Below are 230,686 nucleotides of genomic sequence, written 5' to 3' on the forward strand. Positions count from 1 at the left end.
CCGCCACCGCCACCGCCGCCGCCACCACCGCCGCCGCCGCCACCGCCGGCGCCGCCACCGCCGCCGCCGCCACCGCCACCGCCGGCGCCGCCACCGCCACCGCCTCCGGCCTCCTGGCACCTCGGCTTCGACGTCGGGGCTGCATCAACCGTCGGATTCCTCACGCCGTCTTCCGTCGGCGTGAGCGGCGAGGTCACTCTCCGTCTCGGCGTGGCCTCCTTCGGCGTCGGCGTGCTCGGCCTCCCCTGGAGCTCCGTCGACTTCCCGCCGGGCGAGGTCCACCTCTGGCTCGTCGTCGCCACCGCTCGCGCGTGCGGCGCCGTCCTCGGCCGGCCCCGCGGCGTCAGCCTCTCCTTGTGCGCCCAGCCCTTCCTCGGGGCCGTTCACGGCGAGGGCCGCGGCTTGGAGGAGAATCGCGAGGGCACGCGGCCCTGGATCGCCCTCGGCGGCACGGGGCTCCTCGAAGGCCCCCTCGTCGGCCGCCTCGGTTGGTCCGTCCGCCTCGGCTTCGCCGTCCCGCTCCTCTCGCAGGCCTTCACCGTCGACCAGCCTACCGGCGACGCGCCGCCCCTCGCCACGACCCGGACCGTCACCGCCTTCCAGCCCGCATCCATCGGCGGCCTCCTCGGCGCCGGACTCCGCTTTCCGATTCCGTGATGGCGATGCAGCCCTCCCTCCACCCACCAGGGGCCATGACCGCGGACCACCGCACCCCATGAACTTCCGGCAGCTCTACGACGAGCACTTCCCGTTCGTCTGGCGCTCCCTCCGACGCCTCGGGATCCGGGAGGCCGATCTGCCCGACGCCCTGCAGGACGTCTTCCTCGTGGTCCACCGGCGGCTTCCCACGTTCGAGGGACGATCGAAGGTGAGCACCTGGATCTTCGGCATCTGCTTCCGGGTCGCCGGCGACCGGCGCAAGGCCGCCCGGGTCGCCGCGCGCCGAGACGGCGGCGACGAGCTCTTGCTCGACGCGCCCGACGAGCGCGCCGACGTCGCCGCGGAGGCCGAGCGCCGGCAAGGGCTCGCGCAACTCGAAGCGCTGCTCGATGAGCTCCCGCTCGATCAACGCGCAGTGTTCACGCTCTTCGAGCTCGAAGGCATGACGGGCGAGGACATCGCCCAGACCCTGGAGCTGCCCCTGGGCACCGTGTACTCGCGCCTCCGGCTCGCCCGCGAGGCCTTCCGGCGCGGCGCGGCGCGCTCACAGGCGCGCGACCGATTCCACGTGCCGGCGCCCCCGTCCCCGAAGGTCCCGGCGGGGCCCCTCACGAGTCCGGCAGGAGGGAAGCGATGAGCGACCCCAGGCGATGGGTGGAGGAAGATGCAGACGCCGCGCCCCACGAGCGCGCGCTCCTTCGAGCGGGTCTCGACATGGATCCGCCCGCCGGCGCGGAAGACGCGATCTGGGCTGCCCTGAGCGCCAAGATCGGTCCGGACGGCGGTGGAGGGGACGGCGGAGGGGGAGGGGACGGCGGAGGGGGAGGGGACGGCGGAGGGGGAGGGGACGGCGGAGGCTCCGGCGGTGGCTCCTCGGGCGGCGCGGGGACACCTGCGGGGGCGCCTGCCCAGGTGGCGACGGCGAGCTCGTCGACGGTCGGCGGCGCTTCGGGGGTGTTCGGCGTCACGAAAGGGCTGGTCGTCGGGCTTCTGAGCACGGCGATCGTCGCAGGCGCCGTCGCCGCGCTCGTCCCGGCGAAGGAGGCCCCACCGGACGCGCCGAAGGTGGAGCCGACCGCGGCCGCGGAGATCGTGGCGCCCCCCGTGACGGCGGCGCCGGACGTCCCGCCGCCCGAAGCCACGCCGGCGCTCCCGCCGCCCGTGGCGGACGGGGCCCCGAAGAGCGCGCCGCCCCCCAGGCTTTCCCCCTCGGCGAGCGCGTCCCCGACAGAGCCCGCTGCCCCGCCGCCGAGCGTGAATCCGGAGGTGGCCCGCGCCAAGCGCGAAAGCCGACTGCGCGAGGAAAAAACGGCGCTCGGCGACGCGCGCGCCGCGCTGCGAGGCGGCGACACGGCTTCCGCCCTGCAGAAGCTCGAGGCCATGGGTGGTCGTTTTCCGAACGGCACCCTGGAGCAGGAGCGTGAAGCCCTCGCCATCGAGGCCCTCGCCCGCGCCGGCCAGAGCGCCGCCGCCTCGGAGCGCGCCGCCGCATTCCTCCGTGCCTACCCGACGAGCCCTCACGCCATGAAGATCCGAGGTTTCGTCCGATAAAAAAACGGGCATCTTTTTTTGAAATGGCGCCCGGCGCCTCGCTCCACCCACCTCACACGAACCAGGGCGCCGGCCGACCTCCGGCGGCGCCGCCTGCAATGGTAAGGAGAAGCGTCATGCGCAAGCGGTCTGCGATCGCAATGGTTTCGTGTATTCTGGGCCTCGGCGCGACGGGGATCGCGTGTCAGGGCGCCGTCAACGTGGGCGGCAGCAATGGCAACGGCGGGCCGCTCCCGAAGGCGGACAAAGTCGACATCCTGCTCGTCGTGGACAATTCGAGGTCCATGGCCGACAAACACGAAGTCCTCGCGCGCGCGACGCAGGATCTCGTGCAATCGCTGGCGAATCCGCCCTGCGTCGATTCGAACGGCGCCGTCGCATCGAATCCGGCGAGCGCGCTCGACCCCTGTCCCCCCGGCCAGATGCGGCGGCACGTGCCCATGACCGACATCCATGTCGGCGTGATCAGCTCGAGCCTCGGCGGCCACGGCTCCGACTCTTGCCCGGACGTCGACTCGAACGACTTGGCCTGCTCGCCGGGCTCCAACCTGACGAACAACGACAAGGGTCACCTGCTCTCGCGCACCGATGTGTGCGGCGGGGGGCAGGCCCCGACGTACGACGGCAAGGGGTTCCTCGCCTGGGATCCCAAGGGCGCGTTTTCTCCTCCGGGGACGAGTGATCCGAGCGAGCTCGCGACGAACCTCGCGGACATGATCCGCGGCGTCGGCCAGAAGGGCTGCGGATACGAGTCGCAGCTCGAGAGCTGGTATCGCTTCCTGGTCGATCCCGAGCCTCACGCATCGATCAGCGTCGTGAACGGCGAGGCCACACCCCAGGGCCTCGACACCGATCTGCTCGCCCAGCGCGCGAGCTTCCTCCGGCCCGACTCGATGCTCGTGATCCTGACGCTGACCGACGAGAACGACTGCTCGATCAAGGAGTCGGGGCAATCCTTCATAGCGGCCCAGCTCCGCACGCCCGGCGGCGCCCCCTTGAAGTTGCCGCGGCCGAGAGCCGAATGCGCGGCGGACCCGAACGATCCGTGCTGCAAATCGTGCGCGATGCCTCAGGGCGATTGCCCCGCCGATCCTACCTGCCTCGATTCCACGGGGCAGGTCGCCTTGCTGAACGCGGGGGAGGACGACCCCAATCTGCGTTGCTTCGACCAGAAGCGCCGCTTCGGGATCGATTTCCTCTACCCGGTGGATCGATACATCGGCGCGTTGACTCAGGCCACGGTCCCGAATCGCGCGGGTGAGCTCGTCCCGAATCCGATCTTTTCGGACCTGGATCCGAGCGATACGAACGCGAACGTGCGCGATCCGGGGCTCGTCTTCGTGGCAGGCATCGTCGGCGTCCCCTGGCAGGACATCGCCCGCGACCCGTCGAACCTCTCGGCCGGTTACAAGAGCCCGACGGAGCTCGCGGAGAGCGGGACCTGGGACGCCATCCTGGGTGATCCGGCGACGGGCACGGCGCCGACGAACCCGTACATGATCGAGTCGATCGAGAAGCGCTCGGGCGTCACGGCCGGGAACCCGATCAACGGGGGCGATCGCACCATCGGGGACAACGACCTGCAATACGCCTGCACGTTCCCCCTGCTCACGCCGCGGGATTGCTCCGACCCGAGCCATGAGTCCTGCGATTGCTCCGAGCCGAACAACGATAACCCCCTCTGCGCGCCCGACCCGAACAACGGCGGGGCGCGTACGCTGCAGGTCGCGGCCAAGGCGTATCCCAGCCCCCGCACGATGAGCCTGATCGAGGGCGTGGGGAACCAGGGCGTGCTCACCTCGATCTGCCCGAGTAACCTCACGGATCCGAGCGCGGACGATTACGCGTATCGGCCGGTGATCCGGGCGCTCGTCGAGCGACTCGCGAGCCGACTCTGAGCCGCCGCGCTCGCGCCGGGCGAACGAGCTCGAAACACGTGCGTTACCGGTCGAGTTGATGGGTGCGGCCAGACAAGCCCACCGTGACCATGCGCCACCGATTGACGTCCCCCGGTGCCGCGCAAGAGTGCGCGCATGCGATACCTCGCGCTCACATGCGACTACGACGGCACGCTCGCCAAGCACGGCGCGGTCACCGACGAGACCCTCGCAGCGCTCGAGCGCCTCCGCGCGACCGGCCGGAAGGTGGTGCTCGTGACCGGACGCGTGCTCCGCGACTTGTTGGCCATCCTCCCTCGCCCCGAGCTCTTTGATCGCATCGTGGCCGAGAACGGCGCCGTCCTTTATCGTCCCGTCGGACGCGAAGAACGCGTCCTCGCGGAAGCGCCGCCGCCGTGGTTCGTCGATAAGCTTCGCGAAAAGGGCGTCGATTCTCTCTCTGTGGGTCGCGCCATCGTCGCGACCCACGCCTCGCAGGATCATGTGGTGCTCGACGTGATTCGACAGAGCGGCCTCGAGTTACGGATGGTGTATAACCAGGACGCACTGATGGTGCTCCCTGCCGAGGTCGGCAAAGGCAGCGGTCTCCGGGCCGCCTTGCAAGAGCTCGGAATGTCGCCGCACGAGGTCGTAGGCATCGGCAATGCCGAGAACGATCACGCCTTCCTCGCGCTCTGCGAGTGCTCCGCGACGACGGCCGACGCCGTTCCATCGCTCAGGGAGCGCGCGGACCTCGTGACGAAAGGCGAAAACGGGCGGGGGGTCGTCGAGCTGATCGACGGGCTCATCGACGACGACCTGCGCCACGTCGAGCCCCGCCTGACGCGCCGGCACGCGCTCCTCGGCACGACGGACGACGGTCAGCCGCTGCTCATCCCTCCGTACGGACGCAACGTCCTCGTGGTGGGCCCGTCCGGCAGCGGCAAGACGACATTCGCAATGGCGCTGCTCGAACGGCTGGCGGAGCAATCGTACCAGTTCATCGCGATCGATCCCGAGGGGGACTATTCTCGATTCGAAGACGCCATCGAGCTCGGGGACATTCGTCGTCCACCGAGCATCGACGAAATTTTGCGCGTGCTCGACAACCCCGACACAGACGTGTCGGTCAATCTCCTTGCAATCGCGCTCGGCGACAGGCCTGCGTTCCTCGAGCAGCTCTTCCCGCGGCTGCAATCGATGCGTGCCCGGACGGGTCGACCCCACTGGATCCTGATTGACGAGGCGCACCATGTCTGGCCGTCCGCCTGGGGGCCCGTATCCCTGACATTTCCGCAGGAGGTGGGCGAGCTCGTCCTCGTCACGCTCCATGCCGACGAGATTGCCGTACCGATACTCGAACGTATCGACGTCGTGATCTCGGTCGGCCCGATCCCGGAACCGGAGCTTGTTGCTTTCAGCGTGGCGATCGGAGTTCAACCCCCTCAGGTGACCGCGCCTCCGCGCCCTGGGGATGTGCTCGTATGGAACCGCGGCGCGGGTCACGCGCCGCGCTGGGTGACGCCGGCGCCAGGGCGGGGGGAGCACCTGAGGCACCTTCGGAAGTACGCCGAGGGCAACCTTCGCGAAAAGAGCTTTTATTTCCGGGGCCCGGACGATCGGCTGAACCTTCGTGCCCGTAACCTGGCCGTATTCGTCGAGATTGCAGAAGGGGTCGACGACGAGACGTGGCTCTACCACCTCGCGCAGGGCGATTACACGCGTTGGTTTGCCGAAGCGGTCAAGGACCCTGCCTTGTCAGCGACGGCAGCGGAGATCGCCGCGCGCACGGATCTCACGCCCCGGCAGAGCCGCGCGTTGATCTCCGAAGCCATCACGACCCGCTACACGCTGCCTGCCAGGCCGTAGTCGTGCAAATCTTCCATGTTTCGTGGCGCGGAACCATCGACCCTCAACGAAAAGCGGCCAGGATTGCCGCCATCACGTCGGCCCATTTCGGCGAGGATGGCTCGATCACGGCGAAATGATCAGCGTCGGCGATCGAAACGAGCTTGATATCCGGCTCGCCCGCGGCCTTCGCGACCCTGAGGAAATGGTCGCTCATCGACGAAGGGACGATCAAGTCGGCCGTACCGTGGATCAAGACCTGCCGCACGCCGATCGGCAAGAGGCTCGCGGGCGAGACCTCGGCATAACGAACCGGCACCTCCATGGGCGAGCCTCCGACGAGCTTCGCGGCGAGGCCATTGCACACGCCGAGCGAGATGGACTCCTTCAAATCGAGGATCCCCGCGAGCGAGACGGCGGCGCGGATCGGCAACGGATCCTGTCCATGGAGCGCGCTCTGCGGCGACAACTTCGATCGCGCCGCGACCCAGACGCCGAGATGCCCGCCCGCCGAATGCCCCACGGTGACGACTTTTTCGAGGTCGAGCTCGTACTTTGGCGCGAGCGCGCGGACCGCATCCACCGCCATTCCGACGTCGAGCATCGTGTTCGGGTATCCGCCGCCCGTGTCTCCGATCCGGCGGTACTCGATGTTCCACGTCGCGACGCCGGCGGCGCGCAAGGACTCGCTCATGGAGTCCATCAAATCGAGGCCATATTCGTTGACCCAGCAGCCCCCGTGGATCACCACGGCAACCGGGAAAGGCCCCGCCCGGCTCGGGACGCGCAGATCGCCGAATTGCAAGGGATCCGAGCCATACGAGATCCGCTCTTTCGGGCGTGGGCCTGCGTCGACCTCCGGCGTCGTCGTGGGCGACGGGCGCGGCCCGGCATTTCCTTCGGGCGCGGCGCAGGCGAAGAGCAGCGCGGCGCAGATCCCCAAAAGCCCAAGGCGAAGCTCGGCCCTCATGCCTCGCTCGTATCCCGAGCGCAGAGAGCCATGCCCCGGCGCCAGCAAAGCGCGAGCGCGAGCAGAGAGAAAAATCTTGAGAGGTTGCGCCATGGCTACTTCTCTTTCTCGGTTTTGTTCTTCTCGCGCGTCACCATGTCGAGGAGCTGCGTGGCGACGTTCCTCTCCACCGGAAACGGGTTGACGCCGAAGCTCTCGGCCACGGCATCCTGGTCGAACAAGAAGCGGCGCAACACCTCGGTCGGATACTCCTCGAGCGGCAGCGCGAACGCGCCGTAGGGTTTGCCAGTCGCCGCGAGCGTGTGGTGTGACCGCGTGCCGATGCCACGGAACTCGTGGCAACTGAGGCACCCTTGCTCGCCGATCATCACCTCACGCAGCCCTCGGGGGAGCGAGCGCATCGGCGCGAGCGGATCGGTCTCCACCCAATGAAAGCTCGTCGCGTCGAGTCCGAACGTGTAAGTCGTCTTGCTCAGGATGTTCGGCAGCGGCGTTCGGAAGTGAAGGAACGCGCCGAGCGGCCGGATCATCACCGGCATCGGCTCCTCACCCTTGATCCACGAGTAGGCGCGCTTCGAGCGGTAGAAGGTGGCCACGCGGTAAAGGTTGTCCTCGTCGTCGAGCCCGACCACGATGACCGGCTGCACCTTCTCCAACACGTCGCGCCGAAAATACTCCTGCTCGCCGCGAAGGTTCGAGACCACCAGCCAGTTCCCCTTGCCGACCTCGGACTCTGGCCGACCGGCCAGATAGCTGAGCAAATCGATGGCCTGGTACGTCTTGCCGACATAGGGGTAGAGCTCGATCGGCATTGGGCCGAACAAGGACGTCATCGTCCGGCGCACGTTGTCGTCGACCGGGTAGGTGACGATGGCTTTGGGATCCTTGCGGAGGTCCGACAGATCGAGCGGTGGATGGGCGCCCCAGCGGTGGAGCACGCCGAACGGGTTGTCGAGGGGGAGCTCGTCGGGGCCGGAGGCGACGAATCGAAACACCAGATCGCCGACGTCGTTTCCCTCGTCGCCCCAGTGCAAGATGCTGTGGGTGTCGCGCCCGGGGACCACGAAATCGTCGACGTCACGCGCGCCAGCCTTCCACAGAGCCCGCGCGAAGGACCGCGCGAGGGGCGCCCAGTTGCTCTCATCGTCGTCCCCGCCGGAAAGCATCAGGAACGGCGGCGAGTCCGAGCGCGCATAAGCGATGGGCGAGGACTCGTTGCGATCTTCGACCGAGCCGGCAAAAAACGCCGCGTCCGGGTGCCCCTCGAGCGCCGCTTCGCTCAGGTCGTAGGTGCCGCGGAACAAGATGACACCGTCGACGCGCTTGGGATCCATGCCGGCCCCCTCGAGGAGCCGTCTGTCGAGCGCGAGCATCGACGCCATCCACGCGCCGAGGCCGCGACCGACGAGCACCAAGCGCGTCGGCGCGCGGGCGTCGGTCGCGTGTTTCACGATCCTGGCGACATCTGCGGCGCACCCGCGCAGCGTCTGGCCTTCGTGGACGTCGAACGAGACTGCTGCGACGGTTATGCCGTTTCGCTGTAGCGAGTCGCCGACGTTCGCGGCGAAAGCCTGGCGCTCGTCGGGCTGGGAAGGCTCATTCCCCTGGAGGAAAACGACCAGCGGCCCGCGCTCGTTCGACGTTCCGGGCGCGTACAGGTCGACCGTGATGCTCGGCCCATGAGGCCCCTGCTGCTGCAGCCAGGCATAGGTCACCGTGGCCACGGAAGCTTTGCCTCCAGCTCCTCCGCGCGGCCAGATGAGGTGCGTGCCGACGACGAGCAAGGCCATACCAAGCGTCAGGCCCAGCCATCGAAATTCCCGTTTGCCCATCATCCACCCGGCTTTCGTCGACACCCGACACGGCAAGCAAGCCGGTCTTCGGTCGCCCTGGGCGACGCACGATGTGCGCCACGGAAACCGACGCGATCGGTTTCACCTCGCTTATCGATGACGGCGGTCCTATGAAGGGCTCGACGATGATGGCCTGGGCGTCGTGCCGTCGTTCAGCAGGCCGCAGCTCTTTCGCACGGTGAAGGATCGGCCAGAGTATCCAGGAAGGCCGTTTGGAAGCCTCGCGGAGGCAAGAGCGTGGGTCGAGGGGGTTGTCCGTTGGTACAACCTAGGGACAACGACCTCGACGCTTCCTGTCCACAAAAAGCCGTTCGCCGGCGCGAGGCCAGCGAACGGGTAATCATGCGCGTACGGCCAAGGTCAATGGATTACCAACGCCACCAGCGATTGCCGCCGTGCCACCAGCGATTGCCGCCGTACCACCAGCGATTGCCGTACCACCAGCGATTGCCATCCCACCAGCGATTGCCGTACCACCAGCGATTGCCATCCCACCAGCGATTGCCGTACCACCAGCGATTGCCGTCCCACCACCACCGCGGCTGCGCCTCGAGCGCGTCGAGGCTCTCGTCCGTGTTCCCCTCGATCGCGTCGTCGTCGTTCGCCATCGCGAGGTTGTCTTCGTCGTCCGCCCGCGCGTCCGAGGCGACGAGCGAGGTGCCCGCCGCCGCGGCGGTGGAAAGCGCGATGATGCCTGCGATTTTCACGGATTTATTCATGATCCCCTCCCTTCGTCGCGGCAATGGGCGCACCGCCAACGGAGCGCTCCGCGCCGCGCGAAGCTTAAACGGGATCTTGAGCCGAGCCGGCCTCCGTCGAGCCGTCCTGAGCAGATTCGAGCAGGTGAAAGACAACGTGGGCGGCAACCTGTTGAAGAGGTTTCACGTCACGTCGCAGTAGAACGGTAGGGTCCGACCTGGACCCATCCCCTTCCGATCGTAGGGCGACATCGACAAACGGGGCGTGGTTCAGCGCTTGCCAGCGTTACGCCGCTCCCAGCGCCACATGAGTTCGCGCCGGAAGAGCATCCGGTCTGCGAGCACGTCGCGCTCGCAGCGGACCTTGTCGAGCCCGATGGTGCCGGCGTCGAAGACGGCCGCGCCGCTCCACGACGCGGGGAGCTTGGGGCCCCGGGCCGTGCAGAGCTGGCTCGCGTGGTGGTCGCGGGCGTAGAGGCGCAGCTCGCACCGCGGCGAGGGCACCTCGATTTTCTCCACCGTGACGTCCGTGAAGGTTTGTTCTCCCACGTATCCCGAGTCGATCCGCTCCGCCACCGGTGCGGTGCCCGGTGGCGTTTCCACCGGGCAGAGCGCGGCCAGGTGGTACCCCATGTCGGAGCCGCCGGGGCTGCAGTCCCGGCGCTCGATGCGGTACCGCACCGTGAGCACTCCCTCCTTCGGCGCTGGCCAGGCGATGGGGGCATCACCCGCGGGGAGGATCTTCAGCTCCGGTCCGACGACGGCGGGCGGATCCGGCTTGTCGAGCAGCTCGGCGATCTGCCGGAGGGTACCGTCCCATGGGTCGGGGGCGCGGTTCTCGTATTCCTTTCGGAGGGCGAGCGCCTCGCGCTTCCACGTCTCGACTGGCTCGGCCGTCTCCGTGGCGGGACCGGAGGGCGCGCAGGCGACGAGCAGGAGCAGCGGGGAATGGTGGAGCGCGGTTTTCATGGGCGGGCGTAGAGACGGGTGAGCGGGTGGATAATTCTACAGAGGCGGGCACGCACGATTGGCCTTATCTACCCGCAACGGCGCTCGACCCGGTACGCGTGGGAGGGTCCCGTGAGGACGGCGCCGATGCTACGGTCCACCCCGGATTCAGCTCGGATCATTCCTCGTCCCCGGCCAGCAGATCCGCGGGGTCATGGTCGTACTTGATCAGATCGCCCGGCTCGCATTCGAGCACCGCGCAGAGCTTGGACAGGGTCGAAAACCGGACTCCGCGGACCTTGCCCGAGCGGAACAAGGACAGGTGCGTCTGGCTCACCCCTATCAGCGCGGCGAGCTGCTTCGCCTTCATGCCCTTTCTGGCGAGCACGTCGTCCAGCGTGATTCGGATCGGCATCAGAAGATCTCGTCGAGTTCGCTTTGCAGAGCGAAGGCATGCGAAAGGACATTGGCGAGGAGCGTCAGCGCAAGACCGACCGCGCCGAGGACGAGTCCACCCACGTCGTAGGCGATCACATAGCCGGGCCCGAAACCGAGCGCGCGCGTCAAGCTCGGGACGATGAAGACGCTCATCAGCGCGCCGGCCGCCAGCATGATCCCGACGCGACGCAGGGCCCGGGTGATCGTTGGGGTGAAGAGCTCGCCTCGCGAGAATGCGGCAGCGCCTGCCGGGCCCCCCACAGCGCCAGCAGATAAAACACCTCGGGACACGCTGCCACGTCCTGCATGGCCAGACGGCGCGCCGATTCTCCGCCGCCGTCCCGGAACAGGGCGATCGTGGCGGCGGAGAACCGTTCGAGCACCAGCAACGCCGACAGCAGCGCCAGACGGCAAGGCCCTACGGATCCTCGCGGACCAGGGAATCTCCGCCCGAGCCGATGAAGGAAAGGTCGCCATGCCCCAGGCCTCCGATGAAGAAATCGCCGCGGTGAACCGGTCCCTCGTGGGCCACGGGCTCGACGTGTACGAGCTCCAGGTGGCCAGGACCGATCTCGAGACCATCTTCATGGATCTGATCGAGGGGCGCTCGTGAGCCGGGTCTTCTTCCACAGTCTTCATAGCGAGTGGCTCAAGCAGCGGAGGAGCCTCGCCTCGTGGATGGTGATCGTGGGGGCGTTCTTCACGCCGGCCATCATCATCGTGGCCCGACTGATTCATCGCGAAGGACTGCCGAGCCTCTACGCCTCGGACGGCTTCTGGCAGCTGTTGTGGAGGAATTCGTGGGAATCGGCGGCGATCTTCTTCCTGCCCATCGGGGGGACCCTGGCGACGACGCTGATCACGCAGATCGAATACAAGAACAACGCCTGGAAGCTTTTGCATACGTTGCCATTGAGCGTGGCGACGATCTACTTCTCCAAGCTCGCGATCATCCTCTTGATGCTCGTCCAGTTCTTCCTGCTGTTCAATGTTGGGATCTACCTGTCGGCAGTGATCCCGCATCTGCTCGTGCCGGGCGTCCCGTATCCAATGGGCCCCATACCCCATGCCCGATTCATCGGGGAGAATCTGCTGTTCTTCCTGGACTGCCTTCCGATCGTGGCGCTGCAGTACGCGATCAGCTTGCGGTTCAGGAACTTTCTGATCCCGGTCGGAATTGGGTTCATGCTCTGGGTAGGCACGTTGGCCGCGCTCTCCTGGCAGTGGAGCTTCCTGATTCCGTACTCCTATACGATGATCGAGTACCTGAAGGAGGGGGCCCGTGGCAAAGTCGCCGCGCCTGCGGTCGACATCCATGCCATGGCGATCGGGTACTTCCTCCTGTTCACGACCGCCGGTTATTATTGGCTGTTCGCGACCCGGAAGGAGAAGGGCTGAGCGCTCCGCCTCCCCCTTGCTCGTCAGCGGGTCATTGCACGGAGGTGCACCGAGATTCAGCCCTCGATTGCCTGCGCCGCATCGAGACAGAGGTCCTCTCGGTACATTGCGCCGATGATCTGCACGCCCTGGGGCAGGCCGCCGAAGATCCCCACCGGGACCGCGACGGCAGGCACCCCGACGAAGCTGCTGGCGTGCAGAGGCGCATGGCCGTCGTCACACGCGCGTGTCCTTCCCGGGACCGGCGTCGGCGGCTCGTCGAGCGGGGCCCCCTGGATCGGTCTTGGGCTCTTGCTCGTGCTGCAGCGGAGGCGGAAAAGCCTAGCGTTTCGCCAGCGCTCCGCTACCGTCGCGGCGATGCGTTTCCTTCCTCGTGTCCTGCGTAGCTGCCTCCTCGCTGTCAGTCTCGGGTGCCTACCGGGTTGCATTGACCTCCTTCGCGGTGGCGCTGAGCTCATTCGAGAGGCGAATGCCCCGGAGGAGGAGCCGGCGAAACCCGAGGCTGCCGCTGCCGCGAAAGAGCCGAAAAAGCCCAAAGAGTCGAGCTTTCCTGTCGTCGCGGCGCCGTATCAGCGCCGGATCCTCTTCGCGAACAAGCCGCTGAAGGCGGACGCCAGCAACGCCTCGATCGCGATCGACACGTGGACGCTTGGAGACCCGCTGTTCATCCATGCCTATGGGGGGGCCTACGGGGCGGAGGCCCCGAAATTCGTCGTGTTGTACGCAGAGGTCAACGGCGAGCCCGCCGCCTGTGCCGACAATGAGATCATCCAGGGTGCGGATTTCGGGGCGCTCGGCCGTGTCGAGCTTCACGGCGACTCGATCACGCCGGTTCAAGGCGGGGTTGGTCCGCAGGCGTTTGATACGCACATGGGCATGCCGGCGAGCGTCTATGCGGGGGTCTGGGCGAACAACCTGAAGAGCGATCGACCCTGGGCGCGGACCTGGGAGGAGTTTCACAAGCGCATCATCCCCATGATGCACGTGGGCGACAACACGCTGAAGCTCACGCTCGCGGACGAGAAACGCACCGAGATCTTTGCCGAGGGGACGGTGACCATCAAGGTTCCGAGCGAGGCTGCGTTCAAGGCCGAGCTTTCGGCGAACGTCGAGACATCGGAGAGCGGAGACCCCGCGACCTTGCGCGAGATCAACAAGCTCGTGCGGGCTCATTCCTGGTTTCGTGACCTTCAGATCGTGCGGGTCTCCTACGCCCTCGACAAGTGGAGAAAAGAGTACGAGGGCCGCGAGGTCGTCAGGGCCACCATGAACGTCGACGTGATTTTTCGCAAAACCGGGGACAAGTTCCCCGCGCGATGTCGCGTGAGAGGCGTCGTCGCCGCGCGCAATGCAGAGGGCAGCCCGGAGACGAAATTCGGCAAGATTTTCCTCGACAGTTACACCTTGGAGACGCGGTGGACCCCGTGTCCATGAGCCGACCGGCCCGAAGCCCCGACGAGATCACTCCGCGGCGTCTGTCAGATACCGGTGGATGCTCAGGTTTCGGTCCGCGCGCCACCAAGCACCTCGAGGAAAACGGCTGCGAGCGAGGAGGATGGTATCATGAACTACCAAACTCACGAGCTGCTCGGTGGGTCGCCCTGTTCGCGTGCGCCCGTGCTAGGGTGGCCCTACCGTGATCCAGATTTTCGGCACGACGAAATGCAAAGCGACGCGTGCGGCGCAGCGGTTCTTTGCAGAGCGCGGCATCAAGGTGCAGAGCGTCGACCTGCGCGAAAAGGGACTCTCCAAGGGAGAGCTCGCCAGCGTCGCGCGTGCCGTGGGCGGCATGCGCGCGCTCTACGATGCGGAGAGTCCACGCGTGAAGGAGCGCGGGCTCCAGTACAGCGCCCCGACCGAGGCACGCCTCGCCGAGCTGCTCCTGGAGGATCCGCTGCTGCTCCGCACGCCCATCGTGCGCTCCGGGGCGCGCTCGGCGGTGGGCGCGGACGAGTCCGCATGGAAGGTGCTCGCGGACGCCGAAAAGGCGCGGTGATCTGTCGCCGCAAGCTTTGTCTTCGTTATGCATGAGGCGGATGGTAGGGCTTCCCGCTGCCAAGGTGCTCGCCAGCGTTCGGTCGTGATCGTGCGGAAGTTGCGAATCATTGGAATTTCGCAACAGAAGCATCGATCTTCGGGACAACCTGCCCAGTTTTCGGGCTCGGACACGCGAGCATATCGATCTCGTATCTCCGCGGCGAAATCTCCCACGAGGCCGACGCGGCGGCAGCCGGAACGAAGACGTTCCCTCGACGCGCCCGTGCACGATTATTGCAAGTTCAAGGAATCCTGACCGCTCCTGGCGCCTGGTTGCGCCATGCTGAGCCATCTCCGGAGATGAAGACCATGTCTTTTCCCCGCAAACGGAAGCCCCGCCGAAAGCCTTTTGTCGTCACCATCGCCCAGGCCGCGACCGCCGTCGTGTTGTTGCCCGGGTGTATCACCACCGTCACGTCGAACCCGCCTCCCACCGAGACCGAGAACCCTCCCACCGAGACCGAGAACCCGCCTCCCACCGAGACCGAGAACCCGCCTCCTGTCGAGACATCCGAGTGCCCCGCGACGCCGCCCGACACGAACACGCCGTGTACCGAGCCGCTCTCGTGCGAGTACGACATCGGATGCGTGGAGTTATATTATTGCGAAGAGGGGACATGGCACATGACGAGCGGGTGCAATCCGCCCCCCGTCGACCCATGCCCGCCCGAAGCGCCGGCGTCGGGAGCGCTTTGCAGCTACGTGACCACGTGCAGCTACATTGTCGATTACGGCTGCGGTCCGGAGGAGCAGACGGCCTCGTGTGATGGCGCGGTCTGGACCACCGAGGGCATATCGACCTGCAATCCCCCGCCCCCCGACTATTGTGTTTCCTACAAGAACGAGACGGAGTGCGGCGCGGACGCAGGCTGCCGCTGGCTCGTCCCGGGCTGCGGGATGCCGGCCCTCCCGGAGGCGGGCTGCTTCGCCGTGACGGATTGCACCGGCGACTTCGATTGCCCCATCTCCGGCGGCACGTGCCAGGAGGTGAGCATCAATCCCTGCCACAACCAGCCCTGCAACGCCTGCGGCATGACCGTCTCGGTGTGCGTGACGCCGGCCGCCCCCTGAACCTGCGCTCGGTCTCTACGAACCGTTCTGTGCAATCGGCGGCGCCGCAGAATCAAACGGTATGCTGACTTCTTTGCATACCTATGGGTCAACGGATCGGGTTATCGTACCAGACGGTCTGCGGGTTCGATGGCAGGTGCACCGCGCAGGATGGCAAGTGCATTGCGACGGCCGAGAGCTGCAAGGCGGAAATGCTTTGCGGTGGATTCGGGCGATGCACGTTCGCCAATGGCGAGTGTGTCGCGACGGCGGAGTCTTGCCGGGCGGCAGAGCAGTGTGAGCACGCGGGGCTCTGCGTGCTGGGCAAGAAGGGCCGGTGCGAGGCCGACGAGGCGAGCTGCAAGGCCTCGGCGATGTGCAAGGACGAGGGCGCTTGCCGGGCGGTCGACGGCGAGTGTCAGAAGTGAGGTTATGGTGAGCCGCTCCCTGTCGCGGGGGCGGCCGAGTGTGGGTCGCAGGTGCCGCGGATCGGGGGCCCCGCCACGGAGACGCGTGTTCCAAAGGCCACCCATCCGGGCCTCTTGTCGGCTGGGGGGAAGGCGGTGTGCCGCATGGCGTCGACGAGACACGAGCGAATCGTGCCATCGAGAGCGTCGTCGCTGTCGATGCATGCGTCCTTCACGCTCCCGTCGGGCTGGATCAGAGCATGGACGTCGAGCGTCCCGCCGACCCCTGTGGGAAGCTTGGTCCGGCACGTGGACGCTGCGCGCTGGGACACCGTGAGCAGAGTTCCGGACCTCTCGTAGCTGTAATCCCCTCGGGGCTGGATCGCCGTGCTCTCGTACACGCCCGGTCGGCAGCGCTCGGGCACTTCGGTCGGCACGGGCCAGTGAGGGCTCGTCAACGCGGTCGGGCCCGGCGCTGCCGTCGGAAGCGGCGTCGCGAGGACGACGCTGCCTTTGGCCTCGCGGAGCGTGTCGAGCGCCTCCTGTACGCGCGTGAGCGGCGCCGCGCCTTCGGCCGCGACGATCCACACGGCCACCTGCTCGAGAGCGGCGGTCATGAGCCGGGGCGGGAACTTCTCGAGATGCTGAAACCCCACGGTACCGTTCGCGCCGATGTAGACCGTACGGTCCGTGACGACCAGGACCAGCGTGTTCGCGCGGAAGACGAGACGTGGGACGGGCGTGAGCGCAACGAGATCGAGGTAGTTCCCGCCATCCGTGACGAGAGGACGCACGAGTCGGGTGCCCCACGCGATGTCGCCAGCGACGTAGACGTTGCGGTCGAGCAATGCATCGAGATCGTCGGGAGGGTCGGGGAGGTCGCCTTCGTCGACGTCGAGCGCTTCGAGCACGAGCGCGCTGGTCTCGTCCTCTCGTACGAGGCAGTCGCCGGCCCGCTTGGCCGGCGCAACGTCGCGGGCTCGCGCGACGAAATCGCGAAAAGTGGCTTCTCGTGGGACGGTGATCGGAGCGGTCCAGGTTGGTCTGGTCACCTTCTGCGCTGGTGCAGGCGGCGGAGGGGCGGCGGCGTCGAGCGTGCGCGGCGGGGCGGGCGCCGGCGCGCCTCGACTGCATGCGAGCGAGCTGCCGACGAGGAGCAACCATGCGCAATGCGCGAGGACCGACATTCGTGCTCCGACTCTGGACGGGCGGGGCGGCACCTGCATCGGCGCCTCGCGTAGCCCTTCAGCTCCTCCGCTGCAAGCTTGCGGCCCTCGTGTCTTGCGGAGCGCACCCCTACCAGAACCCCGAAGCCATCCGATCGATCCGTGCGCGGGCTTGACCTTGACCTTGGGTCAGGGTTCATGCTCATCGACGGCGCCTATCCGTACGACTCGCTGGGCAACCACGGGCGACTGCGCGCGGATGAGCGTCGATCAGCATGCCGATATCAACATCGAGATCCATACGAGAGCGCCGCCATTCACCAGCAGCGGGGCGGCTCCGCCGATGAGCAAAGGCGTCACGATCAGCCAGGCGGCGGCGTTCGCCGGTGTCACGGTGAAGGCCGTGCGGCACTACCACAAGCACGGACTCGTCGAGGAACCTCGGCGTGACAGCTCCGGCTACCGACGCTACGGACCGGCCGAGCTACTCCGGCTGGTCCAGGTCCGGACGCTGGCCGCCGCCGGCGTGCCGCTGGCCGAGATCGGGCCGATGCTCGGCGCCGACGCCGACCAGTTCGCCGCCGCCATCGCCGCCGCCCAGCGGCGCCTCACCAAACGGATCGAGGACCTGATCGCCCGACGCGACATGCTGCACCGGCTCGCCGACGGCGACGGGGTCCTGCTGCCCGACCGGGCACGTGCGTTCCTCGACCGGCTGCCCGACTTCGGGCTGAGCGCCGAGACCATTGCGGACATCCGGGACGGCCTGGTGCTGACCAGGGCGCTGGTCCCGGAAGGCTTCGACGATTACCTCACCGAGGTCGAGCGCGCACTCGGCGACACCAAGTTCGTCGAGTTGTCCAAGCGCGCTTTGGAGGCCGCGGCCTGGGCGCCGAACGACCCGCGCATCGAGGAACTCGCGAATGCCACGGTCGATCACTTCCTCGAAAACCCCGGGCTGCTGGCGATCCTGACCAGCCTCCAAGGCCGCAGCGAGGACGCCGACGCTCGGTACGGGATGATCAGCCGCTACGGGGAGGACCGGGCACTGGCCTGGGCGAGGCTGACGAAGCTGATCGAGCAGAAACTCCGCTCCGCGGGCGTGCGCATTCCGAAGTAATGGCGGCGGCCGATCGGCCGCCACCGCCTTCGAGGTCGAGCACCGTCGGTTTTACCGGGTTGTTTCCGTCCAGGTGACCGGCAATTCGTGGACGCCGTAGATCTGCATGTTGGTCTTGAGTTTCACTTCGCCGGCGGGGACGGCGAGCTCGAGGGTCGGGATGCGACGTAGCAGTGCCTCGAAACCGGCACGCATCTCGATGCGGGCCAGTTGGTTGCCGAGGCAATGGTGGAAGCCGTGGCCGAAGGACAGGTGACCGCGGGGCTTGCGGTGGATGTCCAGGGTGTCGGGGTTGTCGAAGCGCTGGGGGTCGCGGTTGGCGGCCAGCAAGGAGACGACGACGGTCGATCCCTTGCGAATTGTTTCGCCGCCGAACTCGATGTCCTCCGTGGCGTAACGATAGAGGATGTCGACCACGGACAGGTAGCGCATGAGTTCCTCGACGGCATCGGGGAGCAGATCCGGGTTTTCGCGCAGCTCGGCCAGTTGCTCGGGGTGCTCCAGGAGCGCGAAGGTGCCGAGGGCCAGCATGTTTGCGGTGGTCTCGTGGCCCGCGAGCAGCAGCAGGAAGGCGATGCCGGTCAGCTCCGCGACGGTGAGGTCGTCATGGCGGGCCAGGTCGGACAGGATGTCTTCACCGGGGGCGGCGCGTTTGCGCGTGACCAGTTCGGAAAGGTACGTGGTCATTGCGCCGTACGCGGCCATTTTCTCGTCGAGCCGAATGTCCTTCTCCAAGAACTTGGCGGAGTTGACCTGGAAGTTCCCCCGGTCCACGTAGGGGACACCGAGCATTTCGCAGATCACCAGCGAGGGCACCGGCAGCGCGAATTCCTTGACCAGGTCGACCGGCGGGGCAAGGCGCGAAAGGTCGTCCAGTTGCCGCTCGGCAATGTCGATGATCTGCTCTTCGAGCATTTTCATGCGTTTGACGGTGAAGGCGCCGGTGAGCTTGCTCCGCAGCCGGGTGTGGTCCGGCGGGTCCATGGCGATGAACAAGCCCGGCACCTGCGGGGACGGTTCGGTCATGGCGGGCATGCCGGGGGCCTCGTATGGCACGTGAAGAATGCCGATGTCCTGGCGGGAGCTGAACCGGGTGTCGGCCATGAGCTTTCGGACCGCGTCATAACCGGTGACGAGCCAGCCCTCGTGACCGTCGGGGAAGACCATGGGACTGACAGGGCGAGCCTCGCGCAGCCGGGTGATCCGGCGGGGCGGGTCGAAGGGGCCTGCATCGCGCTCCATGGGGAGGCCGTGCGGAATGGGAACCGTCGACGTGGTGTCGTTCATGAGGCCAGTGTGCACCTTGACCTTGGGTCAAGGTCAAACCGCGATTTCCTGCTCGGTTCGTGCTCTTGGAGCACCCATCCATTCCCGACTGCGCTCGGCGTCCTACTTCTGGCGCAGCCTGACACAGGGCTTACAGCCGTGGCAGGGCAAAGCAAGACCCAACGCGCCTTTGGCGAACGGTACAAGCCTTGCCAGCGCTGTGCGCGGAGTGGCACCGTTCGGTGGTGGAGGTCGTCGATGATGCAGCGAAGTATTCAAGCCGTAGGGGTGGCTCTGTTGGCGATCGCCAGCGTGGCATGCGAAGTGAGCGTCGTTGGGGGCGGCTCTGGGACCGGAGGGAGCGTCGGTTCGGGCAACTCTGGCGCCGGGGGTTCCGCTGGTGGCGGGGGGATGGGCGGCACAGGGGGGAGTGGTGGGACCGGCGGCGGGATCATCGAGGAATGCGATGACACCGGTCACTGCGTGGAGATCCTGGCCGCTGGACTCAATGGCCCACATGCGATTGCCGTGGATTCCGCCAACGTATACTGGACGTCGCTCGTCGATGGCACGGTGATGAAATGCGCCGTCGCCGGGTGTGGAGGCGCTCCGACGGTGCTGGCCAGCGGACAGACGAGTCCGGAGGTCATCGCGCTGGACGATATCAGCGTGTACTGGGGAAACCATGGGACCTTCGGCACGGACGGCTCGGTGATGAAGTGCGGGCTCGAGGGGTGCGCAGGTGCACCGGAGTCCCTCCTGACGGATGTGTTCGTGAACGCGATCGCGGTACAGGATGCGCAACTTTATTTGACCGAAATCACGCCGCAGCCTGGCGGGGCCGGCCTGCTCCTGCGCTGTCCCACGAGCGGCTGCGCCAACACGCCCATCGAGCTCGCCCAGGTGCAGGGCGTGCCCTTTGGACTTGCCGTCAGCGGAACGAAGCTCGCCTGGGGCGCGAGCGCCACGGAGGCCGAAGTCCCTAGCTCCGTGATGACCTGCGATTCCACCGCCTGTACGCCGGCGGCTCTCGCCTCGGCATTGGCAATCGGCGTGCGTCAAATCGCCATGGACGCGGTGAATGTCTATTGGACCAACGCGGACTTTTCCGTCATGAAATGTCCCCTCACCGAATGTGGCAGCCTGATGCCCATCACGATGGCCTCTTTTGGCGACGGGCTCGACATCCCGTACGCGATCACCACCGACGGTGTGAACGTATACTGGACAGTGATCGCCATGGGCGGCACGCCGGCCGTGATGAAGTGTCCTGTGGGCGGCTGCGAGAATGGGCCTATCACGCTCGCAGCGGGTCCCAAGATCCAAAATCCCACCGGCATTGCCGTGGACGCGACGCACGTTTACTGGACGGACTCCAGCGCTGGTACGGTGATGAGAACCCTGAAGTGACCGCCCGTCGTGCGTGCTCGTGCTGGGCTCCCCACGCCTGCTTGATCCCGGTCCATCGACCCGCCGCGAAACTTCCCGCTGGCGCCGCTGTCGGAGGCACCGGTATATGACTCCTATCTCGACGATGCTGCCCATCTGGTCCACTTGGCGGGTGCAGGCGTGGCTTCCCGCCGCGCTTGCCCCGATTTTGGGGTTGCTCGCCGCGTGCTCCGGGGCGCCTCCCGCTCCGGCGCGTTGCCCCACGGTCGTGTCGGTGCCTTCTGCGCCCACCTCGGACGCTCCCTCGGCGAGCCCCGCCCCGAGCGCCGACGACGACGCGGACGTGCAGATGCAGGCGCCGAAGGACGCGGCTTCGCTCGGCTGGTGCACGAAAGACGAGCAGCAGGCCGCGCTGGACGAGACGAAGGAGATCGCCAAGCTCGTGAGCAAGCTCCCGAAAGACGCGTCCGCCGCCGACGCGGTCACCGGGCGTATCGCGGGACTGTTCAACTCCCCCTGTTACATGGATGGCACGCTGGCGCGCTCGCCGGACATGGCGGAGCTCGAGGCCGCGCGCGCCTGGGCTGTCGCAAAGTGGTGGGATTCGGGCGGGCAGGACTTTTTCAAGGACGCTCTGCAGCACGCCAATGCCGTCCACTTCGCGCCGTCGATTCCTCGGATGATTGCGCCGGAGCTCCTCCCGACATCCGACCCCATGCGCGCGATCCTGTGCCCTTCCTTCAGCGCCGTGTGTGATCCGGTCGCGGAGGGGACGGCGCTGGACGTCGGGCGCGAGCTCGTGCGGGTGGGCCTGCTCCAGGAGCGCGCGCACAGAGAGGACTCCGCGGACGACGGGCTCGGCAGCCCGGAGGCGTGCGCTCGGTCGATCAGAAAGGAGCCGCCTGCCGAGAGGCTTGCCCGTTACACGGCGTGCGTGGATAAGCTCGTTTCGCAGCTCCCCGCGCTGCCGGAGGCGCGGTATCGCTCGCCGCAAGGTTGGCTCGTCCTGCGGGGGAGACGTGGACATTATTCCTTCTGCGACGAGGCCCGCGCCTATGACCTGGAGACAGGCACCGCCTACATCGCTTCCCGGTGCGGCGGGCTCGTCCTCGACGCCGGCGGAGCCGTGAACCAGGGCGCGACGCGGGGCACCGGTGCCATGAAGACGCAAGTGGGGACGCTCTCGGTGGACGCGCTCCGGCGCCTCGCGCTCGCGTTATGGCTGAAGGACAAGCTGGACAAGGACGCGCGGCCCTATGCAGCATTCCCGCTCCCGGCCGGCGTGCCGATGCCCGACCCAGACCGTTCTTTCGGATTCGGATTCGGCAGTGGATGGGGGCACAGCGGCCAGACTTCGATCCAGTTCGAGATCAACGACGGAAAAAGCACCGTCGTCTCCGGGACCTTCGTGTGGCCGGACGCCTTCAGCGTCGGCGATCAGTTGGCCGACGATCTCGTGGTGAGCGCCGAGACGACGTTCCGCGAGGGCTGCCCGAGAGTGGCATTGCCGGCCGGGCTCTCGCCCGCGAGGACGCTCGGCGGCGTGAGTGGGATCGATGCCTCGCCCGACACCCTGCGCAAGAACGCGGACGATCTCTCGGCCGCATTCGCCGAGCTCCGCAAGACCAAGGTATGTAAGAAGTAATCAACGACGGAGGATCGCGCCGATGGCCGGGGGCCACGGCGTCCTCCTCCTGGCAGCGGTCGGCCCAATCTCGTCCATGTCAAAGTCCCATCCGTTGGTCCCTGACTACTGGACCGGGCACAGTGTCTCGGATTGAGAGTCGATGCGGATCACCCCGCCGATGTGCTGTTTGAAATCCTGTATACAATTGGCGGCGCATTCCTCGCAGTTCGCGCCGGCTGAGGCGCAGTTGCCAGTATAGGGTCCAATGATCGGTATGATGTACAAAATCGTTGCATGAATTTCCGCAATCCGACAGTTCACCTGCGGCTGGCTCCGCAGCGCCATCGAATGAGAAGCATTTTCCTCTTGCACGCCACCAGCGGACGCGTGCGCGTCGGAGCACGCGGTTGCCATGGCGCCGAGCGCTGCAGCGAGGGAAACGAACCAACGGATGGTATTCATGGATGGCTCCTTTGGGTCAACCATGCGCTTTCATGGGGCACCCGGATGACATACATTGCAATCATCATACCTGCGCTCGGCGGCGCTACGCGATGTCAGCGCTCGCAGGTATCGCGCTACGCCGCGGAGCGGGACGCGGCGAAGGACGCCGTCGTGGCGGCGATTGGCGAGCGCGCTGCTGAGAATGCGTTTTCCTGGAAGCGCTGATTCGCGGGGTCGCCGACGGTGCTCTTGACGGGTCCCGGGTCGAGAACAATCACCATCGTGGTTGAGGTTGCCAGCTCGGACGCGTATCGAACGCCGATCGATGGATTCACCGGCTTCCCGACGAGCCGCGGCGGCTACCGGCAAGAGAAACCGACCTTCGTGACGTCGCGAAGGAGGGGGAGAACCATGGCCAGCGAAAAGGCGAACACCGCGGAGCCCAAGAAAAACGAAACGCTCGTGCGGCGGTACATCGAGGCCGTATGCAGGGGCGACCACGCTACCATCGGCGAGCTGCTCTCGGAGGACATCGCGCACGACTTCAGCCGCGATGGAATACACCTCGACCTTGGGCGGGAGAATGCCGTCGCGTGGGCGAAGCGCGCCGGACGCGTGGACGTCGAGGTGCTGGATCTCTTCGCGAGCGACGACAAGGTGGTGGGGCGTTACCGCTTCCGCATACCGGGAGACGTGGTGCTCGGAGGAAAAAAAGGGGTCTCCGCCCAGATGACCGGGATCATGATCGCGCGCATCGAGGACAACAAGATCGTCGAGGTATGGCACGAGCAAGACACGCTCGGCCTGCTCCTCGCGCTCGGCCTCGCGATCGTTCCCATGGCTTGACGTGCAACGGCACGCGCTTGTGCGGTCCGGCCGGGACGTGGCGGCTGGCCGGGCCGCAGTCTGGAACGACGCCACATGGAGGGGGAATCATGGATACGAGAGAGAAATCACTGTCGCACGAAGATCCTCGGAAGATCATCGGCCAGGTCTCGGCCAAGGCCATGGTCGACGAGGCGTTCAAGAATCGCCTGATGATGGAGCCGGAGCCCGTCCTCACCGAGCACGGGCTCGATATCCCGGCGGGTATGAAGATCGAGATCATGAAGTCGTTCGAGGATGTCCCGGCCGAGCGCAGCCCGAACACGCTGTACCTCGTCATCCCGGAGGTGGAGGCGATGTCGCACGAGGAGCTCTCCACGGCGATGCTCGCCGCGGCGAGCTGCCAGACCACGGCCAGCACGGCGTGCACGACCCCGTCTTGTGTCTCCAGCGCTTCTTCGGCTTCGTCGAATAGCTGCAGTTAGAATATCGTGTTCACGGCGTGCGACGACGCACGCCGGACAATGCCCGCGACCTGTGCGCCGCGGGGCCATCACCCGGGGCGGCTCGGCGCCGTGGGCACGACATTGCGCTGCAGCGTGCGCGCGCTCGACGCGCTCGCGCGAGAGCCGCGCCATGCCGAAATCGCGGAGGACAGGGCCAGAAGATCGAAATCGGTGTCGTCATGCTGAAAATGCCCAAGCTGAAGAGCCACCTCCATGCCGAGATCCTCGGGGATCGCGTCCTGTTCATCGGCGAGGGTCGGTATTTCGTGGTATCGGGGCAGGTCTACGCGCGAGTCGTACCCATGCTCGACGGCCGGCGCTCGACGGACGAGATCATCGAGCTCTTGCTGGGCGAAATTCCGCCCGCCGAGATCTACCACGCGCTCCTGGTCCTCGCGCAAAACGGCCATGTCGAGGAGGCGTGCCAGGCCCTTCCGGAGGGCGCCGCGGCATTCTGGAATGCGCTGGGCCTCGACACGCTGACCGCGGCCGAACACCTCGTCGCGAAGGCCGTGTGCGTGATGGCGATCGGAGAGGTCCCGGAGGCCGACCTGCGCGCCCGGCTGGGTGTGCTCGGCGTCCGCGAGGCGCGCGAGGAGGAGGCCCACCTCGCCGTGGCGCTGGTCGACGATTACCTGCAAAACGGCCTGGAGGAGATCAACCGGCGCGCCCTCGCGACCGAGAAGCCGTGGCTCATCGCCAAACCGAATGGCATTTTCTCCTGGGTCGGACCGATCTTCCGGCCCGGCCACACCGGCTGCTGGGCCTGCCTCGCGCAGCGACTCCGGGCCAACCGTGACGTCGAGGAGTTCGCCAGGCGGGCCCGGGAACGGGCAGCGCCCTATCCGACCCGCGGAGCCCTGCCCTCGACCCTCGACGTGGGGCTCGGCCTCGTCGCGACCGAGATCGCGAAATGGCTCGTCCTCGGCGGGAGCACGGCGCTCGATGGCCAGCTCGTGACGTTCGACGCCATCTCGCTGCAGACGCAGCGCCACGTCCTCGTCCGCCGCCCCCAGTGCCCGGCATGCGGCGCTCCCGAGCGTCGCGCGGCCGAGGCCTCCGAAGGCCTGCGGCTCCGCAGCGTTCCCAAGACCTTCGTCGCCGACGGCGGCCACCGCGCCGTATCGCCCGAAGAGACGCTGCGGAAATACGAGCACCACATCAGCCCGATCACCGGCATCGCGAAATCGCTCGTGCGCATCACGGATCAGGACGGCTCGCCGCTGCACGTCTACATCGCCGGCAACAACCTCGCTGCATACCACGACTCGTTCCAGCGGCTACGCCGCAACTTGCGGAGCGCCTGCTGCGGCAAGGGGACCACCGACGCGCAAGCACGCGCGAGCGGCCTTTGCGAAGCCATCGAGCGTTACTCCGGCGTCTTTCGCGGTGAAGAAATCATGCGCCGGGCCACGGCCCGCGCCCTCGGCGAGCAGGCCATCGATCCCACGAGCTGCACGCTCTACAGCGAGGCGCAGTATCGCGATCGCGCGCTGTGGAACGCGCGCGACCGGCGCCTCGACACGATTCCGCTGCCATTCGACCCTGGCGCGGAGATCGACTGGACGCCGTTGTGGTCGCTCACGCGGCGGGAGACACGTTACCTGCCGACGAGCCATTGCTATTACAGCTACCCGTCCCCGCCCGAGCGGTTCTTCTGCTTCGCGGACTCCAATGGATGCGCCGCCGGCAATACCGTCGAGGAGGCCATCCTGCAAGGGTTCATGGAGCTCTGCGAGAGGGACAGCGTGGCCGTGTGGTGGTACAACCGCGTGCGCCGCCCGGCGGTCGATCTCGACAGCTTCGACGAGCCCTTCATCCAGCGGATGAAGGACCATTATCGCGGCCTCGGGCGTGAGCTCTGGGTCCTCGATCTGACGGGTGATCTCGGGGTCCCGGCGTTCGTGGCCATCTCGCGGCGCCTCGGCCGCGCCGTCGAGGACATCGTCTTCGCGCCGGCCGCTCATTTCGACGCGAGGCTCGGCGTCCTGCGGGCGCTCACCGAGCTGAATCAGATGATCCCCGGCGTCTCGCGCGGAAAGCCCGATGGCACCGGCTACGCCTACGATGATCCGGAGGCCATCCACTGGTGGCGCACCGCGCGTATCGCCGATCACCCGTATCTATCGCCGGACGAGGCCGCCACGCCCCTGCGGCAACGCGATTACCCGTCGTTCCACACGGACGACATTCGCGACGACGTCCTGCGCTGCCAATCGATCGTCGAGCGTATCGGCCTCGAGATGCTCGTCCTCGACCAGACGCGGCCGGACATCGGGCTGCCCGTCGTCAAGGTCGTCGTGCCTGGCCTGCGCCATTTCTGGGCCCGCTTCGCGCCCGGCCGCCTCTACGACGTCCCCGTGCGAATGGGGTGGCTCCCCCGACCGCTCGCCGAGAGCGAGCTCAACCCGGTGGCGATCTTCATCTAGGGAGGCCCGGCGATGCGCGACGACGATCTGCACGAAGCGCGGCCCTCCGCCGCGAGATACGCTTCCCCCGGGCGATCGCTCTGCGTCCGGCTGAGGGACGGCGCGACCCTCTCGGAGCGGCCGGACGGCGATCTCGCCGTGAGCTCCCCCTTCGGCACGCTCGCGTGGAAGCGCATGCCCCCCGGCCTGCGCGCTGCATTCGACGCCCTCGCCGGGGCGTTCGTCACGGTCGACGCGCTGGCCGATCGGGTCCTCGGGATCGACGGCGAAGGCGCGCTGCCGCGGCTCTACCATCACCTCGAACAGCTTCGGCTCTGCGGGCTGCTCCAGCACGCCGCGGCGCAGGAAGGCGTGATCCTCGCCGAGATCATGGGCCTCGACCCGCGTCATCGATTCACGATCCGCGCGCTCTCCCCCGCGCAGCCGTATCTGCTGTCGCGCTTCGCCCATTGCCGTCGCGAGGGCGGCCGGCTGGTCCTGGAGTCCCCGGTCGGGCACGCGCGGGTCGTCCTCCGGGATCCCCGTGCGGCGATGCTCGTCGCCCTGCTGGCCGAGCCGCACACGCCGCCCCACCTCGCCGAGCGCCTGCCAGAGACCCCGGAGGAGGTCGTCGCCGATTGCCTCCAGCTCCTGCTCAACGCGGACGCGCTCACGACCCCCGGCGAGGGCGGGTTCACGGCCGAGGACGAGGATCCGGCGCTCGCGCAATGGGGCTTCCACGACCTGCTCTTCCACGCCCGCAGCCGTTTCGGGCGGCATTCCACCCCCTTCGGCGCCACGTTCCGCCACGTCGACCGGATCGCGCCCTTGCCGGCGGTCAAGCCGCCGCCCGGCGACGCGACGATCGTGCTCGAACGGCCCGACCTCGAGCGAATCCAGGCCGAAGATCCCCCGCTCGCGCGCGTGATGGAAGCGCGGCGATCGATATACACGTACGGCGAGCACCCCATCACGCTGGCGCAGCTCGGCGAGTTTCTCTATCGGGTCGCGCGCGTCCGCTCCTCCGGCGAATTCCGGGTGATGGGCGAGGGCGGCCATACGCGCGCGCGCATGGAGGTGACGAGCCGCCCGTATCCGTCCGGCGGCAAATGCTACGAGATCGAGCTCTACCCGATCGTGCGCCGGTGCGAGGGCCTGCCGGGCGGCATGTACCATTACGACCCGCTGCACCACCGGCTCAGCCGCGTGCGCGAGCGCGACGGGTACGTCGAGGCGCTCTTGCGGTATGCCTCCGTGGCGGCGCCGAACGGTGATCCGCAGGTGCTCATCGCCCTCGCGGCACGGTTTCAGCGCGTATCCTGGAAATACGACGCGATCGCCTACGCGACCACGCTGAAGCACGTGGGCGTGCTTTATCAGACCATGTACCTGGTGGCGACGGCCATGGGCCTCTCGCCATGCGCCCTCGGCAGCGGAGACGCCGACCTCTTCGCCGCGGCCTCGGGGACCCGTTATTTCGCGGAGACCTCCGTCGGCGAATTCATGCTCGGCAGCGGGCCGGAGGGCGGCGTCTAGCCGCCATCGAAATGGAGTGTGCGAGATGTCCATGACCCTCTTTCACCGTGCCCTCGAGGCGAACGCCGTCTACAAGCGTTTCAACGAGCGGTGGGTCGCCGATCCGAGCTTCCGCGAGGCGCTCTCGCGGGACGCGAAAGGAGCGCTCGAACGCTACGGAATCGCGTGCAACCCGGAGGACGTCCGCACGCCGAGCGAGGGCGGCTATTCGGCGGCCACGCGCGCGATGTGGCAGATCGTCCAGACGAAATCGCGCTGGGTGAAGGCTTTCTACCGGGGGGAGGGGGCGCCCGTCGATCCGCGCATCCGCGCCTTCCGCGAGCGACAGATCGCGCGCCAGTGGCTCGATCTCGGGCCGTTCCACACGCGCTCCAACATTCACGCCTCGCTGAGCATCGAGCTGACGAAGGGCTGCTCCGTGGGCTGCTGGTTCTGCGCGCTGAGCCCCGGCCGCCTGAGCGCCGTCTTCCGGCACGACGAGCCGAACCAGGCGCTCTTCCGGGGCGTGCTCCGCGCGTTGCAGGATAACCTGGGACCCGCCGCGAAGACGGGCTTTCTCTACTGGGCCACCGATCCACTCGACAACCCGGATTACGAGCGGTTTTGCCTCGATTTCCACGAAACGATCGGCGTCTTCCCGCCCACGACGACGGCCCTCCCCCTGCGGGATCCGGCGCGGACGCGGGCGCTACTGGCGATGTCCGAGGCGCGCGGATGCTGGCTCAACCGATTCTCGATCCTCAGCCTCAAGCAGCTCGACGCCGTGCACGCGGAGTTCTCCGCAGAGGAGCTCTCGCGGGTCGAGTGCTTGCCGCTCAATCGCGACTCGGCCTTCGCGTTCAGCAACGCCGGCCGGTTCCGGGAGCGGGCGAAGAAGGAGCCGGGGCTCATGGACAAGCAACGCAAGACCCTGCGCTGGGCGCCGTGGTACACGGGCGACCCGTCCTATGCAGGCGTAAATGCGTATCCGCTCGCGAGCATCGGCTGCGTGACCGGCTTCTTGCTCAACATGTGCGACCGCAGCGTGCAGCTCATCAGCCCCTGCACCGCGGACGACCGCCGGCCCCTCGGCTACATCGTCCACGACGAGGCCACGTTCGCGGACGAAACCACGCTCGCGGCCGAGCTCCGCCGCATGATCGACGAGGCCATGTCCCCGGTCGTCCGCCCGGACGACCGCCCCCGCTTCCACGACTGGCTGCATTACGAGGAGCTGCCGGACGGCTTCCGGTTGGTGGGACGATTCAAAGGCCACGCGACCTTCGAGGGCGCGGGGCGCGCCTCCGCGTGGCGGGCGCTCGGGGATCTCGTGCGGGGCGCGGGGAAGACGGCCGCGGAGATCACGCACATCGTGGCGGGGATCGACGGCGTCGGCCCGGACGCCGCGCAGGAGATGCTCGACGACCTCCTGCGCGCGGGCGTGCTCGACGAGGTGGACGGCTGACATGGAACCCACCACGACGGAGCGGCGGCGCGCGGCGCTGCTACGGATCATCGCGCGGGCGGCGCCCCCGCACGAGCGCGCCCACGGCGGGTTTTTCGTGCCCGCTCCCGGCCAGGATCGGGCGCGGCGCGAGAAAGTCTCGTACGCCTTTCGTCAGGCCATCGGCGCTGGCGGACCGGGCGGCTTCGAGGCGTACCTGCGCGCCCTCGGATCGAATGCCGCCGCTTTCGAGGAGGGGCTCGCCGAGGTGACCGTCCGAGATCCACGGGTACTCCCCGCGTGGGCCCATTCGCTCGAGGCAATGCTGGGGCTCGGCCCGACCGAGCCCGGGGGCGAGGCGCCGTGGGCCGCGGCCCTGCCGCATTCGGCGCCCTACCCGGAGATCATCGTGCCGCTGTTGCGGGAGCCGGCATTACGCCTGGACGAGCACATCGCGGCGGTAAAGCTCGACGTCGCGGCGCCGGCGCGGCAAGGAATGCTGTCCGTGCTCGCCTACAGGTTGTGGCGGCTCCTCGAGCCGGTCCTCGATTACGAGCAGCGCGTCGCCGCAGCAAACGCGGGCTTGATGGGCATGGGCGAGGCGGCAGCGCCCTCGTCGGGCGTGGACCTCGACACATGGCTCGACAAGCTGGAGCGCTTCCCGGTCCTGGCCTACCTGATCGGGCTCTCGTACGCGCACTGGCGTGGCTCCATGGCCGAGATCTGCGAGCGCCTCGCCGCGGATCGTGCGTTGCTCGTCGAGCGCCTGTTCGACGGCGCCGAGCCGGGGCGTCTGCAGAGCTTCCGGGGCGACGCCGGGGACGTGCACGGGCACGGGCGGGCCGTCGCGCTCCTCGGCTTCGAGGGCGGGCGCGCGGTCGTCTACAAGCCCAAGGACCTGCGCTGCGCGGCCGCATTCATGGATCTCGTCGCCTTCCTCGACGGCGCCGGCCTTTCGCCGGAGCTGCACGTGCGCCGCATCCTCGTCCGGGGGAGTTATACCTGGGAGGAGCTCGTCGAGCACCGGCCGTGCGAGAGCGCCGAGGAGGTCGAGCGCTTCTACACCCGCATGGGCATGCTGATCCGCCTCCTGCAACTGCTTGAGGGGCGCGACTTCTGGCTGGACAACTTGATCGCGCACGGCGAGCACCCGGCCTTCATCGATCTGGAAATGCTGCTCCAGCCGCGGGTGGCGCCGGGGCACCTCTTGCCTTCCGAGCGGGAGGCCCGGCGGCAGCTCTCCGAATCCGCGGTCGAGACCTGCGCCATCGTCATGCCGACGCCCATCGACGTCGGCGTGGGAACCGAGGATCTCGGCGCGCTGGCCGCGCCCCGCCCCTTCCTCAGCCCCTTCAAGCGTTCTCCCTCGGCGGCCCCACGGCCTGGCCCGCCGAGCGAACACGATTACGTCACCTGGACACACCCGGAGCACGCACCGGTCCTCGACGGGCAGCCGGCCGTCGCGGCGCGATACCTGGACCGGATCCTGGAGGGATACCGGAGGATGCAGGCATGCCTGCGCGAGAACCGGGCGGCGCTGCTCGACCCTCACGGGCCCTTGCGGGGCTTGCGCGGCGCCCCGGTGCGGTTCATCCACCGCGACACCTGGAGCTACCACAAGCTCATTCGCCGGAGCCTCGCGCCGCGGCTGCTCGCCGATCCCCTCCAGCGGGAGATGTTTCTGCAGCAACTCTTCCAGCCCGCCCTCGCGGCCAAGGCCGATGGCCGCGGCGCGGAGCATCCCGTGATCGCCCACGGCGAGATCACCGCGCTGCGGGAGCTGGATGTTCCGCTCTTCACCGCCCGCCCGAGCAGCGACGTGGTCTGCACGCCCGCGGGAGACTGCATCACCGGTTATTTCGACGGCCACGCCTGGGATCGCCTCGTCGAGCGGCTACGCGCCCTCGATGCATTTCCCCTCGAGCAGCAGCTCGACATCGTCCGCTCCTGCTTCTCGACGGGTCACGGGGCGGCCGCCGCGCTGTCGATAGGCCCGACGCCCGCGAGGGCAGAGGCGGCGCGTGGTCCCGAGGAAGCAGCCGGCTGGGTCGAGGAGGCGCTGCACATCGCCGGCGCCGTGCTGGAGGACGCCATCACCGCATCCACCCCCGACAGGGCCTGGTTGGGGCTGGTCTACCATCCCTACATCGGTCACCTCTCACTCGGAGTCCTCGAGGCCGATCAGCTCACGGGGACCGGCGGGCTGGCCATCCTGTTCGCCGACCTCTACGCCCTCACAGGCCAGGAGCGCTGGCGAACCGCCGCGCAGGGGGCCCTGTCCGCCACGCGCAAGGCCGCAGAAGGGACCCGCGCCGCCTTCCTCGACCTCGAGCGCTCCGCACACGCCCGTACGATCCCGCCGTATTGCGGGGGCTTCATGGGCACGGGCGCGCATCTCTTCTGCCTCCGCTATTGCGCCAAAGCGCTCGGCGATCCGGATCTCGACCGCGCCGCCGACGCTTGCATGGCAGCGCTCCGGATCGAAGCACTCCTGCCGCGCGCATGCGCCGACGTCGCCTGCGGCATGACAGGGCTCCTGCTCTCGATGCTGGCAGCAGAGCAACCCAGCCCCGCGCAGGGCCTCGCACCCGCACTCGCATCACGCCTCCTCGCCATGTGCAGCGCGAGCGGGGAGCTGCCGCCGCCGCCCTATCCACCGCGGGACTCCTACATGACCCGCCTGCCCGACCCCACATCCGGGCTCTGCATGGGCCTCGCCAGGCTCCACGAGCGCAACTACGAGGGGACGGACGCGCAACTCCTCGGCGCGCTGGACGGGCTGTACGCAGCCTGGCGGCGGCAAGATCGCGCGCCCAGCTCGCCCGGGCGGCTGCTCGCCGGGCTGGAGCTCGCGAGGTCGGGCCTGGGCCTCGACCAGGCACTCGCAGAGGTCGACGAAGCGCTCGCCCAGGAGCCGCCAGCGGCAGACACGATCGCGCTGCTCGACGCACTCGAGCTAGCCTCGACGGCCCACGAGATCACGAGCGCAGCCTATTACCGAGCGCGAGCCTTCGCACTGGCCGAGCAACTCCGCGCGCTACGGACCTCGACCGGCGCCTTCTTCCCCGCATCGCTAGCCGCCGACCGGCACCACCTGTCCATCCTCTGGGGCCTGCCCGCCATCGCACGCGCCTTCCTCCGGCTACAATTCCCCAGCCAGGTGCCCTCGCTGCGGCTGCTCAGGCTGCCGCGCTGACCTGGTTTCGTCCGGGAGGCGCTTCGCTGGGGCTTCGCCCCAGGCCCGACCAGGGGTTGTCCACCCCTGGACCCGGGGCCTGCGCAAGCGCTGGACCCGGGGTCGATGAACTGCGCGATGCGCAGTTCATCGAACAGGCCGGTTGACGCGTGGGCGGGGCGGCGAGGCGCGCGCAGGGTAGCAGCCCTACGGGATCGTGCCGGTGAGCTGCACGCCAGCACCGTCGTTCGACACGCTGGGCTGGATGATGACGTTCGGGGGAGGCTCCGGGGGGCGGCTGGCAATGCCAATGATGAGGCCTGTCAGCGAGAGCCCCGTGAGGATCCCCCCAGCGGCGGCAACGCCCGTCCAAGCGGCCGAGCTCTGCCCCCCGGATCCATCGTTACGAAGGACGAGGCCCGTCACGACGGCTCCGACGCCAAGCCCCATCCCGATACCGCTCCCGATCATGAGGTTCCGAGGCCACGTAGGCTCCTCATTCTTTCCCCCGGTGGCGAGGTTCGCGTTGACGCTGAAGTTCACAGGGCGGCTAAATCCAATGAAGTGAGTCTCATACTTCGGCTGCATCGCGATCGAGAGCGGCTTCCGTTCACGGGCCCCGACCTCCACGGTCGTCTGATTCATCCAATACCCGAGCTTCGCCGCCTTGATGTGGTGCTTCCCCGGCTCGACATAAATTTCGGAAAAATAGGGCCACTCCCGGATGTCCTCTCCATCGATCGTCACGCGCACGTCGGGCACGTTGATCCGGATGACGAGCTGCCCGAGGTCCTTCTTGCAATGAGCAAGGACCTCACGAAGCAGCTCGACCGGGCGCACCATGGGATAATGAGGGGTCCAGGACTGGAGAGCGACCTGGAGGTTCCTCGCGCAGGCGAGCAGGTTCCCCGCCCGCGCCTCCGCGAGCCCCAGCTCCGCGTAGGTGTTGGTGTACGGCTCGATTTCCCAGGCGTCCCTGTACTTATCGAGCGCCTCCGAGGTCTTCCCCTCCTTTTCGAGCGCCTGGGCCTCCCGGATAAGCTTCAACGTCTCCGGGAACCACGTCGACAGGGCCCGGCCCGACGTGAGCGTCGCATAGGGGATCTTGGGGGGATCGGTCGAAGAGGCGTCCGACGTGGGTTCCGCCAGAGCCGCCGACGAGGATACCGAAACCACGAGGAGAACCGTGCTTGCGAGGAGTAGGTACTTCATGAGAGGGAGCCTACCCGCTGAAGCATTGGCCGGTCAAGACGAACCCCTCTCCCCGGACGAACCTTGGATGTTCGTGGGCAAACCTTGGGTTCGTCCAGGACCAACGGTCCTTCAGGTGCCGGGCTTGGGCGGGTCCTTGGAGGCAACCCTGTCCACGAAGGACGACCTTGCGTTGCGCACTCCTCCCGAGCTTCTCATGGGTTTGTCGCCGCTCCCGGTTCAGCGCGTGATGGGCAGACGCCGGGGTTTCGGCGTATCCGGCGCCACGGGGCCGGTCGCGATCGCGCCGGACGACAGACGCCGGAGCTCCTGGAAGTTGTTCTTGCGGATCGAGTTGCGCCCGGTTGCCGTGGCGTGAATCCATCGGGCCCATCGCTCCTCCTCGCTGCTTGCGGCCCAGTCGAGCGGACGTGTCATCCGCTCGTCCGACCAGGCCTGATCACCGACGGCGAGCAGGGCGCCCGGTGTGGGCGCTGGCTCGGGCAGCCGCGTAGGGACGAGGCGCCGCTGCGCTTCGGCGAAATAGGCCGGCCAGTCGTGGTCCGTGACGAAGACCTTCCCGCGTTGCCTGTCGTAGCTGGGCAGGACGATCAGGTTTTTCTGGTATGCGACGAGGCTCTCCAGGCTCGCGGCGGCAGCCGGGTAGCGATGGACCAGGTGCTCCCGCAGGGCCTCGAAGAATGCGTCGATCGCGAAGCAGATCTGGACGAAGAGCCAGCGGCTCGGATCGATGTGGTACGAAAAATCCGGGAGCTGGGGGATGGCCATGAAATCGATGGCGTCCTCCTCGTCGAGGTAGCGCTGATGATGGGCCAGCACCGCCTGGTACCAGCCCCTCGAGGGCTCCGCGCCGGCGAAGAAGTTCTCGATCAGGTCCTCGTAAAACTGGGCGTAGGGCAGGTCGTGCGTGAAGCGCATGTACACGGCGATGGATTGGGTCACCGCGCAGTTGTGCAGCGCCTTGATGCAAGCGGAATAGGCGCTCATCTTCACCCAGTCGACGCGCGAGAACGTGCTGGTCTCGACGATCAGCCGGCTCTTGGCTTCCAGGACGGGGTCGATGGGGCCCAGCATGCGCAGGCCGTGGTTCAAGAGGACGTAGCGATCGAGCGTTTGGATCTTCCACCGCTCGCGGTACTGCGCCTCGGCGGCCGGCGCGTTGGGGAGCAGGTTGTACGGGAATACCCAGTAATGGGCGTGGATACCCCATTCCATCAGGTCGGTGAAACACGACTTCCAGGTCTCGTACGTATCCCCGGGGATCCCCATGATGAGCTGGACGTAGATGGGGATGTCGTCCTCCATCAGCTCACGGACGACCTTGATTTGCTTGGTGGTGGAGATATTGGCGCGCTCGGTCGCGGCAAGGACGTCCTCATTCGTGTGCTGGATGGAGAGCACATGCGCCGACGACAGACCGGAGCCGATGAGCTTCTTGGCGATGGCGACCGTCCGGTCGGGGTTGTTTTTCGCCGTGTTGTACGAAAAATACGTCGGGTAGCCGTACTTCTCGTTGGCCGCGACGACGCGGTCGAGGAGCGTCAGATCCCTCGGCAGGATGCCGAAGTTCGCGTCGGCCAGCATGATGAAGCCGACCTTCGTGCGCCCGAACCACTCGATCTCGGCCTCCAATCGCGCCATGTCGAAGAGACGCAGCTTCGACATGGTGGCCGAGCCCCAGTCGCAGAAGCTGCATCTGTACGGGCAGCCGCGGTTCGTCTCCCAGACGGCGATGACATTGCTGGAGAGCGCGCGACGCAGCTCCTCGTAATAAGCGCTCTGCGCGATGTACGGGCTGTGCTCGAAGACCGAAGGCACCTCCGCGGGCCCGGTGCAGATGTGGGCGCTCCCGTCCGGCCCGGGCAGGTACAAGCCCGGGACATCGAGGAAAAGGGCGCCGTCCTGCGGGAGCCCGCGGCCGTCGCCGCGCGCGAGGACACGCTCGAGGATCCTGTTCCACGTGATCTCGCCGTCCTTGACGGCGATCATGTCGATGTACGGGTATTTGGCGAAAAATGCCGGATCCTTGTAGTCCGGCTCCGGCCCACCAGCGATGATCAGACAATCCGGATGGCGCGCTCGGACCTGCTGCGCGATCTGGAGCTGCAAGCGCCAGTTCCAGGTATAGCAGCTCAGCCCCAGCACGTGGATCGGGGTATCCCCGTACGCCGAAAGGAGGGAGGCCGCGTCCCCCATCCGGTGGATCGGGGGCAGCCAAGTCACGTCCTCTCCGCCGGGCCCGAGCCGTTCCCAGTACGTTTTCAGGATACCCCACATGACGGGCAGATAAGGAATGCCCATTTCCATCAGTTGGGGTTCGCTGATCAGAACGTTCTTGCGACATGCTGCCGACATTCGTGGTCCTCCGCGTCGAGACGCGTCGCATACGCCGGAGCCCACGCGCGGCGTCTGGCGTGTCGCCGGGTCGAAGTGGCCGCACCGGCGCGCGCCCTTCGTATTGCATCTGGTCATCGCCCCCGTCCGCGTCCAGACGTCACTCGGTCGGGCGTCCTCGTTGCAACAGGGCGAGATCGCGGTAAAGCCCCTCCTTTTGCAAGAGCTCCGCGGGCGTCCCGATCTGGACGATGGCGCCGCCGGACATGACGACCACACGATGCGCGGCCTGGACCATCGATAGCCGGTGAGCGATGATCAGCGTCGTGCGCCCCTTCATGAGCCGCTCGAGGGCTTCGCGCACGAGCGTCTCGCTCCCCGCGTCGAGGGCGCTCGTCGCCTCGTCGAGGATCAAGATCGGCGGCGCCTGGAGGATGGCGCGGGCAATGGCGATGCGCTGCCGCTGCCCGCCGGAGAGCTGCACGCCGCGCTCGCCGACGAGCGTCCTGTACCCCTGCGGCAACTCGCAGATGAATGCGTGCGCGTTGGCCGTCCGCGCCGCGGCCTCGACCTCGGCGTCGGGAGAGTCTCCGCGCCCATAGCGGATGTTATCGGCGACGCTGCCCGAGAACAGCGGCGTGTCCTGCGAGACGAGGCCGATCTGGCGGCGCAGCCACCGGGGCGAGAGGTCGCAAAGGTCCACGCCGTCGAGGACGATGGTCCCGCGGTCGGGGTCATAGAGGCGCAACAAGAGCGCGGCGATCGTCGATTTGCCCGCGCCCGAGGGGCCCACCAGCGCGACCACCTCGCCCGCGTGAAGGGTGAGGCAAAGTCCGCGCAGCAGCGGAGCACGCTTTCGCGTCGGGTAGCAGAAATCGACCTGCCGGAACTCGATCTTCCCCATGACCGAGGGCAGCGCGAGGCCGCCGGCGTGCTGAATCGTGGGCGTACGCTCGAGCAGGTCGACGACGCGCTCCAGGGCGCCCCCGGTCCGTGCCAGCTCCGCCCACACGTCGCTCAGGGAGCTGCACGAGAAGGCGACCATGAGCGCATACACGAGGAAGGAGAGCATTTCCCCCGCGCTCAGCGCGCCTCGCGCCATGAGGTGCCCACCATACCAGAGCACGAGGGCCACCACGCCACACACGACAAACGATGCCGCGCCCAGGAATGTCCCGACGATGCGGCTGCGTCGCTCCCCGAAATGGTGCCCCTGGAGGATGGACGTGGCATACCTCTCTGCTTCGCCCTGCTCCGCGGCGAACGCGTGGACCGTCCTGATTCCAGCGAGCGCCTCGGCGGCGATCTGTCCGGCGCGCGCCATCGCATCGTGAAAATCCCGGGAGATGCGCCGGACCTGGCGCCCGTACAGGACGGCACCGAGCGTCGCCGGCGGGAAGATCGAGAGCATGAGGAGGGCGAGCCGCGGCGATGCCTGGAAAAGACAGCAGGCGCCCCCGATCATGGATACGAGCGCGCGCAGCAACGTGGGGACGTTGGTGGTGACGACGTTTTGCAGCGCGGCCGTATCCAGGGTGAGGCGGCTCGTGAGCTCGCCGGTCGCATGCTGATCGAAGAAGGCGGTATCCTGTGCCAGAAGGCGCTCGAAAAGCCGCGCGCGCAGCCGGGCGACGACGCGCTCGCCGGAGACATTGAAGAGCGTGAAGCGCAGCGCGAGCGCCGTGGCTTGCACGAAGGCGGCGGCGGTGAGCGCTGCCACGGCGCTGCTCATGGGCGCGGTGTTCCCGCCATGGGCGGATGCGCCGTCGACGATTGCGCGGAGCATCTGGGGAAAAAGAAGAGCCGCTGCGCTCTCGACAGCGAGAAAGAGCATGGCCCAGAGGATTCTCCCGCGCTCGGGCCGGACGAGCGCGGAGATGTGCCGAAAGGCCCTCGCTTCGAAAGGGCGGGGCTCCGTTATCGTCGATTTCGCCGTGTTCGCCATGGCTGACGCCCATTGACCAGCGTGCCGCGGACCTCGACCGCAGTATGGCAGCGCATGCAGCGAGGCGCCCGACCGGGTGCGTCGGATTCACGGTATCTCTCGGCGAAACAGGCTCAATCCTGGCTCGCCGGTTCGGAGAGGCCAGGGGAACGTTCAGCGTATCCTTCCAGTCCATCGGGCTCGGCATACCGGCTGATCCCGGGTCATCGTGTTTCGTAGCCGTTGCCACGGTGTCGGGGATCTGGTAGCCGCTGCTGGATGATACGGAATTCGCGCAACCGTGTCATCCGGGACATCGACCGCGAGCGGGGGCGCTTTCACGTGCCGGCGGGCGTCAGCACCACGAGGCGGGACGAGGCCACGTGCAAACATTGATTCGAGGACGCCGGGGCCGCCTGGTGATCGCTCCCGGGGGAGAAGCCGCAGCTCAGTAATCGATGCAGGTGCCGCCGGTGCAGCGCCGGATCAGTTGCCAGGTGCCGGACTGGCACTCGTAGGTGCTGACTTCCGTCGTATGGCTCAGCTTCTTGGTGACGATGTGCGTAGCGCCCTCGTTGGCCGCGGTGCAGGGCGGCATCGTCTCGGCTTGTTCCACCATGTCGGGGGCATCGACGTCGAGGTCCACGTCTTCTTCGGCGATACAAGCAGCAAGGCCCAGCACGGCGAGCGCGAACAGTCGTTTCATGTGTGCTCCTTCATCCCTGTCCGGGACTGGTTGAATGAAATGCGAGAGCTCTCGCTCTGTCTACGCTGCTCGATGTATCAGAGCTCGACCGGCTGAGTAATCGTATATTTGGCCAACTGTTTTCTCAAAATTGCGAGACGCCAGCGGCCTGGCGGGCGATCAAGCCGGCCGGAACCGCACGGGCAGCCGCGCCACGCCGTTGGATTGGAGCCCCTTGAGCGGCTCCAGCGGCTCCTCGTTCGAAAGCTCGAGCCCTGGCAGACGCTCGAGGATCGCCTGCAACGCCACCCGCGCTTCGAGCCGCGCCAGGGGCGCGCCAATGCAGAAGTGGATACCGCTGCTGAAGGCGATGTGCGGGTTCGGGCTCCGGCCGATGTCGAAGCGGTCCGGGTCCTTGAAATGGGCCTCGTCACGGTGGGCCGAGCCGAGGAAGGCGACGACCTGCTGCTTCTCGCGAATCCTCTGGCCGCCGAGCTCCACGTCCTTCGCGGCGACTCGGAACCAGGTGTTGATGGGCGGCCGGAACCGGAGCACCTCCTCGATCGCCGGGCCGTGGAGGTTCGGGTCGGCGCGCAGCCGGGCGAGCTCGTCCGGGTGCTCCAGCAGCGTGAGCACTGTGTTGGTGATGAGGCGCGAGGTGGTCGAATTGCCCGCGACGAGGAAGAGCTTCATGAAGCCGAGCACCTCCTTGTCGCTGAGGCGCTCGCCGTCGACCTCGGCCGCGAGCAGGCGCGAGGTGAGGTCCTCCCGAGGCCCGGCGCGTCGCTCCGTGATGACCTGGGAGAAGTAGGCGTCCATTTCTTCCTGGGGGCGGGGACTCGCGGGTTTTCCGCTCACGATGGAGTCGAAGGTCTCGATAACCTCCAGGGTCAGCCGACGGAAGTAGGCGTGCTCCGCGCGGGGAATGCCGAGGATGTCGGCAATCACGAGGAGCGGCAGCACGCCGGCGAACTCTTCGACGAGCTCGCACGCGCCGCGCTGGGCGATGCCGTCGAGCAGCGCGTGGGTGGTGCGGGTGATCTCCGGCTCCAGCTCGGCGCTGGCTCGCGGGGTGAAGGCTCGCGAGACGAGGTTACGCAGGCGCTGGTGTCGCGGTGGATCCGAGGCATTCAGGTTGCCCCGGTGAATGAGGTCCAGGGCAGAACCAGGGGCCAGGCGGCCGTAGTCGGAGGAGAAGCTCTCCCAGTCCGAGAGCACGGCCTTCACGTCGTCGTAGCGGAAGATGCACCAGCTCTGATAGCGCTCATCGTAGTGGATGGGGCGCGTCCGGCGCATGGTTTGATAAAAGGCTCGGGTCTCGGGCGCGTCGGTGTCAGCCATGGTGCGAGCTTGTCACGTTGCGGGAGCGTGCGGGGAAGTATCGGCCGCGTAATCCCTGCTGTCGAACGAACGATGTCGCGGCGACGCCTGGCCGGCCCGAGGATCGGGTTTGCCAATCCCTCGCATGCGATCGGTCACCACGCGTACCGGTACCCGAGATCGAACTCGAGATAATCCATCGGGTAGCGCTTGCTCTCGAACAGGCTGAGGCGGCTGTAATGCCACGAGGCCTCGACGAAAAAGATCTGCTTCAGGATGCGGAAGTCCGTACCCGCCGACAGGCGCGTATCGTGCGCGGTGCCCGTGCCTTTGTGGCCCGATTGGAGATTGACGTGCAGGAGCAGGCCGTACTCGACGAACGGCATGACCACCGCATCCGGGTCACTCGCGCCGTACAGGTAGTGCTTCATGAGCAGGCCGTAGCCAATCTGGTGGAGCTGCTCCGCGCCTGGGTAGAACCGGTAGGAGAGGTTGATGCCGATGGCGAACGACGGCTTCAGGTAGAATTCGTACGCCCCAAAGAGCCCGGGCCCGAACGGCGAGGTCTTCTCGAACGGCTCGAGGTATTCCGCCTGGAAGCTCAGCCCGATGCGGATCGAGCGTGTCGGGAATGGCGTGGGCGTGGCCACGGGAGCGGGCACCGGGGGAGGCGGAGGCGCGGCGGGCGCGGCGGGCGCGGCGGGCGCGGCGGGCGCGGTGGGCTCACCAGGCCCTTGCTCCTGGGCTCGAGCGACGGTGGGGAGAAGAAGCAGGAGGGGGAGGAGGAAGGCGGTCGATCGCATTGGTGACGCGTGCACCCTGCCATCTTTATTCACCCAAGAGAATCCCCAACCGTGGGGCCGATGCTTCTGCGTCGATCCGGGCGTGCTTGCGTTCGAGCGGCGGGCATGGTACGGCTCGTCCTGTCGAAAAACGGCAGACCGGTCCGGTGAGCCCCGGTCACTCCCAGGTCGGGAGCCCTTGTCCCTCCAGCACGGAGTGAGACCCACGGCACGATGACGCACGTGTGCGTCCGACGTGGAGGCTCTCATGAAACTCAATCACCTCGACCTGCAGGTTCCCGACGTTCGCGCCGCTGTCGAGTTCTTCGAGCGCTACTTCGACCTCGAGCTTTGCAGCAACCGCAATTCCCCCGCGATCGCGATTCTCTCGGACCGCCACGGGTTCACGCTGGTCCTTCAGCGAACGAAGGACGCGCAAGTGTCGTACCCGGAGGAGTTCCACATCGGCTTCCACATCGACGACGAAGACGAGGTGCGCCGGCATCACGCGCGCCTCGTCGCGGATGGGATCGGCCCCATCACGGACGTGATCCAGAATAACCGCGGGGTCATGTTCTATTGCAGGGGACCGGGATCCGTGGCGATCGAGGTTGGCTGCATGCGGCGCGGGCGGGTCGATCCTGCCGATCTGGGTCCGTCACGGGATGGTGTTCGCTCGTCACCGTGACGGGCTCGCAGCGCCGCGCGCTCGACCCGCGTGCGGAGATCACAATTGCCGTGCCAGGCGAAGGTGCGGTAACAGGTGGTCATGGCATCCGGGCTTCGCAGCGTGACCATGCTCGTCGGCGCCGGCGTGGTGCTCGTGCTGGCGGCGGCGTGCGCGGGGCCGCTGTCGCGACGGGAACAGGCGTTGCGCTCGTTCCGGCAAACCGTGGCCGAGGATCTCGGCGGGGCGGTGACGTCGGCGGCGCTCGATTGCGGTGAGGTCGCGGGCTCGTACGACGAGTTCGTCCAGCACGACAGCGAGCCCCGGCGATGCCTCGCCGGGGCGTTCCGCGCCTGCCGACCGGCGCGCGTGGATGGCTCGTACCACGGCGTCGATAGCGGGCCGTTTTACTGGTCAGCGGTCGTCTCCACGGGTGCCGACAAGGCTGGGTGCGAGGTTCGTCGTTACCAAGACGCGCGCCTCGATACCCATGGCGATCGGTCGATCACGCGGTACCGTTGCGGCGACCCCGCTCCCGCGGCCGGCGGGAGCGAAATGGGGCGCTCGTGTGAGCTCGTCTGGAGGGAGCGACACGTGCTCTGCAGGGCGTATGCAGCCGAGACGACGGCGTCAGGTGCCCGTCAGGGTTTGCCGTCGATCAGGGAGTGCGTGGAGCTACCGGTCGACGTTCGATGGTCGAGCCCGTGATCTTCCCACGCTTCGTGGACGAACAATACGACGGGGCCCCCGCGGTATCTGCGGGGGCATGAGGAAAGCGTCGTATCGGGCGTGAGGGGGAGGAGAGAACTATCGAAGAGCGCTGTCCGCGGCTGTCCGACGGGAACGCCTGCGGGAAACGATTCCCAATGCCAGTGCGATCAGCGCGCTCGGCGCGAGGGACGTGGCGCGGGGCGCGCCGGCCACCTTGCATCCGCAACCTTCATCGCCCGTGGAATCGCGCCCGCCGGTGCCGGAAGACGCGCCGCCACCGCCGTCGCCTCCGAAGCCACCCACGCCGGGCTCTGTGCCGCCCACGCCGCCCGAGCCGCCCACGCCGCCCCCGGAGCCGCCCGTACCGGAGCTGCTCGCGCCGCCGCCGGTGCCGGAGCCACTCCCCGAGCCGCTCTGGACCGGGAGCTCACACCATTTCATCGGGACATTGCATACGTACCCCGGGGCGCACGCCGCGTCGTCCGTGCAGCTCGTGGCGCACTTGTCCCCGACGCACGCATATCCTTCCACGCAGCTCGTCTGCGTCCCCTCGACGCACACGCCGCTCCCGTCGCATTGCGAAGGGTTCGCCTGCGTGGTGCCCGTGCAGGAGCCGGCCGCGCACGCCGTCCCCGCCGCATACAACGAGCAAGCGCCGTCCCCGTTGCATTGACCGTCGAGCCCGCAGGTCGAAGGCGCCTGCGCCGCGCATTCGTCGTCGGGATCCGTGCCCGTCTTGATGGGCTGGCACTGCCCGTCGGCCCCCTGACCCTTCTTGGCGGCCGAGCAGGCCTCGCAGGATCCCGCGCAGGCCGCGTCGCAGCAGACGCCGTCGACACAGAAGCCCGAGCTGCATTGGAAGCCGGCCGAGCAGGGGATTCCGGGCATCCCCGGGGGCTTGCAGGCCCCGGCCAGGCAAATGTTGCCGGTCAGGCACTCGTTGTCGTTCGTGCACGGATTCTTGCACGATCCCGCCGAGCAGACGTAGGGCGCGCAATCCTTCCCCGCCGGATCGGTCACGCACTGCCCCATGCCATCGCAGATCTGCCCCTTGACGACGGTCCCCTGGCAAAGCGAGGCCCCGCAGGAGGTGCCCTGGGGGTGCAGTTGGCAGGCGCCCGCGCCGTTGCATTGACCGTTCTGCCCGCAGCTCCCTGCTGCTTCGAGCGCGCATTCGTTCTCGGGGTCCGTCCCGCTCGCGATCGGCCCGCACACGCCGTCCACGCCGACGCCCTTCTTCGCGGCGGTGCACGCCTCGCAGAGCCCGGTGCAGGCCGTGTTGCAACAGACCCCGTCGACGCAGGCGCCCGATTGGCACCAGGCATCACTCGAGCACGCGGCGCCGTTCGCCGCGAGCTTGCCGCAGACCCCGGCGACGCATACGTTCCCGGCCGTGCAATCGGCATCCGCGGCGCACGTCGTGTTGCACGCGCCCGCCACACAGGCGTACGGCGCGCAGCTCGTGGGCGCCCCCGCGGCGGTGCACGTGCCCGTCCCGTTACACGCATTCGATTGCGCGGCGTCCCCCACGCAGATCGCTCCGCACGGCGTGCCCTGGGCGTGTTTCGTACACGCGCCCGCGCCATTGCAGCTCCCCGTCGTGCCGCAGGTGCTCGCGCCTTGCTCCGCGCACTCGCTGTCCGGATCCGCGCCCATGGCCACGGGACCACACGCGCCGTCGACCCCCGCGCCCTTCTTCGCAGCCGTGCACGCCACGCAGGTACCATTGCATGCCGTGTCGCAGCAGACCCCGTCGACGCACGCGCCGCTCTCACACGTGGCGCCGGTCTGGCAGGACACACCATTCACGCCGAGCGTCGGGTCCGTGACGAGGCGGGCCCAGGCCCGCTCGGCGCCGTAAGGCTGCGCGGTGTCGAAGCGCTGGTAGACGAGCAACGCCTCCTTGGAGGGGCCGGCGGCGATCGCGGGGGCGAGCTCGTTTTGCGCCGGATGGTTCGCGAGGACGATGCCCGTCGTGTCCGTCACGACCCCGCCGGGCGTGAGGCGCGCGCCGTAAATGTCTTGACGGCCGCTCACCGCGCGGTCGTCTTGCCAAACGACCCAGTACTGGGTGCCATCCCAGACCGCTCGCGCCGCGCGCTGGGTGTTCACCGCCGTGGAGATGCCGATCCCCATGGGATCGAGCACGGCGCCTGTGCTACCCACCCGCGCACCACGAACGTCGGCGCTATTGTCCCACGTGACGAGCCATTCGGCGCCATTCGACGTGACGGAGGCGGTGTTTTCGCTCGCGGAGGTGGCTGCGACGTTGATGGCGAAGTTGCCCGTGTCGAGCACGGCGCCGGCCGGCGTCAGGCGCGCCGCGGCGATGTCGTACCCCATCGCCCCGGGCCTCGACCATGCGACGAGGTAGTTCGTCCCATTGTAGGCCACCGCGGCCGACGAGCCGCCGCCCGTCGAAACTTGAATCCCCGAGGCATCGAGCACCGTCGCGGCCGGGGAGACCCGGCTCGCCCAGATCTCGGCGTTCGCGGCGTCTTGCCAGGTCACGAGCCAGTTCGTTCCATCGGACGAAACCGCGGGGGTGCTCTGACTGCCGGTGGCGACCTTGATCGGCACCCCTGACGGATCCAGCACGCTCCCGGCGCCGCTGACGCGCGCGGCGTAAATGTCGTCATTGCCGGCGCGGACATCGGTCCAGGCGACGAGCCAATCGCCACCGAGCGAGGCGATCGAGGGATAATATTCGCTGCCCGTGGCCTGCGAAATCGCGATCCCGCTCGGATCGAGCACCGCGCCGGTCGTCGACAAGCGGGCGCCATAGATGTCCGTCGTCGTGCCCGGGCGCCGGTCCTCCCAGACGGCGAGGTAATTCGTCCCGTTGTAGGCCACGACGGGGCGCACCTCCGCGTTCGCCGCGCGTGAGAGGAGCTGGCTCGTCGCGTCGACCTTGGTGAGTGCGTTCGAGACGCGCAACCCGAAGACGTCCGACGTGCTGTACGAATTCGACAGCCGCGTATCCGTGAAGGCGAGGAAGAAGTTCGTCCCGTCGTGTGCGGCTGCCGCCATCGAGCTCGAGCCGGGCTCGGCGACGAGGGCCGTCTTCGGGATCGTGACGTTGCCGAGCGAATCGACGAAGAGCCCGTAGATTTCGCTGCTCGTCGTCCCGAACACGCCATACCCATTGCCCGCGAAGGCCACCGAGAGGCCGGTGGCCGAGTCCGCGAGGTATTTGCCGGAGCTCGTGTCGAGCACCGCACCCGCATTCGTGATGCGCTGGCCGCGGATGTTGCTGTCCCGCCACACGGCAAACCAGTTCGTACCATCGGAAGCGACGTCGAGGTCGCTCGTACTGCAATAAGAGCAAATCGTGATGTTCGACGCGTCGAGCACCGTGCCCGAGGGCGAGACGCGGCGGCCGTAGACGTAGCTGGTGCTCGCGTCGAGGGTGTCGAACACCACCAGGTAGTTCGCCCCGTTGAACGCGATGCTGATGTCGTCGAGGTTGACATTGCTGGACGCGAACGTGAATTCCGGGGTCATCGTCCCATCGGGCGCGATCAAACGACCATAGAGGCCGTAGCTGCGCCTGTAGGCGACGAGATGGTGCGTGCTGCCGAACGCGACGGCCGCCGGCCCCTCCCCGCCCGCCACGTCCGCCGTGGCAACCGCGATCCCGCCGGGATCGAGCACGGCGCCGCTGCTGCTCACGCGGGCGGCGTAGATGTCCCCCTGGGGGTCTTGCCGCTGGTCGGTCCACGTGACCATCCAGTTCGTTCCATCGAAGGCGATGTCGGGCTTCTGCTGGATGCCGGCGGCATTGGAGATCACGATCCCGGAGGTATCGAGGATCGTCCCCGCGCTGGAGACGCGAACACCATAAAGGTCATCCGTGCCCGTGCGTGCGTCGCGCCAGACGACGAGGTAATTTCCACCCCCGAAGGCGATGGCCGACTCGGTTTGGGTCCCGGCAGCTCCGACCTGGATGACCCCGTCGATCCCGAGCTCGGGTCCGATCACCGGATCGAGCACGGCCGGAAAAACGCTCTCGTCGAGCGCACGCTCCGGGACACGCAAGACGATGTGGCCCGCCTCGAAGTCGACGGGCACCGCGGTCTTCCGCCCGCGGGCGTCGATCCACGTCGCGACCCCATAACGCACGCCGAGCCCCGTCTGCGGGTCGACGAAATGAAGCCCCGTCTCGGTCTCCTTCGTGAAGACCTCTCCTGACACCGCGATCCGGACCTCGAGATCCCCGCGACCTTCGGGCTTCGTCGCAAAGGAAAAACTCTGCTCGACGCCCTGCTCGGTATTCTCGAGGTGCTCGACGACGTCGCCGTGCGTGATGGCGACACGCGAGCTCGGATCGAGCTCGATGCGCGGCTCGCCTGCGTCGAGAACGGACACGCCGGCGCGCTCGATCGACGTCAGGGCCGCGACGAACGCGGCGCCTTTGACTCCATCACGCGCGGGCCCGTCCGCCGCGGGTTGATACGGCGCGACCTCGAACGAGCGCGCATCTGCTCGCACCGCATACGTGGTGTGCCCTCCATGCAACGAATCGCCTTCGGGGCGAAACGCGAAGTGGACACGCCGCATGACATCGCCGAGCCCGAACTGCCCCCGAGCGGACTCCGGCGCCGGCGCGTGGCTCGGGGGCGTCGAAGCAGCCTGGGCGCCGTCGTCGGGCCGCTGTTCGTTCGTACACCCGAGCGAGGCGCTCATCAGCGCCAGGCACAAGGCGACCCGCTCCGGGCGCGGCCGCGATCGAATCATGAACCCAAGGGAGCACGGCGCTCGCCTGACCGTAGACATGCCAGTCTCCTCGCAGGATGTGGGCTCGCCTCGGGCGGGAGAGCCGAGGCTGCGCTCATTTCGGCGCGATCAGGAGACATGTAAGCCCAGTTGTCAACTGAAATTACGCGCCGCGCCACACCCGCTGCTCGGGCAAACCCTGCTCGTGCGCCGCTCGACTTCCTCGGCGCGGATACGGAGCGCTCAAGGGCAATAAATATCCATCCCGTCGCAGTAGAGCGCGGTGAAGCTCCCGGCGACGCTCCAGCCGGGTGCATCGATGGTGACGGTCCCTTCGGTTCGAGGGTATTCCATGCCCTCACCGATCGGTCCGTCCGGCATCGGATCGGCGCGGGTGAGCTCCAGCCATCCCTTCGCGGAGGCGTACTGGCCGTTCACCTCGACCGTGACGTCGGCCTCCGCTCCGCCCAGGTATCCCGTCATTGGATCCACCTCGGTCCGATAGAACCTGAGCGACGGCGCGGGCGGCATGGAAACGGGATCGAACGAGTGCACCGCGCTCAGCGCGACGTGGAGCCCGCCGCACTCCCCGTTCAAGAAACCCATCCAGGCATAGGGGAGGTCGATCGATCCGAGCGGCGTCATGCCGGAGACCGCCGCCGTCACGGCCCCGTCCATCGGGCAAAGTGGCTCCGGACCTCCGTCGGTCGTGCTCGCGTCGTCGAACGAAGCATCCTCCACTCCGGCATCGACGAGCGGCGCGCCGCCGTCCCCGCCCGAGCCCGCAGCGCCCCCGTCGGGCTCGGCCTCGACGACGGCGCGCCCCGCGCAGCCCACGAAAACGATCATTGCCGCGACGGTGACGAACACGATGGGGCTTTTCAATGTAGCCTCTTTCACGAGCTGCGTTTGGCCGAATCTAGCACGAAAGACGCGCCGGACGGGTACGCGTCGAGGAGCACGATGCCCACGCGGCGGGGACGGGTGGGGAAGGGGAGCACAAGCAAAAGCGGAGGCGCATTGACGCCCCTCCGGCCGTGTCCGATCCTCCGGCCCGCACACGCATGGGAAAACTGCTCCTCATCGAGGACGACGCTGCGCTCGCCTCCGTGCTCTCCCTCGCGTTCGAGGACGCGGGGCACGAGGCGATCGTCGCCAAGGACGGGCTCGACGGGCTCGCGCGCGTCACGCGGGATCGCCCGGATCTCGTGATCAGCGACGTCAACATGCCGCGCCTCGACGGCTTCAGCTTGTGCCGGCGCCTGCGCGAGGCGGGCAACCTCGTGCCGCTGATCCTGCTCACCTCGCGTGACTCCGAGATCGACGAAGCGCTCGGGCTCGAGCTCGGCGCCGATGACTACGTGGCCAAGCCGTTCAGCACCCGCGTGCTCCTCCTGCGGGTGCACGCGCTCCTGCGCCGAAAGCAGACGCCAGGCAGCGCCGCGACGGCCCGGGGCGTGGTGGCTGCGGGGCCACTGCGCCTCGATCCAGAGCGGATCGAGGCGCGCTACCACGACACGCCGATCACCGTGACGCTCACCGAGTTCCGTCTCCTCGAGGCGCTCGTCGCTCGCCCGGGCGTGGTCTTCTCGCGCGAGCGGCTGCTCGAGCTCGCGCGCGGCGACGAGAGCGTGGTCGACGCGCGCCTCGTCGACACCTACGTCCGGCGCCTGCGCCGCAAGTTCGAGGCCGTGGAGCCGGCCTTCGACGGCATCGAGACCGTGGTCGGCGCGGGATATCGGTACAAGGACCGTGGCGCGTAGGAGGCACTCGCTCCGGCGTCGCACGTTCGCCGTGGTCCTCGCGGTGATCCTCGCGCCCGTGGGGATCGTCTTCGGCGCCCGGTACGACGACGCAGGCGAAGAGGATCGCATGCGCGCGCGCGTCCTTCGTGCAGCCGAGGCGGCTCGATCGATCGTCGCGACGAACCCCGACGCCTCCTCCTCGCTCGTGGCGTCGATCGAAGAGGCCGCGGCGGACGAGCGGGTGCGGCTCCGCGTGGTCGACGGCGCGGGGGTCGTCGTCGCGGATCACGATCACGAGCCGTCCACCTCGCTGCGCGACCGGATCGGCGATCTTTTCTTCGGCCCCGAGGGCGCGCCCACGCTCCGCGCGTACGAGGAGCTCGCGCCGCGTCTCGCCGAGCGTCCCGAGGTCCAGCGCGCGCTCGCCGAGGGGCACGCGGAGGGCTGCGAGCGCGCCCTCGGGGGCAAGCTCCTCGTTTGCCATGCGGCCCTGCGCGTCTCTTCGCCGACCGCCGCGCGCGTGGTGCTCGCGCAGAAGAGCTCGCCGCGGGTCATCCGCGCGATTTCCGACGTGCGGTATCCGCTCCTCAAGTTGAGCTTCTTCGTGCTCGTCGGCGGCCTCGCGCTCGCGGCGTGGCTCGGCCGCCGCATCGCCCGGCCCATCGAGGAGCTCCGCGCCGAGGTCCTCGATCGGATCGAGCGTCCCCTCTCCGGCACGCCGATCCCCGTGCGCACCGAGGACGAGATCGGCGATCTCGCGGGCGCCTTCAACACCCTGCTCGCCGCGATCGCCGAGCGCAGCCAGAAGAACCACGCCTTCATGGCCGACCTCGTCCACGAGCTGAAGAGCCCGGTCGCCGCAGTACGCGCCGCCGCCGAGGCCCTGCCCGGCGAGGGCCCGCCGAACCCGGCGCGGATCGAGCGCCTGCGCCAGGTCCTCTTCGATTCGAGCAAGCGGCTCGACGCGCTCGTGAGCCAGTTCCTCGAGCTCGCGCGCGCCGAGGCCGGCTTGCCCAGCGAGGAGCGGATGGCGCTCGACGCCGCGGAGCTCGTGCGCGGCATCATCGCGACCCTCCAGAAGGACGAGCGCCGCGCGGGCATCAGCTTCGAGCTCGACGTTGCGCCTGCGCAGGTCGAGGTCGTCCCGGCACGTATCGAGGCGGCGGTGCGCAACCTGCTCGACAACGCCGCCGATTTCGCCGGCGAGGGGGGCGCCGCGCGTGCGTGCGTGCGGGTACGGGTGTCCACGGACGCGGGGCAATGCGTGATCGAGGTCGAGGACACCGGTCCCGGCATTCCGCCGGAGAACCTGCCGCGTGTCTTCGACCGATTCTTCACGGACCGGCCCGCGGGAACGGGCCAGGGCACGGGCCTCGGCCTCGCCCTCGCCAAGGCCATCGTCGAGGCCCACGGCGGCACCCTCGTGGCCGCATCGAAGCCGGGGAGAGGCGCGCTCTTCCTCCTGCGCCTCCCTCTCGTTTCACACGGCGTCCACATCCATTCCGACGACGTTTCACCCGAGCGCTAGCGCGCCGTCCATACGGCGGGCGCAACCTCCTCGCGTCGAAGGGAGGTTCTCTTGCGGATCGTATGGCTCGCCGCCGCGGACGCCCGCGGCCATTTGATGCGCGCTCACCTCGTGCGGGGCCTGCTCGCCCGGCGCGGCATTCGCGTGGACGTGATGACCACCTCGGAGGAGGGGCGCACCTTCCTCCAGGCCCTTGGCACGCCCTCCGAGCTCTTGTCCGCCCATTACAGTTTGGCCTACGACGCCCACCAGAACATGGCCCGGGCCCGGACCGAGGCGTGTATTCTGCGATATCTGTTCACCCCGAGCCGCGGCGCCGCGGATCTCGGGCGCCTCTCCGAATTCGCGCGGGGCGCGGCGTACGTGGTGAACGATTTCCATCCGCTCTTGCTCCTCGGCGGCTCGCGCCCGGCCGGCGAGGGCCACGCGCTCCCGTGCCCCGTGGTCCACGTGTATGGCGAGAACATCTGGCGCGCCATCGAGGGCCATTTCGAGGGCCGCGGCCCGGCGATCGCCCACAAGGGGTTCGGCGCGCTCGTGCGGGCCTTGCGGGATCGGGCCCACGCGCGGATCGAGCATACCCTCGCCGCGCCCCTCGCCGGGGATGGGGATCCTGCGCGGCGGAGCTACCGCCTCCTGCCCATCGTCGCGGCGCCGCAGAGGTCCGCGGCCGACGTGCGGGCCTCGCTCGGCCTCGCCCCGGGTGCGCGCCTCGCGGCCGTGTACCTCAATCCCCATTTCGCGGATCCGGCCGTGGCCTCGGCCATCGAAGAATCCCTCGCCGCGGAGGGGTACGTGATGCACGCGGTAGGCGAGGGATATACCGCGCGCCCTGCGTGGAGGCCTTACGATCCCGATTTCGGCAGCGTCGCGGCCGCGGCGGATCTCCTCGTCTCGGCGCCGGGCATGGGCGCGGTGGGGATGGCGCGGATCTTCGGGGTCCCGCTCCTCGCGCTCCTCACGGACCAGCCGGAGCAACGGCAAAATACGAGTGTCTTCGCGTCGTGCCCCGCGGGCGCGTTTGCCGGCGTCGAGCTCGACGCCCCGGGCCGTCTCGAGGCCCGCTTGCGAGGCTCGCTCCGCGCCCTCGGCCCCTCGGCGGGCGCGGCCCTCGCGCGCCCCTCCGCGTCCGCCCTCGTCGGCAGGATCCACGAGAGCTGGGCCCGCATTCTTTTCGATATCGCCGCATCCGCCCCTGCGCGGCGGATGCTCTCCGTCTCCACCCAACACCAGAGCGAGGTTCATTCATGAAGACCACGGATCGCCCCACCGCCGCCCTCGTCCTCGAGACCAACAACCTGCGAGGCACTACCGAAAAAGAGCGTATCGTGCAGAGCCTCGAGCGCCTGCTTCGTCACCTCGGCGCGCAGACGTTCCCGCTTCGCGAGCTCGACGAGATCGTGATCACCCACGACGGCCTCTCTCCGGTGGAGCAAGCGCGCCTCGGGGAGGTGACGGGGCGAGAGGTGCGTTTCCTCGAAATCGGCCCGGAGGTCGGGTATTACGACGCCAAGAACCGCGGCTTCGACGCCACGACCGCCGACGTCGTGATCTTCGGCGACGCCGATTGCTGGCCCGACCCCGCCTGGCTCGAGCATCTGCTCGCGCCTTTCGCCGCGGATCCGGGCGCCGAGGTCGTGGCCGGCCGGACCACGTACCGGGACGACCTCCTCGGCATCGCCGCGACCGCGATCGATTTCATGTACTTCCCGAGCCCCCTCGGCGAGGGCACGACGCGGAATTTTTATGCGAACAACGTCGCCTTCCGGCGCGACGTCTTCGCGGCGCGACGATACCAGCCCGCGGAGGGCATTTACCGAGGCCATTGCCAGGCGCTCGGCTTGCGGCTCGGCGCGGACGGGGTGCGTATTCGCTTCGAGCCGGCCGCGCACACGACGCACCGGTTCCCCGACAGCGCCGCCGAGCTTTTGCGCCTGCGCCTCTTGCGTGGCGCCGATACCGTGGAGATCACCCCGCATCTCGGCCGCGCGTTCTTGCCTGCGGAATGGCAATGGTTGAGCCGGCTCGGGCCGCTCTCGCCGCTCGGGGTGCTCTCGGCGCGCCTGGGTTTTTCCACGCGGGCCGTGGGCGAGCAGGGGCTCTCCGAGATCGACGGGGCGCGGAAGGCCGCAGCCCTTCTGCTCGTGGGGGGCATCTCGGCTGCGGACGCCGTGGGCTCGATCCTGCGCTCGACGTTCGGCGCGCGTTTCGGCGTGCATGACGGCGGGTTCCGGGGGAAGGCGCTGTCGTACCACGGGGACGGGGATCGGCTGGCGACGGCGGCTGCGTGATGTCGGAGGCGCCGGCCCGAGTCGGATTTCGTCACCCCGTGGAAGCTGAGCTCGGGTGACGGAACGGAAAGCTGCGAATCGACGCGACCTGGTACGATGCGCCCGGGTGATATACTGATCCCGCCCGCATCTCCCTTCGTTCAGGAGCGATCGACCATGACGCAGCCCCAGAACCGCAGAACCTTCCTCGCCGGCCTCACCGCCGCCACCGCGATCCTCGCCTTCAGCCCCTCTGCCCGCGCGTGGTTGCCCGAGCCCGACGCCGCCTCCGACGCCGTCCCCCTCCCATGCCTCGACGGACAGCTCCTTTTTGCTCCGGGCGATCTCGCCTCTGCGGCGGAGGATTTTGGCCACATTCTCCACCACACGCCCATTGCCGTCCTCCTCCCCGGCTCGATCGCCGACATCCGCGCGCTCCTCCGCTTCGCCCACGCCCATCGGATCCCGGTAGGCGGGATGAGCATGATCGGCAATACCCATAGCGTCTACGGCCAATCCCAGGTCGAGGCTGGCATCGTGATCAACATGGCCTCCCTCGCCACCATTCACGAGATCGACGAAGACAGCGCCCTCGTCGATGCCGGCGTCCGCTGGGTCGACCTGCTCGCCGCCACGACACCCCTCGGCAAAAGCCCTCCGGCCCTCACCGATCACATCGACCTGAGCATCGGCGGCACCCTCTCCGTGGGCGGCATCGGCGGCCAAGCCTTCCGCCACGGCATGCTCGTGGACAACGTCCTCGAGCTCGAGATCATCACGGGTCAGGGACGACTCGTGGCCTGCTCTCCGACCCGCCATTCCGATCTTTTCCACGCTGCCCTCGGGGGGATTGGCCAGTTCGGCATCATCGTCCGCGCCCGCGTCCGCCTCATCGACGTCCCCGGCATGGCCCGCCGCTATACCGCCTTGTACCCCGCCCTCGTCGACTTGATGGCCGACCAGGAAAAACTCATGGACGACGGCCGCTTCGACTACCTCGAAGGGTTTGCTCTCCCCGCCGAAGGTGGCGGGTGGATGTATCAGATCGAGGCCGTCAAATACTACGCCCCGGGACAGCCCCCGGACGACGCCGCGCTCACGGGCGACCTCACCTTCGCACCATCCACCCTCACGGTGGAAGACCTCACCCACTTCGATTTCACGAACCGCATTGCGCCCCTCGTCGCGCTCCTGAAGTCCGTCGGCGCCTGGGAGCTTCCGCACCCCTGGATCGACATGTTCGTCCCCGGCTCCGAGGCGGCCTCCTTCATTCAATCCGTCCTCGACCAGACGACCCCCGACGACATGGGTGGCGGGCCCATCCTCATCTACCCGTTCCAGCGCGCCGCCGTCACCGCTCCCTTCGTCGCCCTTCCCGACGAGCCCACGGTTTATCTCTTTTCTCTCCTCCGCTTCGCGCCGCCTCCCGTCGTCTCCAATCTCCTCGCCAAGAACCGCAGCATCTACGAGACCCTCCGCGATCTCGGCGGCAAACGTTATGCAGCGAGCGGCATCCCCTTCACGTCCTCTGATTGGCAAGATCATTTCGGCGACATGTGGCCGATCTTCGTCCACTTGAAGCACCGCTTCGACCCCCGCCGCATCCTCACGCCCGGCCCTGCCATTTTCGGCTGAGCATCTGGAAGCAGCTTGAAGATGCGGCGGCGCGGAGCACCGCCGCTCCGACGGCCGCTCAGCGTCCCCGAGCCGCCTCGAAAGCGCGTACGGCGTCGAATCCGCGCGCCGCGAAACGAGGGGTATAATCGCGCTCCAGCGTTCGCTCCATGATTTGGCCATATCGAGCCGGAGGCATGAGCCCCCAGGCGCGATCCTCCGCGGCCATCGCGTCGTTTGCCCTTGCGCTCGGCGGCGCGTAGCTCCGCCTGAGGCGCCCGAACATCGCCGGGAGCTCGGCGTCGACGAGGCGCCGTACATCGTCGGCAAAGGGCAATTCGAGGAAGTGGTCGAGCAGGCTCCAGCCGAAGTCCCGGTGCCGGACCTCGTCGCGTAACACGCGGTCGAGCGTGCGTCGCGCCTGCGGGACGGTGCACCCTTCGCGTAGCACCTTGAACAGCGGCACCGCCACCGTTTCGCCCAGGCAAAACACCTCGACCCCCGCGCGCGCCGCGGCCAGGTGAAGGGGCTCCGACGGATGGTGTCGAAGCCCGAGCGTCTCCTGCGCGAGGGTGGGCATTTCCTTTCCGCCGGCCGCTCGGTACGTCGCGTGGCTCATGCGCGCGTGGGCGAGCTCGTCCTTGACGATACGCAGACCGTCGTGAATGAGGTCGGGCGAGACGCCGAGCTGAATGAGCCAGAGCGTCAGGTGCTGGGTGATCGCAGCCGAGCGGTATTCGGCATGGACACGGCGAAGCCATTCGCCGCGGACCGCTTCGCTCGCGGCGGCGCGTGGAGCGCGTTTCGGGGCAGGGGAGGGCATGGCAGGTTCAGGGGCCCGTCAGGCACACCTTGACGGTCATGCCGCAAGCGTCGCAGGGCTGGTTGTGACAGGGATCGATGACCACCTCCCCGCAAGCCGCACCGCCCCAACAACTGACGTTGTCGGTACAGTCCGCCTGGGCAAAGCAGCCTGCCTGCGGAAGGGCAGGGACCCCGCAGCCCGGAACGAGCCAGCGACAGGTCGCGTCCGCATTGCACGCCTCCTCCGTCGTGAGGAAAAAACAAGGGTCCGGGGGAGGCTCGGGCGGATTGCAGGGAGGTACCCCATCGATGCTCCAGGACATGCCATCACACGTGGCCGTTTCGGTTTGCGGACCGCAGCCGTAATCGAACGTGTAGCTGCACGTGAGCATGCTGCTGCAAGGCTCTCCCGAAAGCGGCCTTTCGTCGGGGCATACTTCCGGCGGCGGGGGATTGCATGAAATCCCCGCGTCGATGCTCCAGGCGTTGTCCTTGCACGTGGCCGTCGCGGGTTGAGGACCGCAGCCGACATCGAACTCGTAGTTGCACGTGAGCTCGCCGTTGCAAGGCTCACCCTGCGTCGGCATCATGTTCGGGCAGCCGGGCTCCTCGACGTACGGCGGGTTTTGCGTGACGGTGCTGAAACAACCGGGCAACAACGCCACCGTCGCCGCCTGGGCAACGGTGACGACGAAAGGCTTTCGTCGGGGCTTTGGTTTTCGGGGAAGAGGCATGGTCACAAGCTCCGGTGATGGCTCAGGATGGCGCAACGAGGTGCAAGAATGCGCTGGACGGGGCGAGGTATGCAAGAGCCGTGCGTGCATCGACGCCGGTTGCTGCGTGCTAGCGCAATGGCACCTCGCGCATCCGCTCGGCGAGCTTGTCGTAGACGGGTCTACGAGGGTCGTCCGCGCGGAAAACCAGGCGGAAGTAGTCGCCGACCGGGTTGACCGCGGGGAAGATGCGCCGCAGCCTCCTCGCCGCGAGGTCTTCCTCGATCAAGTAGCGCGGCAGCACGGCGACGCCCGCCCCCGCGAGGGCGCGCTGGCGGATGGCCTCGATGCCGCCGAGGCGGACGATACGCTGGAACTGGAGCCGGTCGCCGCCGCCCGGGGCGTCCCGCCAGTAGCGAAACAGCGGCAGCTCGCGGCTGGCATCGAGTAGCGTGTGGTGTTGCGCGTCCTCGTCGCGCTCGAGCGGTGACGCGCGCAGGAGCTTCGGCGCGCCGACGAAAACGTAGGCCTCGGCGTGGATGCGGATGGCGTCGAGCTTGGGATCGGTGAAGCGCGAAGACGTGACGGCGCAGTCGATCTCCATGGTGCGCACGCGCAGCAGCAGATCGGGCCCGGATCCGAAGTAGAGGTGCAGGTCGAGCGAGGGGAAGGCCCGGCGGAGATCGTCGAGCTGGGGGACGATCCAGCTCATTCCGAGCTCCTGCCGGGTGCCCAGGGTGATGTCCATGGGCGGCGGTCCCGTCTCGCCTCGCGCCGCGCGCACGCAGTCGCGCGCAGCGGCCAGGCAATGCTCGGCCACGGGGAGCAGGCGTAGGCCCGCCTCGGTGAGCGCCACGAAGCGCGTGGTGCGCTGGAAGAGCGGGGCGCCGAGCTCGTCTTCGAGTTTGCGGATGCGCTGGCCGAGCGCGGCGGGGGTGAGCGCGACGGATCGGGCCGCCGCGCGAAAGTTGAGGAGGCGCGCCGCCGCGACGAAGCAGCGGAGGCTATCGATCGAGGGGTACACGTTCCGGAAGGAATATCATGCGGCGCGGCGGGATCGGCGCGCCTCCCACGCAGCGCGGGCGGGAAGGCCGTGCTGCTCCAGGCGCGGCACGATCACCTCGTGCACGGTGGCGTAGAACAACCCCCGCGCCGCGGCGCCGTCGCAGAGCCCGTACGACGCGGCGCCCGGGGGGAACGTGGTGCGCGCGGGGATGCGGCTGAGCTCGTGCTGCTCCAGCGAGGCGAACGCGACGCGCAGGTACGTGGCGAGCCGGGCGCGCGCCGCGGCGTCGAGGGCAGGAACCACGCTGCCGAGGAAGCGCCAGCCGAAGCGGGCGTGGCCGACCTCGTCGGCGAGGATCCGCGTCAAGAGCTCGCGGAGCTCGCCCTCGGGCATCTCCAGCCGCTCGGCGTCGATCTGCGCGACGGCCACGGTCTCACTCAGGCAGCACACGCTGAGCACGTTGCGCAATACGCCTTCCAGGGGCGCGACGTCGCGATGCTCGGGCAGCGGCCGCGGCGTATCCACCTCGGCCCGCGCCTCGCCGCCGAGCGCCTCCACCACCGCGCCGCAAAGCGCGCCGTGGGTGCGCTCTTCCTCGGCCATGGTGCGGCATTCCGCGACCAGATCCGCGGCGACGCCCGCCGCTTCGAGCTGGCGCGCCAGCCCATCGAAGACGGGCGCGGAGCCGTGCTCGTTGATCATCCGCCCGAGCCAGGTGCGGCGCGCCGCCTCGCGCAGGGCAGGCTCGATGTCGCCGATCGAGGGGCGCAGTTGCCGCGCTTCCGCGGTCAGGTCGAGCAGCATGGAGGTCATCACGCCACCTCCTCCATCTCCAGCGACGGCGGGACCGGGGGCCCCCACGCGACGCAACCCGCCTCGACCGCCCAGCCGTTTTCGTCGCAGCAGGCGGCATAGGCCTGCCAATCGTGCATGACATCGGCGCAGGGGCCCGCGGCGGCGCCGCCCGCACCACCGGCGCCCGTCGCGACGCTCGTGGAGCCGTCGCCGCCGGCCGAGGCGGTCGAGGCGACGGTGCTGGAATCCGAGCCTCCACCCGAGGAGGCCGTCGTATTCGGCTCGTCACCGTCGGAATCGGGTCCAACGACCACGTTGCTCGCGCATGCGGCGAGGCCGAGGGTCAGGGAGACGGCGGCAGCCGCGCGCAGCGCGCGGCGATGGATCTCGAATCGCGTCATGAAGCACCTCCTGCAAGGGACGAGCAGGAGGATGAACCATGAGCAGTGAAGAGAGAATCGATATGATCCGAACAGCGTCGTAAAGGATCCGTTTACAAGAACCGTGCGCGGGCCGCGAGCTCGGCGAAAACGCGTCTCGCGCGTGACCGCCTCGTCATACGCTCGTCATATACTCGTCATATGCCCAGCGCCCTTGCCACGACGACGTTCATGAGCAATAAAGGGTCGCCCGCCACTTGCCACCCACCGGAGATATCATGGTGAACAAATCGCGCTTCCTTGCAATCGGTCTTCTCGCCGCCCTCGCCGTGCCCGCCTGCGCCGCGCAGGATTCTACGCTGCCGGAGGAGACGGAATCGGCCGCCTCCGCCGCCACGGCGATCCGGATCTATGCCTCGGAGGGGGACCTCGACTTCTCCTTCGAGACGCTCGGCACGTTCGAGGAGCGCGACGGCGTCCGCGCCCTCGTCTTTCGCGGCACCGCGAACCGCTACCTGAAGAATGTGTTCAGCTTCGTGCCCGATGACGCCTTCGGGCAGGCGAACATCATCAGCGAGCGCCGGCTCGAGGTCGTGATCCACGAGGGCCACGAGCTGAATACCTTGCTCTCGGGCCTGCCGCTCTTCGTCTCCATCAACACCTTCACGGGCACGCCCAACCAGTACACCGCCCGCGTCGAGATCGGGGCGCGTTTTTACGATTTCCTCGGGTCGAACGACATCTGGATCGACGAGGCCGTGGAGCCCTTCTACGCGATCAACGGCATCGATAACATCGTCTATCGCGGCGGCGTCGACGTGCTCGGAAACCCGCTCACCGTCACGGCGCCCGACGGCGCGCCGTCGGTCTTCCCCGTCGATGCGGATAGTTACCGGCTCGACTGGTCGTATGCGAGCCTGCATGACGCCATCGATCCGCACACGCAATCCCTGTCCTTCAGCGCGACGCGCCCCGACGGCACGCTCGCGAAGAAGACGGCGCGCCTCGTCGCGCGCGTGACGGGCCTCGCCCTCACCTCCGGCGACCCCTACAACGTATGGCCGACACCTCCGTGTGAGCCGGCCGTTTATAGCTGCTATCACAGCCAGCCCGCGGGCACGACCGACTTCGCGGCGTGTGGCACCTACCGCCAGGTGCAGCGCTGCGTCTATGCGGACGCGTGTGACGTGATGCAGGAGCCGCTGTCGCTCTCCCCGATCGACGCCTCTTCGCTCGAGCCGGCGCGTGCGGCGTGGAACCAGGGATCGAGCGGCTACAACTGGCGCAACATCCAGCCCATCGCCGCCTACGATACGCCGGAGTGCCCGGAGGCGCCGGTCACCATTGCGAGCCTGATCGACGAGATCGCCTCCACCGATCAGAACCAGCCGGCGCCCGAATACGGCACGTTCACCGATCGCGCCGGCCTCTCCGCGACCACGTTCTTCGGATCGACCGGCGGCAGCGCCCTGCTCGCCGCGATCGACGCCTTCGCGGGCGGCGGCAACATCGAGGCGTGGTATTACAGCGAGCAGGTGTCGTGCCACAACTGCACCGATTTCATCACGCGCGTCGTGCTCTTCTACCCGAATAGCGGCGTGGTCCTCGTCCTCGACGGCAATTACGGCTACGATTCCTGAGCCCCCGGGCACGCTCGCCGAGCGCCTCCCGGAGCGTCTCACCATCCGGGGCGAGCGCGCGGGCGAGCGCTGCGACCAGGGTTCAGCGACCGGATGCCTTGTCCGTCGCCAGCAGGAGCAGCTGTTTGATCCTCTCCTCGTCGAGGACCGTGAACACCGAGGCTTTCCCTTCGTGGTGCACGTAGACTCCCACGCGCGTCGCGAGGGCGAGCGTGAGCACCTTCATCGCGGGCATTCCCTCGGGTTTGGCGCCTTCGCCGTCGACGGCGCGGAGCGATGCCTCGTCCGTATAAAAGACGAGGTTTCCCTCGTGCTTCGGCATCGTCCCCCGGGCATTGTTGAAATAGAGGACCGATCGCAAGAGCTCTCGATCGAAGTTCTCGTGCGCCTTTTCGCCGTCCATCCCGTACGCCTCCGGCGTCCATATCGCGATCAGCGCGGGGCCGAGCTTCTCGTTGTTCGGGATCCCCGTCGCGAGGGACGGATCGAGCGTCGCCGAAAGGCGAACGGTGGGCGCCGAAGCCTCCGCGGTCGCCGCGCCTGCCGCCGGCTTGGGGCTCCCCACGGCGTTTCGCACGTGCTCTTCGGTCGCGAATCGCTGGAACTTGTTTTCCATGCGTGACGCGGCGAGCCGCTCGGCGGCGATCACGGCCGCGGCCTGTTCCCGAGAAGCCTTTGCGCGCAGATAAAACCCACCAATCGCCAAGGCCATGAAGCCCAGGGACACGGCCCCCGTCACGCTTGTCGGGACGGGCGGCGTTTCATCATTTCTCGTGGCCAGGAACAGCCCGCCAGCCCCGACCATCCCGGCGAGCCCGCCAATCCCCATGCCGAGGCCTACGTTTTTCATGGTCTGCGCGCCCTTCACCTCCGTTTCGTACATCTCGAGGGCGCGGGCGTGGTCCCTTTGGACGCGGTCACGCTCGTCCTGGTAGGCCCTCTCGAACGCGGCATACCGCGCGATGTGCAGGGCGCTGAGGGCGTCGACCTCCGTATCTCCTTGATAGACGTGCCATTCGTGCACCGGAACCTCGGTCGGCTGCGCCTCGTAGACCACCTCCTTGCCCACGTAGCGGCCGCTCGCGGTATAAACCTGGCGCTCGCCGACGGGGATCTTCTTCATGACCGTGCGCGTGGAATCCTTGGTCTCGATCCGCAGAGTCTCCCCGGTGGACCGGTGCGGGAGCTGGTATTCGAAATCGGAAGGCACCTGCGGCGGAGGCGGCGCCGCGCAACCACCGATGACGCTGCCGAGCACCAACCACCCGACCAATGTTTTCATGGGTTCACTCCCTCCAGCTTGCATTCGATACACCTCGTCTGCCGCGGGAATCGCAAGGTCCGTGCCAGTCTCGGTGTTTTCTGGAGTGTGAGTATTCTCACGAGCGGCGCGAAAAACGCTGCCATCGCGCACCATCGAGGGCGTTTCCCTCCCGAGGTGTCATGGGGCGGTTGTCATGCGCGCGTGACACTGTCACACGCGCGTGACAGTCCGGCTCTCATCCCACGTCCTCGCCGCCCGGGCGCACGCCTTGCCATGATCCTCGTATCGGCGCGAACGTGGGCACGGGGGGGACAGGGAGCATGCGGTACGGTTTCCACATCTTCGCGTTTGTCGCGGGCGCGCTGGGGAGCGCCGCCTGCGGGCAGGAGTTTCGGGACACCGGAATGGAGCTCGACCGCAATGAGCCCCCGCCACCCGCGGGCCGGGGCGAGATCGTCTGGGCCCGCGCCTTCGGCGACCCGACGAAATACACGGACGGCGACGCCGTCGCCGTAGGCCCCGCGGGCGAGATCGCACTCGCCGGCGATGCGGCGGGCTCTCTCGATCTCGGCCTCGGGCCCATCGTATCGCCCAGGGGTGAAGGGCGACTTTTCGTCGCCGGCCTCGATCCGCAGGGGCAGACCCGGTTCGGCGTGCGTTTCGATGACGCGGTGGTCGAGGGCCCCAAAGGCATTTCCGTGGGCACCGATGGGCGCATTTTCGTCAGCGGCAGGTTGTTCGACACGACCGATTTCGGCGCGGGTCCCGTCGGCTCACGCGGCGACGCGTTCGTCCTCGCGCTCAGGCCCGACGGAAAGGCGGCGTGGGCCCGCACGTTCCCGGCCACGCAGGGGGCTTGGGTGACGAGCCTCGCCGTCGGTCCCCGGGGCAGTGTCGTCATGGCCGGCGTCTTCCGGGGCACCATGGTGCTCGGCGAGAGGGCGTTTTCCGGCGCAGGCAACGTATTTCTCGCCAGCCTCGATTCGGAGGGAAATATCCTCTGGAGCAAGGCTTTTCCTGGCATGAACCCGCAAGATGCGCGCGCCGTCGCCGTGGACGGGGAGGGGCGCGTGGTGATCGTAGGCTCCTTTTACGATACCATCGATCTCGGCGCCGGCCGGCTCGAGAGCGCCGGCGACACGGACGTGTTCGTCGCGAAATTCACCGAAGGGGGCACGCTCCTCCATGGTTTTCGTTTCGGCGGACCGCAGCACGATACGGCCCCGGACCTGGCGCTCGACGGCGAAGGAAACGCGTTCGTGGCCGGCCTCTTTCATGGCGAGCTCGGCCTCCGCGACGCACCCCTCTCCGCGGCTCAGGAAACCCTGTATCTCGCGAAGATCGATCGCGAGGGGCGCACCCTGTTCGCGCGTGGTTTCCAGGGTACGACGTATCGCCCCTCGATCGCGGTCGACACGAGCGGGCAGGTGCGGCTCGGGGGCGGCTTCTGGGGCAGGCTGCACCTCGGGGACGTGCCCCTCGAAGCATCGGGTGCCGATGTTTTTCTCGCCAAGCTCGCGCCGGACGGCACGGTCCTGTGGCGCCATCGGTATGGCGACGACGAATTTCAGGCCATCAGCAGCCTCGCCGTGGACCCACGAGGCAATACCCTCGTGACCGGAAGTTTCCGGGGCACGCTCGATTTCGGAGGCGGGCCCCTCGTCGGCCAGGAGCCGTCCGACGCGTTCCTCGCCAAGATTTCTCCCTGACGGAGGATGCCATGCAACGCTTCGCACCCGCCATGATGTTCGGAATGGTCTCCGTCGCCGTGGGGAGCTGCTCGGAAGGCGAGCCCGGGACGGTAATGGCCCCCGTGACCTCGGTCGTTTGTCCGGAGGATGGTCCGGTTTCGGGCGCGGAGATTTTTACGCGCAATTTCGTCGTGGATACCGCCCTGCACGACATCGGGCTCGGCGTGGGGGTGGACGCGACGGGCAACACGTTCGTGGCCGGCGGTTTTCGCAATACGGTCGATCTGGGCCGTGGGCCCCTCGTCTCGGCAGGCGGATACGATCTGTTCGTCGCCAAGCTCGATCCCGGAGGCGAGACCCTCTGGAGCGCGCGCTTCGGCGGGCCGGAGGACGACCGATTCGCCGCCCTCGCGGTCGACGAGGCGGGCGACGTCTGGCTCGTGGGCAGCGACGAGGGGAGCGGGATCGTCGTCATCGGGCTGGATCCCACGGGAAACCAGCGCCTCTCCCGCACCTATGGCGGCGGCGATTACGAGAGCGTGAATGGGGCGGCGGTCGATCGGGAAGGCGCCCTCCTCCTCGTGGGAAGTTACGCGGGCGAAGAGTTCGACCTGGGTCTCGGTCGGCTGGGCGTGTACGAAGGCGAGTTTCTCGCGAAGATCGACCGCGCGGGCAATACCGTTTTTGCGCGTCCGATCCGGGGCTCGAGCGACAACAACATCGCGGACGTCGCCGCCGCGCCGGACGGAGACATCGTCATCGGGGGCGAGATGCGGTCCGTGCTGAGGCTCGACGGGATCGAAGGCGCGGGCGCCGGGGCCACGGACGCCTTCGCGGCGAGGTTCGATGCGCGCGGGCAGACGCGCTGGATCCGTCGGTTCGGTGGGCGTGAATTCGACGAGGGGCACGAGGTGGCTGTCGATGCCCTGGGGAACACCTGGCTCACGGGAGAATTCGAGGAGATTGTCGATCTCGGCGCCGGCCCCATCGTCCCCCGAGATTGTTGCGAGAGCTTCGTGGTCACGCTCGATCCAGCCGGCCGTCCCTTGCGCCACCGCCTCGACGTGCCTTTTCAGATCGAGGCCGACGGCGCCGGAAACGTGGTCCTCGCAGGGGCATTCACAGGTACCCTCGAGGGCTTCGGCGACGCGCTGACGAGCGCGGGCGGCTCGGATGCCTATGTCGTCAAGCTCGGCCGGACAGGGGAGGTGCGCTGGTCCAGGCGTGTCGGCGGCGCGAAATCGGAGAACGCGCGTGATCTCGCGGTAAACTGCCGGGGCAGGAGCGCGATCGTGGGCTCGCGCGAGGATCCCGCCGCCCCCGCGCCTTCGCTCAGCTTCGAGGGGCCGATCGAGGTATTCGTCACCGCGCTTGCGCCCTGATCGTCCCCCTCGGAACGGAAAGGATCCGACCATGCATACCGCCCTGTTCGCGCTCGCGTTGGCCCTCGTTCCCACCTATACGATTTCCCCCCGGCCCCTGTCGGTTGCTGGGATGCAGCTCGGAGACATCGATGGAGACGGCGAGCTCGACGTTGTGCTCGCCCACGGTGGGAACCCGCTGATGTATGGGGTCAGCGTGCTCTTGAACCGCGGCTCGAGCTCCTTGTCGCAGCCGCGGTCGTACCGGCTCTCCGACAACGGCGGCACGGGCCTGCGGATCGCCGATTTCAACGAGGACCAGCACCTCGACCTCGTCGTGATGACCCTCGGCGCGGATGGAATGCGATCGCTCGATGTGCTGCTCGGTCATGGGGAAGATGGCTTCGGGGCGCCGCAGCTCGTCGCACCCAACGAAAAGGTGAACGGGATCGAAGTAGGGGATTTCAATGCGGATGGGCATCGGGACATCGTCGTGGGGAGCAGCTCCGTCGAGGGGGACGCTCCGCTCGTGATCCTGTTCGGTCGCGGGGATGGCACATTTACGTCCGTCGAGTACCGGGGCAAATATTCCCTCAGGAATCTCGCCGCCGGGGACATGAACGGAGACGGCGTAGTCGATATCGTGGCCGAAATGTACGAGGACCCGGACGAGGGCGCCACGGAATGGAGCGTGGCCGTTTTTCTCAACGACGGCACCGGGAAGCTCGCCGCGCCGCTGAGACATCGGGTCCCCTGGAGATACTGGAAGGACCTCGCACTGCTCGACGCCAATCGCGATGGGCACCTGGACGTGGCCCTGATCGAGCCCTACGAAAATGGGGTCATCGTGCTGCGCGGCGCAGGAGACGGAAAATTTGGCGAATTCACCCGTCATGCGACCGGTCGTGGCGCGGTCTCGCTGGCCGTCGGGGATGTCGATCGGGATGGTTTTTCCGATCTGGTCACGGCGAACGAAGAGGACAAAACGATCACCGTCCTTCTCCTGGGTGCCTCCGGAAGCCCGCCCAAGCGCTGGGAGCTGCCGCTCGGGGATCGGCCCGTCGCCGTGGCGCTCGGGAACATGGATCGGGACGCCGGCCTCGAAATCGTGAGCGCGGGCGAAACGGGGCGGATCACGGTCGTCGGGTTCCGCGAACCCTGATGAAAGCGCAGTTGTATCTCGTGGGAGCGGGGTGTACCGTACCCCGCGAAGGCTCATGAAACCCCATCACGTCCTGTCGATCTCCGCCGCGAGCATCCTCGGTGTCGCGTGCGCGAGCGCTTCGGGGCCCGTGACGCCGCACGCGTCCGTGGCGCGTCAGGTGCCCATTGCGCGCGAGACCGCAGACGCCTCCCTCGTGGGGCCCGAGGTCGCTCTCCACGAGAGCCCGTTCAAGATTCGGCAACCTCCCAAGACCCGCATGGGCCACGAGTGGAAGGCAGGGGTCGGGATGGATTGGATCACGTTCGAGAGCGGGCCGCACCAGGGCGAGTCGATTTACATCTCGCTCTCGCGCGTGGGCGACGTGCGGGCGAGCGTCGAAAAGGCAGCAAGGCTCGATCGGCGTTTCCAGAAGAACGTGCTCGAGTTCTGGTTCGAGGACGGCGCGGGCATCGTCGACAAGCAGTATTCGTTCAAGGACGAGGTGGACTGTCACACGACCCCGGACTGCCATCGAGACGTTTTCATCGCGCAGCAGATTGGCACATCGGTGGTACACTGTTGGGTGACCGATTTCGAAGCCAATGACGACTGGGCGCTGAGGACCGCGCTCGAGGTGTGCAAGACCCTCGTCCCCCAATCCATGCCAGGTTCGGGGGACTCGAAGTAAGGCCGAGACCGTCGCGTTCAGCGCTGCGCCGGCAATCGCACGTCGATCACCGTGCCCGTGCGCAAGATACCCACCGCGTCGTGATACTGGAACGACGCCCGCTCACCCTCGCAGTTCCCGCGCGCGTCGCAGCGCGGAACCACCACATAATCGAGATCGATCGACACGAGCCTCCACGCAGCCACGCTCGCGAGCTCCCCCGACGACGACACGCGGTCGGCGTCCTTGTCGCTCCAGACGACGAGCTCCGCGAAGGCCGGGTCTTCCGCGTTGATTCGTCCATCACCGTTCGCATCCAGCTCGCGTAACGAGACAACCCCATTCGTCCCCGTGCCTCCGGCCGCGAGCGGCGTCATCGAGCCGAAGAGCTCCCGCCCGTCCTCGATGGCCCCGCTGCGGTCGCGATCGAGGGCAAGCCAAGGCGTCCTCGCCGTGGGCCAATCCGTCACCTGGCTCGCGGCGCCATTCACGTCGAACGCGCGCGTCGCATCGGAGGCGAATTCGACCGCAGCCCCATCGAAGGAGAGCACGAGCGGCGTGTTGCAGTCTTCGATGTGGTACCACTTCGTCTCGCACCCTTCGACGATGCATACATTACACAATTCTTGCTCGCCGGGCGTGCAGCCGACGCCCGTGTACGCCTCGCAAACCTCGCCGCCGCCTTCGCCGCCTTCGCCGCCTTCTCCGCCGCCGCCTTCGCCGCCACCGCCTTCACCTTCGCCGCCGCCGGTCGATATTTCCGTGACGCACCCTGCGGCGCCGAGGGCGAGAGCGAGCGCGGGGATCAGACCAAAAACGAAGCGGGAAAGCTGAGCCATGGGGACCTCCTCCCCGGCTCAATGGCAATACGCGTGCCGTCGCGAATTTGGTGTAAAATGGCTGATCTGTGCGAACGGGTGGCACATTCTGGCATCGCGGGCGGCACAACTCAGCTCGTGCTGTCGCTGCATTTTGCGGGCATTGTTGTAATTCCTTGACGGACAGGGGCACGCCCGTATCCTCGGCGCATGCAAAGGCTCGGTTTCGTCGTTTCTCGCGTGTCGCGCCCCGCCTGGCTCGTGGCAGCTCTCTGCATCGGCGCATGCACCATCGATCAGGTGCAAGAGGGCGACGAGTACGTGAGCTCCTCCGAGCTTTCCGTTCCCATCTCGAACCCCGGCTTCGAAAGCGACAAGACCGACTGGGGGGATCCGAATATGTTCGAAATATCCACGAGTGACAAACACTCGGGGACGAAGTCTGCCAAGATCGCCTCGTCGAGTGGACGTTTCGAGCAGACGGTCACGGTCGCGGCGAATACCGCGTACAGCCTCACCGCGTGGGTGCTCGGGAAAGGCACCGTCGGCGTGAAGAGCGGCTCGACGGTCCTCGGCAGCACGAGCATCAACAGCGGCTCCACGTGGACGCAGACCACGGTCGCGTTCAACTCCGGCAGCGCCACGTCCGTCACCCTCTACGGCGCGTACAACGGCGGAACGGGACGATTCGATGATTTCGCGCTGAACACGAGCAGCAGCGGCACGACCAGCAGCAGCGCGAGCAGCAGCAGCAGCACGACCAGCAGCAGCAGCACGACCAGCAGCAGCAGCAGCAGCTCCGGCGGCGGCGGCACGGGCGGCGCGCCCGCGCAGTACCCATCGGACGTCCTGGATCTGACGAACTGGAAGCTCACCTTGCCCGTCGATACGGCGCATGCAGGCAGCCCCGACGAGATCAAGCAGCCGGAGCTTTCGGGGTACGTCAGCAGCCCCTATTTCCTCCTGAATGCCTTGGGCGATGCCGTGGTGTTCCGCGCCCATGCCGGCGGATTCACGACCAGCGGCTCGGGGTATCCCAGGTCGGAGCTGCGGGAGATGAAGAACCTCGGCGCCGACAATGCGAGCTGGTCGTCCTCGTCCGGCACGCATACGATGTACATCGATCAGAAGATCACGCACCTGCCCACCGTGAAGCCGCACATCGTCGTCGGGCAGATCCACGACGCCTCGGACGACGTCATCGTCTACAGGCTGGAGGGCCAGAAGCTGTTCATCGATCTCAACGGCACCGACGGGCCCACCCTCACGTCCTCGTATGTGCTCGGGACCCGCTTCAACGTGAAGTTCGAGGTCTCGCAGAACCAGGTGAAATGTTATTACAACGGCGTTCTGAAGTACACGTACCCCAAGACCTTCTCCGGGGCGTACTTCAAGGCGGGCGCCTACGTGCAGTCTTCCTGCCAGGGCGAAAAGCAGGTCCCCGGTGAATCCTGCGACGCGTATGGCGAGGTCGAGATCTACGACGTGCAGATCGTCCATCAGTGATCGTGCCTGGCCAGAGGAGCACGGAAGATGAGTCACGACAAGACGGACGAAGTCGTCGCGTATATCCGCCGCAATGGTGGGCACGCCAAGGGTTGGTTTCACGAGTACCGGGATCCGAAGCCGCTCGACGCCTCGGCGCTCGCGTCGCTCACGCTGCCCGACGGCCGTCCGCTGCCGCCGAGCCTCTCGACCTGGCTCGCCTTCGACGCGACGTGGTTCGATCTTTTGATCGGCTCGCCGCCGCGGCTCGATACGAGGCCCTTGCGCGACATCCTCATGGGCTGGGCGAAAGCGGCCTCGAGCGCGTTGCCCGAGGGCTACGAAGACCCCTATCCCATGACCGACGAGCAGGCGGTCCAGGCCTGGATCGAGCTTCTGCCGGATCCGGCAATGGCGGACGCGCTGGCCATCGAGCTCCCCGCGGCGGACCAGGACCACATCCTGCTCTTCCACCGCGCCGATCGCAGCGGCGAGTATCCGATTCTCGGCTGCCACAAGCGTTTCGAGTTCTGGTTCAAATACGAAAGCTTCGGGGCCTTCCTGGCCCACTACTTCGGCCTCGCCGAGCCTGACTGACGGGACGACTCACTTCTGTGGGCGCGGCAGCGGCAGCAATGCCAGCAGGTCGTCGACGCCGGCGAGGATCCTCTGGGCGCTGAGTTCCCCGGCGACCCTCTCTCCGACGCCGTCGGGGTCGCTGTCGACGCCGAGAATGATTGGCCCCGCTCCCGGGTCATTCCCCTGGCGAGACGCTCGGTTCGACCAGAGAATCGCCGAGGTCGTGGAGGACCAGGTCGCCCTTCGATGTCCCTACCGCGAGGAGGCGGTCGTCCGGTGACAGGCTCAAGCAAGAAAGGGTCGCTTCTGGCACCTCGAATGGCAGCAGCCCGAGCGCTCGCCCGCTGCGAAGCGAATGAAACATCACGCCACCCTTGCCGACACTCGCGATCCAGCGCTGGCTCCGGGCCATCGTCAGCAGCGGTTTGTCGCCATAGGGATGTCCCAGGATCTCCGTGCACCATTCATGCACGTCAGAATCGAGGTGCCACTTGTAGATGCGCGGCCGGACCGGATCGTCATCACGGTTGAGCATTGCTTTCACGGCCACGGCGCATCGCTCGGGAGAGAGCACGAAGCCTTCCCCGAGGGCCATGTCTCGGTCGACCCGAAACCGTGCGATCTCCGCGCCCGTCCGCGTGTCGAAGCCCACGAGATCCCATTCGAAAAAGCACCACAGCTCTTCCCCGCCCCGGGCGAACGACAAGCTGCAATCGGGCTCGAACGTGTGAATGTCGCGGAGGAGCGGCTTCGGGGCCTCGCCGGGGAGCCACGACCAGACGACGGTATTGTCTTTGCCGTAGCCCGCCCAGTACACCCCACCGCCCGGAGACACGCAAAGCGCCCGGGGACGGAGCATCTGGCGGGCGCGCGCGAGCTCCTTGCCGCTTTCGAGCTCGTACACACGAACGACGTCGTCGTCGAACGTGGCAGCCAGCCTGTCCCCGGTCGGGAACAGGCAAGCTTTGTTGACGCCGTTCGTGATCTCGAGCCTCGATACGGTCCGCGCGGAACCGACGTCCCACACGCGAACGGTGCGTTCCCCGGAAGCCGCCGAGACGAGCCGGGACGAGTCCGCGGTGAAGTCCGCGGCGAGGATGCTCGTGGAATGGCCGGTGAGCTTCGTGCCCGGCCTGTGAAGGTACTTCTTCATCGAAATCGCGTGGGATTGGGTACGCGCCGGCCCCGCGCGTCAAGCGGAAACTGCGGAGCTGGCCCTGTCCCTCGCATCGCCGCTTCAGGTGCTCGTTCCCTCTTTCAGCGCGGCTTTCGCAGACGGCGCGCGGGCGCCGACCATCCAGCAGGCAGCGGTATAGCGGACGAGAGCTCCGTGCACGTAGGGCTCAAAAGCGGCGCGGACCGTTTTGATGACCTCTGTGCGAGTCCGGTCGTCCGCCTGTTGAAGGATCATGCCGACCGGACCGAGCCGCGTCAGGTAACGGATGAGCTCTTTCTCGGGCAGGGCGCAGGCGACGTCGATCGGCTGAATATCGATCTCGGCCCAGCCGCTCTCCTCCAGGATGTTGTGAACCCGGCGCCGGTCCGCAAAGGCAAACTGCCCCGGCGCGTCCGGTCGGCGGGCGGGGAGGTTTGGCAGGAGAGGGGCCGCGGCCCGCTCGGCCGTCGTCATGAACGGGTTTTCCGCAGCACTCCGCCATGCGATGAACCGGAGCTCGGCGTCGTCCTTTGCGGCACGGCGCAGGTTCGTGAAGGCCCGGACGGGGTCGTCGAAGAACATGACGCCGAAGCGCGAAATGATCATGTCGAAGCTCGCGGGCTCGAACGCATGGATCTGCGCGTTTTCGCGGATGAAGCTCGCCGGCACGTTTTCCCGTTCGGCGCGCGCTCGGGCGGCGGCGATCATCGGATCGGAAATGTCGATGCCGACGCAGCGGCCGTTCGCTCCGAGCACCCGCGCGACGGCGAGCGTCGTGCCGCCCGTGCCACAGCCGACGTCGAGCACCTGGCCTGCGGACCTCGCAGAAACCGCTTCGACGAGCAGGTCTGCGAACGGTTCGAACATCTGGTCGAGCAGCTCCTGCGCCTCGACCCAGGCACGTCCGGCGAGGCCGTTCCAAAGCGTCGCCTGCTCGTTGTCGGTATGGTTCGTTACGCTCATGGTCGTCTCCTTTGGCTTGCCATCAAGAAGCGGAAGCTGCACGGTGCCACTTCAAGTCGACTTGAGGTCAAGAGGGTGAGAGACCTGGACATAGCGGAGGTGGCGCGGCGGTCCGGCGTGCCTGCCTCGACGCTGCGGTTCTACGAGGAAAAGGGGCTGATCGCCTCCATCGGCAGGCGGGGTCTGCGCCGTCTGTTCGATCCCGCCGTGCTGGAACGGCTGGCGCTGATCGCGCTGGGGCGCCAAGCGGGCTTTTCGCTCGATCAGATCGCGCTCATGTTCGCGCCGGACGGGCGGCCGCGCATCGACCGGCAGATGCTCACGGCCAAGGCGGAGGAGCTCGACAGGACGATCCGAAAACTGAGCGCCATGCGTGACGGCCTCCGGCACGCCGCCGCGTGCACCGCGCCGAGCCACATGGAATGCCCCACCTTCCGCCGCCTCCTGCGGGCCGCCGCGTCTGGAGCCATGGGAGCGCGGCGGAGGAGGGCTCCGCAGCCGCCGCGGAGCTAGCCAGAGGCCGACGCGTCAGAAGGAGTGCACCACCTTGCCCTCGCGCTTCACCCGCACGAGGTGTTTTCCTTCGAAGGCGTACGATCGGCTGGTCACGACCTCCGACGGCGTCTGCTTCACGGACTTGTCCTTGTCTTCACGCGCGAGATCACCGTAAAACGAGATCTCGTCGCCCTTGGCGAGCTGCATCGAGGCAGGGAGGTCGACAAACGTGACCTCCGCGATGCGGATGTTCGTCTTCGAACCTACCTTGCAGTTGCGGCCGTAGATGGGATTGTTGTTGATGTCGTACGACTCGATGACGCCCGTCGAGCGGCAATCGTAGTTGAACGGTTCGGTGTTGCGCTGCTCGCCGACGATCACGACTTTGTCGCCGTCGCGCCGGACGGCGGTGATGGTGTAGGGCGCGGTGTAGAAGAGCTTGGGCGCCTTGGGCTCGCGATCGAGCGTCCCCATTTCGAGCCTGGGGATCTTCCATCCCTGGATCGAGAGCGCCGCCGTCGATTGTGGTTGCAGGCTCTTCAGCTTCTTGTCGACCTCGGCGTGGCGCTCGGCGGCGACCGGCCAGCGCGCCGGCGCGTCGCGGCCGGGCTCCCAGCCGCCGACATCGGGCAGCTTCGGCGTGTGGTGCGTGCCGGTGACCTGGGCGTATGCGCAGAAGGCGTCACGCTCGAACGTCTTGTCCTCGGACCACGGCCGGCCGAAGCGCGAAAACTTCTCGACCTGATCCCCCACGGGCTTCACGTAATCGGCGAGCGCGTACTCGTGCCCGGTGTCGCGGTGCACCTGGAAGAGGGCGGCGACGATTTCGTAGGGCAGGCCCACCCAGGCCATGGGATGCGAGTCGTGGAGCTTCAGGCCTTTTTGCTCGGCCTCCTTCGCCACGTCGGACAGGAGCGCGCTCAGGCCCGCGGCCTGCTCGTAGTAGTTGCCCTGCTTGCGCAGCGCCTCGAACCGCGGGCGGTGTTTTCCCTCGATGGCGGCCCAGCCTTTGCGATAGTCCTCGTAGTCGGCGAAGCATTGCTTTTGCCAGGTGCGGTTGACGGCGGCCTGGGCGAACGCGTTCATGAGCTCGATGGTCGAGAGGTCGTTCGACCAGCCGGGGATCCACTCCGGATCGACGTTCCCGCGCTTGAACAGCCCCGTATGATCGACGCCGGCCTTCTGGAAGAACGCGAGGCCGCTCGGGCGTGTCTGCGTGCAGCAGGTGTAGTCGATGGTCGCGTAGAGCTCGAGGAGCTCCTTGTCGGTCGACTTCGCGCCGGAGGCCTGGCCGGAGCCGGAGGCCTGGCCGGAGCTCGCCGACGACTCGCCGGACGAGAGGGAGGGCAGGCCGTCCACCTTGATGAAGCCGCAGCCGGCGAGGAAGGTGGTGGCGAGCAGCGATGCGAGGAGCGTTCGTGTCATGGTCGGTGGTCTTCCGGGTGTGAATGGGCGGGCGCAGCCGCACGCGTCAGCAAGCGCTCGTCCCAGAGGACGGGGAGCCCCGCGCGCGTTTGCGTTTTTTGTTTGTCTGTGATCGCGCCCACGCTGTTTGGCCTGCGCCACGCTCTCCACGCGGGAGAGAAGGCTCCTTCAAAACATCCTTTTCCCACGGCCGCTCCCTCGACCCTCCTTCGAGCCTCCTCGGCCGGTGCACGCGTCGCCACTAGGCTCCGCACCATGAATTTCCGTGGAAGCGTGCCCGACGTCGGGATCGATGCGATTGCCTTGAGTGTGCCCCGCGGCTACGTCGAGCTGTCCGAGCTCGCCGAAGCTCGTGGGATCCCGCCGTCGAAATATTTGAATGGGCTCGGGATGCGCCGGATGGCGATCGCCGCGCCGGACGAAGATCCCGTGACGCTCGCCGTGAACGCGGCGCGCCGCCTCTTCGAGCGGTCCGGCGCGAGCCCCGCGGAGGTTGGCCTCTGCATCGTCGGCACCGAGACGGCGGTCGATCACTCGAAACCGGTGGCCGCGTTCGTCCATGGCATGCTCGGTTTGCCGAGCGCGTGCCGCATCTTCGAGGCCAAACACGCCTGCTTCGGCGGCACGGCGGGGCTTCTCTCCGCCGTCGATTGGATTGCCTCCGGCTCGGCGCGCGGCCGCGCGGCGCTCGTCGTCTGCACCGACATTGCACGATATCCCCTCCGTTCGGCAGGCGAGCCGACGCAGGGAGCGGGCGCCGTCGCTCTGCTCATTCGGGAAAACCCGCGGCTGCTCTCGCTCGACGTGGGCCAGACCGGCACGTTCGCGCGCGACGTGCACGATTTCTGGCGCCCTCTCCACCACAAGGAGGCCCTCGTCGATGGGCATTACTCGGTGCAATGTTATCTCGACGCCCTGGAAGGCGCGTACGACGCGTGGCGCCGCCTCGACGGCGCGACGGACGAGCCGCTCGTGCGGACCTGTTATCACGTGCCTTATGGCAAGATGGCCCGCAAGGCCCACCGCCATCACCGGATGATGGATGGCCTGACCGAGGAAGCCGCCGACGCGTCTTTCGTGGTGGAAGTGGAGCCGTCGCTCGATCTGCCGTCCCGGATCGGCAATGTCTACACGGGCTCGCTTTACCTCGCGCTCGCGTCCCTGTTGAACACGCAAGCGCGGGAGATCGCGGGCCAACGCATCGGTCTCTTCAGTTATGGATCGGGCTGCTGCGCGGAGTTTTTCGCCGGCAGGACGAACCCGGAGGCCGCCGAGCTCGTGGCTCGACTGGACATCGACGGGCCCCTGCGCGACGGCCAGCGAATGACGGTCGCCGAATACGAGCGGCTCCGCGCAGAGGACGCCGCCGCCGACGGCCGACCGGCGACCGAGCGCGCGCCCCGCGGGACGGCAAATGAAGGAGGACGGGCCGTGTATCTCGGGGTCGATTCGAACGAGCGGCGGGTATACGCCTACGCGTGACCGCCGGCGCGGAATGGGCTTGCGTTCCAGCGGCGCGCCTGCGGAGCGGTCGCCCCCGGCTCCTCGCGGATGCTCGATACGTTCGTCGAGTCCCCTCTCATGCGGGGCCCGTACGCCGCCCGCGAAGGGCGTGACAAAATGCCCGGTTGTACGGTAGTAGGGGAGCATGTCGACCCCTCTGCCTTCGCTCGTCGTCGTCGACCACGAGCACAACGGCGCTCGTGCCGCGTCGGACAACTCCCTGCGCGATCCGGTTTGCGCATTCTGCGCGCGAGGAATTGGCCTCGTTCGGGTCGTCGAGGGCCCGTTCTTCGCCGAACACCTGCCCATGCTCGATCCCAAGTGCGGTTCCGCGAGCGGGCTCACGAAGTACGACGTCGCCACGGTCGACAAGCAGAGCGGCAGCCTCGCGGCGTTTCTCCAAAACGCCCAGCCCGGTACGCTCTGGGACGCGTACACGGTACAGGCGAGCCGGAAACCGAAGCAGGTTCGGCAGGAGCCCGAGCCCTTCGGCCCCCTCCACCACGCCGCGGCCGAAACCGAGGTGTTCGCGAAGGTGCTCGAGGCGAAGGAGCGGTGGCTCGACGCCGTCGCCGCGCTCCTTCGAGGGGAGGACGAGCGGCTCGCGGTCGCCGCGGTGAAGCACCTGTCGCTCCGTCGACCGTATCCGCCGGCGTGGACGTTCAACCCCGCGGTGGCCGTACCGGAGGAGGCCATTGCGGCGTATCAGGCCTTCCGCACGGGCAAGGCCGAACGTTACCAGGGCGCCGACGCGGCGGGAGAAGCGGCGAGGTTCTCGCTCCTGCTCGAGGCGTGGGCCGACCGGCGCGCAAGTGTCGCCGATGAAGCCGTGGCGCAGCTCTGGGATGCGATCACGGGGAATATGGGCCTGAACGAGAGTCTTCGTGGCCTGCCGAGCGAGATGTTGACGCAAGGGATCGAGCTCATCGATCGTGAAGTCGCGTCGCTCGAGGCGGGCACCGCCGCAACGGCGAAGCTCGATTGGCGCAAGTCCCTTCTGCCTCGACACCAACGGATGGCCGACGCCTTCCGCGCGCTCCTGGCTGCCAAAAAGCCCGCGGCCAAGAAGGTGCCAGCGAAGAAAGCGGCCGCGGCGAAGGCGCCGGCGAAGAAGGCACCGGCAAAGAAGGCAGCCGCGAAAAAATCGACGACGAAATCCGCGACGCGCTGATGAGCTGTGAAAGCAGCATGAGCACGACAATCACGATGCTTTGGGGTGCATGACAGAAAGGGTCGTGGCGAGATGAGCGATGAGAAAGCCCGGGGCAGGTCGGGCGTGAAACAGTATTTCAAGTTCGGCGAGAGGCCATTTCTCAAGGGCGCGGGGACCAGGTCGCCCGAGGCGTGGTTCTTGGGCACCAAGGCCGAGAACGCGGACGAGCTCGAGAAGCTCCTCGTGGAGGCCATCCGCGACCATTCTTTCTGGAGGCGGAACTTCCACCCCCAGGATCCCACGCACATCACCGAGCAGGCGAAGCGGCACCCGGCCTACCTTCACGCGATGGATTCGCTGAAGGACAACCTGCGGTCGCTGATGTCGTTCCTCAAGAAGTCGGTGCCCTTCTTCAGCGGCCGGTATCAGGGGCACATGAACTGGGACACGTCGCTGCCCAGCATCCTGGGGTATTTCGCGGCGATGCTCTACAACCCCAACAACGTCGCATTCGAGGGATCGACGTCGACGACCATCCTGGAGATGATCGTGGGCGACGATCTGTGCCGGATGCTCGGCTACACCGTCCCGGAGGACGGCGACGCCACGAAGGGGCTCGTGAGGCCCTGGGGGCACATCACGAGCGGCGGGACCGTGGCCAACATCGAGGCCATCTGGTCGGCGAGGAATCTGAAGTTTTACCCGCTCTCGCTCCGTGATGCATTACGAGCCGAGCCCTCCCTCGCCGCGGCGCGTGACATCGAGGTGAGCACGTGTGACGGCAGGCGCGCGCGCCTCGTCACGCTCGACGCGTGGTCGCTCTTGAACCTGAAGGTGGACGACATCCTCGCGCTCCCCGAGCGCCTCACGGAGGAGTACGGCATTTCGAGCGACACCATCACGAAGGCCATGTCGGGCCACTCGCTCCAGCACCTGGGAATGCAGGAGCTTTTCCGGCGCTGCGGGGCGGACATTCCTGCTTCGCCGGTGATCCTCGTCCCCGCCACCAAGCATTACTCGTTTCCCAAGGCCGCGGCCGTGGTGGGGCTCGGCTCGGCGAACGTGCTCGACGTCCCCGTCGATTGCGACGCGCGCATGAGCCTGTCCGCGCTGGAGAAGATGCTGCGGGCGTGCCTCGCAGAGCGGCGGCCCGTGGTCACGGTGGTGGCCGTCATCGGCAGCACGGAGGAGAGCGCCGTGGATCCGCTGAAGGGGGTCCTCGAGCTGCGTTACAAGCTCCAGAAGGAGGGCCTGTCGTTCACGGTCCACGCGGACGCGGCGTGGGGAGGTTATTTCGCCTCGATCCTGCGGCCCGACGAGGGGCCACGCGTGCGGGACGAGCGCACGGGTCCGGTGCCCGAAATCGGGATGAGCGGGTACGTGACCTCGCAGTTCTCGGCGCTCGGCCGGGCGGATTCGATCACCGTGGATCCGCACAAATCGGGCTACATTCCTTATCCGGCGGGGGCGCTCTGTTACCGGAATTCGGCTATGCGCGACATGGTGACGTTCAAGGCGCCCTACATCCTCCACGGGGACGCCGAGCCCACGGTGGGGATCTATGGGCTCGAGGGCTCCAAGCCGGGAGCGGCGGTGGCGGCGGTGTACCTGAGCCACAAGGTCATTCGACCCACCCGGAGCGGATATGGGCAGATCCATCGGAGGACGCTGTTCAATTGCAAGCGGTTTTACGCGCGGCTGCTCAGCATGGCGGCTCCGGAGGATCGGTTCGTCGTGGTCCCGGTCCCGCGATTGCCCGCGGAGATCTCGGGCGCCGACGTGGAGACCGAGCGGCGGTTCATTCGCGAGCGTATCGATCGGCGCAGCGTCGACGATCTCCTGTCCGACCCGGAGGCGATGGCGCTCCTGCCCGAGATCGGGCCCGATCAGAACATCCTGACCTACGCCGTGAACTTCAGGCATCCGGACGGTTCGTTGAACACGAACCTCGATCTGGCCAATCGATTGAACAAGGCGATCTACGATCTCCTGAGCATCGATCCCGGAGACGACATCTATGGCTATCGAATGATCGTCAGCACGACGGACTTCAGCGAGGAGCACTACGGGAGCGTCTTCATCGAAGATTACAAGCGACGCCTCGGGGTCGCGTCGTCCCCCGGCACCACGATCACGGTGCTCCGGTCCACGACGATGGAGCCGTGGATCCTGGAGACGCCCGAGGGGTCGATGCTCGACGTGCTGGAGAACGAGCTCCGGGACGCGATCTTCAAATCGATGATGCGCGACTCGATGTTCCAGATTTTCGAGGAGATCGACGCCAACCGGGATGGCGTGCTCGACGTGGGCGAGGTGATGGCCAAATTCCGGGAGAAGGGCTATCGGGACACCGAAATCGACGAGTTCTTGCGCCTGTGCGACATCGACAGGAGCGGAACCGTATCCATCGACGAGTTCCTGGGCGCCTTCTCGCAGTTCGTGGCCAAGGGAGCGCTCACCGCCGCCCGGTGATGGCCCGCCGGCGGCTGCGCGTCATGAACAGGCCAAGTCCGAGGAGGAAGAGCGCCGCGCGGCTGTGATCGCCGGACCGAGCGCCCGGCACACTGCAATCGCAGCCACCCTCCTCGGACGAAGAACCGCCGCTGGTCGCGGCGCTGCCGCCGCTGCCACCCGCGCCTCCCATACCGCCTGCACCGCCTGCACCGGCGCTGCCTCCCGCACCACCGCTGCCACCCGCGCCTCCCATACCGCCTGCACCACCGCTGCCACCCGCGCCGCCTGCACCGCCGCTGCCACCGGCTCCGCCGCTTCCGCCGCTGCCACCGGCTCCGCCGCTTCCGCCGCTGCCACCGGCTCCGCCGCTTCCGCTCATGCACACGCCGGCGGAGCAAGTCCCGCCGCTGCATACCGCGCCATCCGCAGCGCTGGCATCGGCAGGGCAATCGTTCGCGGCGCCGTCACAAGTCTCCACCACGTCGCACTCTCCCGAGGAGGCGCGGCATTCGGTGCCCATCGCGACCTTCGCGTCGGCGGGGCAATCGTTCGCGGCGCCGTCGCAGCTCTCGGAGACGTCGCATACGCCGGACGCCGCGCGGCATTCGGTGCCCATCACGACCTTCGCGTCCATCGGGCATTCCTTCGTGGCGCCGTCGCAGCTCTCGGCCACGTCGCACACACCCGCGCTCGCGCGGCACGACGTGCCCGCCGCGAGGGGCGCGCAGGTTCCGTCGACCGCCGCGCCCGCCGCCTTGCTACACGCCTGGCAATCGTTCGCGGCGGCGCCGCCGCAGGCCTCGTTGCAGCAGACGCCGTCGACGCAGAATCCGGTCTTGCAATCGGCAGCCGTCGCGCAAGAACCACCCTGGACCGACCGGACGTCGAACATGTATGCGGCGCCGGAGTTGGCCCCTTTGTCGTCGTCCTGAAATGCCCCGGCGATCGCCGTGCCCCCCGAAAGCCCGACCGAAGTCCCGAGGCGGTCGTCCGCCGCCCCGTCGCTCGCCACGAGCTTCGCCTGCTCGGTCCAGGTCGAGCCGTTTCGTACGAAGAGGTACGCCGCCCCGGAGCCCGCGGCCTGCGCGTCCCCGAGCGACGCGCCGAGCAGCGCCTTGTCCCCCTCCAAGGCGACGGACCAGCCGACCTGATCACTGATGTTCCCGTCGCTCGCGACGAGCTTCGCCTGCTGGGACCACGTCGCGCCGCTCCGCACGAACACGTACGCCGAGCCGGCATAACTCGCCAGCGCATCGTCCGCGAACGCGCCGATGAGCGCCGTATCCGACGAAACCGCCACTGCATGGCCGAACCTGTCGCTGACGGTGCCATCCGACGCCGTGAGCTTCGCTTGCTGGGACCATATCGTGCCGCTTCGCATGAACACGTAGGCCGCGCCGGCCTGGTTGGCCTTCCCGTTGTCATTTTCGGCCCCGATGAGCGCGTAGTCCCCGGACACGGCGACCGAAAAGCCGAACGCGGCCTGGTCATGGCCGTCGGCCGCCGCGAGCTTCGCTTGCTGCGTCCAGATGCCATCGTGCACGAAGACGTAGGCCGAGCCCGAATACGGGCCCATCGGGTCGTCGTTGTCCGCGCCGAGCACCGCGGTGGTGCCGTCGATGGCGACCGATTTCCCGAAGAGATCGGCGCCCGTCGCGCCATTCGCCACGAGCTTCGCCTGCTGGGTCCACGTCGCGCCGCTCCGCACGAACACGTACGCCGAGCCGCCGAGCTGATTGCTGTACGGCGCCCCGATGAGCGCCCGATCCCCTTCGATCGCGACCGCATATCCGAACCGGTCTCCGCCGATCCCGTCGTCCGGGACGAGCTTTGCTTGCTGCATCCAGCCGCCGCCCGCCCGCACGTAGACGTACACGCCGCCCGAGGCAGACCCCTTGTCGCTGTCCCAGGGCGCTCCCACGAGCGCGGTGTCCCCCGAGATCGCGACCGCGAGGCCAAAAAAGTCGCCCGTCGCGCCGTCGCCGGCCACGAGCTTCGCCTGCTGCGTGATCAGCGGATCGATGACGATCGGATAGACGGCCGCCGTGTCGTCGACGTGAATGGCGAGGCGCCCGTCCTCGATCGAGAGCCATGCCGATAGCTCCCTGCCCGTCGCATCGTTCGCATACAGATCCGAATACGCGAGCGCCCGACCGCCCGTATCGTCCAGGAGCTCGAGCGCGTCCGCGCGCCCATCGCCGTCCTCGTCGACGAGCGAAGCCCCCAGATCACCGCCAAGCTCGATCGTGATGACCTTCGTCCCCGCGCAGGAGGGCGCCCGCGCGAGCGTGAAGCCCTGTTCGAGGCCGAGAGGCCCATTCAGGTACCACTCGTCGAGCCCCTCTCGGTTGTAATGGACGCGGTTCCCCTCCGCCTCGGGCTGCGCCTCGTCGAGCGCATGCACGGCGGATTCACATCCGAGCCCCGCCGCGCGCATCGAGAGCGTGAAGCCGCCGCCCCGCGAGGTCACCGATACGCCGCTCGGATCGAGCACCGCCGAGAAGCCTTGCGCCTCGTTGTCCGCGCGCACGACGCCGGGGGACGGCGACGCCGCGGCATAACGCGGCGAAGCCCCGCGCTGCGTGGACGTGATGTACGCCGCGCGGAGCTCCTTCGATATCGCGCTGGAACTGCCACGCGCGGGTGGCTCGAGAAAGCTCGACGTTTTGCCGTCGGGGGCCGGCTCGCCGCCGCAGGCTGCCGTGGCAGCGCCGACGCCCAGGGCGAGGATGGAGCAGCGCCACCGAGAAGAATGCCTTCGCTCGTCTTTCATTGCATTTGCTCTTCGTTTGTGTATGGGCCGCGCACCCCACGTCCGAGAGCCGCCGCCGCCGCGCGAAGGGTAGCTGACGACACCGGGCTTGCAATGCGGCCCGTCGCATTGCATTCGTCCCGTGGCAGCAAATTCGATGTTATGGTGCCGGGGGCCCGGGCGCGCGCTCGTCCGGCGCATCGCGGGAGGACCGGCTCCGTGGCCGCAGCGTAGCGACGTCCACGGCCGTTCGCGCTACGCTCGGATTCGCATGTCTCCGCGGCCCGGCAAGACGCGAGAATCTCGGTACGCAGGCGCCAGCCGATTCGTCGGACGGGAGGGCGCCCTGGAGAAGATCGCCGAGGCGTTCGCGCAGAGGCGCCTCGTCGAGCTCATCGGGCCGCCGGGCGTCGGCAAGACCCGGCTCGCCACGGAGTTCGCGAGGCGATCGCCGCGCCTCTCCGCGCTCCGGTTCTGCGACCTCACGGAAGCAGCTTCGCTCAGCGCTTTCCTCTTCCAGGTCGCGCGCTCCCTCGGCGTGCCCGTGCCGCTCGACATCTCCCCCGACGAGCTCGCGCGGCGCGTGCGAGAGCGGGTCTTCGCGGAGGACGCCCTGCTCCTCGTGCTCGACAACTTCGAGCAGCTCCCCGCTTCGGCCGACGCGGCGCTCGCGGCGTGGTTCGAGCGCCCGGGGGCGCGCGTGCTCGTCACGTCGAGGCGGCGCCTCGCCGGCGCGCCTGCCACGACGATCAGCCTCGCGCCGCTCTCGACCGAGCGGCGTTCGGGCGAGCCGTGGTCCGAAGCGGCGGAGCTGCTCGTGGCGCGGGGCTCGGCCTTCGCGGGCAGCGCGTTCGACCCGGACGAGGACCACGCGACGATCGAGGAGCTCGCCCGCGAGCTCGATGGCCTGCCCCTCGCGCTCGAGCTCGCGGCGTCACGCTTCCGCATGCTCGCGCCGAAGCAGGTGCTCGCGCGCCTCTCTCCGCGCTTCCGCATGTTGCGGCGGCCCGACGGGACGAGCGCCCGGGCGAACCTCCGCGAGAGCATCGAGATGTCCTTCGTGATGCTCGCCCCGCCGGAGCAGGAGGCGTTCCTCGCGAGCTCCGTGTTCCGCGGCGGCTTTTCCCTCGACGCCGCCGACGCCGTGCTCGGCGAGGAGGGCGGCCCGTGGCCGCTCGACCTGCTCGAATCGCTGCTCGACCAGTCGATGCTGACGGTCGACCAGGATCCCCACGAGCGCCGCTACGATCTCTTGATCTGCATCCGCGAGTTCGCCGAAAGCGAGCTCGCGCGTGGGGGAGGGGGCGCCGCGCGCGCGGCCGGGCGGCATGCTCGTTACTACGTCGGCCTCGGCGAGCGGCTCGTCGGCGCTGCCGATGCCGGCTCGCGCCGCGCCCTCGAACGCGAGCGGGAGAACCTCACCGCGATCGTCCGTCGGCGCGCCCTTCTGGGGGCCGACCTCGCGCTCCGCGCGGCCCTCGTGCTCGCCGCGCCCGCGTCCGGAGTGCCGTACATCACCGTCGAGGAGCTGCTCGGCGGCGCGCTCGGCGAGGACGACGCCGCGGGCGCATCGCCGACGCTCGTGGGGCGCGCGCTCCTTTTGCGCGGCACGGTCCGCCGCTTCCTCGGCCGGCTGCCGGAGTCGACGGCCGATCTCGATCGGGCGCGCGCCATCGGCGAAGCGACCGGCGACCGCGCGTTGCTCGCCGAAGCGTTCGCGGGGCTCGGCAACACGCTGGCGGGCCTCGGGGACTGGGGGCGCGCGCGTGCCTTTTTCGAGCGCGCGCTCGAAGCGTGCGTCGAGCCCAAGCTCCGCCCGCGTTTGCTCGCGATGCTGGCGAACAGCTTCGGCGGGACCGACGAGTACGACCGCGCCATCCCGCTGTTTCGCCAGAGCATCGCGGAGACCGATCGCGCCGGGGACGAAAGCGCCTCGGCCACGGCGCGCCTCGCGCTCGGGGTCATCTTGCTCGCCGCGGGCGACTTCGACGAAGCGCCGCGCCTGCTCGGCGAAGCGCTCGACGCCCTCACGCGTATCGGCTCGCCGCACTGGGAGGGGATCGCGCTCTCGTACCTCGCGCGCTGCAAGCAAGAGACGGGGGATCTCCCGGGTGCGCTCACGCTGTACTCCGACGCCTTGGCCCGCCTCGACGCGGCCGGCGTGCTGCGCGCCCAGGCCGTCGCCTTCTACCAGTTCGCCACCGCGCTCATCGAGGCGGGTGAGCTCTCCGCCGCCGCCAAGCACCTGCGCGCCGCGCTCCCCCTCGCGCGCGAGAACTGCGGCGAATACGAGGGCGTGGTGCTCGCCGCCCAGGGTGTGGTCGCCGCGCGGCGCGGCGCGGCCGGCGACGCGGAGATGCTCTACCGGCGCGCGGAAGCGTCGCTCAGCGCCTACCCCAAGCCGATGTTCCTGGCGGCGGTGCGCGTGCTGCTCGGCGAGGAGCCGCCTCCCGCGTTCGCGGCTTGCTCGGAGGTGCGCCTCGCGCTTCGCCTGCGGAGCCCGGTCCCGGCGCCGAGCGCCACGCCGCCGCTGCTCATCGCGCGCGACGGGAGCTGGTTCCGCGCGCCCGGCAGCGACGCATCCATCCCGCTCGAACGACGCAAGGCCCTCCGCGGCGTCCTCCGCGCCCTCGCGCGCCAGCGAGAAGAGCGCCCCGGCGAAGCTGCCTCGATGGTGGCGCTCGTCGAGGCGGGTTGGCCGGGCGAACGAATCCTCGCCTCCGCCGGCGCCGAGCGCGTCTACGCCGCCGTGGCGACGCTGCGTCGCCTGGGCTTGCAGGGCGTGATCCAGCAGAAGGCGGGCGGGTACCTGCTTTCGCCGGAGATCCCTGTCGTCTTGAGCTGATTTCCTGCTGAAACCGCGCCTTTCAACAAACTTTCAACGCGAGACCTCGGGCGCCTCCGCCATCTTCTTCGCGCAGGCTTAACGACGAGGTCATGACCATGATTCGCAAGCTTATTTTCGCCACGATCGGCTGTGGGATGGCGCTGCTCGCGGGGTGCTCGGACGATGTTCCGAGCCCGCCGGACAACAGCACAGGCGGGCAGGGCGGCACGGGCGGGCAGGGCGGCACGGGCGGGCAGGGCGGCTGCCCCACGCTCGACCTCTCGCTCACGCAGATCTACCGCTTCACGGACGCCAACTTCTCCGTAGTGGCCGACGCCTCGCCCGGGGTCTCCGATGCCTACCGCACGCAGGCCGTCCTCGAGATCTACAACGAGTGGACGACCCCGGGCTTGCCTCCGCTCGTCACGGGCACCTTCGACCTCGCGTCGGCGCCGAACGACCACTACGGGAGCTGCCAGCACTGCGTCACGGTGATCACGCCGGACTCCAGCGAAATCCCGAGACGCACGTTTTTCCAGACGGGCGGCTCGATCGAGCTCACGAAGCTCGATCCGGACGATCCGAGCATCGCCGCCGGCAAGATCACGGACGTCACGCTCTCCGAGGTCACGCAGAAGGAAGACGGCACGTGGGAAGCCGTGCCGGAGGGGGGCTGCTTCGTGATCCCCTCGTGGTCGTTCGACACCACGCCCGTCAACGGCATCCCGTGCGAGAAGGCCGAGGACTGCGGCAACACCCAGCGTCAGGTCTGCTCGCCCAAGACGAACACCTGCGCGCCCTACGAGTGCCTCTTCACGTACGACGTCGTGTGTCCCGAGGGCGAGATGTGCCTCGCGCAGGTGCCCAGCGAGAACTCGATCGGGGCTTGTTACAAGGCGTGCACGCCGTTCACCTCGGGCGCCTGCCCCGCGGATTCCGAGTGCATCGCGACCGACCCCGTCCAGAACTACGGCGTCTGCCGGCCGACGGGCAAAGGCGCGCCCGGCGAGGCGTGCAGCGAGCCCGACATCTCGACGGGCTGCGAGGCGGGCAGCCTGTGCGCGGGCGTGCCCGCCACGTGCGAGAAGACCTGCGCGTGGCTCACGCCGGACCCCGGATGCCCCGAGGGACGCGTGTGCGGCATGTCGAACGTGTGCCTCTCGCCCGAGAGCGGCGACCCGGCGCCCATCGACGGCGCCTGCCAGCCGAGCTGGGTGCCGTATCGGAGCTGCGCCGCCGACGGCGAGGCGTTCCGCGGCCTCTGCATGAGCCTCTACCCCGAGGAGCCGATCGAGCATTGCGAGCGCATTTGCCGCACGGCCGACGACGACTGCCCCGCGGGCGAATACTGCGCGGGCATCTTCTCCAACACGAACGTCGGCATCTGCTGGACGATCCCGGTCTGCGGCGACGGCGTGCTCGACCCGCTGAACGAGATCTGCGACGACGGCAACACCATGTCGGGTGACGGATGCTCGGGCGACTGCGACGCGGCCGAGTTCGACGTGCTCTGCAAGTTCGCCGAGCCGCTCACGCTCGACGTCGACATCGAGAGCACGACGGCCGGCGCGCCCACCGGCTACGGCGGGAGCTGCGAGCTTTACATCGTCGTGCCCTCGAAGACGTTCACCTTCGACGTGCCGGGGCCGGGCCGGCTCTCGCTCGATCTCACGTCACAAGCGGACCTCGATCTGCTCCTGCTCGGCGATTGCGCCGATCCGAGCGGCAGCGAGCTCGCTTGCAAGAGCACGGCCGCGGCCACCGAGGAGCTCGATTTCGACTTCGCAACGAAGCCGAACGGCCCCGTGATGCTCGTCGTTCGTGGCAATACGATGAAAGACGAGGGGCCGTTCACGCTGCGCGCGAGCTTCAAGCCGGCGGTCTGCGGCGATGGCGTCGCCGTCGGGCCCGAGGCCTGCGACGATGGCAATACGGTGGATGGCGACGGCTTCTGCTCGGCCGATTGCCTGAGCCCCGACTGGCCCACGGTCTGCGGAAACCTCCCGATGCTCTCCACGTCGTCGCCCAACGTCGGCGACACGACGAGCGCGCCGAATCTGAACAACACCGACGGGTATTGCACGTTCGCCACCGGCGGTGACGTGACGTACCGCTATGTCGCGCCGAAGGACGGGACGCTCACGCTGCATCTCGACGAGACGAACGCGAATTATGCCATCTACGTGCTCGACGGCTGCGGGGCGGCGACGGAGGGGAAGCTCCTCTCGTGCTCGAACTGGGGCTGGCCCCCGGAGAGCGTCGAGGACATCGCATTGCCTCTCACCGCGGGGAAAGAGGTGACCGTCGTCGTGGATACGGTTCCGCCGAGCAAGGGCGGGGCGTTCAGCCTCGAGGCGTCGTTCCAGTGATGTGTTGAGAGCTGCGCGGGATCCGGGGGCCGCTTCCGCTTCCGCGTCCGCTGCCGCGTCCGCTACCGCTACCGCGTCCGCTTCCGCCGCCGCTTCAGCCGCCGCTTCCGCCTCCGCTGCCGCTGCCGCTGCCGCTGCCGCTTCTGCTTCCGAGACGCGCATTCAACGGTGCTCTCGTCCGGGGGCCTTGAGCATGCCCGCGTGCTCGGGTGGCGCAAGGCCAAGCCGTCCTCGCCGTCCTCGCGCTTCGCGCTCCGGGCGGCTCCGGGCGGTGCGAGGCAAGGCCTCGCAGCCTTGCGCCACCCTCCGCGCGCGGGCCCGGGACGAGGGTCCCCGGTCGGGGAAGGAGGAAGCAATGGCTCTCAGGATCTACGGCGTCACGATCGAATTGCTGCGGCGGCTGCGGCCGGTCATCGAGAAGATCGGCGGGAAGGATGCGAACCTCGCGGATCAGCTACGGCGCGCCGCCACCAGCGTGCCACTCAATCTGCATGAAGGTGCATATTCGCAGGGGCGAAACGAGCGCGCACGGTGGCATACGGCCATGGGCTCGGCGGCGGAGGTGCGCGCGTGCTTGGATGTGGCGGAAGCACTGGGGTACGTCGAAACGGTGGATGACGGGCTCCGCGATTCCCTCGACCAAATCATCGCCACCTTGCATCGCCTCACACGGCGATGAGGCGCACGGCGGGCCGTCCCTCGGTGGACGATCCGCCGCTCTCGGAAGCGGAGGCGGCAAGCGGGGGCGGAAGCGGAAGCGGAGGCGGAAGCGGCAACCGAAATCTGCTTGTGCACCGCTCGGGAGGCTAGCGCGAGCACCTTTTGACGTGCTCGCCATCGTCGTGGTATCGTGCAGCACGAATATGCGAGCGAGGACGGTCAACCATTTCCACGTCATCATGTCGACTGTGGCGGGGGCCACGCAATTGAATTGCGTAAAGCGTGACTTGCCCCCTTGACGACGTTGTGGGAACGTACTCCTCGCCATTGGATTTCGAGGTAACGCGCGTGGAGCTGAAGCCGGACCACACGTTCGTGTGGACGCAGTCGGGCTGCACCGGTAGCACGGTGCTGCGAGGTCGGTGAGAGCAACGAAGCAATGGGCTCCTCGCACTGTCGCGTGGCCCTGCTCCGGCAGAGCCAGATTCTGGCGCGAGCGCAGATGGATACGAGTCATTGAGTGACGTTTGCAGGATCGATCCGGGGGCCTGCGAGACGATTCGACTCGACCGGATTCACCTGCGAGCCCTCGGCGATTCTCTGGAGCTAAAGTCGTCGCCCGACTCCAGCTATGCCCAGAAACTGCCACGCGTACGGTAGCCCGACGTGGGTCCTCTGATACGGATGCCAGCCATCTGCGGAAGCGGAGGCGGGAGCGGGAGCGGCAAGCGGCAAGCGAAATCTGATTGGCAACACCTCGGCCATCTCGAGACGAGCGAGGTCGGCCCCGTGCTCGAGCGAGCCGTGCGACGAATCGCCTGCGCTCCTTCGAGTCCGCGCGCCACGCGTTTTTGATGCTGTATGCTCCCCGCTCCTTCCGTCCCGCGCCGGCCGACCATGCTTGACCGAACCGCTCGCCAGGGGCTCGAACGCCCTCCCCTCATCCACACGCGTGACCTGGAGATCGCCCGCGAGCTCCTCGCAAAGGTCTACGGCGACCTCACCGCCGACGTCCGCGGCCACGGTCCCCCCTTCGAGTGGCGTGCCACCCCCGTCGACCTGGGGCCCGTCACCCTCTTCTCGGGCGCCATCACCTCCGCCGTGTGCCTGCGCGGCGTGACCTCGGGCTACACCGTCAGCCTGGCGGCCGGCGGCCCGTTATGGGCGGCCTCGTCGGGGGACGCGGCGGAGATCGTCCCCGGCCTGCGCGCCGCCGTGCTCTCGCCGGGGGCCCGGTCCGAGTGGAGCACGGCGGGCTCGTCCCACCACTTCACCCTCCGCATCGACGCTCGTTACCTCGAGGCGCAGCTCGAGGCGCTCACCGGCGTGGCCGTCCGCGGGCCCCTTGCATTTTCGTTGTCAATGCCCACCCGCGACGGCCCCGGGACCTTCCTGGATCGGCTTTGCCGCTTCCTGTCCACCGAGACCGAGCAGGCCGGGCGAGCCCTGGGCCACCCGCTGGTGATGGCCAGCCTCGGCGAGGCGGCGGCGCGCGCGCTGCTCCTCGGGCAACCCCACGATCACGCCCACCTCCTGGAGAAGGTGGCGCCGCCGTCGAGCCGGACCGTGGTGCGGCTCGTCGAGGAGTACCTCGACGCCCACGCGAAGGACCCGATCGTCACGACCGATCTGACGACACTCGCCGGCGCGAGTATGGCATCGATCGACGCGGCCTTCGTGACGCATCGGGGCACCACCCCGAGGGACTTCCTCCGCAGGAAGCGCCTCCTCCTGGCGCGGGAGCGCCTGCTCCGGGCCGAGCCGGGCGAGACGGCGGCGAGCGTGGCCCACGCTTCGGGTTTCCTGCGCGTGGAGAGCTTCGGCGCCGCGTATGCTGCGGAGTTCGGCGAGACCTACGCCGAGACGAGGCGGCGCGGGCTCGTCGCGACCGAGGCGCCGCCGGGCCCGCGGTCCCGCGCGACGAGCCCGCCCCCGCGCGAGGAGGCGGCGGTGACCGTCTTCCTGGTGCACCGGGATCCCTCCTGGCGCGGGGCCGCGGTCGGGCTGCTCGAGGAGGCGGGGCACGCAGTGCAGGCGTTCGCGTCGTCGCTCGCCTTCCTTTCGGCGACGCGCGCGGCGGGGGCGGGTTGTGTGGTGATCGACGTCCACCTCCCCGATCTGAACGGCCTGGAGGTGAGGGCCGTCCTGCGCGAGAGCGCGAGCGCGCTGCCGGTCGTGTTCACCAGCGAAGTCGCCGACGTGACCTTGGCCGTGGAGGCGATGAAGGCGGGCGCGGTGGACTTCCTGGTGGAGCCCATTGACGAGGAGGCCCTGCTCGCCGCCGTGGCTCGCGCCCTCGCCCTGGACGCGGAGGCGCGGGCGGCGCGGGCCGAGGTGGAGGCGCGCGCCGCCCTCCTCGCGGCGCTCTCGCCGCGCCAGCGCGAGGTGTGCGAGCGGGTGGCGCGGGGGATGCTGAACAAGCAGATCGCGGCGGAGCTCGGGATCTCCGAGTCGACCGTGCGGCTGCACCGGGCGGAGGGGATGGAGAAGCTGGGGGTGAGGTCGGCCGCCGAGCTCGGGCAGGTGATGGCGAGCTTGCCGAGCGGGGGTCGGTGAGGCTGCGTCGGGCGGTGGATCTTCGAGGCGCGCCGCCGGAGCGCTGGCGGTGCGCCTCGAAGGGCGGCGCTAGGGGCAGGGCACCCCGCCGGCCGTGGAGACCACCGAGAGGCTCTGCACGCAGGCCTCCAGTTGATCTTGGGTGTCGAGATTGATGAAGGCGTTGCCCACGTTGTTCGGGCCCACGACTCCGCACATGGCCGGGCCGCCCGGGGTGCCAGGACTCTCCTCGATCGCGGACTGGACGAAGATTCCTCGCGAGCTGCCGGTGTCTTTCAAGTAGAGGTAGACGGAGCTTATCTGGCCCGAATAGTTGATGCACTGGGTGCCGCTGACGTTGAAGTCCAGCCATCCGGGCAGCGCATCACACGGGCATACCGGCCCCGACGGCTGGCAAGTGCCGTCCTCGCAGGTGGAGCCCGCCCCGCACGAGCCGCAGTCGAGCGTGCCGCCGCAGCCGTCGGAGAGGGTGCCGCAGGTCGCGCCCTGCGCGGCGCAGGTGGTGGGGACGCAGGTGGGCGTGTCGCAGTCCTTCCCCGTCCAGCCGGGGTCACACGCGCACGTGTAGCTGTTCACGCCGTCGGTGCAGGAGCCATGGAGGCAGGGATTGTTCTCGCACTCGTCGATGTTGATCTGGCAGTTCGTCCCCGTGAAGCCCGCCGGGCATGCGCAGGTGTAGCCGGTGCTGTTTGCCGCGCACGAGCCGCCGTTCTGGCAAGGGTCCGCGTCGCAGGGGTCGGTGCAGGTTCCGTTCTGGCTGACGAGCCCGTCGCAGCACGGCAGGGTGGCGTCGCTCGGCGCGCCCGCGGGCAGACAGCCGCCGCCCTGACAGGTCGGGTCGTAGAGCGGCGAGGTCGGGTCGGTGCTGGTGACGTAATCACCGGCGTGCGCGGCGAACGCGTCGGCGCACGCCTGCACGCTGGTCCTGATGATGGTGTAGGGGTGCTTGGCGGAGCCCGTGTGGTGGCAGATCTGGATCTTGCCATTGACGTCGAAGTAGTCGCACTGGGCGTCCGTCAGGGCGGAGTCGGCCGAGCCGAGGTGCTCGGCGTCCGATTCGTCGGGCGTGGAGCTGGAGCATGCGCCGCCGAGGAGTCCGAGGCTGCTCAGGCCGAGGACCGCGACAACCGTGCCGAGCGAACGAAGGGAAGCAAAACGCGTCATGAGTTTTCTCCTTAAGTGGCAGGACGCGCGGTGAGGTCCGCTGGTCGCCCGCCGGGGGAGGCACCCTGCGTCAGCGCGACCCGGCTCGCGACCTGGATCTTGATCCAGCTTCCGGAAGGGAAGGCTCTCGTGATAGCGTGAAGAGGCTCCGGTGCCGCGCGCCGCTTTCCGCGGAGGTCGAGGACTGCGGTCTCGGCCCCTCACCGTCGCGCCGACGGGGCTGAATCGAGCCGTAATGGTCGATCGCCGTCGTTCCTGCGCAGCGACGGGTCTCCATCCACCGGCCGGAGATGCAAAGGGTAATCCATTACCCCTGCGCGTGCATCGCCCGGGAGCGGGAGCGGAAGCGGAGGCGGAGGCGGAAGCGGAAGCGGAATCCGAAGCGGAGGCGGTAGCGGAAGCGGAGGCGGTAGCGGCGGCGGCAGCAGACCTCCGGGATGATTCCCTCAGCCCAGGATCACGGCTCCCATTACAACGCCCGGCGCCTCATTCTCGGTCGATCGTGAGCTTTCCCGCGACGAACCATTTTCCGCATTTGACGGTTGAATCACGCCCCGTTTCATGAGACGAAACCAAACGACGCCAGCCGGTGTTCGCACCACCGACCGGCGTCTGACCCACAACCCCGCACCAACCGGAGCCATGAGCTAATGGTCACGATACCGCTCCATCTTCCGCCGGCAAACTTTACGGCGTCGCACGCGTTGCTCGGCCGTCTTTACCTCGAACACCGCGAGTTCCTTCTCCGCCTCCTTCTCACGCAGGCCATCCCCTCCCGTGACGTGGAGGATGTCGTCCAGGAGGTCTTCCTCACGGCCTGGCGACGGCTCGAATGTTTGGTCACGCCGGAGCAGGCTCGTCCGTGGCTCGTGGTGATCGGGCTGAACCGTGCGAGCAATTATCGAAAGCTCGCGCGTCACGAGCGAGAGGTCTTCGTGGGGCTCGCGGAGGACTGTCCCGAGCAGGAACACGCGTCGTCGCCCGATACGCTCTTGCAGGCGATGTATGGACTGTTCCGGCTGAAGCGGTTCCTCTGGAAGGTCGGCCCGCGCATCCGGGCGGTGGTCATGCCGTACCTGGAGGGCCGGTCGATTCGGGAGATCGCCGAAGCGCTCGGCATCAAGACGAAGACCGCCTACGCACGCCTTTTCCTCGCCCGACGGCACCTGCAAACGCTCGCGCTCGCCTGAACTCCGCTTCCGCTTCCGCTCCCGCCCCCGCCTCCAGAGCATGTTTTTCGCGTGCATGACGGTGGCGATCGCCCCGTTTGGCTGTGCGACCAATATCGAATATCCCTCGCTGAAAGATGGCTCGACGAGCGTGGGCCCCGATGTGCCGAATGCGACGATCGCGCGCCTGCGAGGATGCGTCGAAGAGTACGGCTCCGAGCTGCATGGAGCAGGCTTCGTGTTTCACTACCAGGCCTCGACGACGGGTTCATCGCGGTGACCGACGAGACCGCGCCGACCGTGGAGCGCTTCGACGCGAAGGTCTCGCTGACGGCGTCGCCGCGCTCCTCCAGCGCTGATGGGTCCTAGCTTTCCTTCGACCTCGGGGCGCGCTGGTGCGGGAAAGCAGCGCAGAGGAGCTCGACAAAGGCAGACACCTTCGGACTGAGCAACCTCCGCGATGTGTAGAGCACCCAGATCTCGGTCCGCCGCTCGGGGACGCTACCCCAGCATATGAGCCTGCCCGAGCGCAGGTCCTCATCGACGAGCGAGCCCGGCAGCAGCGCGGCGCCCGCCCCGTTGCGAGCTGCCTGCCACGCCATCGACACCGATGATGTCCTGAGGACAGGCACGGGAGTGAAGGCCTCGATTCCGTTCTTCCCTTCGACGAGCCACACCGGCATTCCTGCCGTCGTCGGCAGGATGATCGCTGGCACGCCGGTACTCGCCTCGTCGCCGGCTCGCCTTCGGGGCCTCTCGAGGGATGGCGGCGCGACGAGGAGGGTTTCCTCTCGCATGACGATCCTCCCGACGAGGCTCTCGTCGAGATGCGGATTGACGCGCACCACGAGATCGACGCCCTCGATCAGAGGATCGATCAGCCGGTTCTCGCTCAGGACCTCGAGAGCGATCTCGGGATAACGAGCCACGAAGCGCGCAGCGATCCGGCCCATGTAGAGGTCTGCGAACAGCGTCGGCACGCTCACTCTCAGGGGTCCGCGCGGACGGGAGAGCCCGCCGGCGAGGGCTTGGCCCACGTCCTCGATCTCGGCCAGCAAGCCGCCGGTTTGCCGGTGGAGCATCGCGCCCTCCTCCGTGAGCCGGAACGTCTTGGGACCGCGCTCGACGAGCCGGACCCCCAGCGCGTCCTCCAGTTCCCTCAGGCGGCGTGACAAGGTCGTCTTCGGCTGCCCCGTGGCACGGCTCGCGCGGCCGATGCCGCCATGGCCGACGATCTCATGGAAGGCGACGAGAGCGAGGAGGTCCATGGGTGTGCCGTCAGTGGAACGCCGAGCGCCAAAGCAACCACTATCACTCGACGGCAGAAACATTCAACGTGCGACTCGGGACGCGGAGTGCGTCCTGAGACGTCACGGAGGAACGCATGGCAATTCTAGCGATCGGCGGTACAGGACAGATCGGCTCCCACGTGGTCGAGGAGCTGGCGAGGCGGGGTGCGGAGGTCCGCGCGTTCGGAAGTGAGCCGTCTCCACGTGGGGCGCCCGCCGGCGTCGAGGAGGTGATTGGCGACATCTTCGATATTGAGCTCATGCGCCGTCTGCTCCGCGAGGCCAGCACGGTATTCGTCCTGAACCCGGCCGTCGCGGACGAGCTCGCCAGGGTGCTCCTCACGCTCAGCCTGATCGACGAGGCGAGGATCCAGCGCGTCGTCTACCTCTCGATGATGGGGGTCGACCGCTTTACCGACGCGTCGAGGGCGGCCGCAAAGCTCGCGGCCGAGCAGACGATCCGAAAGCTCGGCCTCCCCACCACCATCCTGAGGCCGAACGCGGTCTTCCAGAACGACGTCCCGTTGAAGGATGCGATTACCAGACACCATCGTTACACGACCCCGCTCGGCAGCGTTGGCGTCACGGTGGTGGACCTGGTCGATGTCGCCGAGGTCGCGGCCCTCGAGCTCCTGCGACGCGAGCGGTCGGCCGCGCCACTCCCGACCGAGGTGATCGAGGTCGTCGGCCCGGAGGCGCACACGGGGCAGAGCATCGTTCGGTTGTGGTCCGACGTGCTCGGCGAGAACGTCACCTACGAGGGGGACGATCTCGATGCCGTGGAGCAACGGATGCGCGGCGTGATGCCGGCTGCGGGGGCGTATGATCTGAAGCTCGTGTTCCGTGGCATCCTTCGCGAAGGAGTGCTCGGCGCCCCTGGCGCCGCCGAGCGACTCGTCGCGATGCTCGGCCGCCCATTGCGGACATATCGCTCGTTCGCCCGCACGATGGCCGGCGCGTCCTCGTAGCCGTGGGAGTCCGCTCGTCCAGCGTGCACGACCGCTTCGACCGTCGCGCTCGGTGAGCTTCGTTCGAGGAGGTGGCGCGGAGGAGGGCGGCGAGCATGTCGGCCTGCTCCTGGGTGGCGAAGTCTTTCGTGTCGCGCGCCGTGAGCTGCATGCTCTTCGCGTGGAGCTCGGCGATGCGCCGCAGGCTCCCGGCGTGGGCAACGTCGTCCTTCGAGAAGGCAATGTCGAGCGAGCCCTGGATGGACGACGCCAAACAGATTCCTGTTGCCGCTTCCGCGTGCGCTTCCGCTTCCGCCTCCGCGTCCGCCTCCGCTTCCGCTCCACGCCGGCCTATCAGCCACCGGGGAATCCTCCCGTCGCGTGATTCGCCCGGCGAGGACAATGCCCACCGCGTTCCCCCCGTCCTCCCAGCTCGCCTGGGACCCAGCCAGGAACGTCTCCCCCATCCTCCCACCGTGCCTAGGACGCAGCCGGGAACGTTCCCCCCGTTCCTGTAGCGTCGCTGGGAGGCACTACGGAACGTTTCCCCCATCCTCCCAGCGCGCCTATGACGCAGCCAGGAACGTTCCTTTCGCTCTTGTAGCTTCGTTATGACGCAGCCGGGAACGTTCCACCCTCGCTTCCAGCTTCGCGATGACGCACCGCGGAACGTTCTCCCCTCGCTTCTAGCGTCGCGATGACGCAACCAGGAACGTTTCCCCCTCGCTTGCGTCGGATCCGTGCGTTTCCTTCCTTCGGAAGGAAACCCCTGCTACGTTCGCCGGCTGACTTGGGGGGGAACACGAGGACCCATGGGCGTCAGCTTGAACCAGATCCCGCGCGCACAAAAGCGCGACATCGCCAAGAAGATCAAGGAAAACCTCGGGACACGCGCTGCCAACGGCCCCGCGGAGCCTGCGCTGGACATCTACATCAGCGAATGCACGGACGTCGCCGACGCGCTCGACGCGCACGTCACGGGGAACGTGCTCGCCCACGCAGAGCGCGCCGCTCGGCTCGCGCAGCTCGAAGCCGCCGACGACGAGGTCGATACCTGGTATCGCCATATCGAGCTCTACATCGGCGTCGAGTCGCGGCGCCGCGTGAGCGCGAACGCCCTCGCAGCGGCCGCCGTGTACGCGGCCGCATTCCCCGATGGCCTCGCGCACGTCGACGATCCGATCGCGGACGAGAATCGGGTTTGCCGCGAGGCCCTGCTCGTGCTCCGCGCGCCCGAGCACGCGGCCACGCTGGCGGCGATCGAGCTGCCGCCCACCTGGCTCGGGCGGTGGGAGGCGGCCATCAACAAGAGTGATGCCCTGCTCGCGGAGGTCGAAAAGGCGCGCACCGAGAAGCGCGTGCACGTCGACGCAGGCCGCGACGCCGAGACGGAATGGGTGGAGCTCATGGTGCGGCTGCGGCGCTACGTGGCGAGCCGGGCGAAGCGATCCGATGCGGCGCGGATTCAGGATGGGAAAAAGCTGCTCGCCCCGCTGCTCGATGCCATGGCGAAGCTGCGCGCAGAGTCGGCGGCCCGCGCGACGCGGAAGGGGAATGGGAAGCTGGAGACGCCGGTGGCGGGGGACGCGACCGGCGGGTGAACGGCCCTTCGGCCCCGCTCACGTTCGCGCGCGCGGCAACGTGACCATGGGGGGCGCCTCGCGGTTTTTCTTCTCTGGACCTCGTGCGTGCTCCACGACGCTGCGGCCGATGAGCGTCCTCGGACGTATGCTTGCCGTGCGCACTTCGGCTTCCGTCGCCCTGTTCGGCCTCCTCCTCTCGGCCTGCTCCTCCACGCACCAGACCTCGGCGCAGTCCGGGCTCGACGTGCACACCTTCACGCACGATTCCATCAACACGCACTTGCTCGTCGCCAACGGCGCGATGGTCATGGTGGACCCGGGCTACGAGAAGAACGCCCCGGTGCTGGAGCAGGACCTGCGTGACGCGGGCTTCGATCCGGCCATGGCGAAGACCATCGTGCTCACGCACGGGCACGCCGATCACGCCGGCGCCGCGCGCCACTTCCAGGCGCGTTTCCAGGCGCGCGTCGTCGCGGGCAAAGGGGACGAGGGTATGCTCGGGACCGGGAAAAACGAGCCGCTTTGCCCGACGGGCTTCCTTGGGCGCTTTCGCCACACGGAGGACGAGGGGGCGACCTATACGCCCTTTCACGCCGACATCGCCGTGACCGAGCCTGTGGACCTCGCGTCGCTCTCGGGCGTTCCGGGCCGTATCGTCCCGCTGCCAGGGCACACCAAAGGCTCGCTCGTGGTGCTGGCCGGCGACGCTGCCTTCGTGGGCGACCTGTTCCGCGGCTCGCTCGTGGGCTCGGGCGCGGCCACGCACCTCTACATGTGTGATCTCGAGAGCAACCAACGGGACGTCGCCCGGCTGCTGAACGAGCTCGCCCCCGACGCCAAGCGCTACTTCGTCGGGCATTTTGGCCCCGTCGCGCGGGAAGACGTCGCCGATCACTTCGGCGTGTCGCTACGCCCATGACGATGCGCCCGCGCCGCCCTCAGCTCACCACCGCTCCCGCGGGGCCGGCCTCGATCGGCAACGAGAATGAAAATGTGGTGGTCTCCCCGGGGACGCTGCGGGCTTCGATCCGCCCTCCATGCGCCTCCACGAGACCCCGCACGATGTAGAGCCCCAGCCCGAGCCCCTTGATCGCGCTGCCTTTCGCGCCCCCTCGCTGAAATCGCTCGAACAGGGTCCGCATGTCCTCGGCGGTGATGCCCGGCCCCTGATTTCGCACCTTCACCACCACCTCGTCGCCGCGCCGCTCCGAGAGGATCTCGATCGGCGTCCCGGGCTCGCCGTATTTGATCGCATTGGAGAGCAGGTTCTCCGCGACCTGCTCGATCCGTTGGGGGTCCACGAAGAGCGTCGGGAGCTCGCCGTGGATCGAGAGCATCACGCGCTCACGGCTGCCGCTCGCCTCGATGACCCGCGCGAGCAGCGCCGGGACATCGGTCGGCGCGCGCAAGAGCTCCAGCCTGTGCGCCTCCATCCGCGACAAATCGAGCAGGTCGCCGATCATGCGACTGAGCCGCGCTGCGCTCCCGACGATACGCTCGCCGCGGGTGCGCGCCGCGGCGTCGGCGCCGGAGCGCGCGAGGCCCCCGGCGAGCATCAGGATGGTCGTGACCGGCTGGCGCAGGTCGTGCGCCACCACGCTCGTCCATTCCTGGCGCAATCGTTCGAGCTCCTTGAGCGGCGTGATGTCCTCGTAGGTCACCACGGCCCCGAGGAGCTGGCCTCCCTCGCTGCGAATGGGTGACGCATTGGTCAATACCGGCACGTCCAGTTCGTGGGGCGCCCGGATGAGCAGCTCCCGCCCGGTGACCACCTCGCCGCGCAAGGCTCGATCGAGCGAGAGATCACCCTCGGCGAGCGGCGAGCCGTCCGGCTGGTGGAGCCGCTGCTGCAAGAGATGGCGCACGTCCGTCGGCATGGACGCGCCCATGAGCTCCTCGGCCTTCTGGTTCATGAGATACGCCGGCTCCGCGCCGACCTTGCAGAGGACGATTCCGATGGGCGAGTGATCGATCACGGTCCGGAGCCAGCGCTGCTCCATGGAAAGGGCTTGGACGAGCCGCTCGCGCTCCGCTTCGAGCCGGCGTCGCTCGGTCACGTCCTCGTTGACCACGACGGCGCCGAGGATCCGCCCCTCGTCGTCGCGCACCGGCGCCGCCGAGTGCAAGATGATCTTGCGCGTGCCGTCGAGCGTCTCGATCTCGATGAGCTCGTTCAGCGAGGTCTCGCCCTTCCGGACGGCGCGCGCGGCGCCCCACTCCTCGGGCGTGATGGGTTTTCCCGTGTCGACCCACCATCCCTTGAAAATGTCGTACTGCTCGATGCCGACGTACCGGGCGCCGGCCCATACACGTTGTCCGGCGGGGTTGCCGAGGAGGATGGTCCCGTGCTCGTCGATGACCCATACCCCGACCGGGAGGGTCTCGAGCACCTGCCGCAGGAGCCGCTCGCTCTTCTGGAGCGCCATCTCCGCGCGGCGCTGCTCGGTCACGTCGTCGTTGATGGCGAACGCCCCGAGGATGCGCCCCTCCGGATCACGCACCGGCGCCGCCGAGTTCACCAGGATCCTGCGCGTGCCGTCGAAGGCCTGGATCTCGATGAGCTCGTTCAGCGAGGTTTCGCCGTTACGCACCGCACGGGCGATTGCCCATTCTTCGGCCGCGATTTCCTTCCCCGTGTCGACCCACCACGCCTTGTATTCACCGAACTGCTCCGGCCCGATGAATCGGACCCCGCCCCAGATGCGCAGTCCGGCGGGGTTGACCAGGACGAGCTTGCCGTGCTCGTCGGCGACCCATACCCCGACCGGCAAGGTCTCGAGGACCTGCCGGAAGAGGGCCTCGCTCTTCTGGAGCGCCATTTCCGCGCGGCGCTGGTCGGTCACGTCCCGGACCGTGCCGCACATGCGGAGCGGGCGACCCGCCTCGTCGCGGATCACGTCGCACTCCTCGTGCACGATCCGCGGTTGGCCGTCGGCGGCGATGATGCGGTGATCGATGGCATACCGGCTGGTCCCGCGGAGGGCGCATCGGACCGCCTCGTCCACGTTCGCGCGATCGTCCGGGTGCACGAGGGCGAGAAAAGCCTCGTAGGTCATCGGGCCGGCCGCGGGGGTCAGGCCGAAGAGGCGATAACATTCGTCCGACCAGAAGAGCTCGTTCGTCTCGAGCTCCCATTCCCAGCTCCCGATCTGGGCGATCCGCTGCGCGCGTGCGAGGCGCTCCTGGCTCCGGCGCAGCGCGTCCTCGGCTCGCTTGCGCGTGCTGACGTCACGGATGATGGCCACGTGCCTGCCCGGCACGAAATGGGCCTGCGCCGTGAACTCAGCGGCGAACGTGCTGCCGTCGACGCGCCGGAATGGCCCCTCGGCCCTCTTTCGCCCGGACGCGAGGAACGCGCCCCACGTCTCCCGGAGCTTGGCCCCGATCTCGGGCGGCCGGAGATCGAAGACGGTCCGCTGCAAGAGCTCGTCTCGCGTGGCGCAGAAGAGCTCGCAGGCGCGCGGGTTGACGTCGACCAGGTGACCTTCGTCGTCCGCGACGAGGAAGCCGTCGAACGCATTCTGGAACAGGCCGCGATATTTTTGGTTTTTCCGCTCGACCTCGGCGCTCGCCGGACGCGCGGAGGCGAGCGAAACCGCGAGGAAGGCGGCGAGCGCGGACAGCATCGGCAGCGTGCGATCCCGGCCGTGTTCGGCCTGCCGCAGGAAACAAACCAGCACCCCGAGCTCGCGCGCCTCGGCCACGAGGGGCACCGCCAGGGCTCTCGGGCCGCAGCCGAGTTCGGCGGCCGCGGTGACGTCGAAGGGGCGGTCCAGGGCTTCGCCGTCGATCGCCATGGCGCTCCGCGTACGAGCCACCTGGGCTGCCAGGGCGGCGGATTCGAGCGGGAGCGAGCCGACGCGGGCGAGCAGCGCCTCGGGCGCGCCGTGATGCGCGGACACGACGAGGGTAAACCCGTCCTCGCTCGGGACGTAGAAAAGCGTCACATCCGCGCCGAGCGCCGAGGCCACGAGCTCGGTGGCGAGCTGGTGCGCGTCCTTTGGCTCGAGCCCAGGTCCGAGGAGGCGAGCCGCGAGGGCGCCATACGGAGCTTGGTGGAAAGAGATGCCTTTGTCGGCCCCCGCCATGGTTCCTGCCGGATCCCCACGCGGAAGAGTGCGTGGGCAACCTTCGCAGTACAACACGATCGAGGCTCTGTGTCACGCCTACAATGTTTGTCGAACGTCAGAATCCGCCGGGCGCTCTCGGCGGCCGATGAGGTCTCCTGCTCGTACCGCCCCACGGACGCGGACGATCTCGGCGCGAGCGACGCTGGGGAGGGAAAACGATGATAGGGCGAATTCTGGGGGCATGATCATGCCCCGGCCGGCGTGCGCGCGCGCGGCAACGTGACCGTGAACGTCGCGCCTTCCCCGGGCGCGCTCTCCACGGCGATCGTACCGCCGAGCGCCTCGACGATCCGGCGCGCGATCCACAAGCCGAGGCCGAAGCCGCCGAAATGGCGCACCGACACGGCCCGCTCGAATCGGTCGAAGATCCGCTTCTGATCCTCGGCCGGAATGCCGATGCCTCGATCGGTGACCGAAACACGCGCGGAGGCGCCCTCGTCGCGGACGCGCACGTCGATCGGCGCCCTCGCGCCGTATTTGATGGCATTCGACAGGAGGTTCATGAGGACCTGCTCGACCCGCGAGCGATCCCAGCGCCCCACGACGGCCGCGTCGCTGTCGAGCCTGAGCTCGCAGCCGGCGCGCGCGGCCGTGTCCTGCATTCGCTGAACGACGTCTTCGGCCACGGCGGACAGATCGACGTCCTCGTCGAGACGCAGCTCCAACCGGCCCTGGGTGATGCGCGAGACGTCGAGCAGCTCGTCGACGAGCGTGTTGAGCCGCCTCGTCTGGCGCAACGCCACGTCGAGGGCGGGCGCGATCTTCGCGGCGAGGTCCGGGTCCGTCTGGAGGCTCCGGCAGAGCGCCTGGAGCTTGAGCGAGAGCGCGGTGAGGGGTGTCTTCAGCTCGTGCGAAGCAATGGCGAGGAACTCGTCGCGGGCGCGGATCGACTCCTCGGCCTCGCGATAAAGCGCTGCGCGTTCCTCCTCGATCTGTTTGCGCCGCGTGATGTCCCGATAAATGGCGAGGAGCGCGCATTTTCCGCCTCGGGGCACGCGGGCCAGCATGATCTCCACTTCGACCGTGGTGCCATCCGCGCGCGCGACCCAGCCATCGACCGGGCCCAGGTTGCCGTGCTCCAGCGCGCGCAGGACCCCTCGATGCGCGATGCCCTCGCGCTCCGAGAGGACGAAATCGAAGACAGGTTTGCCGAGGAGCTCCGCGGCGCGGGTCACGCCGAACAGGCGCGCCGCCGCCGCATTCGCGTACTCGATGCGAAGCACCCCGTCCGCGTCGAACCTTTCGAGGAGGGTCGCGTCCGGAGAGACCTCGACGAGGATGCGATAACGCTCCTCGGACTCGCTGAGGGCCGCCGTCCTTTCGGCGACGCGGAGATCGAGCTCGTCGCGGGAATGGGCGAGGGCCATCTCGGCCCGGGTGCGCTCGGCGATCACGGCCGCGAGCACGAGCGTCGTCAGCGCCATGTCGCCGACATAGGCTTGCACGAGGAGGAGCGAGACGTTGCGGGTCCCGTGAAGGAAAGGGGTCGTGCCCTGCGCCGCCCCCCAGGTCACCAATGCCGAGACGTTGAAGACGGCCAGGGCGGCGCCGAGCGGGCCGAGACGCACGCCGGCCCAGACGAGGAAGGGCGTGATGAAATGCCCGAGCGGATAATTCGGGCCGTGCGCCGGGAGCATTCCCGATATCAGGAGCACCTGGAAGCCGAAGAGGGCGAGCTGGTGGAGCGCGAGCTCGCCGCCGCGGCCGTGCACGCGCCACCATCGAGGCTGGCTGCACGCGAGCAGGAGCGGCGTGATCACCAGAATGCCCACGGCGTCGCCGAGCCACCACGTGACCCAGGTCTCGGCGTAATGGGCGGGCGTGATCAGGGAGCCGGCGAGCAAGCTCGTCGTGCCGATCGTGGCGCTCGTGGTGGAGCTGCCGAGCCCGCTCAGCGCCGTGAAACGGGCGACGTCGAGGACCCGGGCGAGCGGCGCCTCGGCGTCGCGGTCCCACGGCGGAAACACGCGCGCTGCGACGAGCGCTTCGATCGTGGCGCCCACGCCGATCATGGCCCCGACGAGCGTCGTCACGGCGGCCCCAGCGAGGCTCGTCGTGTCGAAGAAGGCGTAGGTGTTCACGAGGAACGAGCCCAGCCAGACGCCCGGCCAGAGCCGACGCCCCCCGAGGAGAATGCCCGCGAGCGCGATGCCCGAAGCGGGAAAACAAGCCGTCACGTTCCCCGGGGGAATGGCGAGGAGCTGACCGACCGCGGCGCCGGCCGCGTAAACGACGGCCAGCAAGAGGACCGCGATGGGTCGTGACTGGCTCCCCGCCCGTGGCCGTTGCATCGATCCCCCCGGACACACACGCGCCGGGCCCCGCACCAACCACGCACGAAATGTGCCCTCGGCGCGCGCTTGGCCGATGCCGCGGAAGGGGACGAGTGGCCCGCGACCCTGGAAGGCCCTATATACCCCCCTACGTCGGAGGACGAGCCCGTCGCATGAGTCTGGCCGTGAAGCGAGAGCCCGAGGCATCGGCATCCAGTCCGGACCGCGCGAGGCCATTCGGGCTCGGCTCCTCGAAGCCTGCACAGGGAGGCGAACGGCCGGGAGGGCGCGTGGCGCTCGCCGTCGGGGAGTCCGTGGCCGCGCTCGCGGCGGGGGCATGCACGGCCGGGTACGTGATCGATACGCTCTTCTCGCAGATCGAGCTTCACCTCGATGCGCGAATCGCCTTGTTGTACCGCCCCGGGGAGGGGCGCTCGCTTCGGCTCATGGAGCACCGTGGTGGTCCGAGCGACGTCCTTTCCAGGCTCTCGGTGCTCGATCCTGCGCATGGCGTGGCCCTCGCGTTCGAAGCGGTCGCCACGCGGAGCCCTCGCTGCGTCGAGGCCACGGCGCCGGAGGCCGACACGTTCGTCGATGCGCGGACGATCGTCTCGTATTGCGATGTGGCTTCCGTGATCTCGGCGCCCCTCTTCGCCGCAGGGCAGCTCCTCGGCGTGATCACGTGCGGCATCGGGCGCGCGCTCGTGGACAACGACGAAGTGCAAGCCATTCTCGCGGCGCTCGCTTCCGTCTTTGCGTGGGCCCTCGACGGGGCCCGCTCGCAGGAGCGATTGCTCGAGCACATCGACGATCTCGGGCGCGCTCAGGAGGTGCTCCGCAACGCGGAAGAGCGCTTGAACCGGACGATCGACGACGCGCCCATCGGCATGGCCTTGGTGGGCCTCGACGGCCGCTTTTTGCGCGTCAATCGCGTGCTCTGCGACATCGTCGGCTACGGGCGCGAGGAGCTCGAGCGCCTGCGTTTCCAGGACATCACGCACCCCGAGGATCTCGAGCTCGATCTCGAACAAGTCGGGCGGCTGCTGCGGGGCGAGGTCGAGCGGTATCAGCTCTCCAAGCGATACATTCGCAAGACGGGCGAGATCGTCGACGTCATGCTGAGCGCCTCGATGGTCCGCGACGCCCGCGGCATCCCGCTCCATTACATCTCGCAGATCGAAGACATCACCGAGAAGCGGCGGATCGAGGATCGGCTCCGGCAGAGCGAGCGCAAATACCACGCGATTTTCCACAACGCCCGCGAGGCGATCATCCTGCTCGACGAGGCCATGCGGTTCGTCGACGCGAACCCGGCCGCGTGCGCGCTTTTCCACGAGACACGCGAGGCGCTCGTGGGGCGGCGGATGACGTCTCTCGTCACGCCCACCACGGCGGCGATGCTCGAAGCGCCCTGGAAGCGCCTCGCCGTGCAGGGCGAGCTCGACCTCGAGATCACGCTGCACTTGCACGATGGCAGCACGACCCCAGTCGAGATGGGCGCGCGGGCGCATTTCGTCCCGGGGATCCACCTGGTCACGCTGCGCGACGTCGCGCGCCGCAAGCGCACCGAGGCAGCGCTGCGCCTCAGCGAGGCGCGATTCCGGTTCCTCGCCGAGAACGCGTCGGACGTCGTATATCAGGTCTCCTTCAAGCCGATCCGCCGATTCGAGTACGTGAGCCCCTCCGTATTCGCGCTGACCGGTTATCCCGTCGAGCAATGGTACGCCGATCCCGATCTCGGCGCGAAGATCGCGCACGAGGAAGATCGAGAGATCTACAGGCGGTTCCGGGAAGATCTGAACGCGGAGTCGCTGCTCACGAGGTTTTACCGGAAAAATGGCGACCTCGCGTGGGTGGAGATCAAGGGCACGACGATCCGGGACGAGCTCGGCGTTCCGGTCGGGCTCATCGCGGTGGCGCGGGACATCACCGAGCGAAAACGAGCCGAGCAGGAGCGCGAGCGGCTCCTCGAGCAGATGGAAGCGGATCGGAGCCGGTTGAGCAGCGTGATCGAGCACTCGCCCGTGGGGATCGTGCTGGCCGTCGGGCCAACGGGAGAGCGCACCGTGGCAAACCGCAGGGCCGCGGAGATCCTGGGCCGACCGCCCCATCCGGACGAGGTGTCGTCCTCGTATCTCGCGCCGCTCTGCGAACCGTCGGGAAGACCCCTCGCCCCGGAGGAGCACGCCATGGCGCGCGCACTGCACGGCGAGGAGACACGCGGCCGCGAGCTCGTCGTGTGCCGCCCGTACGAGCAGGGGCTGCCAGTGCTGGAGAGCGCGGGCCCCATTCGCGACGCACACGGCCACGTGCTCGGCGCCATTGCGACGTACGAGGACATCACGCGTCTCAAGCGGCTGGAGCAGATGCGCGACGAGTGGAGTTCCATCGTGGCGCACGAACTACGCCAGCCCCTCACCGCCATCGCCAGCCACGCCGCGCTCCTCGCCCGCACCGACGAGCCCACCCAAAAAAGGCGCGCAGAGAACATCTCCCAGAGCGCCGCGCGTCTCAACCGGCTGATCGGCGATCTGCTCGACACCACCCGCATCGACGCAAAACAACTCGAACTCGCCCTCGAGCCAACGGATCTGCCTTCCCTCGTGCGTGGCGCCATCGATCGCGCATCCCTCGGAAGCCGTGGCGTCGTCGAGGTCATGGGGGACGTCCCACGCGTCCTCGCAGATCCCACGCGAATCGAGCAGGTGCTCGGGAACCTGCTCTCGAACGCGGTAAAATACGGCGCGCCCGGGACACCAATCCGCGTCGGTGTCGAGAGCACGGCGGAGGGAATCCGAGTGTCGGTGCACAACCAGGGGCCGCGTATCCCCGCAGAGGACATCCCGCGCCTGTTTCAACGATTTCGGCGGCTACACAAGGGTCCCGTCCTCGGGGTGGGCCTCGGTCTCTATGTTTGTCGGGGCATCGTCGAAGCACACGGCGGCCGAATCTGGGTCGAGAGCAACGATGAGGGGACGACATTCCGGTTCACAGTGCCGAGCACGGAGAGCAGCGCCATGAGTTGAGCATTGGTCTCATCTGGAAGGCGATTCGCTGGGGCGTTGCCCCAGGCCCCAGCAGGGGCTGTCCGCCCCTGCACCCGGACCAGCGCAAGCGCTGGACTCGGGGTCGATGAACTGCGCGATGCGCAGTTCATCGAACGAGCCGGTTCAAGACCGGCGACGACCCTGCCAGCCAAGACCACTTCACCTGGCAACGCCGTCTTTGGTCTTGCCACCGGCCTGTGGGAAGAACTGCGCATCGCGCAGTTCTTCCCCAAAAGGTCCAGCGCTTGCGCTGGTTCGGGTCGAGGGGCGAATAGCCCCCGCGGGGCCCGGGGCAGCGCCCCGGCGCGGCGGCTTGCGCCAAGCGGAGCGTCCGAATTCGGCGCGAGCCCCCTCGACGGGAACCAAGAGACGTGCGATCTTGTCCGCGCGTTTGCAAGGGTGCAGCGAAGGGCGCTGCAGGATCGAGGATGGTCGGGCCGCCATCCCAGCCGGTGAATTTGCCGGCGAGGGATGTGCATGTCGATCAAGAGCTCATCGGGGCGGGGTCCCCTGCCTTCGTCGCCTCCCGAGGCTTGGGAGCCGCTCCTGCGCTTTACGCGGCTCGCGGGCCGTCCGCTCGAGCGATTCCTTCGGATCGAGGCTGCGAGTGGGATCTTGCTGCTCGTCGCGGCGGCGATCGCGCTCGTCTGGGCGAACTCGCGGTGGGCCGAGAGTTACTTCCACCTTTGGCATACCCCGCTCGGGATCCGCGTCGGCGGTTTCACGTTCGAGCGGACGCTCGAGTGGGTCGTCAACGACGGGTTGATTGTGATCTTCTTCTTCGTCGTGGGGATGGAGATACGCCGCGAGATGCACCACGGCGAGCTCTCCGAGTGGCGGCGCGCGGCGCTCCCTGCTGCGGCGGCGCTGGGCGGCATGCTTGCGCCGGCGGGGCTCTACCTCGCCTTCGCCGGGGCCCCTGCGACCCGATCTGGCTGGGGCGTCCCGATGGCGACGGACATCGCTTTCGCCGTCGGAATCCTCACGCTGCTCGGCAAACGCGTCCCGGCGGCGCTGCGCGTGCTCCTGCTTGCGCTCGCCGTCATCGACGACCTCGGGGCCATCGTCGTCATTGCGCTGTTTTATTCGTCTGGAATCTCGATCTCGGGGCTGCTCGTCGCCGTGGCGGGGTTTGGCGGGGTGCTCTTGATGCAGCGGCTCGGCGTGCGGGCGAAGCTTGCTTATGTCGTGCCGGCGGTCGTCGCGTGGGCCGGCATCTATGCGGCGGGCATTCATCCGACGATTGCGGGCGTGCTCGTTGGGCTCGTGACGCCGGTGCGCGCGTGGCTCGGACCCGATGGGTTCATCGCCGGCGTTCGCGAAGAGCTCGAGCACCTCGGAAAAACCGCGCCGGAGGCGCTCTCGTCCCACGCGCTCGCGGAGACCTTGCGGCACGTGGATGCCGCGCGCCGGGAAGCCATGTCGCCCGCCGAGAGCCTGATCGAGACCCTGCACCCGTGGGTGGCGTTCGGCATCATGCCCATCTTTGCGCTCGCGAATGCGGGGGTGCGCGTGACGGGTGGCTCGCTCGAGCCCACGTCATGGCGGGTGCTCGCCGCCGTCGCCGTGGGGCTCGTCGTGGGCAAACCGCTCGGCGTGCTCCTCGCCAGCACGGCGGCGCTTCGCTTGCGGCTCGGGACGCTCCCGCTAGGCATGCGGCTGCGGCACCTCGTCGTGCTTGGCGCCGTCGCGGGCGTGGGGTTCACGATGGCGCTCTTCATCGCGCAGCTTGCGTTTGCGGATGCGTCGCTGCTCGCTGCGGCGAAGCTCGGCGTGCTCTCGGCGAGCGGCGTCGCGGCGATCGTCGGCCTCGTCCTCGGCCGGCTGCTGCTCGCGCCGGTGCCGGCGGCGGGCTCTGCACAAACGGCCGACGAGGCGGAGAGCTCGACGGAGGCGTGACGCTTCGGTCGATGACATCGTCGCCGCGGGAGGCTCGCGCCTGCTTCCGCAGAGGCGGACGCGAGCCTGAACGATGAGGATGCTCGCTCAGGGGGCGAGCCAGGTCACGAAGAAGTGGCTCCCTCCGAGGGGGAGGATCTCGTTGTGCACCTTCGGCGCCTCGCCGAAATCGATGGCGGCGTTTTCCCCCGTGAGGATGGCGCGTCCGGTCTGGTCCATACGAACCGCGACGGCCCGGTCCACGGACTCCGTACCGAAGCGCTGGCTCGCGAGCCAGCCGCCGGAGGGATCGAACTTCGCGAGGAAGATATCGTCCCCTTTGGCATTCACGAGCGGACCGCCGCCGAGGTCGACGCTCCCGCCGTACGTTCCCGCGACGATGACGTTATCGGCGCTGTCCACGTCGACCGACGCGCCCATCACGAGCGTGTTCTCCGGCACGCTGATGAGGCCTCGGCTCCAGAGGTGATTGCCTGAAGGATCGTATTTCGAGAGGACCGTATCGGTATTGCCGTTGCCGACGATCGGCCCTGCCCCCGTATCCACGTACGCCGAGAAGATGGACGAGAGGATGATGTTGTTGCCGCTGTCCACGGCGACGTCGGAAGCCTCCCCCCAGCCGAAGCCTCCGAAGCTTCGGCTCCAGACGTGTTTGCCCGAACCGTCGAATTTCGCGACGAAGGTATCGAAATCGGACTCCGACGTGAGCTCCGGTCCGCCGAAATCGGTCGTCCCCTGGAGGCGGCCCGCGAGGACGATATGGTCAGCGCTGTCGACGGAGAGCGCCGCGCTCAGCGCGTTCCCGAAGCTCTTGGCCCAGACGACGCTGCCGTTCGGGCTCAATTTCAAGAGCACGGCGCCCACCGGGGCCTCGACGTGGAGGGGCGTGCCGATCTCGTCGAAGGTCAGGTCGCTTTTCCCATCGAAGTTGTTGCTCATGTGACCCGCCACGAAGATCTCGCCTTCGCTGTTCGTGGCCACGTCGAAGCCCACCTGATCGGACGGGGTAGGGAAGACGCGCGTCCAGAGAACGTTCCCATCCGGATCGAGCTTCGCCACGAGGATGTCGTGGTCGACCGGATCCGTCGGGGTCCCGGGGGGCTGGCCGTCGCAGAGGACGCCGCCGAAGACATGACCGGTGACGATGACATTGCCAATCGGGTCGAATGCGACTCCGAGCCCTTCGCCATTCCTCGCATGGAGCTGCCTGGTCCAGAGCGGCTTGCTCTCTGCGTCGAGCTTCGCGACGAAGATGTCCAGTCCCGTGTCGTACGCGCGGACGGGCGAAGTGTCGCCGAGGTGGAGGACGCCCGAAAAGCTTCCCGTGACGGCCACGTTGTTCGCGTGATCCACGTCGAGGGCCGAGCTCTGCTGCGAGGGCACGAACCCCGGGCTCTGAACGCCTTCGTTGCACCAATTGCCGCTGCCGCCGCCGCTGCCGCCGCTGCCGCCGCTGCCACCGCTCCCGCTGGGGTCCGGCGATTGCGAGGAAGCAGCGGCCACGTCCCCGTCCGTGCTGCAAGATGCCGTCCCGAGCACGCAGGGCAGGAGCGTGAGCGCGCTGGCCAGGCCGAAAAATGAATGTTTCATAAGAATCCTCCAAGAAACGAGGGAAGGCTAGTCGTGGCCTTCTCTTCTTGTAAATGCGTCCTGGAGTTGTAAACGTGCTTGCAGCACGCTCAGCAAATCGCCATGCAGAGGGCGGCGAGGCCGGCTCGATCAAGGGCAAGATCGAGCTCGAGACGGTCCTCCGGGGCCTCGTGGCTGCGAATTCATGAGGGCGCGTGCGCCGCGGGGACCCACGACCCGTGGAATCCGAAGGGGACGCGCTGGGGCAATCGGACGCGCGCCAAGGGGGCCGCGCCGAAGTTCTTGGCGTCCAGGACGACGAGATCGCTGCCGTCGCGCGCGCCGTCGTAGACGATGCTGAGCAGAAAGCCCGCGTCTTCGGAGGGATCGGCGCTCCTCGGGGCGAATACACACTCGCCGGGCACGTTCTGCGGGCCGAGGTCTTGCGCGACCGACGTGCCCGTCGCCGCATCGTAGCGCCGAAGGCGCGCGCTCGTCGGAGTGCCGCCCACGAAATCGCAAAGCTCGACGACGTACGTGTATCGATGCGGCTGCCCCGTGCGGCGGTCGTCGGTGCGAGGAAAATCGACCACGCGCTCGTCGATCGCCCCTTCGCGGGTGCGGCCGGAAGCAAGATCGATCTCCCAGTGGTAGAGAAACGGCGGGCTGACTTCGAAGCGCGCGCAGCGGGCGCCCGTGAGGACGATCGTCCCGTCGTCGCGCTCGAATGCATTGGCCGTGTGGCTCAGGTACCCCGGCTCGAAGTCGAACCAGCGCACCGCCCCGCCAGCGCGTGGCACCACGCCGATGCGCGTCCGGTGGGTGTCGCTCCACGTGAAGGGCATCCCGTCGCCCCAATCGCGCGTCATCCGGGCGGGCGAATCGAAGAAGAGCGCGTGGTGCCGCGTGATGGCGAAATCGTGCATAAGGGACGCACCGTCGAGCTCGATTTCCCGCTTCGTGATCACCCGGCCCGCTGCGTCGGCGATGTAATATGTCAGGTAGGGCCGTATCGGCTGGTAGCCGAAGAAATGGAGCTCGCCCGTCAGCGGACACCGCTTCGGGTGCGCCGTCATCGGCGTGTCCACGGCCCCGTCGAAATCGAACACGCCGACCGTCGAGAGCTCCCGATCGAGCTGCATCGGCAGCGCCGCCTCGACCATCGAGAGAATGCGGCCCGCGTGCTCGATGACGTGGGTGTTCGACGTGCCCCCGCCGCGCAGCCGCCTCGCCCGCGCCGCGCTCGCGTCCTCGCCGTCCGCGGGCCCGAGGTTCGTCCCGTGAAACCTTGCGGTCCGTACGTAGCGATTCCGGTACCAGCGAGCCTTTCCGCCTTCGAGGTGGACGCCGTGCACCATCCCATCGCCGAACCACCAATGGCGGGACGGGCTGTCCTTCGGATTGGGTCCGTTGCGCAAATAGGTCCCGGTGAGCTCGCGCGGCAGCTCGCCCAGCACAGGCAGGTCGTGCGCGGTCACCTCGTCTGCGACCGGGGCGAAGGGACCACGCAGCCAGAACGGCTCGGCTTCCAGCGTCGACATGCACTTCTCTCCTGGCAGTTGGTTGAGCGCTCAAGTACCATCCGCGTGCGACCTCCGCAAGGGGTTTGTTTGAGTTCTCAACAAAAGAAAGCAGCATGTCGGCGTACCATATGACGTTCCTGTTCGACCTGAACCGGGCGCACGCGACCACGATCCGCCGGTTCGACGCTTCGCTCGGCCAGGTGCACGGCATCGGCCTCAACGACCTGCACCTGCTCCAGGTGCTCGATCAGGCGCCCGATCGAAGGCTCAGGCGAATCGATCTGGCCCAGCAGCTCGGCGTGACGGCCTCGGGCGTGACCTGGATGCTCCGCCCGCTGACGAAGCGCGGCCTCATCACGAGTCAGGGGAGCGAGGACGACGGGCGCGTCACGTTCGCGGTGCTCACCGAAGCCGGGCGCACGCTCGTGGCCGACGCGGTGCCCACGGCGCGGCGAATTGCGGCCGAGCTCCTCGGCCCGGAATTCGGGAAAGAGGAGCTCGCGAGGGCAGCGGCGGTGCTCGCACGGCTTTCGTGAGACGGACGCCGAGAGCAGCGCACGAATCCATCCCACGAAAACTCCCACGAACGGACGGTGATGCGGTACCCTGGGGTATGCGCCGCGCACCGCTTTTTGCTTCCACCCTCGCCCTCGTTCTCGCCTCCGGTACCGCTTTTGCGGTCGTCACCGAGCCCAATGGCCTCGTCGTGCCGCTCGATTCGGCCAACGCCGAGGTTCAGCTCTACACCTTTTTCCAGAACCAGAACGATCCCGTCGACTGGAAGGCCGACGCGCACACCACGCCGAACGCGTTCTCGCCGCTGTGCGGGTTCACCGCGACCTTCGTGCTGAACGAGGCCGGCTCGCACTTCGGCCTCGCCTGGTACAACGAGACCGGACAGAAGCCGCAGCCGGCGGATCTGCACACCCTCGTGCCCCCGAACTCGCCGGTCGGCACCACGTTCAGCGGCACGTCGATCAAGAACGATCCGGCCTATGCCGGCGGTCTCGTCGGCTTCGCGCTCGTGGGCGGCGAGACGCACTATACGAACCCGGCGTACAACAACCTCTGCTCGAGCTGCAACCCATCGGCGCCGTGGATCACGGCGGTGATTTATGCCTCGAAGACGACGGCGAACGCCTATTACATCGCCTTCGAGGACGGCGCGACCACGGCCTCGGGCTGGAACAACGACGGCGATTTCAACGACGACGTCTTCTTCCTGACCGGCATCACGTGCTCCGGCGGCGGCCAGCCCTGCGACACGGGCAAGCCCGGTGTCTGCGCGTCGGGCTTGACGCAATGCACGTCGAACGGCGTCGTCTGCCAGGAGCTCACGCAGCCGAAAGGCGAGAATTGCAACGGGATCGACGACGATTGCAACGGGACGGTGGACGAGGGGGACATCTGTCCGAGCGGCTTCGTTTGCGACAAGGGCACGTGCGTGCAGAGCTGCAAGGGCGGCGAGTTCGACTGTCTGCCCGACCAGGCGTGTAACAGCAACGGGTATTGCGTGGATGCCGCGTGCAAGGACGTGACCTGCGAGGTCGGCAAGGTCTGCATCGGCGGCACCTGCAAGGGCCCGTGCGACGACGTGGCTTGTCCGTTCCCGCAGGTCTGCCGCGTGGGCGCGTGCGTCGACCCGTGCGCCGGCGTCACGTGCGAGAGCGGCCAGGTATGCGACGGCGGCGTGTGCGTCACGCGCTGCGATTGCCTGCCTTGTGCGGGCGGCAAGGCGTGCGAGACGTCGAGCGGCCTGTGCGTCGAGCCGGCCTGCATCGGCGTTTCGTGCGAGGCGGGGACGCACTGCGCCGGCGGGACGTGCGTGGACAATTGCATGGGCGCCGCGTGCCCGACGGGCCAGGCGTGCATGGCGGGGCAATGCGTGGAGGCGCCGAGCAGCTCGGACGCGAGCAGCTCGTCGGGAATCTTCGGGTCCGGCGGCGAGGGTGGTGGGGGAGGGAGCGGCGGAATGGGCGGCGCCGCAGGGAATGGCGGAATGGGCGGGAACGGCGGTTCCGGTGGCTCCGGCAATGCTGGCAGCGAGGGATCGTGCGGGTGCCGGGTCGTGGGCAATGCGGAGGCGACGGGGGCCGCGTGGGCGGCGCTCGGGATGATGGGGCTCGCGGCGATGCGGCGGCGCCGCCGCGCGCCTCAACCGGCCAAATGAAAACGCAGGAAGCCGAGCATCCGGCGGATCTGCTCCCGCGACGTGTCGTTATCGTCGACGATGTCGAACGCATGCGGCGCGGACGGGGCGTTGGTCAGGGTGATCGGCAGGTTGCGCGAAAGCGCCGCCGCGACGAAACGATCGAGCGAGGTGTTGAGGCCAGGGTCGTCGCGGCCGGCGCGCGCGAGGAAGAGCGGCACGTCGGCGCGGAGATCGTCGATCGATTTGCCGGCAATCGGCGTGGCGAAATAGTACTGCTTGGCGGCGTCGGCCACGTGCGTCGCGCCGTCGAGATCGAGCGTATGGCCGTACGCGAGCACGGCACACGCGACCCGGGCCTCGGCGTCGCGCAAGAGCAACGATAACGCGTTGGGGACGTTGCCCGAGGACGCCCACACCCCGATCCTTTCGGGATCGATTCCGAGCGTCGCGCCGTGCGCGCGAAGATGCCGCATCACGAGGGCCACATCCTCGGGCTGCCGGTTCGCGTAGGTGACCGCGACCATCCCCGACGCCGCCACGAGCCGCGCCCACGACACGTACGACGCCATGTCCTTGAACTTGCATCCGAGCATCATCTCGAATCCGGGATCCGGGTATCCCGAGACGAACACGACGGCAGGCCGCAGCCCGTCGCCGCCCGGCGGTGTATACACATCGAGGGTCGGACCACCGGCGTCGAGGTCGGTCCGGACCGTCACTTCGTGCATGCCGGGAAGCTCGAGGACCACCGGCTTCAGGGTCATCGGATTGCGCGGGGCACGTGTGGGTTCGCTCATGGTCGAGGGTTCCTTTCGGGGGGCGAGCCTATCAGGAACCGCAATGCCGTGCCAGACGTCCTACGCCCCACCGAGGCCCTTTCCTACAACCGCATGAATCGTCCGCGTTCCCGCGGAAAACGTTCCCGACACACGAGCGCCCCGCGGGATGACGAATTCCCGCCCGGCGCCGAGCTCCATGTCCATGCCATTGATGCGCAGCACGTAGCTGCCTTCCAGCACCGCGACGTACTCGTCGACGTCGCGCCACTGCTCCTCCGTATTCGCATCGGTCTTCGCGTGGCAGATGAGGAGCTGCGTCCCATCCGCGCCGGTGAACGCGTACGCCTCGACGCCCGGAATGCGCAGAGCGTCCGCCGCGACCCGGTTTGCCTCACTCGTCATGAAGGCCGGGAAGCTGCCCAGGCCGAACCGTGCCGCATACTCTGCATTGAGCGCGGAGAAACGCTCCTTGTCGAACCCGGAGGCAGGGTTGCCGTCGACCGCCGCCTCCAGGTTGTCGAGGCAGAAATGCCAGCCCGTGGCGTCACGAGCGACGTTCGCGCGGTCCGCCGGGATCGTCGTGAAGATCAAGAGGCAACCCGTGCCCTCGGGCTTTAGCTCCCACCGCAGGACGTCTCCTTCCCACGTGTATTCGAGGACGCGCGGCGGGTCGAAGACCGAGATCTTTCCCTTGCCGGGCTCGCCTTCCGCGAAGAAAAAGCGCAATTCGGCGCCGACCTCGCGCGCGCCCTCGATGCGGGCGGGGAACCAGTGGGCGAGCTCCTGGCTCTCCGTGAGTGCGCGCCAAACCTTTTCGGGGCGGTGGGCGAGGCGCCGCTCGAACCGGAGCTCGACGTGATTGCCTTTCGTGATCAGGGTCCCGTTTTTCATTGTTTTCTCCTCGGGGGCGGGCTCCGGCGGCTACTCTCGGGGGGTTCGTCCGCCATGGTATCCAGGTGGCGCTCGAGCGCGTCGAGCCGACGCGACCAGAGCGCGCGATATGGCGCGAGCCACGCGTCGAGCTCCACGAGAGGCTCGGGGCGCAGGCCGTACAGCCGACGCTGAGCGTCCTGCTCGACATCCACGAGACGCGCCTCCTTGAGTACGCGCAGGTGCTTGGACACGGTGGGCTGCGTCAGACCGAGCCGGTCCGAGAGCTCCCCGACAGGACGGCGCCCCTCGCGAAGGAGATCCAGGATGCGGCGGCGATTCGGCTCCGCCACGACTTCGAACGCGCTCAGCATGGGCGCGTATATGCTCATGGAGGCATATGCCTGTCAAGGCATATGAAGGGCGACCCGGTCAGCTCATGGGTGTGCGTGCGTGTGTGGCGATGTGGACGGAATGTGAATGGGGACGAGGGCTTCGAACCACGAAAGCGTGCCAGATCAGGTCAGGCTTCGCCCTCGACGGCGAGCGCGAGCTCCTGGCCGTAGGCGAGCTCCAGCGTGTGCCCATCCGGATCGCGGAGGAACGCCCAGTACCCGACGGGCGGACCGCTGTCCTCGGGCTCGCGGACGAGACACCCCTCCGCACGCGCCATCTCGCAAAGCCTGTCGACTTCGTCGCGGGAAGCGACGCCGACCCCGAGGTGCGCGAAGGGCAAGAGCGGCGTGACCGCGGATGACGTCTCGATGAGCACGATTGCGAAGGGGCGCGTGCGATCGCTGATCCACGCCACACCGGGGCGGCGGTGCACCACGCGCATATGAGCGAATCGCTCGTAGAAGGCGATGCTCGCGTCGAGGGAACGAACGGGCAGGGCGACGTGCGTGAGACCGAGATCCGACATGTTCGTGGTTCCTCCGGAGCGGAGGATACATCGAGCATGCGGCAATCCCGTCAAGCGGACGTGCGCCGTCGCCGTCGCAAGATTGCTCCGAGCCCGAAGAACAACACGAGCCCGAAGGAACCCGCGCCGTTCGCCCCGCCCGTCGCCATCACGCAGCCGCTTTCGCTTCCCGGATCACTCCCGCCATTACCCGCGCCATGGCCGCCGGCGCCGCCCGTATCGCCTCCGCCTGCGCCGCCCGCGCCGCCCACGCCTGCGCCGCCTGCGCCCATGCCCGGCACCACCTCGAAGAGACCTTCGAGCTGCGCGTCCGGCGGGCCGCCCTGGCCCGGATCACCGAACCAGGTGACGCCCTCTTGCACGAGACCAAAATGCTCGTCGTACACGCCCGTCTCCAGGGGCGCGTGCAAGGTGAAGGTGAACTTGTACGTCCCGCCCGGCGGCACCGTGCCCTCGACGCGCGCATAACGATTCGGCCCCGGCCATTCCGGGCCGGCGAAGGGGCTCGTCCGGTCGCGCGGCTCCGTGGTCGCGAGCAGCGTATTGCCGTCCCACGCCTTCGTGCCGATGTTCAAGAGCTCGATGTACGCGTCGAGTGTCCCGCCGGCTTCCACCTGCACGGGGCCCTCGCTCGCATACGGGAACGACTGGCTCACGAACTTCGCGGCATATTCGGGGCCGCTGTTCGCGAAGGCCTGAAGATCGGCCAGGCTGCCATTGAACTGGTTCCGGTCCACGTTGCCCGCGACGCCCGGCACCGAGCCGCTGTCGGTGTACTGGAAGAGGATCCATTTGTCCCAGTAGTTGTCGGGCAGGTTCGGGCAATCGAAGCTGTAGTTCGGGATCCAGAGCGGGTAATCGCCGAAATCGTAGCTCGCGACGTTGTCCTGCCAGAAATATTTGCCCGTGTAGATGATCGGCTTCGTGCCGGTGGCGGCCTCGACGTGCGCGAGCCATTGCTTCATCTTGCTCACGACCGTGGACTTGCTCTGCCCGGACATGTCCTCGACGTCGAGGACCGGCGGCAGATCCCCCGGGCCGAGCGCGCCCATCGCGTCGATCATGAGATCGGCCTGGGCGATGGCGTCCTGGTGCGGCAGGAAAAACTGATACGCCCCGCGCACGAGCCCCGCGGACTTGATGCCGCTCCAGTTCGTGTCGAACCAGGTATCCTTGCTTGTCCCGTAGCTGACGCGGGCGATGGCGAACTCGATGCCCGCACCTCTCACCTGGTCCCAGTTCACTTCCTCTTGCCATACCGAGACGTCGATTCCCTCGACCGTGTCGCCGTCGGCGCAGACGCTGAAGGCCTGTTCGGTTCGACCGAGCGGACCCTCCGACGAATCGAATTCACCCGCGCCGCATGCGGGCAGCACGAGCGCGGCGAGGGACAGGAGAGAAGCGCGGAACGGGTGGAGCCGGGACAAGGTATGCATGGGTGATCTCATCGGCGCGGGGCCATCCGCAATGCCCGTGCCAGCGTGCACGGCCATCCCGCGCGGGGCCTTTCCGCGGTGAATCGAGACCCTTACTCGCGCGAGGGTGAAGCTTCAAGGATCCAGTTGGATCGCAGGCGCACCAGGGATGCCGTTTCGGGAAGAAACCACGTGTCGGATCGTTGACACGGGCTCGGACGCACGATGTTCTGAGGCGATGGACGAGACGACCGAGATCGAAACGGTGGGGGATGTCACGATCACCATCCGGCGACCCAAGAGCAGGCTCGCGGAGCTCGCGGGCCGGGTTCGCGAGGTGCTCGGAAAAGACCTCCCCGATGACGTAGCGGCATTTTATGAGAGGAGCGACGGCCTCGCGTTTCGCGCCACCCGGGACGGCGTGCTCCTCGGCGAGGAAGCCTCGATCTGCGGGCTCGAAGCGGCGTTCGCGGATTTTCGTCCGCACCGGCAATATCGAAGCCGGCGAGCCTACGAGAACGACGTGGAGGCGGGGGATCTGTACGACCAGCCGTTCTGCGAGGAGCTCTGGAGCGACGGATTCGAGGTGGAGTCGAAGCGCGACCTCGAACGCCTCAACACGCTGAAGCGCTCGAAGCTCCTCGTCTCCGTCCCCGGCGAGTCCGTATGGCTCACGATCGACTACTTCGATCCGAAGGGCGCCCCCTATCGGATCGGTATCGCCGAGGACGGTTGTGACCTGTTCCCTCTCGACCTCTCGTTCCCGGACTTCGTGGCCCACTTTTGCCGGTTCGGGGCGGCGCGCTGGTACCTCGCGTTCGCCGGAAAGAAGGCCGAGAAGGCGAAGAACATCGATTTTGCGGCCGAGATCGAGCGGAGCCTCGAAGACCTCGCTTCCGCCTTCCCGGCAGAGGTCGCGGCGCTCCTCCAGCGGGTGGATCCGCGGCGGAAACCAAAGAAGTCCGGTTGACTCTTGCCTGTGTGTCGAGAACCATGTCGGATATGGAATCCTTCATCGCCTTCATCCCGCTGTCGAACTGGCTGCGCGGCTTCGACCGGTACGGGATGCTGTATTCGAAGGCGTCGATCGGCGAGTCGAGGTTTCCGGACGCGTTCTACATGCTGAAGGAAGACGAGCGCTGGGCGCCGGGGCTCGACAAGGCGCGGCGCCTCGTGGCGAAGCTCGGGCGGCCGAAAGATCGCGTGGTGGCGCTGCGCGCGCGGCTCCCGGTCGGCCCTCTGGGGATGCGCCCGAACGACGTGACCGGCACGGGCATCGGCTGGCGCTGGCCCGCGAGCGAGATTCCCTTGAGCGGCGTGGCGTGGGTGGACGAAGAGGATACGCTCGTCCCCACGAGGCACGAGGAAATCACCGCGGAGGCCTTTCGCCTCGACGACGACGGGCTCGTCGAATGGGCGAAGTGCCGGCCGCGGAGCGTATCGGTCCTGCCGGTCGCGAAGGCTTGTCAGGCGCGTTGTGCATTCTGCTTCTCGAAGGCGAGCGTATCCGATCTCGCCCGCCAGCGGAGCGGCACGCTCGACCAATACCTCGCCTGGGCGAAGCTCGCGAAGGAGCGCGGCGCCGAGCGCGCCGTCATCACCGGCGGAGGCGAGCCGACGCTCCTCGAACCCGAGAAGCTCCGCGCGCTCGTGTGTGGCCTCGCGGAGTCGTTCGCAAAAATCTTGCTCATCACGAACGGCGCGCGCCTCGACCTCGCGCAGCTCGAAGGCCTCCGGGCCGCAGGGCTCACCACGCTGGCGGTGAGCCGGCACGGCGTGACGCGCGCGGACGATGCGCGGATCATGGGGATCGAGGTCGACTCCGGGGCGTTCGGGCGCGCGCCGGGCCTGCGCACGCGGGCCATTTGTGTGCTCCAGCGAGGCGGGGTCGACGACGCGGCGAAGGTGCGCGCGTACCTCGAACGGAGCGCCGCCGAGGGGTTCCAGGAGGTTTGTTTCAAAGAGCTTTACGTATCGAGCCTCTCGGAGAACCCGTGGGCCCCGAGCATGGCAAACCAGTTTTGCGAGACGAACCAGGTGCCGCTCTCGCTCGTGCTCCGCACGCTCGCCGAGCTAGGCTTCGAGAGGCGCGAGGCGTTGCCCTGGGGGAGCCCGGTGTTCGAGGGCGAAATCGGCGGCCGCGTGCTCCGCGTGGCCGCGTACACGGAGCCCTCGGTCGGCTGGGAGCGGACGCATGGCATCGTGCGCTCGTGGAACGTGATGGCCGACGGAACCTGCCTCGCCTCGCTGGAAGATCCGAGCTCGACGTTATGAACCACGAAACCTTTCTGGCGCGTCGCGCAGAGCTCCGAGCCACGCGCCCCGGGCTCCTCGATCTCGCGGAGCTCAACGTCTATCGAAGCCTCGGGCGCGCCTTTCCCGCCATCTTGCCATCGACCCATCCGGAAGCCCCTTATCGTTGCCACCTCGCGGAGCGATTCCTCGCGCACCTCGATCTCCCGCAGACGCTGAAGCCGCGTACGCAGGTCAGCCACGGCGTTCGTCGTTCGCTCCGCGCGCTGTTCGGGCTCTTTGCTGAGCGGAAAACGCGTGTCGGCGTACCGGCCGATGTGTACCCCGTTTATTTGCAAATCGCGGCAGAGGCGGGAGCGACGGTCGTGCCATGGGAGGCGCGTGTCGGTCTTCCCGACCTCGACGCGCTGGACGCGCTCCTCCTCTGCGAGCCGTTGAAACCCTGGGGTTCGTCGCTGACGCCATTCGAAGTGGAAGAGCTTCGGCGCTGGGCACGCGCGGACGAGCGGCGTATGCTGATCCTCGATTCGGTCTACGCGACGCCGCCGACCGAGGCCTCACGTCGATTGCTCGAAGACGAGAGCGCTCTTCTGCTCACGTCGCTGTCGAAGGGCTGGCTCGTCCCCGATCACGCGGGGATCTGCATCGTGCCCGAGCGTTTTCGGAAGGAGACGCGCGACGCGTTCGCAGGGCTACAGAAAGACGAGCAGCGGCTTCGCATCGGATACGCGGCGCTCACCGAGCATGCCGCGCGTCCTCGCGAGGTCTCCGCGGCTTTGCGCGAGCGCGCGCGCCGGCTGGACGAGCTGACGAGCGCGAGGCCCGAGCTCGGCGCGTCCCCGTGTTTCGGTTACTTCGCGACATCGTCGAGGTCGTTCGACACGCTGCTCGAAATGGGAATCCTCGGCGTCCCTGCCACGGTCTTCGGCGGACCCGAGGGCCTCAGCGTGCTCTCGAGCCTCGAAGCCTGAGGCGCTCGCCGGGGATGACGTCCGCAGGGTCGGTGCTCCATGACGATCCCAGACCCCGTGGGCTCGTACCGACCATTGCCGGCGCTCGCCGCACTCGCGCTCGTCCTCTCGTCCGGCGCTCGGGCTTCGGCCGTCACGCCGCAGCTCGTCTCGGCGCGGGCGGGCACGGCCAGGGTCGATCGCAACAAACCGGGCGGACCGACGCCCATGGTGCAGCGCGGGCTCATTTTGCCCTCGGGGCTGCTCGATCCCTACGTGAGCCCCTTCGTCGAGCACCCCATCGATAAAGACTACCACCGCCTCGGGACGAGCTTCGGCACCACCTGGGGCATCGTCCCCGAGGTGCACGTCGATGTCCAGATCGGCCCCTATTACATCGGTCCGGAGCCGCCCCCGGGCACGAACCGCGTCACCATCACGGGCCGTTACCTCAAGACACGGCCCGTCGACCTCGGCGCCTCGTTCATGACGGTGTTCGACCCGAACCCCTCGCACCCGTTCGTCAGCTACGTTCAGCCAGGGCTGCCCGCCATCTTCCGCCCGAACAAGCACCTCCGTGTCGATACCGGCATCTATGTACCCTGGTATCCCACCACGGACGCACATCTCGGCATTCGCGTCCCGCTGAACGTTTACGTTCAGCTCGCGGACCGCTTCCATGTCGGCGCGGCGAGCGTCCTCGTCGTCTCGGACCTCCGCGATCCCCATACGAACACGTCCGTTCCGTTCGGTTTCACCGGCGGCTACAGCGCGGGGCCCGAGCTCGATTTCCTGGCGCTCACGCCCTACGTGACCTGGACGCGCTTCTATTCGCCCGCGACCGGCGCCCTGGACACGCGCTCGTTCGTCGCCGGACTCATCGTCGACTTCATCATCGACCTTCGGTGAGCTCGCGTGTCACGGCAGGCGTGACGTGGCTCGGGTTCCCTCCTATCCTCGGGACCGGAGGTTTGCCATGCATTTTCTTCACCGCTCCTTGCAATTCGTAGTCCCCGCGGTGCTCGTCCTCTCCGCCTGCGCTGTCACGGAAAGCGGCACACGTCCGTCCGGCAGCGGCGGCGAGGCGGGCGAATCGAGCGGCGGGCAAGGCGGCAGCGCCGGGGCCGGCGGGATGGGCAGCGGGAACGCCGGCGCGGGCGGCGAGGGCGGAGATCTTTTCGGCGACGGCGGACTCATGGGCGCCGGCGGCGGATCCGGCGGCGACGATTGCGCGGACGAGGCGAAGCTCGTCTACATCATCGGCCAGGACAACGAGCTCTACAGCTTCGACCCGCCCACGCTCGACGTGAAGCTCATCGGCGTGATCGACTGCCCCACCGGCGGCATCGGCACGCCGTTCTCGATGGCCGTCGACCGCAAAGGCACGGCGTGGATCCTCTTCAGCGACGGCCGCATCTACCACGTCGACGTGAAGACCGCGGCCTGCGCGGCGACGTCCTACCTGGCTGGACAGCAGGGTTTCACCACGTTCGGAATGGGGTTCGTCGCGAATGCGCCGGGCAGCGCGGAGGAGACGCTCTACGTCGCCGACTACGACGGCAAGGGCCTCGCGCGGATCGACACGCAATCGCTGGCGCTCTCGTTCGTCGGCCCCTGGGACAAACTCACGGGCGCGGCCGAGCTCACGGGCACGGGCGACGCGCGGATCTTCGGCTTCTTCAACTACAGCCCGATCATCATCGCGGAGATCGATAAAAATTCGGGCAAGATCCTGAGCCAGGCCCCGCAGCCCTCGGTGTCGATCGGGAGCGGCTGGGCGTTCGCGTTCTGGGGCGGCGATTTCTGGCTGTTCACGAGCCCCACGGGCGACTCGCAGATCCAGCAGTATCGCCCCTCCACGGGGACGACGACCGTGGTGAAGACGGGGCTCGGCACGAACATCGTCGGCGCGGGTGTCTCCACGTGCGCGCCGGTCAAGCCGCCGAAATGAGCGCTACTGGAAGTTGATCGCGATCCAGCCGCCGGCGGCGCTGAATCCGCAAGCGACCTTCGAGAAGTACTTCGCGCTCATGTTCACGTAATGCCCGCACACGTCGCCCGTCGATTGCCCGTAAAAATCGCAATTCGGGCACTCCGGGTTGTACCCTTCATTGCAAGCGTCGCAGCCGGAGCAGCCGGCCTGATCCCGCTCGGCCCACATCCCATCGAGGCAGCCCGCGACGTTTTCGGCCCCGTGGCCGAGGCACTCGTTCTGGCCGCTGCCATTGCAGCTCGGATAGAGGCCCATGCCCCACGCGCCGTGCGCCTTGTCGTTCTGTTGATCCCACGTCGCCTGCTGATCCACGCAGGATTCCGCTTCCTTCCAGCGCGCGTAGGGCGGGAGCCCCTTCGTGGCGCGGTGCGCGTTGATCGTGTCGACACACGCTTGCCGGAACGCCTCGTACGGATCCGACCCGCCGCCGCTGCTCGTCGTCGTGCCGCCGCCGGCGCCGCCCTGACCGCCGCTGCCGCTCGACGCGCTGCTGCTCGGCGTCCCTCCTTGCCCGCCCGCGCCGCCGCTCCCGCCTTCGCCCGCCCCGCCATCACCGCCGCCCCCTTGCGACCCCGCGTTCGAACACGCCGCGGCGCCGAGGGCAAAAAGACCTAGAAGAACCCGATAGGCCATCTTCATCGACATGGGGAAGCTCCTTGCTTACGCGTCGAGTGTAGAGGACGTATACGGGCGCCTGGTATGGAAAACGACCAGGACGGGCTCGGGCCCGTTCAGGACGATGGCGCAGGGGCGCGGCGTGGCTTCGCGGCGCGGCGTTTCATGACGAACCGGAGCGCCTCCGCCAGATTCCCGAGCGTCATGACGCTCCCGAGATCGACGCCGAGACCCACGAGCGCCGTGGCCACGCCGGGATTGACGCCCGTGACGAGGGCCGACGTGCCGAGCAGCCCGAGCGCGCGCAGCACCTTGAAGAGGTGATCGGCCGTCGTCGCGTCGACCGCGTCGATGCCCGTCATGTCGAGGATCACGTAATGCGCCTGCTCGCTCACGACCGCGTCGAGCAAGGTGGCGAGGATACGCTCGGCGCGCGCCGCGTCGATCGTCCCCACGAGCGGCAGCGCGAGCACGCCGTCCCATACCCGCACGATCGGCGTGGAGAGCGTGCGGATCGCGCCTTCTTGCTGCGCGATGAGATCGAGCTGCTGGCGGAGCGTGCGTTCGGCTTCGATACGCTCGGTGACGTCCATCGCGACGCCGAGCACGCCCTCGACGGGGCCGCCTTCCTCGCGCCGGATCGGAATGTATCGGCATTCCCAGGAGGCGCCGCCCGCCTGGGCGAGGGTGACCTGCTGGGAGCCGCCGAGGGCGGCGCGGATCGCGGCGAGGATTTCGGGGACGTCGCGGTAGAGATCGAAGGCGCTCATGCCGACGACCTCGCCGGGCGCGAAGCCGAGCGCGCGGAGCCCCGCGCCGTCGGAGAGCGTGAAGATCCCTTTTTCGTCGGTGGACCAGAGCACGAGCGGGGTATTGTCGAGCATGCGCCGTATGAAGGTGCGCTCGGCGGCGAGCATGGCGCGCGTGTCGGTCACCTCGGTCGTGTCACGAACGAAAGCGGCCCGGCCGAGGACATTCCCATTTTCGTCGCGCAGCGCGCGAATTTGCCATTCGCAATGGAAATGCTCGCCGTCCTTTCGGCCGCAACGGGTCGAGAAGGGCGGCGGGCTTTGCGTGTCGAGCTCGGCGAGGAGCGCGCCGGGGTCGACCTCCGCGTCGGGCCCGAGGAGATCACGTATGGCTTTTCCGATGATTTCGGCCTCGCCGTAGCCGAAGAGACGCTCGGCGCCCGGGTTCCAGGCGACGATCGTGCCGCTCGCGTCGAGGCCCACGATGCCCATCGGCGACTCCTGCGCGAGCGCGCGGAGCATCTTTGGATCCTCGAAATAGGCCGACGCGGTACGTTCCTCGGTAACCATCCAATCCCGTGTACCAAAAGTGCCGCCGCTCGGAAAGCGCCCCTCATCCTGCGGGAGTACGCTCGGTCACGAGATTGTCGAATTATCGACGGTGCGTCATTGCGGTGACGGTAGGCAACGTTTCAGGCGGCACGCGTAGAGCTTTGGCGCAGCGAGCCCGCTCGCGTCACGAAACCAACGGCTGGGTCGAACGGCGACGGAATCGTGCCGCATGGCCACGCCCCTGCTCGACGAGCGCCTCGCCGGCCGGGCGGAGGACCTGCGCCGCCGCCTGCCGCCGCAGCGTAGTGACCTCTTCGGCGGGCAGGAAGCCGTGCTCCCGGGGCGGCTCTTCGCCCGTGACCGTCGGCTCCTTGCAGGCGATCTGGAGCGCCTTTTCCAGGGTCGTTGCGACCTCGGCCGCGAGCGCCGCGCCGCCCGTGCCGATCGCCCAACGCACGAAGGCCCATCCGAGCTCGGCGTGGCGCATCTCGTCCTCAGCAATCTCCAGCAATGCGAGGCGAACCGCGCGTGGACCGGCCTCCTGCGCCGCCGCGGCCGCTTCGATGGCCGCGAGCGTCTCGCCCACGCAGCCCTCGACCACCGTGGCGAGGGTGGCCGCCGTGAGCGAGCCGAGATCCTCGAAAGCACCGTCCACCGCGAGCGGCCCGAATCCGAGCGGCTCGCCTCCATACGCGGATGCGAGCGACATGGCGAGGCGCGCGTGCCGCACCTCGTCGAGCGCCGCGAGGTGGGCCGCCTCGACGAGCGCCGGCGGCGCGCCGAGCGCCATGAGCGCCATCGAGAATCGGGCAAACGAGGCCACGGACGCGTGCTCGTTGCGGCCTCGCTCGGCCCAGCGCCGCGCGAGGAGCGCGCGGACCTCGGCCGGGAGATCGGCCGTATCGAGCTCGTGGAGCGCGGCATTGAAATCGCGCAGGCCCTGCGAGCGCTCGGCGGGCGCGTCGAGCGGGCTCGACCAGGCGCTCGGCCCTTCGCGCACGTCGGCGAGCCGGGGTTTTCCTTGCACGAGCAGGGGCCGGCCGTCGCAGCCGATCGAGCCGACGAGATAACAGCAGCTCTCGGCGCTGCCCTCGTTTTCATTGGCATACGGTCCGCGGAGCGGCTCGCATTCGCATTCGCCGGAGCCAGGGGGCCGGCCCTTGAGGACGACCTCGGCCGCGCCGGGACATACGCCGTTCACCGGCGCGGTGCAAAGCGTGATGTCGCAGCATTGGCCGTGATAGCCGAAATCGTCCTCGTACACGGGCCCATAACAGGCGGGCGCCGGGGCGGGCTCGAGGCTCTGGGCAGGGGCCGCCGGGCCGGGAGCGCCCGGAGCGGATTCGACGTCGGCCCCGCACCCCGAAGCCAGGAGGAGGCTTGCGCCCCATTGAGAAGCGACGAGAAGGCGATGAAGGAAGACGCGCATGCCGGTCCAATTGGCAATTCGCGTGCCGATGGCCACGCCCGTGTTTTTCGCGTCGATGCGCTTCCGGCGCTGTGCCGGGTTGTGCCGAGCGCGCCTGGGCGTGCTACCCACTCGGCGTGACCAAGGCCGCTCGTCCCCCCCTCCCGCTACCGAGCTCCACGCCCCTCGCGCCTCCCGATGGCTTCGAGGCGCGCCTCGCGGAGATCGGCGTTCGCCTCGACGCGCCCGTGCTCGCGACGCTCGGCGACTACCTCGCGCGGCTGCTCGCGATGAACGAGCAGATGAACCTCACCGCCATCAAGGATCCGAGCGACGCGTGGGAAAAACACGCGCTCGACGCGCTCACGCTCGTGCCCTTGCTCGGGGACGCCTCCGCGGGAGCGCGGCTCGTCGACGTCGGCTCGGGCGGCGGTTTGCCCGGCATTCCGATCGCGATCGCGCGGCCCGATCTCCAGGTCACGCTCGTCGAGGCGACGCAGAAAAAAGCGGCGTTCCTCTCGGCCGTCGTGGCCGCGCTGGGCCTTTTGAACGTGACCGTGCGCGCCGAGCGGGCCGAGCAGCTCGCGGCCGGGGAGCTCCGCGGGGGGTTCGACGTGGTGACCGCGCGCGCCGTGGCGCGATTGAACCTGCTCGTGCCGCTGACCGCGCCGTTCGCGAAGCCGGGCGGGCTCGTGCTCCTCGTGAAGGGGCAACGCGCCGAGGAGGAGCTCGCGGAGGCCAAGCGCGTGCTCGTCGAGCAGGCGACGACCCACGAGAAGACGGTCGCAACGCCGACGGGGCGGATCGTCGTGCTCCGGCGAGGCGCGGGAGAGGCGCGGCGCAAGGCGAAGCGGTGAGGGGAGGCGAACGCGGGTTCGAGCCGCCGAAATGGGCTCAGAGCTCGAACGTCGATTGCACGATCGGATTGCCGTAGCTGTCGACGTCCTTTGGCCAGCCTCCCGTGCGGACCACGAGGTTCGGCGCGGCCTCGAACACGCCCTGCCCGTGCGTGTGCCCGCAGAGCACGGTGATGCGCGTGCCGGGGTGCTTCGTCGCGTATTCGAGGAGGACCACGCCCGTCGAGACACACGTGAACCACGGGAGCCACGGAGGCGACGATTGCGCGCCTTCGTACCAGCAGGCCTGGGGGAAGGGCGGGACGTGCGTCAGGACGAACAGCTCCTCGGTCTCGGGCGCGCGGGCGAGCTTTTCCCGCAGCGCGCGGGCCTCGCCTTCGCCGAGCTTTCGGAGGAGCTCGATCCGCCCCGGGGGATCCATGCGCACGTCGAAAAAGTCCGTGATCATGTGCCAGTCGGAGAGCTGGATCGGCGAGTCGAGATCACCACAGCGCGCATCGCCCCAGCCGTCGACGCCGAGCAAGACGACGTGGTCTTCGAGCCGCACCGGATCGACCCCGGGCAGCCAGGTCGCGAGCTTCGGAATACGCGTGACCTGCTCGCGCACCTGGCGAATGCTCGATCCGTAATAATCGTGGTTGCCGAGCACGAAATACACCTTCGCGCCGGTCTTCGTCGCGACGTCGTCGACGAAATGCACGACCGAGTCCGCCTCGGCGATGTCGCCCGTCAGGAGGACGATGTCCGGCTCTTCCGCCCGGACGGCCTCGTAAAACCGCTGGAGCGCTCGGGGGAGCGGGAAGTTCAAGTGGATGTCGGTGCACCACGTCGCGCGCATGACCCGCGGAAGCGTACCACGCCCGCGGCGCCCTCGTCGCTCACGCCGATTTGACGGACACGGTCGAGAGTTGCTCCTCGATCTGTCCGATCAGCCACCCGATGAAATCCTCTTTGCGCATGACGCGCGAGACGTGGAGCCCCGACCAGACGGGGGAGCGGACGGCGGACGTGTCACAGCTCTGCACGATGACGGGCATGTCGCGGATGCGGGGATCTCTCCGGATCGCGCGGACGAGCTCCACCCCGTTCATCACCGGCATGTGGATGTCCGTGATGACCAGCGCGACCGCATGCGTCGTGATGACGGAGAGCGCGTCGCGGCCATTCTCGGCCTCGAGCACCTCGAACTTCGGCTCCAGCACCGATCGATATACTTGGCGCAGAAACGAATCGTCCTCGACGAGCAGGATGGCCCCGCTCGTGGCCCCGCCGAGGACACGCTCCACCACCGCCCGGAGCTCGCCCGCCGTGACCGGTTTCTCCAGGTACCCCGCGACGCCGTGCAGGATGGCCTCGGCTTCACGCTTCACCACCGTGACGAAGACCGTGGGGATGCCGTGGCTCCGGAGGACGCGGTGGACGGCGAACCCATCCATCTCCGGCATCAGGACGTCGACGAGGGCGAGGTCCGGTTGCCACGTCGAGACGACCCGGACCGCGTCGCGACCGCTCGGGCTCGTGCGCACGTCATGCCCGACGTCGGCGAGCGCGGTGGCCATCCAGACCCTGGTTTCGTCGTCGTCGTCCACGATCAGGAGCTTCGCCATGGCCCGTCCTTCCCTCGCGCCTCTGTCCTTCACGCCGCCAGGGCACCTGTCGAGGTGGGGGCCTTGCGGAGGCGGAACCAGAACCGGGCGCCTCCCTCAGCAAGCGTGGTGTATCCGATCGAGCCGCCCCAGCGCTCGACGGTGATGCGGCAGAAGTAGAGCCCGAGCCCCGTGCCCGCCTCGGGCCCGATCCCCCGGCCGAAGCGCTGAAACAGGCGCGGCGCGAGCGCAGGCGGCACGCCGGGCCCCTCGTCCTCGATGCTCACCTCGACGCTCGTGTCCTCCTCGCGCAAATGCACGCGCACCGAGCCACCAACCGGGCTGTGGCGGACCGCGTTGCCGAGCAGGTTCGCGAGGACCCGCAAGAGCCGCGGTTCGTCCGCGACGACGAGGCTCGCGAGCCGCGGCACGTCCCGCTCGATACGCACGTTGCGGCCACGCGCCGTGAGCTCGTGCTCGGCGATGACGCGGAGGAGCCCGGCGCGCAGATCGGAGACCGCGGTCTCCTCGCGCGTGGCGTCGAGGTCTTCGTGCTCGGACGCGAACACGGCGAGGATCTCGCGGATCATCGCGCGCTGCCGGAGCGCCGCTTCGAGCGCGAGATCGATCATGGCGCCGTCCTCGCTGGGCGGATGGCGTTCGTCGAGGGACGAGAGCACGCCGAGGATCGTCTGGAGCGGGCTCGCGAGGTCGTGGACGATGCAGTGCACGAGGATGTCTTTCTGCTCGATCTCGCGGGCGAGCGCGTCGTAGGTGATGCGCAGCTCGCGGGCGCGCTGAAGGACCAGGCGACGCTCGTGGAAGAGCTCGTCGCAGCGGGTGATCACGAGCAGGCGGCTCGGGCCGACGAGCAGCGCGGTCGCTGCGAGGGGCAGCTCCTCGCCGCCTTCAGCCGTCTCGCACCAGAGGTCGGAGTCGAGCCGCGTCGGGCCTCCGTCCTTCGCTCGCCAGACGGCCTCCGCCTCGGGCAGGAAGACCGAGAGGAACGGGAACATGCTCTCCACGCGGATGGGCGTGCTCGCGCGGAGGACGCCGCGCGACATGCGCGCATACCAGTCGGGCGCGCTGCCGCGCTGCAAGAACGTGCCGTCCGGCTGGCGTTCGAGGACGACCTTCCCGAGGGAAGCGAGGATCGAGGTTTCCATCGAGGTCTCCATGGCGAGCCTGCCTTTCAGCGCTGGAGCAGCGCCTGGCCGAGCGCGCGGAAGGCCTCTTCGACGCCCGCGCCGGTCTTCGCGCTGGTCTCGAAGACGGTCCAGCGCGCGGCGAGCTCCCGCTCGTGAGCGTCGTCGAGCTCCCAGGAGGCGCGCAGATCGGCCTTGTTCAGCACGAGGACACGAGGCACGTCGCCCACGATCTCCGTGGCGGCGTGGTGCAGGGCCATCGCGGTCTCCACCGTGGCGCGGCGCGTCCCGTCGGCGACGAGCAGGTAGCCCGCGGCGCCGCGCAGGTACGAGAGGCGGACGCGCTGGAACTCGTCCTCGCCGCTGAGATCCCAGATCACGAGGACCATCACGTGGTCGCCGTACGTGAGGTGCTTCGTCTCGATCTTCGTGCCGATCGTGGTCTGGTACTGATCGGAAAAGATGCTGCGGACGAAGCGCATGACGAGGCTCGTCTTGCCGACGCCCGTGGCGCCGAGCAGGCACACCTTCCGCTTCTCGAGCGTGCTCATGATCCCTCGCTCGCAGGCGTCAGGCGCACGGTGAAGGTGACCTTGCGCGCGGCCGGATCCGCTTGGCCGACGCCCCGCACGGAGAGCTGCTCCGTCGCGACGCCGCGCTCGCCGAGCTCGGCCGCCACCCTCGCGGCGCGTTCCTCGCTGATGCGCTGGTTGTTCTCGGGTGTGCCCGTCGCATCGGCGTGCCCCACGATCTCGATCCGAACGGAGAGGCCACCCCGCGGGGCGGCGTCGAGGAGCGCCTGCACGGCGCGCGCCGCGGCGTCGAGGCGGACGCGCTCGGCGGCGAGCGGCCTCTCCGCGCCGGGCGGGAACGCGATCTGGAGGCCCTCCAGCGTGGTCGCTGCGGTGTGCGCGGACGTGATCGCCTCGGCCTCGAACAGGCGCGTGTCGTCGAGCGCCGTGATGCCCGGCAGGCTCGTGGCGAGCAGACGCGCACGGTCGATCCACGCGCGTTCGGCGACGCCCGCGGCCACGAGCGTCCCGCTCGCGAGGCGCAACGTGACTTCGGGCGGAGGCCGCAGCACCTGGAAGGCGCGTCGCTCCGTGAGCGGAGGATCGAGCGAGTAGACCGGCTTGAAGCGCAGCTCCACGTCCGAGGCGCGGAAGCCATGGCGCGCGAGCAATGCGGCAGGATCCTGCGCGAGTGGATCCCCGAGCCCTTCGACGAAGCGGCGTCCTCCATCACGCCCCGTCCTCGTGACCGTCAGGCCGGGCTCCTCGCGGAGCGCCTCCACGTACGCGTCGAACCGCGCATGCCGGTCGTGCACGATCTTCCACCCGATCCCGACGCCGACCAGGGCGAGGACCGCGATCGCGGCGAGCGCGAGCATGCCGCGGCGGCGGCTCTCCGGCTTCTGGATGCGCTCCTCGCGCATGCACCCGACGAGCGCGTCGCGCGTCGGCTCGAACGTGGCCACCTCGCCTTTGAACTGCTCCAAGGGGGCCGCGTATGTGCGGTGGATCTGCTCCAGCGTCTCGGCGAGTGACGCCTCCACGTCCTTCGTGGCGACGCCGCGCACGATGGCGACCAGCATGGCGCGTGGCCCGTGCTCGACGATGCCCGTGAGCCCGCCGACGCAGAAGCGCGACAGGCCCGTTTCTTTTTCCTCGCGAAACACGTCCCGCGCGAAATCGTCGATGGCCGCGAGCATCGCCGACACCTGATCGGGATCCTCCGCCGCCACGTTCTCCGCCGCGACGTGCTGCAAAACGAGCCCGCTCTCGCGATGCACCAGAAACACGTGCTCCACCCGGTAGGCGAGGTTGTGGAGCATCACGATCTCGACGAAGGGCCGGCCCGTGCGTGCTGCCTCGATGCGCCAGCGCAGGCTCTCCACGGTCATCGTCTGCTGCACCATCTGGTCGAGCCGCTGGAGGAACGCTTCGAGCGCGGCGCGGGCGGCTTTTCGGACGGCGGGGCCGATCGAGGGGAAGATGGCGTCGGCGAAGAGCTCCGGGTTTTTCCGGACGGTCTCGTGGATGCTCGACAGCAGGAGCGGCTGCATCGCGGACGAGAGCTCTTCGCCGCGCTTTTGGCTCACGACGGCGGCCTGGGGCAGCACCTCGCCGATGGTCTCGGCGAGGGCCTCGGGGGTCTCGAGCTTGTGTTCGAGGGACGAAAGCCGTTCCTGCTCGGGCTTTACGAGGAACGGGCGCAGATCGTCGAGGGTGTAGTTGGGTTCTCGCCGCCGCGCCCGCGCTCGCAGGCGGGCGCTCATGACTGCTCGGCGCGAGGCTCCGGGGTGCGTGCGGCCTCGACGATCCCGCTCGTGGGGCCGACGGCCTCCGAGGACTCGCCGGTGAACAGGGCGAGCTCACGCTGGAGCGTGGACATGAGCTCGTCCCTGAGGGAGCGTGACTGCTCGACGAACCCCTTGGCCTCGTCGAGGATCTGCTGCCGGAAATCACGCTGGGCGCGGACCAGCCCGTCTTCGAGCTTCTTGATGCGCTGGTCGAGCTCGGCGACGGCGTCCCGCGCCTCTCTTGCGACGTTGTTCAGCGCTGCCATCTGGGCCGTGCGATCGGATTCCCGCTGCGTGCTCTGCGCGTCCGTCTCGCGCTTCACGTGGGCTTCGAGCACGTCGATCATGCGCCTCGTATCGGCGCGTAGCTCCTCGCCTTGCGACGCGACCAGGCCCTCGATGCGCGCGAGTTTTCGCTCGAAATCGCGAACGACGGCGCCGAAGAGGATCTCGCGCACCTGATCGAGGCTGTTCGCCGGCGACGGCGCGGCGTGTGTGGTCCCCCTGCTTTCGAGCTCGGCTCGTGCACTCGGGCTCATGGCTCCCCTCGTCGTGGACGGCCTCTCGCGTGGACTCGTACGCGAGCGTTCCGGGCCGCCGTGTCGTCCAGATGCGCTGGAATCCATAGGAAATGACTCCCTCGGCCGCAGCGGATCCATAAAGCGGTGGACGCGCATCGCCACCCCGCGGCGCCGCGCGTACCCCTGCCGTCGGTCGATCGGTTCGGCCGGCGACCGCCCTCGATCGAGCCCGTGGTTGTCCGCGGCTCAGAACTGCTGCTCGATCTCGATCAGCCGCTCCTCGAAGTCCATCTTCTTGCGAGGAGCTGCGGGGCTCGGCGAGGGCGGCGATTGCATCTGCTTTCGCCGCACGTCGAACACGAGCGACGGCGGGTATTCGACCTGGTACGACACGCGGAACTCGCGCTCCTCGCGTGGCCCGAGCGTCACCTTGAAGCGGACGATCCCCTTCGCGTCCGGCTTCTCGTTCGGGGAGATCTTGACGTTGCTCACGCGGATCTCGGTGTTCTCCGAGACGGGGATCCGCTCGGCGAGGACCACGGTGACGGGGCGATCCGAGAGGTTTTTCGCCTTGCTCACGAACGCGAGCTGCATGCGATTTCGCGCGTTGCGCTGGAGCGAGCTCTGATGTTTGTCGAGCTCGCGCGTGAGCTTGACCTGGTCGGCCACGCTGAAGAAAACGGAAAAATCCTCGTCCTTGGCGACGAACTCGATGTCGGTCATGCCGAGGAACGCGCCGTCCTGATATCGCGCGACGCTGCCGGGCAGGAGCGGCTGGCTCGTCTTGTTCGCCATCTCCAGGGTGATGGCGGCATTGAGGGATTCCTCCGGGGCGGCGATGATGTGGCGCTGGGCCTTGATGCGGCTCGAGCCGATGCGCAGCCGGATCGAGCGACCGTCCGATCGGACGATCGCCGGATCCTTCGCCGTGAAATGCGCCGTCGTGCCGCGTGTCTGCAGGCCCTGGAAGATCTCCACCGTCTTGCTCTGCACACGTTCGAGCAGCGCCAGGTTCGACGAATAGGACTGCTCGAACTGCTCCACCTCGGAGATGCGCTGCGACGTCGCCTGGTTCATCCGGTTCCAGTGCCGGTTCTGCTCCTCGAATTTCTTCTGCGCGGCGCTGAACGAGGTCACCTGCCGCGTCACGCTCCGCGTGACCTCCTGCGTCTTGCCGAGCGCCAGCATTTCGAGCTCGGGGATGCGTTCGCTGTCGGAGGACGATTGCGTGGAGAAGGAGAGCTCCGCGTGGCTCCAGTCCTCGCCCGTCGTCTGGGTGACCACGGCGAACGACGTGAGCTCCACCCCGTCGGGATCGGCGGAGCTCGCGCGCACCTCGTGCATCGGCTCCCACGTGGCGCCGGGCGTGGCGTACGTCAGCGTCAACGTCGCATTGCCGGCGGCCGATCCTTGCACCGTCACGAGCACGGTCGTCTCTTCCAGCTTGGTCAGGCGGCGCAGCTCTTCGAGGTTTTTGGCGCTCGCCTCCACGTCGGGGGCGAGCTGCTCGCGCGCGGCCTGCACCTCGCGCCGCGACGCGCTCGTCTTGCGCAGCGCCCCGGAGACGAAATCGATCACCTGTCCGTACGTATCGACCTTGATGTCGCGGGTAACGGCGTCTCCTTCGAGCTTCTGCACGGAAAACACCTTGATGGATTCGACGTGCTCTTGCTGCGCGTCCAGGATCGCGAGCTCGTCGTCGAGCGCTTGCAGCTTCCGGAGCAGCGCCTTGTGTTTCTCCTCGACCTTGCGAAACCCTTCGTCGGTCGATCGCGCCAGAAAGCGCCGCTCGACGGCCACGTCCACGATCTTCCCGGCGCTCGTCGAGGCTCGCACGGAGCCTTCGTCGACCCAACCGGGCAGTTTCTTGAAACGAAAGATCGTGGGCTCGGCCGTGAGCGCCACGGTCGCCTCGCGGCTCACGAGCGCCCGATCGGAGTACACGGTCACCCTCGTGATACGCGACGCCACGCCTCGGTCGGCGGGGTCCTCGGCCGTATCGGCGACGGTCGCCGCCAGGGCGAACACGGGCGGCGTGCTCGGCGGCGGATTTTCCGCGCGTGGCGTCACCGGCGGGGGCGTGCTCGTGCACCCGAGGGCCGCGGAGAACAGGAGGGAGAGGGCGATCCACTTCGAAGGGAGGGGCGGCGTCATGGAAGGCCCTATTGTACGAGCGAGACGCCCCGGGGATCTATCGGTCCGATCAGATGTGTGACGTTGCGCGCCGCGCGGGGTACGATGCCGCCATGCTTTTACCGACGCTGCGTTACCAGCTCGACGTGTCGTGGTCGCTTTTGGCCCTTCATCTCGACGGCTTGACCGACGAAATGTGCCTGTGGGAGCCGGCGCCGGGGGCGTGGACGGTTCGGCCGAGCAGCGGGCGCTGGGTCGCCGATCTCGTCTTGCCCGAGCCGGACCCTCCGCCCACGACCACGATCGGCTGGGTGACCTGGCACATCGGCTGGTGGTGGACGGGGGCCCATGCGCATACGTTCGGCGCGCGCCGCGGCGAGGCGCTCGACATGATCGAGCACGCGAAGACCGTGGACTGGCCGGGCAGCGCCGCAGGCGCCGCCGCGTGGCTGACGCGCTTGCGTGATCAATGGACGCAGGCGCTCGAGGGCGTCACCGAGGCTGACCTCGATCAACACGTCGCGTGGTTCGACAAACCCCTCGGCCACGTGATTGCCTGGGCAAACATCGAGCTCATGAAGAACGCCGCCGAGATCGGCCAGCTACGGCTCCTGTACAAGGCGCGCCACGGCCGCGCCTAGTTGGCAAACCAATCGCTCGGCCGCTGCCGCTGGGTCACGACGATACGCGCTTTCGTCCACTGGCCCGCGGTGGGCGCGATGGTCCCCGAGCATTCGATGGGTCGGCTCGACGAACGCTCGTACTCGTCCATGAGATAAAGCCAGGCGGAAAACCCGTTTCCGCCCGTCCGCTCGACGTTGTGCGCTCCATAGCCCGTGAGGCCGACGTCGACCGTCTGCGCCCGGCTCCCGCGGGAGCAGGCGACGCTGCCGGTCACCTTGAAATTCGAGCCGCTCGTCGTCCCCTCGTCGACCACGAGCCAGACGTTGTTGAACGCGTACCCGGTGCCGTCCCATGTGAACTGGATCTTGAAAGGTTTGTCCGGATCGACGACAACACTCGCGACCTCGGTATCGGGGACGTGCAGCCCGCGGCCCTCCTCCTGATAAAGGAGATACCCGCCGATGCTCAACACGAAGAGGACCAGGGTGAAGCAGCCGGCGCCGAGGAAGAGGCCGACCCGGTTGATCTTGCCGGACGTGGCAGGCCGGACGCCGGGCAACGGCGGACCTTGCGGGCCGGGCCAGGGTGCGGCTTGTGGACCGGGGGGCGCAGCGCTGCATTCCGCGGCGGCTGCAGCGAGGAAGGCCTCGGGGCTGATGGCGGGGAGGTCGGCGCCCCGAATGCGCATGATCCCTCCGCCCGGCGGCTGCCGCCACTCGGCCCAGTAGGCCCGCTGCACGCCGCCCTCGCCCTCGATTCCCCGCTCCGCCACGAAGTAACGAGGCGGCTGGCCGCCCGCGCGCACGAGGGCGACGTAATGGCATTCGGTGGGCGCCTGCGGAGGCGGCAGGGTGATGAGGAGCGCCTCGACGCCGGGCGCGGGGTACATCGGCGTGATCACGAGCGACGAGCCGTCGGCGTGATTCTCGGGCCCGAGGCCCTCGCCCGCGGCGGCCCACGCTTGCTGAAGCATCGTGTTGCCCTGCGCCGCCGCGGCCGCCCACCACGCGGACGGGTCACGCAGCACGGCGCTCATCAAGACCTGATGCGCGAAACGGTAGTGTTGTTGTCTCACCGCGGACCTCCGCCGACCCGCACGTCGGCGACTCCGCGTCTCACGGGCGGGTCGTCGCGTCAATGGTTCGAGCAAGCAAACGGTCGGCTCGCGCCGAGCGCCACGAGGCTCGCGGCCAGCGCCGCGGCCTCCGACGGGAATGTGCTTTCTTCGCGTGGCCTGAAGACCTTTTTCCGGACATCGGGCATCCTCCTCTTCGTAAGGAGGGACGCCGCGGGACCGGACAATCCCCCTCGGAAATGCCGTGAGCTTGCTTCGCAGGCGAGCAAGCGGCCGAACCCGCCGCGATCACGAGAGGATCATGACGACAGAAGAAAAGGTGACGCTGAGCGAGGAGAAAGAGACCCTCCTCTTGACGGTGTATGGCAAGGCGGAGGAGAGCCGCATGCCCGATTCCCTCCTGCGTGATCGCTTCGCCGCCGACGCCATCCGCCGGGTGAATTACGATTTCTCGAAGCTGAAGGTCCGTCGGGACGACGCGATCTCCCTGGCGATACGTGCGAACCTCCTGGATGGCTGGACCCGCGAATTCGTCGCCCGAAACCCCGACGCCACCGTGCTGCATCTTGGCTGCGGCCTCGATAGCCGCGTGTTCCGGGTCGATCCGCCCGCGGGCGTCCGCTGGTTCGACGTCGACTACCCGGAGGTCATCACGCTGCGCCGTCGCCTCTACCCGGAGCGCCCCGGGTATACGCTCCTCGGCACGTCGCTCACGGATCCGCAATGGCTCGACGCGGTGCCGTCGGATCGACCGGCGATGATCGTTGCCGAGGGGGTCCTCCCTTATCTACGCGAGGACGACGTGCCCCGCCTCCTCGGTCGCCTCACGGCGCATCTGCCGGCGGGGGAAATGGCGTTCGATTGTTACAGCCGCCTCGGCGTGCGGCTCCTCCGGCGTCACCAATCGATCAAAGCCACCGGCGCGTCCGTGCACTGGGGCCTCGACGATCTCCACGAGCTCGAAGCACAGGTCCCGAAGCTCGTCTTCGTGGAGGAGGTCACGAGCCACGATCCCGCGCAGCTCGCCAGGATGTCGAGGGCGGCGCGCCTTTTGACCCGCGTCTTCATGGCAATTCCGGCGCTCAAGAAGGTCGGACGGATGGTGCGATATCGGTTTGGATCGACGACCCCTTAGCTTTTACACGCCGCAGGCGGAGCCGTCGACGGCGCGGCGCGCCCCCGGGACACCCACGAGCACGTCGACGAGGGCCGCGACCATCGGGTGATGCGGCGGATTGGCTTCGAGCCAGAAGAACTCGCCGGCTGGGTTCACCTCGAGCAGCACGTAATCGCCTTCCGGCGTCACGATGAAATCGGCCGCGCCGTATTGCATGCCCACCGCGTCCTGATAACGGCCGAGCGCGTCCTCGACGTGCTTCGGCAGGTCGTGGTGCTGCCACTGGCCGATCATTTCGAGCCCCTTGTTCCGCCAGTCCACGTCGGCTCCCTCGAATTGAGGCGAGTCGATCCGGGCGGCGAAGATCTTCGTGCCGAACACCGTCGCGCGCACCTCGAACGCCTTTTCGATCCGCTCCTGGAAGTACATCGGGCAGAGGCGGAGCTGTTCGAGCCGGTTTACCGTCTCCGGACCGACCTCGGTCGTCATCATCACCTGGAGCGTGCCATCGTCCTTCACGAAAGACTCGGGGCTCAGCATCTTGACGATGGCCCCCTTCGGGCAGCTCGAAAGGAACACGCGCGCCTTCGCCGGATCGTTTGTCCCGAGCGTACGGGGCGTTCGAATGCCCGCCTCCCGGAAAATGCGCTGGTGCAGGGGCTTGTGATCGCTCGCGCGGACGCGCCCATAGGCGTCCACCTTGAATGCGGGGCAGGCGGCGAGCACGCCCTGGAGAAACCGCTCGGACTCCGCGAGGGCCATCCGCTTGTGGCCCGGGTGCATCTTCTCCGGAAAACCCTCTGCCTTGTGATAACGGCGCCCCCAGATCGCGTCGCCTTTGCCGATCGTGTGGCCGTTGAAGACGAACGACTCGCCGTCCGGCTCCTGGCCAAAGGTGATCGTCGCCTTCACCGGAAAATCGTTCAGGTGGAAGACGACCGGCTCGGCGCCGCGGCCGCGAATTTCTTCGGCGACGCGCTCGATGAAGGGAGGGGCGTCGTTCTTGTGCGTGAGAATGAGGACTTTCATGGTTCGTCGTCTTCCCGGAGCAGGGTTTCTGCGAGCGACGCGGCAATCGGGAGCCCGAGCTCGGCTTCGAGCATCCCCCACTCGCCCGTGGGGTTCACTTCGAGAAACACCGTCTCGCCGCTCGGCGTCACGATCAAATCGAGGCAACCTTGCCGCAGCCCGAGGCGCCTCATGAGCTCGGCGAGTTTTCCCTTGGTCGCCGCGTCGAGCACGTGCGGCGCCCAGGATCCCACCTTGGAAAAGCGCCAATCGGCGCCGGAATCTCTCCCGTCGAGGGCGCCGGTCCACGCGGCCCCGCCCGCCCAGGCGACGCGCAGCTCCAGGGCCTTCGGGATCTCCTCCTGGAAGATCATCGGCCCTCTTCGTAATGCGTCGAGCTGCGCGAGGTCCTTGGTACGCAAACGACGCGTCGGAAACGCGCGACCCCCTTGCATTCCGTATTCGAGCGGCGCGTGCAGCTTGCACACGACACGCCCATCATGGGCCTCGAAGAGCGCGCGCACCGCCTCTGGATCCGAGGTAAAACGCGTGTCCGGCACGCGGAGCCCGCATTCCCGCGCGAGCTTGAGCTGGAGCAGCTTGTTCTCCGCGGCGCGGGCCCGAGCGGGCGTATCGATCCATCGACCTTCGAGGAGCGCGAGCGCCCCGAAAAACAGGGCGCCCGCTTCCCGGTTCACGACTTCCTTGTCCGCCGCCGCCATTCCCTTCGCCTCGATCCGCGGCCACGCGCGCCAGAGCCATATGGCATCCGGCTGCATGCGCTCGCCGTGGACCCAGATCGTGCCGGGATCCGCCGCGGCGAGCGAGGCGCCGAACGTCCCGTCGTCGAACAGGCGATCGGTATCGAGTCGATAGGGGAGCGCGCCGCGGCGGCGGATCTCCTCCGCGACGCGCTCGGTGACGAACGGCTCGTTTGCGTGCGAGAGCAGGAGGACCCTTCGTGTGGCCATGATAATCCTCGTGGTCCTCTCCCTCGCGACGTGATCAGAGCGTGTAGTCGCAGGTCGGCTTGTAGCTGAGGCAATCGTCCGCGTCGGACGGGTATTTCTTGGTGCACTCGCTGTCGAGGCAGTGGTACGTCGGGGCCGTGCCGCCGCCGCTCGTGTTCAGCTCCGTCGACTGCGTCTGGATGTCGTCGACGAGGAGGTGGGCAAAGAGCGGGGTCATGTTTTCTTCGTCGTTCGGCAGGGACATGGGTGTTCTCCTTCGATGTGGTTCCGTCGAATTTCTCGACATCCAGCCTTACGCGCCTGCCCGTTCGAATTGGACAGGTCGTCGAATCTTTTTTCAGCGGTAGCCGGCCGCCTGCAGGCGGAAGAGAGCTGCATAACGACCCTCCGCGCCGAGGAGCGCGTCGTGGCCGCCCCGCTCGGCGACGCACCCGCCCGCCATCACGAGGATCTCGTCGGCGAGCCGGACCGTGGAGAATCGATGCGAGACGAGGATCGCCATGCGCCCCTCCGTCTCCGACCGGACCCGCGCGAAGAGCGCCGCCTCCGCCGCGGGATCGATGGCCGCGGTGGGCTCGTCGAAGAGGAGCAGGTCGGCCTTTTCGCGGAGGAACGCCCGCGCGAGGGCGAGCTTTTGCCATTCGCCGCCGGACAACTCGACGCCGCCGGGGAACCATTTGCCGAGCCGCTGATCGAGGCCCCGCGCGAGTTTTTCGACGACCGGCGCCGCCTCGCTGCGGGCGAGCGCGCGCGTGATCGCCTCGTCCGGGACCGCGTCTTCCGCGGCGCGCGGGGCCACGTTTTCCCGCACCGGGAGCTGATAACGCACGAAGTCCTGGAACACCACGGCGAGGCGCGCGCGGAGGGCCTCTCGATCCCAGGCCGAAAGATCCCGCCCGTCGAGGAGAATGCGCCCCTCGGTGGGCTCGTATAGCCCCGCGACGAGCTTCAAGATCGTCGACTTGCCGGAGCCATTCTCTCCGACGAGCGCGAGCTTTTTCCCCGGGGCGAGGTAAAAATCGACGCCCGCGAGCGCTGGCCGCTTCGCTCCCGGATAGGTGAACCCGACGTTCTCGAAGCGGAGCCCTTGCTCTTCCCGCGTGTCGTGGGCCGGAAGGATCGGCTTCTTCGCGGGGACCTCCCGATCGAGAAACCCATAGAGGTTTCCGAGGTACTGCTGATCCATGTAGAGCCCTCGCAAGCTGCCGAGCGCCTGCTTCAGGGCGCCGTCGCCCTGCTTGAACGTGACGAGCGCGAGGCCGAGATCCCCGACGGTGAGCGCTCCTGCGAGGGCCCGGAAGGCGACGAAAACGTAGATCGCATAAAACAGAGTGAGGGCCACGAGGTCCGCCCCGAGCCCCACGAGGAGCCGCCTCCGCGCGAGCGCCTGATCCTCCTCGAACACGAGCGAAAACACCCGCCGCGCGCGTTCGAGGAACGTGTGTCCCGTTCCGAACAGGCGCACCTCCTTTGCATGGTCGTCGCGGGTGAGGATTTGCTCCAGATACGCCTGTTCGCGCGCCTCGGTGGCGCGCCGGTTCTGGAGGCGGAAGATCGCGGTCGCGAAGCCGGTCTCCGTGAAGAAGCTCGGCAGCGCGGCGACGAGGATCGCGAGCGCGCAGAACGGCGAGAATCGAAAGAGGAGCGCCGCGGATCCCGCGAGCACCACGAACGCCTGCACCATCGCGAAAAAACCGGTGAGCACCGCCGCCGGCCGGCCGACCGCCTCCCGCCGCGCCCGCGTGAGCGCGTCGTAAAAGCCGGCGTCCTCGAAGCAGGCGTAAGGGACCTCGATCGCCTTTTCGAGAATCGCCCGCTGAAGAAGGAAGCCGAGCGTGAGGCGCATGCGCGTGGTGGCAAGCTGGTTCAGCCCGCCGGCGACGTACGTGAGGAAGAGGAGCGCCGCCTCCGCGAAGATACCGACGAGGACCACCTGCCTTTCGCTGCGGGCGACGCCGTCGAGGACGCGGCGTGCATAAAAGGCCATGCCGGTCGGCGCGGCGCCGGCGAGCAGGGCGGCGAAGACCATGGCCGCGAGGGCAAAAGGGCTCGCGCGCCACGCGAGCGTGACCGTGCGGAAGAGCGACGATCGGAGAGGAGAGGCGGGCGGCGCGGGCACGGGGGAGGACCTCGAAATCGAGAACACGAGCCCTTACGCCCGAGGTCGCGCGGATTGGACACGAGATTTCGACACGGGGAGGGCGCGAGGATCCGAGGCGTGGTCACGACATGGCCACGATGCCCCGAGCGGATCGTGGTAACCTCGGCGACATGCCTATTCAATCACCTCGTTTCTCTTGGATGGCGGGCGTCGCGCTCGCCGCTGCGGTGGGCTGCGGCGGGACGGTCAAGGACGTGGATGCCACATCGGCGGGCTCGGGCGGGGCCGGCGGAGGCGGGACCGGCGGGGCCGGCGGAGGCGGGGCAGGGGGAGGTGGCGGCGGGACGTGCGATGCGCTCGTTCCCCTTGGAGAGCCTTTCGTCGTCGATTGGCCGTCAAACGAATCCGGGCTTTCCCCGAAGCTCGTGCGATCGGCGCTCGACGCGAAGACCGTCGTGCTCGCGTTCATGGGTGTGCCGGTCGAGGGGCCCGCGGGCATCTTGAACGAGATTCACGTGCGCCTCCTTCTGGATCCGTGGAGCACGTGGCCGCCGGTCGACGGATCGAATGCAGTGCTCGCCGACGCGCAAGGGACCTTCGCGATATCCGAGGGCGCAGGTATCGAGGCCGCGGTCCTCCGCGGCACGAGCGCCGGTCCCGTGCGGTATGATCTCATGACCACGATGGGTATAGGTTTCGGGGGCACCTCGCTCCCGCCCGACGCGACGCAGGCAGCTCTTTTGCGCATGCATCCCGGGGGGCACGTCGTCGGATACGGGCGCCCCCACACCGGGGATACGATCGAGCTCCTAGTCGGGCTCGCCCATGACGACAAGCCGAAGCCCACCCTGGAGGGATTCACGCCCATCGGCTGCACGAAGACCTCCGTGCTGATGGATGCCGTCCATACGGAGAAAGGAACACTCGTCGGCTTTGCGAGCAATGACGACCCGGCGAGTGCCAAGGGCTGCACGGGCTCGCTCGGGGCCGCGACACGAGGCGTCGTCGCCCGCGTCACCGATGGGAATCCCGTCGGCACCGAGCTCGCCGCGACGACGCCCGACAATCCAGCATGGATCATGGGGCTCGCCATGGCAGGCCGCAGCGACGGCGCGTGGCTGACCGTGGGGCGCTCGGGGTGGATCGAGGCGACGGCCACGATCCAGGCGCACTTGCTCGACGCGGCAGGGACCTCCGTGGCGGCGCCATTCACCTTGGCAGGATCGAGTGACCTCAATCCGGACTCCGTCGGCGCGAGCAGCATGGCCGACGATCTCGTCGCCGCGTGGTCCTACGGTGCGCTGTCCGCCGACCGTATCGAGGTGAAGCGCGTCAACGCCGCGGGCGCGGTCGTGGCCACGGCGATGATCGAAGCAACCCCCGGGCCCCCCCAGCCGATTGCTGTCCTTGGATCCCCCACGGGTGACGCCGTGCTCCTCGCGTATTCGGCGATCTCACCGGTGGACCAGACTGCACGAATCCATCTCCAGCGGCTCGGTTGCATCCCCGCGCCCTGAGAGCCGATCCGAGCGGGCGCTTTTTTTGGTTCCACGTCCTCGCTCGCTGTTGTAGAGATGCCCAAAAAGGCGCGGGTCTCCTCCCGCGTCGCGAGGGGATACCCGCAATGAACTCGTTCACTTTCACGCAAGCCGACGGCTCGTCGAGGGCCGTCCTCGGATATCGGTATGCGCCGCCCAAGGCCGCGGCGAAACGTTACGTCGCCGGTCGAGGCAATCTCTCGCGGCTGCCCCCCAAGGTCGACCTCCGGCCGTTCATGTCGCCGGTCGAGGATCAAAAGAACACGAACAGCTGCGCCGCCAACGCCACGGCGGGCGCCTACGAGTACCTCGTCAAGCGCCACCTGGGCGAAGACGCCTACGACGTGAGCCGCCTCTTCATCTACTACAACGGCCGCGCCGTCGACGATCCCGAAAATATCGAGGACCAGGGCAGCGTCCTGCACTCCGTCATCACGAGCCTCAAGGAGTACGGCGCGTGCTCGGAGGAGACGTGGGCCTTCGAGCCCGAGGCCGTCAACGAGCAGCCCTCGGACGAGGCGTACCAGGAAGCCGCGCAGTTCCGCATCGAGGACACCGAGCTCGTCCCGACGAACCTCGAGGCCTGGAAGACGGCGCTCGCGGAGGGCCACCCGATCATCTTCGGCGTCAAGCTCTTCTCCTCGTTCGACAAGCACAAGAAGGCGGGCCTCGTGCCTGTCCCGACCCCGCGGGAGACCGGGCGCGAGAGCCACGGCGGGCACGCGATGCTCTGCGTAGGTTATTCGGATCCGGACCAGGTCTTCATCGTTCGCAACTCCTGGGGGCCGGAGTGGGGCGACAAGGGGTATTGCTACATTCCTTATCGCTACATCATCAACGAGGAATACAACTTCGGCGACTCGTGGATCATCAAGCGTATCGACGTCCTTCCGCCCGACGAGGAGACCTGGTCGGACGATGAGGAGTCCGTGCTGGAGGACGTATCGAGTGTCCTTGCCCAGCTCGACGAGGACGAATATGCGAGCCTGCTCGAGCGGATGGGCGACGTCCCGCTCGAAGTGCGGCTCTCGCTCCTCTTCTTGCGCGCCGCGGGCGCGGACGGGGAGATCGCGGACGACGAGCTCACGGCCACGGCAACACACGTCACGCCCGTGCTGGAGCAGCTCGGCTCGCGGCAAAGCGCGGACAAGGTGCTGCGCAATGCGCTGCGCCGCCTCGACGACGAGCAGCTCGTGGAGGAGACCATCGAGATCCTCGGCGAGGTCTTCTCGCAGGAGGTGCTCGCCTCGATCGCGTCGCAGCTCCAGGAGATCGTCGGCTCCGACGACGACGTCTCCGAAGAGGAGCAGGCCTTCGTCGACGCCGTCATCGAGCGCTGGCAGATCGAGCCCGCGGAAGACGAGGGCGACGAGGAGGAAGGCGACGACGAGGACGAGGGCTACGAGGAAGAGGAAGACGAGTAGCCTCCCCGAGATCACGCTCGGCGAAAAGTGAACGCCTCGTTCACTTTTCGCCGCCCCACCCTTGACGTCCCTCTAAAGTGAACGTACTGTTCACTTTAGAGAGCGGACGACGTGGCACGACAGCTCAACGAACAGGTGCGCGAACGGGTGTTTCGCGCGGCGGAAGAGGTGTTTGCCGAGTCCGGGTACCAGGGCGCGACGATGGCGGCCATCGCCACCCGCGCCGGGGTCTCGACCGGCAACATCTATCGGTATTTCGAGCACAAAGACGCGCTGTTTTACGCGGCGCTGCCGGACGAGTTCGCGGCGCAGTTCCTCCGGCTCACCCGCAGGCGCGTGCAGGCGCTCGTGCGCGCGCCCGCGCCCACCGAGCTCGACGCGGGTGCGGAGGAGCGCGGCGAAGAGCTCCTCCGTTTCTGGATCGAGCATCGCTTGAAGGTGATCACGCTGCTCGATCGGGCCCAGGGCTCACGGCACGAGGGATTCGCCGGGGCTTTCGTGCGGGAGCTCATGCGCCCCTCGCTCGCCAAGCTGCGCAAAGACGCGCCGCAAAGGCGCGTGAGCCCCATCGCGCGTTTCGTCCTGCAAACGATCTTCCGCAACACGGTCCGCACGATCGTATCGATCCTCGAATCCCATGCGGACGAGGCGCAGATCCGCAAGGCGTTTCAAGGGTTCTGGAGTTACCAGCTCGCCGGTTTGTCCGGCTTTACCAAATGGGTGCAGTCATGAGCCAAGATCTCTGGGAGCTCGACGCGGTCGGGCAGGCGGCCCTCGTGAAGTCCGGCGAGGTGAGCGCGCTCGATCTCGTGGACGCGGCCATCGCGCGCATCGAACGACTCGAACCCGCGATCCACGCGCTCGCCAGCGTGGACTTCGACGCGGCCCGGGAAAAGGCTCGATCACGGCCTTCGGGTCCGCTCGGCGGCGTGCCGTTCCTCCTCAAGGATCTGCTCGCGTATCCCGGGCACAAGCTCACGATGGGCTCGCGCCTCTTCCGCAATCACGTGGCGCCGGCGGGGTCACCCTATACCGAGAGCCTCGACGCCGCGGGGCTCATTACGCTCGGAAAAACCACGACGAGCGAGTTCGGCCTCCTCGGCAGCACAGAGACGCTTCTCGCCGGGATCACCCGCAATCCGTGGGATCTCTCGAAATCGGCCCTGGGCTCGTCCGGCGGCGCCGCGGCCGCGGTCGCGAGCGGGATGGTGCCGATGGCGCACGCGAGTGACGGCGGCGGATCGATCCGGATCCCCGCGTCCGCCTGCGGCCTCTTCGGCTTCAAGCCGGGGCGCAGGCGCTGCGTGTCGACGGCGCAGCCCGATCCGTTCGACTTCCTCATCGACCATTGCGTGAGCCGGACCGTGCGCGACAGCGCGCTCCTCTTGTCGCTCACGGAGGATCCGAGCGCCCATCCGCGGGTCGGATACGTGGATCGTCCGCTCGATCGAAAGCTGCGTATCGGCGTGTATTCGACGACGCTCGTCGGGCGGGCGGCCGACCCCGAGGTGATGCATTCGCTCGAGCGGACGATGCGGCTCTGCGCAGGCCTCGGTCACGAGGTGGTGGAGGCGCCGCCGCCGCCCATCGACGGCGCGCCGCTCTCCGACGCATTCTTCACGCTGGCCGGCGCCGGAATGCACGACCTCGCCTGCACCATGGAGAGCATGCTTGGTCGAGCCATCGGCGAGGACGACCTCGAACCCTTCACCCTCGCGCTGATCCACCATTACCGCCGTTTGCCCGAGGGCGCCCGGGCGCGCGCCGCGGCCGCGTTCGCCCACGCCTCCGCGCAAATGCTCTCCTACATGGAACCGTACGACGTTCTCCTGTGCCCGACCCTCCCCGTCGCGCCATACGATCTCGGCACACTCGCGCCGGGGCTCGATCGCGAGCTCCTCATTCGCCGCACGGAGGTGCTCGCGGGGTTCACGCCCATCTACAGCATGGCGGGTGTCCCGGCCATGTCCGTGCCGCTTGGCTCCTCGGAATCGGGCTTGCCGCTCGGCAGCCATTTCGCCGCGCCGCTCGGACAGGAGGCGACCCTGCTCGGCCTCGCCTATCAGCTCGAAGCGGCCGCCCCGTGGCGGCATCGCTGGCCGGCCGTGACGATCACGGCGCGGGAGCGCGCCTCCGCGGCCGTGCTAGGGTAGCGCCCATGTCGCCTGCCGAGTTCGAACCGCCGATCACCCCATCCTCCGACATCGCCGAGACGGTGCGGAGACAGGGGTTCGCCGTCGCGAGCTCGTCGTGGGCCAAAGGCGTCACCGGCGCGTCGCCCCCGGATTGGGCCGCGATCGCCGCGGAATGGGACGACATGCCGCTCGACCCGTACCTCAAGGACGGCGGGCACTACCGGCGTCGCCGGCACGCCTCGTTCGTCGTCGACGAGGCGTCGTGCCGGCCCGTCCCGCACCGCGCGCACTTTCAGCCGCTGCAATACAATGCGCTCCACGGCGGCATGGAGCGCTGGTTCGAGCCGATGCGGCAAACCTTGATCGGGCAGCCGTTCTGGTCCGGCTTGCTCACGTCCCTCGCGCGGCTCTCCTCCGCGATCAAGCCCATGTCGCCCTGGTATGTCGAAGCGCACCAGTTCCGGATCGACACGAGCGAGGGAATCGGGCGTCCCACGCCCGAGGGCGCGCATCGCGACGGCGTCGACTTCGTCGCGTTGTTCCTCATCGGGCGCCACGGGATTCGTGGCGGCGAGACCCGTGTCTTCGATGCGCGCGGTCCGCAGGGGATCCGCTTCACGCTCACCGAGCCGTGGTCCTTCCTCTTGCTCGACGACGAACGCGTGATCCACGAGTCCACGCCGATCCAGCCGCTCCTCGGCGGAGAATCGGGGACGCTGCCTCACGGGCATCGCGACACGTTGGTCCTCACGTACCGCAGGAATGGGTTTCAGGACCGTTGAACCCGCGCGCGCCTCTTGACAGGGGCGGCCCTGTTCGATTCTCTTGCGTGCATGGGCGCGGGTCACGCGAGCGGAGATCTGCCGGCGGCGTATGCGCTGCACCTGGTCGATCTCGCCGCGCGGTGGGGCGTCGCGCCGGACGAGCTTCTCTCCGGGCTCGGGCTCACGCGTGATTCCCTGACGAACCCGGCGGCTCGGATATCCCTGGAGACCACGGGCACGCTCGTCAAGCGGGCGGCGGCGCTCACCGGAGAGCCGGGTCTCGCGGTGTTCATGGGCCTGCAGATGCGCCTCTCGTCGCACGGGTATCTCGGTTTCGCCGCCATGACGGCCGGGACGATCCGCCAGGCGCTCGATCTCGCCATTCGTTTCGTCCCCACCCGCACGACGGCGCTCGCCTTCCACCTGCACGTCGAGGGCGAAACGGCGTCGCTCGTCTTCGAGGAGCGCGCGCCGCTCGGCGAGGCGCGGGAGTTCATTCTCATCGCGCTGATGATGGGCATTGCCCGGATCGGCCGGGACATCACGAAGCAGGAGCTCGCGGGGGACGCGTATTTCGCGTTCGACGAGCCCCCTTATTTCCCGCGGTTTTCACATCTCGCGCCGGGGCGGATTCATTTCGGTCAGCCCTCGAACCGCATCGTCTTTGCCTCGTCGGTCCTCGATTTGCCCCTCGACATGGCCGATCCGGTGGCGATGCAGCTCGCGCGCGAGCAATGCGAGCGGGAAATGCAGGCCCTCGGGCGGGACGATCGGACGGCGGCGAAGGTCCGCGAGCTTTTGCCCCTGCCGGAGGGATATCGCTCGCTCGAGGAGATCGCACAGCACCTCGGCGTCTCGCCGCGCACGCTGAAGCGTCGCCTCGCGGACGCGAACACCTCCTATTCCGAGATCCTCGACGAGCTGCGGCAGGAGCGCGCCATGCTGCTGCTCCGGGACGAGAGCCTCTCGCGCGAGCAAATCGCCGAGCGGCTCGGCTACTCCGACGCGGCGAACTTCGCGCGCGCCTTCCGGCGCTGGACGGGACGAACCCCCGGCATGCTCCGCAAACCGTGACCTTTACGACGAGGCCGCGGTTCGATACGAGGCCTTCCAGCGATCGAGTTCCTCCCTGTTATCCATGTCCCAGGGATGGAAGCCGGGCCGGTAGTAATCGAGGTAATGCAGGAACAGCTTGAACATGCCGCCCGGACGGAAGAAGAGGAAATCGACGAGCGATATCCATTCCCGGGGCGAGAAGAGGATCCCGTTTTCGTGCATGAGCCGCGCCTGGTGCTCGATCACCTTGGCCCAGAAGATCAGGGTCGTCGGGATCATCAGGGCACAGCGCTCGAACGTGTTACCGCCCGACGCGAGGTAGACGTCGAAGGCCACGGCTTTGTGCTCGTTCTCCTCGGCGGCATGCCAGCGCCAGAGCGCGGCCATCTCCGGGTGCGCGCCTTCGAGGAGGCGTGGATCGCCGAGGATGAAATGCCCCATCAGCGCGGTGAAATGCTCCAGGTTGCACGTCACCGCGAGCCGCCAGCGCGGCGGCAAGAGCTTCGTCGCGCGGCGCAGGATCCGCTCGACCCGCTTTTCCATCGCCTCGATCGGATACCCTTCTTTGCGCAGCATCTCGTTGTACCGGTCGTGCTCGCGGCCGTGAATGCCCTCCTGGGCGACGAAGGCTTTGATCTCCGCGAGGAGCCGGGGATCTTTCACCCTGTCGCGATGGGCCTTCACGGCCGCGATGAAGAATCGCTCGCCGGCCGGGAAAAAGATGGAGAGGTTGTCGAAGAAGAGCGTGACGGCCCGCCGCTCGCCGTGCCAGAAACGCGGGATCCGCTCGTCGGTCTCGAACCGGAGATTCCGAACCTCGATCGTCGGGGAAACGGACATGGCTCACCTCGTGCCGGAACATGCGGATCGTGACACGACGCGCCAAGAATCGGCAGGTTCGCGCGTGCCAGATCCGTGTCATCTGGGGCCACGGCGGCAGGTCGGCGGTGCCGTCTTGCGAGGTGGACCGCTCCGCGGGCGTTTCGTGTTACGGTCGCGCGCATGGAGGTCTTGTCATGAAATTGCTTGCGCTTGCCATTTCTTTCGCTGCTGGCCTCGCCCTCGCTCCGCGCGCCGCGCATGCCGGCTGCCCCCAGGCGGGGGACGGATGCGACGCCGTCATCAAGATCGAAGCGAGCCTCGAAGGCGCCCCCGCCTGCGTGCGCGTCGAGAACGTCGAGCCGGAGAACGGATGCGTTTGTCATGGCTCCCTCGACGTCGTCAACAATTGCGCCTTCGAGATCATCGCCAAGGACTTCAAGTTCGCGAGCGACAAAACGGGCATCCCCGCCGGGGAAACGGGGCTCCTCAACGTCGAGGATGCCTCTCCGGGCGTCCACCGCGACGAGCTCAACCTGGATGGCGACGGGCAGGCCTTCAAGCTGGTCCTCGATTATACCGTCGAGCACCGCGTGCTCGAGACCGGCTGCAGCGTGTCCGGCGCCGATCGGCCGGGCCTCGCCGGCGTGGGTCTGGGTCTCGCCGCGCTTCTCTTCGCGCGCCGTCGCCGGGCGCGTTGAGGCTCGCGGGGAAAGGACGGATACGATGCGAATCGAAGTGCGCATTTTCACGATCACGCTGCTCCTCGTCGCGGCGCAGGCCCTCGCGGGCTGCTCCGGCGGCGGGGACGGCGGAACGGGAGCGGGCGGCGCCGGAGGTACGGGCGGCGCCGGTGGAACGGGCGGTGCGGGCGGCGCTGGTGGAATGGGCGGCGCCGGCGGAATGGGCGGCGTCGGTGGAATGGGCGGCGCGGGCGGCGGCGATCCCGGGCCCAGCGTCGATACCATGAACCCGCAGCTCTACAAGGTATCGTTCAAAGCGGACCAGGCGGATCCGGCGGCCACGCAGGCCCTCGGCACGCAGGTCGCGTTCCTCGATACACGCGTCACGCCGCGGGGACGACTCGTCGTGTATCTGCACGGCGCGGGCGCGCCTTCGACGTGTGGATCGAATGCCCACGGCGAGTTGCTCGCGGGCCTCGGCTTCCACGTGCTCGGCCCCTGCTACCTCAGCGATTACGGCGTGGGGAACTGCGGCGACGATATCGAGGGGTGCCGCCTCGAAGCGTTCGACGGCACGGATCACCACGCGTTCGTGAACATCGCCCCGCCGGACAGCATCGAGACGCGGATCGTCAAGGGGCTCGCCTATCTCGCCGAGCAAAACCCCCAGGGCGACTGGACGTACTTCGTCGACGGCGACAAACCCCGCTGGGACAAAATCGTCATCTCGGGGATCTCGCACGGCGCGAGCACGTCCGCGGTCATCGGAAAACATCGGCTCGTCCACCGCGTCGTGAGCCTCTCCGGGCCCCTCGACAGCAACCAGGCCTGGCTGAAGGCGCCTTCGCTCACGCCCCTCGATCGGTTTTACGCTCTCTCCCACACGGCCGATTCGCAGCACCCGGGGCACCTGCAATCCTTCGAGGATCTCGGCCTCCCCGGCATGCCGACCTCCGTCGACGGCGCCATGCCGCCCTATGGAGACAGCCATCGCCTCATTTCGTCCGCCGAAACGAGCGACGGCCACGTCTCGACGCAGGCCGGCGGCCCCTCGCCGAAGGATGCGGACGGGAACTACGTGTTCCTGCCCGTCTGGACTTATCTTTATACGGGAGCCCCCTGACCGGGCGTCCTCCCTCGCGGAAACGATCCCCCTCGCGGCGCCTGGGAGCGGGCTTTATACGCTCCCACGATGGGAAAAATCGACACGATCGCGATGGTGGCGGCCTTCGTCACCACCATCGCGCCCCACGCGTCGAGGGCCGCGATTTTCCACGTCGCGCCCGAAGGCGACGATGCGGCCTCCGGAGCCGCGGCGCGGCCATGGCGCACACTTCAGCGCGCCGCGGACGTGGCGCAACCTGGAGACACAGTGCGCGTCCGCCAGGGTGATTACGACGGATTCAATCTGGAGAAAAAGGCCGGGACCCCCGAGCGTCCCATCGTCTTCCGTGCCGACCCCGGGGCGCGGGTGATCCGCCCAGGACCGCGACCGAGGAACGTCCCGCTCAACACCGCCGTGCGAGGTTTCTCCTGGCCGAAATGGCCCCACGGGATCTATGTCTGGGGATCGTCCCACGTGACCATCGAAGGATTCGAGATCGTCGGAATGCCGCCCGCGGAGCTCGATCCAAGTGGAAAACCGCTCCATCGCGGCGGAGCCGGCATTCACGTGCAGGTCTCGGACCACGTCACGCTTCGGAAGAACCGCGCCGACGACAACGGGCGCTGGGGCATCTTCTCGGCGTTCGCCGACGACCTCGTCGTCGAGGACAACGAGTGCTCCCGATCCCGCGCCGAGCACGGCATCTATGCTTCGAACAGCGCGGATCGGCCGATCCTGCGGCGCAACCGCGTCTGGGGCAATTGTGGATCCGGCATCCAGCTCAATGCCGACAACAATTTCGACAGCCCGGCATATCGCGCGCGCGCCGGCGTCGTCGACGGGATCATCACGGGCGCCGTCATCGAGGGCAATGTGATCGTCGACAATGGATCGGGTGGGGGCGCCGCGATCAACTTGGACGGGGTGCAGGACTCGCTGATTCGCGGCAACGTCCTCGTCGACAACCATGCCTCGGGCGTGGCGCTCTTCCAGATCGACGGCGCCGAGGGCTCGCGCTGCAACCGCGTCCTCGACAACACGATCCTGATGGCAGAGGACGCGCGTTACGCGATCCAGATCGCGAGCTGCCCGGAGACGTTGTCCTCGACCTGCCCCAGCGCGAACCGTCCGCCGATCCCGGAATGGGTACGGCCGCCGAGCCGCGCGACCGGCAGCACGGGAAACGTGATCCTGCGCAACACGCTCCTCCATGCGAACCCCGAGCGGGGCAGCATTCGTATCGATCCCCTGAGCCTCGACGAGGCCCGCGGGTTCCGGAGCGACTTCAACGTGGTGAGCGACCGCTTCGCCATCAGCACCACCGAGGGCTTCGAGGGCGATCGGGTCTTGTCGTTTCTCGAATGGCGAAAGATCACCGGCCAGGATTTTCGCTCGCTCCACATCGACGCGCCTCGCCGGCCCGCGTTTTCAGCGCAAGGCATCGGCGCAGCGCCTGGAGGAAGTATCGATCGCCAAAGGAGAGCGATTGCTGCGGCCCTCCATAGGACGTCGATCCTCGCGCCAGGATGCCTCGGTGGGGAGAATCCACCGCGAGATAAGCGAGCGTGCCATCGGGGGCGCGGAAAGTGATCAGGGAATGTAGGATGTTCTCGGCGGCGCCGAGATATCGCTCCCGCAGGTCGGGATCGTCGACGAGTGTGCCGAGCTCGAGCAGGCCCGAAGCCGCAATGGCGGCAGCGGACGAATCCCGCGCCGTGAACGCATGCGTGCCCGGCCGCCGGTCGCCGAGGACGCCGTCGCCGTTCGCGTCGTTCCAGGGGCCCGCGGGTTCGCCGAGCGCCGCGTCGAAATCGCTGGGCGGTACGAAGTCGCCGGGGACGTGGTTGTACGGATCACGCGTGTCGTTCGGCAGGTGATCGATGAAATAGTCGGCAGCACGTTTTGCCGTTTCGAGGAACCGATCGTCCCTCGTGAAGCGGTAGACCGTGGTGAATCCATGAAGGGCCCAGGCCTGGCCGCGTGACCACGTGGATTCCGCGGCGAACCCTTGCGCGCTGATTTTCTTGTAGATCCGACCCGCCCCCGGTCCCGCGCCCTCTTTGTGCTGGACGATGTGATAGGTGCTGCCGTCGGGGCGCACGTTCTCGGCCATCACCGTCTTCGCGTGGGTCACCGCGTGCTCGTAAAGGACACGCAAAGGCCCCGACCTGGGACGACCCGCGAGGTCCCAGGCGAGCAAAGGGAGCTCCACGTTCATCATGCTGTCGACGTACACGGGATACGGCGTGAGGTAATCGTTCGAGAGCGTAAAAGCTCGGTAGGCTCCGACCGGCGTGGAGCCCGCATCGAAGAGCTGATCCAGCGAGAACGCGCTCCGCTCGATCGCTGTCCGTGCGCGTCCCCGAAAAAAACCGCCCGGATCGTCGCTCTCGTCCAGCACGGAGAGCGCCTCGCCGAACGTCGAGAGAAAACGGAAACCCAGATCGTGGTCGATCGGGGTGTTCTCCAGCGTCGCCATCTGATTCGTCCACGCGAGCGCGGCGTCGCGCATGCGCGGATCACGCCCGTGGCGATAGAGCTCCCACACCACACCCGGGAAAAAACCGCTGCGCCAGTCCGCGACGGGCTTCTCGACCCAGCTCCCGAGGTCGGGCGGCGAGGGCTCGGTCACGACCGGGTAATGCGAGGCGAAATGGCCCGGATCCGCGCGCGAAAGCTCGTCGATCGTGGCGCGCGTCCGCGCCTCCGCGAAGACGAACACCTCGTCGATCCGTGGGCGCAGGGACGTGGGGGCCTCGCTCGACGGCTCCTCGGACGCGCACGTCGGGAGCGTGAGGCCGAGCGCGGCGAGCATGGAGAACGTCCGACGAAGCCGGCCTTCGGGCTCGTGCATGCCCCATGTCTCGTGCGCCGGAGGGTCGACGTAAAGCCGAAGAGGACCTGACGAATCAGCGTGAAATCGAGACGCTCTGCCCGGAGCCGAAGGAATCCGTCCCCGCGCGCCCCGCCGCGTGCGCGTGCGCGAGCCGATGCTCGCGCGGGCCTCTGCCGTGGGCCCGCGTAAAAGCGCGCGTGAAGGCCGCTTCGCTATCGTAGCCCACGCGCGCCGCGATCACCTTGATGGGCAGCGTCGTGCCCGCGAGCAGCGCGGCCGCGCGGTCGAGGCGCAGGCGGCGCACGTAGCTGCCGAGCGGCTCGCCGAGCAGGGCGGTGGAGCGCGCCGCGAACGCCGAGCGCGAGAGCCCGACCCGCCGCGCGAGCTCCCCGAGCTCCCAGCTCTCCTCGGGCGCGGCCCGCACCTCGGCGAGCGCGGCCGCGATGGGCTCGTCTTGCAATGCCTCCCGGCCAGGCAGCGGCGAGGCCAGCGTGCGGAGCGCGCAAGCAAAAAGCGTGTGCCCGAAGGCCTCCACGATCCCGTCGCGCAGCGGAGGCGAGAGATCGGGCGCCTCGGCGAGCAAATGCAAGGTCTCGCCGAGCCACCGCGACAACCCCGGATTCGAGCCCTGGAGGTGCACGAGCGAGGGCAGGAGCGAGAGCCACGGCGCGCCCGCGGCATCGAAGCGCAGATCGACGACGACGAGGCGCGTCTCGGGGGGCGCCTCGGTGCGCATCGTGGTCGGGCCCGTGGGCCGGAGGGCCTTGCAATACACGTCGGAGAAGCCGACGAGCGACGTCGTGGGTTTGTCGCGGATCGAATGCGCGTCGCCGCGGGGCAAGAAGACGATCTCGCCCTCCCGGAGCGCGAGCCGCTGCTCTTTCTGGGCGACCCAGCCGCCCCCGCGCAGGGCCGCGTAGACGCGCGCCTTGCCTTGCGAGGGGAGCTGTTTTCCCCAGCGGTCGCCGAGATCGGCCTGCTGCACCTCGGTTCCTTGCAGGCGGAGCGTCCGTGCCAGCTCGTCGAAGGCTGCCGACATGCCCGCGAGTCTAGCCTGGGTCGCCGGAAACGTCACGTCTGGACGCGCGGGCGCGTGATCCGGACGCGCGGCAAAGCCCCCCGCGCTTACCTTTCGGGCATCCCTCGAACGCAGGAGGTATCCCATGACGAGCACCGGACATCGTGACGCTGCACAGGCCCTCGACGAGCACCTCGCGCTCATTTCCAAGGACATCCAGCGCTGGCTCGAGCTCTTCGCCGACGACGCCGTGGTCGAGTTCCCTTACGCTCCGGCCGGCTTCCCGGCGCGCCTCGAAGGCAAGGCCGCGATCGACGCGTATTTCCGCCCGACGCCGCAGACGTTCGCCGGCCTCACCTTCAGCAACGTGCGCCGGTATGTCACGACGGACCCCGACGTGGTCCTGGCCGAGGTGCACGGCACCGCGTTCATCCCCACCACCGGCAAGCGGTACGAGCAGGACTACCTCATGGTGCTGCGGACGAAGGAGGGGAAGATCGTTCATTACCGCGAATACTGGAACGTCGGGCTCGCGCTCGAAGCGTTTGGCGGGACGGACGCCGTGCGCGATGCAGTGGGTGCGTCATGAGCGGCCATGTCTTGATCACGGGCGGGACCGGCAATACCGGTCGTCGGATTGCGGCGCGCCTCGGCGAGCTCGGTGTCTCCGCGCGCGTGGCGAGCCGCGCGGCCGGAGGCGGCGGCGATCACGTGGTGTTCGACTGGGCCGACCCCTCGACGCACGGCCCCGCGCTTTCGGGCGTGGATCGGGTGTATCTGATCGCGCCGGGGATGGTGGAAGACCCGTCGACGCTCATGCTGCCGTTTCTCGAACGTGCGCTCGCGCGTGGGGTCGGGCGGTTCGTCCTTTTGAGCTCGTCCGCCATTCCCGAGGGCGCTCCGGGGCTCGGCACCGTGGATCGATTCCTGCGCGAGCGTGCGCCGGGCTTTGCGATCTTGAAGCCCTCGTGGTTCATGCAGAACTTCGTCGATCCCAAGCACCCGCACGGCTCGAGCCTGATCGGCGAGGGAAAGGTGGTGACCTCGACGGGCGCGGGGCGGGTCGGATTCGTGGACCCGGACGATATCGCGGAGGTCGCCGTGCGTGCGCTCGTGGACGAGACGTCGCACGATACGGCCCACGTGATCACCGGGCCGGAGGCGCTCGCGTATTCGGAGGTGGCGGCGATTCTGGAGCGTGTCACCGGCAGGCCGATGCGGCACGTGCACGTGGACGACGACGAGGCCCGGCGGCGGCTCGTGGCCGCAGGCATGCCGGAGGCGTACGCCGCGCTGCTGGTCGGGCTCGACGTGGCCATTCGGGGCGGCGCGGAGGATCGCGTCACGGATACGGTCCTCCGCGTCACCGGGCGCGCGCCGCGCTCGTTCGAGGCATTTGCGCGGGCGCATGCGCAGGTCTTTCGGAGCGGCGATCGGATTGGGTAGGCTGGGCCGCGGTATCTGGGCTTGCTCCGCCCTTCAGTTCACATTCTTTCGCCGACGCGCGCCGGCCCGACGTCCCGCCGCGCCGAGCAGCACGACGACCGCGCCGGCCAGCGGAGCGAGCGGCGTCGCGCCCTGGCCTGCCGCCTGGCAGGTGCAAGCGCCGCCCACCGCGACGATACGAGGGTCGTCTTCCCCGCCGGCGCCCGTCGTGGCGGCCATGCCACCGGCGCCAGCCATTCCGCCGCTGCCGGTTGCACCACCACTGCCGGCTGCACCGCCGGATCCGCCCATTCCACCGGAACCACCTGCGCCGCCGTTGCCGCCGGAACCGCCCATTCCGCCAGCGCCACCGGAACCGCCCGCACCACCGGAACCGCCCATTCCGCCGGAGCCGCCAGCGCCACCGCTGCCGCCCGCGCCACCGCTGCCGCCAGCGCCACCGCCGCCGCCAGCGCCGCCGCTACCGCCCGCGCCACCCGAGCCGCCCATTCCACCGGAGCCACCCATTCCACCGCTGCCCGTGCTCCCCACCCCGATCCCCTCGTTCAAGCAGATCCCGCTCACGCACTGACCACCATTACATTGTGCATCCGTCGTGCACGACGTGAAATCGACGACCCGCGCCTGCACCCGCGCCGCGCCGAACGGCGCCTCCAGATGGAACGTCGAATACGTGACCAGCACCTCGCCGCCGTTCGTCGACGCGAGGGACGGCGTGCCCTTCGGCATGTCGTCCGTGGTGATGGCCAAAGCCGTGATGACCGAGAGATTGCCATCCAGCACGACGGCCGCCTCATCCGTCAGCGTGGGGCCGCAAGCCCGGTAGGCGACGACGAACCGCCCGCCGTCGAGCACCGCGCCGCGCTCTTCCAGCGCGAGATAGGCGCAGCCGGGGTGGCTCGCGAGCTCGATCGGCGTCGCGTCCACGACCGCGCCGGCCGGGCTCACGTGCGTTCCGAAGAGCTTCTGCGCGGCCTTGTCGATCCAGAATACGACGTGGTTCGTCCCGTCGAACACCGTCGAAACGCCGCCGAAGCTGCCGGGACCTGCGAGCGTGAGCGGCGACGGATCCACCGGCGCGCCCGTCGCATCGACGCGCGCCATGCGTACAGCCGCCGTGTTCTCCGGCTCCCACACGACGAGGTGGTTCGTCCCGTCAAACGATGCGCTGATCGCCGCGGACGTCGGCTCCAGCGAGACGACACCGCCGGCGGCGAGCTGTCCCGCCGTGTCGAGCGTCTGCGAAGCGAGCACGAAGTCCCCGATGCCATCATCGTACGCGGAGGCCACGACGAGCGTCCTGCCCGCGCCGACGGAGAGCGCCACGCGCCCGCTCTGCTCGGAGAAATTCGGCAGCTCGATCGAGGGCGGATCGATCACCACGCCCTGCGTATCCATCCGGTTCAAGTAGCTCGAGCAGGTGTAGTAGTCGTACCCGTCGATGCAGCTCGAAAAGCCGAGGATCGTGCTCGTCCCATCGAATGCGACGCTCGTGTGCGCCACGTCGGCGACCCCGTCTTCCACGAAGATCCCGTTCGGATCGAGGGAGACGCCCGCCGGCGTGACGCGCGCGGTATAGAGGTTCGTGCCCTGCTGCAGCAGGAAATCTCGCGCGTCCGACCAGGCGACGACGAAGTTCTGCCCGTCGAAGGCCGCCGACGGCGACCGCTGGTCGTTCATGCCGCCCGAGACCAGGATCGGTGAGGCGTCGAGCGCCGCGCCGGTCGGGGCGAACCGCCGCGCCTGGATCGAATAACCGCCGGGGAAGAAGCCATTGAAGTACGCGTTTTGCCATACGACGAGCGCCTGCGACCCGTTCGTGGCGCTCTGGCCGACCGCGCCGAGGTTCGTGTACGTCACGCCGCCCGGATCGAGCACCGCGCCCTGCGGAGACACGCGCGCGCGGCGCAGCGGATACGCGACGAAGTCGGTCGTGTAATCGCACCACGTCACGACGGCGTTCGTCCCGTCCATCGTCACGTCGATCTCGGTCGCATCGTAGACCGGCGCGCTGATGACGATCCCCGCGGGATCCAGCACCGTTCCTTGCTGCGCGTCGAATCGCGTGCCCATGATCGTCGTCGCGTACGTGTCGTCGTCGTATTGCCCGTACGCGATGAAATACTCCTGGCCCGTCCACACCGGCACCGGATCCCACGTGGAGAGCAGCGGCCCGGGCGTCATGATTTCGATGCCCGCCGCGTCGACGAGCGCGCCCTGGGCATCGACGCGGTGCGCATACCCGACCCCGCTCGATTCACGCAGGAGCAGCGCCCCGGCGCCGTTCGACGCGACGTCCATCCGGTAACTCGGCCCCACGGCGATCCCGCCCGGATCGAGGACCTGCCCCGCCGGCGAGACGCGACCATATCGGCCCGTGCTGTCGTCGACCCACGCCACGAGGTAATTCGCTCCGTCGTGAGCGACCCGCGTCTTCTGTCGGATCTTCGTCGACGTCGAGAGCGTGACCGGCGCGCCCACGGGTATTCCGTTTCCGTCGAGACGCTGGCCGTAAATGCCCGTGTTGTAGATCATGTTCGCGAGGCCCGTTTGGTACGTCAAGAAAAACCCGTTCCCGTCGCTCGCGAGCGCGGGCTTGGTCGCGCTCGGGCCCTCCACGACGGGAAACCCCGTCGCGTCGAGCACGGTGCCGTCGGCGGCGATACGCGCCGCGTAAATGCGTCTATCCTGGTTCGGATCGAGATATCGCTCTTCCTCCCACGCGACGAGGTAATGGCTCCCGTTCCAGGCGACCGCCGGCCGGAACCGACGCCGCCCCGCCGGCAGGCCCGCGATCGGCGTATCGATCCCGAACTCCGGCGTGAGCCACGGATCCAGCACCGCCGGATACGCCGACGACGCGAGCACGCGCTCCGGCACGCGCATCACGATCCGCCCGGCCTCGCCGCGCACCTCGACCCGCGTCTTTTTCCCCGTAGCGTCGATCCACGTCGCCCGGCCGAACCGCACGCCGAGCCCCGTGGCCGCGTCCATGAAATGGTAGCCGCCCGGCGTCTCGCCGACGAACGGCTCGCCCCCGACGTCGAGCGCCACCGAAAGATCCCCCGCGCCTTCGGGTGCGCGCGCGAACGAATACGAGAGCTCGACGCCGCCGTCCCGATTTTCGAGGTGCTCTTCCACGTCCCCGCGCGAAACGACGAGGCGCCCATCCCCGTCCACGCGCCCCGCGCCCGCCCCGCGCCCGAGCTCCGCCCCGCCCCGCGTGATCCGCGCCGTCTTCAGTCGTAGCGGCGCGCCTGCCCGCGGCGATACGTTCGGCGACGCCGCCGGCGCGACCGGCACGATCTCGAACCCGTCCACCGTCGCCGCGATCTGGTGCGCGGACCCGGAGCCGACGAAGCGGCCGTTTTCGGCCCGGAACCTCGCGCGGGACGCGCGCAGGCTCGCGTCGAGATCAAACGACGGCGAGACCTTCACGCCCGACGTCTCGCGCCCGAGCGGACGGCTCTCGGCGGGCGTGGGGCTCGCGCCGCGCGAGCACGCGGCGAGCAGGGAAGCGGAGAGCAGGAGATGCACACGATCGGCAAGGAAGCGGAGGCGAGGGAAATTTCGGGGCATCATCTCACGTCGATTACCATGAAGCGGGCGGGCCCGGAAAGAGCGTTCGCCCGCGCTTGCTCCCCGGCCTGACCGGGTGGTATGAGCGGCAGAACATCCAGCATCAGGAAGTTTTCGTGTCGGAGAGCAGCGGCGCGCACGGTTCGTCGGAGATCGAGGCGCTCGTACGGGGCGCGCTCGGCGGGAGCCGTGCGGCGCAGCGCGTGCTCATCGAGGACGTGCTCGCGCCGGTCGTCCAGTCCCGCGTCGCCCGTGTCCTCGTCCGGCGCCGGAGCTCGAAGGGAGACCTGCGCACCGAGATGATGGATCTCTGCCAGCAGGTCTTCGTGCACGTCTTCAGCGGGAACCTGCTCGCGCGCTGGGAACCGGAGACAGGCCCGCTCGGCGCGTTCGTCGGCGCCATCGCGGAGAACCACGTCCGCTCGATCCTGCGCAGCCGCGTCCGGAGCCCCTTCACCGAAATCGCGACCGAGCAGGAGGCGCTCGAGCTCGCGCTTCCCCGCGGCGAGTCGTGCCACGAGACGGTCCTCGTCTCGCGGGAGGCGCTCCGAAGGCTCGAAGCCGAGCTCGACGACGAGGAGCGGGAGGGGTTTTTCGCGTTCTTCGTGGACGAACGATCCATCGAGGAGATGTGCGTGGTCACGGGCAAGAGCCGGGAGGCGGTCTACAAGCAACGCCAGCGGCTGCGGGAGCGCGTGCGGCGTATCCTCGACGACGAGGCCGAGAGCTCGCGCCCACGCCCGCGCGCGGCGCCGAGGACCCGGGAGGAGGGGCTGTGAACGAAGAGCAGGATCCGCGGATCGAGGGCCTCGCCCGGCGCGTGCGCGCACGCGAAGAGGAAGAGCTCGCCGAGCTGCTCCGCCCGCTCGACGCGGCCGAGCGGAGCGCGCTCGCCGACGGCGTGTTCGCCGCGCTCGACACGAAGCAAGCCCCGGAAGAAGCCCGTCCGGCGCCCGTCGTTCCGATCGAGAGGCCCAAAAAGGCGGGGGCGCGCCGCCGGTTCGGGTTCGTCGGGGCGCTCCTCGCCGCGGCGCTCGGGGCGCTCGCGCTTTTCGTCCTCGTGCGCCGGGACGAGCCGGCCCCGATTGCCGCGTATACCCTCTCCGTCGAGGGCGGCAACCAATCCGAGCGGGGGGACGAACCTCCGAAAGACGCGGTGATCCGGCTGGATCCGGCGTCGCGGCTCTCGCTCGCGTTGAGGCCCGAGGCGCCCGTGTCGGGGGCGATCGCGGTGCGAGGTTTTCTCGTGCGGGAGGGCGCCGCGAAGCCGTGGGAGCCGCCGATGGTCGTCGGGGCCGGCGGCGTCGTGCGGATCGAGGGGACGGCGGCGGCGCTGTTCGGCGACGTGCCGGAAGGCGCGTGGGACGTCGTTCTCCTGGTGGGCCGACCCGAGGCGCTGCCGGAGGAATCGGCGCTCGCGCGGGCCGCGGTGTCCGGGGAAAAGCTCGCCCGTTGGTCGGCGCATCGATTGCGGATCACGCTCTCGCGGCCGCGCGGCGCGCTCGGCGGGGGCGGGGAGAACGACGGGGCGCCGAGGAACGAAATTTCACGGTGCGCCGCCGCCCCGGCGGAGGTTTTACCGGACGCACTCGTGCAGGCGGACGCGGCGCGCAAGCGTGGCGAGCTCGATCGGGCGTCGTCGCTCGTGGAGGGCGTCCTCGCGCGAGGTGCGCCGGAGGCGAAGCGGGCGGCGATCCGGCAAAAAGCGCGGATCGTCATGGCCACGCGCGGGCGATTCGACGAAGCGGCCGCGCTGTTCCGGGAGGCCCTCACGCAAGATCGCGCGGCGGGGCGCCTCGCGGACGAGCTCGACGATACGTTCGCGCTTTCGTACGGGCTCTTGCTGGACAAACGCGCGTTCGGCGAGGCGCGTGCCTTGCTCGATGGGCTCGGGCCGGTCCTTGCGGCTTGCCCCGAGGCGGAACCGAAGGCGGCTTATTACAAGGGTTTGCTCGGCATCGAAACGGGGGATCTGCGCGCGGCGCTGGCCTCATTTTCGGCCGCGGCGGCGGGCGCGAAGCGGCTCGGGCTCGACGCGTATCGAAGCGCGGTGCTGGAGCAGGAGGCCGAGGTGCTCGCGGTGCTCGGCCGGCACGAGGAGGCGGCGGCGCGGCTCGGGCAGGCGCGGGCGCTCGCGGGCCCGTCGGCGGACGCGTGCCGGCGCGCGCAGCTCGCGAGCAATGCCGGGTGGATCGCGCTCCGGGCCTCGGCGCGCACGGGGCGAGGGCTCGACGAAGCCAAACGGGTGCTGGAAGAGGCGCTCGTGATCACGCGCGAGGGCTGCCCCGCGGGGCTCGGGAACGTGCTCGTGAATCTCGCGCTCGTCGAGCATGAAATGGGGCGCGGCAAAGAGGCGCGGGCGCGTCTTTCGGAAGCGAAACGCGCGGGCGGCTGGGCCGAGCTCGGCGGGTGGCAACGAATGATCGAGGCGCGGCTCCTCCTGTCCGAGGGAAAACCCAAGGACGCGCTCGCGGCGCACGAGGCATTACGAGCCGAGGGGGAGCGGCTGCTCTTGCCCGAGCTCGCCTTCGAGGGCGCGCTGGGCCGCGCGGAGGCGCTCGCGGCGCTGGGAAAACGCGGCGAGGCGCGGGCGGCGTTCGGGGAGGCCGAGAAGGCGCTCACGGCGTGGGGGCGGGGCGTGCCGCTCGGCGAGGGGCGGGGGTCGTTTCTCTCGGCGAGGCAGCGGGGCGCGCGGCTCTGGGTGGATTTTTTGTTGCGCGAGGCGGAGCGGGGCGATGCGCGGGCCGCGCGGGAGGCGATGGAAGCCGCGCGGCGATCACTCGCGGGGTTCGTCCAAGCATTCCATTGGGTGAACCGCGTGGGCGCGCTTCCCGCGGAGGCGCGCGGGCGCTGGGACGAGGCGGTTTCCGCGTACCGGCATGAGCGCGCGGTGCTCGAGGAGAAGGCCGCGGCGCGTGGGCCGGGGGCGGGGGGGCTCGAAGCGGAGCGGGCGGCGCTGCGGGCCGCGCTGGATCGGGCGCTCGCGGCGCTCGGCGCGGGCGAGGCGCAAGAGGAGGCGCCGCCGCTGTTGGTGCCGGCCGCGGAAGAGGCGCTTTTCGTGGTGCATCCGGTGCACGAGGGCCTCGCGGGGTTCGTCCTGACGGACGGCGGGCGGAAGGTCGAGGCGCGGCGGCTCGGATCGCCGGAGCCATCGAGCACGCCGGCCGCGCGCGCGGAGGCGTGGCTTTGGCCATTTCGAGCGGCGCTCTCGAACGTTCGTCGGGTGCGGCTGGTTTTACCGGGCGAGCTTTTGCCGACGGATTGGCACGCGCTCCCGTTTGATGGAGCGCCGCTGATCGAGCGCGCGGAGGTCGTGTATTCGATGGACCTCGCGCCGCGGCCCGCGACGCCGCCGGACGGCGGGACGGCCGTGGTGATCGCCGATCCGACGGAGGATCTGCCCGGCGCGCGCGGGAGCGCGGGGGCGGTCGTCGCCGCGCTGGAGGCCCGCGGCCTGCGTGTCGTCTTGCTCCTCGGCCAGGCCGCGACGCACGAGGCCGTGCGTGACGCGCTGGAGCTGCCTTCCGTGCGCATCTTGCATTACGCGGGGCATGCCACGTTCGAGGGGCCGGACGGGCTCGAAGCCTCGCTCCGACTCGCCCGTCGGGGGCGTTTTTCGGTGGCCGACGTGATGGCCCTCGCGCGTGTCCCCGAGATCGTGGTGCTCGCGGGTTGTGACACGGCGCGCGCCTCCGAGGTCGACGCGGCGGGCGGGGGGCTCGGCCTCGCGCAGGCCTTCCTCTTGAAGGGCGCCCGCGCGGCCGTCGCGACGCCCCGTCCGATGGGCGATGCGCTCGCCGAGCAGGCGACGCGCCTCCTTTATGTCGAGCCCATCGAGCGCGACCCGGCCCGTGCCCTCCGCGCCGTGACCCTCGCCCTCCGGAAGGGCTCGCCTGAGGGCGACTGGGCTGCCCTGCGCCTGCTCGGGGAGTGAGCGAAGGCGCCGGCGAAATTTTTTTCCCGACCTCTGTCCAATCTCCAGACGGGGCGGCGTAAAGCCCGCCGAACACGCCACGAGGGAGACCACGAGGGGCGCGCCGGGAGATCTGGCGCTGCCCTCGGGGGCGCTCGGGCATTTGCTTTTACGAGGTCGGACATGGCTCGCGTGTCGAAGAGGACGATTCTGTCCACGCTCATCGGTGTATCCATCCTATTGCCCTGCACGACGGCCTTCGCGGACGTCATCCTCGAGCCCAACGTCATCAAGGGACAGGCGCGTTTTTCGAACTCGAACCCCAGCGTCGTCGCGCTCCTGCAGCAGCTCGGGATGAGCTCGGCCCGGGTGACGGCCGTGAGCACCTCGCCGACGGGGTATACGAGCAACACGAACGCGCTCCTCGGGACGACGATCGCGCGCGACTTCGAGCTCTCCGCCGAGTCGGGCGCCGGCGGCCCGAGCGGCGTGACGTACCAGCTCGGCGCGACCGGTTACCTGTATGCGGCCGCCGGGTACACCGCGTCGGGCCAGTACTGGTTCCAGCCCGAGCCGGGCGTCGTGCTCCAGCCCCTCGCGCAGCAGCCCGGCGGGACCACGGCGGACATCGTGGACTGCATCGGCCTCGTGCATGTCCGCTGGGGGCTCGACCCGCAGTGCCAAAACCCGTTCACCATCGGCTCGGGCTCGATCCTGACGAGCTTCAGCTCGAGCAACTTCATGAACACCTCCGAGCATTACATCTTGCAGCTCGGAGACTCGAGCGAGAGCAAGCCGCTCTCCATCACCACGGGCAACGATCCGACGCAGAACACCATCACGTTCTCGGTGCAGCTCGACCTGCATCCGAAGTGCGACGACATCCAGGAGATCTGCATCGACATGTCGAAGTACCTCGACGGCGGCGGCGCGCTCGGCTCGCTCGAGGGCCCGTTCGATGTGCTCGGCGAGGTCGAGCAGGACCAGACGTTCATCAACGCCTTCAATGGCCCCTCCGGCAACCAGCGTTACGGGTATTTCTCGCCGCCCGAGATGCCCGTCGCCTCCCCGGCGACGTGGTGGACCCTGCCCAACATGGTCCCCGGCGATTACGAGGGATACGCCCAGGGCCTCGTCCGCACGGGACGCCTTGCCACGCACCTCACCACGCCGCGCATGGGACCGGGCAGGCCCGCAGGTCCCATGACGGTACAGAGCGGGGTGAGCTCCGACCTCCAGCAGAACGTCGGCGGGCAGCTCCGATATCCGTTCGTCATGAAGCCCGCCCGGTTTGCGGGGAAGATCCTCCTCGCCGATCCGTTCGTCGCGGCGAACGTCGGCGCTTACAGCTCGCTCTCGGCCCTGCGGTTTTCCGCCGATCCTCCCTATTCGAGCCAGTATCCCTGGGGCACCACCCTGCGGGCGCTGGATGTAGATACCTACACGGGCCAGAGCACCACCTCGTTCGAGGGCTCGTTCGACCCGGCGAGCGGCGCGCTCGCGTCCTTGTACGATCAGCTCGTGGTCAATACGTACGACATCCACACGCGGTGGATCCAGTCGGGCCTGATGCTCGACTTCTACGACCCGTCCACGCAGCGCGAGGGCTTCCTCATGATGCAGCGGGATAGCACCGATCACCTCCTCGCGCCGGGCGACGTATTGCCCATCGACCACGCCTATTGCTTCAACGAGGTGGAGCTGCCGTACTCCATCGCGACCGGGCTCCTCTTCGATCCGTACGCGATGGTGACGGGCTCCTTCAATGGCACGGACTGGCAAGGCAATGCCACCACGTACACGGTCCAGGGCACGTTCCAGGGGTGGCCGAAGACCGAAGCGAACGCCGCCGCGAACGGCATGGTGCGGCTCGCGCTCCCCCAGGGCGCGTATACCATTCAGCCGGGATCGAACGTCAAATCGGCCTCGGGCGCGATCAGCACCGCGACGTTCGCAGCGACGCAGCTCGAGCTCGGCTGCGGCCAGCGCGTCACGGTCTCGCCGGGCCTCAGCGTCTCGGCCCAGCTCCCGCTTTGCGCGGCTTCGGCCACGCCCGACATCGTGGGCGCCGTGGCGAGCAGCGGCGTCCCCGTCGATCGCATCTGGTACACGGTCAACGGCGGGCCCGAGATCGACATCTGCTCCGCGAACTGCGGCGCCGATACACAGTTCAGCGCGCCCGTGAGCCTCGTGGCCTGCGGCAATACGATTCAGGTGTTCGCGAGCGCGGGCGGACAAACCGCCTCGGTCACGACGCAGACGACCTGGGAGGATCCGAACGACGGTGTCGATTGCGAGGGATCCTGCGAGCCGCCGCCGCCTTCGGGCGAGACGTGCGCCACCGTGAACGTGGAGCCGCTCGCCTGCGAGGGCGGCGAAGGGGGATATTCGCTCACGTTCGAGATCAGGAACGAGCTCGACGAGCCCATCACGTACGTGCTCCTGCCGGATCCGCATGTGTCTCCGAAGGTGATCACGTTGCCGGAGCCGCTCCAGCCCGGGGCGTCGACGATGGTCACGACGACGGTCTCCGGCGTCAATCCCGGCTCCGGGCTCTGCATCGACGTGGGACTGTCGAACCCCTCGCAAAACGCCTGCTGCTCGACGGAGGTCTGCTTCGACGTGCCGGCCTGCTGCTTCTCCGTCGTGGGGGAAAAGATTGCATGCATCCCGGGCGCGCCGGGCGGCATGTTCAATTATTCCTTCAAGTTCGAGAATCGTACGCTCGACACGATCGAGCACGTCTTCCTCTTCCCGCCGAGCGGCGTCACCGTATCGCCGCAATACGTCGACGTCCCGGCCACGCCGCCGGGCGGGATCGCGTACGTGGGCGGCCTCTCCTTCTCGGGCGCGACGCCCGGCGAGGAGCTCTGCGTGACCGTGGGGATTCACGATGAAGAGATGAACGAGTGCTGCGCGGAGGAGGTTTGCTTCAAGGTGCCCGAGCCTTGTGGCAAGGAGGTCCCCGGCGATTCGTTCCCCCAGAAGAAGGAGCTGGCCGCCGCCGAGGGCTGCTCCGTCAGCGCGGCGGGTGGTGAGCGAGGCTCCGTCTTTGGCCTCCTCCTCGGCCTCGTGGCCCTCGGCGGGCTCGCGCGTCGCCGCCGCGCGTAGGGCGACGCCGATTCTCTGTCCAATCTCCCCGGTGAGCGGAGTAGAGTCCTACGCTCGCCCGGGCGCCGATTTTCCGGCGCTGCGGCCGCTCACCGTGGAGGTCTCGTGTCTCGCTTCGTGTCGTCCCGCATCGGCCTTTCCTTGGTCGTCCTCGGCGCCGTGCTCGCGCCCGGCGTCGCCTGCATTCCCGAGCCCGAGCCTTGTCCTCCCGCCGAGGACGATCCCGGCTGCACCGGCCACCGCTGGATCGCCATCGTCAATCCCAGCGCCGATTGCCCCGCCGATTCCCTCGGCATCTGGACGGAGGACAAACTCTTCAAGGGGGGCGTGGGCGGCCCTCCGCCCGCGCTCGCGCGGTATTGCGTCTACGAGTGGACCGGCGCGCGCGTGAACCCCAGCGTGAAGCAATGCTTGCCGTATGGATCGAATGGGCCGGGGGACGACGAGATCAGTCGCCTCAAGACGGTCCTCGGCGCGGGCGAGCTCGCGGAGGATTGCATCGACACGGCGCCGCTCGGCTACGAGCAGGACGTTGCGGAATGGGCGCGCAAATCGCTCAACCGACGGGCCGGCGGCGTCGATGCGCTCCCGACGTCTGCCATGGAGCCCACGCTGCCGCGTCCGGCGCGGCTCGTCGCCGTGGACACGTCCCCCGATGCATTCTCTGGAGGGATTGCCCTCGGCCAGAGCCGGCACGGCGATACCGTGGCGCACGTCGCCCGTGATCTCGCATGTCCGGGCGGCGAGGCGGCGCCGTGCGCGGCCCACGTGACGACGGCGCTCGGTTTACCCCGTACGGACCTCGCCAATCCCTTGAATACCTCCCCGACGCAAGGAGGGTTTTTCGGCACGGAAGGGGATCTCGCCCAGGCCATCGAGCGGAGCGTGCTCGACTGGCGAGACAAGGTCACCGCAGGGCAGGGGGAGGCGCGGCTCGTCCTCAATTTGAGCGTGGGCTGGGAGGACGACCCCGAGCGGAACAACTGCGCGCCCGAGAAGCTCGCCGAGGACCCCGAGTCGCTCGCGCCGCCTGCACGCGCCGTGCTCGATGCGATGCGGTATGCCGCGTGCCACGGCGCGCTCCTCTTCGCCGCCGCTGGCAATGACACTGGCGGCCCCAAGCCGTCGAGTGGCCTCGTTTGTCCGGCGCGCTGGGAGGTGATCGCGACGCCCGACGCCGCGACGTGTGATGCCTTCGTGGGGGCGTTCGTCGCGACGTACGCCGAGCGATTCCCGAGTTTTCCGCGGAGACCCGCGGCGGCGGACCAGGCCCCGTACGATCGGGTCGTGTATGCCGTGGGCGGCGTCGATCAAGGCGACGAGCCCCTCGTCCCGCGGCGCCCGCTCGCGCGCCCGCGCATCGCCGCCCTGGGGCTGCTCGCGTCCGCCTGGGATCTCTCGGCGAACGCCGTGGTGACGCCCAATGCGAACGGGCATCCGCCCACGCCGCCGCCCCTTTTGACGGGCACGTCCGTGTCGACGGCGGTCGCCAGCGCGGTCGCGGCTGGCATGTGGGCCTACAATCCCACGCGCACGGCGCCCGAGATCCTCGACGCGATCTATCAATCGGGCGTCGTGCTCCAGCAAAACGGCACGAGCATCCGCGCAGATCCGGATACGTGCGTCGGGACGAACTTCTGCAACGTGCATCGCCTCTCCTTGTGCCGCACGCTCGGCGTGCCGTGCGACGATGCCGCGCCCGTCGGGGCGCAAAACGATCCGCTGCCGAATGCGACGATACCAAAGCCGCTCCTGGATACGCTGGCGACCGAGTTCACGACGGCGACCGTCGCATCGGCGACCTTCCCGGACACGGCACCCATTCCGAGCTCCCAGTACACGACCGTCGCGGCCTCGCCGTGGACGTTCCCGCAGCCGAACTGGCCTGCGTGCCCGGCCTGCGTGCTCGCGGTCCGGAGCGCGAACGACGTGGTTCTTTATGCGCGGCCCGGCGTCACGATGACCGACCTCGCGCTCGTGCTCGTCGACCGCCAGGGCGGCATTCGTTCGGCGCGCGTGGCGGCCACGGCGCAGAGCCAGGACGCCCTCCAGATCGAGATCACGCCGCAGACCGGGTTTTCCATGGCCGGCACGCGCAGCGTATGGCTTTCGGGGAAGGCGAGGACGCAGACCGGGAGCCCCGTCTCCGTCGTCCAGCAAATCGCGGTGACGGGGCTCTGAGCGGGATCAAGGACGAAAACGGACGGCCTCGCCCCGCCGGGTGGGGCCGTAGCTCGCCGCGGCGACGAGCGTGTCCCGATCATACAGGAGAATGGCCCCGCCGCGATTGCCGAGCGCCATGCCACCGTCGACGTCGCGGCGCAGCTCGACCTCGAGTTCCTCGCCCGCGCCGAGCGTCCCTCCGAGCGGCGCTGTCCGCGCCATGCGATCCCGCAAGACCCAGCCCGAAAGATCGATGGCCTCCGAGGACACGTTGCGGAGGCGAATCCATTCCTTCCCGCTGGTCGGGTTGGGCATCGCCTCCTCGATGACGACCGGCCCCTCGTTGCGCAGAGCCCCTCGCACGGGCCGGATCACGACCGGCCCTTCTTCCTGCGCATCAGCCCCGCCATCCCCGACGAAGACCGGATAAAGCGATCGAATGTGTTCGCCGCGGGAGCCGTCTTCCCGCACATTGCGGTAAAGGACGAGATCGTAGGTCTCGTCATGGATCCGGATGCGCCGCCGATCGTCCTTGAAGAGGCCCGCCACGCTCTCGTGGAAGGCGACGGTGCCGGCGGCGATCTCGAACGCGGGGCTCGTGCCGACGAAAAATCCGCCGACCTTCTTGAACAGCTCGGCGCGCACCGTCCCCGATAGGTCGGTATAATACAAGAGCATCTGGAGCGTCACCGAGCTCGGCGCCGAGCCATGGTCGATGTGGCGCACGCCGCACTGGTATCCCAGGTAGTTCACGCGCCGGTGGGACTCGTCCAGGTGAAACTTGATCCACGAATGGTACCCGGAGATCTCGCCCAGCGCCTCGGCGCCGCGGCGTGGATCGTACCGGCCTTCCCCCACGAAGACGTGCTCGAATCCCGAGGCGTCCGTGAGGACACGGCGGTCGTAATGGTTCGTGTAGGTCTGAAACCACAGGTCCCGCAGGTGTTCCTGGAGAGACGCCTCGGAGAGCGTGTGCCCGAGCTCCTCGCGAATGTACACGAGCGCTCGCTGCATCACGGGCGTCTGGGCGACGATTCGAAGGAAATCGTGGATCTCCCGCTCTTCTTCCGACGTCTCGCTCTCCGGGGTGTACGGATCGAGAATGTAATTATCGAGGAGAGCGAGGAGCGCCGCATACGTCGGCCTGCGGAGGACGGCTGGATCGACGTAGGCGAAAAGCGGGCGCGTCGCGAGGTCGACATGACGCTTGCCGGAAGCGCAGCCCTGGAGATCGAGCTTGATGTCGGCGTCGTCCGGGACCCACGTGTCCTCGGCCGTGCGGGCCGCGACGCTGCATCCTTCGTGCGCCTGATCGAGGTCCCACAGCTCCTCGTAGATCATCGGTCCCCCTCGGCAATATGTATGGCCGAGGAGGCCCGGCGGCCATCCCGAGCGAGCGCCCGTCCCTCCCTGGAAATCCCGAGAGATCCTGGCGAGAGGCCGTCCGCTCAGGTGGAATGCAGCACGAGGGGCAACGAGCCGGGGCCACGCACCAGAAGCGTGCGGTGCCAGGCCATCGGCTCGGGGCCGGGGGAAATGCGGCGCGCGTGATCGAAGAGCGCCTCCAGGGCGAGGCGACCTTCCATGCGCGCGAGCTGCGCGCCGAGGCAGAAATGCACGCCGTGGCCAAACGGCAGGTTCTTCGGGCCGGGCCGCGCCAGGTTGAATCGATCGGGGTCGGGGAACTGGGATTCGTCGCGGTTCGCCGAGCCCGTCATGACGAGGAGCGCCGCGCCTTTGGGCAATTTCACGCCGCCGATCTCCACCTCCGCGGTCGTCGTGCGCGGGACCGCGTGGAGCGGCGGCTCGTACCGGAGCACCTCGTCGATGAACGCGGGGATCAGCGAGCGATCCGCGCGGAGCGTCTCCCAGAGCTCCGGCCGTTCGAGGAGGACCACGAGTGACGCGCCGAGCATGTTCACCGCGGTCTCGATGCCACCCACGAGGAGCAGGGTCATGAATGCAATCAACTCGTCCTCCGTGAGGGCCTCGCCGTCGACCTTGGCCGCGAGCAGGTCACTCACGAGATCCTCGGCCGGCGCGCGGCGGCGCTCCTCCAAAAGCTCGCCGAAATACCGCCGGAGATCCGCCACGGCGCCGCGCGCGAGCTCTTTGCGATCGTGTTCGTCCGGACGCACCGTGGTCACGCCGCCGGTGATGAGGTCCGCCCATCGCTTGAGGCGCGCGTGCAGCGAGAGCGGGAGCCCCATGAGGTCGCCGATGACGAACGCCGGGATTCGCAAGGCGTAGGGCGGCACGACATCGACGGGCTCTCCGAGCGGCAGCTCGGCGACGGCCTGCTCGGCGAACGCCCGCACGTGCGGCTCCATCCGCGCCATGGAGAACGTGCCGAAGGCCCGCGAGACGAGCGCTCGCAGCCGGCCGTGTTGCGGCGGATCCATGGTGATCATCGAATCGGCGAACGGGTTTCCCCCGAGCCACGGCGGGTTCAGCGCCAGGCCAAAGCCACGTGAGGAAAAAAGCTCGGGATTCTTGAGCACGAAAATGACGTCCTCGTGCCGCGTGACCGCCCACATGCCGCCCGGATCCACTTGACACACGGGGGCGTTGCGGCGCATGTCCGCATACGTCGGATAAGGGTCGTTCCTGAACTCCGGGGAGAGCACGTTGTAACGAGCGGTCATGAAGAGCTCCGAAGAAGGGGGGCCGATGATAGCGCGCCCGGACGTCCCCGGGGCGGCGAAAATGTCCGTCGCGATATGGACGTGCGTCCACGTGGTTCGGAAGGCGAGCGCGTGCCTACGCGTTGGCGCGGCGATGACCGAGCCCCGCTGGACCGGAGTGCCCAGGAAAATGCGCGTCGTGCTGGCCGCGGCATTTGCCGTGGTCGCGTCCGCCTGCTCTCGCCCATCGACACGAACCGACGACGTCGCGTCCGCAGAGGCGCCTGCGCCGCCTCCCCAAGTACCTCCGAGCGCCATCGCTCCGCCGCCGAGCGCCTCCGCTGCTGCGGCCGCGCCGCCGTGCGCGGGCGTTCGGGCGCGCCCCGGCGTGGAGGCGCACGAGGGCAATATTCATTTCTGCGCGCAGGATGGATCGGCGCGCAAGCTGACCGATTCGGGGAAGGACACTTCGCCGATGCTTTCCCCGGACGGTAAGCGCATCGTGTTCGTGCGGGCCGAGGGGATTGGGCCGGTCGAAGGCGACGATGCTCGGGTCACCGACAACCGCATTCTGCTCCACGACCTGGCATCGGGACAAACCCGCGAGATCGCCAAGAACGGCACGTGCCTGAGCTTGTGGTCCCCGGTCTTCGCGTTCGACGATCTCGTCCTGCTCGACACGCGGGGGTACGAGATCCCGCGGTATACCCACACGAGCGTCTGCGGCGTCGACCTCAGGACGAACCCGCCCGTGGTGAAGGCCATCGCGACCGGGACCGATTGCGTGATGGCCATTCGCTCGGGGCCCTATCGAGGCCACCTCTACGCCGAGGGCTGGCGCAGCCCCGGCCCCTCGGCGTATTTCGCGATCGTCGATCGCTCCGGCCGCACCGTCCGCGAGCTCGAAGCCTCGGCCTTCACCGAAGATCCACCCGAGGGCCCGGTCGCTCAGACCGGGGCTTTTTGTCGTCCCCCGAGGCGGCTCGATTTCCGCAAGAAGTGAGCCCGCCATGATAGAGTGCGGACCATGTTCCGCGACCCTCACCTCGTTCTCGGCGGCGCGCTTTCCGCGTTTTGTTTGAGCTGCAACGTCATCTCGCCACCGCCGCTCTTGCCGAACCTGGCGAAGATTGCGCCAAGCGAGCCGGGGGATACGCGGATCATGCTCGTCGTGGGGCTCGGCGCGGGGATCTGGGTCGACGGCGGGGTCGGGGCCGAGCTCAGGGTCGAATCCCAGGTGAACGAGTGGGCGACCGTCGGCGGCGGGCTCTCGGGCGCGCTCAATCTGGACCATCACGAGCCCGAGCCAGGATCGATGTTCCGCGAGCGGCACAGCCACCCGCGCTGGCTTTATGGCCTGCGGACGTGGGGGCGGTTCAATCCCGGCGAGCTCGATTGGTTCGCGCTGAAGGCGGGCGCGGGGATCGCGGGCACGAACAAGGGGACGGTCGCGCTGACGCTCGATGGCGCCCCGCTGTTCGGTCATTCGTTCGAGGTCGGCGGGGAAGCCGGGAGCGCGCCGTGGCACGTGAGCCCGTATGGCGGGCCCGTCGTGGCCCTGTCGGTCCCTTTGCGGCAGGGAGAAAACATCATGGACCAGAAGATCAACCTGGGGCTCGGGCCCGATATGCACACGACGAGCCATATGGAGCCCATCCCATTCACCACGACGTTTTACGTGGGGGCGCAAGGAGGGCTCGCCGTGGACGCGCCCGGCGCCCCGGCCTGGACCGGGGCGCTCGAACTCCTCAGTTTGCTCGGGATCTCCGACACCCATGCCGCGGTGCTCATGGGCATTGCCACGGGGCAGGGCGTGCGCGTGCGCCGGTGAGCGGGCGAGCCTTCATCGCTTCGGCCGGCCCGCCACGGTGCGCGCGAGCGCGAGCACGCGGAGCGCGACGATCTGCGATTCGCTCTGATCCTGCTGGGGCAAGGCCTCGACGATGAGGCGGGCCGAGAACCTCGAAAAGAGCGGCAGCTTTTTCGAGAGATCGATGGGCAGGTAGATCGGGATCCCCTTGTCCGCCATCGGGCCATGGAGGAGCGCGCGGATCCATTCGGCGCCCGAGAGCTCGCGTTTCTGGTACTTGCGTTGCTCGAGCAGGACGCGGCGCGAATGCACGTCGAGGTAATCGGGCGGGAGCATGCGGTTCGCCTTGGCCCACGCCTCGCGCACGCGGAGCGAAAAGTTCGCCGCCACGTCGGCGGAGCTGCCGAGCGGCGTGCCGAGCGCCTCGTTCGCGAGATCGAGCGTCTCTTTGAGCTTCTTGTCGCCCACCGCGAGCGGCGCGGCCGCGCTCGCGAGGACCTTGAGGACTTCAATTTCGTCGAAAGGCAATTCGAGGTCGCCCGCGACGACGAGGAGCGGAGGTTCGAGCACGCCGTCGTCGTTCACCGCCGAGAAGAGCGCGCTCTCCACGTCGAGCGTGGGGATGGCGCGCGTGAGGACCTTCGAGACGCGAGACTTGTCCTCCTTCGCTTTTTCTTCCGGAGTTTTTTCTTTTTTGCGCTCGGGTTTTTTGCGAGGTTTCGGCGGCGAAGCTTCCGGATCCTCGTCGTTCCACGGGTCCTCGGAGGCCTCGCTTTCAGGCTCTTCGGGCGCTGCGGGCGTCGCCGGCTCGAAGAGGGGCTTCCAGGTTTCGTTTTCGGGGAGCCGCGTGGGAAGCTCGGGGGCGAACCACAGGAGATCGACGAGAAAATTCGCGGGCGCAGGTGCTGCGGCGGGCGCCGTGGCCGGGGGTTTGTCGCGACGCTCCTTTTCGCGATCGTCCTCCGTGGGGACCGCCGCGGCGGCATGAGAGGCCTCCGCCGCGCCGAGGAAGGCTGCCGTGGCGAGGACACGTGGATCACTCTTGGCGGGGCGCGAACGATCCTTTTCGATGGGCGTCGACGGCGCAGCGGGCGGCGGGGGCTCGGGCGCGGGGCGAGCTTTTTGCGCGGCGAGCACCGCGGCTTGCCCCACCGTGGTTCCGGCCGGTCGCGCGCCGGGCGGCTGTATCGGGAGCGCGGGCGCGGGCGGCGCCGAATGCGGGACGACGACGCCCGGGAGCGATGGGACCTGCGGGCGCAAAGGCGGGGGCGCGAGGTGCGTCTGCGGCGGCGCCGGAATGGGCGGAGGCGGCGCTGCCATGGGCGGCGGCGCTGCAAGGAGAGGCGCTGCCATGGGCGGCGGCGGGGCCGCAGGTTCGGCCGGGCGCCGGAGTTGCGTCATGGGCGGCGGCGGCGCGACGGGCATGGCCGGCGGGGGCGCGGCCATGGCGGGCGCGGGCATGGATGCGGGGGCCGGCGCGGGCGGGTTCTTTTTCCCCGCGAGCCACGCGGGCATTGCATCACGCGGGATGGTCCCGACAAACACGGCGGTGTCGTTGGCATCCTCCTCGGGCGGCGGCCGTGGGCGCGGCGGCGTCTGCGAGGGCGGCGGCTGCGGCGCGGCCGCGCCCGGCGCGAACGGCAAGGCGGGCGAGGCCGAAAAGGGCAGGGGATTGACGCCGAGGCCCTGGAGACTATCACCCGTCGTTTGCGTGAGATCGAGATCGTCGTCGTCCTCGTCGATCGCGGGCTTCGGCCCGGGCGCGGCGCGCGTCGGCTCGGGGAACCGCACGGGCTCGCCTGGATATTCGACGCCGATGGAGATGCGGCCCGGCTGATCGCGTCCGTCGAGCGGAATCTGCGCGCGGAACGTGAGGCTCGCAATCGCTCGGCTCGTGTCGATCCACAAGGTATCGGGGACGAGATCGGGCTCCCAGGGCGGCAGGCCCTCGATTTCCACGCGCATGTGTGGCTTGATTCCCGGCAGCCGCGTGGAGAATCGTTCGATCTCGGGATGCATGTTCTCGAGCAGAATCGGCTCGTCCGGGCGCAGCTCGGAGACGAGCTGATCCGACGGCGCGCTCTGGAAATACGAGCCGTCGAACTCCATTCCGAGCGGCGTCTCGGTCCACGTGCCATTCGCGAACGCCCCCACGAGCGCGCCGAGCTTGGCGCTCCGCACGAGCCATCGCGAGGCAATGGGCCCGAATCCGACGGTGGGAATTGGGCGCGAGCCGTCCGCATCCGTCAGTCCGGGGGGCTGCAGGTTCGGCAAGGTGCGCCGCCCGTACGCGTCGACGACGGACGGGTCGATCCCGACGGGGTTCCACGAATCATCGCCGCCGGCGGCCCGCTCGTAGCGGAGGGGCATCTGCGTCCATTTTTGCGCCTCCGCGACGGCGCCGTCCCGCGCGACCGTGCGCGCGCCGAGGACCTCGATCGATTTGTCGACGTCGGCGACGACGAGCCGCGCGAAGAGCGATCGCAAAGGCTCGCGACGCGGCGCGAACGCGCTGCCGACGAGCAGGACCTCCGGCCGGGGTTTGTAGGGCGCGAGGTCGCTCGGGGCATACACGCATTTGCCCGGATCGTCGTCCCAGTGGTTGTCGCGCTCGTTGACGCCCTCGGGCTCGGTCGCCACGATCGACGTGCCGGGCTTCAGCGCGTACGTCACCTTGCAGACGACCGTGAGCGACCATTGTCCCGGCTGTTCCTGCCAGGTGACGGAGCCCGTGACGAAAGGCGGGATGGTGATGATCTCCATGAAAAACCGATTCCTGCCCGCCGATCAATCCCACTTCAGGCGCTTCGAGAAATACCGCGCCCGTGCCCACACGTCGCGCGAATAATCATCGCCGGCCGAGCCATCGTCGAGCCTGGCCCAGCTCGCCGCGTCTTTCGGCTGGGTCCGGACGTTGCCCGGGCCGAAGTTGTATCCGGCGATGGAGCCGGCGAGGAGCTGCTCCCGCGTCCAGCTCGGGTGCGCGGCTTTCACGGATTTGTACGTGTCGCTCCAGATCCGCATCGCCTGCTCGGCGTGATCCATGCTGAAAGGACCACCTTTCGGCTTGTGGAACTCCTTGTCGACCTGGAACATCCCATACCCGTCCGGATCGTATTTGCCATACCCGTCCGCGCGGAGGTGCCTGCCGAAGCCGGATTCGCGGCTCGCGAGGCCGAGCAAAAGCGCCGGGGGAATGCCGTATTTCGCGCCGAGCTTCTTCGCGAGCGGCACGAGCTTCTGCGCCCGCGCCCGGTCCATCGGCGCCTCCACGCTCGCCCGAGGCATCTTGCCGGGCTTCATTTTCAGCAGGACCTTGTTTTGGCGTTCGGCTCGGTTCGGGCGGTCCTCGGCCTCCTCCGGCTTCTTCTTCGGCGTCTTTTTCCCGCCGGCAAACAGGGCCATGCTGCCGGTCTTGACGACGCTGCCGCAGTCGAGGCAATCCCCGACGCGGACGACGGCCTTGCCATTGACGTAAATCTCGTCGGAGCCCTCTTCCGCCACGCTGTCGTGGTGCGGGTGATCGGGGCCGTCGTGCGGCTCCCAGAGGTCACCGACGCGCACGACGGCGTGTCCGTCGAGGAAGACGTCCGGGCTGCCCTCGAGGGCCTTGCGCGGCGGGCAACCGTCGTGGCCGCTGCATTCGTCGACGCCCTTGCGAGCTACCAGTGCCATCGGCCCCTCCCCGTCACCACTTCAGGTTCTTCGAATACCACTGTGCTTCCGCCCAGACGTCGCGCGAATAATCGTCGTGCGCGGTGCCATTGTCGAGCTGCGCCCACGCCGCCGTGGACGAGGGCCGCGTCTGCGCGTTGCCCGGGCCCGAGTTGTAGGCGACGAGGCCCGCGGCGAGGTACTCCTCCTCGCTCCAGCCGGGGTGCTTGTCCTTGATCTGGCGAATGTACCCCTTGTAGATGTCCATCGCCTGATCGATGTGGTGCCAGTCCGAAGGGCCGCCCTTCGGCGTGTGATACCGCTTGTCGACCTGGAACAGCCCGAAGCCCATCCCGTCGAATTTGCTGTAGCCGTTCGCGTCGAGGAAATCACCGAACGCGGATTCGCGGTTCATCCAGGCGAGCGCGAGAGCCGGCGGGATGTCGTACCGCTCGCCGATCTTCTTCGCGAGCTCCTTGTAATGCTCGGCCTTCGCTTTGCGGGCCGCGGCGATCTGGTGGTACTTGCCCGCGGGGCCGGGGTTCATCTTGCCGAGCAGCTCGTTCTGCTTCGCGGCCTTCGACTTGCCGTGGTGTTCCTTGTCGTGGTCGTGCTTGGCGGGCTCTTTTTCGTGCTTGGGAGGCTCGTGTTTTGCCTGCTCGTGCTTTGCCTCGTGGTGCTCTTGCTTCGCGGGTTTCTTCTGCCCATGTCCGCCGAGCTTTTTCGGCTTGCGCGCCGCGGGCACCTCCACGGGCGGGTTCAGCTGGATCTTCGGGCCGCCCTTGACGACGAGCTCTTTGCCGGCCTGGATGATGACGTTCCCCTTCGCCGAGAGAATGAGATCACCCTCGACCGTGACGTGCCGGTTGCCCTTCGTCTCTTCGAGCTCGTCTTCCTGGACGACCTTGTGCAGGTCCTTCGTGGCTTCGAGGTAAAAGAGCTCCCCGTCCGCCTTGTCGTCGAACGTGATCTCGTTGCCGCCGTTCTTCGAGCTCGATTTGAGCGTCGTGCGGGTCTTGTTCTCCGGGATCGAATAAGGCACCGGCGAGATCGTGCCGAACAGGCGGCCCACGACGACCGGCAGGTCCGGATCACCTTCGAGGAACGCGACGAGGACTTCCTGGCCCACGCGCGGCATGGTGACCATGCCAAACCCGGGCCCGGCCCAGGCCTGGGAGACGCGCACCCAGCACGAGCCCTTCTCGTCGCCGTTCGCCTCGCGATCCCAGGGGAATTGCAGGCGCACGCGGCCATGTTCGTCGCAATGGATGTCCTCGCCCGGAGGCCCGACGACGACCGCGCTCTGGACGCCGTGGATGCGCGGCTTCTTCGCCTTCGAGAGCGGCTTGAACGCGCCCTCCTCGCCGCTCCGATGCGCGTCGCCGTGGCTCATCGCGGTGAGCAGGGGCCGGTACGGCTTCTCCGCCGAGACGGCCTCGCCGCCGGCGTGCCAATCGTCGTCGACCTCGCCCGAGATGAACGACGAGAGGACGAGGAGCTTCTTGCCATTCTGGAGATCCCGGTGCGGATGTCCCTTCATCGAAAAGAGGGTGCCGGGCGCGACGTCGGTCGCCGACGTGGAGAAGCTGATGCGGCTGGCCGCGCCGCGCATGGCCTCGACGTGCTTCTGCGCCTTTCGCTTGGCCTCTTTTTCGTTGTACCGGTAATTGCCTTCCGCGTCGCCGACCGGCGTGCTGCCGTCGCCGTCGCCCGCGACGTGGCTCGATCCGGGGAGGAAAAAATATTCTTCGAGCAGGCTGTCCGGGCCGTCGTCGTCCGCGCTGTGCGCGCCGGCGAGCGGGAATGTCGGGCGGCGGAAATCGAAATCGCGCACCACCGCGCGCCCCGGGCGCACGTCGTGACCGATGCTCACGTCCGTGATGTGCTCCGACTTCTCCGCCAGGCTCGCGGAGCGCACGAACGGCAGCGCCTTTTCGCGCGGCTCCGAGGTGGTCGGCGCGTCGGTGAGGATCATTTTCGTCTCCTTCGCGCCCTCCGGCGTGGTGAAGAAAAACGAGATGCCCGCGTCGACGAGGAGGCGCCGCACGAAATCGTGGTCCGTCTCGCCGTATTGCACCTTGAATTCGCGCTTCGGGTAATCCTGCTCGTCGATCCGGAACTCGAAGGGCAAACGCCACTCCTCGAGGATCTTCTTGACGATCTGCGGCACCGACGCGTGCTTGTAGACCCGGTGGTTGCGGCGGTGGGAGAGCAGCCAGAACGCGGGGACGATGCGGAGGGCGTACGTCGAGAGCCCGTCGGATTCGACCTCCGTCTGCGCGATCCTCGCGCACACGCCCGTCCAGATGCGCGGGCCGCCGTGGCCCGCGAGCCCGAACGACGCCGGGCGGCCGCTGATCTTCGCGAGGTCGACGTCGTCGTCGCCGAGCGCGATCACGTCGATCTGAAACGACGCGTTCAGCGCCTCGTGCACCGCGAAGCTGCGGACGTCGAGGTGTTCCCCGGATTCGAGGGAGATTTTCACGTTGCTCATGGCTTCATCGTTCTCCGCAAAGGTGGTTCCGAGGAGCGCTCACTTGAACGTCAATCGATAAAGTTTGTCGACGAGGTTCGTCGGATTCTTGAGGGCGGGGTGCCTCCGGTAAGGGCCGCTCATCTGCGTCAGCGCCTGGCCGCGCGCCCGCTCGCCGTAGAGCTCGAAATGGATCATCGACATGCCGAGGGAGTCGAGCAGGCCGACGTACGCGATGTGCTCGCCGCACTTGACCTTTTGCCCCGCCCGCACGGGGACGCGCTTGCTGCTCGAAATCTCGCCATACCGGACGACGCCGACGCCGGGGTGATAGACCTCGAGCGCGTTCGTCCCGTCGTAGAAGAAATAGGGCGGGCGGATGATGACGCCGTCGGCGATCGCGCGGATCTTCGAGCCAAACGGGGCATACAGATCCACGCCACCGTGCTTGCGGCCGCCGGAGCGTGGGGAGCCGAAGTATCGGGGACCGTCCTTCCAGCTCGCCGTGGGTTTTTTCCAGAGCGGGAAGACGAGCTTGCGTTCGGCCTTCGAATCCTTGTCGTCGTCCTTGTCGGCCGCGGGCTTTTTCGGCGGCGGTTTCTTCGGCGGTGGCTTCTTCGGCGGCGGTTTGGGCTGGCTCGGCTGCGGCGAGGCGCCTCCGGTGCCACTCGACGCGCCGGGGAGCTTGATCTGCTGCCCGACGGAGATCTGATTCGGATTCGTGATCTGCGGGTTCGCCTTGAGGATCGCGCTGACCGAGGTGTCGTATTTCTCGGCGATCGCGCCGAGCGTATCGCCCGACTTCACGGTGTACGAGCCCGGGGCTTTCGCCGACAGCGCCATCATCTTCTGCGCCTGCGCGGGCGGCGGCTCCTGCACGATCGCCCGCGCGGCGAACGCGACGGGCGCGGGCGGCGGCGCGCCGGCAACGGGACCCGGCGGCGGGATGAAGATCGGAGGCGGCGGCCCGAGGTCGAAAGGCGTGTCGTCGTTCGACATGAGATCTCCGGGGCTAGCAAGGCCGTTGCCAACGGCGCGCCCTCGACAAATACGCGAAAGGACTTGAGCTGGAAATGGGGAGGAGGAAGCAGGGGTGGATCTATCCCGATCCATCCCTGGGGTTTGCGTTCCCCAGGACGGTTCGGCGGGCGCGAACGTTCATCAGGCGGGCGTCATCGAGCTGACAGGTGGGCGGCGCTTAGCCGGCCGGCGACGCCTGGATTCGCCCGGCGCCTCTACCCCGCGCACTCCGCGCAGAGCTTGCCGAGCGTGCGAATTGCGTGATCGAAGAGCTCTGACCACGGGTGCCCGCATGACAAGCGGATGTACCCCGAAAAACGCTGCTTCGCCGAGAAGAGCGGACCCGGCGCGATGGAGATGCCCCGAGCGAGCGCACGTTCGAAGAGCAGGTGCGCGCTCGTGCCCGGCGGCAGCTCGACCCACAAGAGGAACCCGCCCGCCGGACGCGAAATGCGCGTCCCGGGCGGGAAATATTCGGCCACGGCCTCGCTCACCCGCTCGACCTGCGCCGCGAGCTTGCGCCGGAGCGCGCGCAGGTGATGGTCGTAGCCGCCATTGTCGAGGAAATCCGCCACGGCCATTTGCGGCAGGGTCGCCGTGGCCACGCTCTGGGCGAACTTGAGCTGCTCGACCTCCTCGCGGAAGACGCCGGGCGCGGCCCAGCCGACGCGATACCCCGGCGCCAGCGTCTTCGAGAACGAGGAGCAGAGCATCACGAGCCCGCGTTTGTCGAAGGCCTTGGCCGGCCGCGGGCGCTCGTCGCCGAAATGCAGGTCGCCGTAGATGTCGTCCTCGATGAGCGGGATCTCGCGGCGCCCGAGCATCTCCACGAGCTCTTCCTTCGCCTCGTCCGGCATCAGGGCGCCGAGGGGGTTGTTGAAGTTCGGGATGGCCATGACGGCGCGAATGCGGTGGCGCCCCATCGCCTCCGCGAGCGCGGCGAGGTCCATGCCCGTGCGCGGGTGCGAGGGGATCTCGATGACCCGCATGTTGAGGCTCGCGAGGAGCCGCAAGAGCCCGTAATACGCGGGGGATTCGACGGCCACCGTGTCGCCCGGCCGCGTCGCGGCGCGCAGGCAGAGGTGGAGCGCCTCGGCCGCGCCAACCGTGGTCACGATGTCGTCGGCGGAGAGCGCGCAGCCCCATTCGATGGATCGACGCGCAATCTGTCGGCGCAGCGCGAGGAGGCCCGGCGGCAGGTCGTACGAGACGCCCGCGCCGCCCGCGCTCCGGGCGATGAGGCTCGCGGATCGGTTGATGCGCTCGGTCGGCAGGAGGTCGGGATCGAGGAAGCCCGCGCCGAGCGGCACGATGCTGGGATCACGCCCGGCGCCGTAGAGCTTCGCGACCATGCTTTCGATGCTCGGGCGGCTCGTGGTCGTGCACGCGCGCGCCGCGCGTGGCTCGGGCGGGAGCGGGGCGCGGCGGGCCCGCACGTAATGCCCCGATTGCGGCCGCGCCTCGATGGTGCCGCGATTCTCGAGCTCGAGGTACGCCTGCAGCACCGTCGCGATGCTGACGCCCTGCTGGCGCGCGAGCCGCCGGACCGAGGGGATCCGATCGCCGGGGCGGAGCGTGCCCCGCTCGATCAGCTCCTCGATGTGCGCGGCGACGCGCTCGTAAAGAAGCCCCTGCTCCGCGGCGACACTTTCTTGCTGCACGGGGATGAAGGATACCGCGCCGAGGCCTCCCGCGCACCGGTACAGTTGCCGCAGGCGGCGACCAGTACAGTGCGGCTTCCGGCCAACTGTACCGGTCGCACATGCCGAGCAACTGCATCTGTGCTGGGTGCCTGTCCGAGGTCAAGCTCCGGGCATGACGACGACCGTGCCAAGGTTCGGCGCGGGCGTGGCGCCGCGCGCGCCGCGCCTTTTCGAGCTCGATCTCGCCAAGGGCGCGCTGTGGGCGCAAAGGCTCCGCGGGCCGTTCGCCCTCGCGTGTACGAGCGGTTCGGTCTGGCTGACCCGCGAGGGTGATCCGGACGACGTGGTGCTCTCGGCGGGCGGCTGCTACCGTGGCGCCGATCAGGGGCTCGTCGTGGTCGAGGCCCTGTCGCGGGCGCACATCACGGTGTCGAGAGAAGGTTTTGCAGGAAAACTCCGGCGGCTCCTCGCTGCGCTGAGGCAGCAGTGGCTCGTGCTGGTCTCGCTGTTCTCTCTGTACGTCATCTGGGGCTCGACGTACCTCGGGATGCACATCGCGCTGGAGACGCTACCGCCGTTTTTCATGGGCGGGACGCGGTTCGTGCTCGCGGGCGGCATTCTGTACGGGGCGCTCCGGCTGCGCGGCGAGGCCGCGCCGACGCGGAAGCAATGGGCCGGGGCCGCGCTCGTGGGCTCGCTCCTGCTCGCGTGTGGCAATGGGTTTCTCGCGATCGGCCAGCAGCGAGGGTGGGTGAGCTCGGGCGTGGCCGCAGTCGTGGTGACGACGATGCCGCTCTGGATGGCCGTGCTCGGGAGCGCCGCGGCGTTCGTGCAGCGCCGCGCAGGCCGCGAAGGGACGTCGGCCGCGCCTTCGGCCGGAGAATGGGCGGGGCTTCTGGTCGGGTTCACGGGCGCCGCGCTCCTGCACCTCGGCGGCTCGATGGGCGGCTCGGGCGGCGGGATTCTGCTGATGATGTTGTCGCCGTTCGCGTGGGCGCTCGGCTCGCTGTTCAGCCGGTCGATGGATCTGCCGAAGGGGCTCATGGCCTCGGCCGCGCAGATGATCGCGGGCGGGCTCATCATGCTCTTGCTCGCGCCGATCCTCGGCGAGCCGCTGCCGGTCGCGCCGTCGGCCCGCTCGCTCGCGGCGCTCGCGTATCTGACGGTGTTCGGCTCGATCGTGGGGTTTTCCGCGTACGGCTACCTGATCCGGAACACGCGGCCGGCCATTGCGACGAGTTATGCGTACGTGAACCCGCTCGTCGCCATTGCGGTCGGGATCTGGCTCGGCGGCGAGGAGGCCTCGGCGACGACGTGGCTCGCGGCGCTCATCGTGATCGCGGGCGTCGTGATCGTGTCGATGTCGCGGGCGCGGCCTTCGCGCTCCTGATCGCTTCGGCCTCAAACCTTCGGGGCGCAGCCGCCGTGCGCCCCGCTGTCGCACGTGCAATCGATGCAGCCGTGCTCGGCGCAGGTCCCACACGAGACGGCGACCTGCTTCCGTAACGCCTCTCGCGCGCGGAAGACCCGCACGGCCGCGTTCGAGGGCGAGATCCCCTGCTCCTCGGCGAAATCCTTCACCGCGACGCCCTCCACCTCGATGCGCTCGAGCGCGGCGCGGTATTCGGGCTTGAGCGTCTTCGCGAGGCGCGTGACGCATTGGCAGATCGCGCCGCGGACCTCCTGGGTCGGCTCGGCGTGATCCTCGACCTCGGAGGCGAAGGCGTCGAGCGCGCGCCGCGCGGAGCCCTGGCGACGGCGATGATCGATGACGGCGTTGCGCAGGAGGCGGTAGAACCAGGCGATCGCGGATTCGTCCTTCTGGAGCGTGTCGAGGCGCTGGAGGCCACGCGCGAAGGCCTCTTGCAGGATGTCCTCGGCGAGGGCGCGGTCGCCGAGGCGGCGCTCGAGGAACGCCAGAAACGCCCGGTGGTTCTCGACGAGGACACGCGCGACGTCGCCCTCCACGGGCAAGGTGGGGGTCGTCTCCGAGGTCGGGCCAGGATCTGCCATGGGCTCGTTTGTCGCCCCGAGGGGCGCTCCTGTCAACACGGCGCGCGTGCTCATCGTTTGACTCCATAGGAACGAAGACGCAAAGAGCTGAGGAGGACGGACACGCTCGACAGGCTCATCGCCGCGCTCGCCAGGACGGGCGAGAGGAGCCAGCCGGTCAGCGGGAAGAGCGCGCCCGCGGCGATCGGGATGCCGATCACGTTGTAGACGAAGGCCCAGAAGAGGTTCTGGCGGATGGTGCGCAACGTGGCGCGCGCGAGGCCGAGCGCGGTGGGGAGCGAGGCGATTCCGCCGCGGAGGAGCGCGATGTCGGCCGCAGCGACCGCGATGTCGGTGCCGCTCGCGACCGCGATGCCCACGTGGGCGCCGGCGAGCGCCGGAGCGTCGTTGATGCCGTCGCCGACCATCGCGACGATGCGGCCCTTCGCGCGTTCTTCGAAGACGATGCGCGCCTTGTCCTCGGGGCGCACGTTCGCGTGGATCTCGTCGATCCCGAGGGAGCGCGCCACGGCGCGCGCGGTGGCCTCGCGATCACCCGTCGCCATGGCGACACGCACGCCGAGCGCGTGCAGGGCGGCGACGGCTTCTTTCGCCTCCGACGTCGGCAGATCGGCGACCGCGACGAGGCCAGCGAGCGTTCCCTCGACGGCGACGAACGAAGGCGTGTTCCCGCCCTGCGCGAGCGCATCCGCGGCTTCTTCGAGCGCCGCGGCATCGATGCCGTGCTCGGCGAGGTACCGCGCCGTGCCGATTCGAACCTCGCGCCCCGCGACACGCGCGATCACGCCGGCCCCCGCGTCTGCGCGGAATTCCTCGGGCGAAACGAGGCGCAATCCACGCGCGCGTGCTCCCTCGACGAGCGCTTTCGCCACCGGATGCTCGCTCCCGAGCTCCGCGGATCCCACGAGGTGAAGGATGTCTTCCTCGCGGAAGCTCGGCATGGTCTTCACCGCCGAGAGCGTGGGGCGGCCGGCCGTGACCGTGCCCGTTTTGTCGACGATCACCGTGTCGACGCGGCTCGCTGCTTCGAGCGCGGTGCCGCCCTTCACGAGCACGCCGAGCTCGGCGCCGCGGCCCGTGCCCACGGCGACGGCGGCCGGCGTGGCGAGGCCGAGCGCGCAAGGGCAAGCGATGACGAGCACCGCGACGAACCGCTCGACCGCGGCGGCGAGGCCCGTCGCGGAGGGGTCGACGAAGAGCCACGCGGCAAACGCGAGGGTCGCGATTCCGAGCACCACCGGGACGAACACCCCGCTCACCGTGTCCGCGAGGCGCGCAATGGGCGCCTTCGAGCCCTGGGCTTGCTCGACGGCGGCGGCGATCTGCGCGAGCGTGGTCTCCGCGCCGGTCTTCGTGATGCGCACGGTGAGCTGTCCGCTCTGGTTCAGCGTGCCGCCGAAGACGGGCGCGCCCGCGGTTTTGTCGACGGGGAGGCTCTCGCCGGTGAGCATCGATTCGTCGACCGCGGATGCGCCCGCGAGCACTTCGCCGTCGCTCGGGAGCCGTTCGCCGGGACGAACCCGTACGATGTCGCCCGGCGCGAGGTGCGAGAGAGGGATCTCGTCTTCGATGTCGCCGCGGAGCCGCCGCGCCGTCTTCGGCTGGAGCGCGACGAGCCCACGCACAGCGTCGGTGAGGCGCTTTCGCGCGCGGGTTTCGAGGAGCTTGCCGAGCAGGACGAAGCTCACGATGGCGCCGACGGCCTCGAAATAGACGTGCGGGCGCAGGCCATGCGCCGCGTGCGGGAAGAGGCCGGGCGCGAGGACGGCGATCGCGGAATAGATCCACGCGGCGCCGGTCCCGAGGCTGACGAGGGTGTTCATGTCGGCGGCGCGATGCCGGAGCGCGATCCACGCGAGGCGGAAGAACCGGCGGCCGGGGCCGAGGATCACGGCCGTCGCGAGGGCGAGCTGCACGAGGCGGCCGATCGTGCCGTCCGCGCCGGGGATCCAGCCGTGCGACATGCCGAGGACGAGCAGCGGGACGGAGAGGCCGAGCGCGATGGCGAAGTCGCGCCGGAGCACGCGGCGCTCGTGGTCGAGGCTCGCGTCGGCTGCGTGGGTTCGTTCGGCCGGCGCGGCGGAGGTCTCCGGGGCGGCCGCTTGCCGTGGGACGCTGTAGCCTGCGCGTTCGATGGCCGTGACGAGCGATTCGGTCTTTCCGGTCGCGGGATCGTACGTGACTGTCGCGGTGCGCGTGACGAGGTTGACCTTGGCCTCGTGGACGCCTTCGGTCGCGAGCAAGGCGCGCTCGATGCGCCGCACGCAGGCGGCGCAGGTCATGCCTTCGACGGGCAGGTCGATGCGGCGAGCCGCCGGGGCGGCGGTGTTCTCGGGGAGGAGAGCGGGAGCGGATGCGGTCGACATGGAAACCTCGCTTCGACCGCGCAGACGCATCACCGCCCTGCGCATTACACCGCCCGGCAGGGTGTAATGAACCGCGGGGGCTGCGTCTTCAGGGGTGCGAGCGGCGAACGGGCCGCTCCCCGAAAAAGGAAGGACGCCATGAAAGAAACGTTGCTCCACGTCGACGGGATGAGCTGCCCGTCCTGCATTCGTCACATCGACGGCGCGCTGCGCGGGATCGCCGGCGTCGAGAAGGTCGACGTGAAGCTCCGCGAGGGGACGGTCCTCGTGAAGCACGATCCGTCGAGCGCGCCGACGAACGTCCTCGTCGAGGCGCTGCGCGACGCCGGTTACGAGTCGCGCCCCCGCGCCGCCTGAAATGGGGGCGGATGCGCCGGAGCCCTCGGAGATTCCCGCGAGCTCCGGCGCCTCGGGTTTCACCCGCAAGAACCTTCCCCGCAGCTCATCTGCGCGCCGTGCTTCTGCGAGGCCGTCGGGGTCGTCGCAGGCGCCGGCGCGGGTTTTTCGAAGGGCTCGGACGGCGTCGCCGTGACGGGCGATGGGGCAGGGGGCGCGGCGGCCTGCGTTTCAGCGGGTGCTGCGGTCGTGGCGCGTGGCGTAGCGGCGGGCTTGGCTGCGGTCTTGGCTGGGGCCGCGGAGGGAGGGATCGCCGCGCTCGAAGGCGCTGGGACGGGGGCTCCTGGCGTCGCGGCCACGGGCATTTCGTTCGCCTTGGGAGGGGTCGCGGCGGGCGTTTCGGCCACGGGCTTCACGTCCGGGCCGTCCGTCGGCGCCGGGGACGTGGTGCAACCGGCGATCAGGGCGCCCGCCCCGAGGGCGGCCAGCGTCTCGTAGATACTCTTCGCATTCATGAACAAGCTCCTTCGTGGTTCTCTGCGAGGGGTGCGACCTGCCGACGCAGGGGGGCGCCGCCCATTACAGTCGCCCGCGGAGCTTTCGTGAGCGGACGGTCGCGCCCCGGCCGAGGTGCTTTGAAACCAGGGCCGGACGGTGTAGACATGGACCATGGCGCGACGGGAGAGCCTGTTCGTCCGGCTGGCGGTTTGTCTGGGCCTGCTCCTCCCCGGAGGCTGCGGGGGCGCGCCCACGGCGAAGGCGAGCGCCGTGACGGGGGACGCGCCGGCGGTGCATTATTCGTTCGTCGTCGATTCCGAGCTCCGCACGCTTTCGGCCACCGTATGCCCCCGGGACCTGCAGCTCGCGCGGCTGCGCATGACGGTGCCCGAGCTCGCCACGCGCGTGCGCCGGCCGCGCATCTTGCGGGCCACGGGCGACGTGCCGCTGGAATTCGAGGAGGACGCCGTGGCCATTGCCTCGATGACGGACGGCGCTTGTATCGGCTACGACGTCGATCTCGGTCCACCGACGGAGGGTTTTTGGATCACGCACGGCGATGCCCACGTGCTCGCCGCGCCCGACGTCTGGCTGCTCGCGCCCGAGCCCCGGCCCGCGGGAACGCTCTTCACCGCGAGCTTCACGCTCCCGCCGGGCATTCGCGCCGCACTCCCGTGGCCCGAGGATCCACGAGGATATCGCGTCCCGACGTCGGCCTTCACGATGCGGAGCGCGGGGGCGTTCGGCCAATTCGAGCGAGAGATGCTGCGCGTGGGCGGGGCCGAGCTCGATGTGGTGGCGCTCGGCGGCGGGTTCGGCGAGCGCACGCCGCTCGTGACGCAATGGATGCAAAAGAGCGCGTCCGCGCTGGCCCAGCTCCACGACGGTGTTCCCGTGCCGCGATTGATGGCGCTGCTCCTCCCGTATCCGGGGTCGGAGGTCGGATTCGGCATGGCGCTGCGCGGGGGCGGCCCGACCGTGATGATCCTGGTGGGTTCGTCCGTCACCAAAGAGGCCCTCGATGAGGACTGGGTCGGCGTGCACGAGCTTTTCCATCTGTCGGCGCCGCGTTTTCTTCCAGGCGACGCGTGGCTGTCCGAAGGGCTCGCGACGTATTACACGGACATCCTGCGGGCGCGGGCGGGGCTCATGGATGAACGCAGCGCCTGGGATGATCTCGTGGACGGCTTTCGGCGCGGGAGCCGGCGCGGGACGGGGCGTACGCTCCGGCAAGAGAGCATCGACATGCACGCGACGCACGCCTATCAGCGCGTGTACTGGGCCGGCGCGGCGCTTTCGCTGCTCGCCGACGTCGAGCTCCGCAAGCGGGGCGTGGAGGGGGGTCTCGACGGGCCGATCCGCGAGCTCGGGCGTTGCTGCGCGAAATCCGAGGAGGCTTGGTCCGCCGAGGAGTTCGCGGCGTTCGTCGACGAGAAGACGGGGCAGGCCGTCGTGCGGCCGCTGTTCGAGCGATACCTCGATCGAGCGGAGTTTCCCGATACCGCGGAGGTTCTCGCGGCGCTCGGCGTGAAGGGGGCCGGGCAGGAGATGACGCTCGCTGCGGATGCCCCGCAAGCCGGCGTGCGGAGCGCGATGATGGCGCCCCGCGCCGGGAGCACGAGGCCCTGAGCTCGTCCGGGCTCAGGCGGCTTCGGGCTTCGGCGCGGCCTCTTCGGGCGCGCGACGCTCGATTTTCCGGCGGAAGACGAGCATGCAGACCGGCGCCGCGATCGTCATGAGCCCGATGACGAGCCACATTTGCCGCGAATCCCGCGGGCCGGTCGGCGGGCAATACACGGAGAGCAGATAGCCGCTGAGGAAACCCACGAAGGGTTTGGCGAGGAACAGGGGGATCTCCGAGAGCCCCATGTAACTCGCCTCGCGCCCGGGCGGCGCGATCGTCGCCGTGTATTCGTAGAGCCGGGGCGACCAGAGCGCCTCGCCGATCGAGAGCAGGACGATGAACACGACGCTCGCGGTGACGGTCGTCGAGACGGCCAGCGCGAGCACCGAAAACGCCGTGATCGTCGCGCCGATCGAGATCACCGGATAAGGCGGGTACTTGCGCGTGAGCGCCGTCGCCACCGGCGTGAGGACGATGATCATCGCAGGGTTGATCGACCAGTAATAAGCGAACGGAAAATCCTGGCCGAACTCGCGGATCGTGTACTTCGGCCAGGTCAGATGCGCGTGCTGGAGCACGAGGCGGACGAACGTGAGAAGCGCGATGAACCCCAGGAAGATCCAGAACGCCGGCTCGCGCAGCACCTCGCGGGCGATGGAGAGCGGGTTTTTCGTGGGTTTATCAGAGGCCGCGGCCGGCTTCGCCTCGCGCATGGAGAGCGCGAGGACGACGTTGAGGCAGGAAGCGACGAACCCGACGAGGAAGACCATCTGGCTCGAGGAGAACGTGATCCCGGCGATCGTCGCGCCGCCCTTGAACCACTTCCGGAACTCGGTGATGAGCGGCCCCTGGGCGAGCGAGCCGACGTTCATGAGCACGTAATAAAACGAGAAGGCGAACGAAACCGTGGCAGGGGTCGTGTAGCTGCGCACGGCCGCGTTCATCGTGGGCTTCATGCAGGCAATGCCCCAGACGGACGCGGCGAGCGCCGCGTAAATGGTCATCTTGTCGCCCGCGAACGCGAGCATGCCCCGGCCGACGGCCGTGGAGAGGGCCGCGATCACGAGCGCGCGCCGGACCCCGAGCCCGTCGGCGATGAAGCCCGAGAAGAAGACGACGAGGCTGATGACCGTGAGCCAGGTGCCCGCGACGGAACCGGCGGCGGTATCGGAGAAGCCGTGGTCGTCCGACAAGAAAATCACGAGGAGCGACCAGATGGCGAAATACGCGACGGACTCGAGGAGCTTCATCGCGTACACGGTCCAGAGCTCGCGCGGGGAGGCGACGAGCTCGCGCAGATCGGCGGAGAGGGAGCGATCGGCGCGCGCTTCGGGAGGGGCTGCCATGGGCGAACGATACACACGCGGCCGGCGGGATCCACGGGGATCGGCGCCCCGGGGCGTCGCGGGGAGCGCCAGACCTCGAACGTCGTGTCGATCACGGACACGTACACGTTCAGCTCGTTCTACCTCGAATGCCAGGTGCCGGCCATCAGCGGCGGCAATGCATCGCGGATCCCCGCCCCACCGGGCCGCGTTGCGGAAAACCCGCTTGCTCCCGCGACGCCGGCCGCTTTACACTCGGTTCATGCGAATGAACCAGGTCACCGTGCCGGCCACGGACATCGCGGCCTCGATTGCCTTTTATCAGGCGCTCGGCCTGCGCCTCATCGTGCGCGCCGACCACTACGCGCGCTTCGAATGCCCCGACGCGGCCGGCGGCGAGCCGGCCACGTTCTCGCTGCACCTGCAGGATGCGCCTCCCGCGAAGGACGGCGTGGTCGTTTATTTCGAGGAAGACGACCTCGACGCGACCGTCGAGCGCTTGTCGAAGGCGGGCCTCACGTTCGACGTGCTTCCCACGGACCAGCGCTGGCTCTGGCGCGAGGCGTACCTCACGGATCCGGCGGGCAATCGTGTTTGTCTCTACCGCGCCGGGGAGGCACGGCGCTTTCCGCCGTGGCGATTGAAGGATTCTTGACCGGCTCCCCGGCGCAGATGTCACACGAATCGCGGCGCGCTCACCCGCTTTCTTTTTCGATCGTGGCGAGCATCGTCCGGGCGAACTCGATCGCGCCATCGTTGCCCGTGGTGAGCCCCCACTTCGCCCCGAGCGCGGGGAACGCCGCCCAGCGCTCGGCGGCGTGGGCGGCGAGGCCGCTCCACGTCGTGCCACCGGCCGCCTCGAAACGCGCGAGGCAAGCGTCGAGCGCTGCCTTGCCGAAGGCGCCGACGAACAGCGCGAAATCGATCGAGGGATCCCCGAGGTGGGCCTCGGTCCAATCGAGGATCCCCGTCAAGCGGCCCTCCTCGTCGAGGAGCATGTGACCCGGATGGAGATCGCCGTGTACCAGGGCGAGGTGACGCGGCCAGATCGCGTCGTTCGCGATCCAGCGTTGCCAGCGCGCCCAGACCACATCCGACGGCGCGAGCACGCCACGCGTTTCGTCCATGGCGCGGGCGATCTCGGTGCGGCTTTCCTCGATTGTTTTCGTCGGGACACCCGCTTCCGCAATCGCCCGGGCGCTCACCCTTTGTAACGCCGCGAGAGCGTCGGCGAACGAATGGATGAACGTCTCCGAGGGCGCCGCCGGATCGACACGATTCCAGACGACGCCGGCTGCCGGATCCACGGTGACGGCGGGGACGCCGCCGAGGCGCGGGTAAGCGATCACCTGGTCGGTGAACACGCGCCAATGCGGCACGGCGACCGGCAGGTGTGCGCGTACGAGAGCGAGCACGCGCGCTTCGACGCGCGCAGACTCCACCACGGCCATGCGGCGCGGCGTCCGCACGACCCACGGCACGCCTTCCTCGTCGTGGGCGTGCACCACGAGGAAATCGAGCCCACTTCGATCGAAATCGGCCATTTCGGTCGTGACCCGGAGCCCCGCGCGGCGCGCGGCCGCGAGGAGAGCGGGGGCAGAATCGAGCGGCTCGAAAGACGAAGAAGCCGCGGGCGAGAGATCACTACGTTCGGTCATGAAAAACTCCTCTTCGTGCGCCCGAAGGCGCATACGGAAGGGGAAGACGCGCAGCGCGTCGCCTCACGACCGACAGCTCGGATGTGGTCCATTCATCCTCGCAGCCTGTGGACTCATCTGCTGCGCGCCCCGAATCATCGGTCGACATCGCTCGAAATCCTTCAGGATTCCTCGCTCCGTCGCCCTAGCTTCGGGGCGCTCGCGATGATCATTCCACAGGCGGCTGGGCTGCCAGGCTGCCGGCGTGAGCCACCGCGCCCGGTCTTCCCCGGGGGGAAGCGGGCACGAAAAAGCACCCACGCGCTCGCTGCATCGACCCGGCCGTGCCGGGGATGCAAGGAGGACGAGGATGCGAGCTCAGCGCAGCCGGATGAATGCCATGGCGCGACTCTGCCATACGATGCGCGACAAGGCAACCCCTCGTGGCACGGAGAATGTGCTCGACGGAGAGCCCGTTCCGAGAGTGACGGACTCCCGACAACCACCAAAAGTCTGTGTTCCGTGATTCAATTCTGGGCTACACTGCAGCTCGCCGACGGACGAGCGGGACGGGCGTGCGCGGAGCGCATCCCGTCCCGTCCTCGATGATTCGGGGGTATCCCGGGGGACATTCATGTCGATGCTCATCGCCTCGTGCATCTTGCTCGCGTGCGCCCTGGCCGGGCTCGTGTTCATGGCGGCGCGATATCGGCGCTCGACGAACGCTGAAATCGACGCTCGCAAGCGCGTCGATTCCCTGGAGAACGAAAACAAGGCGCTCGTGGCGAAGCTCCACGTCGCGGTGGAAGAAGACAAGAAAAAGGTCGGCTGGCTCGATCATCAGGAGCAGGAAATCCTCTGGCTCCGGGCAGAGCTGGAAAAGCGGCCCAAGATCACGCGCAAGACGTACAAGATCCTCACGCTCGGCGTGAAGGCCACGGGCAAGACCTCGCTCACCCTCAAATGGGCAAACCCGCTCATCGACCTCGGCGTCCTCGCCGGCACCAAGATCGATCGTTACGAGCGGACCGTGAGCCACGTGCTCCAGAAGGACGTGGTCATGGAGCACGTCTTCGAGGTCGGCGATTGGGGCGGCGAGCACATCGTCGACGCGCAGCAGGAGCTCATCGGAGACGAGATTCATGGGCTTCTCATCGTCGTCGATCTCGGCGGCAAGGACGCGAAGAAGGTCGAGCCCGGGCGTATCCAGGAGCAGCTCCAGGAGTTCCAGCCGCAAGCGCTGAAGTATTTCTTCGGCCCGAAGACCGTGGCGTCGTGCAAGACCGTGGTGCTCTTCATCAACAAGAGCGATCTGCTCTCGGGCACGCCGCTCGAGGTAGAGGAGCAAGCGAAGAAGCTTTATGCCCCGCTCATCGAGAACCTCATGAAGTACTCGATGCAGCTCGACATCCGCGTCTTCGTCGGCTCCGCGAACTTCGGCCACTCGACGCACCTCTTGTTCTCGCATTTCGTGGAGCGGATCCTCCCGAAGCACGCCTACGATTCGCAGCTCTTGCAGCGCATGGTGAAGGACTTCTCGGAGACGCCGAAGGCGGAGAAGTCGGAGAAGACGGTCCCGCTGCCCGCGGTGAACGCGTCCTCCGAGCCTCCCAAGCTTTCGCGGGTGAACTAAATGAGCGCGCGCGGCGAAGGCCGAAGGGGCGGCTACGTGGCGCCGACGTACAAGGCGCCCGGCGACGTGGCCTGGTACCACTTCCTGCACGGGAACGTCCCAGGGCACCAGATCGATTTCATGTATCATCCCGAGGTGCCCCAGGGCCCTTTGTCCCGGCAGCATTTCGGCCACCTCTCGCGGCTGCTCAAGTACATCGAGCCGCGGACGACGAGCGATTGCGCGTTCGCCATCGGAAACCTCTCCCGCGACGACACGCAACACGAGCCGGGGCGCGGCGGCGTGGCGCTCATCTTCGGGCTGCGCATCCGCGGCGCCCGCGATCACGCCGGCCGGCAAGACCCGCCATTCTCGCACGCGATCGTGGCCATCGAGCGTGATCTCGACGCGGCCTTCGTGCATCGGGCCGCGCTCGAATTCCGGGCGCGGCTCTTCGAGCGCACGGCCGTGACGGCCGAGGGCCACGGCTGGTATCATACGTATGCCCGGTGCGGCGAGGATCCGGCCGCAGCGCTGCCGCTCTTGCAAGCCTACAAAGCGAGCTTCGAGGGGCTGCCCTCGGCGGGACAAGGGACACGTTCGCTCCGCTGGGCAGTGGCCGAGGAGGTCAAGCTGCCGGGGCGTATCGTGATCGTGCACGACGATGATGCGCCGTTCGAGGAGATCGCGGCGTGCGCGGCGCGGATCGCGGCCGTCCTCTATCGTTCGAACATCAAATGGACGGCCCTCTCGAACGGGCGGGAATCCGATCTGCCAAACGGCGTCACGATCCGATTCTTGCCGGCGAGCGAGGTCGGCCCGCAGCCTTCGGGCACGCCGGTCTTTCCGCTCGAACGCGTGCCGCACGACGAGGACGAGCTCGCGCGGGAGCTCTTCGGCGCGACGCCCGCGCGTGATCACGAGGGCCCGGAGCGCGGGCGCGGCTGGCGGGATCAATATCGTGGTCCCGCGACGACGTTGCTCGTCGAGGAGGAGCCCACGCGGGCGGAGTCGGCCGAGCCGTCCGCCGAGATGCCATTGTCATCGGCCACGAAGCGATGGCCCTGGGCCGGGCTCGGCGCGGTCGTCGCGATGGGTTGCTTCGGCATGTACCTGCTTCGCGGGGCGCATCCGGGCGATGCATCCGCGCCGGAATCGTCGTCGCCGCAGCTCGCCCCCGGCACCGAGGCCGCACCGCCGAGCGTCGCGCAGCCCGACGTGTTGCCTTCGCCGAGCCCGCCGTCCGTCAAGCCATCCGTTCCGGAAAAGGCGAGCGCCAGCGTCGCGGAGCCGGACTCCGCCTCGTCGAACAAGCAAGCGAAGACGCGGTCGCCGAAAGCGTCCCGCAAGCCGCCGCCGGTCGTCGGGGGCCCGCCGAGGTTCTGAGCGTATACGTTTGGCAAGGAACGTCGCCGCGCCCCCGAGGGAGCGCGGCGACGTCGTTTCGGAGAGGATCAATCGAACGATTGCATGTCCCGGCGGAGGCCCGCGGGCGCCGGATCCTGGGGATCGCCGCCCTGGCCGCCCGGTCCCTCGAGCCCGATCTCGAACGAGACACCCGTCGCCGCCGGCGCCTGGCCGACGAACGCAATGCCGATCGAATGCCCGCCGTGACCGCCGCCGCCGTGACCGCCGCTACCGCCCTTGCCCCCATTGCCGCCGGGGCACCCGGGTTTCAGCGGAGAGATCAGGGGCGGCGCGCCGCCGGGCCCTCCCATTCCGCCTTTCCCGCCCGCCTGGCCCGCGGCCCCGTCGCCGCCTCTTCCGCCGCCCGCCGTGACGATCGTGACGGCCTCGGACGAGATCCTCGCGTCGATGCTCAGGATGCCGAAGCTCCCGCCGGCTGCGCCCCCGCCCGCGCCGCCTTTGCCGCCGCAGCCCCCCGTCCCGCCGCTGCCGCCGCCGCCCCCGTGCGTCGTCGCGCTCCCGGTCGGGCATTTGCCGGAGCCGGAGCCCCCCATTGCGGCGCCGCCGCCGCCGCCGGCCAATCCCACGGTCCCTTCGCCGCCGCTCGCACCGGACGCGCCCTCGTACCCATTCGTCGAGATCGTCCCGACATTCACGCCGTGGGCGCCTTGCGTGCCCATGCTCCCGGCGGGGCCGGGATCACCCGGCGTGCATTCGGTCCCCGTGAATTCCTCGGGCTCGCCGCCCTGGCCGCCGCTCGAGTCCTTGCCGAACGAGCTATTGCGACCGGCCTTTCCCCAGGGCGAGGTGCCGAAGCCCCCCGCTCCGCCGATCGACTCGACCGTTCCGCACGTCGAGGACACCTCCTGCACCGTGGAATATGTGCACGCGGCAAACCCCAGTTTTCCGGGCGTCCCGTCGGTCGCGCCGACGGCCTCGGGCGGCGGGGCAAACCCGTCCGCGCCTTTGCCGGCCTCCAGGTGGCAGCGAGCGAGCTTCAGATCGGCCCGATCCGCGATGACCGCAATCGAAGAGAGGCCGCTCTGGACCGCGTCCGCCGCGACGACCTTGAGATTCGTCAAGACCGTCGGTCCGCCTGCGCCGACGCGCAAGGGCACCTCGTTTGCGCTCGCGGACAGCGTCGTCATGCCCGCCTGTGTGGTCCACGGCGAGCCGCCCGTGCAGTTGTATCCGCCGTGGATCACCTCGCCGCCGCGGAGCGCGAGGGGCTCGATGAACGTCTCGGCGCACGCGTAAATGGGCCGCGCCCCCTGCTGCTGCACCTTGTCCACGGCTGCGCGCAACGTCCGCAGCGGGAGCTCGACCGTCCCCGGGTTCGAATCGTCACCCGAGGCCGCCACGTACAGCCCGCATGAAGCAGGCCGGCTCGGATCCCCGTCGAGGGGGCATGCCGCCTGCGAGCTCGCCTGGCCGGCGCAGGTCTTCGTGACGCTGCAATCGGCGAACACGTCGAGCCCGCAGCCCCCGAATGCAAAGGCGCTCGCGGCGCAGGCGAGCACCGCCAGCGTGGACGTCGAGCAAGGACCGCGCATCGGCCTCGAATCTCTCCCATTCTCCACACGAATCATCTTCGTTTGCCCTCAAAAGGTACCAAGAACCACGAGCGAGCCCCCCTGCGAGGACACCGCCGGGAGCGCGTACACCGAGCCCGTCGCGCGGAGTTTCGGCCCCGAGAGGCCGTACACGAGCGTTCCCAAGGCGATCACGCCTCCTCCGACGAAGCTCCACAGCGCAGCCTCGCCGAGCTGGTTTTGCTCGTTCTTCAGGCGAATGAGCTCGGGGCACGCGCCCGCGCCGGGATTCGACGTGCAATATGCGTCGTTCTCGCCGGCCAATGACTCTGCCTTTGCAGCCGCCTCGCCGGCGCGTCCCTTGGAAAGGGCCGTGAGCACGACACCTCCCAGGATTCCGACCCCCGCGGTCACGCCGCCCGCGACGAGCAGCGGCTTGCGCATCGATCGCGCCTTTCCCGGCGCCTCCGCCTCCGCGTTTTCCTTTGGCGCGAGCGCCCCGCGCGGCGCCTCGCTTTTCGGAAGATCCAGCCGCAAGAGCTGCGATTCCCCGGGTTTGGCCTCGATCACGACCGGCCCCGACGAGCGCTCGCCGAGGCGCGCCTCGAGCGTACGCCTGCCCGGCTCGACGAACACGCCCGCGTTCGCCTCGGGCCAGCGCAATTCTGCGCCGTCGACGATCAAATGAACGCCCGCCACGTTCGATTGCACGGACAGCTCCGTGACCCTGGCGCGCGCCTCGGACAGCATCGCCGAGGTGTCCTTCATCTCGTCGGCCGCAACGTCCTCGGCGTGCCGCAGGAAATACGAGAGGTGCTCGGCGGCGTCGCGGTGGTGGCCGAGCTCGAGCTCGACCCACCCGAGCGTCCCCGCGATCTGGAAATGCTGCATGATACGCCAGGCGGCCCGGAGCTCGTCGAGGGCGGCCTGCCATTGCTTCGCCTTCGCCGCGTCCTTGCCACGCACGTAATGCGCCCGGGCCGCGTCGGCGGACGAGGACGACGCCTCCGAAGGCGGCGGAGGATCCGCCGCTGCCGCGGATAGCGCGGCGCTCTGCACGGCGAGCCCCAGGACGAGCGGAAAGAGATACCGCGCTCCGATGGTCCTTTCGATGCTCCCACCCATGCGGCAGGATAACACGAATCGACCTTGAATCGAGCGCCTATGCGGAAAACTCGTCTGCTCAGCGCTTGCAATTCGGGAAAAACCGAGGGCACGCCTTCGCGCCCGCGGGCGCCTTCGCGCTCGGGGCGGGCGATTTCGCCTTCGTCGTGGCGGGGCGCGGCGCAGGCGGATCCACCGGCGGCTTGCTCCCGCCGCGGACGGGCCATGCGTTCCGTTTGTCCGGGCCAAGGACATTCGGCGTGGCCCCGGCGTCCGTGGACGAAGGCGGCGCCGGCTCGGCCCCGGGCAATGACACGGGCGCCGGCGCGGCCCGCGCCATGTCGTCCGCGGGCGAAGGAGGCGAGGGGAGCGCAATCGTCTCGCTGGGGACGGCGCTGTCCGCGGGCTTCTTCGCCGTCGCCCGCGAAGCCACGATGAAAATCAAGACCGGCGCGGCCAGGAGCAGCAGCAAGATCGCGCCCCGGCGCAACACTTGCCGTTTCCGCCGCTGCTTCTGCAATGCGCCGTCCACGGCTTCGGTCCCGGCCGTCATCGTGATGGCTCCGACGGTCATCGTGGTGCTCGGCGCGGTGCGATTCTCGGCGGTGGCGGACAGCTGTGTCGTGGTCGCGGTGAGAATGGCGCTCAGGGACGCATCTCGCCATGGCGCCCGCGGACCGTCGAATGCAGGTGGCGCAGGCCTTTGTTTGTCCCCGTCGGTCTTCGGGCTCGTCCCGGGTGGAAGGATGACCGTGCCATTCAAGGCGACTTCCCCGACCTGCGTCGGCGCCTCGGCCTCCTCGGGTGTCGTGCCGTCGATGGCCAGCGTGAACTTCTGCGTCTCCGGAAAGACGTCGGGGCGCGGCAACGTCGGCGGAATGGGGACCTCGATCGAAGGATCCGAGACGGACACGACCTCGCGTGCGCTGGCCATGGACGTGAGCAGCTCCGCGACCGCCTCGGCAGATTGAATACGTTTGCCCCGGTCCCGCTGCAGGCACCGGTCGACGAGGTCGGCGAGCCGCGGATCGACGTGGCGGACGCGGCTCGCCACCGGCGGAATCTCGGCCGTCAGGATCTGCTGGAAGAGGACGTCCACGTTGCCCTTGAAGGGCCGCACGCCCGTGAGCATTTCGTACAGGACGACGCCCAGCGACCACACATCCGTCCGGAAATCGAGATCCTCGACGCAAAGCACCTGCTCGGGGCTCATGTACCCCGGCGTGCCGACCATCACGCCCGTGACGGTGCGGACGCAGTCCTTCGTATCGAGCTGCTTGGCCACGCCGAAATCGAGCACCTTCACGACGAAGCCGTCGGCGCTCGATTCCCGGTGGAGGAATACGTTCTCCGGCTTCAGGTCACGGTGAATGATGCGCGCCTCGTGCGCGGCCGCGAGGGCGAGCGCGACGTCCCGGCCGATCCTCGCGGCTTGTTTCGACGGGAGCCTGCGCTCGCGCTCCAGAAGATCCGCGAGCGTCTCCCCCGAAAGGAGCTGCATCACGAGAAAAGGATCCCCCGCGGACGTCTCACCGGCGTCGTAGACGTCGACGATGTTCGGGTGGGACAAACTTTTGAATGCGCGTGCCTCGCGACTGAGGCGAAGGCGGAGGTCCGCGCTCGGCCGCAGAATCAGCTTGATGGCGACGCGACGCCCGGTGCGCTCGCTCTGGGCCTCCCAGACCGACCCCATCGCCCCCTCGCCGAGTGGACGGACGAGGCGATAGTCTCCCCCGATGCAGTCTCCGGCTTTCATGACCCCCCCGGCGCGCGATGTTACCACTGGCAGTGAGCAACAACACGGAAAAGCCGAGCGGGCTCCCGTTTTGATCGGGATTCGTCCGGGTCTAATTCCCCCGGCGGGCCTTTGGACGTGATCGGCGCGCGTCCAAGAAGCTCCACAGAGCAACCACGGCGACGAGCCCTGCGATCACGGCTGCCGAGATCGACAAATTGCGGAGCACGTCCTGATCGGGATCACTTTCGAAGGGGATCACCGGCGGCGCGGGGCCGAGCTTTTCGAGCATTCCCTTCACCACCTCGATCGGAATGCCGAAGTTCAAGCTCTGCGATTGATTGAGCGTGCCCACCGCGACGGCGACGACCTCCCCGCGCCTCGTCATGATGGGGGAGCCGCTCGATCCCGGCGAAATGGCGGCCGTGATCTGGAGGCCCCACGATTCGAGCTCGGAGGCGCGGTCGATTTCCTTGCCCACGCCGCGCTCCCGCTTCGCCGAGACGATCCCCACCGTGAGCGTCCCCGAGAGCCCGAGGGGGCTGCCGATGACCACGACCTCGTCGCCCGGCGCGACGCCGCTCGAATCCCCGAGCGAGAGCGCCGAAAGACCTGCCCCGTCCGCCTTCAGAATGGCGATGTCCCGGTCCTCGTCGTCGCCGAGGCGCCCGAGGATCGCGAGCTTCGAGCCGTCGGAGAGCGTCGCCGTCACCTTCGCGGCGCCGTCCACGACGTGGTGGTTCGTGACGATCCGCCCATCCGGCGAAACGAAAAAGCCCGTCCCGGTCCCGACCTTGCGGCCCGTCGCGTCCTCCACCGTGAGGAGAACGACGGAGGGCTTCGTGCGCTCCGCGAGCTCGGCGAGCTCACTGCCGGCCGCCCGGGCGACCGCCGGCGAAAACGAGAGGGTCAAGGTTATCGCTGCCGCGAGCCGACGAACCATGGGGCGACGGGAATCGAACGGGCCGTGTTTGTCAAGCGAGAATCGCTTTCCGATTGCCATTTCGTCCGCTCAAGCCGAGCGCCGCACGGGCCTCCGCGGGGCGGCCCGCGGGCGTTCGTGGCGCATTTCCGCCACGGAGGAGAGGACTCGCTCGAGCTCCGCAGGATCGATCGGCTTCGTCATGTGGGCATCGAAGCCCGCGGCGAGCGCGCGGCGCCGGTCCTCGGCGCCGCCGTATCCGGTCTGCGCGATGAGATAGCTGCCTGCCGTCACGGCCATCGCGCGGAGCGCGCGGGCCACGGCGAATCCATCCATGTCCGGCAAGCCGAGGTCGCACAGCACCACGTCCGGGCGCAGCCGCTTTGCCGCCTCTATCCCGGCGGGCCCCGTGTACGCCACCTCGGCGCGATATCCGAGGAGCACGAGCAGGTTGCGCAGGATGTCCGCGGTGTCGTGGTTGTCCTCGATGACGAGAATGCGCAATGGACCGTCGGTTTGTCGGGGCTGAGGGGCCGAAGTCGTCGCGGCGCCGAGCGCGGCCTCCGTCGAGAGCGGCAGCCGCACGCAGAGCGTCGAGCCTTTCCCCAGCCCCGCGCTATGGGCCTCGACGGCGCCGCCGTGCAGCTCGACGAGCCCCTTGACCACGGCGAGCCCGAGCCCGAGCCCGCCGCGCGATCGGTCGAGGCTGCGATCGGCCTGGCTGAACGTCTCGAAGAGCCGCCCGAGCATGGCCGCATCCATGCCGATGCCGGTATCGCTGACCGCGATCGTGACCTCGTACGTCTCCACGTCATCGTCCACCTGCACGTGAATTCGCCCGCCCGGGTCGGTGAATTTGATCGAGTTGTGCAGCAAATTGCCGACGACCTGCGAGAGCCGGGTGGGATCGCCCTCCACCCAGCGAGGCTCCTCCGGCGCGGAGACCGACAGCACGAGGCCATTGGCCGACACGATGGATGCGTAATCGTGGGCGACGTCGCGGACGATCTGCACGACGTCGCAAGGCTCCTTGCGCAGCTCGAGCTTGCCGCGGGAGATACGCGACACGTCGAGGAGATCGTCGATCATCCGGGCCATGTGCGCGACTTGCCGCTCGATCATGGCGAGCGTCTGGCGCGCCTCCGGCGAGCGGCCTGCCTGCATGTCGAGGACCTTCACGGCCGTACGAATGGGGGCCAGCGGGTTTCGGAGCTCGTGGCCGAGCATGGCCAGAAACTCGTCTTTGCGGCGGTCGGCCTCCCGGAGCGCGAGCCCCGCCTCGCGCAGCGCGCGCTCGGTCTGCTTGAGCCGGGTGACCTCCTGCACCGTCACGTTGATGCCTTGCACGAGGCCCGATGTGTCCTTGATCGGCACGAAGCTCGCGATCCAATCCCGCAAAACCCCGGGCTGCCCCTGGGTTTCCATCCGATACTCGTTGTCCATCGAGCTATCGCCGGTCTCGAGGACGTGACGAAGCGCGCCGTCGATGGGCGCCGCCACGCCGGGCACCATCTCCCATACCGTGCGGCCGATGTGTGCGGCGACGGAGGCGCCATTGTATCGGGCCAGCGTCTCGTTGATGTTCACGTACCGGAGCTCGGTGTCGAGGACACAGAGGCCCGCGGGCGAGGTCGTGTACACATTCTGGAGCTCGGCGAGGTGGCGCTGCGCGGCTCGTTCGCTCTCCTTGAGCTTGCGGACGAGCTCGCCGCGATCGATCACGGCGGCCACCTGATCGCTCAGCGTCTGCATGAACCGGATCTCCTCGTCCGCGAAGCGGGTGCGCCGGCTCGTCGCGAATGCCAGCGTGCCGAGCACGCGGCCGTGGGCGATGAGGGGAAACCCTGCGTACACCTGCACGCCGACCGCCTTGAGCGGCCCGGATCCGGGGAACGTGGAATGCTGGAGGTCTTCGAGGACGAGGGGCTTGCCCGATTCGGCCACCGCACCACACACGAACTCGCCGAGCTTGAGCACGTGGTATTGCGCGCGCAGCTCCTCCGTGAGGCCCCCGCTCGATTCGAGCTCCAGCGTTCCGGGCGTGTGCCCCGCCATGTAATTGAAGTAGAGCTCGACGCCGAGCTCGGCGCCGAGCTCGGCGAACATCGGCCCGAGCAATTCCACGGGCTCGTCGCTGAGGACGAGGCGCCCGGCAGCCTTGGCGAGCAGGCGGAGGTGCGTATTCTGGGCTTCCTGGGCTTCCTGCACGCGCTTTCGTTCGGCGGCCTCCCGCGCGCTCTGCGCCGCGGCGTCGCCGAGCCGCTCGGCCGCGCGCCGCCATTGCACGCCGAACGCCGCCGTGGCCCAGAGGACCGCCACGCTGGATACACGGCCGATGGCGTCGAGCCACGGCGCAACGACGGGCGTGCCGGTGGAGAGATAGAATCCGAGCGTCGTGAAGAGCGTGCATCCTGCGACGACGGAGAGCGTCGCGCCGCGATGGGGAAGCCATACGGAAAGGGAGACGGGCACGACGTACGCGTATGGCAGCATGAATCCCAGGGGAGTCATGATATCCAGAACGAAGATCCCGAGCACGAGCATTCCGACGACGAGCGAGCGCACGACCGCCTCCCTGGCGAACCATTGCCGCCGGGCCGTCTCGTCCGTATCCTCGGAGATTCGCGGCCGGTCTCCCGACATGCTCCTCACAGCGTGCTGGCGGCGCCTCCACCCCACGGCGCACTCGCTCCCTTTGAGGGGAAAACATGCGCGATGCCACGTCCGTCGTCGAGCCGTGGGGCGGGCCGGACGGGAGGCCTTCGCGTTTCATCGCTCGTGCGGGCTCACCCGGACGTGGATGAGGGATTTCCCCGAGGGGGCCCGGTATACCGCATTCCAGCGTGGATGCTATGGACAGGACTCCATGCCTGCACGCTTCTGGCCCGGTCGCGAGTACCCCCTTGGATCCTTCTACGACGGATTCGGCGTGAACTTCGCTGTCTTCTCGGAGAACGCCGAGCGGGTCGAGCTTTGCCTGTTCGAGAGCCCGGACGACCGGTCCGAGCGGGACAGGATTGTCCTTTCGGAACGAACCGCGCACGTATTCCACGGGTACGTCCCGGCGCTTCGCCCGGGGCAACTTTATGGGTATCGCGTCCATGGCCCCTACGACCCGACGCGGGGCCTCCGCTTCAACCCGCACAAGCTGCTTTGCGATCCGTATGCCCAGGCCGTCGCGAACGAGGTCGACTGGCGGGCGCCGATGTTCCCGTACAAGCTCGGCCACCCCGATCAGGACCTCGCGATGTGCGACGAGGACAATGCCTGGGGCGCGCCGAAGGCCGTCGTCGTCGACAACGTCTTCGACTGGGAGAACGACAAACAGCCGCGGACGCCGTGGCGCGACACGGTGATCTACGAGCTGCACGTCAAAGGTTTCACCATCCGGCATCCCGACATCCCCGAGGGGCTGCGGGGCACGTACGCGGCGCTCGCCTCCGAGCCCGTGATTTCGTACCTGAAGAAGCTCGGCGTCACTGCGGTCGAGCTCTTGCCCGTGCACGAAATGGTCGACGACAGGATGCTCGTCGATCGAGGACTCCGGAATTACTGGGGGTACAATACCCTCTCCTATTTCGCGCCGGCGGGCCGGTATGCCTCGATGGGCCGGCGGGGCGAGCAGGTCGCCGAGTTCAAGCGGATGGTGAAGACGCTCCACGCGGCCGGGATCGAGGTTGTCCTCGACGTCGTCTACAACCACACGGCCGAGGGCAACCACCTCGGGCCGATGCTCTGCTACGAGGGCATCGACAACCCCACGTATTATCGCCTCGTCCCCGGGGATCCGCGGTATTACATGGATTATACCGGCACCGGGAACTCGCTCAACATGCGGCACCCGCAGACGCTCAAGCTCGTCATGGACAGCTTGCGGTACTGGGTGACGGAGATGCACGTCGACGGTTTCCGCTTCGATCTCGCCTCGACGCTCGCCCGCGAGCTCCACGACGTCGACCGGCTGAGCGCGTTCTTCGACATCATCCACCAGGATCCGATTCTTTCGCGGGTAAAACTCATCGCCGAGCCCTGGGACGTCGGCGAGGGCGGCTATCAGGTGGGCAATTTCCCGGTTCTGTGGACCGAGTGGAATGGCCGTTATCGTGACGCCGTGCGCCGCTACTGGAAGGGCGACGCCGCGGTCACCGCCGAGCTCGGGTATCGGCTCACCGGGTCGAGTGATCTCTACGAGGGCGGCGGCCGGCGGCCCACGGCCAGCATCAACTTCGTCACGGCCCACGATGGCTTCACGTTGCGTGATCTCGTCACGTACGACCACAAGCACAACGAGGCGAACGGCGAGGCGAACCGCGACGGGGCCGACAACAACGATAGCTGGAACCACGGCGTCGAGGGCGAGACCGACGATCCGGCCGTCGTGGCCTTGCGCGATCGGCAAATGCGGAACTTCTTCACGACGCTGATGATCTCGCAGGGCGTGCCGATGATCTGCGGCGGCGACGAGCTCGCCCGGACCCAGCGCGGAAACAACAATGCGTATTGCCAGGACAACGAGATTTCCTGGCACGACTGGGAGGTCGACGCGCGGCAGCGATCGATGCTGGAGTTCGTCCGGCGCCTCTCGGCGTTCCGGCACGAGCAGCCCGTGCTGCGGCGAAAGAGGTTTTTCTCGGGCGGCTACATTCGCGGCAGCGAGATGAAGGACATCGTCTGGTTCCGCCCGGACGGCCGGGAGATGACCGCCGAGGATTGGCAGAACCCGCACGCGCGGGCGCTCCAGATGTTCCTCAACGGCGACGCCATTCCCTCGACCGACGCGCACGGCGAGCCCATCGTGGGGGACACGCTCCTCGTCCTCTGCAATGCGCACCACGAGCCCTTGCCGTTCGTCCTGCCGGCCATCGAATGGGGCGAGCACTGGGAGGTCGTGATCGACACCCGCACCGCGGCGGCGCCCGAGATCGGCCTGCCGACCCGGGCCGGCGAGCGATACGTCCTCGAGTCGCGCTCGATGGCGGTGCTCCGCCTCCGCCCCAAGCAAGAGCCCGGCGCGAAGAGCGCGATTTGAGGAATGACCATGATGCAATTGGAGTCGACCGACAAGGCGCCCCCGCAGAGCCCGAAGGGGGCCGGAGCGGACCCTGCGGAGGGCCTTTACGAGACGATCCTCGCGGGCGCGCGCGTGCCCGGGGCGACCTATCGTGTCCAGTTGAACCACGCGTTCACGTTCCAGGACGCCGCGGCCATCGTGGAGTATCTCGAAAAGCTCGGGGTGACGGATCTGTATGCGTCGCCCTTCTTCAAGGCGCGGCCGGGCAGCATGCACGGCTACGATCTCGTCGATCACAACAGCCTGAACCCCGAGATCGGCACGCCTGCCGATTTCGACGCCCTGCACGAGCGGCTCGCGGCCCGCGGGATGGGGCTGCTCCTCGATTTCGTGCCGAACCACATGGGGGTCCACACGGCGGAGAACGCCTGGTGGATGGACGTGCTCGAAAATGGGCCGAGCTCGCTATATGCGCCGTTCTTCGACATCGACTGGCACCCGCTGAAGAGCGAGCTCGAACGGCGCGTGCTCCTGCCCGTGCTCGGCGAGCATTACGGCAAGGTGCTGGAGAACGGCGATCTCGAGCTCTCCTTCGATCACGGCGCCTTCTTCGTGCGTTGTTATGGCAATCCCCTGCCGCTCTCGCCGCGGACGTTCCCGCTCATCCTGGAGCCGATCGTGCCCTCGCTCGCCCGCGCGCTCGGCGAGGAGGACGACGTGGTCCTCGAGCTCATGAGCATCATCACGGGCCTCGGGAATCTGCCGTCGCAGGGCGAGACGCATCGATCGAAGGTCATCGAGCGCCGGCGCGAGAAAGAGATTCTCAAGCGGCGGCTCGCGGCGCTCGTCGCCGAGTCGCCGGCCGTGGCGCGGGCCATCGAGGAGCGGATCCGGGTGATGAGCGGGCAAAAGGGTGATCCGCAAAGCTTCGACGCGCTCGACGCGCTCCTCGAGAACCAGGCCTACCGATTGAGCTACTGGCGCGTGGCCGCCGAGGAGGTCAATTACCGGCGTTTCTTCGACATCAACGATCTCGGGGCGATCCGGATGGAAAACCCCGCGGTCTTCGAGGAGGCGCACCGGCTTTTGTTCCAGCTCATGGACGAGGGGAAGGTGATGGGGCTCCGGATCGATCATCCGGACGGCCTCTGGGCGCCTTCCACGTATTTCTGCAGGCTCCAGCGCACGTTTTTCCTGCACCGCGTGCGCCGCGAGCTCGCGGGGGCCGAGGACGGCAAGGGCGCGGCGGCGGCGTTGCAATCGCTCCTTTTGAGCCGGTTCGATCGCGACGCCGAGAAGCGCCCGGAGGATCCGCCGCGGCCCCTTTACATCGCCGTGGAGAAGATCCTCTCGCGAAGCGAGGAGCTGCCGCGCGACTGGGCCGTGCAGGGGACGAGCGGGTATGACTTCGCCGCGCTCGCGTCGGCGCTCTTCGTGGATCGGAGCGCCGAGCGGACGATCACCTCCATCTACGAAGGTTTTACCGGGCTGCACCTCGATTTCGGGACGCTCGCCTACCAGAAGAAAAAGGTCATCCTGGAGAGCTCGCTCGCGAGCGAGCTCAACGTCCTCGCGAGCGCGCTCAATCGTATCTCCGAGCGGGATCGGCATACGCGCGATTTCACGCTCGGCACGCTCACGGACGCCCTACGCGAGGTCATCGCGTGTTTCCCGGTCTACCGGACGTACCTCCACGAAGGCACGGCGAGCGTGGCGCCGCGCGACGCCGCGGCCATTCGCGCGGCGCTGCGGGCGGCGCGGCGGCGCAATCCCACGACGGACGCCTCGGTTTACTCGTTTCTCGGTGGCATCCTCCTCCTCGAACGCCCGCCGCACCTCTCCGAGCAAGAGCTCGCGAGCCGCCGTGATTTCGTCATGCGGTTTCAGCAGCTCACGGGGCCCGTGACCGCGAAGGGGCTCGAGGACACGGCGTTTTACGTGTACAATCGCCTGGTCTCGCTCAACGAGGTCGGCGGCGAGCCGGAGCGGTTCGGGATCACCGTGGACGAGCTCCACCGGGGGAACGAGGCTCGCCAGAGGCTCTGGCCCTCGTCGATGCTCACCACCACCACACACGACACGAAGCGGAGCGAGGACGTCCGCGCCCGTATCCACGTCCTCTCGGAGCTGCCCTCGGATTGGGCGGGCACCTTGTATCGCCTGGCCGAGGCGACTGCGCCGTTCCGCGAGGAGCTCGAAGGGATCACCGCGCCGGATCGCAACGAGGAGTACCTCTATTACCAGACCTTGCTCGGGACCTGGCCATTCGGCGCCCCGTCGGCTTCGCCCGCGTACGTCGAGCGGCTCGTCGATTACATGCGCAAGGCCACGAAGGAGGCGAAGGTCAATACCTCGTGGACCAACGCGGATCCCACGTACGACGCGGCCGTCGAGCACTTCGTCCGCAAGACGCTGGCCGACGGGCCGGAGACGCGCGCGTTTCGCGAGGCGCTGCTCCCGCTCGCGCGCACCGTGGCCTACCACGGCATGTGGGGCTCGCTCGCGCAGGTCCTCTTGAAGCTCACCTCGCCCGGCGTGCCCGACATTTACCAGGGCAACGAGCTCTGGGATTTCAGCCTGGTCGACCCGGACAACCGCCGGCCCGTCGATTTCAGGATCCGAACGCAGATCCTCGCGGAGATCGAGGAGCGACGGCGCGCGCCCGAATCCCGGGCGGACCTTGTGCGCGCGCTCGTGGAGAATGCGAGCGACGGACGCATCAAGCTCTACGTCACGCGCGTCGCCCTCGAAGCGCGCCGGCAAATGCGGGCGCTTTTCGGCCCGGAAGGCGCATACGTGCCACTCGGGGTCTCGGGGCCCTCGAAGGATTACGTGGTGGCGTTCGCGCGGCGGAACAAGGACCAGGAGATCCTCGTCGTGACCCCGCGGCTCACCGCGCGTCTCTCGAACGGGCGCAGCGAGCCGCCGATCGGCGCGGCCTGGGGTGAAACCACGCTCCGGATCGATGCGCCCTCCAACGGAGCCACGACTTGCGCGTACGAAAACCTCTTCACCGGTGAGACGATCGAGGCGACGCCCGCGGACGCTGGGCTCGGGCTGCCGCTCGCGCGCGTGCTCGGCGCCTTTCCCGTGGCGCTGCTCGCGCGGAAGGCGGTCGACAGCGAGGGATTGTCATGAAGAACCAGACGAACGCCCCCTCGCTCGGCGCGTCATTCGAGGGAAACGACGTCGTTTTCCGCATCTGGGCACCGGATCACGATCGCGCCGAGGTCGTCCTGTACGACGCCGACGCCGTGACCGAGCGGGTACGTCTCCCGATGCAGGCGGAGCCGGGCGGGTTTTTCCGGGCACGCGTGGGTGCCTCCGGACCCGAAGCCTCCGTGCTCTACAAGTTCGGCGTGGGCGGCACCGGCCCCTTCCCCGACCCGTATTCGCGCTCGCAGCCGTTCGGCGTGCACGGGCCCTCGGAGGCCAGGCGATTCTCGTTTGCATGGACCGATCAGGGTTTTTCCGGGGTGAGCCCCGAGGATCTCGTCCTTCAGGAGATCCACGTGGGCACGGCGACGGCCCAAGGGACGTTCGAGGCGTTGATCCCGCACCTCTCCGAGCTTCGTTCGCTCGGGATCACGGCAATCGAGCTGATGCCCCTCGCGAGTTTTCCCGGGCGCTGGAACTGGGGCTACGACGGCGTTTGTCTTTACGCGCCGCAGGTCTCCTACGGTGGCCCGCTCGGGCTCATGCGCCTCGTCGACGCGGCGCACGCGCACGGGCTCGCCGTGATCATCGACGCCGTTTACAATCACCTCGGACCCGACGGCAATTACCTCCGCGCCTACACGCGGCGGTATTTCACGGATCGGCACCAGACGCCGTGGGGCGAGGGGCTCAACGTCGACGGCGAGGACGCACGCCCCGTCCGGGAGTTTTTCGCGCGCAATGCGGAGATGTGGATACGTGATTACCACGCCGACGGGCTCCGGCTCGACGCGACCCACGAGATCCGTGACGACGGCGATCCGCACATCCTGCGCGAGATCGCCGAGCGCGCCCGCCGCGCGGGTGGGGGAAAACGAATCCTGGTGATCGCCGAGGACGAGCGCAACGACGAGCGCCTCGTGCGGCCTGTGGACGAGAACGGTCTCGGGCTCGATGCGGTCTGGGCCGACGATTTCCACCACCAGATGCGCCGTGCGTTCGCCGGGGACGAGGACGGTTATTTCCAGGACTATTCGGGGAGCGCCGCGGACATCGCCCGGACCCTGAACGAGGGCTGGTACTATCACGGACAGACCTCGCCGCGGACGGGCAAGCCGCGGGGGACGTCGCCGCGATCCCTCGCGCCCACGCAGTTCGTCCATTGCATCCAGAATCACGATCAGATCGGCAATCGCGCGTTCGGCGATCGCCTCGGCGAGAGCGTGAGCCCCGCGGCGTTCCGGGCCATGAGCGCGCTGCTGTTGCTCTCGCCCTACGTGCCGCTGCTCTTCATGGGGCAAGAGTGGAACGCGAGGACGCGTTTCCAATACTTCACCGACCACGGCGCGGAGCTCGGCCGCCTCGTGACGGAGGGGCGGCGGAAGGAGTTTTCCGCCTTCGCGTCGTTCCAGGGCGCCGAGATCCCCGATCCGCAGGCGGAGTCGACGTTCCTCGCGTCAAAACTCTCGTACGAGGAGCGCGATGCGCCCGAGCACGCCGGCGTACGCGAGCTCCATCGCGAGCTTTTGCAATTACGCGCCGAGCACCCGGCCCTGCGCGCGCGGGAGCGTGGCACGTTCGAGGCCCGCGCCGTGGGCGAGGACGCGCTCGTGCTCACGCGGCGGGGCGGTGGAAAGGAAGTGTCCGTCTGGGTGAACGTGCGCGGACGGCTGCGGCAAAAGCTACAGGAGGGGTTGTCCCACGAGCTCATTCTCGCGACCGAAGAGGCTCGTTTCGGCGGCGCAGGGGGCGAGTCCGTGCGGGAAGGCCTGGCCGAGGGCGAGGTGCGGCTCGACGGGCCGGCCGCAGCGGTGCTAGGGTCGCGGTCATCCGCGTGAGCGTCCGCCTGGTCGTCGATAGCTCGGTGCTCGTCGCCGCGATGAAAGAAGCCGACCCCGGCCATGCCGACGCGGTCGATTTCCTCGATCGCCTGCGCGCCGCTCGCGCAGCCAGGCGAGCCGAGGTCTTCGCGCCCCCAGAGCTCTGGTTCGAGGTACGCGCCGCCGCCCAGAAGCTCGGGCGATCCGGAGGCAACCCGTCTCGGCGGGACATGGACGACCTCGTCACCACGCTCGGCGTCGAGCTCGTGCCGATCACGAGCGTCGCGGAGATCGACGTTTTCTTCGAGCGTCTCGGGCGTCACATGCGGGATCGCGCCCCGTTCACGAATGCGACGGATCTCGTCTATCTGTGGGTCGCGTTCGAGCGCCGCGCGGCGCTGGTCACGCTCGACGCAGGCCTGCGCAAATATCACGGAATGGTCTGCGACGTCATGCGTCCATTCCACGTTCGCCTCGACTGACGGGCGCGGCGGTCGAGCCGATCCACGTCTCGCCGCTTGTATCGGGAAAGCCACGGCACCACGTCCGCCATTGCCGCGAGACGAACGCGGGGAGGAGGACGACGTGAAGCAGCCGAAGCCACCGCAGGCCACGACGCCGGACAAGCATCCCGAAGAATACCTGCACGACCTCAACCCGACCGCACTCGCCGGGCAAAACATCGGAAAGGACGCGCCACACCCGGAAAAAGAGGAGGGGCACAGCGCCTACGACATCAAGGAGGCCCACGAGGCGCTGCCCGATCTGACCGCCGACGAGCTGCGAGAACTCCGCGTGCTGCCGCCCGGCACCCCACTCCTCGAAAACGCGACATACATGGATATCCGGCACCGCGAGCGCGGCGAGATCCTCGGCCGCGCAGGCATGTTCGCAGACGACGTGCACTGGTTCGTACTGAAGAAGGAAGTCGATTACGAGCTCTGGAACAAGCTGCTCGGCATCCACCACGTCAAGCGGACAGGCACGGGGGGATAGGCTCGAGGGGGGCGCCGCGCTGGGGCTTTGCCCCAGGCCCCAGCAGGGGCTGTCCGCCCCTGCACCCGGACCAGCGCAAGCGCTGGACCCGGGGTCGATGAACTGCGCGATGCGCAGTTCATCGAACAGGCCGAGGCGAGGCCGGCGGCGATCCTGCCAGCCAAGACCGCCTCGATTGGCAACGCCGTCTTTGGCCTGTGGGAAGAACTGCGCGATGCGCAGTTCTTCCCCAAATGGTCCAGCGCTTGCGCTGGTTCGGGTCGAGGGGCGAACAGCCCCCGCGGGGTCCGGGGCGGCGCCCCGGCGCTACGCTATGTCAGGGCGCGACGCCGCGCGCGGAGAGCGTGCCCTCGAACGGCGCTCCTGGGCAGGTCCCGAGGGACGACGGGGCTGCGAGCGTGAAATCGATGTCGATACGCGTGCCGTTGATCGCGCCCTTCACGATCGACGTCGCCCCGCCGCAGAAAAATGCGACGCGCGCCTGGTCGAAGGGATACGCGAGATAGGCCTCGTAGATGGTCGTCTCGAAGGCGCCTTCTCCGACGGGCGCTTGGAGCTTCATTTCGAGCAGGCCCCGTTTCCCCGCGACTTCGAATTCCACCTCGCACACCTTTCCCGTGCACGAGATGCCGTCCGCGCCGCCGAGCGCCACGCCGCCGAGTGTTCCTCCGAGCTCCGTCGTGAGGCCCGTCGAGAGGTCGCCGTGGAGCGAGGCCGTCACCGTGTCTGTCGTGGGCTCGCCGCTGGGGCACGCGCCGAGCCGCGTGAGTGAAGGCAGCGAGAACGCAGCCTTTTCCTGCGTGGATCCGCGTGTCACGGTGCTGTTTGGCCCGACACACAGGATATCGCTCGACGCGCCTTGCGACGATACCTCCACGATGCCCGCGATCGGCGTCGCGGGTTGGTCCTCCTCCACGTCGCCCGTGCCCCAGAAGCGCGCGCTGAGCGTGCCGTCCGCGGGATCGTCCGTGACCTGGTACTCGGCCGAGATGCGCCACCCATCGCCTGATTGCATGCGGCCCATGCCGCCTACGCAATACGCCTGCGCTGCCGAGGCGCCGTCGAGCGTGCCTTCGGTTTCGAGGATCGCGGAGCATGACGGCCCGGGATCGGGCGGTGCGTTCGGCGCGTCGTCGCCGCAGGCCGAGAGGAAGAGGATTGCCAGAGAAGACACGAGGCCGAGGACCGGGTAAGCACGCATGAGATTCTCCTCCCAAGGATGGGGGATTGTTGAATGCGGCTACGTGTTGGCAACCGGCGTGCCAGCGCGGGGAAGGCTTGTTTTCGGCGGGAAAACTGGGGGAAGGGGAGCGATCGGGGCGCTCGTTGCTCGAATTGAGCAGATGTCGCGCGCCTCGGAGTTCACACCCGGCGGCCGTGCATCACGGACAGACCGCGCTGCGCTCGCCGACGCCGTGGGTGATGAACTGGATCGGGTGGCTGCCCGTGAACGCGTTCGTCGGGAGCTCGTCCCAGGTGACGCCGTCCGTGCTGCGGAAAAACCTCTGCTTTTCGTACCATTGATCCCAGCCGCCATTGACGGCGACGTAGGTGCCCCCGTCGCTCCGGGCCACGGCGCCCACGAGGGGCCCGGGGCTCGTCTGCGTGGTGCCGTCCGCGTTTTTCTTGCGCACCTCGGTCGGCGTCTTCGTCCACGTGTCGCCGTCCGGGCTCGTGTACCGCAGCGGGATGAACTCCGCGTCGCGGCCCCACGTGACGAACGTGTCGCCGGTCCAGATCAAACGCCCGTCGACCTGGCCGCCGATGTTCGACTCGGTCCAGGTGTCGCCGCCGTCGAGCGAACGACAAGCGACGCCGGTGCCGCCGAGCACGACGATCACGCCATTGCCATAGGCGAAGCCGCCGGACCATTGAATGTCGCCCGCGCACGCGCCCGGGAGCGTGGTCGGTCGCGCCCAGGTCGCGCCCTTGTCCTTGCTCACGTTGATGTCGTTTCCATTGCCGCTGCCGAACGCGAGCAGGAAGCGGCCGCCGTCGTGCGGCGCGAAGCCGGTCCGGCGCACGTTCCACACCTCGCTCGTCACGTCGCCGGCCGGGGTCCACATCGCGCCGAATGCGTCCGCGACCTGCGGCGGGCGCTCGCCTGCGAGGAAGACGTCATTTCCGTACACGATCCCCGCGAACGTCTTGCCTTCGAGCACGTTTTCCCAGTCGACGCCGTTCTTGCTGCGGCGAATCGAGCCGGGTTTGCCCCAGCCGAACGTCGCCACGAAGAAGCCATTGCCGTACGTGATGCCGCGGCCCGCGCCGGGGTGGTGATCACAATCGGTTTCGGCGCTGGAGAAGCAGGGAAAGGCGTCGTCGTCGGAGCGGTTGCCGACCCAGGTCATGCCGTCGTCGCAGGAAATGACCGTCCGCCCCACCATGCCCTGCGCGACGAAGATGGACACGAGCTCCGGATCGACGACGCCGCCGCCCTGTCCGCCTTGCCCGCCGCCGCCCTGTCCTCCGCCGCCCTGACCTCCCGCGCCGCCCTCGCCCGCGCTGCCGCCCGCGCCTCCCGCGACATCGCCGCTGCAAGCGACGAGCACGAGCGCCGCCGCGGCGAGCGCCGCCTTCCCATATCTGCCCACGAACGCCGACGAATCGCGCATCTGACATTCCTCCACGCGAAAGGAGATCCGCGCGGCGGTGGCGTGTCAAGGGCCCTGTCTCTCGACGCGCCGTGACGCGGCCACGGATCCAGTGGCAGGATACAAGGACGCCATTGCGCGATGCGGCGCGGCTTTCGGCCGTTCGACGCGCTGGCGCGCGCCTGCCGATGCGGATACCGTGGTGCCCTCGTGCGCGGGGGAAAGCCTCGTGAACGCTCTTGCCAGGAGGTCCTTTTCGATGATGCGAAGACGCTGGCCATGGCTTCTGGGACTCGGCGCCCTCACGGGCGCCTGCACGGGGCTCATTGGGGAGCCCCTGGACGGGGAGGGCGGATCCACGCCCACGTCCTTCGTCTGTGATCCGGACGCGGTGCCGGAAGCGCTGCCGCTGCGGCGGCTCAGCCACCTGCAATACCGCAATACCGTGTCGGATCTGGTGCGGTTCGCGGTGCCGTCCGCGGCCGCGGAGATCCTCGGCGGGGCCGAGCCGCTCTTCGCGCAGCTCCCGGACGATGCGCGCGTGGGCCCGGACAAGCATTACGCGGGCTTCACGCGCCTCGATCAGGCCCTGCAGCAGCAGCACGTGGACGGCGCGTACCGCGTCGCCGGCGAGATCGGCAAGGCGCTCACGGGCTCGCCCGCGCGGCTCGCGGAGCTCGCGGGCGCCTGCGCGACGGACGCCGATCCGGCGAACGACGACGCCTGCCTCGACGGCATGATCCGCCGCTTCGGCGAGCGCGCCTTGCGCAGGCCCGTGACGGACGAGGACGTGGCCTTTTATCGAGGCCCGGCCGGCGCGGCGCCCTTCGACGCGGCCGATTACGCCGACGTCGTCGCGCTGCTCCTGAATGCGCCGCACCTGATGTATTTCGTCGAGCACGGACAGGACGGCAGCGATTCGACGGCGCCGCTCGACGCCTACGAGCTCGCCTCGCGCCTCTCGTACCATTTCTGGCAGACGCTCCCCGACGAGCCGCTCTTCGAGGCGGCGCGAACCGGCGCGCTGCTCACCGAAGCCGGCTACGAGGCCGAGGTCGAGCGGATCTTCAAGGACCCGCGCACCCAAGCCGCCATGGGCGAGCTCTTCGGGCAATGGCTCGACAACACCACGCTGGAGGAGCTCGACGCGCGCGTGGGCACGCCGCTCTTCGACGCGTTCACCGCGGGCTATACGCCCGGGCCCGATCTGCGGGAGCACATGCTCGCCGAGGTGACGGACGCGGCGCTGTATTACACGTTCGAGGAGCCCGGCACGTTCCGCGATTTGCTCCTGAGCCGCAAATCGTTCGCCCGCACCGAGGACCTCGCGAGCCTTTATCACGTGCCGGTGTGGTCCGGGAGCGGCGAGCCCCCGGAGTTCACCGAGCCGGAGCGCGCCGGGCTCCTGACCCGCGCGGCGTTTTTGGCCACGGGCTCAGCGAACACGCGTCCCATCATGAAGGGCGTGTTCATTCGCAAGGCGCTGCTCTGCGACGAGATCCCGCCGCCGCCGCCGAACGCCGCGGCGAACCCGCCGCAGCTCAGCGAGAGCCTGTCCACGCGGGAGGTCGTCGAGGAGCTCACGGGACAAGGCGCGTGCGCCGGTTGCCACAAGGTCGTCATCAATCCGCTCGGCTTCGCGACGGAAAACTTCGATTCCCTCGGCCGCGTCCGCACCGAGCAGCCGCTCTTCGATCCCGCCACGGGCGAGGTCGTGGCGACGGCCAGCGTGGACACGGCCGTCGTGCCGCGCGTGGAGAGCGGCGACGAGAGGGGCGCGAAAAACGCCGAGGATCTGATGAACCTCATCGCCGCGAGCTCCAAGCCTTATGCATGTTTCGCCCGGCAATACTTCCGGTTCACCTTCGGCCGACTGGAGGACCTGAATCGTGACGCCTGCGCGCTCGAAGACGTGAAGCTCGCCCTCGACGAGGGCAAACCCATGGCGGACGTCCTCCGCGCCATCGCGCGGAGCCAGGCATTCCGCATGCGCTCGTTCGTGGATTGATGCGGTGTGAATGCGGCCCGGAAACTGGAGAATGACATGAAGAAGCTCAACCGACGCATGTGGCTCCGAGGCGCGGCGGGGTTCACGCTGGCGATCCCGTTCCTCCCCTCGCTCTTCGGCAATGACAAGGTGGCGTACGCCGCCGGCGGCCCGAAGCGCTTCGTCGCGCTCGCGACGCAACACGGCGGCGTCTGGCAGCCGCGGATGTACCCGAACGAGTCGACGCTCACGCAAACGGTGTCGTACGCGGGGCACGACGTCCGGCGCGGCGCGCTCGCGCTCGAGGCCGGCAATGGCGTGGCCTCGCTCTCCCCGGTCCTCTCGGGGGATTCCGCGAAGCTCACGAGCACGCTCGTGCAGAAGATGAACGTGCTGCGCGGGCTCGACGTCACGTTTTATCTGGCGCACCACCGCGGCGGCCACCTCGGCAATTACGCGGACAACGACGGCAACGGCGCCGATGGGCAGGCCATCTGGGAGAAGAAGCGGCAGACGATCGATCAGATCCTCGCCTGGTCGAGCAAGTTCTACCCGGATCTCGCCTCGATCCGCGAGCGCTCGATCGTCGTCGGCAGCGGCGGGATGTCGCATGGGTGGTCGAATCCCGGCAATCAGACGGGCGACATCCAGAAGCTCGCCCCGGAGAACGACTCGCTCGCGCTCTTCAACAAGATCTTCGTGCCCCCGCAGGATCCGGGCGAGACGCGCCCGCCGATCGTCGACCGCGTGCTCGAGGATTACAAGCGCCTGCGGGACGGCAGCCGCCGCCTCTCCTCGAAGGACAAGCAGCGGCTCGACGATCACATGGACCGCGTGAACGAGCTCGAGCGCAAGCTCAACGTGAGCGCGTCCTGCGGCGACATCCAGACGCCCGCGAGCTCGTCGATCGACGAGTGGGGCTCGTCGTTCTCGGTCGATCCCGAGGCGCAGAAGCGGTTCTGGCAGCTCATGAACGACGTCATCGTGGCCGCGTTCGCCTGCGACACCTGCCGCATCGTGACGATGAACATCGGCGACCATTTCTCGAATTACGTCGGCGACTGGCACCAGGACGTGGCGCACCAGGCGAACGTGAGCGCCGAGCGGCACGAGTACAATTTCCAGTCGCACCGGCGCTTCTTCGAGGACGTCTACCTCGACCTCGTCTCGAAGCTCGACGCCTTGCAGGACCCGAGCGGCGGCTCCGTGCTCGACCATTCCCTCGTGCAATGGTCGCAGGAGTCGGGCTGCGTCACGCACGATCCCATCGAGATGTGCGTGGTCACGGCCGGCAGCGCCGACGGGTTCTTCTCGACGGGCAATTATTGCGATTATCGCAATCTGCAAAAACCGGCGAGCAAGGCGGACGGGTCGAACCTCGTCGATTCCCACATCGGCCTCATCTACAACCAGTGGCTCGGGAACGTGCTACAGTCGATGGGCCTTTCGCCCTCCGACTACGAGACGGATGGGTACGGCGGTTACGGCCTCCTCCAGCTCTCGACCGAGGGCTGGTTCGGCGGGTACAACAAGTACACGAGCGCCGAGCTCGGCGTGATGAGCGAGATGCTCCCCTTCCTGAAGGCATGAACGAAAAGACGCACCTCCCGCTCGATCCGGAGCTCGCCACCGAGCGGGAGGCGCCCGTCGATCCCGAGACGGGCGAGCCGCTCGATTGCACGCGTTGCGGTGCCTGCTGCGAGGCAGGGCCGGGGAACATCCCCCTCACGGAGGAGGACCTCGTCCTGTGGCGCCGGGCGGGCAGGCACGATCTCGCCGATCGCGTGGACGAGGGCCATTTCGGCATGATGGCGTTCCCCACGACGCACGAGGGCGCCTGCATCTACCTCACGCGCCCCGAGGGCCGGAGCATCTGCTCGATATACGAAGGCCGCGCGAGCACGTGCCGCGAGTTCCAGGCGGGATCGTGGCAATGTTTGGAGTTCCGTCGGGACGCTCGGAGGAAAGGGCGGCTGCGGTAAAGGCTTGCCTTGTCGTCCCCGCCGGGGCTACCGTCGTTCCCGCGCGACGTAAAGCGCTTCACCAGGAACGCGGGTAGTGCCCTCCACGTCACCCTTCCCGATCCCCGTTTCTGCCCTCAAGCCCGTCGCTTGTGGCTCGACGCTCTGGCGTAGCGGCGGCGTCCTGCGCGCCACGATCTTCCTCAAGCTCACCGTCTCCCTCACGCACGAGCGCACGGCCTGGCCGACCACGGCCATCGACCTCGTCCGCGAGGAGAAGAACCGCGACAAGAGCCCGGCTTCGAGCGTCGCCGAGGCCGCCGAGACCGCGCCGTACCTGCCCTCGGCGGGCGTCATCCTCTCGGGGCACGCGTACGCCCCGGGAGGACGGCCCGTCCCCGCGCTCTCCGCGCGCCTCGCGATCTTCCGCGAGCGGGGCCTGCTCGACAAAACCATCCACGTCTTCGGCGATCGCGCCGCGAACGCGCCCCAGTCGCCTCGGCCCTTCGATCGCATGCCGCTCATCTACGAGCGCGCGGGTCAGACCGACGACAACCCGGTCGGCGTGCCCGCGAGCGCGCCCACGTTGCCGAACCTCATCGATCCCCGGGGGCCCACGCGCACCGCGGGCTTCGGCCCGTATGGGCGGTACTGGCCCCATCGACGGCGCTTGCTCGGGAACGTCGACCGAAAGCGGCTCGACGGCGTCGTCGCCGACATCCCCGACAACTTCGACTTCCGCTGGTTCAACCCCGCGCCGCCCGACCAGCAGATCGAGTTCCTCCGCGGCGAGGAGTGGATCGTCCTCGACGGCATGCACCCGAGCCTGCCGCGGGTGCAGTCGCGTCTGCCGCTCGTCCGCGCCAAGGCGTGCACGTTCCTCGTCGGCCCGGGCGGTCCGGGGCAGGGGCGCGTGATCGACCTCACGGCGGATCTCCTGGTCATCGACGCCGATCGGCTCGTCGCGTCCATCGTCTTCCGGGGCAACTTTGCCTTCGACCGGCTGGAGACCGTGCCGCAGCTCCGCGCCTTCGCGGACGTGGAGCTGCCGGGCAACCCGATTCGCTGGCCGGACGCGGCCGAGGTGATGCGCGCGCCGGCGCCCGGGCCGGTCGTGCCCGCGGCGGCGCCGGCTCCGTCGGCCGACATCTTCACGACGCTGCCGGTCCGCGACGAGAAATCAGCCTCGAAGGCGGTGCTCCCGTTCCAGCCGCGTCCCCCGGGCGCGCCGACGGTGCTGCCGCCGAACTCGCCGCCGCCGCCGCCGCGGCCGCGTGTCGATCTCGACGACGATCCGCTGATGCACACGCAGGCGATCGATCCGGCCGATCCGCCGTCCCGCCCGGCGATGCCCTTCATGAACGCGTCGCCGGGCGCCGCCGCGCAAGCCCGCGCCGCGCTGGGCATTCCGCCGGCCGCGCCGCCGCCGCGGCCGATCCGTCGGGACGATGACGACGACGCGACACGCGCGATCGACCTGGCGGAGCTCGAAGCGAAGCGGGCCGCGGCGACGCCTTTCGAGAAGGGTGGGGGGGATCGAGCGCCGGGGAGCGTGCGTCCGTCGCCGCCGGCGACCGTGCCGGGGCCGCCGCCGATGGTGCAAGCGCCGCCTTTGAGGGTGCCGACGCCTTCGGCGGGCATGCCAGCGCCGCCTGCGTTCGTGCCGGCGCCGCCCGCGGTCGTGTCTCCGCCGCTTGCGGTCCTGTCGGCGCCGCCAGCGGTCGTGTCGCCACCTGCAGCGGTCGTGTCGCCACCTGCAGCGGTCGTGTCTCCACCTGCAGCGGTCGTGTCTCCACCTGCAGCGGTCGTGTCGCCGCCTGCAGCGGTCGTGTCTCCACCTGCAGCGGTCGTGTCTCCGCCGCTTGTGGTCCTGTCGGCGCCGCCAGCGGTCGTGTCTCCACCTGCAGCGGTCGTGTCGCCACCTGCAGCGGTCGTGTCTCCAGCTACAGCGGTCGTGTCTCCAGCTACAGCGGTCGTGTCTCCAGCTACAGCGGTCGTGTCTCCAGCTACAGCGGTCGTGCCCCCACCTGCAGCGGTCGCGCCGCCACCACCCGAAGTCGCGCCAGCGCCCCCCGCTCCCGCGGCGCCCGAGGAGACCGGCATCCGCGCCACCGTTCTCGCGCGCCTCCGCGCCGGCGAGCGCAACCCGCTCCACGGCCTCACCGTCGCCGGCGCCGACCTCTCGAACCTCGACCTCAAAGGCGCAAACCTCTCCGGCCACGACCTCGGCGGCGCCAACCTCAGCGGCGTGAACCTCGAAGGCGCCCGCCTCTCCGGCACCCGCCTCGTCGACGCCGACCTCGAAGGCGCCGACCTCCGCAGCGCCGACCTCAAAGGCGCCGACCTCTCCCGCGCCCACCTCGGAAAAGCCCGCCTCGACGGCGCCACCATCGAGCAAGCCATCTTCGCCTCCGTCCGCGGCAGCGGCGCGAGCTTCGACGGCTGCCGCGGACGCGCGCCCGTCTTCGCCCGCGGCACCTGGGACGGCGCGACCTTCCGCGCCCTCGACGCCCTCAGCGCCGACTTCACCGGCGCCTCCCTCGAAGCCGCCATCTTCGAACGCGCAGTGCTGCCCGAAATCAAGCTCGTCGACGCCCACGGCAAGGGCGCGAGCTTCGAAGGCGCCCGGCTCGATCAAGCCCACGCCGAAGGCGCGGCCCTCACCGACACGAACTTCCACGAGATCGACGCCAAGGGCTCGACCTGGGAGAACGCCGCACTCGCCGGCTCGTCGTTCGAAGGCGCGCGCCTCGACGGCGCCGTGCTCACGCGCGCCACCTGCGAGGGCGCCAAGTTTTTGCGGGCGAACCTGAAGGGCGCGAACCTCGGCCGCATCCAGGCCGACCGCGCGAACCTCGACGGCGCCACCCTCGACGGCGCCGACCTGCGCCAAGCCCGCATGCACGAGGCCCGCTTCGAAGGCGCGAACCTGCAGAACGTGATCGCCGGCCGCGCCGATCTCTCACGCTCGCACTTCGTGTCCGCCGATCTTACGAACGCAAACCTACGCGCGGCGCTGCTCGCCGGGTCGAACCTCGCAAAAGCCAAGCTCGACAGCGCCGACCTGCGTGATGCGGACCTCCGTCGTTGCACCCTGAGCGGCGCCTCGCGGAGCGGCACGAAGCTGATGGGAGCCAACATCCGCGACGCCGTCGATGAATGAGCCGTTCGGCCCTGCCGAGGATTCGCCCACGGAGCGCAAATCCAGGTACAGTGCTCGGCCATGAGCGGAGGCCGTGGTGAAGCCCTGAGCGCGAGCGCGTGCCGCGACGAGGCCACGCTCCGCTCCTTCATCGAGACGCGAATCAGCCCGAACGCGTGGCCCATCCACTCGCCCGCGCTCCGCCGCCGCATCCTCGAAGAGGGCATCGACCTGGAAGCCGCCCGGCGCTTCACCATGGATCTCGACGCGATGGAGCGTCTGATCCGCGCGTTCGAGGCCCGCTCGTGCCGCATCGAGCGCCTGCTCGGAATCAACAACGCCTTCCACCGGACGCTGCACAACGACGAGGTGCTCCTGCGCCTCCTCCTGCTCGAATGGCCCGAGACGGCCCCTTTGCCCGACGAGGTGAAGGAAGCGTCGATGCGCGTCTATCCAAACGTCGACGCCATCGCAGCCGTGCTCTGCGACGCGCTGGGACGGATGCTCGAGGCAGGCACGCCCGCGTCGGTGCTCGCGCGGGATCTCCTCGCAGCCCTCGGGCACGACTACGGCCACTCCGGCGGCACCGATCGCATGCGCCCAGACGGCGTGCCCGCGCCGCTGACGCACGAGGATACCGCCGAGAAGTACGTCGCGCCGATCGGGCTCGAGTTCGGCATGCCGACAGCACTCGTGCTGGAGAGCATGGCCGGCATCCGCGCGACAACATTTTTCGTGCGTCCCGGTCGTCCACGCATCCAAGCCGTGACCGAGTTCGAGCGGCGGTTGACGCTCGCCGACGTGATGGGCTGCGTCCTGCCGCCACACCTCTGGCTGACGCACGTAGGCGCGCCCGTGCTCGTGGAGAAGATGCCGATCTGGCGGCGGCGGCTCGTGCAGATCCCAGGCGAGCTCGGGGCCATCGAGGCACGTCTCGCCGTGCTCTCGGACGACGATCCAACCCGCGCGGCGATCCTGGCCGAGCGCGAGGCGCTACTCCTCGAGGACTCGCGCATCGTGAAGCACGTCGAGGAGTGGTTCCGCAGCGAGCGCGGCTTCTTCCTGTTCATCGAGTCGAGCCGACTCGGCGTGGTGCCACGCGCGCGCGACCTCTGGGGCGGCCTCCTGCGCAGCAAAATCGAGCTGATGGAACGCGTGCTCGCTCAGAAGGAAATCCTCGCACCACTCGCCGCGCAAGGCTTCCCCCTGCTCGGTCAGTACGCCGAGGAGCTCGCGAACGCCGAATCCTTGGAGAGCGTCATCGCTCGCGGCACGCTCGATCCAGGTCTCTGCCAGGTTCTACGGATGTTCTTGCCCTGAGAGGGGAGGGGAGCGGAGCGGGGCGTTGCCCCGTACCCCAGCAGGGGGCTGTCCGCCCCCTGCACCCCGGACCAGGCACGGCCTGGACCGAGGGCCGAGAAACTGCGCGATGCGCAGTTTCTCGGACGGGCCCGTGGCAAGACCACGGACGACGTTGCCGATCGAAACGTCAGCGTTGCGGTCCTGGTGGGCGCCTTGATCTGGCCTGTTCGATGAACTGCGCATCGCGCAGTTCATCGACCCCGGGTCCAGCGCTTGCGCTGGTCCGGGTCCAGGGGTGGACAACCCCTGGTCGGGTCCGGGGTGAAACCCCGGCGCCACGCCGCCGCCTCAGAAGATCGTCAGCTTCCAGGGCGACGTTGCCGGATCGTAGCCGAGGGCGAACGTGCGGAGCTTGTACGCGTCGTAGCGTGCTTTCTCCTCGGAGACTGCGGTCGTCACGATGCCTGCGGCTTGTGGCTGACCGAGTGCCTGATCGATGGCGGCCACGCGGTCGCCGGACGTCACGATGTCGTCGACGTACACTACGGCTTCGTTTGGCATGGGCCTGCCGATGATGATCAGGTTCTGCGCGAGCTCGTGCGCGGGATCCTCCTCGTAGCTGAAGCGCGGGCGCATCGCGTCTTTGTGCACCACGCAGGGGCGCACCTTGCCGAAGCCGAGACGTTCGAGCTCGAGTGCGAGGTCGCGGCTTGGCCATCGGTCTGTCGTGCGGTTGCCGCGCACCACGTTTGCGGCGGGGATCGGCACGAGTGCGATGTTTGGCTTCGTGATGCCGAGGGCTGTGCGCACGTCGCGCTCGTGTACGGCCACGATGTCGGCGACGTAGGCGTAGGCGGCGCTTGGCGTCTCCAGGCGCATCATGTTTCGGCCTGGGTGCAGCGGGTGCTGGATGGAGCTTGGGATGGGCTCTTTGCGCTGGTTCGTCACGAGGTAGACGAGCCCGCGCATCGGGTTCGCGTTCAGCCCGGCCAGGGGAGATCCCAGCTTGTAGTACGAGCCGACGGCGTACCCGGGGATCCGTCTCAAGACGCCGTCCCTCGTTTCATACCCAAGCGCGACCTTAGCGCGCTCCGTCGCACTTCTGCTACCCCCATAGCATTCGTGGGGGGCCGCGCGTGGGGCTCCTCTCTCGACGGCCGGAACGCTCCCTGGGAGCATGATATAGCGTTCACAACGAAACGAGGCGCGATCACGTGAGCCGGACTGCATCCAGAAAGCGGCGCAAGGGAGGAGCCCTGGGCGTGTTCGTCGTGGCGCTCATCGGCGGCGTCGGGGCGCTCTTGCATGCGTGCAGGGCCGATCGATGGCTCGACGACCTGGCTACGGGCACGGATGAGGGCAAGAGCCGCCCGCGCTCCACGACGACGGCGACGGGCGCGCCTTCTGCGCCTGGCCCGAAGGGCGGCCCGGCGCGTGGGGGGGGTGGCAAGCCTGCGGATGCGAGCGTCCACCTCGCGCTTGGCATCCCGACGGATGACGATCCTTCGGACGATCACCTGATGCGCAAGCCGCAGTACGCGCTCTCGTACAATGCGGACCAGAACGTCGCGAACTGGGTGAGCTGGCAGATCGACGCGAGCTGGTTCGGCGATGCGCCGCGGCACAAGGGGAAGTTCATGACGGATCCGGAGCTGCCGTCGGGCATCTACCGGGTCACGCACGACGACTACACGGGCTCGGGGTACGACCGGGGCCACATGGTGCGCTCGGAGGAGCGGACGCGCTCGCCCGAGGACAACAAGGTCACCTTCCTGATGACGAACATCCTGCCGCAGTACCACGACCTCAATGCGGGCCCGTGGCTTCGGCTGGAGGAGCACTGCGAGAACCTCGGCCGAAAGCAGGGCAAGCAGCTCTTCGTGATGGCGGGCGGCATCCTCAAGCGGGGCAAGAAGGCCACGAAGACCATCGGCAAGGGCGTCGCCGTGCCCGACACGTTCTTCAAGATCGTCGTCGTGCTCGACCCGCGCGAGGGGCCTGGGGACGTGACGGAGTCGACGCCGGTCATCGCGGTCCTGATGCCGAACAAGGAGGGCATCATGGACGAGGGCTGGGAGAAGTACCGGACGACCGTGGACGAGATCGAGCGGCGGACGGGGTACGACTTCCTCACGGCCGTGGACGAGGACGTCCAGGCGGAGATCGAGGCGAAGAAGGGGGACTAGGTCTCCACGAGCTTCGTCGTGACGCCGAGCCACACGCCCGAGGGGTGCCGGCCGAGGACGAAGGCCTCGATGTCGACCTTTCCTGCGCGGTAGACGCGCAGGTCCGAGAGCTCGCGCTGGAGCAGGTCGACGAGGGCTCGGAACTGGCCTGCGGAGTCGTCGTCGCCCTCGACGAGGCCTTCGAAGAACGAGGCCACGGTCGTCTGCTCGACCGGCGTCTCCGGGGGCAGGCCCCGCGCCTGCAGCACTGCTGCCGGCGATGGCTCCTCCTCGCCGAAGCGGTAGGCCTCGATCGGGAAGTCCGACTCGCTCGGGAACAGGAGGCCGGCCGCGGCCTCCTCGATGGACTGCATCAGCGGTTCGACTCTCTGGCCCAGCATCCTTCGGCTCCTCCGTGTCCGGCGCATTCGAGCCATGCGGGGTCGACCGCGTCAAGACGGCCCCCCGCGCGTCCACAAACCTTTTCGGCGGCACGTGCGTCTACGAGGCCACCCCATGCGCTCGTCCCGCCGCACGTTCGCCTCCTTCGGCCTCTTCGCTGCCTTGCTCGCCGCACCCGCTGCTGCCGCCGCCGCGCCTGCGCGGAGCGGCGCCGTCGCCCTCGATCGCGATGCCCTCGTCGCGTACGTCGCCGACGCCGACAACGAAGCGCTCCACCGCGTCGATCTCGTGAGCGGCTCGGTCGCGACGACGCCGCTCGGCTGCGCGCCTGCCGAGGTCCTCGTGCTCGCCGAGGATCGCGTCGCCGTGAGCTTGCGCGGCTGCAACGAGGTGCGTGTCCTCGACGTCGACGCGGCAGGCGAGGGGACCGTCGCTGCGCGTGCGGTCGTCCCGGCCGAACCCTGGAGCCTCGCCGCCGGCCCGCGCGGCGCGTTGCTCGTCACCTCCGCTTACGGCCGCGCCCTCACCGCGCTCGATGGCGAGTCCCTCGCGACGCGCTTCTCTTTGCGCCTCCCGCGTGAACCTCGCGGCATCACCGTCACGCCCGATGGCCGCCGCGCGTTCGTCACGCATGCCGCCGGCGACGCCCTCTCCGTCGTGGACCTCGACGGCGGCGACGCGGGCGAAGCGCCCGTCGTCCGCGTCGTGCGCGCGCTCGGCGGCGGCTACCGGAACCGCGTCGATGCGATGGTCGGAGCGAACACCCTGCACCCGACCTCGTCCCTCGCGTACGTCGCGGTCCTGAACGAGAGCGGCACGCGCCTCTTCGTCCCGCATCTCGTCGTGCAGAACGGCGAGAGCACGACGCGTGTCGTCGCGGGCGGCTACGGCGGCGTCTCGATCGAGGAAGACACCTCGGTCCCGACCGTCGCCGTCCTCGATGTCGCGCGCGAACGCACGCTCGGCGTGGACGGCGGCGCCGCGCAGAAGAACTTCGTCAACATCGCGGCGAACGCCTTCTCGGCGAGCGCCGTCGCGCCGGCGGGCTCATCCGCGCGACAAGCGCGCGCCGCGGCGGTGCTCGGCGATGCGCTGCTCGTCGTCTCGCATGGCACGGGCGAGCTCGTCGAGCTCGACGCGCGCTCGCTCGATCCGGCGCTCGCTCCGCGGCGCGCCTTCCACGTGGGCGAAGGACCCTCCGGCGTCGACGTCGATCCCCGCACGGCGATCGCGGTCGTGTGGAACCAGCGCTCGCACGACCTCTCCGTCGTGAGCCTCGCGTCGGGCGCCGTGGACACGTTGCCCGTCGCGACGGACCCGCTCCGCGAAGACCTCGCGCGTGGCCGGCGCCTCTTCCACGCCGAGGGTGATCGCCGCATCTCGCGCGACGGCCGCGCCTGCGCGAGCTGCCACCCCGAGGGGCGCGACGACGGCATCGTGTGGCGGCTCGGCGACGGCCCCCGACAAACCCTCGCGCTCGCGGGCCGTGTCGAGCGTGGACCCTACGGCTGGCACGGCATGCACGCGAAGCTCGAGGACAACATCGCCGAGACGCTCACGCGCCTCGGCGGATCGGGCTTGCCGGCCGACGACCTCGCCGCGCTCGCGAACTACCTCCGCGAAGGGCTCTTCGTGCCGCGCCGCGAGGCGAAGGACCCCGGCGAGGAGGCGCTCGTCACGCGCGGGCGTGACCTCTACACCTCGGAAAAACTCGGCTGCAACGGTTGCCACGGGCTCGACCAGGGGACGAGTGATCACGTCGTGCACGACGTCGGCTCGCGCGCGAAGGACGAGTCCCGCGCTGCGTTCCGCACGCCGCCGCTCGCCATGCTCGAAGGCTCCGCGCCCTACTTCCACGACGGCCGTTACCCGACGCTCGAAGCCCTGCTCGACGACAACCTCGATCGCATGGGCCAGACGAGCCACCTCACCACCGAAGACCGCGCCGCCCTGCTCGCCTTCCTGAGGACCCTGTGAAGACGTACGCCCTGCCCCTGCTCGCCGCGTTCCTGTTGTCCGGCTCCGTGGAGACCACGTCCGAGGCCGCCACCGCGATCGCGCCCGAAGCCGCTGCCGCGCCCGCTTCCGCGCCCGAAGCCGCTGCCGCGCCCGCTTCCGCGCCCGCTCCCGCCTCCGAGCCGCCCGAGCTGCCGGCGGAGATGCGTATCATCCTCGGCAAACGCGCGGGCCAGAAGATCACCATCACCGTGGTTCGTCCGCGCCACGTCGTCACCCTGGTTCAAGGGGACAAACGGGTCCTCGGCTCGAACGAGGTGTCCCTCGCCGTCAATCCTGCGGAGGCCATGACCTGGGAGACGACCGATCGCCAGACGCTGGAGACGCTCCGCGGCGAGGCGTTCGTCGACATCCGGGAGGACGGGCGCCTCGACGCGGGCACGCTCCGGCCCACCGCGCTCCTCGCGGCCGTCGCGGAGGAGGCCGAGGGCCGCCACGCTTGCAAGGCGTTCGAGGGGACGAACGCCGGCTTCTCCGTGGTTTGTCGTGTCGAGTCCCTCACCGTCGCTGCCGCGCGCACCTTCGGCGATGCCCCGCTCGATCGCATCCAGAACGTCACCGCCGGCGAGCACACGTTCTTCCGCATGGAGCTCGATCCCGGCGCGGACGGCGTCGACGCCACGGTCCTCGGTTACTCGGCCGGCGCGCGTGGACACGTCGTTCGTGCCGAGGCGAGCCGGCTCCCCGGCGAGGCGCGATCCTCGCTCGCGCTCCTCTCCGAGTCGCGGATGCAGCCCGTCCCCCTGCCGCGCCGCATCCCGCATCACCACCGTCATCGGCCGTTCGATCCCTTCGATTGATCCCTGTGCGCGCATCACGCAAGCTCCGCTCGATGCGCCACGCCCTGCTCCTCGCGCCCCTTCTCGCCGCCGCGTGCAGCGCCGCGCCCTCGCCCACCTCGGACCCCACGACGGTCGCCGAGCCTGCCACCGTCCTCGTCCCCGTCGCCGTGCAGCCTGCGGCGACGGCCTCCGCCGAGGCCCCGGCGCCGGAGCTCGTGGCGCGTGGAAATCTCGAGTGGGCCATCTTCGGCGACACGCCCACCGTCGCGTGGGCGCCCGACAACGTCCGCCTCGCCATCGCCAACCAGGTCAACTACCTCAACGTGCCCGCGCCGCCCGGCGAGGCCGGCATCGACGTCGTGCATGCGGAGACGGGCCTGCGCGCGCGTGTCCACAACGGCCCCGGCTACCACCCCGTTTGGCTCGGCGAAGGGGATCAGATCGCCTTCGGTTGCTCGACCTACGAGTGCGACGAGGCGGGCCAGGGCATTTACATCCTCGACCTCGGCAGACACGCTCGGCGCGCGCTCGCGCACGGCGCCTACCACACGCGGGCCGCGAAGGACGGCGGCGTGATCTTCTTCTCGGGCTTCCCCGAGTACGAGGGCTGGATGAGCTGGGATCTGCGCAGCGCCAAGCCGAAGCGCATCGCCGGCCCGGAAGACTCGTGGAAGCCGCCGACCGCGCCGCTCGTCGATCAGTGCCCCTCGAAGGTCGGCGACCGACGTGTCGAGCAGCGCGGCGATCAGGTCTTCGTGATCGACGCCGCGACCGGCAGCCGCCACGCCATCGTCACCGCGGAGCCCTGGAACCTCGCGTGGCCCGGGGATCGTGGCGCCATCCAGCCGTGTTTGTCCCCGGACGGCAGGTTCGTCGTGTACTTCTCCCAGCGCGGCGGTTCGGGCCTCGTCGGCGTGCGCAAGCTCGACGCACCTTGAGCCGATCGACCGCGAGAAGAGCGGCCGCGTTCCTCCTGCTCGTCCTCCTGCCGCTCGCGACCTCGCCGCTCACCGTCGACCTCCGGCCGCAGAAGGCCCTCGTCCTCGCGCTCGCGCTGCCGTTCTGCGCGTGGGGCGCGCCTTCGCTCGTCGCGATGCTCGCGCTCGCGCTGGGCCTCGTGGCGCTGCTCGTTTGGCCTGCCGCACCTTGGGAGATCCTCGCCGTCGCTTCCGCACCAACGGTGTTTGGCGCGCTCTCGGAGCTCCTCTCCGAGGATCGCGCGTTCGTCTTTCGCCTCGCGCGCCGCGTCGTCCTCGCCGCGAGCGCGCTCGCCCTCGCGGGTGTGATCGGCCTCGTTCCCTTCGAGACGGGCGCCTTCCGCCTCCCATACCCCGTCCTCGTCGGCACGTTCGGCAACCCGAACCATCTCGCGGCCTTCCTGCTGCTCGTGCTCCCGCTCTGCGCCGCGGATCGCGCCTCCGCCGCGCGCAGCGCCGACCGGATCGAAGCCACGAGCGCCCTGATCCTTGGTGCCGCAACCATCCTCCTCTGCCGCTCGCACCTCGCCGCGCTCACGCTCGCTGCGGAGGTCCTCCTGCTCGTCCCGCGTGCCGCGCTCGCCGCGCCCCTCGCGGCCCTCGCGCTCGTCCCGATCGCCTTCACCTCCGAAGGGTTCGTCCGCGCCCTCGAAGGCCGCCTCTACCTCCTCGTCGTCCATGCGCGGGGTCTGTCCGCGCAAACCTTGCTCCTCGGCATCGGCCCCGACGTGATCGCCTCGCGCTTCCTCGACTGGCAATCCGATCACCTCGCCGCGCACCCCGACGCCGCGCGGTTCTGGACCTTCCCTGAGCACCCGCACGACGACGTCGCTGCGCTCGTCCTCGCCTTCGGCCTCCTCCCCGCGGCGCTCGCGCTCCTCCTCGCGCGAAAACGCCTCCGCCTCGTACCCGTTTTGCCCCGCGCCGAGCTTCGTGCTGCGTGGTTCGCCTTCGCCCTGCTCGCGCTCGGTGCCGGGCTCTCGGCCTCGCCGGCGACCTGGATCGCGGCGCTCCTCGTGCTCGCGTGCACCTTCCGCCCGCGCGCCGCCTCGCCTGCATCCTGGAACCTCGCGCGCGCGGGCCTCGCGTGTGCGCTCGCGTGGGCCCTCGTGGCCTTCGCGCAGCTCCTCTCGGCCTACCACCACCGCGAGGCGCTCCGCCTGGCGCCGGCCCCCGGCGCGCTCCGCCACACCCGCGCCGCCCTTGTGTTTCCCTTCGATCGAGGCCGTCTCCTTCATCTTGAAGGCCGCCTCCTCCTCGAAGCCGGTCGCCCGCGCGAGGCTGCGGACGAACTTCGACAAGCCGCGCGCGTCTTGCCGCACCCGATCGTCTGGAAGGCCCTCGCCGTCGCCGAGCGCGCCGCGGGCAGGCCGGACGCGGCCCTCGCCGCCGCGCGCGCGTGGCTCCACTACCGCCCGGGGGATCCCGAAGCGAAAGCCGTGATCGAAGGCCGCTGACGAGGTTTTACTTCTTGGAACCGAACGACGTGTCGACGAGCAGCCCCTCGGGGATCGGATCACCCGTCAGCGTCTCCAGGAACGCGACGATGTCGTCGATCTCCTGCGGCGTGAGGTTCAGCGGCACCATGAGCGGATCCTTCGAGCCCGCGAAATCCTTGTCGGCGCCGCCCACGTTGTAGAACTCCACGACCTCGCGCAACGTCGCGAGGTGCCCCGTGTGCATGAACGGCCCCGTCTTCGCCACCGAGCGCAGGCCCTTCGTGCGGAACGCGCCGAGCAGCTTCTCGTCCTTCGTCACGCCCTTGCTGCGGTCGATGCTCGGGTCGTCGTTGTAGATGCCCTTCGTGCTGAAATCCCAGCCGAAGTAGACGTCGAGCGCCTGGAACCGCCCCGGATCGCCGCCCATGTCCGGCGGGAGCACGTGCTCGCCGATCTGCGGCACGCCCGTCACGTGGAAGTCGTTGTCGCTGAACGTCGGGCCCTCATGGCACGCGACGCACGCCGCCTTCCCCACGAAGAGCCCGAGCCCACGCTTGGCGCTCTCGCTGATCGCCGACACGTCTCCGGCCACGTACCGATCGAACGGCGCATTCCCGCTCTGGAGCAGCCGGAGGTACGCCGCGAGCGCCTTGCCGAAGTTCGCGTAGCCGCGGTTGATCACGGCGCGGTCTTCCTCCGGCATGCTCTTCCACACGTCGGGCGCGACCGTCGGCGACGCGATCATCGGGAAACGCGCCGCGTCCGGGTGCATCGGATCGAGCGCCGGATCGAGGTCGGGATCGAAGAGCTCGTCGTACGCCGCGCGGTAGTCCGGCTGCTGGTAGAGGAAGTGCACGATGCCCGAGCGATCCGTGCCCATGACGAACTCGGCCGGGACGAGGCACTTGCCCCAGAGGTTGTCGTTGTAGCCGACCCAGCCGAACCAGTCCGTGTACGTCGCCACGTTCACGAGCGTCGGCGCGTTGCGGATGAACCAGTCGATCGCGATCGACGTGTTCGCCGGCTTCGAGCGCGTGTCGACGAACCAGTCCGTCTTGATGTGGCAACTCTCGCACGAGACCTTGCCCGTCTCGCCCACGTCCCCGAGATCGTTCGCGACCTTGATCGGCCCGGCATAACCCTTCTCGTAGAAGAGCCGTTGCCCGAGCTCCGCCGCCTTGGGGTTGTCCGCGAAGGCGTTCGTCGTGTCCGCCTCGAGCGGCGGCAGCGGCGAGAGCTTCTGGATCTCCGCCCATTCTTCCGGCGTGAAATGTCCGTCGACGAGCTCCCCGCTCTCGTCACCGCAGCCTCCCAGGGCCGCCGCCGCCGCCACGCAGAACCAAAGCACTCTTCGCGCTCGCATGGAAACCTCCTCGCACGCGCGCTCCGCGCTCCCCCCTCGTGCCCGCGCATCGTAACGAACGCGGCGAGGCGGGGATAGCGGTTCGTCGCGCGCGCGGGCCGGTTTGGCGAGGTTCCCTAGCGGTAGCCTTCTGCTTGCAGCGCGAACATCCGTGCGTACCGCCCGTCCTGCGCGACGAGCTCGGCGTGTGTCCCTTCCTCGATCACGCGGCCCCCGTCGATCACGAGGATCCGATCCGCCATGCGCACCGTGGGGAAGCGGTGCGACACGACGAACGTCGTGCGACCCTCGGCGAGCTTGCGGAACCGCTCGAAGACCGCGTGCTCCGCCTCGGCGTCGAGCGCGGCCGTGGGCTCGTCGAGCACGAGCACGTCGGCCTCTTCGCGCATGAACGCCCGCGCGAGCGCGACCTTCTGCCACTGCCCGCCGCTGAGCTCCGTCCCGTCCTTGAACCACCGTCCGAGCTGCGTATCGAGCCCACTCGGCAGCGTCGAGAGCACCTCCTCGGCGCCGCCGCGCGTGATCGCCCGCGACAGCCGCGCCGCGTCGTCCATGTGCGGCGTGCTCCCGAAGCCAACGTTCTCCCGCGCCGTGAGCTGATACCGGTTGTAGTCCTGGAACACGACGCCGATGCGTCGCCGGAGCGCGTCGAGATCCCAGTCCACGAGATCCTTCCCGTCGAGCAGGATGCGCCCTTCGGTGGGCGCGTAGAGCCGCGTGAGCAGCTTGATCAGCGTCGTCTTGCCCGCGCCGTTGTGCCCGACGAGCGCCACGCTCTGTCCGCGCGGCACGAACAGATCGAGCTTCGCGAGCGCGAGCTTCTCCTGCCCCGGATACCGGAAGCTCACGCCCTCGAAGCGGATGCCCCGCTCGCGCCCCGCCTCGTCGTCGGCCTCGTTTTTCGCCACGTCGGGCAGCGCGATCTTCGGCGCGCTCGCCCCGTCGTTCGTGGGGATCGCGAGGTACGAGAACAGGTTCGACATGTACAGGTTGTGCTCGTACATGCCGCCGAGCGACGACAGGATCGACTGGAACGCCTGCTGGCCCTGGCGGAACGAGATGCCGTAGAGCACGAGGTCGCCGAGCGTGAGATCGCCGCTCGCCGCGCCGAGCGCCATCGACGCGTAGCAGGCGTAAAACGCGCCCGTGCCGAGCAGCGACAAACCCCA

The 230,686-nt window shown here is 68.4% G+C and carries 177 protein-coding genes and 2 pseudogenes (1 of these 179 cut by a window edge); 98 read left to right on the plus strand and 81 right to left on the minus strand.

Annotation, left to right across the window (positions count from 1 at the left end; translation table 11 throughout):
• Positions 1–210: 210 nt before the first annotated feature.
• The 5 genes from QHF84_RS25925 to QHF84_RS25945 all read left to right on the plus strand — a co-directional run bounded on the left by QHF84_RS25925 (position 211) and on the right by QHF84_RS25945 (position 5,957).
• Positions 211–657, plus strand: a complete 447-nt coding sequence (locus tag QHF84_RS25925; protein WP_281316098.1) for a hypothetical protein — start codon at positions 211–213, stop codon at positions 655–657.
• Between the two features lie 58 nt (positions 658–715).
• On the plus strand, positions 716–1,297 hold the full coding sequence (locus QHF84_RS25930) for an RNA polymerase sigma factor (protein WP_281316099.1): 582 nt from the start codon (positions 716–718) through the stop codon (positions 1,295–1,297).
• Positions 1,294–2,211 carry an outer membrane protein assembly factor BamD gene (gene bamD, locus QHF84_RS25935; RefSeq protein ID WP_281316100.1) on the plus strand — a complete coding sequence of 306 codons (918 nt, stop codon included), beginning with the start codon at positions 1,294–1,296 and terminating at the stop codon, positions 2,209–2,211. Before QHF84_RS25930 ends, bamD begins: the two co-directional genes overlap by 4 nt.
• 116 nt (positions 2,212–2,327) lie before the next feature.
• Positions 2,328–4,109: a hypothetical protein gene (locus QHF84_RS25940; protein WP_281316101.1), complete on the plus strand. Its 1,782-nt coding sequence runs from the start codon at positions 2,328–2,330 to the stop codon at positions 4,107–4,109.
• 135 nt (positions 4,110–4,244) lie between these two features.
• The gene (locus QHF84_RS25945) at positions 4,245–5,957 is read left to right on the plus strand and encodes an HAD-IIB family hydrolase (RefSeq protein WP_281316102.1); all 1,713 of its coding nucleotides are present in this window, start codon (positions 4,245–4,247) and stop codon (positions 5,955–5,957) included.
• 43 nt (positions 5,958–6,000) lie between these two features.
• Here the strand turns inward: QHF84_RS25945 and QHF84_RS25950 are convergent, their stop codons facing one another.
• Positions 6,001–6,906, minus strand: coding sequence for an alpha/beta hydrolase (locus QHF84_RS25950; RefSeq protein WP_281316103.1), 906 nt, complete (start codon positions 6,904–6,906; stop codon positions 6,001–6,003).
• 95 nt (positions 6,907–7,001) lie between these two features.
• Positions 7,002–8,696 carry a hypothetical protein gene (locus tag QHF84_RS25955; RefSeq protein WP_281316104.1) on the minus strand — a complete coding sequence of 565 codons (1,695 nt, stop codon included), beginning with the start codon at positions 8,694–8,696 and terminating at the stop codon, positions 7,002–7,004.
• Between the two features lie 158 nt (positions 8,697–8,854).
• Here QHF84_RS25955 and QHF84_RS25960 point away from each other — a divergent pair.
• Positions 8,855–9,027 (plus strand): annotated as a pseudogene (locus QHF84_RS25960) (IS3 family transposase); the annotation flags it as partial.
• A 100-nt stretch (positions 9,028–9,127) separates the two neighbouring features.
• Here QHF84_RS25960 and QHF84_RS25965 read toward each other — a convergent pair.
• From QHF84_RS25965 to QHF84_RS25980, 4 genes are all read right to left on the minus strand, one after another.
• The gene (locus tag QHF84_RS25965; RefSeq protein ID WP_281316105.1) at positions 9,128–9,478 is read right to left on the minus strand and encodes a hypothetical protein; all 351 of its coding nucleotides are present in this window, start codon (positions 9,476–9,478) and stop codon (positions 9,128–9,130) included.
• 249 nt (positions 9,479–9,727) lie between these two features.
• Positions 9,728–10,426, minus strand: coding sequence for a hypothetical protein (locus tag QHF84_RS25970; RefSeq protein WP_281316106.1), 699 nt, complete (start codon positions 10,424–10,426; stop codon positions 9,728–9,730).
• A gap of 157 nt (positions 10,427–10,583) precedes the next feature.
• Positions 10,584–10,820, minus strand: coding sequence for a helix-turn-helix transcriptional regulator (locus tag QHF84_RS25975; protein ID WP_281316107.1), 237 nt, complete (start codon positions 10,818–10,820; stop codon positions 10,584–10,586).
• Positions 10,820–11,320, minus strand: coding sequence for a DUF2975 domain-containing protein (locus QHF84_RS25980; RefSeq protein WP_281316108.1), 501 nt, complete (start codon positions 11,318–11,320; stop codon positions 10,820–10,822). The genes QHF84_RS25975 and QHF84_RS25980 overlap by 1 nt, the downstream gene beginning before the upstream one ends.
• Between QHF84_RS25980 and QHF84_RS25985 the strand changes: the two genes are divergently transcribed.
• Both QHF84_RS25985 and QHF84_RS25990 read left to right on the plus strand, forming a co-directional pair.
• Complete coding sequence (locus QHF84_RS25985; RefSeq protein ID WP_281316109.1) at positions 11,319–11,456, plus strand: hypothetical protein; 138 nt, start codon at positions 11,319–11,321, stop codon at positions 11,454–11,456. The two genes, QHF84_RS25980 and QHF84_RS25985, sit on opposite strands and share 2 nt — an antisense overlap.
• Positions 11,453–12,241 (plus strand): ABC transporter permease, encoded by a 789-nt coding sequence (locus QHF84_RS25990; RefSeq protein WP_281316110.1) that lies wholly within the window; start codon positions 11,453–11,455, stop codon positions 12,239–12,241. Before QHF84_RS25985 ends, QHF84_RS25990 begins: the two co-directional genes overlap by 4 nt.
• Positions 12,242–12,297: 56 nt before the next feature.
• On the opposite strand, the pseudogene QHF84_RS50270 reads toward QHF84_RS25990, so the two are convergent.
• Positions 12,298–12,464, minus strand: a pseudogene (locus QHF84_RS50270) (indole acetimide hydrolase); the annotation flags it as partial.
• Positions 12,465–12,598: 134 nt separating this feature from the next.
• On the opposite strand from QHF84_RS50270, the gene QHF84_RS25995 reads away from it, so the two are divergent.
• From QHF84_RS25995 to QHF84_RS26010, 4 genes are all read left to right on the plus strand, one after another.
• The gene (locus QHF84_RS25995; protein ID WP_281316111.1) at positions 12,599–13,675 is read left to right on the plus strand and encodes a hypothetical protein; all 1,077 of its coding nucleotides are present in this window, start codon (positions 12,599–12,601) and stop codon (positions 13,673–13,675) included.
• Between the two features lie 202 nt (positions 13,676–13,877).
• Positions 13,878–14,237 (plus strand): ArsC/Spx/MgsR family protein, encoded by a 360-nt coding sequence (locus QHF84_RS26000; RefSeq protein ID WP_281316112.1) that lies wholly within the window; start codon positions 13,878–13,880, stop codon positions 14,235–14,237.
• A 350-nt stretch (positions 14,238–14,587) separates the two neighbouring features.
• Positions 14,588–15,349, plus strand: coding sequence for a hypothetical protein (locus tag QHF84_RS26005; protein ID WP_281316113.1), 762 nt, complete (start codon positions 14,588–14,590; stop codon positions 15,347–15,349).
• 83 nt (positions 15,350–15,432) lie between these two features.
• Positions 15,433–15,756, plus strand: a complete 324-nt coding sequence (locus QHF84_RS26010) for a hypothetical protein (protein ID WP_281316114.1) — start codon at positions 15,433–15,435, stop codon at positions 15,754–15,756.
• A 2-nt stretch (positions 15,757–15,758) separates the two neighbouring features.
• On the opposite strand, the gene QHF84_RS26015 is transcribed toward QHF84_RS26010, so the two are convergent.
• Positions 15,759–16,922, minus strand: coding sequence for a hypothetical protein (locus QHF84_RS26015; RefSeq protein ID WP_281316115.1), 1,164 nt, complete (start codon positions 16,920–16,922; stop codon positions 15,759–15,761).
• A 322-nt stretch (positions 16,923–17,244) separates the two neighbouring features.
• Between QHF84_RS26015 and QHF84_RS26020 the strand changes: the two genes are divergently transcribed.
• Entirely contained in the window at positions 17,245–18,021 is a 777-nt protein-coding gene (locus QHF84_RS26020) for a MerR family transcriptional regulator (RefSeq protein WP_348652879.1), read from the plus strand.
• A gap of 51 nt (positions 18,022–18,072) precedes the next feature.
• Here the strand turns inward: QHF84_RS26020 and QHF84_RS26025 are convergent, their stop codons facing one another.
• Positions 18,073–19,308, minus strand: coding sequence for a cytochrome P450 (locus QHF84_RS26025; protein ID WP_281316117.1), 1,236 nt, complete (start codon positions 19,306–19,308; stop codon positions 18,073–18,075).
• A 237-nt stretch (positions 19,309–19,545) separates the two neighbouring features.
• On the opposite strand from QHF84_RS26025, the gene QHF84_RS26030 reads away from it, so the two are divergent.
• Both QHF84_RS26030 and QHF84_RS26035 read left to right on the plus strand, forming a co-directional pair.
• A complete protein-coding gene (locus QHF84_RS26030) occupies positions 19,546–20,697 on the plus strand; it encodes a hypothetical protein (RefSeq protein ID WP_281316118.1) in 1,152 nt (383 codons plus the stop codon).
• 247 nt (positions 20,698–20,944) lie between these two features.
• Positions 20,945–22,321 (plus strand): hypothetical protein, encoded by a 1,377-nt coding sequence (locus QHF84_RS26035; protein WP_281316119.1) that lies wholly within the window; start codon positions 20,945–20,947, stop codon positions 22,319–22,321.
• Between the two features lie 105 nt (positions 22,322–22,426).
• Here QHF84_RS26035 and QHF84_RS26040 read toward each other — a convergent pair whose 3' ends face one another.
• Positions 22,427–22,765, minus strand: coding sequence for a hypothetical protein (locus tag QHF84_RS26040; protein ID WP_281316120.1), 339 nt, complete (start codon positions 22,763–22,765; stop codon positions 22,427–22,429).
• A 393-nt stretch (positions 22,766–23,158) separates the two neighbouring features.
• On the opposite strand from QHF84_RS26040, the gene QHF84_RS26045 reads away from it, so the two are divergent.
• The 6 genes from QHF84_RS26045 to lanM all read left to right on the plus strand — a co-directional run bounded on the left by QHF84_RS26045 (position 23,159) and on the right by lanM (position 32,641).
• Positions 23,159–23,593 carry an ester cyclase gene (locus QHF84_RS26045; protein WP_281316121.1) on the plus strand — a complete coding sequence of 145 codons (435 nt, stop codon included), beginning with the start codon at positions 23,159–23,161 and terminating at the stop codon, positions 23,591–23,593.
• An 89-nt stretch (positions 23,594–23,682) separates the two neighbouring features.
• Positions 23,683–24,057, plus strand: coding sequence for a hypothetical protein (locus QHF84_RS26050; RefSeq protein ID WP_281316122.1), 375 nt, complete (start codon positions 23,683–23,685; stop codon positions 24,055–24,057).
• Between the two features lie 200 nt (positions 24,058–24,257).
• A complete protein-coding gene (locus QHF84_RS26055; protein WP_281316123.1) occupies positions 24,258–26,507 on the plus strand; it encodes a TOMM precursor leader peptide-binding protein in 2,250 nt (749 codons plus the stop codon).
• A gap of 12 nt (positions 26,508–26,519) precedes the next feature.
• Positions 26,520–28,022, plus strand: coding sequence for a SagB family peptide dehydrogenase (locus tag QHF84_RS26060; protein ID WP_281316124.1), 1,503 nt, complete (start codon positions 26,520–26,522; stop codon positions 28,020–28,022).
• A 31-nt stretch (positions 28,023–28,053) separates the two neighbouring features.
• Positions 28,054–29,466, plus strand: a complete 1,413-nt coding sequence (locus QHF84_RS26065; RefSeq protein ID WP_281316125.1) for a radical SAM family RiPP maturation amino acid epimerase — start codon at positions 28,054–28,056, stop codon at positions 29,464–29,466.
• 1 nt (position 29,467) lies between these two features.
• Entirely contained in the window at positions 29,468–32,641 is a 3,174-nt protein-coding gene (gene lanM, locus QHF84_RS26070; RefSeq protein WP_281316126.1) for a type 2 lanthipeptide synthetase LanM, read from the plus strand.
• 186 nt (positions 32,642–32,827) lie between these two features.
• Here lanM and QHF84_RS26075 read toward each other — a convergent pair whose 3' ends face one another.
• The 6 genes from QHF84_RS26075 to QHF84_RS26100 all read right to left on the minus strand — a co-directional run bounded on the left by QHF84_RS26075 (position 32,828) and on the right by QHF84_RS26100 (position 40,898).
• Positions 32,828–33,832, minus strand: coding sequence for a hypothetical protein (locus QHF84_RS26075; RefSeq protein WP_281316127.1), 1,005 nt, complete (start codon positions 33,830–33,832; stop codon positions 32,828–32,830).
• Between the two features lie 219 nt (positions 33,833–34,051).
• Positions 34,052–36,187 (minus strand): radical SAM protein, encoded by a 2,136-nt coding sequence (locus tag QHF84_RS26080; protein WP_281316128.1) that lies wholly within the window; start codon positions 36,185–36,187, stop codon positions 34,052–34,054.
• A gap of 139 nt (positions 36,188–36,326) precedes the next feature.
• Positions 36,327–38,000 (minus strand): ABC transporter transmembrane domain-containing protein, encoded by a 1,674-nt coding sequence (locus QHF84_RS26085; protein WP_281316129.1) that lies wholly within the window; start codon positions 37,998–38,000, stop codon positions 36,327–36,329.
• Positions 38,001–38,538: 538 nt separating this feature from the next.
• Positions 38,539–38,796, minus strand: a complete 258-nt coding sequence (locus QHF84_RS26090; RefSeq protein WP_281316130.1) for a hypothetical protein — start codon at positions 38,794–38,796, stop codon at positions 38,539–38,541.
• Positions 38,797–38,955: 159 nt separating this feature from the next.
• Entirely contained in the window at positions 38,956–40,116 is a 1,161-nt protein-coding gene (locus QHF84_RS26095) for a cytochrome P450 (RefSeq protein WP_281316131.1), read from the minus strand.
• Positions 40,117–40,250: 134 nt separating this feature from the next.
• Entirely contained in the window at positions 40,251–40,898 is a 648-nt protein-coding gene (locus QHF84_RS26100) for a hypothetical protein (protein ID WP_281316132.1), read from the minus strand.
• A gap of 247 nt (positions 40,899–41,145) precedes the next feature.
• Between QHF84_RS26100 and QHF84_RS26105 the strand changes: the two genes are divergently transcribed.
• Together QHF84_RS26105 and QHF84_RS26110 are read left to right on the plus strand one after the other, a co-directional pair.
• Complete coding sequence (locus QHF84_RS26105) at positions 41,146–41,565, plus strand: VOC family protein (RefSeq protein ID WP_281316133.1); 420 nt, start codon at positions 41,146–41,148, stop codon at positions 41,563–41,565.
• An 81-nt stretch (positions 41,566–41,646) separates the two neighbouring features.
• Complete coding sequence (locus tag QHF84_RS26110; RefSeq protein ID WP_281316134.1) at positions 41,647–42,252, plus strand: hypothetical protein; 606 nt, start codon at positions 41,647–41,649, stop codon at positions 42,250–42,252.
• 99 nt (positions 42,253–42,351) lie between these two features.
• On the opposite strand, the gene QHF84_RS26115 is transcribed toward QHF84_RS26110, so the two are convergent.
• Together QHF84_RS26115 and QHF84_RS26120 are read right to left on the minus strand one after the other, a co-directional pair.
• Positions 42,352–46,992: a hypothetical protein gene (locus tag QHF84_RS26115; protein WP_281316135.1), complete on the minus strand. Its 4,641-nt coding sequence runs from the start codon at positions 46,990–46,992 to the stop codon at positions 42,352–42,354.
• 222 nt (positions 46,993–47,214) lie between these two features.
• Positions 47,215–47,856: a hypothetical protein gene (locus QHF84_RS26120; protein WP_281316136.1), complete on the minus strand. Its 642-nt coding sequence runs from the start codon at positions 47,854–47,856 to the stop codon at positions 47,215–47,217.
• 179 nt (positions 47,857–48,035) lie between these two features.
• Between QHF84_RS26120 and QHF84_RS26125 the strand changes: the two genes are divergently transcribed.
• From QHF84_RS26125 to QHF84_RS26145, 5 genes are all read left to right on the plus strand, one after another.
• Entirely contained in the window at positions 48,036–48,734 is a 699-nt protein-coding gene (locus tag QHF84_RS26125; protein WP_281316137.1) for a response regulator transcription factor, read from the plus strand.
• On the plus strand, positions 48,724–50,244 hold the full coding sequence (locus tag QHF84_RS26130; RefSeq protein WP_281316138.1) for a HAMP domain-containing sensor histidine kinase: 1,521 nt from the start codon (positions 48,724–48,726) through the stop codon (positions 50,242–50,244). The genes QHF84_RS26125 and QHF84_RS26130 overlap by 11 nt, the downstream gene beginning before the upstream one ends.
• A gap of 51 nt (positions 50,245–50,295) precedes the next feature.
• Complete coding sequence (locus tag QHF84_RS26135; RefSeq protein WP_281316139.1) at positions 50,296–51,495, plus strand: hypothetical protein; 1,200 nt, start codon at positions 50,296–50,298, stop codon at positions 51,493–51,495.
• Entirely contained in the window at positions 51,492–52,535 is a 1,044-nt protein-coding gene (locus QHF84_RS26140) for a glycosyltransferase family A protein (protein ID WP_281316140.1), read from the plus strand. Before QHF84_RS26135 ends, QHF84_RS26140 begins: the two co-directional genes overlap by 4 nt.
• A gap of 156 nt (positions 52,536–52,691) precedes the next feature.
• The gene (locus tag QHF84_RS26145; RefSeq protein ID WP_281316141.1) at positions 52,692–54,149 is read left to right on the plus strand and encodes an FAD-binding protein; all 1,458 of its coding nucleotides are present in this window, start codon (positions 52,692–52,694) and stop codon (positions 54,147–54,149) included.
• A 58-nt stretch (positions 54,150–54,207) separates the two neighbouring features.
• Here the strand turns inward: QHF84_RS26145 and QHF84_RS26150 are convergent, their stop codons facing one another.
• The 5 genes from QHF84_RS26150 to QHF84_RS26170 form a co-directional block, all read right to left on the minus strand.
• On the minus strand, positions 54,208–54,951 hold the full coding sequence (locus QHF84_RS26150; protein ID WP_281316142.1) for a ferritin-like domain-containing protein: 744 nt from the start codon (positions 54,949–54,951) through the stop codon (positions 54,208–54,210).
• 7 nt (positions 54,952–54,958) lie between these two features.
• Positions 54,959–55,666, minus strand: a complete 708-nt coding sequence (locus tag QHF84_RS26155; protein WP_281316143.1) for a hypothetical protein — start codon at positions 55,664–55,666, stop codon at positions 54,959–54,961.
• Positions 55,667–55,775: 109 nt separating this feature from the next.
• Positions 55,776–56,669 (minus strand): LysR substrate-binding domain-containing protein, encoded by an 894-nt coding sequence (locus QHF84_RS26160; RefSeq protein WP_281316144.1) that lies wholly within the window; start codon positions 56,667–56,669, stop codon positions 55,776–55,778.
• 15 nt (positions 56,670–56,684) lie between these two features.
• On the minus strand, positions 56,685–57,464 hold the full coding sequence (locus QHF84_RS26165) for a ferritin-like domain-containing protein (RefSeq protein ID WP_281316279.1): 780 nt from the start codon (positions 57,462–57,464) through the stop codon (positions 56,685–56,687).
• Positions 57,464–57,847 carry a hypothetical protein gene (locus QHF84_RS26170; RefSeq protein ID WP_281316145.1) on the minus strand — a complete coding sequence of 128 codons (384 nt, stop codon included), beginning with the start codon at positions 57,845–57,847 and terminating at the stop codon, positions 57,464–57,466. Before QHF84_RS26170 ends, QHF84_RS26165 begins: the two co-directional genes overlap by 1 nt.
• A 257-nt stretch (positions 57,848–58,104) precedes the next feature.
• Here QHF84_RS26170 and QHF84_RS26175 point away from each other — a divergent pair, with 257 nt between their 5' ends.
• A complete protein-coding gene (locus QHF84_RS26175; protein WP_281316146.1) occupies positions 58,105–59,466 on the plus strand; it encodes a hypothetical protein in 1,362 nt (453 codons plus the stop codon).
• An 82-nt stretch (positions 59,467–59,548) separates the two neighbouring features.
• Here the strand turns inward: QHF84_RS26175 and QHF84_RS26180 are convergent, their stop codons facing one another.
• Positions 59,549–60,748, minus strand: coding sequence for a hypothetical protein (locus tag QHF84_RS26180; protein ID WP_281316147.1), 1,200 nt, complete (start codon positions 60,746–60,748; stop codon positions 59,549–59,551).
• 302 nt (positions 60,749–61,050) lie between these two features.
• Here QHF84_RS26180 and QHF84_RS26185 point away from each other — a divergent pair, with 302 nt between their 5' ends.
• Genes QHF84_RS26185 through QHF84_RS26200 form a run of 4 tightly spaced genes read left to right on the plus strand, consistent with a single transcriptional unit; the run spans position 61,051 to position 65,614 of the window.
• The gene (locus QHF84_RS26185; RefSeq protein WP_281316148.1) at positions 61,051–62,439 is read left to right on the plus strand and encodes a hypothetical protein; all 1,389 of its coding nucleotides are present in this window, start codon (positions 61,051–61,053) and stop codon (positions 62,437–62,439) included.
• A gap of 11 nt (positions 62,440–62,450) precedes the next feature.
• The gene (locus QHF84_RS26190) at positions 62,451–63,803 is read left to right on the plus strand and encodes a hypothetical protein (RefSeq protein ID WP_281316149.1); all 1,353 of its coding nucleotides are present in this window, start codon (positions 62,451–62,453) and stop codon (positions 63,801–63,803) included.
• 31 nt (positions 63,804–63,834) lie between these two features.
• On the plus strand, positions 63,835–64,944 hold the full coding sequence (locus tag QHF84_RS26195; RefSeq protein ID WP_281316150.1) for a VCBS repeat-containing protein: 1,110 nt from the start codon (positions 63,835–63,837) through the stop codon (positions 64,942–64,944).
• Positions 64,945–64,999: 55 nt separating this feature from the next.
• The gene (locus tag QHF84_RS26200; RefSeq protein WP_281316151.1) at positions 65,000–65,614 is read left to right on the plus strand and encodes a hypothetical protein; all 615 of its coding nucleotides are present in this window, start codon (positions 65,000–65,002) and stop codon (positions 65,612–65,614) included.
• Between the two features lie 17 nt (positions 65,615–65,631).
• Here the strand turns inward: QHF84_RS26200 and QHF84_RS26205 are convergent, their stop codons facing one another.
• A complete protein-coding gene (locus tag QHF84_RS26205) occupies positions 65,632–66,432 on the minus strand; it encodes a calcium-binding protein (RefSeq protein WP_281316152.1) in 801 nt (266 codons plus the stop codon).
• A gap of 189 nt (positions 66,433–66,621) precedes the next feature.
• Between QHF84_RS26205 and QHF84_RS26210 the strand changes: the two genes are divergently transcribed.
• Positions 66,622–67,917, plus strand: coding sequence for a polysaccharide lyase family 7 protein (locus tag QHF84_RS26210; protein ID WP_281316153.1), 1,296 nt, complete (start codon positions 66,622–66,624; stop codon positions 67,915–67,917).
• Positions 67,918–67,944: 27 nt separating this feature from the next.
• The gene (locus QHF84_RS26215) at positions 67,945–68,493 is read left to right on the plus strand and encodes a hypothetical protein (RefSeq protein ID WP_281316154.1); all 549 of its coding nucleotides are present in this window, start codon (positions 67,945–67,947) and stop codon (positions 68,491–68,493) included.
• A gap of 157 nt (positions 68,494–68,650) precedes the next feature.
• On the opposite strand, the gene QHF84_RS26220 is transcribed toward QHF84_RS26215, so the two are convergent.
• Both QHF84_RS26220 and QHF84_RS26225 read right to left on the minus strand, forming a co-directional pair.
• Entirely contained in the window at positions 68,651–69,628 is a 978-nt protein-coding gene (locus QHF84_RS26220) for a WD40 repeat domain-containing protein (protein ID WP_281316155.1), read from the minus strand.
• 84 nt (positions 69,629–69,712) lie between these two features.
• Positions 69,713–70,594: a class I SAM-dependent methyltransferase gene (locus QHF84_RS26225; RefSeq protein ID WP_281316156.1), complete on the minus strand. Its 882-nt coding sequence runs from the start codon at positions 70,592–70,594 to the stop codon at positions 69,713–69,715.
• 75 nt (positions 70,595–70,669) lie between these two features.
• On the opposite strand from QHF84_RS26225, the gene QHF84_RS26230 reads away from it, so the two are divergent.
• Entirely contained in the window at positions 70,670–71,107 is a 438-nt protein-coding gene (locus QHF84_RS26230) for a helix-turn-helix domain-containing protein (RefSeq protein ID WP_348652880.1), read from the plus strand.
• A 15-nt stretch (positions 71,108–71,122) separates the two neighbouring features.
• Here the strand turns inward: QHF84_RS26230 and QHF84_RS26235 are convergent, their stop codons facing one another.
• Positions 71,123–72,514 carry a hypothetical protein gene (locus QHF84_RS26235; RefSeq protein WP_281316158.1) on the minus strand — a complete coding sequence of 464 codons (1,392 nt, stop codon included), beginning with the start codon at positions 72,512–72,514 and terminating at the stop codon, positions 71,123–71,125.
• Positions 72,515–72,769: 255 nt separating this feature from the next.
• Here QHF84_RS26235 and QHF84_RS26240 point away from each other — a divergent pair, with 255 nt between their 5' ends.
• The 3 genes from QHF84_RS26240 (at position 72,770) to QHF84_RS26250 (ending at position 77,642) form a co-directional block, all read left to right on the plus strand.
• Positions 72,770–73,996 carry a hydroxymethylglutaryl-CoA synthase gene (locus QHF84_RS26240; RefSeq protein ID WP_281316159.1) on the plus strand — a complete coding sequence of 409 codons (1,227 nt, stop codon included), beginning with the start codon at positions 72,770–72,772 and terminating at the stop codon, positions 73,994–73,996.
• A gap of 166 nt (positions 73,997–74,162) precedes the next feature.
• A complete protein-coding gene (locus QHF84_RS26245) occupies positions 74,163–75,188 on the plus strand; it encodes a hypothetical protein (protein ID WP_281316160.1) in 1,026 nt (341 codons plus the stop codon).
• A gap of 72 nt (positions 75,189–75,260) precedes the next feature.
• Positions 75,261–77,642 (plus strand): pyridoxal-dependent decarboxylase, encoded by a 2,382-nt coding sequence (locus QHF84_RS26250; protein ID WP_281316161.1) that lies wholly within the window; start codon positions 75,261–75,263, stop codon positions 77,640–77,642.
• Here QHF84_RS26250 and QHF84_RS26255 read toward each other — a convergent pair.
• Complete coding sequence (locus QHF84_RS26255; protein WP_281316162.1) at positions 77,626–80,397, minus strand: hypothetical protein; 2,772 nt, start codon at positions 80,395–80,397, stop codon at positions 77,626–77,628. The genes QHF84_RS26250 and QHF84_RS26255 overlap by 17 nt on opposite strands.
• Positions 80,398–80,647: 250 nt before the next feature.
• Between QHF84_RS26255 and QHF84_RS26260 the strand changes: the two genes are divergently transcribed.
• From QHF84_RS26260 to QHF84_RS26275, 4 genes are all read left to right on the plus strand, one after another.
• Positions 80,648–83,221, plus strand: coding sequence for a tetratricopeptide repeat protein (locus QHF84_RS26260; protein WP_281316163.1), 2,574 nt, complete (start codon positions 80,648–80,650; stop codon positions 83,219–83,221).
• A 98-nt stretch (positions 83,222–83,319) separates the two neighbouring features.
• Complete coding sequence (locus QHF84_RS26265; RefSeq protein WP_281316164.1) at positions 83,320–85,572, plus strand: DUF4215 domain-containing protein; 2,253 nt, start codon at positions 83,320–83,322, stop codon at positions 85,570–85,572.
• Positions 85,573–85,927: 355 nt separating this feature from the next.
• Entirely contained in the window at positions 85,928–86,251 is a 324-nt protein-coding gene (locus QHF84_RS26270) for a four helix bundle protein (protein WP_281316165.1), read from the plus strand.
• A gap of 878 nt (positions 86,252–87,129) precedes the next feature.
• A complete protein-coding gene (locus QHF84_RS26275) occupies positions 87,130–88,788 on the plus strand; it encodes a response regulator (RefSeq protein WP_281316166.1) in 1,659 nt (552 codons plus the stop codon).
• Between the two features lie 69 nt (positions 88,789–88,857).
• Here the strand turns inward: QHF84_RS26275 and QHF84_RS26280 are convergent, their stop codons facing one another.
• Entirely contained in the window at positions 88,858–89,952 is a 1,095-nt protein-coding gene (locus QHF84_RS26280; RefSeq protein ID WP_281316167.1) for a hypothetical protein, read from the minus strand.
• A 650-nt stretch (positions 89,953–90,602) separates the two neighbouring features.
• Here QHF84_RS26280 and QHF84_RS26285 point away from each other — a divergent pair.
• Both QHF84_RS26285 and QHF84_RS26290 read left to right on the plus strand, forming a co-directional pair.
• On the plus strand, positions 90,603–91,142 hold the full coding sequence (locus QHF84_RS26285) for an RNA polymerase sigma factor (RefSeq protein ID WP_281316168.1): 540 nt from the start codon (positions 90,603–90,605) through the stop codon (positions 91,140–91,142).
• 55 nt (positions 91,143–91,197) lie between these two features.
• Positions 91,198–91,401, plus strand: coding sequence for a hypothetical protein (locus tag QHF84_RS26290; protein ID WP_281316169.1), 204 nt, complete (start codon positions 91,198–91,200; stop codon positions 91,399–91,401).
• 85 nt (positions 91,402–91,486) lie between these two features.
• Here QHF84_RS26290 and QHF84_RS26295 read toward each other — a convergent pair whose 3' ends face one another.
• Complete coding sequence (locus QHF84_RS26295; protein ID WP_281316170.1) at positions 91,487–92,452, minus strand: LysR family transcriptional regulator; 966 nt, start codon at positions 92,450–92,452, stop codon at positions 91,487–91,489.
• Between the two features lie 53 nt (positions 92,453–92,505).
• On the opposite strand from QHF84_RS26295, the gene QHF84_RS26300 reads away from it, so the two are divergent.
• The 3 genes from QHF84_RS26300 to QHF84_RS26310 all read left to right on the plus strand — a co-directional run bounded on the left by QHF84_RS26300 (position 92,506) and on the right by QHF84_RS26310 (position 95,859).
• Entirely contained in the window at positions 92,506–93,378 is an 873-nt protein-coding gene (locus QHF84_RS26300) for an NmrA family NAD(P)-binding protein (protein ID WP_281316171.1), read from the plus strand.
• 791 nt (positions 93,379–94,169) lie between these two features.
• The gene (locus QHF84_RS26305) at positions 94,170–94,958 is read left to right on the plus strand and encodes a hypothetical protein (RefSeq protein WP_281316172.1); all 789 of its coding nucleotides are present in this window, start codon (positions 94,170–94,172) and stop codon (positions 94,956–94,958) included.
• 136 nt (positions 94,959–95,094) lie between these two features.
• Complete coding sequence (locus QHF84_RS26310) at positions 95,095–95,859, plus strand: MBL fold metallo-hydrolase (RefSeq protein ID WP_281316173.1); 765 nt, start codon at positions 95,095–95,097, stop codon at positions 95,857–95,859.
• A 19-nt stretch (positions 95,860–95,878) separates the two neighbouring features.
• On the opposite strand, the gene QHF84_RS26315 is transcribed toward QHF84_RS26310, so the two are convergent.
• A complete protein-coding gene (locus tag QHF84_RS26315; protein ID WP_281316174.1) occupies positions 95,879–99,028 on the minus strand; it encodes a PAS domain S-box protein in 3,150 nt (1,049 codons plus the stop codon).
• 227 nt (positions 99,029–99,255) lie between these two features.
• Positions 99,256–101,361: an MASE1 domain-containing protein gene (locus tag QHF84_RS26320; protein ID WP_281316175.1), complete on the minus strand. Its 2,106-nt coding sequence runs from the start codon at positions 101,359–101,361 to the stop codon at positions 99,256–99,258.
• A gap of 272 nt (positions 101,362–101,633) precedes the next feature.
• Here QHF84_RS26320 and QHF84_RS26325 point away from each other — a divergent pair, with 272 nt between their 5' ends.
• Together QHF84_RS26325 and nhaA are read left to right on the plus strand one after the other, a co-directional pair.
• A complete protein-coding gene (locus tag QHF84_RS26325) occupies positions 101,634–104,369 on the plus strand; it encodes a PAS domain S-box protein (protein ID WP_281316176.1) in 2,736 nt (911 codons plus the stop codon).
• Between the two features lie 498 nt (positions 104,370–104,867).
• On the plus strand, positions 104,868–106,289 hold the full coding sequence (gene nhaA, locus QHF84_RS26330) for a Na+/H+ antiporter NhaA (protein WP_281316177.1): 1,422 nt from the start codon (positions 104,868–104,870) through the stop codon (positions 106,287–106,289).
• Between the two features lie 87 nt (positions 106,290–106,376).
• Here the strand turns inward: nhaA and QHF84_RS26335 are convergent, their stop codons facing one another.
• Positions 106,377–107,879 (minus strand): hypothetical protein, encoded by a 1,503-nt coding sequence (locus QHF84_RS26335; protein WP_281316178.1) that lies wholly within the window; start codon positions 107,877–107,879, stop codon positions 106,377–106,379.
• 182 nt (positions 107,880–108,061) lie between these two features.
• On the minus strand, positions 108,062–109,399 hold the full coding sequence (locus tag QHF84_RS26340) for a carotenoid oxygenase family protein (protein WP_281316179.1): 1,338 nt from the start codon (positions 109,397–109,399) through the stop codon (positions 108,062–108,064).
• A gap of 95 nt (positions 109,400–109,494) precedes the next feature.
• On the opposite strand from QHF84_RS26340, the gene QHF84_RS26345 reads away from it, so the two are divergent.
• Complete coding sequence (locus QHF84_RS26345; RefSeq protein ID WP_281316180.1) at positions 109,495–109,917, plus strand: MarR family transcriptional regulator; 423 nt, start codon at positions 109,495–109,497, stop codon at positions 109,915–109,917.
• A gap of 77 nt (positions 109,918–109,994) precedes the next feature.
• Positions 109,995–111,551: an MYXO-CTERM sorting domain-containing protein gene (locus tag QHF84_RS26350; protein WP_281316181.1), complete on the plus strand. Its 1,557-nt coding sequence runs from the start codon at positions 109,995–109,997 to the stop codon at positions 111,549–111,551.
• On the opposite strand, the gene QHF84_RS26355 is transcribed toward QHF84_RS26350, so the two are convergent.
• The 5 genes from QHF84_RS26355 to QHF84_RS26375 form a co-directional block, all read right to left on the minus strand.
• Entirely contained in the window at positions 111,536–112,330 is a 795-nt protein-coding gene (locus QHF84_RS26355) for a hypothetical protein (RefSeq protein ID WP_281316182.1), read from the minus strand. The two genes, QHF84_RS26350 and QHF84_RS26355, sit on opposite strands and share 16 nt — an antisense overlap.
• Before the next feature lie 60 nt (positions 112,331–112,390).
• Positions 112,391–113,203 carry an SRPBCC domain-containing protein gene (locus tag QHF84_RS26360; RefSeq protein ID WP_281316183.1) on the minus strand — a complete coding sequence of 271 codons (813 nt, stop codon included), beginning with the start codon at positions 113,201–113,203 and terminating at the stop codon, positions 112,391–112,393.
• Positions 113,200–113,556, minus strand: coding sequence for a metalloregulator ArsR/SmtB family transcription factor (locus tag QHF84_RS26365; RefSeq protein ID WP_348652881.1), 357 nt, complete (start codon positions 113,554–113,556; stop codon positions 113,200–113,202). Before QHF84_RS26365 ends, QHF84_RS26360 begins: the two co-directional genes overlap by 4 nt.
• A gap of 149 nt (positions 113,557–113,705) precedes the next feature.
• Entirely contained in the window at positions 113,706–114,104 is a 399-nt protein-coding gene (locus QHF84_RS26370) for a VOC family protein (RefSeq protein ID WP_281316185.1), read from the minus strand.
• A gap of 50 nt (positions 114,105–114,154) precedes the next feature.
• The gene (locus QHF84_RS26375) at positions 114,155–115,540 is read right to left on the minus strand and encodes a GH25 family lysozyme (protein ID WP_281316186.1); all 1,386 of its coding nucleotides are present in this window, start codon (positions 115,538–115,540) and stop codon (positions 114,155–114,157) included.
• A 217-nt stretch (positions 115,541–115,757) separates the two neighbouring features.
• Between QHF84_RS26375 and QHF84_RS26380 the strand changes: the two genes are divergently transcribed.
• From QHF84_RS26380 to QHF84_RS26400, 5 genes are all read left to right on the plus strand, one after another.
• Positions 115,758–116,489, plus strand: coding sequence for a hypothetical protein (locus QHF84_RS26380; RefSeq protein ID WP_281316187.1), 732 nt, complete (start codon positions 115,758–115,760; stop codon positions 116,487–116,489).
• A 32-nt stretch (positions 116,490–116,521) separates the two neighbouring features.
• Positions 116,522–117,793 (plus strand): radical SAM protein, encoded by a 1,272-nt coding sequence (locus tag QHF84_RS26385; RefSeq protein WP_281316188.1) that lies wholly within the window; start codon positions 116,522–116,524, stop codon positions 117,791–117,793.
• Entirely contained in the window at positions 117,790–118,743 is a 954-nt protein-coding gene (locus tag QHF84_RS26390; RefSeq protein WP_281316189.1) for an aminotransferase class I/II-fold pyridoxal phosphate-dependent enzyme, read from the plus strand. The genes QHF84_RS26385 and QHF84_RS26390 overlap by 4 nt, the downstream gene beginning before the upstream one ends.
• Positions 118,744–118,782: 39 nt before the next feature.
• Entirely contained in the window at positions 118,783–119,631 is an 849-nt protein-coding gene (locus QHF84_RS26395) for a hypothetical protein (protein WP_281316190.1), read from the plus strand.
• Between the two features lie 67 nt (positions 119,632–119,698).
• Positions 119,699–120,673 carry a hypothetical protein gene (locus tag QHF84_RS26400; protein ID WP_281316191.1) on the plus strand — a complete coding sequence of 325 codons (975 nt, stop codon included), beginning with the start codon at positions 119,699–119,701 and terminating at the stop codon, positions 120,671–120,673.
• A 3-nt stretch (positions 120,674–120,676) separates the two neighbouring features.
• Here QHF84_RS26400 and QHF84_RS26405 read toward each other — a convergent pair whose 3' ends face one another.
• The 3 genes from QHF84_RS26405 to QHF84_RS26415 form a co-directional block, all read right to left on the minus strand.
• Entirely contained in the window at positions 120,677–121,360 is a 684-nt protein-coding gene (locus QHF84_RS26405; protein WP_281316192.1) for a hypothetical protein, read from the minus strand.
• A gap of 86 nt (positions 121,361–121,446) precedes the next feature.
• On the minus strand, positions 121,447–122,601 hold the full coding sequence (locus QHF84_RS26410; protein ID WP_281316193.1) for a PAS domain S-box protein: 1,155 nt from the start codon (positions 122,599–122,601) through the stop codon (positions 121,447–121,449).
• 214 nt (positions 122,602–122,815) lie between these two features.
• The gene (locus QHF84_RS26415) at positions 122,816–123,895 is read right to left on the minus strand and encodes a hypothetical protein (RefSeq protein ID WP_281316194.1); all 1,080 of its coding nucleotides are present in this window, start codon (positions 123,893–123,895) and stop codon (positions 122,816–122,818) included.
• A 281-nt stretch (positions 123,896–124,176) separates the two neighbouring features.
• On the opposite strand from QHF84_RS26415, the gene rsmG reads away from it, so the two are divergent.
• A complete protein-coding gene (rsmG, locus tag QHF84_RS26420; protein WP_281316195.1) occupies positions 124,177–124,896 on the plus strand; it encodes a 16S rRNA (guanine(527)-N(7))-methyltransferase RsmG in 720 nt (239 codons plus the stop codon).
• A gap of 37 nt (positions 124,897–124,933) precedes the next feature.
• On the opposite strand, the gene QHF84_RS26425 is transcribed toward rsmG, so the two are convergent.
• The 7 genes from QHF84_RS26425 to QHF84_RS26455 all read right to left on the minus strand — a co-directional run bounded on the left by QHF84_RS26425 (position 124,934) and on the right by QHF84_RS26455 (position 132,604).
• On the minus strand, positions 124,934–125,734 hold the full coding sequence (locus tag QHF84_RS26425; protein ID WP_281316196.1) for a metallophosphoesterase: 801 nt from the start codon (positions 125,732–125,734) through the stop codon (positions 124,934–124,936).
• A gap of 40 nt (positions 125,735–125,774) precedes the next feature.
• Complete coding sequence (locus tag QHF84_RS26430; protein ID WP_281316197.1) at positions 125,775–126,503, minus strand: response regulator; 729 nt, start codon at positions 126,501–126,503, stop codon at positions 125,775–125,777.
• A gap of 29 nt (positions 126,504–126,532) precedes the next feature.
• Complete coding sequence (locus QHF84_RS26435) at positions 126,533–127,648, minus strand: HAMP domain-containing sensor histidine kinase (RefSeq protein ID WP_281316198.1); 1,116 nt, start codon at positions 127,646–127,648, stop codon at positions 126,533–126,535.
• A gap of 26 nt (positions 127,649–127,674) precedes the next feature.
• The gene (locus QHF84_RS26440; protein ID WP_281316199.1) at positions 127,675–128,178 is read right to left on the minus strand and encodes a GTP-binding protein; all 504 of its coding nucleotides are present in this window, start codon (positions 128,176–128,178) and stop codon (positions 127,675–127,677) included.
• Positions 128,175–129,905 carry an OmpA family protein gene (locus QHF84_RS26445; RefSeq protein WP_281316200.1) on the minus strand — a complete coding sequence of 577 codons (1,731 nt, stop codon included), beginning with the start codon at positions 129,903–129,905 and terminating at the stop codon, positions 128,175–128,177. Before QHF84_RS26445 ends, QHF84_RS26440 begins: the two co-directional genes overlap by 4 nt.
• Complete coding sequence (locus tag QHF84_RS26450; RefSeq protein ID WP_281316201.1) at positions 129,902–130,468, minus strand: hypothetical protein; 567 nt, start codon at positions 130,466–130,468, stop codon at positions 129,902–129,904. The genes QHF84_RS26445 and QHF84_RS26450 overlap by 4 nt, the downstream gene beginning before the upstream one ends.
• Positions 130,469–130,696: 228 nt before the next feature.
• Positions 130,697–132,604, minus strand: coding sequence for a mucoidy inhibitor MuiA family protein (locus QHF84_RS26455; protein WP_281316202.1), 1,908 nt, complete (start codon positions 132,602–132,604; stop codon positions 130,697–130,699).
• 92 nt (positions 132,605–132,696) lie between these two features.
• Here QHF84_RS26455 and QHF84_RS26460 point away from each other — a divergent pair, with 92 nt between their 5' ends.
• Positions 132,697–133,224, plus strand: a complete 528-nt coding sequence (locus QHF84_RS26460) for a DinB family protein (protein WP_281316203.1) — start codon at positions 132,697–132,699, stop codon at positions 133,222–133,224.
• Here the strand turns inward: QHF84_RS26460 and QHF84_RS26465 are convergent.
• A complete protein-coding gene (locus QHF84_RS26465) occupies positions 133,221–134,282 on the minus strand; it encodes a hypothetical protein (RefSeq protein WP_281316204.1) in 1,062 nt (353 codons plus the stop codon). The genes QHF84_RS26460 and QHF84_RS26465 overlap by 4 nt on opposite strands.
• 301 nt (positions 134,283–134,583) lie before the next feature.
• Here QHF84_RS26465 and QHF84_RS26470 point away from each other — a divergent pair, with 301 nt between their 5' ends.
• Positions 134,584–135,417: a class I SAM-dependent methyltransferase gene (locus QHF84_RS26470; protein WP_281316205.1), complete on the plus strand. Its 834-nt coding sequence runs from the start codon at positions 134,584–134,586 to the stop codon at positions 135,415–135,417.
• Between the two features lie 3 nt (positions 135,418–135,420).
• Here the strand turns inward: QHF84_RS26470 and QHF84_RS26475 are convergent, their stop codons facing one another.
• From QHF84_RS26475 to QHF84_RS26490, 4 genes are all read right to left on the minus strand, one after another.
• Positions 135,421–136,428, minus strand: a complete 1,008-nt coding sequence (locus QHF84_RS26475; RefSeq protein ID WP_281316206.1) for an MvdC/MvdD family ATP grasp protein — start codon at positions 136,426–136,428, stop codon at positions 135,421–135,423.
• Entirely contained in the window at positions 136,425–137,378 is a 954-nt protein-coding gene (locus QHF84_RS26480) for an MvdC/MvdD family ATP grasp protein (RefSeq protein WP_281316207.1), read from the minus strand. Before QHF84_RS26480 ends, QHF84_RS26475 begins: the two co-directional genes overlap by 4 nt.
• A 34-nt stretch (positions 137,379–137,412) precedes the next feature.
• Positions 137,413–137,622: a hypothetical protein gene (locus QHF84_RS26485; RefSeq protein ID WP_281316208.1), complete on the minus strand. Its 210-nt coding sequence runs from the start codon at positions 137,620–137,622 to the stop codon at positions 137,413–137,415.
• 93 nt (positions 137,623–137,715) lie between these two features.
• A complete protein-coding gene (locus tag QHF84_RS26490) occupies positions 137,716–139,497 on the minus strand; it encodes an ABC transporter ATP-binding protein (RefSeq protein ID WP_281316209.1) in 1,782 nt (593 codons plus the stop codon).
• A 152-nt stretch (positions 139,498–139,649) separates the two neighbouring features.
• Between QHF84_RS26490 and QHF84_RS26495 the strand changes: the two genes are divergently transcribed.
• The 6 genes from QHF84_RS26495 (at position 139,650) to QHF84_RS26520 (ending at position 146,414) form a co-directional block, all read left to right on the plus strand.
• The gene (locus QHF84_RS26495) at positions 139,650–140,996 is read left to right on the plus strand and encodes a hypothetical protein (protein WP_281316210.1); all 1,347 of its coding nucleotides are present in this window, start codon (positions 139,650–139,652) and stop codon (positions 140,994–140,996) included.
• 107 nt (positions 140,997–141,103) lie between these two features.
• A complete protein-coding gene (locus QHF84_RS26500; protein ID WP_281316211.1) occupies positions 141,104–142,441 on the plus strand; it encodes a C1 family peptidase in 1,338 nt (445 codons plus the stop codon).
• A gap of 111 nt (positions 142,442–142,552) precedes the next feature.
• Complete coding sequence (locus QHF84_RS26505; RefSeq protein ID WP_281316212.1) at positions 142,553–143,173, plus strand: TetR/AcrR family transcriptional regulator; 621 nt, start codon at positions 142,553–142,555, stop codon at positions 143,171–143,173.
• Positions 143,170–144,594 carry an amidase family protein gene (locus QHF84_RS26510; protein WP_281316213.1) on the plus strand — a complete coding sequence of 475 codons (1,425 nt, stop codon included), beginning with the start codon at positions 143,170–143,172 and terminating at the stop codon, positions 144,592–144,594. The genes QHF84_RS26505 and QHF84_RS26510 overlap by 4 nt, the downstream gene beginning before the upstream one ends.
• 5 nt (positions 144,595–144,599) lie before the next feature.
• Positions 144,600–145,358 carry a 2OG-Fe dioxygenase family protein gene (locus QHF84_RS26515; protein ID WP_281316214.1) on the plus strand — a complete coding sequence of 253 codons (759 nt, stop codon included), beginning with the start codon at positions 144,600–144,602 and terminating at the stop codon, positions 145,356–145,358.
• Positions 145,359–145,409: 51 nt separating this feature from the next.
• Entirely contained in the window at positions 145,410–146,414 is a 1,005-nt protein-coding gene (locus QHF84_RS26520) for an AraC family transcriptional regulator (protein WP_281316215.1), read from the plus strand.
• Between the two features lie 3 nt (positions 146,415–146,417).
• Here QHF84_RS26520 and QHF84_RS26525 read toward each other — a convergent pair whose 3' ends face one another.
• Positions 146,418–147,236 carry a metal-dependent hydrolase gene (locus QHF84_RS26525; protein WP_281316216.1) on the minus strand — a complete coding sequence of 273 codons (819 nt, stop codon included), beginning with the start codon at positions 147,234–147,236 and terminating at the stop codon, positions 146,418–146,420.
• 176 nt (positions 147,237–147,412) lie between these two features.
• Between QHF84_RS26525 and QHF84_RS26530 the strand changes: the two genes are divergently transcribed.
• From QHF84_RS26530 to QHF84_RS26540, 3 genes are all read left to right on the plus strand, one after another.
• On the plus strand, positions 147,413–147,916 hold the full coding sequence (locus QHF84_RS26530) for an MXAN_0125 family MYXO-CTERM protein (protein ID WP_281316217.1): 504 nt from the start codon (positions 147,413–147,415) through the stop codon (positions 147,914–147,916).
• A 25-nt stretch (positions 147,917–147,941) separates the two neighbouring features.
• On the plus strand, positions 147,942–149,021 hold the full coding sequence (locus tag QHF84_RS26535; RefSeq protein WP_281316218.1) for a hypothetical protein: 1,080 nt from the start codon (positions 147,942–147,944) through the stop codon (positions 149,019–149,021).
• A 69-nt stretch (positions 149,022–149,090) separates the two neighbouring features.
• Positions 149,091–150,593 (plus strand): right-handed parallel beta-helix repeat-containing protein, encoded by a 1,503-nt coding sequence (locus QHF84_RS26540; RefSeq protein WP_281316219.1) that lies wholly within the window; start codon positions 149,091–149,093, stop codon positions 150,591–150,593.
• Between the two features lie 1,319 nt (positions 150,594–151,912).
• On the opposite strand, the gene QHF84_RS26545 is transcribed toward QHF84_RS26540, so the two are convergent.
• Positions 151,913–152,878, minus strand: coding sequence for an AraC family transcriptional regulator (locus QHF84_RS26545; protein ID WP_281316220.1), 966 nt, complete (start codon positions 152,876–152,878; stop codon positions 151,913–151,915).
• 124 nt (positions 152,879–153,002) lie between these two features.
• Here QHF84_RS26545 and QHF84_RS26550 point away from each other — a divergent pair, with 124 nt between their 5' ends.
• Positions 153,003–153,446 carry a nuclear transport factor 2 family protein gene (locus QHF84_RS26550; protein WP_281316221.1) on the plus strand — a complete coding sequence of 148 codons (444 nt, stop codon included), beginning with the start codon at positions 153,003–153,005 and terminating at the stop codon, positions 153,444–153,446.
• The gene (locus QHF84_RS26555; protein WP_281316222.1) at positions 153,443–154,303 is read left to right on the plus strand and encodes an oxidoreductase; all 861 of its coding nucleotides are present in this window, start codon (positions 153,443–153,445) and stop codon (positions 154,301–154,303) included. Before QHF84_RS26550 ends, QHF84_RS26555 begins: the two co-directional genes overlap by 4 nt.
• 33 nt (positions 154,304–154,336) lie before the next feature.
• Here QHF84_RS26555 and QHF84_RS26560 read toward each other — a convergent pair whose 3' ends face one another.
• On the minus strand, positions 154,337–157,885 hold the full coding sequence (locus QHF84_RS26560) for a hypothetical protein (RefSeq protein WP_281316223.1): 3,549 nt from the start codon (positions 157,883–157,885) through the stop codon (positions 154,337–154,339).
• Between the two features lie 113 nt (positions 157,886–157,998).
• Between QHF84_RS26560 and QHF84_RS26565 the strand changes: the two genes are divergently transcribed.
• The 4 genes from QHF84_RS26565 to QHF84_RS26580 all read left to right on the plus strand — a co-directional run bounded on the left by QHF84_RS26565 (position 157,999) and on the right by QHF84_RS26580 (position 167,087).
• The gene (locus QHF84_RS26565) at positions 157,999–158,661 is read left to right on the plus strand and encodes a sigma-70 family RNA polymerase sigma factor (RefSeq protein WP_281316224.1); all 663 of its coding nucleotides are present in this window, start codon (positions 157,999–158,001) and stop codon (positions 158,659–158,661) included.
• Positions 158,658–161,816: a CHAT domain-containing protein gene (locus tag QHF84_RS26570; RefSeq protein ID WP_281316225.1), complete on the plus strand. Its 3,159-nt coding sequence runs from the start codon at positions 158,658–158,660 to the stop codon at positions 161,814–161,816. The genes QHF84_RS26565 and QHF84_RS26570 overlap by 4 nt, the downstream gene beginning before the upstream one ends.
• A gap of 162 nt (positions 161,817–161,978) precedes the next feature.
• Positions 161,979–164,906, plus strand: coding sequence for a hypothetical protein (locus QHF84_RS26575; protein WP_281316226.1), 2,928 nt, complete (start codon positions 161,979–161,981; stop codon positions 164,904–164,906).
• Positions 164,907–165,011: 105 nt separating this feature from the next.
• Positions 165,012–167,087, plus strand: coding sequence for a S8 family serine peptidase (locus QHF84_RS26580; protein WP_281316227.1), 2,076 nt, complete (start codon positions 165,012–165,014; stop codon positions 167,085–167,087).
• Between the two features lie 6 nt (positions 167,088–167,093).
• Here the strand turns inward: QHF84_RS26580 and QHF84_RS26585 are convergent, their stop codons facing one another.
• Positions 167,094–168,410: a lamin tail domain-containing protein gene (locus tag QHF84_RS26585; protein ID WP_281316228.1), complete on the minus strand. Its 1,317-nt coding sequence runs from the start codon at positions 168,408–168,410 to the stop codon at positions 167,094–167,096.
• Positions 168,411–168,517: 107 nt separating this feature from the next.
• Positions 168,518–169,714: a cytochrome P450 gene (locus QHF84_RS26590; protein ID WP_281316229.1), complete on the minus strand. Its 1,197-nt coding sequence runs from the start codon at positions 169,712–169,714 to the stop codon at positions 168,518–168,520.
• Positions 169,715–169,847: 133 nt separating this feature from the next.
• On the opposite strand from QHF84_RS26590, the gene QHF84_RS26595 reads away from it, so the two are divergent.
• Both QHF84_RS26595 and QHF84_RS26600 read left to right on the plus strand, forming a co-directional pair.
• Complete coding sequence (locus tag QHF84_RS26595) at positions 169,848–170,696, plus strand: hypothetical protein (protein WP_281316230.1); 849 nt, start codon at positions 169,848–169,850, stop codon at positions 170,694–170,696.
• Between the two features lie 24 nt (positions 170,697–170,720).
• Positions 170,721–171,524, plus strand: a complete 804-nt coding sequence (locus QHF84_RS26600) for a hypothetical protein (RefSeq protein ID WP_281316231.1) — start codon at positions 170,721–170,723, stop codon at positions 171,522–171,524.
• Positions 171,525–171,536: 12 nt separating this feature from the next.
• On the opposite strand, the gene QHF84_RS26605 is transcribed toward QHF84_RS26600, so the two are convergent.
• The 5 genes from QHF84_RS26605 to QHF84_RS26625 form a co-directional block, all read right to left on the minus strand.
• Positions 171,537–174,266 carry a DUF2169 domain-containing protein gene (locus QHF84_RS26605; protein WP_281316232.1) on the minus strand — a complete coding sequence of 910 codons (2,730 nt, stop codon included), beginning with the start codon at positions 174,264–174,266 and terminating at the stop codon, positions 171,537–171,539.
• Between the two features lie 24 nt (positions 174,267–174,290).
• A complete protein-coding gene (locus QHF84_RS26610) occupies positions 174,291–175,178 on the minus strand; it encodes a PAAR domain-containing protein (RefSeq protein WP_281316233.1) in 888 nt (295 codons plus the stop codon).
• 13 nt (positions 175,179–175,191) lie between these two features.
• Entirely contained in the window at positions 175,192–177,651 is a 2,460-nt protein-coding gene (gene tssI / locus QHF84_RS26615) for a type VI secretion system tip protein TssI/VgrG (protein ID WP_281316234.1), read from the minus strand.
• 39 nt (positions 177,652–177,690) lie between these two features.
• The gene (locus QHF84_RS26620; protein ID WP_281316235.1) at positions 177,691–178,629 is read right to left on the minus strand and encodes a LysM peptidoglycan-binding domain-containing protein; all 939 of its coding nucleotides are present in this window, start codon (positions 178,627–178,629) and stop codon (positions 177,691–177,693) included.
• 236 nt (positions 178,630–178,865) lie between these two features.
• The gene (locus QHF84_RS26625; RefSeq protein ID WP_281316236.1) at positions 178,866–180,311 is read right to left on the minus strand and encodes a PLP-dependent aminotransferase family protein; all 1,446 of its coding nucleotides are present in this window, start codon (positions 180,309–180,311) and stop codon (positions 178,866–178,868) included.
• A 154-nt stretch (positions 180,312–180,465) separates the two neighbouring features.
• Between QHF84_RS26625 and yedA the strand changes: the two genes are divergently transcribed.
• A complete protein-coding gene (gene yedA / locus QHF84_RS26630) occupies positions 180,466–181,683 on the plus strand; it encodes a drug/metabolite exporter YedA (RefSeq protein WP_281316237.1) in 1,218 nt (405 codons plus the stop codon).
• An 11-nt stretch (positions 181,684–181,694) separates the two neighbouring features.
• Here yedA and QHF84_RS26635 read toward each other — a convergent pair whose 3' ends face one another.
• Positions 181,695–182,306, minus strand: a complete 612-nt coding sequence (locus tag QHF84_RS26635) for a sigma-70 family RNA polymerase sigma factor (protein ID WP_281316238.1) — start codon at positions 182,304–182,306, stop codon at positions 181,695–181,697.
• A 50-nt stretch (positions 182,307–182,356) separates the two neighbouring features.
• Positions 182,357–184,672 carry a heavy metal translocating P-type ATPase gene (locus QHF84_RS26640; RefSeq protein WP_281316239.1) on the minus strand — a complete coding sequence of 772 codons (2,316 nt, stop codon included), beginning with the start codon at positions 184,670–184,672 and terminating at the stop codon, positions 182,357–182,359.
• A 138-nt stretch (positions 184,673–184,810) separates the two neighbouring features.
• On the opposite strand from QHF84_RS26640, the gene QHF84_RS26645 reads away from it, so the two are divergent.
• Positions 184,811–185,029 carry a heavy-metal-associated domain-containing protein gene (locus tag QHF84_RS26645; RefSeq protein ID WP_272427445.1) on the plus strand — a complete coding sequence of 73 codons (219 nt, stop codon included), beginning with the start codon at positions 184,811–184,813 and terminating at the stop codon, positions 185,027–185,029.
• A 59-nt stretch (positions 185,030–185,088) separates the two neighbouring features.
• Here QHF84_RS26645 and QHF84_RS26650 read toward each other — a convergent pair whose 3' ends face one another.
• Positions 185,089–185,523 carry a hypothetical protein gene (locus QHF84_RS26650; protein WP_281316240.1) on the minus strand — a complete coding sequence of 145 codons (435 nt, stop codon included), beginning with the start codon at positions 185,521–185,523 and terminating at the stop codon, positions 185,089–185,091.
• 154 nt (positions 185,524–185,677) lie between these two features.
• Between QHF84_RS26650 and QHF84_RS26655 the strand changes: the two genes are divergently transcribed.
• Positions 185,678–187,135 (plus strand): hypothetical protein, encoded by a 1,458-nt coding sequence (locus QHF84_RS26655; RefSeq protein ID WP_281316241.1) that lies wholly within the window; start codon positions 185,678–185,680, stop codon positions 187,133–187,135.
• Between the two features lie 12 nt (positions 187,136–187,147).
• Here QHF84_RS26655 and QHF84_RS26660 read toward each other — a convergent pair whose 3' ends face one another.
• Entirely contained in the window at positions 187,148–188,476 is a 1,329-nt protein-coding gene (locus tag QHF84_RS26660) for an MFS transporter (RefSeq protein WP_281316242.1), read from the minus strand.
• 241 nt (positions 188,477–188,717) lie between these two features.
• Between QHF84_RS26660 and QHF84_RS26665 the strand changes: the two genes are divergently transcribed.
• Entirely contained in the window at positions 188,718–189,110 is a 393-nt protein-coding gene (locus tag QHF84_RS26665) for a VOC family protein (RefSeq protein ID WP_281316243.1), read from the plus strand.
• 40 nt (positions 189,111–189,150) lie between these two features.
• Here the strand turns inward: QHF84_RS26665 and QHF84_RS26670 are convergent, their stop codons facing one another.
• Positions 189,151–190,113: a macrolide 2'-phosphotransferase gene (locus QHF84_RS26670; RefSeq protein ID WP_281316244.1), complete on the minus strand. Its 963-nt coding sequence runs from the start codon at positions 190,111–190,113 to the stop codon at positions 189,151–189,153.
• A 613-nt stretch (positions 190,114–190,726) separates the two neighbouring features.
• Here QHF84_RS26670 and QHF84_RS26675 point away from each other — a divergent pair.
• Both QHF84_RS26675 and QHF84_RS26680 read left to right on the plus strand, forming a co-directional pair.
• Positions 190,727–191,725, plus strand: coding sequence for a hypothetical protein (locus QHF84_RS26675; protein ID WP_281316245.1), 999 nt, complete (start codon positions 190,727–190,729; stop codon positions 191,723–191,725).
• Entirely contained in the window at positions 191,726–193,090 is a 1,365-nt protein-coding gene (locus tag QHF84_RS26680) for a hypothetical protein (RefSeq protein ID WP_281316246.1), read from the plus strand.
• A 68-nt stretch (positions 193,091–193,158) separates the two neighbouring features.
• On the opposite strand, the gene QHF84_RS26685 is transcribed toward QHF84_RS26680, so the two are convergent.
• The 5 genes from QHF84_RS26685 to QHF84_RS26705 form a co-directional block, all read right to left on the minus strand.
• A complete protein-coding gene (locus tag QHF84_RS26685; RefSeq protein WP_281316247.1) occupies positions 193,159–194,664 on the minus strand; it encodes a hypothetical protein in 1,506 nt (501 codons plus the stop codon).
• A 48-nt stretch (positions 194,665–194,712) separates the two neighbouring features.
• Positions 194,713–195,768 carry a hypothetical protein gene (locus tag QHF84_RS26690; RefSeq protein ID WP_281316248.1) on the minus strand — a complete coding sequence of 352 codons (1,056 nt, stop codon included), beginning with the start codon at positions 195,766–195,768 and terminating at the stop codon, positions 194,713–194,715.
• Between the two features lie 58 nt (positions 195,769–195,826).
• Positions 195,827–197,503: a serine/threonine-protein kinase gene (locus tag QHF84_RS26695; protein ID WP_281316249.1), complete on the minus strand. Its 1,677-nt coding sequence runs from the start codon at positions 197,501–197,503 to the stop codon at positions 195,827–195,829.
• Positions 197,504–197,594: 91 nt separating this feature from the next.
• The gene (locus tag QHF84_RS26700; protein WP_281316250.1) at positions 197,595–198,425 is read right to left on the minus strand and encodes a trypsin-like peptidase domain-containing protein; all 831 of its coding nucleotides are present in this window, start codon (positions 198,423–198,425) and stop codon (positions 197,595–197,597) included.
• Positions 198,426–198,494: 69 nt separating this feature from the next.
• Positions 198,495–200,969 carry an ATP-binding protein gene (locus QHF84_RS26705; RefSeq protein ID WP_281316251.1) on the minus strand — a complete coding sequence of 825 codons (2,475 nt, stop codon included), beginning with the start codon at positions 200,967–200,969 and terminating at the stop codon, positions 198,495–198,497.
• Between the two features lie 301 nt (positions 200,970–201,270).
• Between QHF84_RS26705 and glgX the strand changes: the two genes are divergently transcribed.
• From glgX to QHF84_RS26730, 5 genes are all read left to right on the plus strand, one after another.
• Positions 201,271–203,433: a glycogen debranching protein GlgX gene (glgX, locus tag QHF84_RS26710; protein ID WP_281316252.1), complete on the plus strand. Its 2,163-nt coding sequence runs from the start codon at positions 201,271–201,273 to the stop codon at positions 203,431–203,433.
• Between the two features lie 9 nt (positions 203,434–203,442).
• Positions 203,443–206,553: a malto-oligosyltrehalose synthase gene (gene treY, locus QHF84_RS26715; protein ID WP_281316253.1), complete on the plus strand. Its 3,111-nt coding sequence runs from the start codon at positions 203,443–203,445 to the stop codon at positions 206,551–206,553.
• Positions 206,550–208,409 carry a malto-oligosyltrehalose trehalohydrolase gene (gene treZ / locus QHF84_RS26720; RefSeq protein ID WP_281316254.1) on the plus strand — a complete coding sequence of 620 codons (1,860 nt, stop codon included), beginning with the start codon at positions 206,550–206,552 and terminating at the stop codon, positions 208,407–208,409. The genes treY and treZ overlap by 4 nt, the downstream gene beginning before the upstream one ends.
• Positions 208,406–208,873 (plus strand): PIN domain-containing protein, encoded by a 468-nt coding sequence (locus tag QHF84_RS26725; protein WP_281316255.1) that lies wholly within the window; start codon positions 208,406–208,408, stop codon positions 208,871–208,873. The genes treZ and QHF84_RS26725 overlap by 4 nt, the downstream gene beginning before the upstream one ends.
• Before the next feature lie 103 nt (positions 208,874–208,976).
• Complete coding sequence (locus QHF84_RS26730) at positions 208,977–209,387, plus strand: hypothetical protein (protein WP_281316256.1); 411 nt, start codon at positions 208,977–208,979, stop codon at positions 209,385–209,387.
• Between the two features lie 316 nt (positions 209,388–209,703).
• Here the strand turns inward: QHF84_RS26730 and QHF84_RS26735 are convergent, their stop codons facing one another.
• Positions 209,704–210,588: a hypothetical protein gene (locus QHF84_RS26735; RefSeq protein WP_281316257.1), complete on the minus strand. Its 885-nt coding sequence runs from the start codon at positions 210,586–210,588 to the stop codon at positions 209,704–209,706.
• A gap of 181 nt (positions 210,589–210,769) precedes the next feature.
• On the minus strand, positions 210,770–212,002 hold the full coding sequence (locus QHF84_RS26740; RefSeq protein ID WP_281316258.1) for a hypothetical protein: 1,233 nt from the start codon (positions 212,000–212,002) through the stop codon (positions 210,770–210,772).
• A gap of 238 nt (positions 212,003–212,240) precedes the next feature.
• Here QHF84_RS26740 and QHF84_RS26745 point away from each other — a divergent pair, with 238 nt between their 5' ends.
• From QHF84_RS26745 to QHF84_RS26765, 5 genes are all read left to right on the plus strand, one after another.
• Positions 212,241–213,989: a DUF1588 domain-containing protein gene (locus QHF84_RS26745; protein ID WP_281316259.1), complete on the plus strand. Its 1,749-nt coding sequence runs from the start codon at positions 212,241–212,243 to the stop codon at positions 213,987–213,989.
• Positions 213,990–214,025: 36 nt separating this feature from the next.
• Entirely contained in the window at positions 214,026–215,558 is a 1,533-nt protein-coding gene (locus QHF84_RS26750; RefSeq protein ID WP_281316260.1) for a DUF1552 domain-containing protein, read from the plus strand.
• Complete coding sequence (locus QHF84_RS26755) at positions 215,555–215,950, plus strand: YkgJ family cysteine cluster protein (RefSeq protein WP_281316261.1); 396 nt, start codon at positions 215,555–215,557, stop codon at positions 215,948–215,950. Before QHF84_RS26750 ends, QHF84_RS26755 begins: the two co-directional genes overlap by 4 nt.
• Before the next feature lie 76 nt (positions 215,951–216,026).
• A complete protein-coding gene (locus QHF84_RS26760) occupies positions 216,027–219,092 on the plus strand; it encodes a pentapeptide repeat-containing protein (RefSeq protein ID WP_281316262.1) in 3,066 nt (1,021 codons plus the stop codon).
• 60 nt (positions 219,093–219,152) lie between these two features.
• On the plus strand, positions 219,153–220,391 hold the full coding sequence (locus QHF84_RS26765) for a hypothetical protein (protein ID WP_281316263.1): 1,239 nt from the start codon (positions 219,153–219,155) through the stop codon (positions 220,389–220,391).
• A gap of 330 nt (positions 220,392–220,721) precedes the next feature.
• Here QHF84_RS26765 and QHF84_RS26770 read toward each other — a convergent pair whose 3' ends face one another.
• Complete coding sequence (locus QHF84_RS26770; protein WP_281316264.1) at positions 220,722–221,420, minus strand: hypothetical protein; 699 nt, start codon at positions 221,418–221,420, stop codon at positions 220,722–220,724.
• 167 nt (positions 221,421–221,587) lie between these two features.
• Between QHF84_RS26770 and QHF84_RS26775 the strand changes: the two genes are divergently transcribed.
• Positions 221,588–222,559 carry a DNA/RNA non-specific endonuclease gene (locus QHF84_RS26775; protein WP_281316265.1) on the plus strand — a complete coding sequence of 324 codons (972 nt, stop codon included), beginning with the start codon at positions 221,588–221,590 and terminating at the stop codon, positions 222,557–222,559.
• Here the strand turns inward: QHF84_RS26775 and QHF84_RS26780 are convergent.
• Positions 222,556–222,939 (minus strand): nuclease A inhibitor family protein, encoded by a 384-nt coding sequence (locus QHF84_RS26780; protein WP_281316266.1) that lies wholly within the window; start codon positions 222,937–222,939, stop codon positions 222,556–222,558. The two genes, QHF84_RS26775 and QHF84_RS26780, sit on opposite strands and share 4 nt — an antisense overlap.
• A 115-nt stretch (positions 222,940–223,054) precedes the next feature.
• On the opposite strand from QHF84_RS26780, the gene QHF84_RS26785 reads away from it, so the two are divergent.
• Genes QHF84_RS26785 through QHF84_RS26800 form a run of 4 tightly spaced genes read left to right on the plus strand, consistent with a single transcriptional unit; the run spans position 223,055 to position 228,172 of the window.
• The gene (locus tag QHF84_RS26785) at positions 223,055–224,917 is read left to right on the plus strand and encodes a hypothetical protein (RefSeq protein WP_281316267.1); all 1,863 of its coding nucleotides are present in this window, start codon (positions 223,055–223,057) and stop codon (positions 224,915–224,917) included.
• Positions 224,914–225,756 carry a hypothetical protein gene (locus QHF84_RS26790; protein WP_281316268.1) on the plus strand — a complete coding sequence of 281 codons (843 nt, stop codon included), beginning with the start codon at positions 224,914–224,916 and terminating at the stop codon, positions 225,754–225,756. The genes QHF84_RS26785 and QHF84_RS26790 overlap by 4 nt, the downstream gene beginning before the upstream one ends.
• Positions 225,757–225,788: 32 nt before the next feature.
• Entirely contained in the window at positions 225,789–226,676 is an 888-nt protein-coding gene (locus QHF84_RS26795; RefSeq protein WP_281316269.1) for a hypothetical protein, read from the plus strand.
• Positions 226,673–228,172, plus strand: coding sequence for a hypothetical protein (locus tag QHF84_RS26800; RefSeq protein ID WP_281316270.1), 1,500 nt, complete (start codon positions 226,673–226,675; stop codon positions 228,170–228,172). The genes QHF84_RS26795 and QHF84_RS26800 overlap by 4 nt, the downstream gene beginning before the upstream one ends.
• 7 nt (positions 228,173–228,179) lie before the next feature.
• Here QHF84_RS26800 and QHF84_RS26805 read toward each other — a convergent pair whose 3' ends face one another.
• Both QHF84_RS26805 and QHF84_RS26810 read right to left on the minus strand, forming a co-directional pair.
• On the minus strand, positions 228,180–229,517 hold the full coding sequence (locus tag QHF84_RS26805; protein ID WP_281316271.1) for a cytochrome c peroxidase: 1,338 nt from the start codon (positions 229,515–229,517) through the stop codon (positions 228,180–228,182).
• 116 nt (positions 229,518–229,633) lie between these two features.
• On the minus strand, positions 229,634–230,686 hold the 3' portion of the coding sequence (locus tag QHF84_RS26810; protein ID WP_281316272.1) for an ABC transporter ATP-binding protein. Its footprint extends 786 nt past the window's final position; the window shows 1,053 of its 1,839 coding nt (coding positions 787–1,839); its start codon lies beyond the right edge, outside the window — the gene reads right to left on this strand; its stop codon occupies positions 229,634–229,636.

It is taken from the genome of Polyangium sp. y55x31 (assembly GCF_029946505.1).
Classification (GTDB): domain Bacteria; phylum Myxococcota_A; class Polyangia; order Polyangiales; family Polyangiaceae; genus Polyangium.

Bases quoted from the DNA above. Each gene is read 5' to 3' on its own strand.
- QHF84_RS26605 (WP_281316232.1), bottom strand. From the start codon at position 174,266: ATGGAGATCATCACCATCCCGCCTTTCGTCACGGGCTCCGTCACCTGG.
- QHF84_RS26385 (WP_281316188.1), top strand. From the start codon at position 116,522: ATGGAATCCTTCATCGCCTTCATCCCGCTGTCGAACTGGCTGCGCGGC.
- QHF84_RS26295 (WP_281316170.1), bottom strand. From the start codon at position 92,452: ATGTTTCTGCCGTCGAGTGATAGTGGTTGCTTTGGCGCTCGGCGTTCC.
- QHF84_RS26780 (WP_281316266.1), bottom strand. From the start codon at position 222,939: ATGCTGGGCCAGAGAGTCGAACCGCTGATGCAGTCCATCGAGGAGGCC.
- QHF84_RS26365 (WP_348652881.1), bottom strand. From the start codon at position 113,556: ATGCTGAGCGCGTTCGAAGTCGTGGCGGAGCCGAATCGCCGCCGCATC.
- QHF84_RS26025 (WP_281316117.1), bottom strand. From the start codon at position 19,308: ATGAACGACACCACGTCGACGGTTCCCATTCCGCACGGCCTCCCCATG.
- QHF84_RS26010 (WP_281316114.1), top strand. From the start codon at position 15,433: ATGGGTCAACGGATCGGGTTATCGTACCAGACGGTCTGCGGGTTCGAT.
- QHF84_RS26030 (WP_281316118.1), top strand. From the start codon at position 19,546: ATGATGCAGCGAAGTATTCAAGCCGTAGGGGTGGCTCTGTTGGCGATC.
- QHF84_RS26155 (WP_281316143.1), bottom strand. From the start codon at position 55,666: ATGCCTCTTCCCCGAAAACCAAAGCCCCGACGAAAGCCTTTCGTCGTC.
- QHF84_RS26540 (WP_281316219.1), top strand. From the start codon at position 149,091: ATGGGAAAAATCGACACGATCGCGATGGTGGCGGCCTTCGTCACCACC.
- QHF84_RS26555 (WP_281316222.1), top strand. From the start codon at position 153,443: ATGAGCGGCCATGTCTTGATCACGGGCGGGACCGGCAATACCGGTCGT.
- QHF84_RS26515 (WP_281316214.1), top strand. From the start codon at position 144,600: ATGTCGCCTGCCGAGTTCGAACCGCCGATCACCCCATCCTCCGACATC.
- QHF84_RS26250 (WP_281316161.1), top strand. From the start codon at position 75,261: ATGAGCGATGAGAAAGCCCGGGGCAGGTCGGGCGTGAAACAGTATTTC.
- QHF84_RS25970 (WP_281316106.1), bottom strand. From the start codon at position 10,426: ATGAAAACCGCGCTCCACCATTCCCCGCTGCTCCTGCTCGTCGCCTGC.
- treY (WP_281316253.1), top strand. From the start codon at position 203,443: ATGATGCAATTGGAGTCGACCGACAAGGCGCCCCCGCAGAGCCCGAAG.
- QHF84_RS25985 (WP_281316109.1), top strand. From the start codon at position 11,319: ATGCCCCAGGCCTCCGATGAAGAAATCGCCGCGGTGAACCGGTCCCTC.
- QHF84_RS26290 (WP_281316169.1), top strand. From the start codon at position 91,198: ATGACGGTGGCGATCGCCCCGTTTGGCTGTGCGACCAATATCGAATAT.
- QHF84_RS26590 (WP_281316229.1), bottom strand. From the start codon at position 169,714: ATGACCGCTCGTTACAACGTGCTCTCCCCGGAGTTCAGGAACGACCCT.
- QHF84_RS26255 (WP_281316162.1), bottom strand. From the start codon at position 80,397: ATGAAAGACGAGCGAAGGCATTCTTCTCGGTGGCGCTGCTCCATCCTC.
- QHF84_RS26285 (WP_281316168.1), top strand. From the start codon at position 90,603: ATGGTCACGATACCGCTCCATCTTCCGCCGGCAAACTTTACGGCGTCG.
- QHF84_RS26020 (WP_348652879.1), top strand. From the start codon at position 17,245: ATGAGCAAAGGCGTCACGATCAGCCAGGCGGCGGCGTTCGCCGGTGTC.
- QHF84_RS26050 (WP_281316122.1), top strand. From the start codon at position 23,683: ATGGATACGAGAGAGAAATCACTGTCGCACGAAGATCCTCGGAAGATC.
- QHF84_RS26265 (WP_281316164.1), top strand. From the start codon at position 83,320: ATGATTCGCAAGCTTATTTTCGCCACGATCGGCTGTGGGATGGCGCTG.
- QHF84_RS26100 (WP_281316132.1), bottom strand. From the start codon at position 40,898: ATGCGATCGACCGCCTTCCTCCTCCCCCTCCTGCTTCTTCTCCCCACC.
- QHF84_RS26055 (WP_281316123.1), top strand. From the start codon at position 24,258: ATGCTGAAAATGCCCAAGCTGAAGAGCCACCTCCATGCCGAGATCCTC.
- QHF84_RS26305 (WP_281316172.1), top strand. From the start codon at position 94,170: ATGGGCGTCAGCTTGAACCAGATCCCGCGCGCACAAAAGCGCGACATC.
- QHF84_RS26455 (WP_281316202.1), bottom strand. From the start codon at position 132,604: ATGACGCCGCCCCTCCCTTCGAAGTGGATCGCCCTCTCCCTCCTGTTC.
- QHF84_RS26440 (WP_281316199.1), bottom strand. From the start codon at position 128,178: ATGAGCACGCTCGAGAAGCGGAAGGTGTGCCTGCTCGGCGCCACGGGC.
- QHF84_RS26215 (WP_281316154.1), top strand. From the start codon at position 67,945: ATGAGTCACGACAAGACGGACGAAGTCGTCGCGTATATCCGCCGCAAT.
- QHF84_RS26125 (WP_281316137.1), top strand. From the start codon at position 48,036: ATGGGAAAACTGCTCCTCATCGAGGACGACGCTGCGCTCGCCTCCGTG.
- QHF84_RS26735 (WP_281316257.1), bottom strand. From the start codon at position 210,588: ATGCGTGCTTACCCGGTCCTCGGCCTCGTGTCTTCTCTGGCAATCCTC.
- QHF84_RS26585 (WP_281316228.1), bottom strand. From the start codon at position 168,410: ATGATCTACGAGGAGCTGTGGGACCTCGATCAGGCGCACGAAGGATGC.
- QHF84_RS26765 (WP_281316263.1), top strand. From the start codon at position 219,153: ATGAGCGGAGGCCGTGGTGAAGCCCTGAGCGCGAGCGCGTGCCGCGAC.
- QHF84_RS26510 (WP_281316213.1), top strand. From the start codon at position 143,170: ATGAGCCAAGATCTCTGGGAGCTCGACGCGGTCGGGCAGGCGGCCCTC.
- QHF84_RS26040 (WP_281316120.1), bottom strand. From the start codon at position 22,765: ATGAATACCATCCGTTGGTTCGTTTCCCTCGCTGCAGCGCTCGGCGCC.
- QHF84_RS26560 (WP_281316223.1), bottom strand. From the start codon at position 157,885: ATGATGCCCCGAAATTTCCCTCGCCTCCGCTTCCTTGCCGATCGTGTG.
- QHF84_RS26140 (WP_281316140.1), top strand. From the start codon at position 51,492: ATGAAGACCACGGATCGCCCCACCGCCGCCCTCGTCCTCGAGACCAAC.
- QHF84_RS26610 (WP_281316233.1), bottom strand. From the start codon at position 175,178: ATGGCACTGGTAGCTCGCAAGGGCGTCGACGAATGCAGCGGCCACGAC.
- QHF84_RS26700 (WP_281316250.1), bottom strand. From the start codon at position 198,425: ATGGTTCGTCGGCTCGCGGCAGCGATAACCTTGACCCTCTCGTTTTCG.
- QHF84_RS26745 (WP_281316259.1), top strand. From the start codon at position 212,241: ATGATGCGAAGACGCTGGCCATGGCTTCTGGGACTCGGCGCCCTCACG.
- QHF84_RS26395 (WP_281316190.1), top strand. From the start codon at position 118,783: ATGACGATCCCAGACCCCGTGGGCTCGTACCGACCATTGCCGGCGCTC.
- QHF84_RS25955 (WP_281316104.1), bottom strand. From the start codon at position 8,696: ATGGCCTTGCTCGTCGTCGGCACGCACCTCATCTGGCCGCGCGGAGGA.
- QHF84_RS26425 (WP_281316196.1), bottom strand. From the start codon at position 125,734: ATGCGCGCGACGTGGTGCACCGACATCCACTTGAACTTCCCGCTCCCC.
- QHF84_RS26750 (WP_281316260.1), top strand. From the start codon at position 214,026: ATGAAGAAGCTCAACCGACGCATGTGGCTCCGAGGCGCGGCGGGGTTC.
- QHF84_RS26260 (WP_281316163.1), top strand. From the start codon at position 80,648: ATGTCTCCGCGGCCCGGCAAGACGCGAGAATCTCGGTACGCAGGCGCC.
- QHF84_RS26460 (WP_281316203.1), top strand. From the start codon at position 132,697: ATGCTTTTACCGACGCTGCGTTACCAGCTCGACGTGTCGTGGTCGCTT.
- QHF84_RS26535 (WP_281316218.1), top strand. From the start codon at position 147,942: ATGCGAATCGAAGTGCGCATTTTCACGATCACGCTGCTCCTCGTCGCG.
- QHF84_RS26740 (WP_281316258.1), bottom strand. From the start codon at position 212,002: ATGCGCGATTCGTCGGCGTTCGTGGGCAGATATGGGAAGGCGGCGCTC.
- QHF84_RS26065 (WP_281316125.1), top strand. From the start codon at position 28,054: ATGACCCTCTTTCACCGTGCCCTCGAGGCGAACGCCGTCTACAAGCGT.
- QHF84_RS26520 (WP_281316215.1), top strand. From the start codon at position 145,410: ATGGGCGCGGGTCACGCGAGCGGAGATCTGCCGGCGGCGTATGCGCTG.
- QHF84_RS25940 (WP_281316101.1), top strand. From the start codon at position 2,328: ATGCGCAAGCGGTCTGCGATCGCAATGGTTTCGTGTATTCTGGGCCTC.
- QHF84_RS26205 (WP_281316152.1), bottom strand. From the start codon at position 66,432: ATGGCTCAGCTTTCCCGCTTCGTTTTTGGTCTGATCCCCGCGCTCGCT.
- QHF84_RS26275 (WP_281316166.1), top strand. From the start codon at position 87,130: ATGCTTGACCGAACCGCTCGCCAGGGGCTCGAACGCCCTCCCCTCATC.
- QHF84_RS26445 (WP_281316200.1), bottom strand. From the start codon at position 129,905: ATGAGCGCCCGCCTGCGAGCGCGGGCGCGGCGGCGAGAACCCAACTAC.
- QHF84_RS26105 (WP_281316133.1), top strand. From the start codon at position 41,146: ATGAAACTCAATCACCTCGACCTGCAGGTTCCCGACGTTCGCGCCGCT.
- QHF84_RS26405 (WP_281316192.1), bottom strand. From the start codon at position 121,360: ATGTCGATGAAGATGGCCTATCGGGTTCTTCTAGGTCTTTTTGCCCTC.
- QHF84_RS26470 (WP_281316205.1), top strand. From the start codon at position 134,584: ATGACGACAGAAGAAAAGGTGACGCTGAGCGAGGAGAAAGAGACCCTC.
- QHF84_RS25930 (WP_281316099.1), top strand. From the start codon at position 716: ATGAACTTCCGGCAGCTCTACGACGAGCACTTCCCGTTCGTCTGGCGC.
- QHF84_RS26345 (WP_281316180.1), top strand. From the start codon at position 109,495: ATGTCGGCGTACCATATGACGTTCCTGTTCGACCTGAACCGGGCGCAC.
- QHF84_RS26805 (WP_281316271.1), bottom strand. From the start codon at position 229,517: ATGCGAGCGCGAAGAGTGCTTTGGTTCTGCGTGGCGGCGGCGGCGGCC.
- QHF84_RS26645 (WP_272427445.1), top strand. From the start codon at position 184,811: ATGAAAGAAACGTTGCTCCACGTCGACGGGATGAGCTGCCCGTCCTGC.
- QHF84_RS26220 (WP_281316155.1), bottom strand. From the start codon at position 69,628: ATGAAGAAGTACCTTCACAGGCCGGGCACGAAGCTCACCGGCCATTCC.
- QHF84_RS26795 (WP_281316269.1), top strand. From the start codon at position 225,789: ATGCGCCACGCCCTGCTCCTCGCGCCCCTTCTCGCCGCCGCGTGCAGC.
- QHF84_RS26595 (WP_281316230.1), top strand. From the start codon at position 169,848: ATGACCGAGCCCCGCTGGACCGGAGTGCCCAGGAAAATGCGCGTCGTG.
- QHF84_RS26075 (WP_281316127.1), bottom strand. From the start codon at position 33,832: ATGAAGTACCTACTCCTCGCAAGCACGGTTCTCCTCGTGGTTTCGGTA.
- QHF84_RS26360 (WP_281316183.1), bottom strand. From the start codon at position 113,203: ATGAAAAACGGGACCCTGATCACGAAAGGCAATCACGTCGAGCTCCGG.
- QHF84_RS26620 (WP_281316235.1), bottom strand. From the start codon at position 178,629: ATGTCGAACGACGACACGCCTTTCGACCTCGGGCCGCCGCCTCCGATC.
- QHF84_RS26235 (WP_281316158.1), bottom strand. From the start codon at position 72,514: ATGACACGAACGCTCCTCGCATCGCTGCTCGCCACCACCTTCCTCGCC.
- QHF84_RS26320 (WP_281316175.1), bottom strand. From the start codon at position 101,361: ATGCAACGGCCACGGGCGGGGAGCCAGTCACGACCCATCGCGGTCCTC.
- QHF84_RS26225 (WP_281316156.1), bottom strand. From the start codon at position 70,594: ATGAGCGTAACGAACCATACCGACAACGAGCAGGCGACGCTTTGGAAC.
- lanM (WP_281316126.1), top strand. From the start codon at position 29,468: ATGGAACCCACCACGACGGAGCGGCGGCGCGCGGCGCTGCTACGGATC.
- QHF84_RS26495 (WP_281316210.1), top strand. From the start codon at position 139,650: ATGCCTATTCAATCACCTCGTTTCTCTTGGATGGCGGGCGTCGCGCTC.
- QHF84_RS26110 (WP_281316134.1), top strand. From the start codon at position 41,647: ATGGCATCCGGGCTTCGCAGCGTGACCATGCTCGTCGGCGCCGGCGTG.
- QHF84_RS26545 (WP_281316220.1), bottom strand. From the start codon at position 152,878: ATGTCGGCAGCCTTCGACGAGCTGGCACGGACGCTCCGCCTGCAAGGA.
- QHF84_RS26410 (WP_281316193.1), bottom strand. From the start codon at position 122,601: ATGCTCCGCGCGCTCGCGCAGGAGTCGCCGATGGGCATCGTGGGCCTC.
- QHF84_RS26550 (WP_281316221.1), top strand. From the start codon at position 153,003: ATGACGAGCACCGGACATCGTGACGCTGCACAGGCCCTCGACGAGCAC.
- QHF84_RS26355 (WP_281316182.1), bottom strand. From the start codon at position 112,330: ATGAGCGAACCCACACGTGCCCCGCGCAATCCGATGACCCTGAAGCCG.
- QHF84_RS26045 (WP_281316121.1), top strand. From the start codon at position 23,159: ATGGCCAGCGAAAAGGCGAACACCGCGGAGCCCAAGAAAAACGAAACG.
- QHF84_RS26060 (WP_281316124.1), top strand. From the start codon at position 26,520: ATGCGCGACGACGATCTGCACGAAGCGCGGCCCTCCGCCGCGAGATAC.
- glgX (WP_281316252.1), top strand. From the start codon at position 201,271: ATGCCTGCACGCTTCTGGCCCGGTCGCGAGTACCCCCTTGGATCCTTC.
- QHF84_RS26480 (WP_281316207.1), bottom strand. From the start codon at position 137,378: ATGGCCACACGAAGGGTCCTCCTGCTCTCGCACGCAAACGAGCCGTTC.
- QHF84_RS26600 (WP_281316231.1), top strand. From the start codon at position 170,721: ATGTTCCGCGACCCTCACCTCGTTCTCGGCGGCGCGCTTTCCGCGTTT.
- QHF84_RS25995 (WP_281316111.1), top strand. From the start codon at position 12,599: ATGCGTTTCCTTCCTCGTGTCCTGCGTAGCTGCCTCCTCGCTGTCAGT.
- QHF84_RS26180 (WP_281316147.1), bottom strand. From the start codon at position 60,748: ATGAAAACATTGGTCGGGTGGTTGGTGCTCGGCAGCGTCATCGGTGGT.
- QHF84_RS26150 (WP_281316142.1), bottom strand. From the start codon at position 54,951: ATGCCCTCCCCTGCCCCGAAACGCGCTCCACGCGCCGCCGCGAGCGAA.
- QHF84_RS25975 (WP_281316107.1), bottom strand. From the start codon at position 10,820: ATGCCGATCCGAATCACGCTGGACGACGTGCTCGCCAGAAAGGGCATG.
- QHF84_RS25950 (WP_281316103.1), bottom strand. From the start codon at position 6,906: ATGAGGGCCGAGCTTCGCCTTGGGCTTTTGGGGATCTGCGCCGCGCTG.
- treZ (WP_281316254.1), top strand. From the start codon at position 206,550: ATGAAGAACCAGACGAACGCCCCCTCGCTCGGCGCGTCATTCGAGGGA.
- QHF84_RS26175 (WP_281316146.1), top strand. From the start codon at position 58,105: ATGGTGAACAAATCGCGCTTCCTTGCAATCGGTCTTCTCGCCGCCCTC.
- QHF84_RS26245 (WP_281316160.1), top strand. From the start codon at position 74,163: ATGTCGACCCCTCTGCCTTCGCTCGTCGTCGTCGACCACGAGCACAAC.
- QHF84_RS26085 (WP_281316129.1), bottom strand. From the start codon at position 38,000: ATGCTCTTTCTCGCTGTCGAGAGCGCAGCGGCTCTTCTTTTTCCCCAG.
- QHF84_RS26315 (WP_281316174.1), bottom strand. From the start codon at position 99,028: ATGGCGGGGGCCGACAAAGGCATCTCTTTCCACCAAGCTCCGTATGGC.
- QHF84_RS26785 (WP_281316267.1), top strand. From the start codon at position 223,055: ATGCGCTCGTCCCGCCGCACGTTCGCCTCCTTCGGCCTCTTCGCTGCC.
- QHF84_RS26430 (WP_281316197.1), bottom strand. From the start codon at position 126,503: ATGGCGAAGCTCCTGATCGTGGACGACGACGACGAAACCAGGGTCTGG.
- QHF84_RS26350 (WP_281316181.1), top strand. From the start codon at position 109,995: ATGCGCCGCGCACCGCTTTTTGCTTCCACCCTCGCCCTCGTTCTCGCC.
- QHF84_RS26375 (WP_281316186.1), bottom strand. From the start codon at position 115,540: ATGCATACCTTGTCCCGGCTCCACCCGTTCCGCGCTTCTCTCCTGTCC.
- QHF84_RS26575 (WP_281316226.1), top strand. From the start codon at position 161,979: ATGGCTCGCGTGTCGAAGAGGACGATTCTGTCCACGCTCATCGGTGTA.
- QHF84_RS26115 (WP_281316135.1), bottom strand. From the start codon at position 46,992: ATGATTCGATCGCGGCCGCGCCCGGAGCGGGTCGCCTTGTGCCTGGCG.
- QHF84_RS26145 (WP_281316141.1), top strand. From the start codon at position 52,692: ATGACGCAGCCCCAGAACCGCAGAACCTTCCTCGCCGGCCTCACCGCC.
- QHF84_RS26095 (WP_281316131.1), bottom strand. From the start codon at position 40,116: ATGGCTGACACCGACGCGCCCGAGACCCGAGCCTTTTATCAAACCATG.
- QHF84_RS26690 (WP_281316248.1), bottom strand. From the start codon at position 195,768: ATGGGTGGGAGCATCGAAAGGACCATCGGAGCGCGGTATCTCTTTCCG.
- QHF84_RS26530 (WP_281316217.1), top strand. From the start codon at position 147,413: ATGAAATTGCTTGCGCTTGCCATTTCTTTCGCTGCTGGCCTCGCCCTC.
- QHF84_RS26655 (WP_281316241.1), top strand. From the start codon at position 185,678: ATGGCGCGACGGGAGAGCCTGTTCGTCCGGCTGGCGGTTTGTCTGGGC.
- QHF84_RS26635 (WP_281316238.1), bottom strand. From the start codon at position 182,306: ATGGCAGATCCTGGCCCGACCTCGGAGACGACCCCCACCTTGCCCGTG.
- QHF84_RS26270 (WP_281316165.1), top strand. From the start codon at position 85,928: ATGGCTCTCAGGATCTACGGCGTCACGATCGAATTGCTGCGGCGGCTG.
- QHF84_RS26400 (WP_281316191.1), top strand. From the start codon at position 119,699: ATGCATTTTCTTCACCGCTCCTTGCAATTCGTAGTCCCCGCGGTGCTC.
- QHF84_RS26650 (WP_281316240.1), bottom strand. From the start codon at position 185,523: ATGAATGCGAAGAGTATCTACGAGACGCTGGCCGCCCTCGGGGCGGGC.
- QHF84_RS26680 (WP_281316246.1), top strand. From the start codon at position 191,726: ATGAGCGCGCGCGGCGAAGGCCGAAGGGGCGGCTACGTGGCGCCGACG.
- QHF84_RS26685 (WP_281316247.1), bottom strand. From the start codon at position 194,664: ATGCGCGGTCCTTGCTCGACGTCCACGCTGGCGGTGCTCGCCTGCGCC.
- QHF84_RS25965 (WP_281316105.1), bottom strand. From the start codon at position 9,478: ATGAATAAATCCGTGAAAATCGCAGGCATCATCGCGCTTTCCACCGCC.
- QHF84_RS26485 (WP_281316208.1), bottom strand. From the start codon at position 137,622: ATGTCCCTGCCGAACGACGAAGAAAACATGACCCCGCTCTTTGCCCAC.
- QHF84_RS26370 (WP_281316185.1), bottom strand. From the start codon at position 114,104: ATGTCGGATCTCGGTCTCACGCACGTCGCCCTGCCCGTTCGTTCCCTC.
- nhaA (WP_281316177.1), top strand. From the start codon at position 104,868: ATGTCGATCAAGAGCTCATCGGGGCGGGGTCCCCTGCCTTCGTCGCCT.
- QHF84_RS26080 (WP_281316128.1), bottom strand. From the start codon at position 36,187: ATGTCGGCAGCATGTCGCAAGAACGTTCTGATCAGCGAACCCCAACTG.
- QHF84_RS26670 (WP_281316244.1), bottom strand. From the start codon at position 190,113: ATGACCGAACGTAGTGATCTCTCGCCCGCGGCTTCTTCGTCTTTCGAG.
- QHF84_RS26675 (WP_281316245.1), top strand. From the start codon at position 190,727: ATGTCGATGCTCATCGCCTCGTGCATCTTGCTCGCGTGCGCCCTGGCC.
- QHF84_RS26525 (WP_281316216.1), bottom strand. From the start codon at position 147,236: ATGTCCGTTTCCCCGACGATCGAGGTTCGGAATCTCCGGTTCGAGACC.
- QHF84_RS26200 (WP_281316151.1), top strand. From the start codon at position 65,000: ATGAAACCCCATCACGTCCTGTCGATCTCCGCCGCGAGCATCCTCGGT.
- QHF84_RS26640 (WP_281316239.1), bottom strand. From the start codon at position 184,672: ATGTCGACCGCATCCGCTCCCGCTCTCCTCCCCGAGAACACCGCCGCC.
- QHF84_RS26660 (WP_281316242.1), bottom strand. From the start codon at position 188,476: ATGGCAGCCCCTCCCGAAGCGCGCGCCGATCGCTCCCTCTCCGCCGAT.
- QHF84_RS26300 (WP_281316171.1), top strand. From the start codon at position 92,506: ATGGCAATTCTAGCGATCGGCGGTACAGGACAGATCGGCTCCCACGTG.
- QHF84_RS26340 (WP_281316179.1), bottom strand. From the start codon at position 109,399: ATGTCGACGCTGGAAGCCGAGCCGTTCTGGCTGCGTGGTCCCTTCGCC.
- QHF84_RS26240 (WP_281316159.1), top strand. From the start codon at position 72,770: ATGAATTTCCGTGGAAGCGTGCCCGACGTCGGGATCGATGCGATTGCC.
- QHF84_RS26390 (WP_281316189.1), top strand. From the start codon at position 117,790: ATGAACCACGAAACCTTTCTGGCGCGTCGCGCAGAGCTCCGAGCCACG.
- QHF84_RS26165 (WP_281316279.1), bottom strand. From the start codon at position 57,464: ATGACCTCCATGCTGCTCGACCTGACCGCGGAAGCGCGGCAACTGCGC.
- QHF84_RS26380 (WP_281316187.1), top strand. From the start codon at position 115,758: ATGGACGAGACGACCGAGATCGAAACGGTGGGGGATGTCACGATCACC.
- QHF84_RS26195 (WP_281316150.1), top strand. From the start codon at position 63,835: ATGCATACCGCCCTGTTCGCGCTCGCGTTGGCCCTCGTTCCCACCTAT.
- QHF84_RS26435 (WP_281316198.1), bottom strand. From the start codon at position 127,648: ATGGAAACCTCGATCCTCGCTTCCCTCGGGAAGGTCGTCCTCGAACGC.
- QHF84_RS26015 (WP_281316115.1), bottom strand. From the start codon at position 16,922: ATGTCGGTCCTCGCGCATTGCGCATGGTTGCTCCTCGTCGGCAGCTCG.
- QHF84_RS26280 (WP_281316167.1), bottom strand. From the start codon at position 89,952: ATGACGCGTTTTGCTTCCCTTCGTTCGCTCGGCACGGTTGTCGCGGTC.
- QHF84_RS26185 (WP_281316148.1), top strand. From the start codon at position 61,051: ATGCGGTACGGTTTCCACATCTTCGCGTTTGTCGCGGGCGCGCTGGGG.
- QHF84_RS26475 (WP_281316206.1), bottom strand. From the start codon at position 136,428: ATGAAAGTCCTCATTCTCACGCACAAGAACGACGCCCCTCCCTTCATC.
- tssI (WP_281316234.1), bottom strand. From the start codon at position 177,651: ATGAGCAACGTGAAAATCTCCCTCGAATCCGGGGAACACCTCGACGTC.
- QHF84_RS26500 (WP_281316211.1), top strand. From the start codon at position 141,104: ATGAACTCGTTCACTTTCACGCAAGCCGACGGCTCGTCGAGGGCCGTC.
- QHF84_RS26665 (WP_281316243.1), top strand. From the start codon at position 188,718: ATGCGAATGAACCAGGTCACCGTGCCGGCCACGGACATCGCGGCCTCG.
- QHF84_RS26695 (WP_281316249.1), bottom strand. From the start codon at position 197,503: ATGAAAGCCGGAGACTGCATCGGGGGAGACTATCGCCTCGTCCGTCCA.
- QHF84_RS26190 (WP_281316149.1), top strand. From the start codon at position 62,451: ATGCAACGCTTCGCACCCGCCATGATGTTCGGAATGGTCTCCGTCGCC.
- QHF84_RS26450 (WP_281316201.1), bottom strand. From the start codon at position 130,468: ATGAGCCCGAGTGCACGAGCCGAGCTCGAAAGCAGGGGGACCACACAC.
- yedA (WP_281316237.1), top strand. From the start codon at position 180,466: ATGACGACGACCGTGCCAAGGTTCGGCGCGGGCGTGGCGCCGCGCGCG.
- QHF84_RS26005 (WP_281316113.1), top strand. From the start codon at position 14,588: ATGTCTTTTCCCCGCAAACGGAAGCCCCGCCGAAAGCCTTTTGTCGTC.
- QHF84_RS26210 (WP_281316153.1), top strand. From the start codon at position 66,622: ATGCAAAGGCTCGGTTTCGTCGTTTCTCGCGTGTCGCGCCCCGCCTGG.
- bamD (WP_281316100.1), top strand. From the start codon at position 1,294: ATGAGCGACCCCAGGCGATGGGTGGAGGAAGATGCAGACGCCGCGCCC.
- QHF84_RS26755 (WP_281316261.1), top strand. From the start codon at position 215,555: ATGAACGAAAAGACGCACCTCCCGCTCGATCCGGAGCTCGCCACCGAG.
- QHF84_RS26090 (WP_281316130.1), bottom strand. From the start codon at position 38,796: ATGAAACGACTGTTCGCGCTCGCCGTGCTGGGCCTTGCTGCTTGTATC.
- QHF84_RS26170 (WP_281316145.1), bottom strand. From the start codon at position 57,847: ATGACGCGATTCGAGATCCATCGCCGCGCGCTGCGCGCGGCTGCCGCC.
- QHF84_RS25980 (WP_281316108.1), bottom strand. From the start codon at position 11,320: ATGGCGACCTTTCCTTCATCGGCTCGGGCGGAGATTCCCTGGTCCGCG.
- QHF84_RS25945 (WP_281316102.1), top strand. From the start codon at position 4,245: ATGCGATACCTCGCGCTCACATGCGACTACGACGGCACGCTCGCCAAG.
- QHF84_RS26335 (WP_281316178.1), bottom strand. From the start codon at position 107,879: ATGAAACATTCATTTTTCGGCCTGGCCAGCGCGCTCACGCTCCTGCCC.